Source organism: Pseudomonas zeae, from assembly GCF_014268485.2.
Taxonomy (GTDB): domain Bacteria; phylum Pseudomonadota; class Gammaproteobacteria; order Pseudomonadales; family Pseudomonadaceae; genus Aquipseudomonas; species Aquipseudomonas neuropathica.
On the sequence record NZ_CP077090.1, the window covers coordinates 3649362 to 3879475 of the forward strand.

Consider the following 230114-nt stretch of genomic DNA (forward strand, 5'->3'; position numbering starts at 1 on the left):
CGCCCCGCTCCATTCGGTCGCCCCTCGTTCGGGGTAGGAGAGACGCCACATCGAGATGCCGCATGCGCCTGCAAGGTAGACCTCCATGAGAACTTCAATCACCCCACACGAGATCAAAATCACTTTCTGCACAGTGTCGAGTTCTATCTTGCTGTGCTCATCCATGGAGGCGCAGGCCGGTCCTGCGGCGGATGAAACCACCCTGTGGTACCGCGCGGATGTGCCCGTGATGACGTTGCCCACCACCGTCATCACCCCCGGCCCGCAACGCTTCAGCCCACGGCCCGATCTGCGGGGCACGCGCTTGATTACCGAAGACCTCGCACCGTCGGCCTGGGACGAGTTGTACGGTCGAAACGCCCGCCAGGCGCAAACCGATGTGCTGTCGTCAGGCTTCGCAACACCCGGCAGCGGCGACTTCAAAGGCCCGGCGGTGCTCACCGTGCAAAGCGGCAACCACACCCAGACCCTCGGCCTGATCGGCGGCTTCAACCAGATCCAGGCCAATGGCAATGGCTTGCTCACCAGCCGCGCCTTGGCCGACCCGAACAGCGACACTCTCAACCTGCAAGGCCAAAGCCTCGGCGCTTATTACAGCCTGATCGGCGCCCAGGGCTGGCACGTGGATTTATCGGCCAGCGGTGGCCGGGTCAGCGGTTTCAGTCGCAATGAACAAGGTGCACGCCAAGCTACCGAAGGCAGTGCACTGACCTTGTCGGTAGAAGGCGGTTATCCAATTGGCTTGAGCGACAACTGGGTGGTCGAACCGCAGGCACAATTGATCAATCAACGCATCACCCTCGACACGCCCTACGCCGGCTCGGGCAATGCGTCCTCCACCGATCTGACGGCCTGGAGCGGCCGCGTCGGTGCCCGTTTGAAAGGCAGTTACGATTTGAATGGTCTGCCAGTCGAACCCTACGTGCGCACCAACCTCTGGCACACCGTCTATACCGGCAGCACGGTGACACTGGATCAGGTCGACAAGATCAGCAGCAGCCGCAAGTCATCGACCGTTGAGTTGGGCCTGGGGCTGGTGGCGCGGGTGACGCCTGTGGTGAGTCTGTATGTCAGTGCCGATTACAGCAGTGATGTCGATGACAATGATTTGAACGGGATCATTGGCAGCCTTGGGGTGCGGATGCGCTGGTAAGCGGTGAGCCGGATTTTGAAGGTGTCTGAACTGACGCCTTCGCGAGCAGGCTCGCTCCCACATTTGGAATGTATTTCCCCTGTGGGAGCGAGCCTGCTCGCGAAGGCAGCGACGCGGTCTCGGATCAGCCCTCCGGCTTGAGGATCAACACCGCCAACGGCGGCAGATTCAGCTCCAGCGACAACGACTGGCCATGGCTCGGCACCTCCTCGGTAAACGCCCCGCCGCCATTGCCGTAATTGGAACCGGCATAGGTGTCAGCATCGCTGTTGAGCAATTCAGTCCAGCGCCCGGCAAACGGCACACCGACGCGGTAGGCCTGACGCGGCACCGGCGTGAAGTTGGCCACCACCAGCACCGGTTTACCTTCCTTGCTCCAGCGCAACCAGGCATAAACGCTGTTGATCGCATCGTCGCCGATCAACCACTGGAAACCCTGCGGCGCGTCGTCCTGATCGTGCAGCGCCGGCTCTTCGCGATACAGCCGATTGAGATCGCCGACCAGTTTCTGCACGCCCTTGTGCTCGGAGTACTGCAGCAGATACCAATCCAGTTGCTGATCGTGATTCCATTCGCGCCACTGGCCAAATTCGCAACCCATGAACAACAGCTTCTTGCCCGGATGGGTCCACATGAAACTCAGATACGCACGCAGGTTGGCGAATTTTTGCCAGCGATCGCCGGGCATCTTGTCGATCAGCGAATGCTTGCCGTGCACCACCTCATCGTGGGAGATCGGCAGGATGAAACGCTCGGACCAGGCGTAGACCAGACCAAAACTCAACTCGTTGTGATGGTGCGCGCGGTACACCGGATCCTGCTGAATGTAATGCAGCGAATCGTGCATCCAGCCCATGTTCCATTTGTAGGCAAAACCGAGACCGCCCTGCTGCGTACTTTGGCTGACACCGGGCCACGCGGTGGATTCTTCGGCGATCACCAGCGCACCCGGTGCTTCCAGTTCGACCACATCGTTCAAATGCCGCAGGAAGTCGATGGCCTCCAGATTTTCCCGGCCGCCATGGCGGTTTGGCACCCATTCGCCAGCCTTGCGCGAATAGTCGCGATAGAGCATCGAAGCCACCGCATCGACGCGCAAACCATCGACATGAAAATGTTTCAACCAATGCAGCCCGGAAGCCAGCATGTAGCCGTGCACTTCGGTGCGGCCGAGGTTGTAGATCAGCGTGTCCCAATCCTGATGAAACCCTTCCAGCGGGTTGCCGTATTCGTACAGCGCGGTGCCGTCGAACTGGGCGAGACCGTGAGTATCGGTAGGGAAATGCGCCGGCACCCAGTCGAGGATCACACCGATCTCGGCCCGGTGGCAGGCGTCGACGAATTCAGCGAACTGCGCCGGCGAGCCGTACCGCGCACTCGGGGCGAATTGCGAGAGCAATTGATAACCCCAGGAGCCACCAAACGGGTGCTCCATGATCGGCATCAGTTCGATGTGGGTGAAACCCAGTTCCTTGACGTAGGGAATCAAGCGTTCGGCGAGTTCCGGCCAAGTGTACTGGCGGGCGACTTCGCCGAGATCATCCAGTTCGCACTGCCACGAACCGGCGTGCAGTTCGTAGATCGACAGAGGCGCCGAATGTTTCTGCCGGTCGCGTCGGCTGCTCATCCACTCCTGATCCTGCCAGTCGATTTGCAGCGGTTCAGCGACTTTCGAAGCGGTGTCCGGCGGCAGGCTGGTGGCCAGCGCCATCGGGTCAGCCTTGAGCGGCAGAATGCCGTGGGCGCCAAGAATCTCGTATTTGTACAACTCGCCCGCTTGCAGGCGCGGTATGAACAACTCCCAGACCCCGGACGGATGCCGCAAGCGCATGGGATGGCGGCGGCCGTCCCAGACATTGAAGTCGCCAACCACCGACACGCGCCGGGCATTCGGCGCCCACACCGCAAAGCGCACGCCGTCGACGCCATCCACCGTTTTCAGCTGCGCGCCGAGACAGGCGCTGAGGTCACGGTGATTGCCTTCGGCGAACAGATACAAGTCCATTTCACCGAGTAACTGGCCAAAGCTATAAGGATCCTCGGCAACCTGTTCGCCGCCGGCCCAGCGCGTACGCAACTGATACGGCCGCGCCTGATCGAAATGGCCGACAAACAGCCCCGGCGTTTCGGTCTGCTCCAGCGGACCGCGTTCTTCACCGCTGTCCTTGTCCAGCACCACGACACTCAGCGCCCCGGGCAGATATGCACGAATGAACTGCCCGCCAGCGCCATCGCCGTGCGGGCCGAGAATGGAAAAAGGGTCGTGATGTTCAGCGCGGACCAAGGCATCAATATCTTTCGCCGAGGGCAGCAATGTTTCTTTAACCGCACCCTGTTCCTTGTTCGAGAAACTCATGACTACTCTCCACCAAGATCGGAAAAGGGTTTAAGCCCCGTCAATAACCCATACAAACCGTGCAACGGCACGGGCAGCCACGTGGGGCGATTTTCGGCTTCATAGGCCACTTCATAGGCCGCCTTCTCCAGGCCGAACAACGCCAGCGCGGCGTCGGCACCTTCAGGATCTTGCCAAGCATGATCAAGACTAGCTGCCGCGCGGCGATATGCCTGAACAAATGCCTCGCGGGCCTCACGCAGATAGCGCTCGGCGACTAGACGCCGCGCCGTTTCAGACTCGGCGCTGTGATCAACGTTGTGCACGTTGATGGTCATTGCAGCCGCATAATCGAAGGAGCGCAGCACGCCGCTGACATCCTTGTACGGACTGTGTTTGCCACGACGCTCGCCCAATGGCCGCGCCGGTTCACCCTCGAAGTCGATCAGGTAGGCATCGCCCTTGATCACCAGTACCTGGCCCAAATGCAGATCGCCGTGGACGCGAATGCGCAAACCGCCGACGGCTTTTTTCGCCAGATCCTGCACGTGCGTGAGGATGGTTTTCTTCTCGTCGATCAGGCGTTTGACCAGTTTCTGATCCGCCGCATCGAGTTCGCCCTGATGCTGCTTGAGCAGTTTCAGCGCGTGTTCGACCTGCGCCACAACATCCTTGCCGGTGGCCTGCATGTCCTTGGCCGTCGACACCTGCGGGGCGAAGTCGGCATTGTCGGTGGGCGCGGCGAGCACCTTGTGCATCTCGCCCAGACGCTGACCGAGCATGCCGGCAAAATCCTTCAGTTCACCGAGGGCGTTGTAATGCTGTTCCTGTTCGGACATGGCATCGGCCAGCTCATCGCGCAGCGCCCGCTCGAGGTTGTTCTGCGTCCATTCCCAGGCGTCGCCCTGATTGCTCAGATAGCCTTGGGCGATCATCAGCAGATTGTCTTCGCCCTTGGCATCGCGGCGAATCACCGAGCCGAGCAGCGGAGAGATATTGGCAAATCCGGCCTCGGTCAGGTAAGCGCTCATCTCCAGTTCCGGGTGTACGCCAGAAGCGACTTTGCGTATCAGCTTAAGCACCAGACTATTGCCGATCACCACCGAACTGTTCGATTGCTCGGCAGACAGATAACGCACTTCCGACTCGGTACCGAGGCCGAGCGTTTCCAGATGCGGCGTCGGTGCAAAACGGATTTCACCTTCGCTCGACTCCAGCACCGTGTTGTTCTGCATGCCTTGCAGCACCGCACGAATAAACGTTTCAAGGCTGAACGCGTCAGTAATCAAGCCGACCTGTCGCACTCGGCGTACACGGGACAAGGCCAATTGCTGCGGCAACGCCGGGCCGACCTGATCTTCGGAAATAAAGCCGAACGGCAACTGATAACGACTGGTCTGCCCGCCACTGGTGACTTCTATTTCGCTGAGCAGCACCGGATGCTGCGCATCGCCGAAACGCACACCGTACGCCAGATGCACCTTGTCGATGGCCGCGTCCTTGCCGGCGAACCAGCGGCGATTCTGCAGCCAGCTCGGCAGAATGTTTTGCTCCAGCGATGTGCGCGACGGCGCTTCGAGCAATTCTTCCATGCGTTTTTTCAATACCAGCGTGGTGAAGTCCGGCAGGCTTTGCGCCGGTTCCACGTGCCAGCTCGGCATCTGGTTTTCCGCCGCCAGTGCAAACCAGTAGAAACCGTAAGGCGCCAGGGTCAGGAGGAAATTCAACTGGCCAATCGGCGGGAAGGCATTACCGCCGAGCATCTCCACCGGCACCATGCCCACGTAGGCCGACAGGTCCAGCTCCACCGCTTGCGCACTGCGCGAAACGTTGGCCACGCAGAGAATGATTTCGTGTTTGCCATCGGCATCGGTGAATTCACGGGTGTAAGCCAACACGCGACGGTTGTTCGGCGAGAGCATTTTCAACGTGCCACGGCCGAACGCCTTGGACTGTTTGCGCACAGCGAGCAAGCGTCGGGTCCAGTTGAGCAGCGAATGCGGATCGCCGGACTGGGTTTCGACGTTGACCGACAGATAGCCGTATTGCGGGTCCATGATCGGCGGCAGCACCAGGCTCGCCGGATCGGCACGGGAGAAGCCGCCGTTGCGGTCGATCGACCACTGCATCGGCGTACGCACGCCATCGCGGTCGCCAAGGTAGATGTTGTCGCCCATGCCGATCTCGTCGCCGTAATACAGGGTCGGCGTACCCGGCATCGACAGCAGCAGGCTGTTGAGCAATTCGATACGGCGACGGTCGCGCTCCATCAACGGCGCTAAACGTCGACGAATACCGAGGTTGATCCGCGCGCGACGGTCAGCCGCGTAGTAATTCCACAGATAGTCACGCTCTTTGTCGGTGACCATCTCCAGCGTCAGCTCATCGTGGTTGCGCAGGAAAATCGCCCACTGGCAGTTGGCAGGAATTTCCGGGGTCTGGCGCAAAATGTCGGTGATCGGGAAGCGATCTTCCTGGGCCAGCGCCATGTACATGCGCGGCATCAGCGGGAAGTGAAACGCCATGTGGCATTCATCACCGTTAAGGCCTGCCGCATCGGTATCACCGAAGTACAGCTGAGTGTCTTCGGGCCATTGGTTGGCCTCGGCGAGCAGCATGCGATCGGGGTAATTGGCGTCGATCTCGGCGCGGATCTGCTTGAGGACGTCGTGGGTTTCCGGCAGGTTTTCGTTATTGGTGCCGTCACGCTCGATCAGGTACGGAATCGCGTCGAGGCGCAGGCCATCGATGCCCATGTCCAGCCAGTAGCGCATCACCGAGAGCACGGCTTTCATCACTTGCGGATTGTCGAAATTCAGGTCCGGTTGGTGCGAATAGAAACGGTGCCAGAAGTACTGGCCGGCGACCGGATCCCAGGTCCAGTTGGATTTTTCCGTATCGAGGAAAATGATTCGCGTGCCGTCGTATTTCTGATCGTCATCCGACCACACGTAAAAGTCCCGAGCCGCCGAGCCGGGCTTGGCCTTGCGCGCACGCTGGAACCACGGGTGCTGGTCGGAGGTGTGGTTGATGACCAGTTCGGTGATCACCCGCAAGCCACGCTTGTGCGCCTCGGCGATAAAGCGCTTGGCGTCGGCCATGGTCCCGTAATCGCTGTGCACGCCACGGTATTCGGCAATGTCATAGCCATCGTCACGACGTGGCGAGGGATAGAACGGCAACAGCCAGATGGTGTTTACGCCGAGGTCGGCGATGTAATCGAGTTTGGCGATCAGGCCGGGAAAGTCGCCGATCCCGTCGTTGTTGGAGTCGAAAAACGATTTGACGTGAACTTGATAGATCACCGCGTCCTTGTACCAGAGCGGGTCTTTGATAAAGGTGGCTGCCTTGGGTTTCTTCGCCATGTGAAACTCCTGTTCAATTCTTGAAAAGCCGCGAGCCGATCACCTGACTCCAACTCAATGAGCAACCTGTGGGAGCGAGCCTGCTCGCGAATGCGGATTAACATTCAGCAAACATGTCGCCTGCAAAATTGCTTTCGCGAGCAGGCTCGCTCCCACAGGGGATCTGCGTTCAGGCAGTAATTCGCCAGATGCCGAATGGCTGGTACGCCGGGTCGATGCGCATGAACTGATACTTGCCGTGCCAGTCCCAGCGATGCCCGTTCATCAAGTCTTCGCCATGGGTCGTCGCATCATCGGGCAGGCCCATTTCCCACAGCGGCAGTTCAAAATTCGCTTCCTGCACGTTGTGCGGATCAAGGCTGACCGCGACCAGAATGAAGTTGCTGCCGTCGACACTGCGCTTGCCGAAATACAGAATGTTGTCGTTCCAAGCGTTGTAGACCTTCAGGCCCAGATGCGTGTGCAGCGCCGGGTTCTGCCGGCGGATGCGGTTGAGTTGGGCGATCTCGGCAATGATGTTGCCCGGCGCGGTGAAGTCGCGGACGCGGATCTCGTACTTCTCCGAGTCGAGGTATTCCTCTTTGCCCGGCACCGGCGCCGACTCGCACAGCTCGAACCCCGAATACATGCCCCATAAGCCTGAACCCATGGTCGCCAGCGCCGCACGGATCAGAAATCCTGGACGCCCGGATTCGTGCAGGAATGCCGGGTTGATGTCCGGTGTGTTAACGAAGAAATTCGGCCGGTAGCATTCGCGCCACGGCGATTCATTCAGTTCAGTGAAATACGTTGCTAGCTCAGCCTTGCTGTTGCGCCAGGTGAAATAGGTGTAGCTCTGCGTGTAACCGACCTTGCCCAGCCGCGCCATCATTGCCGGCGTGGTGAACGCTTCGGCGAGGAAGATCACTTCCGGGTACAGCGCCCGAACATCGGCGATCAGCCATTGCCAGAACGGCAGTGGTTTGGTGTGCGGATTGTCGACGCGAAAGATCTTCACGCCCTCTTCGACCCAGCCAATGACGATGTCGCGCAACTCGACCCACAGGCTCGGAATCGCGTCCGGCGCATAGAAGTCGACGTTGACGATGTCCTGATATTTCTTCGGCGGATTCTCCGCGTATTTGATCGTGCCGTCCGGGCGCCAGTTGAACCAGCCCGGATGCTGTTTGAGCCACGGGTGATCCTGGGAACACTGAATGGCGAAGTCGAGGGCGATTTCCAGACCGTGATCGGCGGCGGCAGCGACCAGTCGACGGAAGTCCTCGCGAGTGCCGAGTTGCGAGTGGATCGCCTCGTGACCACCCTCCTCACTACCGATGGCATAAGGGCTGCCGGGATCATCGGGACCGGCGGTCAGGGAATTGTTGCGCCCCTTGCGATGGGCGCGACCAATCGGGTGGATCGGCGTGAAATAGAGCACGTCGAAGCCCATGTCCTGAATCATCGGCAAACGCGCATGCACGTCATTAAAGGTGCCGTGACGGTGGGGATCGTCGGTGATCGAGCGCGGAAACAGTTCGTACCAACTGGCAAATTCGGCCAGTTCGCGTTCGACATCTACCGGATATTCCGGACTGACGCTCAGGTAGGCGCGGTGATCGGCCTCAGCCATCAACTGCGCACTGCGCGAGTGCAGGAACAGCGCGACCTGCTCGGTTTCGAGCAGCCCGGACAATTCGTGGTGCAACGCGGCGAGCTGTTCACTGAGCTGACCTTCGCTGCGCTCGGCGGCCTGTTGCACCATGCTCCGGCCTTCCTGCAACTCCAGCGAAACCGGTACGGCGGCGCTGTGTTTTTTCTCCAGTTCGTACTGGAAACTGGCGAAGTGATCGATCCACGCCTCGATGCAATAGAGGAAGCGCCCTTGATGCTCTGGGCGGAACTGGCCTTGCCAGCCATTGTTGCCCTGATCGGCCATGACCTCGCTTTGCCAGGTCTCCTCGCCTTCCTCGCGCCAGCGGATGCGCACCGCGAGTTTGTCGTGACCGTCGGCAAACACCTTGCTGGTGACCGCCACCTCACGGCCGGCAATCGACTTCACGGCGAACTGCCCGCCCTCGAGGGTCGGCATGGTGTTTTCGATGGCAATGCGCGGAAGCAGCAACGCCTGCGACAGCGGCATGTGCGGGTTGTAGCTCAGTTCAGAAGGTCTTTCAGCAGTCATTGAGCATCTCTCCTTAACGCCCCAAGGACGCTCTTGTGCCGGATCAGTGTTCACAACGAAGCACCTGCCCCGAAATGAACTCACTTAGGTTCCGAGCGACCGGCGCCGGGAAAAGTTCAGATGAAATTGCCGTGTCAGAAAAGCGGATCGAATTGCGTGCAGGGTGGTCAATCCACTTAAGCACTTCTCACGCCATGTGCCACACGGAGGTCATCAGATGAATATCCCGATCCCGGCCGAAACGCCCGATCCGAACATCGACAAACCCACGCTGCCCGAGACCGAGCCGCAACCGATTCCCGAGCAAGAGCCACCTGGCACCACACCACCCCCCAAAGAAGAACCACCAACGACGATGCCTCCTGTGATCCTCTAACTGATCGTTCCCACGCTCTGCGTGGGAATGCAGCCCGGGACGCTCCGCGTCCCAAAGCGGACGCGGAGCGTCCATTGAGGCATTCCCACGCAGAGCGTGGGAACGATCATCCGGCGCAGGAATGATCAGTGGTCATCAGTCTTTTCCTCGTCCTTTTCGAACAGCTTCACGATGCGCGGCATCACGCTGAAAATCCCCAGCGCCAGAAAAGTACTGAGCAGCGCCGTTGCTTCCCTGCCCAATCCCGCCGCGACCCCAATGGCCGCCGTCATCCACAGCCCGGCAGCCGTGGTCAGGCCTTTGACATGGCCTTCATCGCCTTCCTTGTTTTTCAGAATAGTCCCGGCACCGAGAAAACCGATCCCGGCAATCACCCCTTGCACCACGCGGCTCATCGCATCGGATTCCGCCCCCGATGTCTGCGGCACCAGTACAAACAGCGCAGCCCCCAGCGCTACCAACATATGCGTGCGCACCCCGGCAGCCTTGCCCTTGTGTTCGCGCTCAAAACCGAGAATGCCGCCCAGTACCGCCGCCATCAGCAGGCGCACGGTGATGCGCGTCAATTGCGAAGCATCGCCGACGTCGGCGAATTCCGCCTGCAGGGTTTGCCACACTTCATGCCACCACGCGTCCATCGTGCAGTCCTTGTTATTGGCTGGATAGACGATGGACAGCGGCGACCATTAATCAGTTGCGCAGAACCATCGGTGAAGCGTGCGCCCTAACCTTTCAGACTTCCCTGAAAAAAGGACCGCCCTCATGCCCGTTCGAGTCGATGAATCCAACCCCGAACAAAAAGTGTGTTTTTTCACCGTCGAGAATGGCGAAGAAATCCGCATTTGCGACACCTTGGAAGTGCGTACGGACAGCGACAAGGCCATGTCGTTTGTGGAAATAGATGGCCGGCGCGTTTACATCACCGAGGCAGAAGCCGACGAATTGACCGTCGCAGGCGCCAAGGATGGTCGCAAGCACTTGAAGGCTGACGAGAGTGGTTCGGTGATTTGACTGACCTTGATCAACACCCCGCGCAAACGCCTGATATAGGAGTTTGCGCCTTTGTCTGCGGGCTGCTTCAAGTTGTCGCAGGCGTTGCGCAGAATCGCATCTGATCCGCTTTTTATTGAAATAGCTGAGTCTGTTATGCAAACAGATCGACGCTCATAGTGCTCTGGCCTGATGGAGGCTGATGAGCGAATAACCATGAGCGAACAAATCCCCGTCCGAACCGTAGAAGCATCTCCAACTATCAAAAGTGTGCCCGCACGCCCAATGAAGGCGACGGCCAAATCCAGCGACAACCAGATCCACACCCGCAGCTTCACCGGCCTGTTCCGCACCTTGCGCATGAGCGGCGCGGGATTTCTGTTCGTGCTGTTTTTCGGCACCGTGTGGCTGAACTGGGGCGGACGTCAGGCGGTGCTCTGGGATCTTTCCGAAAGCAAATTCCACATCTTTGGCGCGACGTTCTGGCCGCAGGATTTCATTCTGCTGTCGGCGCTGCTGATCATCGCTGCGTTCGGTCTGTTCGCCATTACCGTGTTTGCCGGTCGGGTCTGGTGCGGTTACACCTGCCCGCAAAGTTCGTGGACGTGGATCTTCATGTGGTGCGAGAAGATCACCGAAGGCGAACGCAACCAACGCATCAAACTGCAAGCCGCGCCGTGGAGCCTGAACAAACTGGCCCGACGCGCGGCCAAGCACACCCTGTGGCTGGCGATCAGCGTGTTGACCGGCCTGACCTTCGTCGGTTACTTCACGCCGATCCGGCCGCTGGCCGAAGAACTGCTGACCCTGCAAATCGGCGGCGTCAGCCTGTTCTGGGTGCTGTTTTTCACCGCCGCCACCTACATCAACGCCGGTTGGCTGCGTGAGGCTGTGTGCATGCACATGTGCCCGTATGCGCGGTTCCAGAGCGTGATGTTCGACAAGGACACCTTGGCGATTTCCTACGACGTGGCCCGTGGCGAAAACCGTGGCCCGCGTAAACGCGACGTGAAACCGCTTGAGGCTGGCCTGGGTGACTGCATCGACTGCCAGTTATGCGTGCAGGTTTGTCCGACCGGCATCGACATTCGCGATGGTCTGCAGATGGAGTGCATCGGCTGCGCTGCGTGCATCGACGCCTGTGACTCGATCATGGACAAGATGAACTACCCGCGCGGCCTGATCCGCTACAGTTCCGAGCGCGAACTGCAGGGTGGCAAAACCCACCTGCTGCGCCCGCGCCTGATCGGTTACACCGTGGTGCTGGTGGCGATGATCGGCGCATTGGCGTTGGCGTTGATCGAGCGGCCGATGGTCTCGCTGGACGTGACCAAGGATCGCGGGTTGTTCCGCGAGAATGGTCAGGGCCAGATTGAAAACATCTATAGCCTCAAAGTCATCAACAAGACCCAGCAGCGCCAGGACTACAACCTGAGTCTGGTGGATGGCGACGGCTTCCAGTTGCAGGGCAAGACTGAACTGAGCCTGGCGCCGGGTGAGATTATCGATGTGCCGGTGTCGGTGGCGATGACCACGGAACGCCCGGCCAGCAGTTCGCAGACCTTGAGTTTCAAGATTGCCGACAGCGATGAGCCTGAGGTTTACAGCGTGGCGAAGAGCAGGTTTGTTGCGCCGATGAATCGCTGAGCCGTTAGAATCTTTTTCCCTCACCCCAGCCCTCTCCCGGAGGGAGAGGGAGCCGACCGAGGTGTCTGTCGCTATACATCGACCTGACAGACCGAATCGACTATGGATTCAGCAAAGCACTATCAAGCCGAGTCGATTACGGACTTAGCAAAGCACATCAAGCCGAGTCGATTACGGATTCAGCAAAGCACTTTTCAGGCTGAGTCGATTATGGATTCAGCAAAGCACTTTCAGGTCGGTGTAGTTCGCAAGCATCCCCCAATCAGTCCCCTCTCCCTCTGGGAGAGGGCTAGGGTGAGGGGCAGTTCTCCTGACACACCTCATCATCAACCAGCACCAAGGCTCCTCGATGAAACGCTACGAAAAATTCGCCGACGACATCGCTGAACTGATCCGCTCCGGCGTCCTTGGCCCCGGCCAGCGCGTGCCCTCGGTGCGTTACGCCAGCCAGACCTACGGGGTCAGCCCGTCCACGGTGTTCCAGGCCTATTACCTGCTCGAACGCCGTGGCCTGATCCGCGCCCGGCCGCGCTCCGGCTATTTCGTCAATACCCACGCGCCGAGCCCGTTCTCGGAGCCGGTGATCAGCAGCCACGTCAACGATTCCACCGAAGTCGACGTCAGCGAACTGGTGTTCTCGGTCCTCGATTCGATCAAGGACCCGAGTACCGTGCCGTTCGGTTCGGCGTTCCCCAGCCCGACCCTGTTCCCGTTGCAGCGCCTGTCGCGTTCGCTGGCCAGCGCGGCCCGCGAGATGGACCCGCGCATGGTCGTCACCGACATGTCGCCGGGCAATCCGCAACTGCGCCGACAGATAGCCCTGCGCTACATGGTCGGCGGCCTGATGCTGCCAATGGAAGAGTTGCTGATCACCAACGGCGCCCTCGAAGCGCTGAACCTGTGCCTGCAAGCCGTCACCGAACCGGGCGATCTGGTGGCCATCGAAGCCCCGGCGTTCTACGCCAGCCTGCAAGTGCTCGAACGGCTGAAACTCAAAGCCGTGGAAATTCCCGTGCACCCGCGCGATGGCATTGACCTCGGCGTACTTGCGCAAACCCTCGAACGCCATCCGGTCAAAGCCTGCTGGTGCATGACCAGTTTCCAGAACCCGATGGGCGCAACCATGCCCGAGGCGAAGAAACAGGAACTGGTCGAACTGCTGCGCCGCCATCAGGTGCCGCTGATCGAAGACGACGTTTACGCCGAACTCTATTACGGCCAACAAGCACCGAAACCGGCCAAGGCGTTCGACACGGAAGGTCTTGTGATGCACTGCGGTTCATTCGCCAAAAGCCTCGCCCCCGGCTACCGCATCGGCTGGGTTGCCGCCGGACGTTACGCGCAGAAAATCGAACGACTGAAACTGATGACCTCTCTGTGTGCTTCGATGCCAGCGCAAGCGGCGATTGCCGACTACCTGCAACACGGCGGTTATGACCGGCACCTGCGCAAACTGCGTTACGCACTGGAAGAACAGCAGAGCGCGATGCTCGCGGCGATTGCCCGCTACTTCCCGGCGCAGACGCGGGTCAGCCAACCGGCGGGCGGCTACTTCTTGTGGCTGGAACTGCCACCGCAAATGGATTCGCTGAAGTTGTTTCAGATGGCACTGGCGCAGGGGATCAGCATTGCGCCGGGGCCGATCTTTTCGCCGACGCAGCGCTTCAGGAATTGTATTCGGTTGAACTATGGCAGCCCTTGGACCGAGGATTCGGAAAAGGCCATGGAGACATTGGGGCGGATTGTGCGGTCGTTCTGACAGTCCTGTGTTGTCTGGGCTATTGCCTTCGCGAGCAGGCTCGCTCCTACAGGGGAACGCATTCCAATTGTAGGAGTGAGCCTGCTCGCGATGGCGCCAGAGCGGCCACCGCTGAATTAACGCCCGCCCCCCAAATCAACAAACGTCCCGGTCGCATACGACGCCTTATCCGACAACAACCAGACAATCGCCTCCGCCACTTCATCCGGGCGCCCGCCACGGGCCATCGGAATCGCCGACTCGAGCTTGCTGACCCGATCCGGATCGCCGCTCAGTGCGTGGAAATCGGTATAGATGTAACCCGGGCGCACCGCGTTGACGCGAATCCCCTCGCCCGCCACTTCCTTGGATAAACCGATAGTGAAGGTGTCGAGCGCGCCTTTGGACGCGGCGTAATCGACGTATTCGTTGGGCGAACCGAGACGCGCGGCCACCGACGACACGTTGACGATGCTGCCACCCTGCCCGCCGTGCTTGGGCGACATGCGCAGGATCGCGTGTTTGGCGCAGAGAATCGGCGCCAGTACGTTGGTTTTCATGATTTTGAGGATGCGGAATTCGGACATTTCGTCGACCCGCGATTTGTGTCCGACAGTGCCGGCGTTGTTCACCAGCGCGGTGACCCGGCCCAACTCGGTGTCGACCCGATGGAACAATGCGATCACTTCGTCTTCGATGCTGACGTCGGCACGCACGGCGATGGCCTGGGCGCCTAATCCGCGAACTTGCTCCAGCACGCTTTGCGCGGCTTGCTCATCCGACTGATAGTTGATGCAGATCCGATAACCTTGCTCGGCAGCCAACAACGCCGTAGCGGCGCCAATCCCGCGCCCGCCACCGGTGATCACAATGACTTTATCCATGCTGGCCTTTCCCCCAAATGCACACGTAACAGTCGGGGGGAAGAATAACCGCCATTGGCGGGTTTTGCATGAGGTCTGTTGTGTCGGGCCGGACGCCTTCGCGAGCAGGTCGAATCGTCGCACCGTCGCTCCCACAGGGGTATGCATTCCAAATGTGGGAGCGAGCTTGCTCGCGAAGAACGATAACGCGGTCGATCAGACCACCGCTGACTGCTCACCCCGCGCAATATCCTGCATGAATTTTTCCGCCGGCATCGGATGCCCGAGCAGATAACCCTGCAACGAATCACAGCCCAGTTCAGTCAGAAACGCCTGCTGCACACCGGTCTCGACACCTTCAGCGACAATGCGCAAACCCAGCGCCTGCCCCAACGCGACAATCGCCGAGACAATCGCCGCATCGTCGCTGTCATGCTCCAGATCGCGCACAAAACCGCGATCAATCTTCAGCTCGTTGGCCGGCAACCGCTTGAGGTACATCAGGCTGGAATAACCGGTGCCGAAATCATCGATCGACAGGTCGACGCCCATGTCCGACAGTTCCTGCAACACCATCATGCTCGCATCGGCATCGCTCATGGCCGTGGTTTCGGTGATTTCCAGAGTCAGGCTGTTGGCCGGCAAGTGGTGCGTGGCCAGCGCCTTGGCCACGCTGCGCACCAGTCCCGTGTGGCAGAACTGCAACGCCGACAGGTTCACCGCGATACGCCAATCGGTGTAACCGAGCACGTACCATTCGCGCATCTGGCGACAGGCTTCGTTGAGCACCCAGTCGCCGATCGGGATGATCAGCCCCGATTTCTCGGCCAGGTCAATGAACTTGTCCGGCATCAGCATGCCGTGAATCGGGTGCTCCCAGCGCAACAGCGCTTCAGCCCCGACCGGACGGCCGTTGGCGGCGTCGAACTTGGGTTGGTAATGCAAGCTGAACTGACTGTGTTCCAGCGCCGCGCGCAGGTCCTGCAACAACTGCAACTGCTTGCGCGCGTTGTTGTTCATCGACGCATCGAAAAAGCTGTAACCGTTTTTGCCGCCGCCCTTGGCGTGGTACATCGCCGCGTCGGCGTTCATCAGCAGTTCCTGCGCGGTCTGGCCATTGCCCGGGTACAGGGCGATGCCGACGCTGGCGGAGATCTGCAAGTCATGCTCGGCAACGCGGAATGATTGTGCGATCAGACCGACCTGACGCGCCGCCAGTCCCAGCGCATCATTGGGTTCGCTGAGGCGCACCAGTAACACGAATTCATCGCCACCGATCCGCGCCAGCGTGTCGAGGCTGCGCAAGTCTTCACGCAGACGCACGCCAACTTCGCGCAACAACTGATCACCCATGTGATGACCGAACGCATCATTAACCGGTTTGAAGCCGTCCAGATCGATGAACATCAAGGCAAAGCAGCCGCCCTGCTCGTTGACCTTTTTCATCGCCTGATTGATCCGGTCGTCGAGCAACATGCGATTCGGCAGGCCGGTCAGGGTGTCGTGCAGCGCCAACTGTGTAAGTTCACGGTTGGCGACGGTCAACGAATGCGCCAGATCGGCAGTGCGCGCTTCAAGTCGTGCGTCGAGGATCGAGGTGAGCAAGGCAATAGACAGCACCGCCAGCGTGGTGATCAGCACCAGGCTGTCGAGGCCGCTGCCCTTCAAACCGTTGACGGTGGCACCGCAGAAACTGCCGTCTGGAAATTGCGCAGCGGCCATGCCGGTGTAATGCATGCCGACAATGGCGACGCCCATGATGACCGCTGCGCCGCCGCGAATCAGGCGCACATACGGCGAGTGCTGACGCAGGCGAAAGGCAATCCACAGCGCCGCTGCCGATGCGCCGACCGCAATCAGTAATGAAGCGCCGAACAGCGTCGGGTCGTAGTCGATCCCCGGCGTCATGCGCATCGCTCCCATGCCGGTGTAATGCATGGCACTGATCCCGGCGCCCATGATCAGCGCACCGAAGGCCAGTTGCAGAATCGGCAGTTTTGGCTGGCTGACCAGCCACAAGGCGAACCCGCAGGACAACACGGCAATCAACAGTGAAAGCGCGGTCAGGGTGATGTCGTAGCCAAGGTCGATCGGCAGTTTGAAGGCGAGCATGCCAATGAAATGCATCGACCAGACGCCGATACCCATGGCAAACGCACCGCCGGCGTTCCAGAAATGCACCGCACGGCCCTTGGCCGTGGCAATGCGACCGGTGAGGTCGAGCGCAGTGTAGGAAGCGAGAATCGCCACGCACAACGAAATAAAAACCAGTGTGGAGGAATAACTACCGATGAGCATGGGATTTCTCGTGGCCACCCAACGCGGACTGCGTCCATTCTCGGTCGGGCAAATGCGGCGATTGTACTGATTACGCAGAAGAACGCACTGACAAAGTAATAAATTGGCCATCAAGCCGATGAAACGTTTGTTTGATCGTCCGAGATGCCTCTGGAATGGGGCTTTCTGAACCTTGCGCGATCATTGTGGGAGCGAGCCTGCTCGCGAATGGGCTCTCTGATTCAAAATAATCAGTCACTGCATTGACGCCTTCGCGAGCAGGCTCGCTCCCACAGGATTTCGGCCACGGCGTGATCTATTGGGCGTCACTGACATCCAGTTGTCCGTCCCAACCGCCGCCCAGCGCTGCGATGAGTTGCACGCTGGCAATCAAGCGGCTTTGCAGAATGTTCAGCACGCTGCGCTCGTTGCTCAGTGCCGTGGCTTGCACCACCACCACATCGATGTAGGCAATCAACCCGGCCTTGTACTGATTTTCCGTCAGGCGCAGGGAGTCGCGGGCCGCATCGAGCGCTTCCTGGCGCACCGCCGCTTCGTCTTCGTACACCTTCAACTGCACCAGATAGTTTTCCACTTCGCGGAAACCGTCGAGCACAGTCTGGCGGTACTTGGCCACGGTCTGGTCGTAGACCGCTTCAGTGCGGTCGACTTCTGCCGAACGAATGCCGCCATCGAAAATCGGCAACGACAGTTTCGGCCCGACCGACCAGAAACGGTTCGGCAGGCTGACCAGGTTCTGCGAGGTACTGCTGCTGTAACCGCCGCTCAGGCTCAGGCTCAGGTCCGGGTAATACGCCGCTTTGGCCACGCCGATATTGGCGTTGGCGGCAATCACCGAACGCTCCGCCGAAGCGATGTCCGGACGCCGCTCAAGCAACTGCGAGGGCAGGCTCAACGGCACCTGCGGCAGCTTTGGAATGGTCTGCACTTCGGCAATGTTGAAATCCGCCGGCGCTTGCCCGGTCAGCACGGCAATCGCATTTTCGAACTGCGCGCGCTGCCAGATCAGGTCGACCAGATCAGCCTGGGTGCTTTTCAGTTGCGTCTGCGCCTGTGCTACCGCATCGCGCCCGGAAACGCCCGCGCGGTACTGGTTCTGGGTCATTTTCAGCGAGCGTTCGTAAGCGGCAACCGTGGCTTCGAGCAGGCGTTTTTGCTGATCGATCACGCGCAGTTGCAGGTAGTTCTGCACCAGCTCCGATTGCTGACTCAGGCGCATGGCCGCCAGATCGGCAAAACTGGCCTGGGCACTGGCCTCATCGGCTTCCAGTCCACGGCGCAATTTGCCCCAGACATCGGCTTCCCAACTGACGCCCAGCTCGGCGTTATAGGTGTCGCGAATGCCACTGGAGGAACTGCTCAGACTCGAACTGCTGCTGCCGGTGCCTTGGCTGGAGCGGGTCTTGCCCAAGCTCAAGTCAACGCTGGGATAGAACGCTCCGCGAGCACTGCGCACCAAGGCCTGAGCCTGGCGGTACTGGGCTTCCGACTGCGCGACGGTCTGGTTGGAATTGTTGAGCTTTTCTATCAACCCGTTGAGTTGCTGATCGCCGTACAACTCCCACCAGGCGCCACGGGCCAGCGAATCGCTCGGGTTGGCCTGGGTCCAGCCCGCGGCTTCCTTGTACTGGGTGATTTCAGCGGTTTGCGGACGTTGATAGTCCGGGCCGACGGCGCAGGCACTGAGCATCGCCACGCACAGTGACAGGCTCAGCAAGCGCGAGCCCCGAACAGTGGCCAGATTGATAAGCGAACGGTCAGTCATAGCGGAGTTTCCAGAGCGGCGTCAGTACGCACGCCACGCCATTTGTTGAAACGATGGCGCAGCTTGTCGAGATAGAGGTAAACCACAGGCGTGGTGTAAAGCGTCAGCACCTGACTGAAGATCAGCCCGCCGATGATGGTGAGGCCCAGCGGCTGGCGCATTTCCGCGCCCTCGGCCCGGCCGAGCAGCAATGGCAAGGCACCGAGAATCGCCGCCAGCGTAGTCATCAGAATCGGCCGTAGCCGTTGCAGACAGGCGCTGCGGATCGATTCCAGCGGCGACAGGCCCTGATGCCGTTCCAGTTGCAGCGCAAGGTCGATCATCAGAATGGCGTTTTTCTTCACCACGCCAATCAGCAGGAACAGCCCGAGCAGCGAGATCAGGCTGAACTCGCCGCCCAGCGCATAGATCGACAGCAACGCGCCGACACCGGCCGACGGCAGGGTCGACAGAATCGTCAGCGGATGGATGTAGCTTTCATACAACACGCCCAGCACCAGATACACCGCCAGCAACGCGCCGAGAATCATGAACGGCTGGCTCTTCTGCGTCGCGGCGAAGGCGTCGGCAGTGCCGGCCATTTTCGCGATGACATCTTCCGGCAGGCCGAGCTTGGCAATCGCCCGCTCGATCGCGGCACTGCCCTGCTCCACCGTCACGCCTTCGGCCATGTCGAAGGAAATGTCTTCGGAGGCGAACTGGCCTTCGTGGCTGACGCGGTCGTCTTCCAGGCTGTTTTCGTAATGAGCGAACGTCGACAGCGGCACCCGCGCACCGTCAGCGGTGATCACCTGCACTTGCTTGAGCGTCACCGGATCCTGGGCGTATTTCGGATTGACCTCCATCACCACCTGATACTGGTTGAGGCTGTCGTAGATCGTCGAGATCTGCCGCTGGCTGTAGGCGTTGTTCAGCACCGCCGTGACCATGTTCATGTCGACACCGAGGCGTTTGGCCTGGTCGCGGTCGACAATCAGCGTCACTTGTTGCGCCCCGGCGCCTTCTCGGGCATCAATGGCGGTCAGTTCGGGCAGGGCTCGCAATGCCGCGACCACTTTCGGAAACCATTTACGCAACTCGCCGAGGTCGGCGCTTTGCAGGATGTAGCTGTATTGCGAACTGGTCTGCTCGCGACCGCCGCCAAATTGCAGATCCTGGTCGGCCATCAGCATCAACTGCGCACCGGGCACTTTGGGCATTTCCTTACGCAGACGCTCGATGACTTTCTGTGCCGACAGCTGCCGCTCCTTGATCGGTTTCAGACGCACAATCATGAACGCGTTGTTGGTGCCGTTGCTGCCGCCGATGAACCCGGCGACGCTTTCCACTGCTTCGTCCTTGAGCACTGCGCGGCGGAAGATTTCCATTTTCGGCTGCATCACGCTGAACGACAGGCCGTCGTCGCCGCGCACAAAACCGATCAACTGCCCGGTGTCCTGCTGCGGCATGAAGGTTTTCGGCACCACCACGTACAGCGCGACGTTGACGCCGACGGTGATCAGCAGGCTGAGCAAGGTCAGGCGCCGGTGACGCAACACCCAATCGAGGCTGGTGGCGTACTTGCCGACCATCCAGTCGTTGGTGCGACGGCTCCAGCGTTGCAGGCGATTTTCCTGCCCCGGCGTGTGCGGCTTGAGCCAACGGGCGCAAAGCATCGGCGTCAACGTCAGCGAAACCACCAGCGAGACGACGATGGCCGCCGCCAGGGTGATGGAAAACTCGCGGAACAGGCTTTCGACAATCCCGCCCATGAACAGGATCGAGAGGAACACCGCCACCAGCGAGACGTTCATCGACAGCAAGGTGAAACCGACTTCCTTGGCCCCGAGGTACGCGGCCTGCATCGGTTTGACGCCTTCGTCGATGTGCCGGGAGATGTTCTCCAGCACCACAATCGCGTCGTCCACCACCAGACCGGTGGCGAGAATCAGCGCCATCAGCGAGAGGTTGTTCAGCGAGAAACCGTAGAGGTACATCACCGCAAAGGTGCCGACCAGCGACACCGGCACGGCCAGTGTCGGAATCAGCGAGGCGCGGAAGTTACCGAGGAACAGGAATACCACCAGAATCACCAGCGCCACCGCAATCAGCAAGGTCATCTCGGCTTCATGCAGCGTCGCCTTGATCACCGGCGAGCGGTCCATGGCCAGATTCAGCTTTACGCTGGCAGGCAACACCGCTTGCAAGGCCGGCAGTTGCGCCTTGATCTCGTTGACCGTCTCGATGATGTTGGCGCCAGCCTGGCGGTTGATCACCAGCAGCACCGCCGCGTCATCGTTGAAGAAACCACTGTTGTAGCGGTCTTCGACGCCGTCACTGACCTTGGCCACGTCCTTGAGGCGCAGCGCGGCGCCGTCGGCGTAGTGGATGATCAGTGACTCGTAATCCTTGGCTTTCTCCAACTGGTCATTGGCCTGGATCTGCCACAAACGCTGGCCGTCCTCGACCGAACCCTTCGGCCGGCGCACGTTGGCATCGGCGATGGTCTTGCGCACATCGTCGAGCGCCACCCCGTACTGGTTCAGCGCCTGTGGTTCGAGCTCGATGCGCACCGCCGGCAGCGAACTGCCGCCGATCTGCACTTCACCGACACCCTGCACTTGCGACAGGCTCTGCGAAAGAATCGTCGAGGCCAGATCGTAAAGCTGGCCTTTTTCCAGCACATCGGAGGTCAGCGACAGCACCATGATTGGCGCCTGCGACGGGTTGACCTTCTTGTAGGTCGGCATACTGCGCATGCCGCTCGGCAGCAGATTGCGCGAAGCGTTGATCGCTGCCTGCACCTCCCGCGCAGCACCGTTGATGTCGCGGTCGAGGTCAAATTGCAGAATGACCCGGGTCGAACCCTGACTGGAGCGGCTGCTCATGGTGTTGACGCCGGCAATCGCGCCGAACGAGCGCTCCAGCGGTGTGGCCACGGTGGACGCCATGACCTCCGGGCTCGCGCCGGGCAGACTGGCCTGCACGACGATCACCGGGAAATCCATTTGCGGCAGTGGCGAAACCGGCAGCAGGCCGAAGCTGACACCGCCGAGCAGCATGATCGCCAGGCTCAGCAGCATTGTGGCGACCGGACGCTTGATGAAAGGGCCAGAGAGGTTCATTGACCGCGATCCCCAACGTCACACCAATCCCCTGTAGGAGTGAGCCTGCTCGCGATAGCGGTGTGTCTGTTTACATTGATGTTGCAGGTGCCGGCCTCATCGCGAGCAGGCTCACTCCTACAAGGGTTATGTGTTCGGACAGTCATACCGACGCCTCTTCAGTGTCAGCATTGGTCTTGCCAAAGCGCCGACCGAGGCGGTCGAAATACAGGTAGATCACTGGCGTGGTGAACAGCGTCAGCACCTGGCTGACCAGCAGACCACCGACCATCACCAGACCCAGCGGCTGACGCAATTCAGCACCTGAGCCCGTGGCGAGCATCAACGGCACCGCACCAAACAGCGCCGCCAGCGTGGTCATCAGAATCGGCCGGAAGCGCAACAGCGCCGCCTGATAGATCGCCTGTTCCGGCGCCATGCCTTGCGTGCGCTCAGCATCGAGGGCGAAGTCGATCATCATGATCGCGTTCTTCTTGACGATACCGATCAGCAGGATGATGCCGATGATCGCGATCATGCCCAGATCATTGCCGCTGAGCAGCAACGCCAGCAAGGCACCGACGGCCGCCGACGGCAAGGTCGAGAGAATGGTGATCGGGTGAATGTAGCTCTCGTACAGCACGCCGAGCACGATGTACATGGTCACCACCGCCGCCAGAATCAGCAGCAAGGTGCTCGATAGCGAAGCCTGGAACGCTTCGGCCGCGCCCTGGAACTGGGTCTGCACGCCGACGGGCATGCCGATGTCTTTCTGCACCTGTTCGATGATGTCGACCGCATGCCCCAGCGCCACACCGGGCGCGAGGTTGAACGACATCATTACCGCCGGGAACTGGCCGATATGGGTGATCGCCAGTTGCGCCTGACGCTCCTCGATATGAGCCAGACTCGACAGGCGTACCTGCGCGTCATCGGTGGTCTTGACGTGAATCTGGTCCAGCGCCTGCGGGCCGATCTTCTCTCCGGCCTGGGCTTGCAGCACCACGCGGTACTGGCTGGCCTGGGTGTAAATGGTCGAGATCTGCCGCTGGCCAAAAGCGTCATAGAGCGCATCGGTGATGTTCGCCACCGAAACGCCAAGGCGTGAGGCGGCATCGCGGTCGATCACCAGATAGACCTGTAAACCCTTGTCCTGCAAATCACTGGCAACGTCGGTCAATTCCGGCCGTTGGGCCAGCGCTTCGACCAGTCGCCCGCTCCACTGGCTGAGCAGTTCGGAATCCGGCGAGGACATGCTGAACTGATACTGGGTCCGGCTGACACGGTCTTCGATGGTCAGGTCCTGCACCGGCTGCATGAACAGGCGGATGCCGACCAGTTTGTCCAGTTGCGGTTGCAGGCGCGCAATCACTTCAGTGGCGCTTAGATCGCGATCGCCATGGGGCTTGAGGTTGATCAGCAAGCGGCCGCTGTTGAGCGTGGCGTTATCGCCGTCGACACCGATGTAGGACGACAGGCTCTGCACCGCCGGATCTTGCAGAATGATTTTCGCCAGTTCCTGCTGACGCTCGCCCATCGCGGCGAAGGAGATCGACTGCGGCGCTTCGGAAATGCCCTGAATCACCCCGGTGTCCTGCACCGGGAAGAAGCCTTTCGGCACGACCATGTAAAGAAATACGGTCAACCCCAGCGTAGCGATGGCCACCAGCAAGGTCAGCGGCTGATGTTTGAGCACCCAGCGCAGCATCCGCCCGTACTCGGCAATCATCCAGTCAATCACCGCGCCACTGGCCCGGTAGAAACGGCCCTGCTCATGTTCTTCCGGCTCACGCTTGAGCAGACGCGCGCACATCATCGGCGTCAGGGTCAGCGAGACCACCAGCGAAATCAGGATCGCCACGGCCAGGGTGATGGCGAATTCGCGGAACAACCGCCCGACCACGTCGGCCATGAACAGCAGCGGGATCAATACTGCGATCAGCGACAGGGTCAGGGAAATCAGGGTGAAGCCGATCTGCTTGGCGCCCTTCAGCGCGGCCTGCATCGGGCTGTCGCCCTCTTCGATGAAGCGCGCGATGTTCTCGAGCATGACGATGGCGTCGTCGACCACAAAACCGGTGGCAATGGTCAGCGCCATCAAGGTCAGGTTGTTAACCGAGAAGCCGGCCAGGTACATCACGCCGAAAGTGCCGATCAGCGATAGCGGCACGGCCACTGACGGAATGATCGTGGCACTGGCGCGCCGCAGGAACAGAAACGTCACCATCACCACCAGGGCAATGGCGATCAGCAATTCGTGTTGCACGTCAGTGACCGAGGCGCGGATGGTCTGCGTGCGGTCGGTCAGTACCGTCACTTCGAGGCCGGCCGGCAGGTTGTCGGTGATGCTCGGCAGCAGCGCCTTGATGCGGTCGACCACTTCAATGACGTTGGCACCCGGCTGACGCTGGATGTTCAGCAAAACCGCCTGATTCTGGTTGGCCCACGCAGCGAGGCGTTCGTTTTCGGCGCCATCGACAATTTCCGCCACGTCCTTGAGCCGCAACGGCGCGCCGTTCTTGTAGGCGAGGATCAGGTTGGCGTAATCCTTGGGCGAGGTCAGTTGGTCGTTGGCGTCGAGCATCGACACCCGCGTCGGGCCGTCAAAGTTGCCCTTCGGCTGGTTGACGTTGGAAGCACTGATCAAGGTGCGCACGTCCGCCAGGTTCAAGCTGTTGGCCGCCAACGCTTCCGGGTTGACCTTGATGCGCACGGCCTGACGCTGACCGCCGGCAATGCTGACCATGCCGACGCCGCTGATCTGGGCAATTTTCTGCGCCATGCGCGTATCGACCAGGTCATTGAGTTTGGGCAGCAACATGGTTTTCGAGGTGATCGCCAGGGTCAGCACCGGGGTGTCCGCCGGGTTGACCTTGTTGTACACCGGCGGCGCCGGCAAATCGGTGGGCAGCAGATTGGTCGCGGCGTTGATCGCGGCCTGCACCTGCTGCTCGGCGACGTCCATGTTGATGTCGAGGCTGAAGCGCAGGGTCAGCACCGAAGCACCACCGGAACTGGTCGAGGCCATTTGCGTGAGGCCCGGCATCTGCCCGAACTGGCGCTCGAGTGGCGCAGTTACGGCACTGGTCATCACATCCGGGCTGGCGCCGGGATATAAGGTCATGACGCGGATGGTCGGGTAATCAACTTGTGGCAGCGCAGAAACTGGCAGCAAGCGATAAGCGATCAGGCCGGCCAGAACAATGGCCAGCATGCTCAGGGTGGTGGCTACCGGTCGGAGGATGAACAGCCGCGAAATGTTCATGCGCCCTTCTTGGCCTTATCGGTGACAGCAGCGTCAGTCGGGGTGGCGGCAGATTTGCCTTGCAGGTGTTCAGTTGGAGTGGTCGGCACTTGGTTGCTGTCGTTGACCACTTCCACTTCGCTGCCTTCCTTCAGACGGTCGGTGCCTTCCAGCACCACGCGGTCGCCGGCGGCCAGGCCTTCGGTGATCACAGTGTTTTCGCCATCACTGGCGCCGATCTTCAATTGGCGAATGGTGACTTTCTTGTCGCCATCCAGTGCATAGACGAAGGTGCCGTTGGTGCCGAACTGGATGGCCGCCGACGGTGCCAGCACCACGCCTTTCAGCGTGTCAGCGAGCAAGTGAACGTTGACGAACTGGTTGGGGAACAGCGCCTGATCACGGTTATCGTAGCGGGCCTTGAACTTCAAGGTGCCGGTGGCAACGTCGATCTGGTTGTCGAGGCTTTGCAGAACGCCGCTGGCTTGCAGCTTGCTGTCGCCGCGATCCCACGCCTCGGCCGGAAGTTTGGCGCCGCTGCGATAACGCGCGAGCACGGTTTCGAGGCTGTTTTCCGGCAAGGTGAAAGCGACGCTGATCGGTTGCGTCTGGGTGATCACCGCGAGGGACGTGGTGTCATTGGCGGTGACGAGGTTGCCGACGTCGACCTGGCGCAGACCGACACGGCCGGCAATCGGCGCGCGGATCTTGGTGAATTCGAGATTGAGCTTGGCGTCGTTGACTGCGGCCTGGTTGGTCTTGACCGTGCCCAGATACTGACCGACCAGCGCTTCGGCGGTGTCCAGCGTCTGTTTGGCGATGCTGTCCTCTTTGTACAAACCGCGATAACGCTCGACATCGACCTGAGCGTTTTTCAGTTGCGCCTGATTCTGCAGCAGAGTGCCTTCGGCTTGTAGCAAGGCGTTCTGGTACGGGCGTGGGTCGATCTCGGCCAACAGGTCACCGGCCTTGACCATCTGCCCTTCTTCGAAATTGATCTTGACCAGCTCGCCGCCCACCCGGCTGCGCACATTGATGGTGTTGAGCGCGGTCACCGTGCCCAGCGCCTTGTAATACAGCGGGAAGTCGCCAGTAACCGCCGGCGCCACACGCACCGGAATCGGCCCGGTGCCGCCACCGAAGCCCGGCCGCATCATCCCCGAACGCCCGGTGTGCCCGGCCGCCGCTTTGTCAGCGCCCTCTTTGTGGGCTGAACCGGTGGGCCAGAATTTCCAGCACAGGACGGCGATCACCAACAAGACCAGCAGGCTGATCAGCCAGCGACGGGAGTTACGAGGGGACGATTGCATGGAGTCATTAACCATTGGGCGCGTGGGCTTCTTTTACGGGAGGCTGAACGATAAGCACTGGTGGGGAAATAGCAAAGCAGCTTTACCGGCAATTTACCTTCAACTTACGTTTCAAGGTGTGAGGCAAAACACTGATACACAAATGAAAACGGCCTGGACAGGGCCAGGCCGTTAACAATTGTAAAAGCGCTTACTTGAGAACGGACAGGGCCGCTTCGTAGTTAGGCTCTTCAGCGATTTCCTTGACCAGTTCGCTATGCAGGACGTTGTCGTTTTCGTCCAGCACCACAACGGCGCGAGCGGTCAGGCCTTTCAGCGGGCCGTCAGCGATGGCCACGCCGTAGTTCTCGATGAACTCGGTGCCGCGCAAGGTCGACAGGTTTTGTACGTTTTCCAGACCTTCGGCGCCGCAGAAACGTGCCTGGGCGAACGGCAGGTCAGCGGAGATGCACAGCACCACGGTATTGGCGATGTCGTTGGCCTGAGCGTTGAACTTGCGCACGGAAGTGGCGCAGGTCGGGGTGTCGACGCTTGGGAAGATGTTGAGGATTTTGCGCTTGCCGGCAAAGTCTTTCAGGGTGACGTCGGACAGATTGCCGGCAACCAGAGAAAAGGCTGGCGCCTTGGAACCGGCTTGTGGCAACTGGCCGTTGACTTGAACCGGATTGCCTTTAAGGGTGACTTGAGCCATGACTTGAGTCCTTCTGATGTTTTGATTGGAAAGCATGCAAGAGGCCGAAGTTAACCACGAAATGGTCCGACGACCTATGCCCTGTTTGGAAATTGTTGGGTGCCTGCGCGAAAAATTGTATACAAAACCACAACCATTCTCCTGTAGGAGTGAGCCTGCTCGCGATGGCGGTCTGTCAGTCAACATCTGCGTGTATGACACAACGCCATCGCGAGCAGGCTCACTCCTACAATTAGATCTGCGGTGTGAAAAATTCTCCGCACTTTTACCAGAGACCCTGTCGATTCAAGCGTGGCCCGTTCGACTAAACAACGAATCCCCACAATCCACGGAGTAACCGCCATGCGCTTCATGATCCTTGTCAAAGCCAGCGCCGATTCGGAAGCCGGCATCATGCCCAGCGAAGAACTGATCACCGCGATGGGCAACTTCAACGAAGAACTGGTCAAGGCCGGCATCCTGATCGATTGCGATGGCCTGCACCCGAGCAGCAAAGGCGCTCGCGTGCATTTCTCCGGGGACAAACGCACGGTTATCGACGGGCCGTTCATCGAAACCAAAGAACTGGTGGCGGGCTACTGGATCTGGGAAGTGAAATCAAAAGAAGAAGCCATCGAATGGGTCAAGCGCTGCCCTAACCCGATGCCGGGCGAGTCTGATATTGAAATCCGCCAGATATTTTCTGCAGAAGACTTCGGCGCTGAGTTCACTCCTGAAGCGCGAGAACAGGAAGAGCGTGTCCGCGAACAGGCCAAGAAAAACGGCTAACCGGGTATCGCGTGTAGGAGCTGCCGAAGGCTGCAATTTTTTGATCTTGAAAAGCAAAGTCAAAAGATCACAGCCTCGTTTCACTCGACACCTGCAAAATCGTCAGTCGGGCATCGATCGGATGATGTCGGCCAGATCATCTTTGGTTATTTCATTGGCCTTGATAGCTGCGGCGACATCTGCTTTGGAAAGCGGAAAACGTTTGAAAATTTCTTTCAAGGTTTCCTCATTAACATTGGCCAGCCAGAGCGGATCGATAAATGAGCCGCCATACTCAGGCTTCATGGGTACTTCTTCGTGTGCAATTGCACCTTTATGGTTGAGATACACAACATAACGGTCGTGCCCTTCAGGAAAGCTTTTATCGTGATAAAGCGTGGTACCCAAAGGCAGGACATAGTAGTTCTCGTCGCCATTTGGCCCTTCAATCAGCAACGGCTCTTTGGTTTTGATCATTTTCCTGTCGTGCCCTTTCCCGATATCACCAAAAATCAGAAAAGCCAAAAAAACCGCATTGACGGATAAAACTGCCACCAGCCATAGGCTAATCCGCCTTTTCGTAGTCATTTTTCTTATCAAGCCTTTGCTCCTGCAATTTTCACAGTTATGCCCAACCGTCTTTCAAGGGACGCTCTGCGTTCCAGCTTGAGAATTTGACGCAGAGCGTCAGGGGCTGCATTCCCACGCAGAGCGTGGGAACGATCATTCAAGGGAGATCAGTTCTTGACCTCGACGTGATCCAATGCCTGATTCACCGCGAGTTCCCCCAACATGACGACCTGTGCGATACCCAGTGCAGTCTTGCGCTGCGAGGTTTCCAGCGAGGCGGCGAAGTTCATCAGCATTTCACTGGCCGAGCCTAGGGTTTCGCTGGCGTTGGCGAGCAGGGATTCGGTGTTGTACCTGGGATTGGCGAGGTACATGGGTTCCGGCTCGTTGGCGCTGGACATGATGCGGGCGGCGGGATTGAGGTAGTAGTCGAGGGCGCGGTCGGCGGCTTCGTGGAGTTTTTTACTGTCGACTGAGGCGTAGGGGGATGTGGTGTCGGCGTCTGATTCTGGGGGATTGGGTGTTGGCTTTTTCATAGTGTTTTCTCTATCCGAACGGTGGAGCTGGTCCATTCGGCTTCCGGTCGAATGGGTGGCAGCTGTACGCAGGCTGGAAACCCGGGGGACAGAGAAACCCGGACGACCCGAAGGTCCCCCACGCACAGCCGCCATAACTAAGTACGCACCAAAAAAGGTGCGCAAGCATACGTCATGAACGGTGCTGTTGCGTTCAGTTTTCCCCCGGGGTTTCCAGTCCCGGTCGCTGATTTGGCAGCGACGAACACAGGCTAGAGACCCGACGTCCGACGGACAACCTGAAAACCTTGTGGGAACGTTCCGCAAATTCCAAACAACGTTTAAACATCCCGAATTGAAATACGCATATGTAGTAGCGGCCGAAGGCTAGAGCCGCGATCGGACGAACTTTTGATTTTGCATTTAAAAAACACGATCAAAAGATCGCAGCCTCGTGTCACTCGCCAGCTCCTGTCGCCAGTGCGCCGTCCGCTTGCAGGGTCAGTTGGCGGGTGATGCCCGGCAACGGCGGCAACCCGTACTGCCGCTGGTTTGTCGACCAATAGCAACAGCTGAGGACTTTTCCACGCGAAACAGGTAGGGTGCGCAAAATCAAAGTGCCATCACTGGACCGCGTCGCAGGTTTTCATGGAGTTGTACACGCAATGAGTTGCTGGACCGTCCTTGGCCTTACGGCCGACGCCGATACGCGCAGTATCAAACGCCAATACGCCGCCCTGCTCAAACAGACCCGTCCGGACGAAGACGCCGAGGGCTTCCAGCGCCTGCGTGACGCCTATGAGCAAGCCCTGAATTACAAGGAATGGGCGCAGGCCAGCGAGGACCAAGGGGCTGATGAAGACGCCTGGGACTTGACCGGTCTGACCGTAGTCGAAGTCGACGCCTTGCAGCAGGCGACGCGCTCGCTGGCCGACACCAGCCTTGCACAATTGCAACAGCGCCATGCCCTCGCCGTTGAGCAGGGTTGCGCGCATATCCTCGAAGAGACCCTGCTGCAGCATTGCATCGAGCACCCGGATACATCGGCGCCGATGGTCGATTGGGCGGTGCAGACGTATCACTGGTTCAGTGCCTGGCAGCGGCTGGAACTGGACGAGGAATCCATCGAACATTTGCTCGATCACCAGCGGGAACGCATGACTAGACCGCTGCGTGATGCCCTCGAACGTGAGGACAGTGCGGCCTTTTTGCAGGCCTACGCACAGTGCGCGCAATACCTCTGGCTCGACGCTGAAGTGCACCGGCTGTGGTTCAACTTGTTCCTCAGTCGATTGCTGCTGGACAGCGAATACTGGTCTTCCGCTATTTTCGAACAGGTCTGCGCGGGCCAGGGCTGGCATTCCGGTCCGACCAACCGTTGCCCGAAAGATGAATGGAAGCGTCTGGTCGCGCGCCATGAAGCTCCGATTTTTATCGCGCAACAGCGTCAACTCGCCGAAGAGCCGCCCGCCACCGCCGAACACCGCGCCGCCCGCCTGTTGCTCGGTACTGGCCCGTTCAGCCAGCGTCGCGCATTGGCCCGGCGCCTGCGTGAGAAAGATTGGGAGCATTGCCGACATTTGAGTTCGGCGCTGTATGCCAATCATCCGAAGGTCTGCGCAGAATTGCCGGGTGGCACCGCGTTTTTCTGGCGCGACTGGGAACTGAAACGCGGCGAATGGCCGACCTACGTTGGCGTGGTGCTGGCCTGTCTGATCGGTGCATTTACTCATTTCATCCCGCTGGGGCTGCGCGTCACCGGGCTGATCAATATCGTCATGACCTCAACAATCGTGTTTGGCGTGATCGCTGCGGGTATCAACTGGCTGACGCACGAACTGGCGCACACCCATTGGCTGCTGGATGACCGCCTCAGCGCGCGGTTGTGGCCGGGTTTTGCCAAGGACACTGCGCCGTTCGGCGTACTGCGCGATCTTATTCCCTGCGCATTGATGGTGGCCGGACTCTGCTGGTTTTTCGGCCCCATCGCTGGCGTCGTTTATGCGGCCACGCTGGCCAGCGTGGGTTTGATTCGTCGCCGTCAGGTCAAGCCGCACACGTCCTGGGAAAAGACCAACCTGCCGGTGAAAATCGGCCTGACGCTACTCGGCGTTGTCGCTCTGGTGCTGGTGCTGGGCGTGTTCAAAGTGGCCGCCAGCCAAGGCACGGTCAATCGCAATCAGGGCCTGCAACCCTGGGCCGAGCGTTTGTGTAGCCGGTTGCCGGCGAGTTCTTTCGATTGCGGCGCCCCGGCCACCCGCGAGCAGTGGTATCCCGCGGAGGCACGGCCATGACGTCGAGATTCATGTTTGTCAGCGGCGTTGTGGTCGTTCTGGTGGTGATGGGGCTGTCGAGCGCGACCCGGCCATTCCTGAAGCTCGACCTGTGGCTTGATCAGCGCGACTCAGTGGTGACCGCACAGGCCAATGCGTTGAGTCCGATCATTGCCTGCGTCAACCGTGTCGATGTGCACTGGCGCAACGCCTACGACAAAAACCAACATCAGCGGCCAACCGCCGATGCGTTCGGAAAGTATATTTCCGAGCCTCAGGATTTCGATAACAGTGATGCGTTCACTGTGCGTGACATCCAGGAGGATACCTGCCTGCGGGATATCAACGAAAAGCTTGAGCTGCTGGCCTACCAGCCAGCGCTGTCGCAGAAAGTCCGTGACTACGCGCAAGCACTGAAGTGGGCATCGGTGATTTCGCCACCGACTCGACTCGATAAAAGTGCGAGCTTCTTTGTCGTCCCGTTCAACCAGACACCGCGAGTTCTGGCGCAAATTCAGACCGCCAGCAATGCCTATCTCAGCGCATCGACTGCCTTGAGAGAAGAACTGCTGCCACTGGACATCGCGCAGCGATCCGAACAGCTCAAACTTCTTGAGGCACGCGTAGGCAAGGAGATCCACTGGTCGCTACTGGCGTATATGATTCAGGCGCGAGAGACATTGGAGCGGCTGGAGGACGGGATGAAGCATCGCACCCTGACCCCTCAAGCCGTGGCCGAAACCACCGCTGATCTGCAACAGGCGTGGAATCGCGGTGGGCCTTTCATCGGCCCGCGTGAGCCTGGTTTCCGTAACAAAGACGATGATGCGCGCGAGCTGTGGCGGCACATCCGTGAGCCTGCGCAGCACTATCTCGAAGCACTGAACACCCTGCACAGGGATTGGCAGGACCGCGCCGAACCGCAACGTTTGAGCGACGACTATTACGCCGTCACCCGTGGCTACGACGCCTTGCTCAGCCATTACAACCGCCAGGCACGCGCCAATTTCTGAGGGTGTGCACAGGCCGGACGGTCCTCGCGGACAATCCGGCCTCGTGCGCTTACTTGGCTTTCTTGAGCTTCAGATACGACTGACGCAGGTCCGAGGCCCAGCCATCAATGACGGGTTTGACGTCATTGGTGCTCATTGCCTGCGAATCATTTTCCAGTGGCTTGCCGGTGCCTTTGCGCACCACTTGCGCGACGACCTTGTTATTCGCGCCATCGAGGAACACCGCTTCGGTGGCCAACGTAGTTTCCTGATCGCGAATACCACTGGCGGTGCTGACCGCAGCGGCGACCAGCGCAATCGGAATTACCTCGTAAGCATGCAGGCCTTCGGTGGAGCTGCTCACGGCGGTGATTGCCGCACGCACCACAATCACGCCCGGGCCAGGACCGGCGGCCAACGGCAAGTCTTTGCCGATCTCACGTTTGAGCGCCTGATCGTAGTAGGAAGTGATGCCATTGAGGGTTTGCTGGGAGATTTTCGCGGTCGGTTGCGGTTTCGGGTAGAGCTGAGTCGGCTCGATGTACACACTGGTGAATTTCCTGACGTCGACCTTTGGATCGATCCAGCGCATCACCTCGGCACCGGACGGGGATTTGGCCTCCTTGAGCTGGCTGTAGTCTTTGAGGAATCCTGAGTACTCTTTCGGGTCGACGGTTTTGCTGGAACAACCCACCATTGCGACGGTGGCAATGCACAGAGTGCCCATCATCACTGCTAGCTTCATGCTGTAACTCCTGTCAGAAGGCCGAAAACTTTGCCTGGGGGAATTACAGGTATAGCTAAAACTTCAGTAATTGCGATTGCACAGCACAATATTCACGCAAGGCTGCGCGGAGGATCACAAGCGTCATTTGAAAGACGTCGAGCATCCGGCAATGCTGCATCGAGCTCTTGGTCATTGGTGAACTTCAAGAATCCGCTGCACTGGAACAATCTGAGCCAGGACGCCCGCAGATGCTGTTGCAGGGCTGGAAGAAGATGAACATGGGCGATCCGGCGCTTAAGTGACCGGCTGGAAATTGTCTTCCCTCACCCTAGCCCTCTCCCAGAGGGAGAGGGGACCGATTGGGGGATATTCAAGAGATGCACCGACGTGAACGATTGGCTTTGAATCCATAATCGACTCGGTCTGTCGCGTCGGTGTCGCTCGCCAGACAACTCGGTCAGTCCCCTCTCCCTGAGGTAGATAGAGGAGACCGATTGGGGGAGATTCGAGAGATGCACCGACGTGATCGATTGGCTTTGAATCCATAATCGACTCGGTCTGTCACGTCGGTGTCGCTCGCCAGACAACTCGGTCAGTCCCCTCTCTCAGAGGTAGATAGAGGGGACCGATTGGGGGATGATTCGAGAGATACACCGACGTGAACGATTGGCTTTGAATCCATAATCGACTCGGTCTTTCACGTCGGTGCAGGACGCCAGACAACTCGGTCAGTCCCCTCTCCCTCCGGGAGAGGGTTAGGGTGAGGGGCTTTTCAGGGGTTCACCCCGTTACCAGGACGAAGTCTCACCACTGCGCAACGCCATCTCCCGCCGGCTGTTGATGTGCATCGCCTTGATCAAGGACACCGTGCCCACCAGCAAAATCGCCGCGCCCAACAGGAAGTCGATGTTGTACAGCTGAAAATCCTGCACCGGCCCTATCAGCAGCACCCGCACGATCGCGGCGCCCAACAGCGTGGCAAGGAAGTCGATCCCCGGTTCATTGCGGTAAAACACCAGCAGTAACGGCAGGCACAACACCAACAGCAGCAACAACACCACCACCTTGAACGAACCTTTGCGCTCGACGCCGAAGGCACATTCGTGCGGCCCGTACGCCTTGTAATCCTCGTCGCGGATCATCGAGGTTTTCTCGTTGATGTAGTCGACGCGGTTGTATTTCTGGATCGGCGTGAAGGTGTTGGACATCTCCATCAACGTGGTGATGTTCTTGAAGCGCAGGTCGATGCGCTCGCTGCCCTTGAGGTAATAAAGCACCGGTTTATAGCCGTAGCGATAGCTGTCGAACGGGAACTCGGTGACCTGACCCTGTACGCCAATCGGGCGCGGTTCAAGTTCGGCGTAGGCGCTTTTGTTGGTGGCTGACAGGTTGCGGCTCAGCGGCTGCACCTTGACCTGCTCAAGGAAGATCGGCGTGACGCCGTAGGACCATTGCAACGGCTCCAGTCGCAAACGCAGTTCATTGCGAGCGAGGTCGTAGCGGTTGAAGGTGCGTTCGGAAACCACCAGGGAACCACTGAGCATGAACTCGCCGCGCAGGTTATTGGTGACGCGCAAGGTCAGCTGGTCCTTGCCCAGCAACGCCGCTTCTGTAGTAGGCGGTGTGCCACACCACGCGGTGCTTTCGCCGACGCCGCCGAGCTGGCCGTCGCGGTTTTCCTTGAATACATAAAAGTAACTGGCCCACAGCGTCACCATTAACAGCAACGCTGTGAGGCCGAGGATTTTTTTGCCCGGACTCACTGATCAGACTCCCTTCTTCGGTTCCATCGTCCAGCCGAAAACCCGCTGGCGACGGCGACTCTACCAAAAGGCCACCATCGACCCAAGGGAAAATGCCCGATTCAGGAGGTTTCTAGGGGTTTCCCCGGTGGCAAAAGCCAGATCAAAGATCGTCCGAACGCGGCCCGAACCTGCGGCAGCTCCTACCCTTGACCTCATGTAGGAGCTGCCGCAGGCTGCGATCTTTTCAAGCGTCAGCGCCGCCGGAACAGCGGGCGTGGTTCGATGACTGAGCGCCCATACAGCACGCTCATCCCGGCCAATCCTTTCAGTGCATCCTCAGCCGATTTGTCCTCACGCACCGCGAAACTGTCGAACCCGCACTGGCGCATATGGCTGAGCTGATCACGCAGCACATCGCCAATCGCGCGCAACTCCCCTGCCCAGCCGAACCGACTGCGCAGCAGATACGCCTGACTGTAAGCACGCCCGTCGCGAAAGCTCGGAAAATCCAGTGCAATCAGCGGTAACGAGGCCAGCCACGGCACCAGGCTTTCGACCTCATCATCCGGGCCGAGCCACACGGCGTTGGTCGACGGCGATTCCAGCCAATGCGTCAGTGGCAATATCAGCAAACCCTCCGGCCTTAGCGTCGATGGTTCGCGCATCAACGTCCACGGATCGTCTGTCACTATCCGCGCTACACCCTGCTCCAGCCGCAACAGATTGTTCATACCGCCGCCTCCAGCGTCTTCGGATAGACCCGTTCCTTGAACGGCTCCAGGCCAATCCGCGCGACGGTGTCGACAAACAGTTCCTCGTGCTCGCGATAGCGCACAAACGTGCCGATGATCCGCTCGATCACCTGTGGCACCTCGGCGGCGCTGAACGACGGGCCGATGACTTTGCCCAATGCGCTGTTTTTGCCCTGCGCACCGCCGAGGGTGATCTGATACCACTCGCTGCCGTTCTTATCGACGCCGAGGATGCCGATATTGCCGATGTGGTGGTGGCCGCAGGCGTTCATGCACCCAGAAATATTCAGGCTGATATCACCCAGATCATGCAGGTAATCGAGGTTGTCGAAACGTGCCTGAATCGCCTGGGCGATCGGGATCGATTTGGCGTTGGCCAGTGCACAGAAATCGCCACCGGGGCAGGCAATGATGTCGGTCAGCAGGCCGACGTTGGCGCTGCCCAGATCGTGTTTACACGCCAGTTGCCACAGCGCATAGAGGTCGGTTTTCGCCACGTCAGGGAGGACGATGTTCTGCTCATGGGCAATACGAATTTCGCCAAACCCGAAACGCTGCGACCAGTCCGCCACCGCCAGCATCTGCGCGCCGGTGACATCCCCCGGCGGCGCCGCAATGCCCGGTTTGGTCGACAGCACCACGCTGGTGTAACCCGGCACCTTGTGCGGTTGCACATTGCGCGCGACCCAACGGGCAAACGCCGGGCTTTCGGCTAGGCGCGTGCCGAAGTCCAGATCGGTGTCGGCCAGGGTGTGATAAACCGGCGGCACGAAGGCACTGGCGACCCGCTGATATTCGGCTTCGGTCAACTGCGCCGGGCCGTCCTTGAGGTGCTGCCATTCCTCTTCGACTTCCTTGGCGAACGCCTCGATGCCCAATGCCTTGACCAGAATCTTGATGCGCGCCTTGTACTTGTTGTCGCGCCTGCCGTGGCGGTTGTACACCCGCAGCACGGCCTCGACGTAGGACAGCAAATGCTGCCACGGCAAACCTTCGCGAATCTGCAAACCGAGGATCGGCGTGCGCCCCAGACCACCGCCGACGATCACTCGCAGAAGCATCTGCCCATCGCGGCCGGGGTAAAGGTACAGGCCGATGTCATGCATCATGATTGCCGCGCGATCCTGCTTGGCCGAGCAAATGGCGATCTTGAATTTGCGTGGCAGAAACAGGAATTCCGGGTTGATCGTCGACCACTGCCGCAGGATCTCGGCCAACGGGCGCGGGTCGATCAGTTCGTCCGCCGCGACCCCGGCGAACGCCTCGGTGGTGATGTTGCGCACGCAGTTGCCGGAGGTCTGGATCGCATGCATGTTGACCTGCGCCAGACGCTCGAGGATATCCGGCACCTCGGCGAGTTCGATCCAGTTGAACTGCATGTTCTGTCGCGTAGTGAAGTGGCCGTAACCACGATCGTAATCACTGGCGATGCTCGCCAGGGTGCGCATCTGCTCGGCGCTCAGCGTGCCGTAGGGAATCGCCACGCGCAGCATGTAGGCGTGCTTCTGCATGTACAGGCCGTTTTGCAGGCGCAGCGGCAAAAACTCCTCTTCGCTCAACTCCCCGGCCATGAAGCGCTCGACCTGATCGCGGAATTGCGCAACACGCTCGAACACCAGCGCCCGGTCGTAATCATCGTATTGATACATGCACACCTCATCAGAATTGATCACGGATCAAAACACAGGATTTTCCCAGACTATGGCCGAACGGCGCAGCACGTTACAGATTCACCTGAACTCATAAAAACCATATCAGGGCGCGGCAGAACGCTGCAGTCAGCCCTTCAATCTGATCCGCACAAATCAAAGATTCCTGAGCCTGTTTTGTTTCTGGTGGGGTTTCTACAGTGCAGCTCATGCCAGACCGGGTGGCCTGGCAAGACTTTGCAACCGTGGATGAACTGACCATGAGCACAGCAACAATCGGACAGGCTTACAACTACAAGGTCGTCCGCCAATTCGTTATCGCGACGGTTTTCTGGGGTGTGGTGGGCATGGCGATGGGCGTGTTGATCGCCTCGCAACTGGTGTGGCCGGAGATGAATCTGGACCTGCCGTGGACTACCTTCGGCCGCTTGCGCCCGCTGCACACCAGCCTGGTGATTTTCGGTTTCGCCGGCAGCGCGCAATTTGCCGCCAGTTACTACGCGGTGCAGCGTACCTGCCAGGTGCGGCTGTATTCAGACAAACTCGCCGCGTTCACCTTCTGGGGTTGGCAATCGGTGATCGTGATCATGCTGATCACCCTGCCGCTGGGCTACACCACCACCAAGGAATACGCCGAGATCGAATTCTCCGGCGCGGTGTGGATGGCCGTGGTCTGGGTCGCTTACGCCATCGTGTTTTTCACCACCGTGGTGCAGCGCAAGACCAAACATATCTACGTCGGCAACTGGTTTTTTGGTGCGTTCATCCTGGTGATCGCCATGTTGCACGTGGTCAATCACTTGTCGATTCCGGTGGACTGGTTCAAGTCGTATCCGGTGTATTCCGGCGCCACCGATGCGATGGTGCAGTGGTGGTACGGGCACAACGCGGTGGGTTTCTTCCTGACCACCGGGTTCCTCGGCATGATGTATTACTTCGTGCCGAAACAGGTCAATCGGCCGGTGTATTCGTATCGCTTGTCGATTGTGCATTTCTGGGCGCTGATCACCTTGTACATCTGGGCCGGCCCGCACCATTTGCATTACACCGCGCTGCCGGACTGGGCGCAGTCACTGGGCATGGCCATGTCACTGATCCTGCTCGCGCCGAGCTGGGGCGGGATGATCAACGGCATGATGACCTTGTCCGGCGCCTGGCATAAGTTGCGCACCGACCCGATTCTGCGCTTCCTCGTGCTGTCGCTGGCGTTCTACGGCATGTCGACCTTCGAAGGGCCGATGATGGCGATCAAAACCGTCAACGCCCTCTCCCACTACACCGACTGGACCATCGGCCACGTCCACGCCGGGGCGTTGGGCTGGGTAGCGATGATTACTTTTGGCGCGACCTATCACATGGTGCCCAAAGTGTTTGGCCGCGAGCAGATGTACAGCACGCCGCTGATCAACCTGCACTTCTGGCTGGCGACCATCGGCACGGTGTTGTACATCGCTTCGATGTGGGTCAACGGCATCACCCAGGGCCTGATGTGGCGGGCGATCAACGAGGACGGCACGCTGACCTATTCGTTTGTCGAGGCACTGCAGGCCAGTCATCCAGGGTTCATCGTGCGCTTTGCCGGCGGGGTGTTCTTCCTTACCGGGATGTTGCTGATGGCTTACAACGTGTGGCGCACGGTGCGGGTGGCCGACGTTGCACTGGCGCGCAGTGAAGCGCAGATCGCCTGAGGCAGGGAGCCGCTCGTGATGGAGATTTTCTTTGATGTGTTGGGCGTGATGTTTCTATGGCTGGCGGTGGAGTACTGCTTGCGGCGGGAGACGGCGGACAGTCTGGATGAAGCGAGCATGGTGCCGTTTGCCGATGACCCCGAGGTGGCGCGGCGGGTTGAACGGGCTACCGGGAAAACCGTGAAAGCGGTGGCGCCGGAGGTGGCGAAGCCGGGGTGGGTGAATCTTGATATGTGAGGGGTGTCAGTCGGGCTGCCCTCACCCTAGCCCTCTCCCAGAGGGAGAGGGAACTGACCGAGTTGCTTGTTCGGGTTACGTCGACCTGAAATATCTAAGGTGAATGCAATCTCACAAACAATGAAGATCGGCTCCCTCTCCCCCTGGGGGAGAGGGAACTGACCGAGTTGTTTGTTCGGGTTACGCCGACTTGAAATATCTAAGGTGAATGCAATCTCAAAAACAACGAAGATCGGCTCCCTTTCCCCCTCACCCCCTGAGGTAGAGGGAACTGACCGAGTTGATTATTCGAGTTACGTCGGCCTGAAAAATCCAAGGTGAATGCAATCTCATAAACAACGAAGATCGGCTCCCTTTCCCCCTCGCCCCCCTGGGGGAGAGGGTTGGGGTGAGGGGGTAAGCCCTTGATCTTAACCGCGCTCGCGAGGAATCAGGCTTTGCAACTGCTGGGCGAGAAAGTTGGCGTCAAAGGCAAACGTATCCGGATCCTTCAAACCATTGGTCTTGCGCCACTGCCACGTGCCGTCCGGCAATCCCACCAGCGAAATGCTGCCATAACGCGCCGCCGTCAGCCCCATCACTGCGAGCGAGATCTGCCCCGCGCTGCCCATCACATCCGGCACAAACTCAACCGGTTTGCCGGCAATCACAATGCTCAGCTTCTCAGTCTTGAAGGTCGAGGTTTCAACCGGTGTACTCGGCCCGAACGCGACATAGGCCTCGCGACTCACCTCCAGCAGATTCGGCGCCTGCACCGGTTCCAGCCATTGCTGAATGTCCCCGAACAGCGCGGTAATCCGCGTGACCCAAGCAGCCGATTGCGTCTCGAACAGTTGCTTCTTGTGCGCTTCGCTCTCGGCGTAATGACGAAGCATCTCGCCCAGTTGTTGTACGTCGTCCATAGCGGTGTTCCTCGGAAAGGACCTGCAAAGGTTGATAGTGGCAGATACCAGCCCCGGCGTACGTTTAACCTGCAGCAGGTCCGATGAAGCACCATGACACTTGCGTGAAAGATCAGCGGTACAGTCACTTGCTGCTGGCATCGAAGCATGAAGAAAAGGAAACTCCGGGCAGACCTGAACGCTCGACACTGTCATTTGCCTGAGGACATCCAATGCGCACCATCGGCCTGATCGGCGGCATGAGCTGGGAATCCAGCGCCGAATACTATCGACTCATCAATCAGCAAGTCCGGGATCGTCTCGGCCCGTTGCGCTCCGCGCAGTTGCTGATGCACAGCGTCGATTTCGGCCCTGTCGAACAAGCCCAGCACGCCGGGCGCTGGGACGATGCGGCGGCGATTCTGGTGGATGCCGCGCACAGGCTTGAAGCCGGCGGCGCCGAATGCGTGGTGCTGTGTACCAACACCATGCACAAGGTTGCCGAGCAGATTCAGGCGGCGATCAGCATTCCGTTTTTGCACATTGCCGAACCGGCCGCACAGGCGGCTCTGAACATAGATGCCCGCACGGTCGGATTGCTCGGCACCGCATTCACCATGGAACAGGATTTCCTCAAGCAACGCCTGGTCGCCAAGGGTTTGACCGTGTTAGTGCCGGACGAAACAGAGCGCAAGGATGTACACCGGATCATCTACGACGAACTCTGCGTCGGCGTGATCAATGAACAGTCGCGGCAAATCTATCAGCGGGTGATCGAATCCCTCACCGCGCGTGGCGCGCAGGCGATCATCCTCGGATGCACGGAAATTGGCATGTTGGTCAAACCCGAACACAGCGCCCTGCCCCTGCTCGACACCACCGAACTGCATGCGCAGTCGGCGGTGGCGTTCGCATTGGGCGACTGATTCAGGTTTTCGGACGAGTGCGCAGGCGGGCCATGCTCAGGGTGTCGACCCATTGCCCGTCGCGCACCGCGTAATCGCGGAACAGGCCTTCGTCCTCGAAACCGAACTTGCGGTAGAGGCCGATGGCCGCTTCGTTATCGGCATACACGGTGAGTTCGACGCGGTGCAGATTCATCCAGTTGTCGGCAACCTCCAGCGCCGCCGCCAACAGCGTCGAGCCCACGCCTTTGCCCTGCCACGCCACAGCAACGCCCATACCGAAACTGCCGGCATGCGCCCGGCGCATCCGTGAATGAGCCTCCAGCCCCAGATTGCCGATCACCACACCCTGATGCAGCGCAACCAGCTTCACCGCCCGTTCGTTGTCCGCCAGCAGGCGCTGGCGCCAGACCTCAACGGACTGAAACGGCATCTGCAGCACCTGACGCGCCACGGCTGGATCGTTGTACAGCGCAGTGATGCCCTCAATGTGCGACTCGTTGAAACGCTCGAGGTGAATGGCGGGGTTGTGGTCTGGCATGGCGGATCCTTCCTGGATCGATGTGTGGCCGATCACTCTAAACCGCACCTGACCCGTCTGGCGAGAACGAAAACGGTAGGAGCGAGCCTGCTCACGAAAGCAATTGTTCGGTCGCCAGTTTCATTGATTGGAAGAAAACGGATGCCCGCCCTACTCCATACCGTATGTCGGATTTCAGCGCGTACCTGTCAGATCTGACAGGTGCGCATTCTGCCGTTTAACCGTTCAATCACTCCGTCACTTCCCCCCTACGGAGTCAGCGCCATGTCCAGCCCCAACAAACCCCTGCTACTCAAGGAACTCGACATCCCCGGGCGCAGCAAAGACCCGGTGTCGACGGATCCCGATGTCTGGGGCATCAACATCGCCGCGGCGCTGGACAACTTTCCGCTTCATGGCCTGCTGTGCCAGGCGGGGCCGTGGGGCAACATGGCGGAAGGCGACAGGTTGACGATCTTTTGGGGCACCGGGCAGAACGTCTGGGTGGAAACCGTCAACAAGGACGAGGTCAACACGCAACTGCGCATGTTCGTGGCTTCCCGGCACATGGTCGATGGCGAGTTTGCGGCGTCCTATTCCGTCAGGCCGCTGGGCGCCAGCAAAGATGAACCGTCCGAAGTCATGCAGGTGCTGGTCAAGCTGACGCGCCCGGGCGGCCATGATGACAACGGTGACGGCGGGCACTCCAAGCTGATCATGATCATTCCCCAGGACATTCTTGACGGCGGCATCGACAAGGACAACGTGGCCGATGGCGTGAAAATCAGCATTGGCGAGGCCGATGGCGTGAAAATCAGCATTGGCGAGGCCGATGGCACAGAGCCCTATCCCTGCGCTGCGGCCGGCGATACTTGTCGCTTGAGTTGGGGCGGGAGCTACGTGTTCAGTGAGCCGCTGACCCAGGAACAGGCCGAAGGCAAGGCCCCGATCATCATCACCATCACGGAAGCGGTCATTCGCGACGCCGGCGATGCAGAGTCTCCCGGCGTCGCCGTGGTGTTCGAGGTGTACGACAAGGTCTTCAACCGTTCCGAGGACTGGAGCCCCGAACAGCGTGTGGTAGTGGCCGTTGATGCGACCCGGCTGATCGCGCCGCTGCTCAAGGAAACGCAGAACAACGTGCTGGACGTCGACAAACTGGGCGATACCGATGGCACCGTGCAAATCATCGCCACGGATACGAGCAAGTTCAAAGTCGGAGACAAGGTATTCATCAGGATCAAGGGCACTCCCGTCGAGGGGCCGCCGATTGATTGGGAACCGTCAGCAGGCGTCGAGTTGAAAAGTGTGCCGAGCATTTTGGAAACCACGGCTCCCAACGCCGTGCTGCGTCAGTTGGCCAAGTCCCAGATCACTTTGTCTTACCGCCTGGAAAAAGCCGACGGCTCCGCCGATCTGAAATCCAAAAGCCAATTTATCCGCGCCATCGGCGAAGTCCAGCGGCTGGCCGCGCCGAAGGTGCTGGACGAGGACTCCGGAGCGCTGGACCCGACACTGCCCCAAATCCGTCTCGAGTTCCCCTTCGACAAATCCTTTGTCGAAGGCATGCTCCTTAAGCCGGTCATGCTCGGCACCACGCCCGGCCTCAAGCCGTACCTGCCTGAGCTGCCAACGCGCCCCATCACCTACAACGACATCGTCGCGGCCAAACCACTGTTGTACAACATCGACGGCAAACACATGGCCCCGGTCGACGGCGGCACAGCGGAGTTCTACTACCAGCTACTGATTTCGAGCGCGGTGCTCGCCACGCTGGACCCGTTCGAGGCCACCCGCGCCATTCGCGAGTCGATCCACAGCGACATCCTGCGCGTCGGCGAACCACGCCTGGAACTGCCGCAACTGGAAGTGGCCGGCGTGGTGGACGGCGTCCTGCCACCCGACACCGCCGGCACCACCGCGACGGTGATCTACAAGGAAACGGTCCCCGGCGATGAAGTGCTCCTGTCCTGGCTCGGCTCGATCACCGGCGAATACCCCGACAGGATCAAGCTGAACGAATTCACCGCCGGCGAGGAAGTGCCGTTCACCATTCCGGCGGCGATGATCAAGGGCAACGAAGGCGGCAAGGTAAAGGCCTCGTACAAAATCGAACGTGCGGCGGGCGGGACCAGTCATGCCGAGCCGTTGGAGTTCGGTGTCGGCGTGGCGCTGGATCTGAAAGAGCCGAAAATCAAGGAAGCCCCGAACGACAGCAGCCTCGACCCGCTCGCTGCCCAGAGCGCACTGACGGCGGTGATCAACTATGACGGCATGCAGGTCGGCGACGACATTACCGCCAATTGGAAAGGCGCCCCCGGAACACTGCCCGCCGGCTCGCACACCACGGATCCATGGCCGGTCACCACTGTCGGCCCGCAGGAAATACCGCTGGCCGTCTCGGTGATCGCCTTCAACCTCGACAAGTCAAGCACGCTTGACTACTCCGTGAAGCGCGGCACCCAGGATCCAAAAGACTCGCGGACTCGTACGTTGGCGGTGTTGCCAATTGCCCAAAGCCATTTGCCCAAGCCGCTGATCGTGCAGGCATCCGAAGCAGGCGAAGGACCCGAACTGGACGTCAGCCAATTGACCACCAACGCCACCCTTCGCGCGAACAGTTACCCGCATATTGCGTTGAGACAATATGTCTGGCTCAAAGCGAAAGGGACTTTAAAAGGCGGAGGTGTGTACTCGAAAACCTTCTGGCAACCGCCGAATTCGCAAACCAATGCGACGTGGATCAACCAGGGTTTTTACACCCACGCATTTCCGCTGGCGGACTTGCAAAGCCTGGAAGATGGCAGTGACCTGGAATTGGAGTTCAAGGCAGCCTTCGGCGGTAGTCAGGTTGAGAGTGAGGCCGTGACGTTTGCGCTGCGCACTTACTCGATCAGGGCACTGGATCTGAAAAACCCCGTTATCAAAGAAGCCAACGGCAACACCCTCAACCCCTTCGCCGCCAAGGACACGCTGACTGCTGTTATCGCGGCTTACTCAAACATGATCGGAACTCAAGTGAGCGTGACCTGGGCAGGCACATCCGGTGAGGGCAGCGTTACCGTCGGCCCGATCGACGTGACCGCACAAGCAGACAAGGAAATCCCCCTGCCCAATTCAGTGGTGCCGTTCAATCTGGGAAAAACGGTGAAGGTAACTTGCACCGTCACTCGTAATGGCACGCTGCTGGGCTCCAAGGAAGTGACACTGACCGTACAGCCGATAGTCGATGGCGATAACAAGCTGCCGACCCCGACCATCGATGGAGCTCCCGACGAGGAGCTGGATCTCACCGATCTTGCCGACGATGCCCGCACGCGCATCGCCATGTGGCCGCTGATTGCCGTCGGCCAGAAATTCTGGCTGCGCTACAGCGGAATCGATGAGGACGACAATCCGTATGAGCGACTGTTTTATGACGGCGTCACTGTGGAGTTTGGCGACCTGAATGGTTTGTTGCCACTGGCCCCTGATGAGGAACTACGCACACTGAAGGGCGGCTCCGAGTTAAAGATTGAATTCAAAATCAGCTACGACGGTAGTACCAACGAAAATCAAGCAGTGACCTCCCCTATCAGGAGATACACCATCATGGCCACTCCGAAACTTTGCATCGACACCACTCCCCTTATTTTGGACGGTACCAATGTAATCTTGACTGATCCGCAAGGTCGCTGGTCGCGAACCGCCGATTCTACTGGGGCGATAGAGCGTAGAGCCGCGTGCGGAGGAACTCCCCCCTACACATACGAATCAGAAGACCCAACCATTGCTTCAGTCGATGATAGAGGTGTTGTCCGTAGCACCGGAAATGGCGAAACAATAATCTCTGTTAAAGACTCCATGAATGTGGCCATAAGTTTCGAGGTGAGGACATCCAATGTTTATGAGCTAGCAATAACTGCGCAGACCTTTCCAACATGTATGGATGCCGCGGCTGGCATAAGCGCCGTGGGGGGAACTATGATCGACAATGAAAACGCTGCGGAAATGATAAAAATCATTACAGCGTTGAGTCATGCGTACCGCCCTCTCCAGCCCCCCTACGCTTCAAATGTTACTGAGAGCTTCTACACTGGCAACCTCATCAGCGACGGTTACCCCAAACAGTACTGGGAAGTGATTGCTAGGTCCGGCTTATCAACGGTCCATGAGTCTTATGGACCGGGCTTTGTATACTCGGCGTACTGGACGCATGTAAATGGGAGCAGTGGCGGTGGAAATTGGTATAAATTGCGCGCAATTTACCTCATGTGAATCTAACCGTCTTAGGGGAGCCCTCAGGGACAGGCCACGTTTCTCCCAGAATAAAGGGGACGCATTTATTTACCAACCCCTTATTTTCAAGCAAACTTTCGACGCCCAGAGCGAGCTCACGACTACCGCAAGAAGCCTTCCAGTTTTTGCCAATGATTTAAACAGTGGACTAAACAGGGCCAGACTACATTTTGCGATCTTTTGCTTTGGGAGAAACCTGGCGGAAGGCTACCGGAGTCGAAACTGCCCGGGAACGGATGCCTTCCCCAGCCGGGTTTGAAGCCCGGCCCACCACCGCGCGCGAGTGCCTTCCTTGAACTCATTGTGCGTCGGCGTGGGCCAGCGCGTTGTCGGGGGCGGATCTGGCGGGACTCACCGAGGCGACTTGTCAGGCCGACGCGGTCAAATATTCCTGATACTGAATACAGCGTTGGCTGGTGGAACATCGATTGGTGGCGCCTGATGATTTTGTCGCCGTGGGCTCTGCGATATTCAGCCTCATTGGAAGCTCATCAATCGTCATCGCGAATAACCTTTCTCCTACAAGAAAGCCCAGCAAACTCCGGAAGAATGCGGCGGTTGACTGACCTGCCCTCACTCCCTATCCTCGCGCCTGTCACGACTCATTCGTGATCGGGTTTGACGGCCTGAACAATCCAGGACGCACATTGCTTTCCAACGTGCGCGCGCACTCCTGTGTCCGACGCGCTGCTCAATGGTGACTGTGTGCGGGGCATCTTCGGGTGCGCCGGGTGTCTTGGACCGGTCCGTCAACCTGCACACAGTTGCCACCTATTCGTTTGACGGCGATGAAGTGGCAGTTCTCCGACTTCCAAGAGGCTGCACCATGACCGATCCAACCACAAAGTCCAAACCCTGCGACCAAGTCGCTCACCACCCTTTCAACATCCGACCCGACATCTCGCTCCTCGACGCCCTCGAACACGCGGCCGTCTACCTCAACTGCGCCGAAACCCTCGCCCACCAAGCCCCGAGCGTCGCTCGCCCGGAACACAGCAGCTCGATGCGCTGGGCCAGCCAGCAAATGCTTGCCAATGCCCGCGCACTGATGCTGGCCGCCATCGCTCGTGTGCACGCCGCGCAGGCCCGGGGTGACGTATGAGCTCGCACATTTCGATGACGCACAACGAGGACAGCATTCCGGTCCTCCTCGTTTCCACTGAAGCGCCGCTAGACGTATTGCACAGCAGCGCCGCCAGCCGCTTTCTCGCAGTGACGCAAATGATGGAAAGCCTCGCCAGCCTGGATATTTCCTCGGCCAAAGGCGCCGACGTGCAGCAACTGGCGCACGCGGCGGCGATGTTGCTGCGTGATGGTTGTGATGTGATGGATGTGTTGGGGCGACAGATTCGTTTGCGGGTTTGATCCGGGAATAACGATTCTCTTGCTCGCGATAGCGGTGTGTCAGGCAACAGAGAAGTTGAATGTCAGATTGCTTTCGCGAGCAGGCTCGCTCCCACAGGAATTGTATTCAGGGCTGGAACCATTCCTGGCGTTCGTTAAAGGTGTGGTGGATGAGGTCGGTCAGGGTTTGGACTTCGCTGATATTTTGTGAGTCCGCGTTGACCGCCAGCCACGCCTGCAATTGCATAGGCTCTTCGAACAACCCCGGTAGCGCAATCAGGCCTCGATCAAACCGGCTCATATACGCTGGCAACAACCCAATACAAGCGCTGCAACGAATCATCTCCAGCATCAACTCATAAGACTGCATCTGCACCACCCCGGCCAACCGCTGTTCAACCAACTCATTCCACGGCCGGAAGCTGTCGATCTGCCGGTCGTGTTGCCATTGCACCAGCATGAAGTCGGCGAGGTCATCAGGCGTGTCAGGCCGCGCAGTGACGCGGGAGTAGCGTTTGGCGATGTGTGGCAGGTAATCGAGGCGCGCCAGCGGTTGCGGTTCGCTGGTGGCGAAGGTCGGGCCGGGGTACGGGGTTTCGCCGTGGGCAAGCCAGAGGACGATGTCGGCGCTGACGGCGCGCAGGGACAGTTCGCTGTCCAGCGCGATGATTTCCAGACGCACGCTGGCGTTACGGCGCAGCAGTGCGATGAGATCGCGGCCGAGGATGTCGTGGAGGATCGATTCGGCGACGGCGAGGCGGATCAGCGGTTGTTCGATCACCGGCAGTTTGCGTTCGTTGGCCAGCGCCACCAGTTTGGCCTGTAGCTGTTGGCCTTCGCGGGTGAGGCTCAAGGCGCTGCCCTGAAAGCTGAACAGGGTGTGTTGCAGTTCTTGCTCAAGCTGGGCCAGTTGTTTGCGCAACAAGGTCGCGCGCACGTTGAGGCTGCGCGCGGCTTGCATGAAGCAGCCGCAGCGGGCGCTGACGAGGAAGTATTGGGCGACGTCGGCGTCGATGGTCGCGGCGTGTGCGAGCCACGGTTCGCTGTGGTCATGTGGCCAGCGGTAATCGTTGGTGCCCGGTCGTCCTGCGGGTTCGGTGAATGACATCGATGACTCCCTGTCGATCTTTGTATTTGTCGTTACGCAATTCCCCTGTAGGAGTGAGCCTGCTCGCGATAGCGGTGTGTCAGTCGACATTTCTTAACCTGACACACCGCTATCGCGAGCAGGCTCACTCCTACAGGGGGTTTGTGGTGAAGGTGAAATCAGCGTTTTTCCTCGAGGACTTTGTTGAGTTCAGCGCCGTCGATGCTCAGGGTTGCGGTGTTGAGCATGCCGTCCAGGTAGGCTTGGGCGATCTGTTCCTGACGCTGCGCACGCAAGGCTTGGGTCAGTTGATCGCGCAGTTCATCAAGAGTTGCGGCGCGCGCCGGTTGTTGCTCGGTGAGCTTGATCACGTGGAGCCCGGCGGCGCTCTGGACGGGATCAGAGACTGCGCCAACCTTGAGCCGCGCCACTGCACCACGCACCTCCGGGACCAGTTGCTGCAACGGTTGCAGGCCGGTATCCCCACCGCGTTCAGCGGTGACGCGATCCTGCGAATATTGTGTCGCCAGTGCAGCAAATTCCGCCGGTGTCGCCTGCGCTTTCTTGCTCAGCTCAGTGGCCTGCTTGCGCACAGCCTCAAGACCTTGCGGATCATTCACCCCAAGGAAAATCTGGCTGACCCGATACAACGCCGGCGTCTGCCAATTCGTCTTGCCCGCGTCATAGGCCTGCTGCAACTCAGCCGCACTCGGGTAGTCTGCCGGCACCTGGCTGACCGAACGCAAGTAATCACGGAACACGATCTGCTCAGTCGCTGCCCGAGTTTGCCGCGCAACCTCGGGACGCTGCGCCCAGCCCTGCGCATCGGCCTGCTCGAGCACCGCTTTCTCGGCCAGACGCGTGCGAATCCACCGTTCCAGCGCCTCACGATTGCCGCGCAATTGTTCGCGGGTTTCCGGCGGAACGGTAGCCAGCAACGCCTGAAGTTCCGCAGGGGTTACCTGCTGATTACCCAACCGCGCCACCGCCGGCCCCGTTGCAACCGCCGCTACGGACGACGATTGCTGGGCGGCGACCGGGTCACTGCCCGGTCGCACCACCAGCGCCACGGCCACCACCAACAGCGCCACGGCCGCAGCGCTGATCACCATGGCTGGCTTCTTCACAGCGCGACTTCCTCTTGCTCGGCGACAGCCACTTTCGCGGTGGATGCTTGCGCTGCCTGAGTGAAATCACGCAGGTAGACGATAAATTCCTGCAACAGGCGATCCCACAATTCCAGGTTGCCGCGCAGGTGATCGTTGCTCACGCCCGCCGCCACGACCACATCCATTTCCATCACCAGAAACTCGCCCTGCAACGACAAACGCGCAAAACGACGGCTCGCGTTCCACTGCTCGGCCACACCCTGTGGCAACTCACCCTGCACCCGCAGCGCACAGCTGAAAGTGAAATCGACGTAACTGCCCTGCTCCACCGCCGGATTACCAAAACGCACGGCGTAACCAATGCCCTGGCTGGCGCTGAGCAACTGGACGATGCCGTTCTGCTCGGTTTCGTTGACGCGATAACCGGCCGCTTGCAGGACTTCGGTCAGGGATTTTGGCGATACGTGGCTGATCAATTGAGTCATTGTTTCTTCCTTGTTTGTCAGTGCGTGAGCGCGGCTTGCGGCGCGTCGAATTGAGTCTTGTAGAGGTCGTCGCCAAACCCCTGAGCCAGTTCATCGAACTTGACCCGGGCACTGCCCGCGAAGGGCTGGCGGATCTTCATCACCTCGGCCACGTCGATGTTTTCGTAGGCAGTGAGGATCTGTTTGGCGACGCCGTACATCTGCTGATTCTTGACTGAACATTGCTGCACTTGTGTGTCACGTTCAGCCAATTGCGCTTGAAGCTTAGACCGTTCTGCTTCTTTGGCACGGGCCAGCACCAGCAACTCGTCATAGGCCTTTTTGAACTTGCCGGTCTGCTCGGCGCTGGCCGCCACTTGTGCCTGCGCCTGGCTGTGCAGGCTCTGCTGCTGCCCGGCCAGTTGCTCAGCGACGCCTTTGGCCTTGGCCAGTTCAGCGCTCAATTGCTTGATTTGCGCCTGCGCAGCCTTGGCTTCGTTTTGCGCCGCCAGTTGCGCGGCGCTGGCCTGGGCCTGCTGACTTTGCAGGGCCTGCAACTGTTGCGTGGTGCTGCGCAATTGCGTGCGCAGGCGCTCTTCCATGCCTTCGGCATTCACCCCGGTGGCAATCAACAGCCCGAGCCCGAGCAACACAAATCGCGTTTTCATAACCCTCTCCCGGCGCCTTAGAAGCGCGTGTTGATCTCAAGCTGCAAGACGTCGATGTCGAACGGCGCGCCGTACACCGCTTCGGTACTCATCCAGCGACCGGTCGCGTAAACGTTCTTCGCCAGACCATAGTTGCCGCCGATGAAATAACCCTTGGCGTTGGTGCCGCCGAGGTGGAACGACGAGTCGTTGAAGCCGTCCGGCAAGGCATCCGGCTGGATGTACTTGTAGCCAGCGAACATGTTCCAGTCGCCCTGCTTTTTCAGGTCCAGCGCGCTGCCGAGGGTGAACTGCACCATCCACGCATTGGCGCCGCTTTCAATGTCGCCGTTGCTGTCGAGGTTGTTGACGATCTGCCCGGCCGAACGCTTGCGCATGTCGCCTTCGTCGTACGCAAGGTTGTGGATGTAGTTGCCTTGGCTGCGCAGTTTGAAATCTTCTGGCAGGTCGGCATCCCAGACCATGTTCAGATCAAGCAGATTGAATTCCGAAGCGAGGCCAACAAACTGCGGCTGCGGCGTAGTGGTCGGGTTGAGCGGGTTCGGCGTGATGTCGCGCAGCAGGAACACGCTGTTGCCCTTCTGCATGAACGCTGCGCGGCTGCCATCGCTGTCGCAACCTGGCGCGCCGGCCCACGGTTCGCAAGGGCTGGAACGCTGGCCTTGAATGTCGTCGAACCGGTAGTAAGCCAGTGCGCCTTTCAAACGGTTGTTGCTGTTGATTGCCCACTTGGCGCCGATCTGCGCGCCGTACAGCCACTTGTTGTCGCTCTCTTCCTTGTCGAAGCCGTTGCTGCTGGCGGTGTCGTTGGTGTAATCCACCGGGAACGCACCGACGGTGCCGAACACGCCCCAATCGCGATTGAGTTTGTGGTCGAAAATCGCTGCCACACCGTCGAAGTTCAAGTCGTTGGAATAGAGCATGTCGGTGGACATGAACGGGTTGGCGAAACGCCCGCCGGTCAGGGTCAACTCATCGGTAGGCTTCCAGTTCAGGTAGCCCTGATCGAGCCAGATATCCTTCTTGGCGAAACCGCCGCCGAGGCTTTGTGTGGTCGACACCGGGTTGTTGTCCGAGCCGGTGCCGATGCGAATGCCGGCAGTCCATTGCGGCGAGATCTCGGCTTTCATGCCCAGCCGTGCGCGGATGCGGAACTGGTTGGTGCGGTCTTCGCGGGTGTTGAGCAGCGGCGGCAGATTGGTGCTGCTGTTCGGGTTAACGTCGTACGGGCCATTGTTGTTGAGCTTGGCGAAGTCGACGATCTCGTTGCTGTTGCTGTCCGAGTAGTAGCGCGATTCGTCACGCAGGCGAATGTCGCCGTCGAAACTGATGCGCGCTGCCCATTCCGGGAAGCTGTTGGGTGCGGCCCAGTTTTCCTGTTTGGCGGTGGCCATGACTTCGGCTTTGACCTGGTCGCGGATCTGGTCGCGCACCGCTGCCGGCACGTATTGCACTCGGACGTCGCCCGGCGCAGCGACCGGCCCGGCCGCGACTGCGGTGGATGCGGCGGCCTGTTTGGCCTGGGCCGCTTCGTTCTGCGCCTGAGCGATCAGCGCGTCGGCCTTGTCCTGTTTCAGAATGCCCTGCTCGACCAGCAAGCGGATCAGATTGATCGTGGCGTTCTCCGAGGGCGCAGGCGCTGCCACGGCCTGACCGACCAGGGTCGCAATGACCATGCCGACCGCCAGGGACAATCGATTCACATTGGAAATCATCTGCACACAACTCCTTTTGGCAAAGCGTAAATAAGTGAATTAACCCGGACGCCGCCCTTGCAGGGACAGGCGCACAGGCAACGTGATGGAGGCCGGTGGCCGTTCGCTCAGCGCCGGCGCACCGCGTAACGCGGCCAGCACTTGCGTATCAATTTCGGGGTTACCGCTGGACTTGATCAGCTCGACCCGGGTGATTTCGCCGACGCCGCTCAGCCACACGTCGGCCTGCAGCGAGAACGCGAGGTTGCGCAGCTCAGGGTTTTCGCGCAGCAAACGCTGGAAGGTGAACGCCAGAAACTGGCTGTACGTGCCCGTGCCCAAACGCCCGCCGCCGGTCCCGGCCATGCCGCCGCCCTTGCCCGCGCCGATGTTGAAGGCGTCGTTGCCGCTTTGAGCGTCACCGTCCATTTGCATCGGGTTGGCCAGATCGTCCGCCGGTGATGGCGGTGCTTCTTCCTCGGGCTTGACCTCTTCTGGCTCGGGCGTTGGCTCGGGCTCGACGACTTTTTCTTCGACCGGGGTTTCCGGCTCCGGCGGTTTTTCTGGCGGCGGAGGTGGCGGCGGTGGCAACGGAATGATCGTCGGCACCTTCGGCGCTTCGCGGCGGATGCCACTCATGTCGTTGGCCCACTGCCAGAGGAACCACGCAGCGAGCGCGCCGATGAGCAAGCCGGCGCCCCACTTCGCATAACGCAGCGCTGGTTTTTTTACCGGCAGCGGCTCGATCGGGAGTTGTGCGGTCATGACTCAGCCCTGACTCGGTTTGCCGGTCACAAGACCGACCTGGGACAGTTCGAGCCGGCGCAACAGATCCAGCACTTCGATGACTTTCTGGTATTGCACGGTCGCATCGCCGCGCACGATCACCGGGAAATCCGGGCTCTGCGCCTTCTCGATGCGCAGGCGTTCTTCCAGTTCAGCCAATGTCACCGGATAGGCGTCGAGGAACACCTGGCCGCCGTCGTTAACCGAGATCGCCTTGGTCTTGGCCTCGGACAGCGACACGGAGGCGCTGGCCTTGGGCAGGTTGATCTGGATCCCGGAAACCTGCGCGGTGGCGGTGAGGATGAACATCACCAGCACCACCATCAGCACGTCAACCAGGGGCGTGATGTTGATGCTGTCCACCGCGGCATCGTCATCATCGTCGTGGGAGGCATTTACAGACGCCATGTCAGTGCTCCTCAGGCCGGTACGGAGTGATTGGCGTGATGGCCGCGATGCGACGCTTCACTGAACTGGCTCTCGCCGTGCATCTCCGCCAGGCGGGTGATGAACTCGTCGACGAACACGCGCATGTCGGCGCTGACTTCCTTGTTGCGGGTGATCAGGCGGTTGTAGCCAAACAGTGCCGGGATCGCGACGAACAGGCCCATTGCCGTGGCCAGCAACGCAGCAGCCATACCCGGCGCGATGGCGTTGATATTCACGTCGCCGGCCATCGCCGTGCCGAGGAACACCACCATGATCCCCAGCACAGTGCCGAGCAGGCCGATGTACGGGCCGCCGGCGATGGCGTTGGACAGGGTCGAGAGTTTCGAGCTCAGTTGCTGGTTTTCCCGGGTACGTACGCCGTCCATGGAGCAGCGGATGGCTTCGATGGTGGCCGCTGACACCGACGAGGTATCGGCGCCCTGCTCGCGACGGGTGCGGATCTCTTTGACCGCCACCAGGTACAGGCGCCATAGCGAAGAATGCTGCAGGCGTTGGGCGAGTTGCGCGTCGTCGGCGAACATCTCCAGACGCGTGCCGACCTTGGCGAACTGCACGCGGAAGTCTTCGTTGGCGGCAGTGACGCGGCTGAGGCTGCGGTTCTTGCGCAGCATGATGATCCACGACTGGAACATCATCAGCACCAGCACGGCGATGATCACCCAGGCATCGATCGGCACGGCGTTGAGCAGGAAACCGAGGCTGCCGAAACCGAAACCGGATTGCTCTTCATCAACGCCGTAAGCGACCAGTTTCGACTCGGCGCCTTGCGAGGTGGCGTCGGCCAGCAGCAGTGCTGCCGGACGTGACACTTTCGACAGGCGCAATTCGTCGATGGCGCCCACGAACGGCTGAAAAGGACCTTCGTGCACATCAGCGCCGATGGCCATGACCGAGTTGAAGTCCGGCATCGCCTGGGCAAGCGTGGCGGCTTCGCGACCATTGATGAACAGGGCCACTTTGGAACCTTCAGCAGTCAGCGCAACGTGCTGCCATTGGCCCGGATTCAGCGCTTGCGTGGCGACGGCGCGTTGGCCATCGATCTCCACAAACGGCACGCCTTGGTTTGCTCCGATCAATAGACTGTTGGCGCCTTCGCGACGGGCGAGAATCAGTTGCTCGCCACTGGCCTGATCCAGACGCAGCCAGGCACTGAAGGTGAAAGCGCTACCAGCGTTGTGTTGCAGCGAAGGACTGGCCGGCAGCAACAGCGGCTGGCCGCTGAACTGCAAGGCGCGCCCTACTACACCGTCAATCGCCGCGCCGGTCGCGCTTTGTGCGGTATTGCCGTAAGCCGTGGTGTCTTTGGCCGGGGTGCCGGTGGCACCGTCGAAGTGATACAGCGCGGTGTAATTCGGGTCGAAGGTCAGCTGGCCGTTGCCGGTGGCCGGGGCCTTCTGATTGCCGTAATACATCCAGATGTCCTGGCGCTGAGCGCCCTCGACATTCGGCACATCGACCCAGATCAGCGCCATGCCCATCAGCGCATCAAAACTTTCGATCTGGTGGTTGAGCACGGTCTTGTCATCGACGGCGACAAAGCGCAGGTCCGCGCCGTCCTCTTTCACCCCATCGAAGGTGAAGTTGCCGGTGTGCAGGCGCACCAGCAGCGCAGTGCGGCCAAGAGCCTGATTGATCGCCGCACCTTGCGGCGTGGTGTCGACGGCGATCTGTTTGCGGTAGTGCCAGTCGTCCTGCCACCAGGCCTGAGCCGTGGCCGGGAGCACGAAGCCCAGGCAGATAAACAACGAAAGAATGAGGCGCTGCATGAACGTGCTCCTTGTCAGAAAGTGGCTTGAAGGTTGAAGTGCAGGCGCGATTCCTGCTTCGAGGTGTTCGGCCCTTCGAGTAGCGGGTAGCCCCAGTCGAGGCTGCCGGACAGCCATTTGCTCAGGCTGGCGCGGGTGCCGAGGCCGACGCTGGCCAAGGCGTAATTGGCGTCCTGGTCCGGCAGTTCGTCGCGCAGATACAGTTGTGCGCCTTCGGCAAAGGCATAGAAGCGCCAGTCCTGCACCCACGTGCCGGCGTACTTGGCCAGCGACGGCGTGCGCACTTCCTGGCTGAGCAGCAAGCCGTCATCGCCGGTGCGTTCGGCAGCCAGATAGCCACGCACCGAGGTCGCGCCGCCGGCGGAGAATTGTTCGTTGGAAACCAATGGTCCGGAGGCCAACTGGAACGCTGCTTTGCTCGCGCTCTGCCAGTCGCTGTCGAAGGTCCAGGTGTAATTCGTGTCGCCCTTGAGCACAGCGAAACTCGGCTTGGCGCGGTAGCGCTTGTAGTCGAAGTCTTCGTCGGAACTGCCGTAGCCGAAAATGCTACGAGTGGCGGCTACCAGGCTCAGACCGAGGCCGAGCTGGCTCTTCTCGCTGTAGCGATAGCCGTTGTAGGCGAAAGTGAACGGGGCGTATTGCAGTGGGACTTTGTCGCTCTCGCCGGACAGGGTCAGGCGTTCGTCGAAGTCCTTGAAGTCGATGCCGGCCGACAGCGAGTTCGACCAGTTGCCGCTGGAGGGCAACGTGTAAATCGCCGAGACGCCATAGGAATGGCCCTTGCCCAACACGTTGCTGCCGCCGATGGTGGCGACGTTGCTGTCGGACTGGTAACCGGAGAACTGCACGCTCCAGCGATCCGTCAGCGGCGCGGTATACGAACCCGACCAGACCTTGGCGTTGTCAGTGTCCTGCGGCGCGGTGAAGTAAGTCAGGTTGATGCTGTGGCCGAGTTGCCAGAGGTTGTTGTAACCGAGGCTGGTGACGGTGCGCAGCTTTTCGGTGTCGGCGCTGTAGTCGTTGTTGAGGCCGACGCTGGCGGTCCACGGGTTTTGATCTTCGACCTGCAAATCGACGTCCATGGTGCCAGGGCGCTGGCCTTCGCGCACCAGCGGCATCACCTGGCGGCCCGGCGTCTTGTTGAGCTGCGCCAGTTCACCCTGAACCTTGGCGAAGTCCGGCACCTCGCCTTCTTTCAACGCCGGCACGTCGTCGCGGATATCGAGCGGCGAATAGTGTTTGGCGCCGACCACACGTACCCGGCCGACCTTGGTTTCGCTGACTTGCAGGTAGACGATGCCGTCGGCGACGGCTTGTTCCGGCAACTCGACGAACACCGATTGATAACCGCGCTCCTGATAAGCCTTCTGCAATGCGTCCCGAGCACCTTCGATATCCGTGAGGGCTTTTTGCGGGCCGAGAAACGGGTACACCGCCTCTTCAATTGCCCGCGCGTCGAGTACGGTGTTGCCGCGCACAAAGTACTCGTTGACGTCGACCAGACGCTGGGCTGCTGCGTTGCTGGCAGCCTCTTCGGCCAATGCCGGCTGCGCGCCCGCCGTCACCAGCAGCCAGCCCCACAGCGCCAGCCGTGACTTGAAAATCGGTTCCACACTACCCCCTGAATTCGCGATGACCTGTTGGCGTTTCGAACGCCGCGTGTATGGCGTCAATTGCTGGCTGTCGAGGCGCAGGCGTGTTTGCCCAGCCACGTGTGCAAAAGCGCGAAGTTCAACGAGAACTCGGGCATTTGCAGCAAGGCGCCGCAGAACACTTCGCCGATGATTTTTTGAATGAGCAGCACCGCGCGCGGCTCGTTGAGCAACGTGGCGATGTCGCGACTGAGGGCGTTGAAGCTCCAGACTTTCTGGTTCAGGCCCAGGCCAACGAACCAGCGGAACAGCAGGTTGTAATTGAGCTGTTCATACAGTTGCTGTTCGCTGGGCACCGAATACAGCAGCTGCAGAAGCAGGATGTGCATCACCGTTTGCGCGGGTATCAACATGCCCGGCTCGGCATTGAGGTCGTGCAGGAGTTCGCGGTGGGCGTCGAACAAGTCGTCGATCTGCGGGCGCAGCAACACCAGCGAATGGCCCGGCGGAATGTAGCTGGAGACCTCTTTCAAGGCGCCCTGCCAGTCATCCTGCGAGACGATCCAGACCCACGGCGCGCCGTAGCGATACACCGAAACCGGCTTCTTGCGCGCGGCTTCAACGATCTTCGACAGGCGTTGATCGAGTTCCTGCATGCCCACTTTCGAGTAGCGTTCCATAGTCCCCATTGCCTCACTCCCGGCGTCCCGCCTCGGCTTGTGAAAAGCGCCCCGTTGGGCCCCTCAAGCGCGTTACATAGGCATGACCGGACTGGCGATGTGCTACCGAACTTTTGTCATAAAAGCTTCATTACCGCGTATGGGTGTACACGCATCCAATGTAGGAGTGAGCCTGCTCGCGATCGCGGTGTGTCAGCCAAATAAATATCAACTGACAGGACGCTATCGCGAGCAGGCTCACTCCTACAGGGGATTTGTGGTGATTTTGGGTCAGGTGTAGACCGGCCAGGTATCGACGATTTTGCCGTTGCGCACGGCCAGCAGGTCGCCGAATTGCAGCAGTACGGACTCGGTCTGGGTCGGGCGCAGGAAGACTTGATCTTCGATGGTCAGGCCCACGGCGTTGGAGCCATTGACCATCTCTTGATTTGAGCTGCGTCCGTAGACGCTGTTGCTCTGCAAACCGGCTGGCGATTCGAACTCGGCCATCCAGTTACCGCCGTAGATGAAATAGGTCTGGCGCTGATTCTGATCCCACCACGACAACAGCTTCGACCTGTCATCCAGTGCCGGAATATTCACCGCGCCTGTGCTTTTCAAGACTGGCGTGGCGATGTAAGTCGCGGGCACATGCTCGGTCAGCGACGGCAAATCGTAGTGCGTCGGTTTGAGCATCGCCGTGCCCACGGAAACCTCGGTACTCAGTTTCTCGTTTTCGTGAATGCGATAACTCGGGCTGCCGGCGGTATTCAGGCACAAACCGTCGTGCCACAACGCCGGGAACTGCTGCCGGGTGAAATCGACGCAACGCTGATAAATCACCATGACCTTGGCGAACAATTCCTCCGGTGAGCCGAGTATTCCCGGTACACCCATGCCCACAAACGGGTCATAGCCCATGAACCCGGCGAACTCCAGATGCTGCGGGTTGGCGCTGATCAGCGTGAGCATCTGCCCCAACACATTTACATCACTGACGCCGCCACGATGCAGGCCGACATCCAGCTCGATGTTGATGCGCATCCGTGTGCCCAGGCCTTGGGCGAGTTGCAGGTATTGCTGCAAACGTTCGGGACCGTCGAGCAGCCATTGCAGTTGCTTCGTCGGATCGAAAGAGCCTTTGTGGGATTGATAAAACAGCTCAGCCGATCTCACCGGCAACGGCTTGCCGAGCAAGATATCGGACTGCGGAAACACCTGTGCATCGTGATTGAGGAACGGCTGATGGAACGACATCAGCTTCTGTGTTCCGGCCCGTTGCCCGATGTAGCTCAACAGTCCCGGTGACGGCAGCGACTTCTCCACCAGCCGCAGGTGTTTGCCGCCGCGTTTGACCGACTGCATCACCACATCAATGTTGTGATCGAGGCGATCCAGATCGATCAGCAGCACCGGGCGCATAGGCCCCTTTTCCTTCAATTCCTTGTTCAGCGCCCGGAAGTATTCGCTGTACGGCGCGCCGCGATCGCCCGGCCGCAGCCACGCGCCAACGCCGACCAACAAAGCACCGACACCCAACGTGCCGAGCAGAAAATTGCGCCGATTGACCGCCATCAGCTCACCCCCAATATCGACGCCAGATACGCATTGAGAAACCGTCCACTCGGATCAAGCGCCTGACGCACGTCGACAAACTCGCGCCAGCGCGGATACAGCGGCTGCAGGTTCTTCGCGTTGAGCGTGTGCAATTTGCCCCAGTGCGGCCGGCCGTTGTACTTCCAGAAGATCGGCTCGACCGCCGCGAAGAAGTTGTGATGATCCATCTGATAATGCTGGTGTACCGAGATCGAACAGCTGTCGCGGCCCTCGAACATACTCAGCGGAATGTCGTCAGCCTTGACGTAGCGGTACTCGATGGGAAACCAGGTGCGCAGGTCCTTGTCCTGAATCAGCTTGAGAATCTCACGCAGGCAGGCCGGTCCGTGTTCGGCAGGCACTGAATACTCCATTTCGTTGAACCGCACCGTGCGCACATTGGCGTAGATGTCGAAGGAGTCGCCGACGCGGTCATCGAAACTGGCCAGATGACGCAAGCTGTTGAGCATTGTGCGGCGCAGGTCGGGGAAGTCGCTGGCGTATTTGTCGATCTTCTCGATCAGGGTGACGAACGCGTTGCCGCCCTCTTCTTCCGGGCTGATCGGCGGCGTGGCCGGGTCGTCGGTTTCGTTGAGGGCGATGGACAAGGCGTAATCGGAATGCGTGACGACGAGCATTTCCCAGTGCTGGTTTTCACGGGTGTTCTTTTCGAGGTCTTCCAGCAGCTCTTCGGTCTTGGCGATCCACTGGCGTTCGCGCAGGCGATAGGCCGGGCGGTTTTGCAGGCGGACTTTCGTGGCGACACCGAGTGCACCGAGGGAGACGCGGGCGGCGTTGAATACTTCGGGGTGGCGCTGGCTGTCGCAGTCGAGCACCTCGCCACTGGCGGTCACCAGTTGCAGGCCGCAGACGTGGGCCGAGTAGGACTGGAAGTTTTTGCCGGTGCCGTGGGTCGAGGTGGCAATGGCTCCGGCCAGGGTCTGGTAATCGATATCGGCCATGTTCTGCAGGGCTTGGCCGATGTCTTTCAGTGGCTGGCCCATGCGTGACATGGGGGTGCCGGCGGCGAATTCGGCTTGCAGGGTTTTCGCATCGTGATCAAGCAGACCGTTGAAGTAACTCAGCGACAACAGCGTGCCGTCGGTGGGCACCAGCGCGCTGAAGGAATGCGCCGAGCCGACCGGGCGAATCTTGCCTTGTGCCTGCTGGATCACGGCCACCAGCTCATCGAGATTCTTCGGCGCCAAGCGCGCCGCTGGCAAACAACTCTGCCCGCCCGACCAGTTGCGCCACGGAATCAGCCGTGGCGCACGCAGCAATTGACCCAACGCCGGATGACTCGCCAACGCACTGAACGCGCCAACGATACTTGCCCGTTGCAACAACTGACGCCGTGTCAGATCCATCGTCATGCCGGGCACCTTATTGTGGGAGCGGCTGGTCGGCCATGAAGCCGATCAATTGCAGGAATTGTTCTTCCGAGCACTCGACGCACTGGCCCATCGGCGGCATGCCGTTATAGCCGTTGATGGCATGGTCGAGCAGCGTGTCGGTGCCTTGCTGGATGCGCGGCTCCCAGGCTTTGCGATCACCGGTTAGCGGCGCATTGGCGGCGGGATTGGCGTGGCAGAGCTGGCAGCTGTTGGCGTAGACCTGCGCCAGTGCCGGGTCTTTCGGCGCGGCGTTGTTATTGACGCTGGCCGGGGGTTTGGGATCTTCGCCGCAGCCAGGCAGCGCCATGGCCAACGCCAGCAGTAGAGTGAGTCGGATTGCCCGCATAACGGCCTCGCTTATTGTTGTGCTCACACCTTAAGGCAGCGGCTGCAACGATTTGAGGGCATTGCGGGACAGCGAGGGGGGCAAACGGGGCCAGTTGGGGTTCACAAGCGGGGCTAAAGAGGTCTAGGCTTGAAACACAATTCCAAGACATACCCTTCTTTCAATGTGGGAGCGAGCCTGCTCGCGAAAGCGCCGTGTCAGTCGCCGAAGTTTGACTGATGAACCGCTTTCGCGAGCAGGCTCGCTCCCACAGGTTTCTGTTTTCAACCTGCATACGATTTCCAATCACGGGGTAGCGACATGACCACAGCAAACATCCTTGGCAACCTGTTCCCTTCTGTCGGCGACATCCCGGAAAAATATCGCCTCGACGCTCAGGTCGAGCAACGCGAATATCTGGTCGACGGCCAGTTGCGCCGCTGGGACGGCCCGCTCGCCACGGTGCGCAGTCCGGTTTATCTCAAGGGCGCTAACGGCGACGAACAAGTCATCCTCGGCAGCACGCCGCTGCTCGACGCCGACACCGCGCTCACTGCCCTCGACGCCGCTGTGCGTGCCTACGACCGGGGCCAGGGCCTGTGGCCGACCATGCGCGTGGCCGAACGCATCCAGCACGTCGAAGCCTTCCTCGGCCGCATGCGCCAACAGCGCGATGCGGTGGTGAAGCTGCTGATGTGGGAAATCGGCAAGAACCTCAAGGACTCGGAAAAAGAGTTCGACCGCACCTGCGACTACATCGTCGACACCATCAATGCGCTCAAGGAACTCGACCGCCGTTCCAGCCGTTTCGAGCTGGAACAGGACACCCTCGGGCAGATCCGCCGCGTACCGCTCGGCGTCGCCCTGTGCATGGGCCCTTACAACTATCCGCTGAACGAAACCTTCACCACGCTGATTCCGGCGCTGATCATGGGCAACACCGTGGTGTTCAAACCGGCCAAGCTCGGCGTGCTGCTGATCCGTCCGCTGCTCGAAGCGTTCCGCGACAGCTTTCCCACCGGCGTGATCAACGTGATTTACGGCAGTGGCCGCGAAACCGTCAGCGCGCTGATGGCCAGCGGCAAGATCGACATCTTCGCCTTCATCGGCACCAACAAAGCCGCCAGCGACCTGAAGAAACTCCACCCCAAACCTCACCGTTTGCGCGCCGCGCTGGGTCTGGATGCGAAGAACCCCGGCATCGTCTTGCCGGAAGTCGATCTCGACAACGCCGTCAGCGAAGCGGTCACCGGTTCACTGTCGTTCAACGGTCAGCGCTGCACCGCGCTGAAAATCCTCTTCGTGCACGAGGATGTGGTCGATAGCTTCATCGAAAAATTCAACGCCAAACTGGCCACGCTGAAACCGGGCATGCCATGGGACAGCGGCGTGTCGCTGACGCCGCTGCCGGAGTCGGGCAAGGTCGATTATCTGCACGGTCTGGTAGCGGATGCGCGCAGCAAGGGCGCCGAAGTGGTCAACCCCAATGGTGGCGAATCCCGCGAATCGTTCTTCTATCCGGCGGTGCTGTACCCGGTAAATCCGCAGATGCGCGTCTACCAGGAAGAGCAATTCGGCCCGGTGGTGCCGATCGTGCCGTACCGTCATCTCGATACCGTGATCGACTACGTGCTGGAGTCGGATTTCGGTCAGCAGTTGAGCATCTTTGGCACCAACCCGGTGGCGGTCGGCCGTCTGGTTGACACCTTCGCCAACCAGGTCGGGCGGATCAACCTCAACGCGCAGTGCCAGCGCGGCCCGGACACTTACCCGTTCAATGGTCGCAAGAACTCGGCGGAAGGTACGCTCTCGGTACACGATGCGTTGCGGGTGTTCTCGATCCGTACGCTGGTGGCGACCAAGTTCCAGGACAGCAACAAGGACCTGATCAGCGAGATCATTCGCGGCCGTGATTCGAGCTTCCTGACCACCGATTACATCTTCTGATCAACTGAATAAGCAAAAAGGCGGCGGCAACCGCTTCTGATCCAAAGTCGCCAAGCGCCCGGCAAATCAGTGGCTACACTGATGCCAGCACTGTGCTGGATGCCGGGAGCTTGACCATGCTGGATTACTTTGCGCTAGGGGTTTTGGTGTTTGCCGGGCTCGTACTGTTTTACGGGATCATCGTGTTGCACGACATCCCCTATGAGATTGCCGTTCATCGTAACCACCCGCATCAGGATGCGATCCATGCCACTGGCTGGGTCAGTCTGTTCACGCTGCATGCGCTCTGGCCCTTCCTGTGGATCTGGGCGATGGCCTATCGAGAAGATCGCGGCTGGGGCTTCGGTGACGGTAAATCTGTGCAAAACCATGTCGTTCGCCTGGAGCAACAGGTGGTCGAACTGCAAGGACGCCTCGAACGACTCGAAGCGCTGAATGCCACTGCTCCCCACAACCGGGAGGGCTGAACACCATGGATCTGCTCCTTATCCTGACTTACGCCGCGATCTGCGTCGCAGTGTTCAAGATCTTCCGTATCCCGCTGAACAAATGGACGGTGCCCACCGCCGTACTGGGCGGCATCCTGATGATCGGCGCCCTGATTTTCACCATGAACTACAACCACCCCTACTCCGAAGTGGCGCGCACTTACTTTGTTTCCGTGCCGGTCATCCCCATCGTCAGCGGCCAGGTGATCGACGTGCCGGTGAAGGGTAACGAGCCGCTGGAAAAAGGCGACGTGCTGTTTCGCATCGACCCCACGCCGTTTGCCAACCGGGTGAAATCCCTCAAGGCGCAATTGATCGCAGCCAAAGGCGATCGCTACCGCATCACCGAATTGATCCGGCGCAATTTCGGTACCCAGCGTGAACTGGACGCCGCGATTGCCCGCACCGACGATCTGCAGGCGCAACTGGATAATGCTCAGTTCGAGCTGGACAACACCACCGTTCGCGCGCCAAGCAAAGGCTTCGTCACCCATGTTTCGCTACGGCCGGGAATGATGGCGAGCAAGTTGCCGCTGCGTCCGTCGATGGTGTTCATTCCAGAAGAGGGCCAATACTTTGCCGCGTGGATGCGCCAGAACAGCCTGCTGCGCCTGACCGTCGGCGATGAAGCAGAAGTCGCGTTCGACGGCATTCCCGGCAAGGTATTCGCTGGCCGGGTGAAAAACGTCATCGGGGTGATTGCCGAAGGTCAGGTGCAACCTTCCGGCACCCTGATCGGCTACACCGGTTCGCCGCCGGCCGGGCGTGTGCCGGTGATCATCGAAATCACCGATCCGGCCTTCGCCCAGTACAGCAAGCTGATGCCGGGCGGTGCTTACGGGCAGGCCGCGTTGTACAGTCAGCACTTCCATCACATTGGCACGATGCGCAAAATCCTCCTGCGTATGGCAGCATGGATGAATTACATTTTTCCTTTCCATTGACCTGAAGCCCAATCACGAGAGGCCCGCACTGAGTACTTACAGCACCCATCGACTTCCGCCCTTGCTGCGCCGTGTCCTGCGTCCGTTGCTTGATCCTTATCGACGTTACCGGCACGCGCGGCTGATCCATGCGGTGCGCGTTGCCCTCGGCTTGCTGGCGACGATCCTGCTGACCACCGGCATCAATCTGCCCCACGGTGAATGGGCCTCGGTGACCATGCTAGTGGTGATCGGCGGTTTACAGCACCACGGCAACATCGGCAAAAAAGCCGCCGAGCGCGCCACCGGCACCTTGATCGGCGCCGGCGTCGGTTTGTTGCTGGTGGCGCAACAGGCGTGGCTCGGCATGCCGTGGCTGACGTATTTTGCGATGGCGGTGGTCTGTGGGTTCTTCTCTTATCACGCGATTGGCAAGGGGGGTTATACCGCCCTGCTCTCAGCGATCACCGTGTTCATTGTCGCCGGGCATGGCGACAACCCGATCACCGACGGCTTATGGCGCGGGGTCGACATTCTGATCGGCATCGCCCTTGCCCTCGCCTTCTCTTTCGCCCTGCCGCTGTACGCGGTGTACTCGTGGCGCTACAACCTCGCCGATGCCCTGCGTGATTGCGCCACGGTGTATGGACGCATCATCAGCGGCCAACCGGTCAGCGCTGATGAGCATTTGAAGCTGATGGGGCGACTCGGCGCGGTGATGGTGCAATTGCGCTCGCTGATGCCTTCGGTGTCCAAGGAAGTGAAGGTGTCCATGACCGAACTCGATGCGATCCAGCGCAACTTGCGCATGTGCATCAGCACGCTGGAGATCCTCGGCAACATACGCCCGGATGCCAACGATCCCGAGGCCATGGCCCATTTGCAATCAGCGTTGAAAACCGAGCATCGGCAGATTCGCGTGCAACTGATCGGCATGGCCCGGGCGTTGAAAACCGGCGCATCGCAGCGTCTGGACAGGCCGGTGGAGTTACCGGAGGCAAACCTCGACGCGCCGGTTTACAGCGCGCTGGATGGCTATCGTTTGTTGACCCGGCAACTGGCGGCGAACGTTGCCGAGATGCGCCAGCGCTTGGCGAAAACCGCACCGCACTGGAACATCTGAGGGTTACTGCGCAGCCAGCCGCCGGGACTTCAGGCCCCAGCCTTGTTGCATACCGGCGGCGGCCAACAGAATCGCGGCCACGCCGAGCCATTGCAGGATTTCCAGACGATGGCCGAACGCAAACCAATCGACGAAGATCGCCGCGATCGGGTAGATGAACGACAGTGCACCGGTTAATGCGGTCGGCAATTTCTGGATCGCGCCGTACAGCAGCACATACATCAGACCGGTGTGGACGATGCCCAATGTGACCAGGCTGGCCCAGGCACTCGGCGCTTGCGGCAATGCGCTGAAATGCGCAAATGGCGCCAGCAACAGAACCCCGGTGCAGACCTGAATCAGCGCGATCAGATGCGGTGGCGTGCCGGTCAGGCGCTTGATGATCAACGCGGCAATCGCATAGAGAAACGCCGCACCCAAGGCCAGCGCAATGCCCAGCAGATAGTCGTTACCGCTGCCGCCCTGCGTGCCATGGGCGCTGACAATCGCCAACATCCCCATGAAGGAAATCGCCAGCCAGAACAGCTTTTGCAAGGTGATTTTCTCGCCAAGAAACAGCGCCGCCAAACCGACCAGCATGAACGGCTGCACGTTGTACACCGCCGTGCCGATGGCAATCGACGCCCTTGAATAGGAGGCAAACAACAACACCCAATTACCGACAATCGCCATCCCGCTGAACACCGCGAGCAGGAAGGTGGTACGGGTCAGAATGCCCGGGCGCAGGAAGCCGAATACCGCGCAGATCAACAGCAAGGTGCCGGCGCCGAACACGCAGCGCCAGAACACTACATCGAGCACCGGTTGCCCGGAGACCAGCACGAACCAGCCGATCGTCCCGGATATGAGCATGGCGGCAGTCATTTCGAATGAGCCGCGCCGCAGGTTCTTGTCCATCATCAATCTCCTCAACAATTGAACAAAGTATGCCAAGGCGTCCCGGCGGCGCTCCAGAGCAAAAAGCAGGCTAAACTCGTAATCTGCCTTTTTTATCGCGGGTGGTTTTCATCAATCGCCTAATACTGGAGTTTTTATGACTGATGACATTGATCAGATCCTCATCGGCGCATTGATGGAGGATTCGCGGCGTTCGCTCAAGGCACTGGCGCAAATCAGCGGCTTGTCGTCGCCGAGTGTGGCCGAACGCTTGCGCCGACTGGAGGAACGCGGTGTGCTCAGGGGCTACACCGTGGAGATCGATCCGAAGTGTTTCGGCTATCAGTTGCAGGCGATCGTCCGGGTTCGGCCGCTGCCGGGACAACTGCAGGAAGTCGAGCGGCAGATTCTGGCGATTCCCGAGTTCACCGAGTGCGACAAGGTCACCGGCGAGGACTGCTTCATCGCTCGCCTGCATGTGCGCTCGATGGAACAACTGGACACCCTGCTCGACCGCCTCAATACCTTGGCCGAAACCAACACCGCAATCGTCAAGAAGACCCCGGTCAAGCGTCGATTGCCGCCGATGGCCTAAGTGCTTTTTCAACACGTTTGACGTAGATTGAGGTTTTTCCGGCGAAGGATTGGCGGTATGAAAGTTCAGGCAATGATGCTGAGTGCATTAGTGTTGAGTGGTTGCGGGACAGTGCAAACGGTCATGCGCGACGACCAGGTCGCCGTGGACGATTTGAGATCGAACAAATCCTATTGCGGGGCGGTGCCGAGAATCTACAGCGGCGTGATGTATGACTTCTGCAGTCTGCATGCGCCGATAGACGAGGGTAACAAATACAACGCCGCCCTGCCCGGCTGGGCGATTGATGCTGTGGCGTCCGGGGTGCTCGACACGTTGTTGTTGCCTTACACCATTTACAAACAGCAGACTGACGGCAGCATCCTGATCAACTGAAAAAAGCCTGCGCACGCCGAAACGTGCGCAGGCTTTTCGCTGCTTACTCCAGCAGTTGCTGCAGGCTCGGGTCACGAATGACTTTCTGCAATGGCTTCGGCGTGGCGTTGTTGGTGGAATTGAGCATTTTCAGTTTCACGTCCGACGCTTTGCTGCACGCGTTCTTGCCGTCGGCGTAGATGCCGCTCATGTCGCATTTCCACTCAAAGTAATTCACCAGACCGCCGGACAACTGCAGGCTGTAGTCAGTGCTTTGAGTGCCCGGCGTGAAAGCATGGCCGGCCGGAATGTTCTGGAACCACTTCATCCATTCAGGCGAACCCGGCTTCGGCGCATTGGCCTGGAACGTTGGATTCATGATCGCCACTTGCGGCGTTTCGGCGGTCGCATGGCAGCTCAGGCAGGAACTGTTGGGGTTGTCCACCGGACCATTGAGGCGACCGTTCCAGCCCAGATGGGTGGGTGGCAACTCCTGGGTCTTGGCGTTGATCGCGGTCTGTTGCAACGCGGGGTTGATCTTGGTCTGCGTCGGTTGCGGGTTGGTGAAGTCGTTGCCGATTTCTTCCGGATCGTTGCCCCACATGATCCCTACCGGGACGAGGTTGTCCCAGCCAGGCTTGCCGGTTTTCGCGCCGTTGTACTGAAAGGTGCCGAATATCCAGCCGGTGGCGCTCATGCGCTTATCGCGCACGGCGATGTCCATCTGGATCAAGGCGACATCCTTGACCTTGCGATTGGCCGAGGTGAACGTCTCGGTGACGTAGCCCTTCCACAACACCGGGTTCACCAGGAACGGCACGGTGCTGCGATCGATATCGGCGAACAGGGCTTTGCAGACTACGGTGCCGTCGGGGAAGCTGTTGGGCGCCGATGTGTATTTCGGATCAGGGTTGTTCGGGTCTTTCCAGACCTCTCCGATGGTATAGGCGCCGATGTCGTTATAGATGCCCACCGCGTATGTCTGGCCAGTAGCGGTCTGCGTGGCGGCGAGTTGCTTGACCTGGATCTGCGCCTCTTTGGTCAGGCCGTGAATCCCTTCGCGTCCCAGCGGGCCGTAGTGCTGCCACGGCATGTGATACCACTGGCGTTTTTTATTGTTCTGCACGTACCAATCAGCCTCGACGTTGCCATCAAGGCAATAGGTTTTGACTTCCTCCATGTACGCACGCCAAGTCTCAAAATTGTTATCTGGCTTGGTCGGTAGATTCTTGAAAAAACCGGGTAGCGGTACTTTCGGCGCTGTTGCCGGGTAACTCTGGCTCAACTCGAACAGTGGACCAGAGTATTGGCTGGAAGGTGGCTGATAGCCGAAGTCAGGATAGACGCCGGCGAAGGTTGACGCGCTGAACAGCGCGGTGGTGACGGCCAGTACAGCCAGTTTTCCTTGGGGCTGGTTCATCGATGATCTCCTTGATTGGGACAACGCCTGCAATGGCAGGGCCTCCATTATTTTTCTGGTATCAGGGTCCCGGTCGTTCGCCGGGATACGGTCACGGTGCATAGAATTTGGCGTGGTTCACCTCCCGGTTTTCACTGGACGAACGAATACAGTCGCTCTCGGCCGAAAGGCCTGGCGATCAACAGCAAGGGAAGTGAATGCGAGGGACGCAGGAATTACACGAAGGTGCTGGTTACCGACTCCTGTCGATCAGGCTACTGCTCTTCCTTGGTAATTAGGTGTAGGTGATTTCCAAAAAGACGCCACTATTTTCAGATCATTTTGTAAGTAAAAGGCCACTACGCTTTTCGGCGAGCAACAAAAAACCCGCCGAAGCGGGTTTTTTGTTGAAACGACTAACGATCAGTCGTCGCGGCTCATGATGCCGAAGATCTGCAACAAGCTGATGAACAGGTTGTAGATCGATACATACAGGCTGATGGTCGCCATGATGTAGTTACGCTCACCGCCGTGGATGATGGCGCTGGTCTGGAACAGGATGCACACCGACGAGAACAGCACGAAACCTGCGCTGATCGCCAGTTGCAGGCCGCTGATCTGGAAGAAGAAGCTCGCCAGCGTTGCACCCAGCAACACGAAGAAACCAGCGGTGATGAAACCGCCGAGGAAGCTCATGTCCTTGCGGGTGATCAGCACGTAGGCCGACAGACCACCGAACACCAGCGCGGTCATCGCGAACGCCGAGCTGACCACTTCAGCGCCGCCCTGCATGCCCAGGTAACGGTTGAGGATCGGGCCGAGCAGGAAACCCATGAAACCGGTCAGCGCAAAAGCGGACACCAGGCCCCAAGCGGAGTCACGGAGTTTGTTGGTGAGGAAGAACAGCCCGTAGAAGCCGATCAGCACCACGAAAATGTTCGGGTAGCCAACGCGCATCTGCTGAGCAACGAAAGCCATGACGCCGCTGAATGCGAGGGTCAGAGCCAGTAGGCCGTAAGTGTTGCGCAGGACGCGGCTAACCTCTAGCTGCTCAGCCTGCACGCTGTTATTAACTGCGTAATCCTGTTCGCGCATGGCGACACTCCTGTTGGTTTGAAACGTTCAGTCGCAAAGATCATAACAGACGCTCTGTAACAAGCCATGCAGAGAGTTTGACAGTGTGTTTCATTCAGGTATTATGGCGCCCGCAACGCAACGGAGGTGTGGCCGAGTGGTTTAAGGCAACGGTCTTGAAAACCGTCGACTGTAACAGGTCCATGAGTTCGAATCCCATCGCCTCCGCCATATTTTGTACCGACAAAGCCCTGATTATTCAGGGCTTTGTCGTTTCTGGCATTCGGAAATCTTGCTCCTCTTTTTATGGATCGTTTCCACATTTTTCCGGTTATTGCCGCATCCCTGCCCTGGCGACACTACTACGCTTGGGCAAATCGAATCACTCGAAGCAGAGCGCGTTGATTGCATTGACTTTGGTCAACAGGCAGCTTTCGGCCAGAAGCAGATCTCGCCCAGACGACGCCCTCAGACCAAAAAATGGTTTCTCTTAAAAATGCCGATAGGCTTATGTATTTGCTATCAGTAAAAATCCAGGCGAAAGGACATGGCAATTTCTAAAGGTGATTTCATAAAACTGATCAGCGTTGATCAATCAAAGGTAGTTTTCACTGATTGGATTAGCTCTCGAGAGGCGGCACCGGGAGATATCGCATTGGTGGAGGAAGTTTCTTTCGCAGAGGATGGGCGGATCGTTCGCCTTCTGTGCGAGGACCGTCCAGGTTTTCTAGAGTGGCGAACGTGCCTTTATGAGGCAGGGTTGATCTATGAGGTCCTTCTCGGCCCCACTGAAGTCGCCACTTAATTCTTTGCATCAGACAATTGTTGCTCGCCACCACGAGCTGATTATTGCCTATCGAGATCGAGCGTCAGGTTCGGACGGAAAGCGGACCCGACCCGGTAAGCCCGTTCGATTTGACTGACAGTCAGATTGCCTGGTTGTCATATGCTTACTCAAACGGTTGAATTCGTGGCTGGATGGGCTATTGCTTAACCCCATATCACATGGATTGGAGCAAGCGCATGGAACAGGGAATGAGGGCCGCTGCGCTGACCAGCCTGGTGTTGTTCCTTTTACACTGTCTCGTCACGCAGATTCGCCGAGTTCGGAAATGGAGGCTGGACGTTCAAACGGACTTTGAAGCCGCGCTACAACGCCTGAACATCGATAGCTATGATTTCCTTGCAAATCGGAACACGCCGCCCGGCATGCGCAGACCGCCCGATGTCTATCGAATTCTGCGCGATCAGCAAGGTCGCTACTTCTTATACCTGCACTCGGGCGCAAACCCTGGCGTTTTCCACGCACTTACAGAGGAGCGTGCACTTTTGGCTGCAAAGCTGAATGGCTAACCTGGCATTCGCCTGTGGCAGACCTACACCCATCCAAGACTCTCAATTGCTGATGCCACTAGACATCAAATAGGTTTGCTCATCTATACCACTGGCCCGTGAATGGATGTCTGCTATGGGTCAGAAACAGCATATTTCGAACGGCAGTTTCTGACCGTTTTCTGCCTGTCACTCAGCCGAATGCAGGTTGAGTCCCGGACAGAGCAAACCTGAACACTAACACTACCCGCAGTTTAGAAATTGCAGCTGTATTGATATTCGAAGGGAAAAAAGACAGTGTCGACCACTAGAGAAAATGGCGCGTCGATCAGTAAAAAGGGAATCAGTTTTCCTTTGGACGTGCCCACCAACCACCAGTCAAACCGAATGCCGATGTAGGGGCAACGGTGCTTGTCATAATCCATACGCATGGCGGTTGCCATACACCCACTCAGGCTGGCAGTCAGCACCAGTAGAATCGCCTTTCGAACCACGTAACGTCCTTATTACTTCTTTGCGCAGACTTGCATAGACGCTGTTGCCCAATGTTAGTCACCCTCTCTGCGACACCACTGCTATCTATTTATTTCCGATCAACCGTTGAATCGCCGCTCTGTTTGCCGAGAAGCCAGCGCACGATGCCAAGCACCAGTGTCGCGAAGCCCAGCGCGGCAATTGTAGTGGCGGGTGTAGTCATCGAATCCAGAATCACGAATTTTCGACTGAGCGCCAACAGCGCGATCAGCAGAAACGATTATCTGCTCGAACCGCTCATAAGCATGCATGAGTGTCCATTGCACCCGGAAACATTTAAAAGAAGCGTCTTGTTCTGGTAGCCCGCGCTTGGTCATGGACGAATCCTCCAGTTCATGGCCATGGAACTGGCGCCATGGCCCACAACGGGCGAGATAATGACGGTTCTAGCCATTTCAAGAGCCACCAGTATCTTCTATCCCGGAACGTGCTGCATCCAGTAGGTGATGCCAGACCGTCGACATAAAGGAGCTTCATTTTGCGCAAGGACTACCTGGCCTTTTTCACCTCGCTGTTTCTGTCGCGACTGGCGGATCAGATCCTGCTATTCATCGTGCCGTTGGTGGTGTTCCAGACCACCAACAGCGCCTCTTGGGCAGGTCTGGCGTTTTTCGTCGAATCGCTGCCACGGTTTCTCGCGTTTCCGCTGTGCGGAGCCTTGTGCGACAAGTTTTCGCCCATCCGCATCCTGCGCATCAGCCAGGTTTACCGGGCACTGCTGTGCCTGATCGCGGTGGCAATATTTGCCCTCTTCGGCGGTATCGCCTGGGTCGTCGTGCTGTCGGCGCTGTGTGGCGTGCTGACCACTCAGGGCATCATGGCCCGCGAGGTGCTGATGCCGCATATTTTCCAGCACTACAGCTACACCAAGACGTTGTCCTATTCGCAGATCGCCGATCAGACCGGACTGGTGCTCGGGCCGCTGGTGGCTGCACTGCTGTTGGAAATCTGGGCGTGGCATTGGGTGGTGCTGTGGGTCGCCGGGCTCTTCCTGCTGGCGGACCTGAGCATGCTGGTCTGGCAACGCCTCAGCCGTATCACCCTGGAAGTGTTCGAGCAGCATCAGGACATCTGGCTGCAACCGCTGCGTATCGCTTTCGGGCATATACGTGAACTGGCGGAGCTGAAAAAAATCATTCTGCTGGCCGTCGGCGTCAACCTGATCGTCGGCGTCACGCTGGCCACTTCGGCGGCGATGGTGATCGGCGAGTTCAGTGCCGGCAAGGATGCCTACGCCGGACTGCAGGCAGCAGGCGCGGTCACCACCATCGTGATTCTGTTTTTCCTCGCCCGGGTTGAGATCCCGCAGCGGTTACTGGGCGGGCTCGCTTACTCGATGATCGCCGCTGGCGCCCTCATCAGTGCACTGAGTCCGAATCTGGCCGGCTATGTGCTGGGGTTCCTGCTGATCGTCGGCTTCGACAAGATGTTCAACATCTACATGCGCAGCATCCGTCAGCGAGTGATTCCGGCCAAGGATTTTGGCAAGACCGTGGGCGTGATCACCTTGCTCAATAATCTCTCGCAACCTTTGGCGGGGTTGCTGGTGGCGCTGCTGGCCTCAAGCCTGGGTCCGCATGGAGTGATCCTGATTCTGGCCGTGCTGAGTATGCTGTTGGGCGCCGCAGCGGTATGGTGGTTTTCCGTCAACAGAGGAACCCTGAATGCCGAAGAAACCACCGGCCCCTAAAGAGCGCGCAACCGCCGCAGACATCGAGCGCTCGATTCAAGCCCTGAACAAAATGGCCGAGCGCTTGTGGGGCGAAGGCCGGGAAGCCGAGGCCAAAGCGCTGCTCGATGCCCTCGACGCGTTGAACCGAGCGCTCGATCGAATCAGGATTGGAGAAAGTCGCCGAGCGGCGACGCTCCATTGAGGCGTGGGCCTACGGTTTGAGAATCAGCAACGGCTCGCCCTTTTTGACGATGTAAGTCGCCAACTCCGAACCCTTGTCCGCACCCACGTTCTTGGCCACATGCGCCACCCCTTGCGGAATGAACAGCGAATCCCCCGCCTTCAACGTCACCGGCGCCCTGCCCTCCAGTTGATATTCGAACGTGCCGCTGATCACGTAAGCGACCTCGACACCCGGGTGCGCATGTCGGGGCGAGGTCACGCCCGGTTCGAAATCGACTCGCGCCTGAATCACTTCGCGCTCGGCAGCACCGAGGTCCTCGCGCACCAGATCGGTCCGGCTCAAGCCTTGTTGCCAGCTCTTGGCTGGCGCGTCAGCCGCGTGGGCGACGCCGATGATTGAAGCGAGTAGCGCAGCGCTGGCCAGTAACAATGGACGATGCATGATGTTGCCCTCTCAAACGCAGTGGTGGTGTGACCGCTACTTTGGGAGTCGCATGTATGGCTGATGTGTCGTAAACCCCGGGTTTATTGTTCGCGTGTGTCTGCGCAGCAACTTGATACACGGTTATACAAAGGTGTCTTTGCCCGGTGACAGTGCCAACAGCCATGTCCTGAACGCCACGATCTTCTTCGATTGCGCCGTTTCATGGGGCGCTACCAGATAAAAGCCGAGTTCATCCTTAAGGCGCAGATCGAAGGGAGCCACCAGACGGCCGGCCCGCAGATCTTCCTCGACATAGCTTGATCGGCCAATACACACGCCCTGCCCGTCGACAGCGGCCTGTACCGCCATCAGCGCCAGATCGAAGGTCAGGCGCGGGCCATCTGCAAGTTGCGCCGGCTGGCCCTCGGCACGCAACCAGGCGCTCCAGTCACCGGCCGTCGCGCCACTGACTTGCAGCAATGCGTGATTGGCCAGGTCTGCGGGCGTTCGCAACGTTTTCGCCAATGCCGGACTGCATACCGGGAAAATATCATCGGACATCAGAAAATCGCCACACAACCCCTTCCAGTCGCCGCGCCCATAACGGATCGCCGCATCAATGGTGCCCTTGCGAAAATCGACCAGCTCAGTGGCCGCACTGATTCGCACATCGATAGCGGGAAACGCCTGCTGAAAGGACGGCAAACGCGGCAACAGCCACTTCGATGCAAACGACACCAGCGTACTGATCGTCAGCACGCTTTTATCGCGAGACGCGAGCAACTGCTCAGTCGAATACCGCAGTTCATGAAACGCTGCACGCACACCCGGCAAATAGGCGTGCCCGTCCTCGCTCAGCACCAATCCCTCGTTGAGCCGCAAAAACAGTGGCCCGCCCAGCTCGGCTTCGAGTCGGCGAATCTGGTGACTGACAGCGGTCTGGGTGACATTGAGTTCTTCGGCAGCCTTGGTGAAACTCATGTGCCTGGCGACCGTTTCAAAGGCGCGCAAGCCGTTCAGCGAGGGAAGTCGGACCGTCATGGTTCTGAGTGCTCATGAGATTTTGTCATACGCTAGCACCGTAAATGACCTTTGCGAAAGCCGCTTCGGCAATGGAATCTGGCGCTCTCTCTCAGCAAGGAAGTGCCATGAAACTGTATTTTGCGCCCATGACCTGTTCGCTTTCCCCGCACATTGTGCTGCGAGAACTGGGTTTGCCCTTCGAACTGGTTCGCGTCAACAACCAGAGTAAATGCACCGCCGATGGCCGCGACTTTCGCGAGATCAACCCAAAGGGCTACGTTGCAGCGCTGGTTCTGGATAACGGCGAAGTGCTGACGGAGGGGCCGGCGATCCTGCAGTTTCTGCTCGATCAGGTGCCCGGCAACACACTGGCGCCACCCTTGGGTTCATGGGAGCGCACGCGTTTGCAGGAACATCTGAACTTCATCAGTACGGAAATTCACGGGGGCAGTGCACCGCTGTTCAATGCGCAGATCCCGGAATCGGTCAAAACGATTTTCCGCCACACACTGTTCAAGCGCCTCGACTACCTGAATCAGCAACTGTCGGCTCGGGACTATCTGATGGACAAATTCGGCGTCGCCGATGCTTACCTGTTCACCGTGCTGAAGTGGCTGCCGACCTTTGCCATCGACATACAAAACTGGCCAGCACTTGCCAGCTACATGCAGCGCATCGGCGCCCGCCCCTGCGTTCTTGCAGCCATCGCGGCGGAAGCCGCGACGCAGCCGGTCTGACCGGCCTCTGTTGCCACGGAGCGGGCCATGTCGACGCTGTATCTGTAAACTGCGGCCCTCTTCACTCGCTCACTCAAAGGATCAGCATGGCTAACCAAGACATCACCTTCACTCCAGATCCGGACGCCGACTCGATTTCCTCGGACGTTGCCACATTCAACGGCATCATGGTTTCCACCCAGATTCCAACCCGTGCCGACGGCAGTCTGGAACTGGGCGATATCACCGCGCAAAGCGAATGCACCCTGCAAGCGCTGGAAGTTGCGCTGGAACGTGCCGGCAGCTCGATGGATCGGGTGATGCACTTGACGATCTACCTGACCGACATGGCGGATCGCGCGGCATTCAACGAGGTGTACAAGCGCTACTTCGCCAAGCCTTGGCCGGTGCGTGCGGCGGTGGGTGTGGCGTCGCTGGCGGTTGAAGGGATGCGCGTAGAAGTCACCGCGATGGCGGCCAAAGCCTGAGCGCCACTCCTTTCAGGTCATCAGCCGCCGCCTCATAGAGGCTTAAAACCCGAGCCAAGCCTGTAAAGGCTGGCTCGCGTCTTTTCAGGATCGCTTCCGGGCTTCAAGTGGCCCAGTGGCAACAAGCGATAACTTTCCTTCCTTTACGCGATATTTTTTGACTTCACCTTGGTCTTCAAACTCAAAGTCGAAGTGGAAATTGGCGGTTATCGAACCGTTCGCGTCATTTCTCTGAAACTTAATTTTTCCCGCCTTGGCATAGATGATATTTGGGGTCATTGTGATGAGCCCTTGAACACTACTACCCAGCCCCCCTATGTCGTGTTCTCCATCGGGTAGCTCGTTATCAATAACGAACGACATTATTTCGATAATGTTGTTCGCATCCTCTCGATGGTGCGCGATAAGGCTAAAGGTTTCGGCGGATCCGAAGTACAGAGCTTTACCTTCTTGGGTTGCCTGAAATACCGGCCCGACAAGGTGCGGATGGGCAGGGTCAATCACTGCTTTGTAGTAAATTTCCGGCGCGTGGGCCCCTCTGTTCAAATTATTTTTGTTGATACCTAAATAACGAAAATGGTCTTTATCGTTCATAGCAACATGTCCTTTTCGTAATGAATGGTCGGCGAATGACTTCGTTACTATTTCCAACTTACGTCTGAACAACAACTGACAGGTCTGACAGTTGTGCGAATCCGCGAAACGTGCCAAGCGCGATTTGCAGACCATCGGTACATAGGTGCCGACATGTCGTTTCACGGGTAGAATGCGCGCCTAACCGTGACAGCCTGACTAAAAAAACTATGTCCTTGCCCAAGCATCACCTGGAATTGCTCAGCCCTGCCCGCGATGTCGCCATCGCCCGTGAGGCGATCCTGCACGGCGCCGACGCCGTGTACATCGGCGGCCCGAGCTTCGGCGCGCGCCACAACGCCTGCAACGAAGTCAGCGAAATCGCCGAGCTGGTGGAATTCGCCCGCAAGTATCACGCGCGCATTTTCACCACCATCAACACCATCCTCCACGACAACGAACTGGAGCCGGCGCGCAAGCTGATCCATCAGTTGTACGACGCTGGTGTCGACGCGCTGATCGTTCAGGATCTGGGCGTGATGGAGCTGGACATTCCGCCGATCGAGCTGCACGCCTCGACGCAGACCGACATCCGCACCCTTGAGCGAGCGAAGTTCCTCGATCAGGCCGGTTTCTCGCAACTGGTATTGGCCCGTGAGCTGAACCTGCAGGAAATCCGCGCGATCGCCGACGAAACCGACGCCGCCATCGAGTTCTTCATTCACGGCGCGTTGTGCGTGGCCTTCTCCGGCCAGTGCAACATTTCCCACGCGCAAACCGGGCGCAGCGCCAACCGTGGCGACTGCTCGCAGGCTTGCCGCTTGCCGTACACCCTCAAAGACGAAAAGGGTGGCGTGATCGCTTACGAAAAACACCTGCTGTCGATGAAAGACAACAACCAGAGCGCCAACATCCGCGCCCTGGTTGAAGCCGGTGTGCGCTCGTTCAAGATCGAAGGTCGCTACAAGGACATGGGCTATGTGAAGAACATCACCGCCTATTACCGCCAGCGCCTCGACGACGTGCTCGAAGATCGCCCGGATCTGGCCCGCGCCTCCAGCGGCCGCACCGCGCACTTCTTCCTGCCTGATCCGGAAAAAACCTTCCACCGTGGCAGCACCGACTACTTCGTCACCGATCGCAAGATCGACATCGGCGCTTTCGATTCGCCGACCTTCACCGGTCTGCCGGTTGGCACCGTCGAGAAAGTCGGCAAACGCGACATACAGGTTGTCACCCAAGAGCCGCTGTCCAACGGCGATGGCTTGAACGTACTGGTGAAGCGCGAAGTGGTCGGTTTCCGCGCCAACATCGCCGAAGCCAAAGGCGAGTTCGAAGAAGACGGCGAGAAGCGCTACCGCTATCGCGTCGAGCCGAACGAAATGCCCGAAGGCCTGTTCAAGCTGCGCCCGAACCACCCGTTGAATCGCAACCTCGATCACAACTGGCAGCAGGCGCTGCAGAAGACCTCTTCCGAGCGTCGCGTGGCCCTGAGCTGGGTCGCTCGTCTGCGTGAAGAACAGCTGGAAGTGACTGCCACCAGTGAAGAAGGCATCAGCGCCAGCGTCACCCTCGCCGGTCCGTTCGGCGTGGCCAACAAGCCTGAGCAAGCGCTCGAACAGCTGCGCGATCTGCTCGGCCAGCTCGGCACCACGCAGTACCACGCCACCGACGTCAAGCTGGATGCGCCACAGGCGTTCTTCATCCCCAACTCGCAGCTCAAAGCCCTGCGCCGTGAAGTGATCGAGAACCTGACCGCTGCCCGTGTCGCCGCTCATCCGCGTGGCGGCCGTAAAGCCGAAAGCAGCCCGCCGCCGGTGTATCCGGATTCGCACCTGACCTTCCTCGCCAACGTCTATAACCAGAAGGCGCGCGACTTCTACCACCGTCACGGCGTGAAGCTGATCGACGCTGCGTACGAGGCTCACGAAGAGCCGGGCGAAGTGCCGGTGATGATCACCAAGCACTGTCTGCGCTTCTCTTTCAACCTGTGCCCGAAACAGGCGAAAGGCGTGACCGGCGTGCGCACCAAGGTTGCACCGATGCAGTTGATCCACGGCGATGAAGTGCTGACGCTGAAGTTCGATTGCAAGCCGTGCGAAATGCACATCATCGGCAAGATGAAAGGCCACATCCTCAACCTGCCGCAACCGGGCAGCGTGGTCGGCCACATCAGCCCCGAAGACCTGATGAAAACCATCCCGCGCGCACCGCACTGAGTGGATGACGTGCGCGGTGCTTCGGCGCCGCGCACGCCTGCCCTGCACCACCGGGCTAAATCGCAGGCATAAAAAAACGCCAACTTCTTGCGAAGTTGGCGTTTTTTCGAATATGGCAGGGGCGGCTGGATTCGAACCAACGCATGGCAGGATCAAAACCTGCTGCCTTACCGCTTGGCGACGCCCCTACTGCTCTTTCCAGCTACTCCGTTAGTTTCGCTGTGAGAACGGGGCGCAATTTACCAAGGTTTTTTTGCTTTGGGAAGCGCGAAGTGAAATATTTTTTGTTTTAAAACAGCGACTTAATATTTTGGCCTGAATCAGGTCCAGGGTGAGTCGGTTTAACCGCCGTGTATCACACTGTGTACGACCCCCACCGCGACACATCGACTTTCAACAAAGCCGTTCTTCGACACAGGCCAGATACGTCTCCGCGCTCAAATGCACTCAAGGTTTCAGGTGTTCATTCAGAACCCTTGGCCAAAGGCTCGCAAAGGAGACGTCACCATGAAGATGGCACTGCACACCCGCAAAACTGCATTCGGCTTGTCGATTCTGGCTGTGTCGCTGTTCGGCGCTTTTGGCAGCGCTCAGGCGCAAACCATTGAACCGGCCGCCGTCAGCTATTCCGCGCCCTCGCCCTTCGGCCCGCTCAAACATGTGAAGGCTGGCGTGCTTGACGTCGCCTATGCCGAAACCGGCCCCGCGAATGGCCCGGTGGTGATCCTGTTGCACGGCTGGCCCTACGACATTCACAGCTACGATGAAGTCGCGCCGCTGCTCGCGGCCAAGGGTTATCGGGTGTTGATGCCGTATGCGCGCGGTTATGGCGATACGCAGTTCCTCTCCAAGGACACCCTGCGCAACGGTCAACCAGCGGCGCTGGCCAGTGACGTCATCGACTTCATGGATGCGCTGAAGATCAAACAAGCGGTGCTCGGTGGTTATGACTGGGGCGCGCGTTCGGCGGACATCGTTTCGGCGCTGTGGCCGGAACGTGTGAAAGCGCTGGTGTCGGTCAGCGGCTATCTGATCGGCAATCAGGCTGCCGGGCAAAACCCGCTGCCGCCCAAGGCTGAGTTGCAGTGGTGGTATCAGTTCTACTTCGCTACCGACCGTGGTCGTGCCGGTTACGAGAAAAACACTCACGACTTTGCCAAGCTGATCTGGCAACTGGCCTCGCCGCAGTGGAAATTTGATGACGCCACGTTCGACCGCAGTGCCAAAGCGCTGGAGAACCCCGATCACGTCGACATCACCGTGTTCAACTACCGCTGGCGTTTAGGCCTGGTGCAGGGTGAAGCGAAATACGCCGCGCTGGAACAGAAGCTCGCTACCGCGCCGTCGATCAACGTGCCGACCATTACCCTCGAAGGCGACGCCAACGGCGCACCGCACCCGGCGCCGGAAGATTACGCCAAGCGTTTTACCGGCAAGTATCAGTTCCGCTTGATCAATGGCGGGATCGGGCACAACTTGCCGCAGGAGGATCCGCAGACGTTTGCCAAAGCGGTGATTGATGCGGATCACCTGTAGAAACAAAAAGGCAGTCAGCCGCTCAGGCTGACTGCTTGATTATTTGAGGGTGGAGGGATGGTCACGTTTTGCAGATGCTTTGCCTGAACGGACGCCATCGCGAGCAGGCTCACTCCTACAGGGGGAACGCATTTCAAATGTAGGAGTGAGCCTGCTCGCGATCACGCCCGACCAGACACCCTCAACCCCGACTAACGTGCGCGATCACTCGGTTGGCACAACCAGATCCAGCGCCTTGTTCACCGCCAACTCCCCCAACATGACCACTTGCGCAATACCCAGCAGGGTATGACGATTTGCGCCCTCCAGCATTCCGGCAAAATTACCGAGCATGACCGACGCGGACGCCAGGGAGCCGCAAGCATTGGTCAGCAGCGACTCCGTGTCTGCTTGCGGGTTGGCCATGAACAGAGCATTGGGCGTATAGGGTGTGGCCATGATCGCGGCAGGCAACAGGTAATGGTCGAGTGCACGCTCTGCCGCTTCGTGGAGCTTTCTTGAATTGGGCGAGGCGTACGGCGATATCAGGTCAGTGACCGGTGGTTCGGGTGGCTGGGACATCAGCTGAAACTCCAGACAAGAACCGTTGGCGGCTCTTTGATAGAAGGCGTGAAGCGCCGCGATTACAGACGCTTCTGTGCAATGAGGGAGCGAGCCCCCTCACCCATCTGCTCCGCGACTAGTGCGGCAAGCGCTGGTTGTCCAGAACTCGGCCGACCACCAGCTCGCTGAGCATGATCACCTGTTGCAGGATCAGCATCTTTTTGCGCTGTGAGGGTTCTATCGAATCGGCGAGTTCACGGGCCATGTCAGTGGCGGAGGACAAGGTTTCAGTGGCTTCGACGAGCAGGGTTTCGTTATCCACTGTGGGGTCGATGAGGTAGATCTTGCCGGTCTTGCGGGTGGGTACTGAGGTCTTCAGCGCTGAGGGGTTGAGATAGAAGTTGATCGCGCGGTCGGTGGCCTCTTTGATGTTTTGAGGTTCGAGTGCGGCGTCGTAGGGGATTGGATCGGTTTCTGGCGGGTTTGGCGTAATTTTGAACATAGATGACACTCGCTTAGCAAAAAATAAGGAGCCATCACTCACGCTACCAAACGAGGTGGTGACCATTGCGCAGGTTGGTAGACCGGTCTAAGCGAGTAAACCCCGGCGCTCCCGAAGGAGCCCCACGCATGGCCACCATAAAAAACCGAGCCCCGAAAAGAGACTGCATATAGCGGCGCATAACGCTTAGAAAACGGGCTACCAAACCCGATCACTGTTTTGCAGTGACAGGGAAACGATACAGCCCGCCTCAAGGCGCGTAAGCCGGCGGATTCTGGCGTACGCGTAGGCAACGGCGCAAGGTGTTGTAGCCGTTATGGCGTAACAGTGCGTGTAAGTTAAACGTGCGTGGGTGATAGCGTTTAAAAGCCCCTCACCCTAGCCCTCTCCCAGAGGGAGAGGGGACTGACCGGGGTGTTTGGGAGAGCTACGCCGACGTGGGATACCGAGGTGAATTTTGGTGACGAAGCGGTTGGTGCCGCCTGCAAGTTCCCTCACCCTAGCCCTCTCCCAAAGGGAGAGGGAACTGACCGGCTGTTTGGGGGAGGTACGCCGACGTGGGATACCGAGGTGAACTCAGGTGGGTGACGGCTTGGGTTATTTGACCAGGCGTTTTTCTTTGGAAGGTCTGTAGCCGAAATATGAGCTGTAGCATTTGCTGAAATGGCTTGGGGAAACGAAGCCGCACGCGACCAGCACTTCCACTTGTGAAAGCTCAGTGTGCTGCAACAACCGTCGCGCTTCGGTGATGCGCAGTTCCAGGTAATAGCGCTGCGGCGTGGTGCCCAGTTGTTCCTTGAACAAGCGCTCCAGCTGACGACGGGATCGGCCGGCATACACCGCCAGTTGCTCCAGCTCCAGCGGCTCTTCCAGATTGGCATCCATCAGCTTCACCACTTCACGCAGCGGCGCACTGACGCAAATGTTCTCGTCCGGTTTGATCCGCCGGTAACGCGATTCTTCGAAGGCGAGGATGTCTTCGATCCCTTCGACCAAGGCTTTACCGTGCAGACTCTTGATCCAGTCCAATGCCATGTGGAACGCGCCGGACGGACTCGATGCCGTGAGCCGGTCGCGGTCGATCACGTAAGGCTCACTGCTGACGTGGGTGGTTTTGGCGATTTCGGTCAGCGCCGGGCGATGTTCCGGGTGGATCGCGCAGCGATAGCCGTCGAGCAATCCGGCGCGGCCGAGGAACCACGAACCGTTCCACAACCCGGCGAGGCTGATGCCCCGCTCCGCTGCAACCTGAAGCAAATGAATAAACTCCTCACTCGCCCGCAGCTCAGTGCGATAACCGCCACACACCACCAGCAGATCCAGTTGCGCCAGCGCGGCAGAATCCAGACGTGCGTCAGGGCGGATGACCAGCCCCAGATCACTGACGACTTCGCCGTCACCCAAACCAAACGTGCGCGAGGAAAACAGCCCCGGGCGCAGCAGATTAGTGGTGACAACGGTGTCCAGCGCCTGGGTAAACGCCGGTAGCGAGAAATGTTCGAGCAGCAGAAAGCCGGTGCGGGTCAAGCGCGGGTCTTCCGCGTTTTGCTCATTCAGATAGCGGAGGTTTTTCCCCTTCATGCCTCCGCTGAATTGGCGTCGTTCGATCAAGTTCGGGTCCATCGGTCATGTTGTTGTGCGCCGATAGTTGGCTTGATCGGTCAAAGAGTCAATCACGCCGGTGAATGGCGAACAGTTTCAGTGGGGGGGTTGTCCGCCAATCCATCTCTGACTCAAACAGCCGAGAAAACCCCGGCGCCTAAACGCCCCTCGAGACGCCCACACAGCACGTAGTGCTGATAGCCGCTGGAGAACGATCCCTGGGAAATCGCGATCCTGACATCGTCATTCAATCGAAGGTACTGGGCTTCATCAAAGTTTTCTGCGCTGACTTCGCCCGCACGCCCGAGACGCTCGCTGTCCACCGTGAGACCTTGGCTGGCGAAATGCTCGAAATCGATGATGCGATTCACCGCGTGCCGCTCCAGCACACCCTGATTGGGATGCATCGAGTAGATATGCAGACCTTTATTGGCGCAGCGGTCGCACATGTCGACACAGTTTTTCTGCGTCGATTTACGCCGCGTCAGCTCTTCAAGCGGCATGTCGAGGTACTTGCCAACCTGATACTCGGTCTGATTGAAGATCGTGCAGCAAAGCACCGTGTTGCCATTGCAGTCGATGACCAGCCAGTCATCCTTGAGCGTGCACGCCATCTTGGGAAATTGCTGGATGACGTTGACGAGATCGTCGTACGGCGGCAATGCGAGGCGTTTCAGGGTGTCAATGTCCGTAGCCGTGACAGACGGGTCACGCTCGACAATGGCCAGTGTCTTCTCCAGCGGCATCATCACCGAATACCCGGTGGTGAAGATGAAGCCAAGACGCTCACTGAACGCGCGCATCAGTGATTCTTCTTCGATGTTATCCAGGTAGCGGTGATAGTAAACATCCACACGGGTTCTCAGACCCAGGCGCTGTTTGATCTCCTGCAGGGCGATCATGTTTTGTTTTACAACTTCGATATCGCCGCCGACATGGCCCTTTTCGTAGGTCTCCTGGTAAAAACCCGAGAGCGAAATACGGAAGTAACTCGGCTCGGCCATCAGGGCCTTTTCCATATTCTTGGCGAGATTAAGGTTGGTGCTGATACCGCTGCCCATGCCGGCAGCATTAATGATCTCGATAAATTCGCCAATTTTTGGATGAATCAGCGGCTCGGTCCAGTTATAGAGGTAGATCGTGTCGACGCCCTCTGTCTTGGCCTTATCGACAATCTGCTTGAACATGTCGAGCTGCATGGCTTTTTTGAAATTGAGATTTTCCGAGTTGCCCATTGGGCAAGACGGGCAGCTCAGATTGCACGCACCGACGATATCGATGTACATATTCATGCGGGTGAAGCTCCTAGAATTGAAAGCCATGCATCTCATCACTACGGGCTTTCAAGTCGCCTGATTGTGTTGGTATTTTGACGGCACTGGCACAGCAGCTAGCAATAACTGCACCACAATGCTTCTACGCCATTAACTCAACGACCCAATCGATAAACACGCGCAATTTCAGGCTGACATGCCGGTTCGGCGGATAAGCAATGTAGAGCGGCATCGGCGCGAGTTTCCAGTCTTCGAACAGCGGCACCAGCTCGCCACGCGCTTGATGGGCGGCAGACATGTACTTGGGCAGCCACAGCACGCCCATGCCCGCCAGGCCTGCCGCGAGGTAGGCGTTGCCGTCATCGACTGCCAATACGTGCCGTCCCTTGATTTGCAGGTTTTCGCTGGCGTTGTACAAGGCATATGGCACCGGTTTGCCGGTGCGTGCCCAGAGAAAACCGACCACGCGATGGTGGCTGTCTTCCAGGTCTCTCGGGTGCGCGGGAATGCCCGCGCGCGCCAGGTATTGCGGTGCGGCAAACACCCCCAACTGCAGATCGGCGACCTTGCGTGCCATCAGCGACAGGTCCATGAGTTCGCCGCCGCGCACCACGCAATCGACGTTCTCATCAATGATGTCGACAATACGGTCGCTGACGCCCATGTCGATCTGGATATCCGGATAGCGCGCGTGAAACTCGGGCAGGGCCGGCACCAGAATCAACCGTGCGAGCGGACTCGGGACGTCCACTCGCAGCCGGCCCGAAGGTGATGCCGCCGCGCCGGGCAGGCTGGTTTCGGCATCATCGAGGTCGGCGAGCAAGCGGATCACGCGTTGGTAATACGCCGCGCCATCGGCGGTGACGTTGACCTTGCGCGTGGTGCGATTGAGCAACTTGACCCGCAGGCGCGCCTCCAGTTGCTGAACCAGTTGGGTCACGGTGGTCTTGCTCATGTGCAAGGTTTCCGCCGCTTTGGTGAAACTCCCCGCCTCGACCACCCGGGCGAAGGCCTGCATTGCGTCAAAACGGTCCAAGGTGTGCCCTCGATTGTTTGGATTTCACAAACAGTGAACGCCAAGCTTGCGCGTTTATCGCTGGCCTGCAAATACCTACAGTGGCTCCATCAACTCAAATGAAGGAGACACTCCCATGACTCAGCGCGATGTTGTTTTTCCATCCGCACGCCGCACGCTTTACGAACGCCACCGTTACTCGCCAGCCATTCGCTCCAACGGTTTTCTGTTTGTTTCGGGACAGGTCGGCAGCACCGAGGACGGCACGCCAGAGCCGGACCTGAAAAATCAGGTGCGTCAGGCGTTCACTAACCTCAATGCAATCCTTGCAGAGGCCGGTGCCAGCTTCGATGACGTGGTCGATGTAACCGTATTCATCGTTGACCCCCAGTCGAAATTCGAGACGATCTGGGATGTGGTGCTGACCGAGTTCTGGGGCGAGGCGCCGCATCCGACGGTGACGGCGGTTGGTGTGACGTGGCTGTATGGGTTTGATTTCGAGATCAAGGTGATTGCCAGGTTGCCGTAAATATCCGGACACACCCATTCGTTTGCCATTTCAGAGGTCGTCTGTTTGCATGCTGCCCCACATCAGCATTCAGATCAGGGAGAGGATCGATGAACATTTTGGTGGTGGGTGCCAGTAAAGGCTTGGACCGAGCTTTTATCGAAGGTTTGGGTAACGCGGGAGACACACTGATTGGTGTGTCCCGCACGCGTCCCGAAGGTTTGGTGTGCGAGGCAGAGCATCCAGTACGCTGGGTGGAAGCCGATCTGATGAATCCGGCCAAAGCCGCGCACGCCATCGAGCATGCGGTCGTCGACGATGGGCTGGATACGCTGATCTACAACCTCGGTATCTGGGAAGAGTCGGCTTTCGATCCAGCCTATGACTTTCTCGACAGTCCGGACGACGAATTGCAAGCCATCGTCAGTTGCAACATCAGCGCAACAATCCTGTTGATCAAACGCCTGCTTCCGCTTCTGCTGAAAAGCCCCCATCCCAGAATCATCCTCACCGGATCGACTTCAGGCCTGCCGCAAAGCGGGCGTCCGGAAGTCGCCTTCGGCGCCTCCAAATTCGCCCTGCGCGGGATTGCCGATACGCTGCGCGAAGGCTACCGGCAGCAGCGTCTGGCGGTGACTTGCCTGAATCTGGGGTATCTCAACACCGAGGATCGGCTGAGCACGCTGCGAGATCTGGCTGCGCAGCGTGGCGAGGGTCAGCTGATTCCAGTTCACGATGTCGTTCAGGTGGTGCGCATGATTCTGAGTCTGTCTTCGGCCAGCTACGTCAAGGAACTCACCCTGCCGGCAATCCTCGACGAACGCTTTTGACCGTTCCTGCCCTGATGGCGCTGGCCTTTACGCGTGCGAATACGTATAACCTCGCCGATTCGTCTACCCTCACGTTGCGCCCTGGTTCAGCACTTCACACTTTTTGACGCTCACGAAACGGAGAATTCCATGCTCAAACGAACACTGGCACTGACCGCCGGCCTGGCCCTGTCCTTTTCTACTTTGGTGGTGCAAGCCGCTGACGTTTTGCGCGTCAGCGCGATTCCCGATGAAGCCCCGACCGAGTTGCTGCGCAAGTTCGAACCACTGGGTGCTTATCTGGAGCAGCAACTGGGCATGAAGGTGCAGTTCGTGCCGGTGGCCGACTACCCGGCAGTGGTTGAAGCACTCGCGACCGATCGCCTCGACATGGCCTGGCTCGGCGGTTTCACGTTCGTGCAGGCACGTTTGAAAACCGACGCAACGACGCCAGTGATCCCGTTGGTACAACGCGAACAGGATGCGCAGTTCACCAGCAAATTCATCACCGCTGACCCCAATGTGCATAGCCTCGCCGACTTGAAGGGCAAGACCTTCGCTTTCGGTTCGGTGTCGTCGACTTCCGGCAGCCTGATGCCGCGTTACTTCATGCTGAAAAACGACAACATCAAGCCTGAGGGCTATTTCAGCCGTGTCGCCTACTCCGGCGCCCACGACGCCACCGTGGCCTGGGTGCAGGCTGGCAAGGTTGACGCCGGTGTGCTGAACGCCAGTGTCTGGCAGAAACTGGTCGACGCCGGCAAGGTCGACACCAACAAGGTCAAAGTCTTCGCCACCACCCCGACCTACTTCGATTACAACTGGACTGTGCGCGGCACCCTCGACCCGGCACTGGCCGCGAAGATCAAGAAAGCCTTCCTTGATCTGGACCCGGCCAACCCTGAGCAGAAGAAGATTCTTGATCTGCAAGCGGCCAGCCGCTTCATCGAGACCAAGCCCGAGAACTACAAGGGCATCGAGGAAGCCGCCCGCGCCGCCGAACTTCTGAAATGACCCTACGCCTCAAACAAGGCAGCCTGCGCCACGCCAATGGAGTCGACGCCCTGCGCGGTGTCGACTTGCAGATTGGCGTCGGCGAACAGGTGGCCATCATTGGCCCGTCCGGAGCCGGAAAATCGAGTTTGCTCAACCTGCTGGCCACCGCCCTGCGGCCCAGCAGCGGCGAGATTGAAGTGCTCGGCGAACGCGCCTGGCACTTGTCTGCCCGCCAGCGTCAGCGTCTGCGCGCGCGGATCGGCCTGGTGCATCAGGCGCCGCCACTGCCACCGCGTCAGCGTGTAGTGACGGCGGTGCTGGCCGGCAAGCTCGGCCAATGGAGTCTGGGTAAAAGTCTTTTGAACCTGTTGCATCCGCTGGATGTGGCCGGTGCGCGCGCGGCGTTGGCGCGACTGGACCTGGGCGACAAATTATTCGCGCATTGCCAGCAATTATCTGGCGGCCAGTTGCAACGCGTCGGTATCGCCCGCGTGTTGTATCAGGCGCCGGAAATCCTCTTGGCCGACGAACCGGTGTCAGCCATGGACCCGGTCATGGCCGGGCACACGCTGTCGATCCTCTCGCGGCATGCCCGCGAACATAACGTCACGCTGGTGGCGAGCTTGCATGCGGTGGATCTGGCGCTGTCGCACTTCCCGCGAATCATCGGTCTGCGCGACGGGCAGATTCTGTTCGACAGCGCCTCCGCTCAAGTCAGCCCCGAGATGCTCGACGCGCTGTACGCCAACGAAAAACTGCAATCGCCGACCGCTGCGGTGGCGCCTTTGACTGTGCAGATTCCACGATGCTGAAAGCCGATTCACGCGATCCCGCTGCATGGCCACGTCTGCTGCTGACGTTGCTGGCGATTGCTTTGCTGTGGCCGGGCATTCAGCTCAGCGAGCTGAATCTGGGCGTATTGCTCCCCGACAGCCAGAATGAAATGGGCCGTTTTGTCGCGCAATTCTGGCCACCAGCGCATGACGAAGCGTTTTTGCAGTTACTGTTCAAAGCCACCCTGCAAACTCTGGCCATCGCCACCGCCGGCATGGCTTTGGCGCTGGTGTTGGCGATACCGGCGGGCCTGGTCGCCAGTCGTGCGCTGTCGCTGTCTGCCGCGTCACGCGGTGGCGTGCCGAGCCGACTGGGGCGTCTGTTGCGCTGGCCGGTGCGCGGACTGTTGATTTTCCTGCGCAGCGTGCCGGAAATCGTCTGGGCGCTGCTGTTTGTGCGCGCTGTAGGGTTGGGGCCGGCGGCCGGTGTGCTGGCCATCGCCATCACCTACAGCGGCATGCTCGGCAAAGTCTATGCGGAGATTTTTGAATCGACCGATCAGCGTCCGGCGCACGCACTGTTGCAGGCTGGCAGCGGCCGTCTGGCGGCGTTTGCTTACGGCACGTTGCCCAACGTCGGGTCAGAACTGCTCTCGTACACGGTCTATCGCTGGGAATGCGCGATCCGCGCGTCAGTGGTGATGGGGTTTGTCGGTGCGGGCGGTCTGGGTCAGCAGATCGACCTGTCGATCCGCATGTTCGCCGGCGGTGAAGTCGCCAGTATCCTGCTGTGCTTCCTGGTGCTGGTATTGGCCGCCGACCAACTCAGTCGCCTGCTGCGCTGGAGGCTGACATGAACCGGCTGATCAACTTGCTGCTGATCGCCGGTATTGCGCTGGCGGTCATCGCGTCTTTCGCTTATCTGGGACTGGATCTGGGCGAGGTGGGCAGCGCCACCAGCGTCAAGCAGATGGGCGCGTATGTGCAGCGTTTTCTCAGCCCGGACTTGAGCGCGGACTACCTGAAAGCCATCTTGCATGGTTCGATGGAAACTCTGGCGATGTCGGCCCTCGGCACCCTGCTCGCCGCTGTGTTCGGCATCATTCTCGCCCTGCCCGCCGCCGGGCGTTTCGGCTGGCCGCTGCAAAGTGCCTCGCGCTTGCTGCTCAATGCCTTGCGGGCGATACCGGAACTGGTCTGGGCGGCATTGATGGTGCTCGCCGCCGGCCTCGGCCCGAACGCCGGCACCCTCGCCCTCGCCCTGCACACCACCGGGGTGCTCGGTCGCTTGTTCGCCGAAGCCTTGGAAAACACGCCACCGCAACCGGCCGAAGCCATTCGTTTACAGGGCGGCAACCCGATTCTGGCCTTCTGCTACGGCACCCTGCCGAACCTTGCGCCACAACTGCTCGCCTACGTTCTGTACCGCTGGGAAAACAACATCCGCATGGCCAGCGTGCTGGGTTTTGTCGGCGCTGGCGGATTGGGGCAGATGCTCTATGTGAGCCTCAGCCTGTTTCAGGAAGCGCAAGCCAGCACGGTGATTCTGGCGATGCTGGTGCTGGTGTTTGTGGTCGACTGGTTGAGTGCGTGGAGCCGGCAGCGTTGGGTGAATGCATGAGTATCTGTGGTAACCGGCGCCTCATTCGGCGCCGGCCTGACGAGACTTTAGTCAGATCTCGATGGTTTTCACCTCGGGGTTATACATTGCCCCGATAATTTCCCGTGCGCCTGCCAATGGAGATTCTTTGGTGATACTGACAATCGCGCCAATCGACGAACTGATCAACTCACTGTTGCCGCTGGCAATACCTTTGTCCAACGCCTCAAAGAATCCGCTGATGGTCGTGGCCCTCTCCTTGAACATCCCCGAGAGATACTGCTCCAGCACTTTGCGTTGACCTTCGATTCTGGCCAACTGCGTTTCTTTATAGGCGTTGATTTCCGTTCGTTTGGTTTCTTCAACCTCGGAAATTTTCTTGTACTCGGACCAAGCCGACACGAGCATTTTAAAAGACTCGCCGGCGGTATCAGCCGGATTGACGGGGAGCTTTCCTACCAGGCCTGCAATTTCATTTTTCATGGTCTCAGTCCAGGGTCAGAATGCCGGTAAGTGTGCGTTTGATGTCTTTAGTTGCGCCGCCGTCATCGGCAATGATCGCGACATCCAGGACCTTCTTGAGCCCCACTCCCAAAGCCAGCATTTGTTCGAATGCGACGGGGTCATTATCGTTATCGACTTTGACCTGCTCGAAACGTATGACTAACTCATTGATGGTGTTGGTGATTTCCTTGGCATTGGAGCGAACGCCTTTGAGTGTGGTCTTGACCACCTCCATATTGGCAATTGCCGTGGCAACCTCCGCTTCATACTGGTGTGCCTTGGTCAGGGCTTCTTCCGCTTTGCTGGCCATCATGAAACCGCCGATGGCCAGCGCCGGGCCCAGCACAATCCCACCCAACGCCAACATACCGCCAGCCATGCCAAAACCGCCTGCACTGAGTGCCCCACCGCCAAGCCAGGCCAGCGTGGCATTGGTGGCCGCGACGCCTGAAAGTCCGGAAATGGCAGCTCCGGTGGAGGCGCTCGCCAGCGCACCGACCGAACCGTAGGCACCGATTGCGGCCAACGCGCCACCGCCGATACCGGAAGCAAGACCCTTTTCAATTTCCAAAGAGTTGAGTACGAGCTTTTCGTAATCCTTGAGCTCTTCGATCGTCAGGTCTTCGTTAAACCCTTTCAGCGTGCTTTTGGCGTTCTTTTGTTTCTTGATCGCTTCGACCAGATATTTGATCTGGTGGGTGAACGTGTGAACCTTCAATTCACCCAGCGCTTCCAGCTCGCCTTGAGTCTCCTTGCGAGACTTGTCGAGGCTTTTGGAAGCCTTGTTGTATTGGGCTTCCGCCTCTTCGCCAATCTCCTTGGCTTTATCGAAGTTGCCCGATGCCTGAACCCCCTTCACGACGCCTGTAGCCGCCAGTGCAGCTGCTGCACCCCACAAAATAAACGGTAATGGCATTTCAGATCCCTCTCGATTAATTAGCGACAACAATCAAATTCTGCTGCTGCATTTCCTTACAAGCGTGAGCGTTCGCAGCGTAGTAATCCTCAAGGCGCATCGTCCCCGCCAGTCGCTGATCGTAAAAATCATCAATCCGGCAGATCAGCGGCCTCTTATCGTAAATACGGCACAGATGAGTGCTTACTTCGAAATTGACGCACACGCCATCTCCCCTGTTCAAAGAGGCATAGAGGTGTGATTTATCAAGATTTCTGCAGCACAGACCGCACTTAGTGCAAGGAAACATGATGACTTTTGAGTAGCGATCCTTTGCTCATCCTTCACATCCTGTGTTCGTCATTGGCACATGGCCGGGGAGAAGTGAGGAGAAAGATAGCTCAGTGCCATCACGACGTCTATCTTCACCGCAAACATCTCAGCCGCCTCGATCATAGAGACTGGCGAGTGGATATCTGCCAGAAGCTGATTATGCTCAAAGAAACCTTGCAAACGTGCGAGGCGGTCAGACTGTGCAGGTTTCACGCGAGAGCAATGGCGGCATTTGCCACAAGGCCAGAGTACGACAGGCAACAACGGGGGACTCCGGCCTAAAACAATAAGCACAACGGAGAACACCCATGGCCACAACCTACACAACGTCCACCGGCAGTCCACCGCGCAGCGGCGGCATCACCAAGGAAGAGCGCAAGGTCATCTTCGCTTCGTCCCTTGGCACGGTTTTCGAGTGGTACGACTTTTATCTCTACGGTTCACTGGCGGCGATCATCGCCAAGCATTTCTTTGCCGGTGTCAACGAAACCACCGCGTTTATCTTCGCCCTGCTCGCCTTCGCCGCCGGGTTTGCCGTGCGGCCGTTCGGCGCGATTGTGTTTGGCCGGCTCGGAGATATGATCGGACGCAAGCACACGTTCCTGATCACCATCGTGATCATGGGTGTATCGACGGCGATTGTCGGCTTGTTGCCCGGCTACGCGACCATTGGTGTTGCCGCGCCGGTCATCCTCATCACTCTGCGCTTGCTCCAAGGTCTGGCATTGGGCGGCGAGTATGGCGGCGCCGCGACCTACGTGGCCGAGCACGCGCCACGCAACAGACGCGGCTTCTTCACCTCGTGGATTCAAACCACCGCGACCCTCGGCCTGTTTCTGTCGCTGCTGGTGATCCTCGCCTGCCGCACGGCGCTGGGCACTGAAGCCTTCGAAGCGTGGGGCTGGCGGATTCCGTTCCTGCTGTCGATCTTGCTGCTGATCGTCTCGGTGTACATCCGTCTGCAGTTAAGCGAGTCACCGGTGTTCCAGAAAATGAAGGCCGAAGGCAAGGCGTCGAAAGCGCCGCTGACCGAATCCTTCGCGCGCTGGGACAACCTCAAAGTGGTGATCATGTCGCTGCTTGGCGGCACGGCCGGGCAAGCGGTGGTCTGGTACACCGGGCAGTTTTACGCGTTGTTCTTCCTGCTGCAGACGCTGAAGATCGACCCGCAGACCGCCAACCTGTTGATCGCCGGTTCACTGCTGATCGGCACGCCGTTCTTCGTGATTTTTGGCAGTCTCTCCGACCGCATCGGACGCAAGCCGATCATCATGGTCGGGTGCATGCTGGCGGCGCTGACGTACTTCCCGATCTTCCACGCGCTGACCCAGTACGGTAACCCTGATGTGTTTATCGCCCAGGAGAAGAACCCGGTCAAAGTGATCGCCAACCCTGATCAGTGCTCGTTCCAGTTCGACCCGGTGGGCAAGGCCAAATTCACCAGTTCCTGCGATCTGGCGAAGACCCTGCTGGCAAAACGGGCGATCCCGTATGAGAACGTGATTGCCGAGCCGGGCACCGTCGCACAAGTGCGCATCGGCGATAAAGTCGTCGAGAGTTTCGAAGGCAGCGCCCTGCCGGCCGCCGACTTCAAGACCCGCAACGATGCGTTCACCGCGACACTCGGCACCGCGCTCAAGGAAGCCGGTTATCCGGAGAAAGCCGACCCGGCGAAAACCAACTATCCAATGGTATTGCTCCTGCTGACCGTGCTGGTGATCTACGTGACCATGGTTTATGGCCCGATTGCCGCGTGGCTGGTCGAGCTGTTCCCGACCCGCATCCGCTATACCTCGATGTCGCTGCCGTATCACATCGGTAACGGCTGGTTTGGTGGCTTCCTGCCGACGGTGGCGTTTGCCATGGTCGCCGCGACCGGGGATATCTATTACGGCTTGTGGTATCCGATCGTGATTGCGGTGATGACAGCGATACTGGGCACGTTCTTCCTGCCGGAAACCAAGGATCGCGACATTCTCAAGGACTGACGCTGATTACCGTGCAGGAGCTGCCGAAGGCTGCGATCTTTTGATCTTTTTTTGAATATCAAGATCAATAAATCGCAGCCTGCGGCAGCTCCTACAAGGGAGTCAGCAAGTTCAGAATGGCCCCTGAGTGACCACCCGGGTGTCGATGATCTGCTGTAGAGCCTGAATACGCTGCTGGTAGATATCCGTCAGGCATTTCACATCAGCCGCGCATTGGCTACGCTTTTTCAGCCAGGTGTGCTGCTCCCCGATCAAAGCGTCACGCCCGCCCATGGGCAGAAAACGCCGGTCAAGGTTGTAGAGCAGCGCCATGCTCACGTCCATATCGTTAAGCGCGCGATGGGCACACACCGCTTTTTCGTCGGCGGCCTTGGCGCGCTCGCAGTCGAAGCTGGCGGCGTGGCTGGCCCCGCCGATCATCAAAACAGACCCACCGAGCACAGCTGCAAAGAGGTTTTTCGGGGACATGGCGTCAGGTATCCGGACAGTCGTGGATTGAATCGGTTTGGGCCATCGTATGGCGTATAAGTTTCTGCGCACCGCTCATCCCGGCGCCCCGCAAAAATATCGAACGCCCACCGCAGCGTCACCTCCAATGTTTACATCACTGGAGGTCAGCACCATGAATAGCGATGACAGCAAAACCCCGAACGCCTCGCCCACCGACACCTCCGGCAAACCGGTGAATGTGGTCGAGCGCGATCTTGAAGACCGGGACGACGACACCGAAGCCGTGGACGAGGTGATCACGCCTTCATCCACCCGCGTGAAGGAACAGGACGCCGAGACGCTACAGCGCAAGATCGATGAGATAGAGCGCAAAGTGGCCGATGGTAATTAGTGTTTTGCAGGCGATCGCAACAGTCTGCGGGATCCACCCCCTCACCCCAGCCCTCTCCCCCAAGGGGGCGAGGGGGAAAGGGAGCCGATCTGTGTGCTTTTTGAATCTTCAGTTCCCCCCGGTATTTCCGGTCGGCGTAACTTGCATGAACACCCCGGTCAGTCCCCTCTCCCCCTGGGAGAGGGCTAGGGTGAGGGCTTCTTCGCCATATTGAGTTTCACGGCCGCCCGAATCAGCGCAATCAACACTTTCTCATCAATCCGGTCACCCTCGTGGAAATCAATCGCCCGTCGCGTATTGCCCTCCAGACTGGCATTGAACAACCCCGCCGGATCATCCAGTGACGCACCCTTGGCAAAGGTCATTTTCACCGCAGCCTTGTACGTCTCGCCAGTTCAGCGCTCAACGCACATTGCGATACAGCATCAACCGCGCACTTTCATGCAACCCCCGCGTCAGTTCCAGCAAGCGCTGAAACTCCTGCGGGTGTTGCTCGGCGACGTTGTCCCGCGGCGTGGCTGAGCGCAGGTCATGCAAGGTCGGCGCGCTGCCGTCGTGTTGCATTTGCAGCAGATGATGCTGGGTCACGCCGCCGATCAACGGGAACGTACCTTCGCGCAACACCAGCGGCACCACGCGCTCGCCTTCCGGCGCCGGCTGCTGAATGTCACGGCCCATCGCGCCGTTGCTGAACGGGATACCGGCCATGCCCGCCACGGTCGGCAGCAGATCCACTAGCCCCACCGCTTCATCGATCACCTTGGGTTTAAGCAAGCCCGGCGCATGAATCAGCATGGGCACATGGTTGCTTTCCAGCCCCAGTTGTTCGAAGGCCGGTGGCATGTGCGGGATCTGGCTGATGCGGGTGTTGTGGTCGCCGAAGAACACGAAAATCGTGTTGTCGTAATAGCCGCCGGCCTTGGCCAGTTCCATCAGCTTGCCAATGTTGAAGTCCAGCAGGCGCACGGCATTGTATTGCTCGACGCTGCGTGAACCGGCGGCTTGCACCTGCTCCAGCGACAGATTACTGATCTGGAAGCCGTCGTTGTCTTTGGGAATGGTGAACGGCCGATGGTTACCCGACGTTTGCACGTAGGCGAAAAACGCTCGGTCCTTGGGCAAGTCACGCAGGATGCGGTCGCTTTCCTTGAACAAGTCCAGATCGGAAATCCCCCAGACATCCACCAGCGGCGAACGCCAGTCACTCTCCTGATACAGCTTCACGCCCTCGATACTTTGCTGGATCAGCGCATTGATATTCGCCCATCCGGCATTGCCACCGATCATGTAGAGCTTCTGATAATCGCTGAAGGCGTTGATCAGCGTGTGCTGGCGGGTGATCAGCGGATGCCGGGTGGCAGTCTCCTGACGGGTAACGTCCGGCACCCCGGTGATGCTGGCCCACACGGTTTTCGCAGTACCGGTGACCGGCACGTAGAAGTGGCGGAAAAACCAGCTCTCGGTCGCCAGTCGATCAAGATTCGGCGTCGGGTTCAGCGGGTTGCCATAGGCGCCCACCGCGCTGGTGCCCAACGATTCGAGCATGACGAACATCACGTTCGGCGTTCCGGCGACACGATAGGGTTGCATCGTTTGTTGCCGCTCGAACTTCAGCGTCTGCGCATCCGGTTGCGCCACGCCCAGATAGCGCGCAATCACAGGGTAATGCTCGCGCACCTGCGCTTCATCGAACTGCGCCTGCCCGGCCTTGAGCGTGTCGTAGAGGAACAGCACCGGGTTCAGGCCTACGGCGGCAATCTGCGCATTGCCGGAGAAAAACGCATCGCTCCAACGCAACGGCACCGGGTTTTCCAGGTTGAGATTTTCCACGCGACCGAGCAACGCCAACAGCACAGCCACCAGGCCCACGCTGCTGGCAAATATCAACGAGGTACGGCGGATGGCCCGAGGTTCACGAGCCAGCGTCGCGCGTTCCAGGCGCAGAAATCCGTAGAACCACAGCAACAGCACCGCCAGCCAACCAAGGGCGATCCACATTACCGGATAGGTTTCCCAGACCATTTGCTGCGAGATCTGCGCATCTTCCAGATAACGCAGCACCGTGGCGTTGATGCGCACGCCGAGGTAGGCGTAATGGCCGAAATCGATGATGTAAACCAGACCAACTACGCCCAGCGCCAGCAACCAATAGACCCGCGCCACACGGCGCAGCAACGGCACGCGCGTGAGGTTCCAGCGTGGCAGCCAGGCCAATATCGCCAGCGGCAACATCAGCAACACGGCAAGGCGCAGATCGAAGCGCAAGCCGATGCCGAGGGTTTCACGCAGTTGCGGGTCGTCGGCGAACGCGCTGACATCGACACCGGAAAAGCCCAGCACAAACCCCAGCCGCAGAAGGGCCAAGAGTAAAAACGTCAAACCTGCCGCCCCTACGCCGTAGCGCAGGCGCCGCGATTGCAACCACCCCATCGTTGACCTCAGTGTCGTGATTCAGTTTGAAGATGTCGGCACGGCCAAGACCGGCCGCAACAGGCGCCAGACTTCGCGGATGCAAAACGCAGCGCCGGCGACCAGGCAGTAACCGACCAGCAGCGGATCGATCAGGTAATCCCAATAGTTTTCCGAGGCTTTGAGGCGCAGCGCGAAGGCCAGCGTGCCAAGCGCCAGCATCGCTACGCCCAATCCGTTGCGCAGCCACAACAGCGCCAGTGTGATCAGCCCGATCAGCACAATCATCGGTCGCGGGTTGAAGCCCCAGCGGTACGGATCGACATAGGTCAGGCCCATCGTCGCCGGGTACAGGATCAGTGCCATAAGACCAAACAGCACCAGCACCTGGACCCGTTTGAGCGTGGGCAACGGCTGAACCACGCCCAGGCGCAGCAGGCTGAACCAAGACAGCAACACCAGCGTGGTGATCGCCAGATCGTCGGTAAAGCTGCGCACATAGGCCGCCAGCGGCAGCTCGCTGACCGGGACAAAACTGGCCAGTGCCAACAACGGCAGCAGCCACGGCCGCCAGCGTCGGGCCAGGCCAAGCGCACTGAGCAAAACAAAACCGAGCAGGATGAAACTGAAATGGGCTTGCCAGGGAAACATCATCACAGGCGCTCCGCCAGCCACGCATCGTTGAAGCTGACATGTTTGATAAAGGTGTTATTCCACGAATACACCAGGTGATAGAGACCGTCCGAACCCCGGCTGAAATACGGGTATTCGTACTCGAAATCACAGCCGCGTGGTTTGCACACGCGGTAATCGAGATTGCTCAGAAAGCGTTGCTCCAATGGCAAGCGGCGCGCGCCACTGGAGGCCCGGAAGCCTTCGCCAATGATCGCTTTGTAGGCCTCGGGGGCGAACGGCTGGCCGAGCGGATCGGGTGATTGATCCAGATCGATGACGGCGCGCCAATCGTTGAGGTTGGCATCGGTGCCGTACAGGCTGAGTTTGAAACGGCCGTCCTGCAAATCGTTGAGCGCCACCAGCAAGCCGTCGTCAGCCGTGCCCACCGCCGCCAGCGACGAGTTGGGGTTGGCCGGTTCCAACGGATACGGTTCGCTCCAGGTCTGACCGGCGTCGTTGGTGCGGCTGGCGAGCACGCGATGATGGGTCTCGCCGGCATAGCGCAGCATGGCCACGGCGCGGTGGCCGTCCAGCGGCACGATGGTCGGTTGCAACGAGTGCTTGCCACGGCTGATGCGGAATTTATCGATCACCGCGCCGTCCGCGCTCAGATACAGGTATTCGGCAAACTTGCCCATGAATTCGTGATACACCGGCAAACCTATCGAGCCGTCGGCATGGAACACCGGCGCGGCGCGCACCAACGTGCTGATGTTGAAAAACGGCGAGGTGATCAGTTGCCGTGGCGTTGACCAGTTGCGCCCGAAGTCCTCGGACACCATCACGTTGATCGCACTGGTCGCCCAACCGCCAACGGACACCGAGACATAGAACATCCACAAACGCTGATCTGGCGCGAGGGCGATCACCGGGTTACCCAGTTTGCGGATGTAACGGCGCGTGCCGTCGCGGGTGGATTCACGGGTCGCCAACACGTGTTCGGCGCCCCACTCCGCCGTCTTCGCGTCGAACCGCGCCGTGCGGATCTGCACGTCGGCAGCGCCTTCGCGCGAGCCGGCAAACCACACCGCCATCAGGTCGCCGCCGGGCAGCGCGGTGACCGACGACGAATGAACAAAATCGTCCAGTTGCGAGGAAACGAAACGGCTGCTGTACATCGGCTCGGAAGGTGGCTGCGCGGCATCAACTGGCGCAGCCGAGAGCGCGAATGGCGCCAGCACGTGGGTCGGATGACTGCGCCACGCCGCCAGAAAGATCAGGCACACAGCGAGGCTGCCGAGGGTAAATGTCAAGCGAAAGGACAACGCACGCATAGGAGACTCGCGGCAAGGACAAGAGGGTTAACAATGGGCAGACATCCTTGTCAGCGCGTCGAATCATCCGGCAATCGGCGACGGCGTCCTGTGAGCATCGACAACGGCAAGTTGTCGCGAACCTGAAAACTTTCAAACACAGCAGCCGCGATGTGGACGCAGACCAAAATCAGCAAACCGTCGGCAGCGCGTTCGTGTACGAGCAGCGGCCAATCGGCGCCCCACAAAGCGTCGACCTCCTCCGTCGCCCAACCACTGAGGCCGATGGTCAGCAATGCCAGCAACATCAGGATCATCACCAGCGCGCCAATCGGCGAGTGGCCGAGGCGATGCTCGGGCCGCCCGGCCAGCAACGACCGTGCATGGCCGAGCAAACGCGATGGCGTTGGCCAGAAGTCCGCCCAGCGTGCACTGCGCGGCCCGACGAATCCCCACACCACACGCACCGACAGCCAGCTCATGGCGTAATAGCCGAGCCAGACATGCCAGTCATCACCGGCCTCATTGAAGAAGTAATTGGCGACGAAGACGCCCGCGATCGACAGATGAAACAGCCGTACCACGGGATCCCACAGGCGCAGGGATGCGTCCGGCATCAGCCCTTGATCTCGGTCTTGACCGCTTTACCGCTGACCGGGTCGTGGTAGATCTCGACCTTGCGTTTGTCCTTGTCGAAGCCGTAGATCTCGTAGCAGTTGCCGTCGGTGACCTTGAACTTGCTGATCTCGTAGCCCTGGGCTTTCAGCTGTTCCTGAAAGGCGTTCTGGTCTTGCCATTGCGAGCGCTCGGCGGTGGTGCATTGCGGGCCGGCGACGGCCAACGGGCTGGCGATGATCAAAGACAACAGCAGCAGTTTGCGCATGGAATCACTCTCGCGGGATGAGGAAGGCCTCACTGTGCAAAAGCAACCTTAGCGAAAGCTTAGTTGGCAACGAGTCGTTACATCTTTCCCGTCGGATAGCCTGCCACGGCGCGATGTGTGGCGGCATCATGCCGCCCATCCAACACCCTATTGCTCACAGAGAACCGCCCATGCGCCTGCTTCTGGTCGAAGATGATCGTGCCCTCGGACAAGGCATTCGCGTTGCCCTGAGCAGCGAAGGCTACACGCTCGACTGGTTGCAGGACGGTGTCAGTGCCTTGCATGCGCTGCGCAGTGAAAGCTTCGATCTGCTGCTGCTCGACCTTGGCCTGCCCCGCCTCGATGGCCTGACCTTGCTCCAGCAATTGCGCGGCGAGCAGCAGGATTTGCCGGTGCTGATCCTCACCGCGCGCGATGGCACCGCCGAACGCATCGCCGGCCTCGACGCCGGTGCCGACGACTACCTGATCAAACCGTTCGATGTCGATGAGTTGAAGGCGCGCATCCGCGCCTTGCTGCGGCGCAGTCAGGGCCGTGCGCAACCGGTGCTGGAACATGCCGGCGTGTGCCTTGATCCGGTCAGTCAACAAGTCACCTGGCACGGCAACGAGGTGGTGGTGACGCCGATGGAATATCAACTGCTGCATCAACTGCTGGCCCGGCCTGGCAAAGTCGTCACCCGCGAGCGTCTTTCGGGGGCGCTGTATGGCTGGCAGGAACGGGTCGAGAGCAACACCCTCGAAGTGCTGATCCACAACCTGCGCAAAAAACTCTCGACCGAGTTGATCCGCACCGTGCGCGGCGTCGGTTACGTGGTGGCGGGCAAAGCATGATCTCGATACGTGCGCGGATTCTGGTACCGGTGCTGATCCTGGTGTTGATGGGCGATGTGCTGATCAGTTGGCTGGTATTGCGCGACAGCCATCATGAAATCGAAGAGGTCTACGACGCACAACTGGCGCAGAGCGCACGCCTGCTTCAGGGTGTGCTGGCGCAACGCGCCCCAGGCGATAACGACTGGCAGCGGCTGCATCAGGCCTTCGATGAAGCGATGAGCCGGGTCGGCGATGGCGAGGCAGCACATCCCTACGAAACCCGTCTGACCTTTCAGGTCTGGCGCAGCGACGGGCAATTGCTGATGCGCTCGGCCGAAGCACCGGAACTTAGTGCGCCGCCGACCACCCTCGGTTCTCATGATCTGATGGAAAACGGCCGCGACTGGTGCGCCTTTCTGCTCAAGGACGCGCAGCAAGGGTTGTTGATCTGGGTGGGTGAACGCGATGACATTCGGCAGGATCTGATCGAGCGTATTGTTGGCCACACGTTGTGGCCGAGCGTGATCGGCGTACCAGTGCTGACGGTTCTGATCTGGCTGACGATTGGCTGGGGGCTGCAACCGTTGCGAGCCATGGCGCAGACCATTCGCGGGCGCAACACTGACAGCCTCAAGCCGCTGAACCTCAGGCCCCTGCCCCACGACCTTGAACCGATGCAAACCGCGCTCAATCGCCTGCTGCAGCAGATCGACAATCTGCTCGCCCGCGAACGCCGCTTTATCGCCGATGCCGCCCATGAATTGCGCACGCCGCTGGCGATCCTGCGCATCCATGCGCAAAACGCGCAGCTTGCCAGTACCGCGCAACAACGCGAAGAAGCGCTGGAGTTTCTGGTCAGCGCCGTAGACCGCGCGACCCGTATTGCCAGCCAGTTGCTGACCATGGCGCGCATCGAGCCGCGCCTGGCCAACCCGCAAAATAGTCCGGTGGAACTCACCGCGCTGGTGCGCGAAGAACTCGCTGAACTGGCGCCACTGGCCTGGGAAAAGGACGTCGAACTGATTCTCGACAGCGATCATCACTGCCCGGTCGAAACCGACCCTGTGGCGCTGGCCATCGCCCTGCAGAATCTGGTCACCAACGCCTTGAACTTCGCCCCGCCCGGCAGCGAAGTGCGCGTGCAGGTCCAGCCGCAGGCATCCGGCGCGGTGTACATCAGTGTCGAGGACGCTGGTCCCGGCATCGACGAAGCCGACTACGCGCGTCTGTTTGAGCGTTTCTACAGCCACGGCCACGCCAATGGCGCCGGATTGGGCCTGGCGATTGTGCAGATGATCGTCAGCAAGGTCGGCAGCACCCTGCAGCTATACAACCTGCCGCAGGGGGGCTTGTGTGCTGAATTGCGCATCAACGAGAAACCCGCGTGACGCGCTGCACCTGACGTCCGATGCAATGGTTTTGACGAAATTTTCATATCGACCTGTTAAGATCCGCAGCCTCGTTGGGGAGTAGCCTGTTTCCGAGCCTTTCGGAAGCGTTCGTATCAACATTCTCGGCAACATGCCGTGGTGCGAACACCTTTTGGTTGGTGAGACCGACGACACATCCATGCCTAAAGTCGGGCGTGTGGTTGTGTCGTTGACTCATAGCCCGACTGGAAGTGTGCCCCCGTGAATCCTGTTTCCCTCATTTTCCTCGCTCTGGCCATGTCCACGGATGCGTTCGCCGCCGCCATCGGCAAAGGCTCCAGCCTGCACAAACCACGCCTCACCGAAGCCCTGCGCACCGGTTTGATCTTCGGCGTGATCGAAGCCATCACGCCCATCATCGGGTGGTTGATCGGTCAGGCAGCCACTCGCTGGGTGGCTGAATGGGACCACTGGATCGCCTTCACCCTGCTGCTGGTTCTCGGCCTGCACATGATCTACAACGGTCTGAAACACGAAGAAGAGGAGGAAGAAAAACCCGGTTCGCACTCCTTCCTGATTCTCGCCGTTACCGCGTTTGCCACCAGCATCGATGCCCTCGCGGTCGGCGTCGGCCTGGCGTTTGTCGACGTGAACATCTGGGTCGCGGCAGCGGCGATCGGTCTGGCGACCATGACCATGGTGACTATTGGCGTGATGCTCGGCCGAGTGCTCGGTGCTGTGGTTGGCAAGCGTGCGGAAATCGTCGGGGGCGTGGTGCTGATGATTGTCGGTGCGACGATTCTGTATGAGCACCTGTCGGCCTGATTCAAGCGGAGGTCAGCGTCGCCAGCGTCAAGGCATTGCCCAGCGCCGCGCCGCTGGCGGTATTGTCGAAAATGCACCAGGTCGTGGCACCTGCAGCGGTCGCTGACAGCAAGGCGTCTGCGAGGTGTTGCAGATAAGGTGAATCGTAGGCGCTGTGGTAAATGCGCGGTGAGCCGTGCAGGCGCCAATACTGTGTTCCCGCCCAGCCACCTGGCGAAACATCACGGCGGATGCGCGAAGGATCGACTGCTGCTTGGGCGATCTGATGAGTCATTAACATCGACTCGGCGCTGACCCATGATTCATGCCTTGGCTCGAGCACCACTGCGCCGGAGAACCGCTCGCGCAATGTCGTGAAAAAGGTTTCGGCGCTGGCGGCGTCAAACGCCAGCGAAGGTGGTAACTGCACCAGCAAGCAGCCCAAGCGTTCGCCCAGACCGCCGCATTCAGCCAGAAACCTGTCCAGCGCCGCCTCGCAACCTGTCAGGCGTAATTCATGGGTGATGTGTTTGGGCATTTTCACCGAAAACCGGAAGTTCTCCGCTACACCATCGGCCCAACGCTCGTAGGTTTGCCGGCGATGCGGACGGTAGAACGAGCTGTTGATTTCCACGCCATTGAGTCGCGCGGCGTAGCGCTGCAAATGCGTGCCCTCCAGGGCAAATACCGGCCAGTGTTCGCGCCCCAGACTCCAGCCTGCGCAGCCCACATAAATCAAAAGTCCACCTCCTGACCTGTAGGAGCCGCCGAAGGCTGCGATCTTTTGATTTTGTTTTTAAAGATCAAGATCAAAAGATCGCAGCCTCCGGCAGCTCCTACAGTTGTCTGTCGATTAACCGGTTATTTTTTCCCGGGTAACACGGCGCCGAGCACCTGTTTGGCGGTTTGCACGATCACCCCGGCTTCATCCGGATCGCCTTTGAGCAACGTCGTGGCGAATTTCTTCGCCTGCTCAAGCTTGATGTGCGGCGGCAAGGGCGGCACGTTCGGGTCGGTCTTGAACTCGATCACCACTGGCACTTCCGAGGCCAGTGCCTTTTCCCACGCAGCGGCGACGTCTTCTTCGCGATCGACAAAAATGCCTTTCAGGCCAATGGAAATGGCGAACAAGTGGTAAGGCACGTCCGGGATACTTTGCGACGCTTCGAACTTCGGATCGCCCTCCATCACCCGCTGCTCCCACGTGACCTGATTGAGATCCTCGTTGTTGAACACCGCGCAGATCCATTTCGGACTCGCCCACTGCCGCCAGTATTTGGCGACGGTGATCAGTTCGGCCATGTTGTTCATCTGCATTGCGCCGTCACCCACCAGCGCGATCACCGGACGTTCGGGATAGGCGAATTTGGCGGCAATCGCGTAAGGCACAGCGGCGCCCATGGACGCCAGGCCACCGGACAACGAGCACTGCATGCCACGGCGGACTTTCAGATCGCGGGCAAACCAGTTGGCGCAGGAGCCGGAGTCGCTGGTGATGATCGCCTCATCGGGCAAGCGTGACGACAGCTCATAGACCACCCGTTGCGGGTTGACCGGGTCGGCTTTGGCCATGGCTCGTCTTTCGAGGGTTTTCTCCCAACTGCTGCGCCAACCTTCGATTTTCTTGCGCCACTTGTTGGAGGTTTTCTGTTCGAGCAGTGGCAATAACGCGGCGAGCGTTTCCGCCGAGTCGCCGACCAGATTGACCTCCATCGGATAACGCAGGCTGAGCATGTCCGGCTGCAAATCGATCTGCACGCCGCGCGCCTGGCCTTCCTTGGGCAGAAATTCCGAGTACGGAAAACCCGAGCCGATCATCAGCAAAGTGTCGCATTCGTTCATCAGCTTGTAGCTCGGTTCGGTGCCGAGCAGGCCGATGCTGCCGGTGACCCAAGACAGATCGTCAGGCAACACGGCTTTACCCAGAAGCGCTTTGGCGACACCGGCACCGAGTTTTTCCGCCACGGCGATGACTTGATCGGTCGCCTGCAATGCCCCGGCGCCAACCAGAATGGCGACCTTCTCTCCCGCATTCAAAACCTCGGCGGCCCGCTGCAGATCCTCGTCATAAGGCAGCACTTTGGGTTTCGTGTAACCCACCCCGGAATGCGCGGTGCCATGGGCGCGCGCCGGTGCTTCATACTTCAGTTCCTGCAAATCGTTGGGCAGAATCAGCGCGGTTACCCGGCGTTCGCCCACGGCCGTGCGCACTGCGCGATCGAGCAAATGCCGCACCTGCGAAGGCGCCGACGCCTGCTGCACAAATGCCCCGGCGACATCCTTGAACATCGACACCAGATCCAGCTCTTGCTGGTAGTGACTGCCCAGCGCCGTGCGTGCCTGCTGGCCGACAATGGCCAGCACCGGCATGTGGTCCATGCGCGCGTCATAGAGGCCGGTGATCAGGTGCGAGGCGCCCGGGCCGGAAGTGGCGATGCACACACCCAGCTCGCCGGTGAACTTGGCATGCGCCGAGGCCATGAACGCGGCCATTTCTTCATGCCGCGCCTGAACGAATTCGATTTTGCCCTTGGCCCGACTGAGCGCGCCGAACACGCCGTTGATGCCGTCACCCGGATAACCAAAAATTCGCGTAACGCCCCATTGGCTGAGCCGCTCGACCAGAAAATCTCCCACTGTCATCGTCATCTCGATCCTCTTCTTTCTCCGCTGCATGGAGCTGCCCCGGCAGAACATCCGACGGGAGGTGTAAGGGTCTGGACAGTTGGGTTGTTGGCGAAGTTTCGATTGGTTTCCTCAGGCCAATCCTTGTTTGTTTTTCTGAGTCCCCCACAAGACCTGTCGATCGGTGGTGAGGCCATTCGCGAGCAGGCTCGCTCCCACAGGGAATTTAGTTGCAAATGTGGGAGCGAGCCTGCTCGCGAAGTCGGTAGAACAGCCACTGATGACGCGGAGGCTTTCAACGATGCGGATGCACCGTGAACGCCACCAGTTTGATCACGATCGGCCGCACGACCAGGATGCACAGGAACGCCACCGGCATCGCCAGCTTATAGGCGTGCAAGGCATTACTCAGGTAGTCGTTATCAATGCCCGAATTGGCAGCGGTGATCACCAACGACATCAGGAACGCCATGATCGTCGCCATGTACAACGCAAACACATACGGCGTGGCGCGCGGCGACAGCTTGCGTCGGCCAAGGATCATGGCTTCGGAGCTTGTTGGTTGATTCATAAGGCGTTTCCATCCATTGACAGGGAGACCGCACGTTAGCAAAGCCGGTCTGCCGCAACTAGACGCTCAGTCGCAGGTACTTTATAAAGCAGAACTTACGAATCAACCCTCAACGGGACGATGAATGAATCTGCTGACGGCGATTGCCAGTTTTATCAAAGTGGTCGAAGCCGGCTCGATTGTCGGCGCCGCCAAGACCCTCGGTGTCAGTGCAGCGGCGGTGAGCCAGACGCTCAATCGACTGGAAGCGCACCTCGGTGTACGGCTGTTGCGACGCACCACGCGCAGCATGGCACTGACCGAAAACGGCGCGGTGTACTACGAGAAAGTCCGCCGGATTGCGGCGGATCTGGAATCGGCGCAAAGCTTGATCAGCAGCGATGAAACCGAGCTGCAGGGCCGGCTGAGCATCGCCTCGACATCTGCCTTTGGCCGCCATGTGCTGGCGTCGCTGATTGCCGGCTTCACCGCACAGCACCCGCGCCTGCTCATCGAACTGTCGACCACCAACGGCAAGATCAACCACATCCAGGACGGCATCGATCTGAGCCTTCGAATCAAGCCGCAACTGGAGGACGGCATCGTTGCACGCAAGATCGTTTCGCTGCCCTTCATCATGTGCGCCGCGCCGGCTTATCTGCAGCGTGCAGGGTGGCCGCAATCGCCGGATGATCTGCAAAACCATGCCTGCCTGGCCTTTCGTTATCCCCTGGACGGGCGTTTTCTGCGCTGGAGTTTTATCCGCGACGGGCAGCGTTTCGACGCCCCTGTCAACGCCACCGCCATCAGTGATGACATTGATGCACTGGCGCAAATGGCGGTTCACGGTGCAGGGATCACGCGACTGGCGGAGTTTGTTGCAGCGCCTTTCCTGGCGACCGGGCAACTGGTGCCGCTGTTTGAACACAGCGTCGTCCAGCCAATGGACATCTATGCCTGCGTGCAGGAACGTGCGGCGATGACGCCGAAGGTCAAAGCCTTTCTGGACTATCTGACAGCGCATCTGGCCACGCGCTGGCCGATGGAAAATGTTTAAGACGCAGGGCTCAAAGAGGCTCGCTGAAGCGCGCGAAATCGGGCAAAGTCCACCTCGCCCATTCGGCCCATCACGGAAGATAACAACAATGAAAAAAACGCTCGGTGCCCTGCTACTGATCTGCTTAAGCAGCCACGCCTTCGCTGACGCCCAACCCGTTGGTTTCCAGTACGCCACGCTGGCGGATCCGCGCAATGAGCGCCCGGTAGAAATGGTCGTCTGGTACCCGAGTGCGACCACCGCTGCGACACCACAATTGTTCGGCGACAACCCGGTATTCGTCGGCGCCCCTGCGGTGCTCAACGCCCCGGCCGCCAAAGGCGAGCATCCATTGGTTGTGCTATCCCACGGCAATGGCGGGAGCTGGATCAACCAGACGTGGTTGGCCAGCGCGCTGGCCCGTCAGGGTTACATCGTCGCAGCGGTCAACCACCCCGGCACCACCAGCCGTGATCGCAGCCCGCAAGCCGCGGCGCAGTTGTGGCAGCGCCCCGTTGACCTCAGCCGCGCCATTGATGCGGTGACGGCGCAACCGGAGAAATTCGGCGCAGTGACCCAGGATCGCATTGCCATAGTCGGCCATTCGCTCGGCGGCTGGACGGTCCTCGAAGCCGGCGGCGCGCGCTTTGACCCCGAGCGTTTTGCCGAAGACTGCAAGGTCCACACGCAACTCGCCAGTTGCACCGCCTACCAACAAATGAACACTGCAAACACCGCGCAAGCGAAAGCTCAATTGGCCGCCGACTGGCGTGACAAGCGCGTCACTGCCGTGGTTTCACTGGATCTGGGCCTGTCGCGCGGGATGACCGACGCCAGCCTCGCGGCCTACCCCGTGCCGATCCTGGTGATCGCTGCCGGCGTGCCGTCGAAAGAACTGCCCGCTGAACTGGAGTCCGTCGACCTCGCCAAACGTCTGCCAAAAACCTCATCGCATTTCGTCGAGATCAGCGACGCCAGTCACTTCAGTTTCATGGCAATCTGCAAACCTGGCGCCGTGGCCATGCTCGACGAGGATGTACCGGGCGACAGCATCATCTGCACCGATGGCGACGGTGGTCGTCCGCGTGCGGTCATTCAGCAACAGGTGATTTCCCTGATCAGCGGGTTTCTGTCGCAGTCACCTGCCCCCTTGAAACAAGCCATTACCTACAAGGATTCGCAATAACAATGCTCACGCCCTCCCCTCAGACCTTCCGGGGCAGTTGCCTGTGCGGAGCGGTGAAATACCAGATCCGTTCACGGCCCAAGGCGCTTTCGCATTGCCATTGCAGCCAGTGCCGCAAAAGCCACGGCGCGGCGTTTGCCAGCTATGGCAGCGTGCAGCGCCAGAACCTGGAGTTGCTGGAAGGTGCTGACCATCTGAAGTCGTATCAATCGTCTGAATCGGTACAACGCCAGTTCTGCACGCACTGCGGCTCGTCGCTGTTCTGGGCAAGCAATCAAGGGGAATTCAACGGCTGGATCTCGGTTGCGCTGGGCACGCTCGACACGACGTTCACCACGGAAAAACAGCAACACGTGGAAGTAACATCGAAGGCGCCGTGGTTTGAAATCAAGGATCAATGGCCGCAGCGCTGAGGCTGAAAGATTCATTTATCAGACGTTGCTTCACCCGTTGGAGATCAGATGAAACGCTCAAAAATTGCGGCGTTGGCTGCGCTGGTAATGGCCGCAATAACCGTCATTTCACTGCAGATGTTTCTGTACGACGCCGAGATAACCATGGCTCAGGCATCCATGGGCAGCGTGCCTGTCCAATTGGTCGCACAAATCCTGATCACCATCGCCACTCATCTGTTCGTCGTCCTGATGGTGCCAACGCTCTTGATCGCCTACAGGAGGTACCTCGCCGGCTATGCGGTGCTTGCCCTGTCCCTCGCGGCCTACGCCCAGATGACCACAGGGCTGGGTGTGATCGGGCCGATGATCGCGGTCATCGCCGTCTCGATCCTGGGTTTTTATGGTTTCAGAAAAGCCAGCGAATGGATTCGCTACCTGCGCGCGAAATGACTGATCAGACCGATCAATCGCACTCTGGATCAGGAGGCGGGTTCTGTGGTGTGCTGTCTATTATCAGCGAGGTATTTTTTCCACTTGCCAAGATGAGGCCCCTTACATGAGCAAAGCACCGTACGTTCCGCCCCAGGTCTGGAAAAACGAAGCCCCGTCCGGTGGCCAGTTCGCCAGCATCAACCGGCCGGTTGCCGGGCCGACCCATGAAAAGACGCTGCCAGTCGGCAAGCATCCGTTGCAGCTCTACTCGCTGGCCACGCCCAACGGCGTCAAAGTGACGATTATGCTGGAGGAGCTGTTAGCGCTGGGGCACAGCGCTGCCGAATACGATGCGTGGCTGATCCGCATTGGCGAGGGTGACCAGTTCTCCAGCGGCTTTGTCGAGATCAACCCCAATTCGAAAATTCCGGCGCTAATGGACCGTAGCGTTGAGCCGCCGATTCGTGTGTTCGAATCCGGTTCGATCCTGCTATACCTGGCGGAAAAATTCGGCGCATTCCTGCCGAAGGATCCGGCGGGCCGCACCGAAACCTTGAACTGGCTGTTCTGGCAGATGGGCTCGGCGCCCTACCTGGGCGGCGGTTTCGGGCATTTCTATGCCTATGCGCCGGAGAAGATGGAGTACCCGATCAACCGCTTCACCATGGAAGCCAAGCGGCAACTGGACGTGCTCGACCGGCGTCTGGCCGAAAGCGCCTATCTGGCCGGCGACAGCTACACCATCGCTGACATCGCAGTCTGGCCGTGGTACGGGCAATTGGTGCGCAACAACGTTTATTCGGCGGCCGAGTTTCTCGCAGCTCACGAGTACACCCATTTACAGCGCTGGGCCGAGGACATCGCCCAGCGGCCGGCGGTCATTCGTGGGCAACGCGTCAATCGCACCTGGGGTGATGAAGCAACCCAAGTACCCGAGCGTCACCAGGCTGAAGATTTGAACTGACAGCCCTTTCATCACACTCAGCAGCGGGCCGATCAATAGCGTTTGTGATCGGCCCGTTTTGCCTCTATCTCGCCCCCGAAAAACCACGACTCTGCGCCAGCCCGCGCCGTAGAGCGCCCGGCCGATTGTGAAAAATTCGTTAACTAACTGAGCCGTACGCCTTTCTTCACCCGGAATGATCTGACAGACTAATGCGAATAATTCCTACACGCACTCGCACTGGATTCGTTTTCGTATCATTTGGGGAAGCAGATTGATGTCGTTTTGCACCATACACCGCCGCTCAAACCGTTCACCAAACCTGTTGGCACTCGCCATTTGCATGGCCAGCATCACACCGGCGCTGGCCGATGAGGCAACACCTGCCACGTCTGAAGCAGCCGCGCCGGCCACGCTGGAACTGGACGCGACGGAGATCGGCGCGACCCAGATGAGCAGCACCACCGAAGACACCCAGTCCTACACCACCGGCCCGATGCGGACGGCGACCAAGCTGTCGCTGACCATGCGCGAAACACCCCAAGCAGTAACAGTGATCACCCGTCAGCGCATGGACGACCAGAACATGACCAGCATCAACGACGTGGTGAAAGGCACGCCGGGACTGTTCCTCAGTCAGGCCAGCGGCCCGGGTCGGCAGACTTACAGTTCGCGCGGTTTCGACATCGACACCATCATGTACGACGGCCTGCCGAGCTCCTATTCGCCGTTCTCGATGGCGGTGCAACCGAACCTGGCAATGTTCGACCGCGTCGAAATTGTCCGTGGCGCGACCGGCCTGGTCACCGGTGCCGGCAACCCTTCGGCGGCGATCAACCTGGTGCGCAAACGCCCGACGGCCGATCAGCGTGTAACCCTCACCGGCGCCGCCGGCAGTTGGGATGACTACCGTGGCGAGATCGACGCCTCCAGCCCGTTGAACGAAAGCGGCACCCTGCGTGGCCGGGTGGTCAGTTCCTATCAAGGCGCCGACAGCTTCCGCGACAAGGAAGAAAACGACCATGGCCTGTTCTACGCCATCGGTGAAGCCGACCTCAGCGACAGCACCACCGCGACCCTCGGCTTCTCGCGTCAGAACGAACAGACCAACTATTTCTGGGGCGGCCTGCCGATCGGCACCAACGGCCACCACCTCGACCTGCCCCGCTCCACCTACCCGGGCACCGACTGGGAAAACCGCAAGCTGCAGATCGATACTGTGTTCGGCGAGGTCGAGCATCGTTTCGACAACGACTGGAAACTGCACGTCGCCGGCTCATCCTCGACCCTCGACGGCGAGTTCTCCGGGACTTACCTGTCGCGTTACGCCGGTCCGCTGGAAACCACGGCCTATCAATCCCATCACACCGACAAGCAGCGCTCGCTCGACGTGTTCGCCAGTGGTCCGTTCGAAGCGTTCGGCCGCAGCCACGAACTGGTGGTCGGCGCCAGCAACCGGGTGTATGACGCGACCACCAAGGAATACGATCCGTACACCACGGCCTGGCCGATTGGCGCGCCCAAACCTGATTTCGTACGGGACGGCAAAACCCGCACCGTCACCACTCAGGACGCCGTCTACCTGACCACCCGCCTGAGCCTGGCCGACCCGCTGACACTGATTCTCGGCGGCCGCCTCGACTGGTACGACTACGACGACCGCACGGCCGATGGCGACTACAAAGTCACGCGTAACCTGACCCGTTATGCCGGCCTGATCTACAAGCTCGACGACCATCATTCGGTGTACGCCAGCTACACCGACATCTTCACCCCGCAAACCCAGAAGGACCTCGGCGGCAAGGTGCTCGAACCGATCGTCGGCGAAAACTACGAGGTGGGTATCAAGGGCGAGTACTTCGACGGCACCCTCAACGCCAGTCTGGCGGTGTTCCAGATGGACCAGACCGGTCGTGCCACCCAGGCCGACAATCAGTTCGGTTGCCCGGTCCTGACCTGCTACGGCTCATCGGGCAAGGTACGCAGCCAGGGCGTGGACATGGAACTGCAAGGCGCGCTGACCGACAACTGGCAGGTCGGCGCTGGCTATACCTATACCCGCGCGCACTACATCAAGGACGAAAACCCGGCCAACAACAATCAACGTTTCAAAACCGACACGCCAGAGCATCTGTTCAAGGTGTCCACCGTCTATCGCTTCCAGGGTCCGCTGCAACACCTGCGCGTGGGCGGCAACGTTTACTGGCAGAGCCGCATGTACAACGACGTCGCACTGGCCAATAACGGTAGCTACCGCCTTGAACAGGGCGGCTATGCGGTCACCGACCTGATGGCCGGGTACGAGGTCAACAAACACCTGGATCTGCAGGTCAACGCGAACAATATCTTTGATCGCGTCTACTACTCCGCCATCGGCTCCAATGTCACGTGGGGCTCCAACGACAACTACGGCAACCCGCGCAGCTATATGCTGACGGCGAAGTACAAGTTCTGAGTCGCTGACCTTCTAATCAGTAACAAACAAGGGCGCCGGGGAAAGCCACGGCGCCCTTGTACTTTCTGGCCTCTTCATTAGTCATGAGCAGCAATAACCGTTAGTCTCTGAGCGAACTCTTCACGAAGCATCGCGCCATGACCAATCCGGCCTTTACCCCTGACATTGACGCGATCCGCAGCATTGACGCAGTGCCAGTCATCCTGAGCATGGTCAAACACCTCACTGGCATGCGTTTCGCCGCAGTCGCGCGGGTCACCGAAAGCAACTGGGTGGCATGCGCTGTCGATGACTCCATTGATTTCGGGCTCAAACCCGGTGGCGAACTGGTACTTGAATCGACCATCTGCCACGAGATCCGCCAGCATAAGCAGCCGGTGATCTTCGGGCACGCCAGCGCGCACCCGGTCTTTTCGCTGCACCACACGCCGAAAACCTATGGGCTGGAAAGCTACATCTCCATTCCCATCGTCAAAGCCAATGGCGACTTCTTCGGTACGCTGTGCGCCATCGACTCGGTCCCGGCCAATATCGACGAACCGGCCATCACCAAAACACTGACCCTGTTCGCTCAATTGATCGCCATGAACCTGGACACGCAACGCCATCTGGAAGCGACCCGAATCGAGCTGAACAACGCCAATGAACTCGGGCGCCTGCGCGAGCAATTCATCGCCGTTCTCGGCCACGACTTGCGCACACCACTGAGCGCGGTGCGCATGAGCGCTGACTTGCTGGAAAGCAAAACCGAAGACAAACGTTCACTCAACCTGATTGCGGCGATTCGCAACAGCTCGGTGCGCATGGGCGTGTTGATCGAAAACATCCTCGACTTTGCCCGAGGACGCCTGGGTGGCGGGATTCCGGTGCAGCGCAAGTTAGTGGACGACTTGCAGCACACCCTGCAATTGACCCTCGCCGAGGTACAAGCGTCCCATCCCCAAGCGGTGTTTATCCATGAACTGGATGTGCCGGCGGGCATTTATTGCGATGCGCTGCGCATCAGCCAATTGCTTTCCAATCTGCTGGGCAACGCGGCCACCCATGGCTCGAACAGCGCGCCAATCGTCCTCAAGGCGTATGCGGAAAATGACGAGATCGTGATCTCCCTGACCAACCAGGGCACACCGATTCCAGCGCAACTGCTGCCACTGCTGTTTGAACCGTTCTCCCGCGCCGAGGCCGGGCAACGTTGCGAGGGTTTAGGGCTGGGGCTGTATATCGCCTCGCAGATCGCGATGGCGCACAACGGTACATTAAGCGTGACCTCAAGCGCCGAGTCGGGAACCTGCTTCGTGGCGAGACTCCCGGCCCGGTACAAATGGCTTTAAGCCGCCTGCCGCCGCATTGTCAGAATCGCCGCGCCAAAACCGATAAAGGTCGAACCAACCACACGACTGACCCAACGGGACAACGCCGGACGGGTCAGCACGCCCTTCGCGCGCGAAGCCAGCGCGGCATAGACACTCAGTGACGACACTGACAACGCCATGAAGATCGAGGTCAGGATCAGAAACTGCGGCAGCAACGCCGCGCCCTGATCAATGAACTGCGGAAACAACGCAGTAAAAAACATCGTCGCCTTGGGATTGGTCACCGCCGTCAGGAACGCCGACTTGTACAGCTTGCCGCGAGTCGGTCGCACCCTGCCCGCCTCACCTTCAATCCCATCCGGCAGCATCGGCCCCTTTTTGAACAATTGCTTGACCCCGAGGTAGAACAGATACCCGGCCCCGATGATCTTCACCGCGTTAAACAGCACTTCAGAACTGGCCAACAACGCCCCCAACCCCAACATCGCCGCCGCCGACAGACAGAACAGCCCACTGGCATTGCCCAGCGACGACCAGATCGTGCTGCGCTGCCCGTGAGCAAGGCTATTGTTGATCGCCATCAGCGTCGCCGGCCCCGGACTGGCGATGGCAATTGCGGCGACCAGAGTGAAGGTCAATATCGAGTGAGAATCCATTTTCGCTGCTCGCAAGGTTGAAGATGCCGCATGTTACAGCAACCGGCTGCATAGCCCAGATCAAAAGCCCCTCACCCTAACCCTCTCCCGGAGGGAGAAGGAACTGACGGTGGTGTTTGGGAGAGTTACACCGACGTGCGATACCGCGTTGAACTCAGGCTGTGAAAAGCCCACAGATCGGCCCCTCTCCCTCGGGAGAGGGCTGGGGTGAGGGGAAGCACCACCACAAATCCAAAGCCGACCACGCCCCGCTCTTCACCACTCAACAGGATGAGCGTTAGCTCGGCTGCAGCTCTTGATCTTGCCGTGCTGGCCCCTTCGGCAGGCTGAGTGGAGGGATTGATCCGGGGGTGGGAGCGCAGCGACCGTTTGGCGAAGCCAAACACAGCGAGAGGAGGTGCAGCGAAGCAAACCGTAGGCGCTGCGCCCGGATCGATCCCGGAGCGAAGGAACCCCGAGCCCCAGCGAGCGGGCCGAACGCCGGGGCCCAGCCTTTTGCTTACTTTTCGGCGTCTGGAAAAGTGAGTCGCTGTAAGAGCGAAACCGCCAGCGGCGACACCCGCAGAAACGGATATTCACAAAGAACACCCAGAGCATGGTCGGCCCAAAGGCCGCCAAGCCAAAACAAAAAAAAGCCCCGCAACCACACAAGGGCGCGAGGCAAAAAATTGGTTGGTTGCGGCCAACCAAAGGAGCTCAGTCAATACGTAAAAAAGCCAAAGTCAGATGCAATCCTGCGCCGCCCGCTCAAAACTCGAAGGCAAAAGATTCGAAGCCAGCAAATGGCGCTCATAGATAAACACCTTGCCGCCATTACCGGCCTTATAAGCCTCCAGCACGTTGTCAGCAGAAATCTTGCTCGGCACCACAATCCGATAACTACGCTGAGTCTGCGAAACCGTCGGATTCAATGCACTGCCCTGCAACTTCGGCACAACACAATCGGCGTACTGCGCAGGCGTCTTGCTGGTCTGCAGCGTCAGGCTCGGATTGTTCGGCGCCGAAGCGCAACCGGCGAGCAGCAAAGAGGCAACGGCCAGAGCGGGCACAAATAAAAGACGCATCAGTGTCATCCTGAAAATAAAGGTTCGGTTCAACCGACAACGGTTCAGCCTCACGGAGCCGCCGTCGCCATTTATGTTTTAAGTGATCAGCTCGACGCTACCAGCGCCTTGAGCGACACATCGAATTGCTTCAACGCGTTGAGTTGCAGGTCACGCTGCTTGCCGATCTGTGCAGCGATGGCCGGTGCCGCCTGGTTATGCACCCAGACCGAAGGCAACTGCTTCTCGACGGCGCCTTCTGCCTTGCCGATGTATTGCAGGTCGGCGTCGTAGAAGCGTGCGGTAAAACGCGCTTCAACCAGACTGTTCTGCTGCGTCAGCAAGCGGTTGAAGGTGTCGAGCTTCACCACCACGTCCGGATGCGCCTGTACCAGGGCATCAAGGTTGTCGTAAACAGTTACCGACAAGAACTGCTGTTGCAGCGAACTCACCAGCCAGTCGATGGCCAGCTCCGGATCGGAACTGTCGACGAACGCTTCACGAATCCGCGAATCCAGCGCGTCTTTCGCGCCGTTGACCGCCATGTTGTGGTAACGCTCAAGGTATTGCAGGTTGTCCAGGGTGTTCTCGCTGAGCAACACACCCACGGTTTGCGAATGCTGCAACGTGGCGCTGCTGCCCGTGATGGTCTGGAAGTGACACGACCCGGCGTCGGCTGCGTAAGTCGGAGCTGTGAACAGTGCGCCGCCTGTCAGCAGGGCGACAAAAGCCAGTCGGGTCAGGGTGTTCATCGCGCAAATTCCTTGAGCTGCGTGTTCGATGGAAGCGATTTTCCGCCGAATGCCGACAAAGCAGAACTTGCGTTTCGTGATGGTCACTATTACTTCTAGCAATAGTTGCGCGACGTGCAGACTGCTACACACTCAACCACAACGAGAAAAACAGCCCATGAGGAGTTCGCCTTGAGAACGTTTGACCTGATCCGTGACGCCGTTCTGCCCGATTTTCGCGAGCGTGTGGCCGAATACCTGGTTCAGTACGAAAGCGTATTGCTGGACAAAGGCATTACCGACCCGCAGCTCATCCAAGACACCGCCAACCAGTTGCGCGGTTACCTGCGCGGGCTTAACACCACCCGGGTGCTGGGCATGGCCTATTGGGAAGAGCTGGATCGCCGAGTCGTCGACACCTGGCTTGAGCCCAAGCCATGACCGATCGGCACGGCGGTCAGGGCGGCGGCGAGCGACCGCGCCCTCCCCGCTGCCAATGATCTGCGCGGCAACACGACCTCTGCGAAAAAACCGCCCGAACGCTTACAATCGCCGGTCAAACTGCCACTCAGACAGGCTCATCAAGAAATGCCGCTCGACCCACCTACGATGCTGACCCTTTCCATCGCCCTCGCAGCCGCCGCAGCGCTGTACCTGGCGAGCGAATGGCGCAGCATTCGTGAGCCTTCGCTGCTGTTCTGGAGCGCCGGTTTTGCCACCATCACGGTCGGTTCCACCCTGGCCCTGCTGCGCAGCAGCGGCTTTTTGCTGATCGGCATCTGGTTCGCCAACGGCCTGCTGGTGACCGCGCATTTCCTGTTTCTGCTCGGCGTCGCGCGTTTCACGCAGATACGCTTGTCGACGGCCTGGTACCTGATCTTTGTCACCTGGCTGGTCTTGCTGCTGTTGCCGGAGGGGCCGCTGTGGTCGAAGGTCATGCTGGCGGCCAATTCGTTGCTGGTGGCGCTGTCGACCCTCAAGGCCAGCTCGCTGCTGCGCCCCCATGGCAAATCGTTGAGCGTCGGCGCGGTGCAGTTGCGCTATGTGCTGCTCGGTCACGGTATTTTCTACGTTGCCAAAGCGCTGACTGTGGTGATCCCCGGCACGCTGATCGATCTGGCGGCGTTTCGCGGCGAGATCATTCAGATTTCCCTGGTCGAGGGCGCGATGGCAATCATGTTGATCGCCCTGTCGATGACCGGCACCGAGCGTTATCGCCGCGAAAAACAGATCGCCCGCCTCGCCGAACGCGACCCGCTGACCGCTTTGTATAACCGCCGCGCCCTGGAAAAACGCGCGCCGCGCCTGTTCGAACACGTTTCGCCGGCGCATCCCGGCGCCTTGCTGCTGATCGACATCGACAACTTCAAACTGGTCAACGACCAATACGGCCACACCGCCGGCGATCGTTTGCTGATTACCTTGAGCGAGATGATCCGCTCGGTGCTGCCGCGCAATGCGCTGACCGCACGCCTGGGCGGTGATGAGTTTGTCATTTTGCTCAGCAGCACCTCGGGTGAGCGCGTCATGGAACTGGGCAACGCGTTGCGTGAGCAGTTTCTGAGCATGACCTCCCAGACGTTCCCCACCACGGCTGCGGTGACCCTGAGCATCGGCGCCAGCCTGTTCGACAAGCCGCCCGCGCACCTGACGGCGCTGATCGAACAAGGCGACGCCGCTCTCTACGAATCGAAACGCGGCGGACGCAACCGCTTGCGCCTGACCGGACTCAACCCTCCAGGATAATAAAAACCATGTCCAGCCTCGTTACCCCTTTGCAAGACCTCGCCGCACCTGAAGGCGTCTGCTACGGCTGCGGTGGCCGTAACCCGCACGGTCTGCACGTCAAAAGCCGCTGGCACGAAGACGGCGTTCACGTGATCGCCGAACACCTGCCCGACGCCAAGTACTGCGGCTGGCCGGACCTGGTCTACGGCGGCCTGCTCGCGATGCTGGTCGACTGCCATTCCAACTGGACGGCCATGGCCTACCACTACCGCGCCGAACACCGCGAACCCGGCAGCCTGCCACGCATCGACTGCGTCACCGGTAACCTCGGCATCAAATTCATCAAGCCGACACCGATGGGCGTGACGCTGACTCTGCGCGCGAAAGTCGAGGGTGACGTCGGGCGCAAGACGCGAGTGATTTGTGAGGTGTTTGCCGGTGAAGTGCTGACGGCGGTGGGCGATTCGGTGTTTGTGCGAGTGGATACCGGGCAACTGGCGGATGCGGCGCACGGGCGATAAACCTGACGAGCCTGCCTGGCTTGTCAAACCGTTACCGGCAGGCCCTGGCGACTGTTCAACTGACCACAGCCCCTTTGGGGCCACTGGCAATCAGGGCGGCGCCACAAGCGGTTTTCATGCCGTCCAACGCCACAGGCGTGCCATCAACGGTGTAAGTGCTACTGCCCTCGGCGATGGGGAAAATCCCTTTGCACAGAGGGCAGCTTACCTTGTGTCCGACACCGGCAATGGGCTTGCCATTGAGATCGGTTTGAGAGAATGCCTCAAGGACCGTGCCACCATGCGTGGTGGAGTCACCCAAGCGAATCGCGTCTTTCACAGCATCACTCCTTTGCCGTTCAATCAGGCCCGACGGTCTGACCTTCGCGCCCCCTCATTCTTCAATCTCCCACGCCAATCCCGGGTCCGCTTTGCCGTGTTCGCAAAAATACAGCAACGCTTTCCGGGCACTTTCTTTGCCGACAACCTGGTTTTTCGGGTAACTCCCGGACTGCCCACCGACGACGACATCAACCGTCTCATCGCTTGATGCATCAGGAGTGGTCAGTGTGTACAGCTTCTCGTCGACGTTGACCGCGATAAACACAACATAGCGATGGTCGTTCCCCCCGCCCACGCTCATGTAGTTATCGTCATCGAGCAAAAACAGTGTCGAACTGCACGCCTTTCCATCCAGTCGATCCAGAGTTTCGAGTACCTTTGCGCGGTCGGGACTCAAGTGCTCTCGCTCTTTGAAAGTCTCGCCCTTTGCTTCGTCTTCTATGATTTTTTCCAGCTTCATGATCACTACTTCGTTGGTGTGTAAGTTCGGCTGCCACTGGGTGAATGCACGGTAATATTACATCCCAGATTTCGAGCCAGTGAACGAATACCCCCTGCGCCCGGCAACCCACAAGCCTTGCACGGATCGCGGTCGACCCACATTTCGGCACTTTCGGCTTTACCTGCCATGCCCGCATTCACGGCATGTTGCACCGCTTCAGCCTCCGCGTGGGTTTTGGTTTGCGCATTTACCCGATCGAGGGTAATCGCCGTCTTGGGATTCTGATCACCTGAGTTTATACCCTCGAAACTCTGACCATTGACCCTCAATAAAGACAATGTCGATGTGTCATTGGCAGAACCTGCGACGGGTAGACCCAAGGCTTTCCTGCGGTCAGCCAGTTGCTGCCGTGGATCACAGGTTTCCAGGCCCAGCGGATCGATCCAGCCCGTCGGGTTTGGTGCATAGACATAAAGATTCAAGCCACCGGCATAGCTGATCGGGTCTTTGCTGATGAAACGACCGACCTGCGGATCGTAGTACCTGTAGCGGTTGTAATGCAGGCCCGTCTCATGGTCATGGTACTGCCCCTGAAAACGCAGTGGATTCGTCAGCCCTTGTTGCCTGGCCCGATCTGAACGCTGTTCCTGAACTTGGCCCCACGCCTTGTATTGCGCACTCCAGACGATTTCACCTCGCTGGTCAGTCAGTTCCTGTGGCGTGCCCAAGTGATCGCACTGATACCAGCTCAACTCATCGATCGGTTGGGCCTTGGGTGCGTGGCTCCACAACGGATCATCGTCCAGTCGATATTCGTCGCTGTAGTCGGGCTGCTCCGACAGTTTGATTGCCTGATGCCGCAGTGCCTGAGCGACAGGCACAAAGGTGCCAGGCTCGTACACGTAATGCACGGTACGACCATAGTCACCATCCACCTGTGCCAGGCTACTTTCCCAGGCTAGAACGTCACCGTCCCAACCATATAACGTGAAGCCGCAACCCGACTCGCGCTGCTTGCGTGCGTATTCGTGATGGTTCCATTGAGAGCCGGCTTCAGGGTGCTGTTTAAAGTGCGCACGGGAGTGTTTGTAAACCCTGCGGCCCAGCGCATCGTAGGCGTAATCGACCTCCAGACGGGCGTCGTCAAAATGCACCAGACGGTCGAACAGATCCCAGCGCAGCCGGCTGTAACTGCCGTTATGCCAGCGCTGGATCAGGTTGCCCCGCTCGTCATACTCATAATGAGTGCCGGCGTACTCGCGCAGCAGGTTATCCAGAAGCTTGCTGCGGGTCGGGTCCTGATCCAGCGGGCGTCGGGTTTGCCGGGCCGTATCGTCGAGCAGATTGCCAGCCGGGTCGAAGGCAAAGGTTTCCACACCCAGGCGACTGCTCGCCTGAAGCAGACGACCGACCGGGTCGTATTGATAAGCCAACGTCCCTCGGCGAGTATCGTCAATACCGCGCAACTGACCTGCCGCATCGTACTGATACTCGCGTTTGAGGACAGTGCGCTTATCGTCGGCGCGCCCCAGCAGTTGCTCCTGCAAACGTCCGGCGGGGTCCCACTGCTGGGTTTGCAACAGATGATTGCCCTGATGCCGCGCAACTTCACGATGCAGGTCGTCGCGCTCGAAACCGATAAGGTCATGTTCATCGAGGCGCATGCCCAACAGATGACCGCTGCCGTAAGTCAGCCAACTGACCCGATGACCGTCCGGACGCAGCGTGGCCACTCGCTGATTGAGCGCATCGTATTCATGTCGCCAGATCGCGACCGAGGGTTTTTCCAACCCCAGAAAATGCTGATGTTCGCGCAGCAGGTTGCCAGCCGGGTCATGGAACCACTGCAAGCGGCTCTGATCGTTACTGGCCAGCACCAGGTTGCCGTTACCATCGTAGGCGAAGGTTTCCGCTTGCGACTCGCTGCCCAGCGTCGCCAAACGGCTGATCATCCGGTTCATCGGGTCGAACTGGAGTTCGGTGAGGCGCTCGCCGTCGCGAATGGAGGCCAATCGCCCGGTCTCGGTGTCATAGCGATAGTGTTTGCTGCGCCCATCGAAGCCGGTTTCATGGAGCAAGCGCCCTACCGGATCGTACTCGAACTGCACCCGCTGCTGGTTCTCGTTTTCCAGGGCGGTCAGCCGCCCCAGTCGGTCCCAGCGATAGCGCAACGTCTGCTCCGTGGCATCCACTCGCTCGGCCACCAGCCCCGCAGCCGTGTAACGCCAGGAGGTGCAGCGGTCCAGCCCGTCGACATGCGCCAGCAAACGACCTTCAGCATCGTAAGTGAAACGTTCTTCGGTTTTATCCGGATGCCTGATCAGCACCCGCTGGCCGGCACGGTATTGGTACTCGGTGCTTTGCCCGGCCGCGTCGGTGAAGCAAATCAACTGCCCAAGACTGTTGTACTCCCAGGTACTGGCCTTGCCGGAGCAGTCGGTATATTTCGTCAGTTGACCGGCATCGTTGTATTCAAGTTTCTTCTCGGCGCCGTTGGCGTCCTTGATCGCTTTGAGCAGGCCTGCCGAGGTGTAGGCGTATTCGGTCTGGTTGCCCAATGGGTCAATGGCTTTCTCCAGATTGCCGTGAGCATCATAGTCGCGCAGCCAGAGCCCGCCTTCGGCGTCGCTGATCTTGATCAACTGATCTTGATCGTCATACGCAAAATGCACGACGGTGTCGTCGGCACGAATATGCTCAAGCACATTGCCCCGTTCGTCATAGCTGAAGCGGTCGATGCTGCCGTCGGTGTGCACATGGCGCACGACGTTTTTCGCCTCATCGCGAAACAGCCATTCCGAGCGTTCATCCGGGTGTCGAATGCGATAGGTGTAGCCAAGGATGTCGTAGTAGTGCCAGGTCTCGTTGCCATGGGCATCGGTGACATACGTCAGGCGGATGTTTTCGTCCCATTCCAGCCGGGTATCGAAACTGCCGTCATCCGCCCATTCGCGGACGGCTTTGGCATCAGCACCCTGACCTTGCCATTGCAGGTTCATCCCGCGCCCGGTGCGATCGGTGTAACGCGTGACCAGATGGTGCTGGTATTGATAATTCCAGGCCGCGCCGTTTTCATCCTGGGCCTGGATCAGATCACCGCTGGCGTCGTAGCGATAGGCACACAATTGACGCTTGGGTGCACCGTCGCGAATTTCCCAGAGACCGATCAGGTGCCCTTGCGCGTCGAGCAGGGTGCCGAGCTGCAAGTGGACGTTGCTGATATCGCCTTCGTAGGTAATCAGATCCGACAACACCGCCTCGTCGTCATGACGGTGTTCGTAGTGAAGCATGACCCCGGCACCGCTGCGCAGGACGATACCGATCAGCACGTAACGCTGACCGCGGCGCACGTAGGTTTCCTTGCGCTCGATACCGCTGCACAGCACCAGCCGGTTTTCGTCGACCCGCACCAGCGTCAGGCTTTCAACCGGGTCGTAATGGGCCTCACCGACTTTGGGCAGTGGGTAATTGTGGCTACGTCCATCTGCCGCGTGAAACACCAGGCCGTCATCGACGCGATCGAAACGGGTGGTGAATTCGGTAATCCAGCGAGCGCCCATGTCCCCTTTGTCATAGGCCTCCAGGCGCGAGTAATACGTGCGCGTCCAGTTGATCGGGAACGGGCCCGGCAGGCTGAAATCAGTGTGACGGAAAGTCTCCGAGCCCATCGAGAAACTGATGCTGTGCGCGGTAATCGGGCACACCACGTTTTTTCTGCAATTAGGGTCGGCTTTCGCCCCGGCTTGCTTGGACTGCATCTCAAGCTGACCTTCCCCGGCCTTGCGCTTGGCCTGGGTGGTGCCGCCGGGTTTGACGTTCGTACTCTGACCATGCGCCTTGCGCTTACGCCAGGTGACCACGGCGCCACCGAGCATCTGCAACAGCCAGCCGATGGAGTGTTGAACACCCGGATCGCTGAGCTTCTTCAGCTGTGTTCGCAGCTCTACGCCCAAAGTCCGCAGCATGGACGTATTGCTGAGCACCAATGCCTTGGCTTTTTCCGGCAGCAGGTTTTTCGCTGCGCTGTTGGCTACGCCTTTGCCGGCGGCCTTGTAGGCACTGAACGCTGCACCAAAGATGTTGCCGATGGCCGCTTTGGGGTCATGCAGTAACTGGCTGCGCGCCGCCGTGATCTTTGAACCCGCAGCGTTGAGGTCGCCCTTGGCATCGAGTTTGCCATTGACGACGGTTTCCAGCCCCTTGGCAATCTCGTTCACCGCGCTCTGGCCCAGTTTGCCAGCGTCGTCGAGAATGCCAGCGAGTTTGGGCTGCGCCTGTTTTACGAAGTCATCGATCGTGCCGACAATGGTCGCGTTCAAATGCCCGATCAACACTTCGATCAGCGAATCACCCAGAAGCATCTTCGCGCTGTTACGCAGTTCCTGGCGCACCAGGCCCAATGTCGGACGCAGCGTCATGCGTGCCGATGCCATGGTTGGAGGGGCCGGCAGTACGCCAATCAGGTTGATCCCCAGGCTGACCCAGTCCAGCACTTGGCGCTGCTTGCTTTTGGCCAGGGTCACGATGTCGCCAAGGGCGTCGACCAGCGCCATGATGTTACCCACCACCGGCAAGGCGCCGGCAACGTTCTTCACACGGTCGAGCGTGACAACCCCGCCACTGATCGACTGCAGCCAGGCATCGAATTTGGCGGCGCCGCGACCGACGTCTTGAATATCGATGGTGTTGAGCGGAACGACAGCAACCTGGGGTTCACGTTTTTTATCGGGCGCAGGAGTCGGAGTAGTCATGACATGAACTCATCTGGCAGCAAGCTTGAGGCCGGACTCAGGCCGGGCGTTTGAATCGCGTTTTTGGGCAACGAAACGGCAGGCAAACTCGGCAACTTGCCGTTCTTGCTCGCGGCGCCGAGGATGCTCGACGCACTCGGCAACGCCGCACTCGCCAATTTCGGCAATCCAGCCGCGCCACCCTGCACAACACCCTTAACCTGCTGCGCTGTTTGCATCGCACCTTGCGCCGTCTGCATCGCACTCATCCCTGTTTGCGCCATGTCCTTGCCCTTCTCCAACATGTCCCAACTCTTGCTCGGCAAGACCTGCGCGACCATCGCCTGCACTTGGCTCGGCACCTCTTCAGCCCCCGGCGGATTCAACGGCCACTCAGGTTTGCCGATGTAACTGCCATCGCTCCACGTATCCGCCGGATCCTTGCCGAACAGCACTTGCGCCGGCCCCGGTGCGGCGCCGGTGACGCTGGCGAAACCTTTGCCATCGAGCTTGCCCTTGATGCTTTTGCCCAGGGCATCGATGACTTCGTAATCGCCTTCCTTGATGCCCTGACGCCCGGCGTACTGGTTGAACAATTCCAGGTTGCCCTTGCCCGGTTTCGGCGGTTCCGGGAATACCCCCGCCAAAGATTTCGCGCCGGTGTAGGCGAAGTTCGCCGCGTGCGCGGTGTACGGGCCGCTGGTGGCGTGGGTGATGCCGCCGGCGTTGTAGGTGGTGGCGCTGCCGCCGCCCTGGATCACCAGTTCGGTTTTCGCGGTGATGGTGATGCGGTCGGCATTGGCAGTGATGTTGAGTTTGGCCAGCAGGTTGATGCTGTCCTTCAGTGCGCGCACATCGATGTCGCCGGAGGCCGCGACCAAGCGCCAGCCCATGCTTTGCACGAACAGGCGCATGCCCCGACTGGCGCTGGCCAGCAGGCGTTTGCCGATCGACAGGCTGGTGTGGCCGGTGCTGCTCAGGGCCAAGTGTTCGCCGGTGGCGATGTGGGTTGAGCGCGGCGTGGTCAGGGCGATGCCGGCCGGGCTGGCGAGGACCAGATGCGGCTCGGTGAACTCGGGAAATTCGTTGGCGGTGAGGTTGGCTGGACCGCTGCCGAGCACGCCTTGGTGCTGGGCGTGCAGCGCTTTGGCGACGTCGTCCTGATCGCCCGCCTCCTGAGCCTGAAGCTCTTTGGCCTGCACCGCAAAACCGTCTTGCTGATCGCTGGCCGTGGCGAGGCGCTCGGCAGTTTCCGGCAGATCCTTGTGGTGCTTGGATTCGTTCGGCCGTGGCTCGGTGGTGATCAACAGACCGGCCCCGGCACGTACTGCGCCGTGGCGGTCGGTTCTCAACTCAAAACCTTCGCCGCGCGGTTGACCGCCGCTCGGGCGCGGATGAGTCAGATAACCGAGGTTGATCGCACTCGCGCCGTGGTCGCTGCGCAGCGCGATGCTGATCTCGCTGGTGGTGTCGTCGATGCGCAGTTCGTTGGCGCGGCTGCCCTTGTATTCCTTGCTCTTGACCGTGGCCAGGGTCTTGAAATCCGGCAGCTTGTACGGCGGCAGATTCGCGCCGTGGTACAGGCAACCGGTGATCAGCGGCTGATCGGGATCGCCCTCGAGGAAGGTGATCAACACCTCCATGCCAACCCGCGGAATATTGATCGAACCAAAGGTTTCCGCCGCCCAGCTCGATGCCACCCGCATCCAGCAACTGGTCATGTCGTCGTGCTTGCCTTCGCGGTCCCAGAAGAACTGCACCTTCACGCGGCCGTACTGGTCGCAGTAGATCTCTTCGCCTTCCGGGCCGCAGACCACCGCGCTCTGGGTGCCGAGGACTTTCGGTTTCGGGTGATCGAGCGGCGGACGGTATGGCACGTCCCACGGGATCGCACTGAAGCGGTTGCGGTAGCCCTGGTGGAAATCGTCCTTGAGGTCGGTGGTGTCGCTGGTCACCGACTCTTCGAGCACCTGCGGCTGTTTGCCTTCGTGGAAGATTTCGGTGAGCAGCCAGAGGTCATTCCACGTCGGGTTGGCGTGGTCGGTGAGGGCGAGGAAATGTCCGCTGACCAGAATCGGCTGATCGCTATTACCCTCGGCCAGACGGTAGTCGCTGCGATGGCGTTCCAGCGCGCGATTGGCCAGGTGTTTACCCCGCTCGCGGTCAACGAAACGGCCCGGGTAATCGTAGTCTTCGAGGTCCGGTTGCGCGCTGCTTTTGGCGTCGCTTTCCAGCTCGATTTTCGGTTTGACGAAGTCGTAATCACGGCGCGTGGTGCGACTGGTGCGCGTGGCCAAGCGCAGGCCGAAACGCTTGACCACCGGTTTGTCGGCAACCAGTCCGGAGTCCTGCTGATAGGCCACTGGCGCGAGTTTCGGGAACACCGTTTGGTCATCGCCGAAGGTCAGCTTGTGGCCGCTGGACGTGTGCTGGAAGTGGTAGTGAATCCCCTCCTCCTCGCACAGGCGCTGGATGAAATCCAGGTCCGACTCGTCGTACTGCACGCAGTAAATGCGTTCGGGATAAATCGCGCTGAGCTGGAAGTGGTAATCGCTGGCGAGAATGCCGTGCTCTTCCAGGACCTGGCTGATGATCTGTTGCACGGTCATCTGCTGGAAGATGCGCTGGTTGACTCGATGCGCGAGGTAGGCCAGTTGCGGGCGCAGGTAAATCTTGTAGCGGGTCAGGCGCTTGCCCGCCTCGCCTTGGGCAATGCTGTAGACCAGCCCGTGAATGCCAGTGCCGGTTGGCGACAGCTGAAGAAACGCCAGTTTGTGCAGCACGCTTTCGAGGTTGATCGAGGCCTTTTCACTGACCAGTTCCAGCTCGAATTCGAACGGCGTGTTAAGGGCCTCACGACCGGTGAACGACAGCACCTGAAAGTCGCTGTCGACACCATCAACGGTCAGATTGAAATGAGGCTGGTTGGCCGGTGAGAACATTCCCTTGTCCCTCGCGCAGTGCTGCAACACGCCTCAGGGTGCAAGAGCCTGAGGCGAAGAATTGCTTGATCGAACAGTGAACTCGACCAGTCAGACTGGTCGAGTCGGTATCACTATCAGCCGCGATTAAACGACTGGAGCACGCCAGTCATCGGAACCCGAAGTACCGGAGACTTCGTGGGTCCAGGTGATTTTGCGGTAGGTGAACTGCACTTCTTCCAGGTGGGTGAAGTGCGCGTTGCCTGGATCCTGGCAGTTGTGCATTTTGTTGTTGATGGCGACGATGATCGCGTCTTCCAGTTTGGTGGTGTAGTAATGCTCTTGGGTGCCTTGCGCCGAAGTGCGGTACCACTGGATAACGATTTCGCTCATGCGCTCGCCGGAGGTCAGCGCCGCTTGCAGCAGCGGCGAAGCCTTGTCGTAGACCTTGGTGATCACCACAGGCTTGTGCACGCGCTGACCGGTTGGCTGACCGGATTGCGGGTCACGCGGGATGATCACGTCGTGGGTGAACGCCTGAACCATCACCTGGTCTTGGTGGCCTTCTTGAAAGGTGTTGCCAACGGAATCGGCAGTAAATGCGCCGGCAGTGATCAGGCCTTGTTTTTCGCCAGTGACGGACATGTACGCGGGGGTTGCCATGGAATGCTCTCCTTGCTCAAAAGACACAAGCGACAGGCACCATTACCTGTCCGTGCGAATTTGGATATATCAACTTTCATGCCAGTCATTACATTGCCATTGTTCATCAACAACTTGTGTAAACAACTTCAACAAAAGTAGCTATTGCAGCCAGGAAGAGTCGTCGTAAGTGCGCAACTTCTTGCGCAGTACTGCGCAAGAAGTTGCGCACTTGGCTGCACGCCCTGAACGGCGTGGCCTGTAGCGATTTTCAGGAATGTTTTCTGGAAACAACTGCGCAACTTCTTGCGCAGTTGCTAAAAAGCGTTTTCATCGTCAATCGACGAAAAATCTCCAGATAGCCTTACTCTCGTTGACGTTGCATCAACGCAGTTTTGCTGAGTAGGCAAAACATCGCGCGTAAAGAAAAGCCAGGCAACTGCCTGGCTTTTCTGGTCAGCGGAAATAATGTAGTCAGTGCGAAGAAGCCGTCACATTCGCCCGCGCCGTATGCAGCTTTTTATAGCTCTCGATCAAGCGCAAATGCCGATCCAGTCCTTCCAGCTTCATGCTCGTCGGCGTCAGGCCATGGAAGCGCACGCTGCCGTTGACCGAGCCAATCGCTGCATCCATACGCTCGTCACCGAACATGCGGCGGAAGTTGGCTTCGTAGTCTTCCAGTTGCAGATCCTCGTCCAACTCCATCTCCAACACCACGTTGACCGCTTGATAGAACAAGCCGCGCTCAACGGTGTTGTCGTTGTATTGCAGGAAAGCTTCAACCAGATCCTTGGCCTGCTCGTACTTCTGCAGCGCGAGGCAGATCAGCAGGCGCAGTTCCAGAATGGTCAGCTTGCCCCACGGCGTGTTGTCGTCGAACTCGACGCCGATCAGTGTGGTGATCTCGGTGTAATCGTCCTGCTCGCTGTTTTCCAGGCCCTGGGCGAGGTTGCGCAGACCGACCTTGCTCAGGGTGTGCAGGTTGAGGATGTCGGCGCGGAATTGCAGGGCTTTGTTGGTGTTGTCCCAGATCAGGTCTTCGACCGGGTAGATCTCCGAGTAGTCTGGCACCAGGATGCGACAGGCCTTGGCGCCGATGTGCTCGTAGACCGCCATATAGACTTCTTTGCCCATGTCTTCGAGGATGCCAAACAGCGTTGCAGCCTCTTCGGCGTTGGAGTTTTCGCCTTGGCCGGAGAAGTCCCACTCGACGAATTCGAAGTCCGGTTTGGCACTGAAGAAGCGCCACGACACCACACCGCTGGAATCGATGAAGTGCTCGACAAAGTTGTTCGGTTCAGTGACAGCCTGGCCGGAGAAGGTCGGTTGCGGCAAGTCATTGAGGCCTTCGAAACTGCGGCCCTGCAACAGCTCGGTGAGGCTGCGTTCCAGCGCCACTTCCAGGCTCGGGTGCGCGCCGAACGAGGCGAACACGCCGCCGGTGCGCGGGTTCATCAGGGTCACGCACATCACCGGGAATTCGCCGCCCAGCGACGCATCCTTGACCAGCACCGGGAAGCCCTGCTCTTCCAGGCCTTTGATGCCGGCGAGGATGCTCGGGTATTTCTCCAGCACTTCTTGCGGCACGTCCGGCAGGGCCATTTCGCCTTCAAGGATTTCGCGTTTGACCGCGCGCTCGAAGATCTCCGACAGGCACTGCACTTGCGCTTCGGCCAGGGTATTGCCGGCGCTCATGCCGTTGCTGAGGTAAAGGTTTTCGATCAGGTTGGACGGGAAGTACACCACTTCGTTGTCGGACTGGCGCACGAACGGCAGCGAGCAGATGCCACGCTGGGTGTTGCCGGAGTTGGTGTCGAACAGGTTCGAGCCACGCAATTCGCCGTCACGGTTGTAAATCTTCAGGGTGTACTCGTCGAGAATTTCGCTCGGCAACTCGTCCTTTGGCCCTGGCTTGAACCACTTCTCGTCCGGGTAATGCACGAACTCGGCGTTGGCGATTTCTTCGCCCCAGAACTGATCGTTGTAGAAGAAGTTGCAGTTCAGGCGCTCGATGAACTCGCCCAGCGCCGAGGCCAGTGCGCCTTCTTTGGTCGCGCCCTTGCCGTTGGTGAAGCACATTGGCGAATGCGCATCGCGAATGTGCAGCGACCAGACGTTGGGCACGATGTTGCGCCACGAAGCGATTTCAATCTTCATGCCGAGGTCGGCGAGGATGCCCGACATGTTGGCGATGGTCTGCTCCAGCGGCAGGTCCTTGCCGGCGATGAAGGTGCCTGCGTCCGAACCGGCCACCGGCATCAACAAGGCCTGGGCATCGGCGTCGAGGTTGTCGACTTCTTCGATGATGAATTCCGGCCCAGTCTGCACAACCTTCTTCACCGTGCAGCGGTCGATGGAACGCAGGATGCCCAAACGATCCTTCTCGGAGATGTCCGCCGGTAATTCCACCTGGATCTTGAAGATCTGGTTGTAGCGGTTTTCCGGGTCGACGATGTTGTTCTGCGACAGGCGAATGTTTTCCGTCGGGATGTTGCGCGTGTCGCAGTACAACTTCACAAAGTACGCCGCACACAACGCCGACGACGCCAGAAAGTAGTCGAACGGCCCCGGCGCCGAGCCATCGCCTTTGTAGCGAATGGGCTGATCGGCGATCACCGTGAAGTCGTCGAACTTGGCTTCAAGTCGAAGGTTGTCGAGAAAATTGACCTTGATTTCCATGCGGGATTACCAGAATACGGCTAAACGAATGGCCGCCATTATCCGGTTTTTGCGCGGGAAGTCTTGCCCTTTCGGGAATCGCCGCTGATCGGCGCGCTGCACTTGGGGAGGCAAATCACGCGGGTTTCACTACGCTTTCAATGCAGTCCCCCAGAAGAATCTGAACATTGCGCCCGCGCCGTGGTTCTAGATTCAGAAGACAGCGGATCAAGGACGAGCACATGGACCTTTCCAGGTTTGCAGCCCCGCTTCCACCGCGCCAGAGCGCCGTCACCCGCCGCCTGGCCTTCGCGGTCGGTGCGCTGTTTGTCAGTGGCGTGATTGCCGCCGCCGTGGCCTTGCTCGGCATTGCCGAACGCCTCGACAACGACGAGATCAACAAAACCCGCTTCTATTCCGCTCGCGCGCTGGAAAACCGCATCACCGCCTCGAAAAACTACATCACCAGCTACGCCTACTGGACCACGGCCTACGAGCATTTGAGCGGTCAGGTCGACACCGACTGGGCCTACACCGAGCAGAACCTCGGCAAAACCCTGTTCACCAGTGACGGCTATGACGGCGTGTTCGTGCTCAATCGTGAAGGCACCCGCTACGCGGTGGTGCGCGGGCAAATGGTCGCTGCCGAGTTGTCCGCGTTCGTGCAGGTGAGCGCCACGGAGTTACTCGATCAAGCGTTGGGCCAAGGTGATCTGACCAAGCCAGTCAGTCGCTATTCACTGTTCGAAGGCTGGCCGGCGCTGGTCTCGGCGGCAGCGATTATTCCCAACGATGAGCGACCACTCGGCGACCCGCAGAAAACTTCGGTGCTGGTGTTCGTCGACAAACTCACGCCGACCAAATTGCGTCTGATCGGCAGCGGTTACGGCTTGAACAACCTGACCCTGGCGCCGGACGAGACGCTCGACCCGCAGCGCCCACGAGTACCGCTGGACAACACCGGTTACAGCCTGATCGCCGATCTGGAGCGGCCCGGGCAACAGTTATTGTGGTCACTGTTGCCACCACTCGGCGCGACGATAGTGGTGCTAATGCTGCTGACCGCGTACTTCTTTCGCCATGCCTTGCGCTCATCGCAGTACGTCGACCAGAGTTTTGCTGTCATGCAAACTTCCAATCACGCTCTGGAGAACGCCAACCGCGAACTGGAAGCCAGCGAAGAACGCTTTCGCGCGGTGGCCGAAGCCGCGTCGGACTGGATCTGGGAAGTCGACCGCACCCTGGCACTGACCTACCTTTCGGCACGCTTCAGCGCAGTGACCGGTTACCCGCAAACCCTCTGGCTGGGGCAAGACATCGGTCAGCTTCTGCTTTGCGACACCACGCCTCTGGAACTGTGGCTGAGGAATCTCACCGAGCAAGACAGCGCCAGTGACTTGCGTTGCACCTACCGTGACCACGCCGGCCAGCAACGCCACTGCCGGCTCTCCGCCCGGCCGATCTTCGACAAGCACGCGGTCATCGGCTATCGCGGCACCGCGAGCGACATCACCGACGAAGTGGCAGCACATGCGCAGATCCAGCATCTGTCGATGCACGACGCCCTCACCGGCCTGCCCAATCGCAACAAACTCGCGCGTTATCTGGATGAAGCGCTGCTGCTCAAGGAGCACGCGCCGCCGCTGTCGCTGCTGATGATCGACCTCGACAACTTCAAACCGATCAACGATTCGCTCGGCCACCCGGCCGGTGATGCCGTGCTGCAGGAAGTCGCCGTACGTCTGCGTGAATGCACTCGCGAACTGGACATCGTCGCGCGTCTGGGCGGCGATGAATTCATCGTGGTGCTTAATGGCATGGACAGTCATCACGAAATCGACAAGTTCTGCACCCGCCTGATCGCCAGCCTGCATCAACCGGTGGTCTTCGAGCAGCATCCGCTGCACATCGGCGCCAGCATCGGCATCGCGCTCAGCCGGCGCCACAGTTATGTGCCCAGCGACCTGATCCGTTACGCCGACATTGCCCTGTATCAGGCCAAATCCGAGGGCAAGAACACCTGGTGCTATTTCGAAGCGCACATGAGCGATCAGATCCAGACCCGCCGACAACTTGAGGATGACCTGCGCCATGCGCTCAAGCACAACGAATTCATCCTGCACTATCAGCCGCGCTACAAGATCGATGGCAAGCACATCGTTTCGGTCGAAGCGCTGGTGCGCTGGCAACATCCGACCAAAGGCCTGCTCGGCCCTGACCTGTTCATTCCGTTGGCGGAGCAAACCGATCTGATCGTTCCGCTGGGTCGCTGGGTATTGCGCGAAGCCTGCGAAACCGCGCTCGGCTGGCCGGAAGACATCCTGCTGTCGGTCAATCTGTCACCGGCGCAGTTTGCCCTCAGCGATGTGGTCGAGGATGTTCGCGAAGTGCTGGTACAGACCCGTTTCCCGGCCAGTCGCCTGGAACTGGAGATAACCGAAAACGTGATGCTCAACGACACCGACTGCGCGCTGACCACCATGAATGCCCTGAAGGAATTGGGTGTGCGCCTGAACATGGACGACTTCGGCACCGGTTACTCATCGCTCGGTTACCTGCGCGCTTACCCGTTTGACGGGATCAAGATCGACAAGCGCTTTATCGCCTCGATCAGCAGCGGCACTAACGATCGCGCGGTGGTGCAGGCGATCATCGGCCTGGGCAAGGCCATGGGCCTGACCGTGACTGCCGAAGGGGTCGAAACTGAAGAACAGCTGGATATTCTCGGGGTCGATCAATGCAATGAGGTGCAGGGTTACTTCATGAGCCGGCCGATCGACAAAGCAGCGTTTGCGCGGTTGCTGCAGGATTCCAGAGGTGCACAGTTGAAAGCGAAGACAGGTCGAGTGACCTGAACGGCTACAGGGCGGATCCATCGCTGTAGCCGTTTGCGGCGGGTTCAACCGTTTGATCGCCCCGTATCCCCGATGAACACATTGCCCGCATCCCGCACCAGTTGCCGCCACTCGGCGCTGGTGATCAGTCCCTGCTCCTCCATTTCATCGGCTGCCTTGAGCAGTTCGTCGTACTGCTCTTCCGGGTCCAGACGCATCTGCGATTGCGTCGCCAGCTTTCGCCATGCCGCCAGTTTTTCTTGTTTGCGCTGATCGAACATCGGGGATGATCTCGTGAGGGACTTCCCCGGTAGAAAGAAAGGTCAGCGCAGTGGTTCAGCGCAGTCGACGGATGGACTGTTTGCTTCGGATACACCACCGAACCCTGGAGTGAGCCTGCTCGCGATGGCGGATCGTCTGTGGCGGATGTGTTGGCTGACACACCGCTATCGCGAGCAGGCTCACTCCTACAGGGATTGTGGCAGTTTGTCAGAACTTCTCGGCCACGCGCCGGTATGGATAATCCGGATCCCGGTACTTGCCCGGTTTCTGCCGTTTGGGCAGCTCGATTTTCTCGCGTTTCACATCCTCATACGGAATGCGGCTGAGCACATCGGTGATGATGTTCAGCCGTGCGCGGCGCTTGTCGTTGGAGTCGGCCACCAGCCACGGCGCGTGTTCGGTGTCGGAGTGTTTAAACATTTCATCCCGAGCCCGTGAGTAGTCGTACCAGCGGCTGTAGGACTTCAAGTCCATGGGTGTCAGTTTCCAGGTCTTGCGACCATCGTTGATTCGCGCTTCGAGCCGGCGGGTCTGCTCTTCGGGGCTGACTTCCAGCCAGTACTTGAGCAGGATCACTCCGGACTGGACGATGGCGTGTTCAACCAAGGGAATCGATTTGAGAAATTTGTCAGCCTGCTCGTCGGTGCAGAAGCCCATCACCCGCTCGACACCGGCGCGGTTGTACCAGCTGCGATCGAAGATCACTATTTCGCCCGCTGCCGGTAGATAAGGCAGATAACGCTGCACATGCATCTGGCTTTTCTCGCGATCGGTCGGTGCCGGCAACGCCACCACGCGAAAGACACGCGTGCTGACGCGCTCGGTCAACGCCTTGATCGTGCCGCCTTTGCCGGCGCCATCGCGCCCTTCAAAAACGATGCAGACCTTGACGCCCTTGGCGATCACCCAGTCCTGCAACTTGACCAGTTCGACATGCAGTTTGCGCAACTGGTCGAGGTAATCCTTGTTTTTCAGCTTCAGACTTTCAGGCGCTGTGGCGGCCTTCTTTTTGCCTTTTGCCATGACCTTGGCCCTCTCCAATAAATGCAGAAACAGACTGTTGATTGACGGGATACACCAGACACGTGAGGTTAGTTCATGACGTGCTGTTTGCCATTGCCGGGCAAAAAGCAAAATTGCCATGTGTTTCCTTCGTTCTTTGTTGCGTCGCACTGTTCATTGCCCTGCCCTTGTCTGCCTGGAGTTTTCTCGATGCCCGCGTCCAAATCCCTGCCCGCCGCCCTGCTCGGTCTGGCTCTCGCCGGCCCGGCAATGGCCGAGACTCAAGGTCTGGAACTGGGGCAAGTACTGATTTCGGCTGACGAACAAAGCGGCTCAGACGCGAGCATTGACGAGGCCAAAACCCGTCTTGAACAGGTCCCCGGCGGCACCAACGTGGTCGACATGCGTCAGCCGTTGCAGGGCCGCGTGGCGAGCAATCAGGATGTGCTGGCCTATCAACCAGGGGTTTATGCGCAGTCGGCGGGCAACGAAGGTGTGAAGATTTCCGTGCGTGGCTCGGGCATCAACCGTGCGCCGGGCGCCCATGCGTCGGGGCTGTACACGATGCTCGACGGCCTGCCTCTGACTGGCCCGGGCGGCACGCCGTATGAATTGCTCGAACCGCTGTGGGTCGATCACGTTGAAGTGCTGCGCGGCGCCAACGGCTTTGATCGCGGCTCGCTGGCACTGGGCGGCGCCATCGATTACGTCAGCCACACCGGCTACAACGCGCCGAAACTGCAAGTGCGCTACGCCACCGGCAGCCACGGCTATCAGCAGCGCCAGGTCAGCTCCGGACAAGTGCTCGGCGATTTCGATTACTACGTGTCGCTGACTGATTCCAACGCCGACGGCTATCAAGATCACACCGCCAGCGAGAGCAAAGGCGTGATCGCCAACTTCGGCTATCGCTTCAACCCGAATCTGGAAACCCGCTTCTATATCCGCTACCGCGAGACCGACAACGACCTCGCCGGCCGCGTGACCAAGCACTCCATCGAGCACTCGTCTCGCGCGGCCAATCCGTCCTATGTGGCACGCGATGACAGCCGCAAGCAGCCGGGCAGCACGTTCATCGGCAACAAGACTACGTTCTATATCGACGACGACTCGAGTATCCAGACCGGCCTCGTCTATCACGATTACCCGATGGACCTGCGCGAAGGCCCGAATCGCTTGAAAGTCGCCTACACCGACGTCAGCGGCACCTTCGACTACAAGCGCCGCGACACGATTTTCGGCATGGAAAGCCGCAGCAACGTCGGCCTGCGCGTGACCAAACACCTGCCCAACGACGGCGCCAGCGAGTTCGTGCGCATTCCCACCGGCAACACCGTCAGCTACGTGCCCGGCACGCGCATGCGCAATTTCACCTATCAGGGTTCCGACACCGTTCTGCATTTTGGCAACGACCTGGAAATCGCCGACGACCTCTGGCTGACCACTGGCCTCGCCGCTATCTACACCCGCCGCGAAAGTGCCGTGACCTATCCGCAGAGCGGCGGCAAAACCAGCATGAACGACTGGGATTACGCGCCACGCCTCGGCCTGCGTTACCAGATCACCCCGGATCTGCAAGTATTCGGCAACCTCAGCCGATCGGTTGAAGCGCCGCATCCGTGGTCGCTGATCTACAGCTCCAACGTGCGCTTCCCCGCCGGCAATGGCGCGGCGACCGGCACGCAGAAAGACCCGATCAAACTGCAGAACCAGACCGCGACCACACTGGAACTGGGCGGCCGGGGTGACAGCGCCGTCGGCGAATGGAGTCTGGCGTGGTATTACGCGCAAGTGCGGCATGAATTGTTGTCGGTGTTGCCGGATGCCAACGCGGTTACACCTTATGAGTTGAACGCCAGCCCCACGGTGCACCAAGGCGTTGAAGCGAGTCTCAACAGCCAACTCTGGTCTGCCGCCGATGGCCGCCAGTTGCGCCTGCGTCAGGCGTATACCTTCAGCGATTTCCACTATCGCGACGATGATCGTTTTGGCGATAATCGCCTGCCCGGCTTGCCGATGCATTACTACCAGGGCGAGTTGCGCTACGACTGGCCTCAGGGCTTCTTCGCCGCGGTCAACACGCAACTGGTGTCGAAAGTTGCCGTGGATTACGCCAACAGCTACTACGCCGATCCTTACGCATTGTTTGGCGCGACGCTGGGCTACAACGCGCCGAAGGGTGACTGGCAGGGTTGGGTGGATATGCGCAATTTGACCAACAAACACTACGCGGCAACGGTTACGCCGGGGTATGACGACAAAGGGCTGGATGTGGCGCGATCGACGCCGGGTGAAGGGATGGGTGTGTATGTCGGGGTGTCGTGGAGTCTGCTCTGACACGAGCCGGTGGCGAAAACCCAAGTCAGCAATTTTCTAGCGAGTCACGGATGGACATTATGGATAACCCGCAAGAAAACCCACTGGAAAAATCGCTCAGGCTGGCCGCCGACGAGCCCGCGCACCGGCCTGAGTTCTTCACCACACTGCTGAACTCGCCGGTTTACATTCTCGGCACTACGGGCACGGCAGACGGCGTGGTCAATCTCGAAGCCGGCAGCGACATCAGCATCGCGCATTGGGAAAAACCGGATGGCACCTCGGTCATTCCGTTCTTTTCGTCACTGCAAACCCTGCAACAGTCGATCAACAGTGAAGAGACGTATCTGGAGTTGCCGGCCAGGTCTCTGTTCGAGATGACGCTGGGCGCGCAGCTTTTTCTGAACCCGAAATCGCCTTACGGCAAAGAGTTCTTCCCGCAGGAAGTGGCCAATCTGCTTTCCGATGAAGTCGGCCAGACCGCCACTTCACGCACCGTCGAAAAAGAAACCAAAGTCCTGCTCGGCCAGCCTTCGCAATACCCGACACAAATGATCCATTCGCTGACGCAGTTACTCGCCAAACATCGCAATGTGAAGCGTGGGTTTCTGGCGTTGATGCACGACACTTCGGTGGACGAAAAACCGCACTTGATCGTCGGGATCGAGGCGGACGGCGATGTTCAGCGGGTCATGCGCGAAGCCGGCAATGTCGCCGGGGACACGGCGCCGGATGGCGAGCCCGTTGACCTGTTCCGCGTCTGCGAAGGTGAGTTGGGGCTGAGCGATTACTTTCTCAAGCAAACAACGCCCTTCTATGAGCGCAACTGGGGCAGCAAGCTGCGTTCATTGTTTGGCTTGGGCAAAGCTTGAGCGCTGGCGCTCTGTTGGCAAACGCCCGCTCGCAATCAGCAGATCAATAAAGTCAGACGCCCGTCTGATCGTGAATCAACTTTGAGTAAAAACAGGTTTTATTGATGAAAAAGATCGTCCTTCCCTTGGTCATGGCGCTGTTGTGCCTGCAAGGTTGCGCAGAAATGCCGGCGTATTCCAACGTCGGCGCCACCACCGCAGCAGACGAGTCGCGCTACACCGTGGTCGAAACCGACACCTATGCCGGCAGGCCCCAGCGGCACTTTGCCGACGGCGAGGCAAACCTGAACATCATCCGGATCAACGATGAAAAAGTCGGCAACATCCCGTTCTCCACGTACTACTACAAAAACGATTCGCCGCAGCGCGCGGTGCTAAAACCGGGCACCTATACCATCCAACTGGAATACCGATTGCCGCTACATTTCATGTATGCGGATCTGAAGTTCGATGGCAAGCCGGGCCAGAAAATCATGGCGCGCTCGCAATACGTTGGCCTCAATCGTCTGCAAGTCTGGCTGGAGGACACCGCCACCGGGGAAGTCGTGAGTACGCGCGTGAATTGAACACCGTTGCCGCGCCACTCGGGCGCCATCCTGCAACAGATGGCCCCGAAAGGAGGGCTTCAGCCCAGTCGCATCGACAGCTCAATGCCAGTGCTTATGTGCTGGCGCTGGATGGGCGACAGATCGCCCAGCCCAGGTCTCTGTAGGACGTCTTGTCTTGTTCGGGAAAGTCAGTCCGGTACTCGCCCCACTGCATGTGCGCATAGTACTTGGTCATCGCTTCGAAATGACTGTCAGCCTCGACCTCCCAAACAAGCTTCGCGTCCGAATCCATAAGTGCACGCGCACCATCACCTTGAGCACCGGCCAGACAAAAGGTCTGACAGCCATCAGGTTCCTGCCAAAGTTCATGATTCATATTTGAGGTTCTGTTGTTTGAGGTCGTTTTGGACTCACCCGCGTTTCGGCAATTTCCAGTTCGGGCGAATAAAATGGCAGGTGTAGCCATTCGGAATGCGCTCGAGGTAATCCTGGTGTTCCGGTTCCGCGTCCCAAAACGGCCCCGCCGGTTCGATTTCGGTCACCACGCGACCTGGCCACAGTTTTGAGGCGTCGACGTCGGCCGCGGTGTCTTCGGCAATGTCGCGTTGCGCTTCGCTGAGGTAGTAAATCGCCGAACGATAGCTGCGCCCGAGGTCATTGCCCTGCCGGTTGGCTGTGCTCGGGTCGTGGATCTGGAAGAAGAACTCGAGGATCTGCCGATAGCTGATCACCGCAGGATCGAAAACGATTTCGATAGCTTCGGCGTGGTCACCATGGTTGCGATAAGTAGCGTTCGGCACGTCGCCGCCGCTGTAACCGACGCGAGTCTGCAACACGCCGGGATAGCGCCGCAGCAGATCCTGCATGCCCCAGAAGCAGCCGCCGGCGAGGATGGCGGTTTCGGTTTGAGTGGTCATGGGTTGTGGCTCCTCTCGGAAGTAGTACGCGAGTGTACTTTTACAGGTCAGTGATGAGTACCATAAACGCAGATTCCAGACCAAGGAAACGCTATGCCGCTGCTCACATGGGACCCTTTTGACCTTATTGCTGCGCTAGGCGTGATTCCCGATCAGGACGGGCATGGAACATCCCATCAATACTTGATCGAACAGGGTTCTATCAGCCTGAAGCTGACGATCTGGCAATACGATTCGGATGTAGAGATTCAGGTCTGGGAAAGATCATTACCCAACCCCATTATCAAATACACAATGCTGGGCTGCCCCGGTATCCGTGTGATTGACGATAAACGCGGGAAATTTGTTGAATTCGCCGCGTCGAACACCTTCACCGGGCGATATGACGGTTACTCAGTCATTCCCTTTGGCCTGAGATTGTGGGTGGATCCACAGATTTTTCTGGAGCCGTTCAGCTATCCAGCGGCCTAGGTTCAACAGCGTTTAAATACGCCTGGTGCAAGTCGGCCTTCAGTATCCCTCAAGGCTGGCGATAACCTGTTCGGTGGTTCAGTGGGGCGTGGGCATTTTCGCACTGATTCACCCGCCAATCCTCTATTGATCATGGACTCTCCAATGCTCCACCGTATCCACGCCGATTATCACCAGGCGAAATGCAACCGTAGCGCCTGCGCCTGGCTGTTTATCGACGGCATCCCCATCGAGCAATGGCTCAACGAGCATCTCGAATATCCCGACCTCGACTTGAATGGTTTGTCGTTGATGTGGTTGCTGGACGAGGAAGAAGACGCCCTCGCCCAACGCCGTTTCGCGCCTGCAGAACACGGTTCGTCCACGCTTGTACCGCTGCTGGTCTGCAGCGATGACATGAACTTCGATTGCTTTGTGCTGATGACCGAACAGGTGATCGATGGCGACACTTTGCACTGGCGTCGGTTTGGTTTGAGCGTTTCCAGCGGCCTGGAAGTCGGCATCAGCACGCGGTGGGACGCCGATAGCCGCCCGGCCAGTTTTTCCCTGGCACAGTTTCGCGGCGCGCTGGAGGATTTGTACAGGCTGATGAAAGCCGGGGGCGCCGAGTAACGGATAGGGCTTGCCAGCCTTTCCGCGTCACCACCGCCCAACACGTCCGGACATCAGTGCCCGACAACCGCCGCCGCTCCCGCCCCACGCGGCCCCGACCTGAATCCGTGCCCCCTTGCGGCGAACGCAATGGCAAACCCCACACTCACCAACACCACCATCGCCCAGGGAAACGAGGCAACGCCCCATCGATCCAGCAACACCCCGCCGACCACTCCGCTACCGGCAATCGCGCTGTTCCACGCCACCACATTCAACGACAACGCCACGTCCGCGCCATCCCCCGCCGCATCCGCCAGAGCCGTCTGCAACAGCGTCGCCGCACCGCCAAAACTCAATCCCCACACCAACACGCCCAGATAAATCACCTCCGGCACCCGTCCGTAAAAGCCGAACCCTACGCACACCAGTGCAAACGTGGCCAGACTCACCAGAACGGTCTTGCGCAACAGCGGCTCAACCAGTTTCGCCGTCAGCCAGATCCCCGCCAACGCCGCGAGACCAAACACCAACAACACCAGATCCACGCGATCCGCCAGCCCCGCCGGAGCCACAAACGGCGCGATGTAGGTGTAGAGAATGTTGTGCGCCAGCATCCAGCTGATCACCACCGCCAGCACCGGCCGCACACCCGGCGTGGTCAACACGCGGCGCAACGACAGACGCTGATGCGCAGGCTGCGGCGGATAATCCGGCACCTTCACCATCACCCAGACGATCAGCATCAAGGTCAGGGCCGACATCAGCCCAAACGTCGTGCGCCACCCGACGAGGCCACCCAGCCAAGTGCCGAGCGGCACGCCCAGTGACAAGGCAATCGGCGTACCGACCATGGCCAGCGCCAACGCCTTGCCCTGCTGATCCGGCTCGACCATTCGCCGTGCATAACCGGCCAACAAACTCCACGCCAAGCCTGCCGCCACTCCCGCGAAGAAGCGCGCCACCAGCGTCACGCCATAGTGCGACGACAGCGCGGTGATCGAGTTGAACAGCAGAAAACCAACAATGGTCAGCAACAGCACATTGCGCCGACGCCAGCCGCGCGTGGCGATGGTCATCGGGATCACCGCCAGCACCGAGCCCAGCGCGTACGCGGTGACCATTTGCCCGGCCATGGAAGGCGAAATTGCCAGGCCATCGCTGATCAGCGGCAACAGCCCGGCGGGCAAGGTTTCGGTGACGATGCAGATGAAACCGGTCATGGCCAGCGCCAACAGCGCGCCAATGGGCAGGCGTTTGGGCGCCGCCGTTAGAGTCAATGAAGGTGTCACGGGAAACTCCTTGAGTTTGGAAATTCAGACTTGCGTACCGATCGATATAAAATACTGGCGGCAGCCGAGGCACGTTGTCAACGACTTATGTATCGACTAGTATCCAAATCACTTTTCGAGGAGTTTCAGCTATGGCCAGAACCGGCCGCCCCCGCGCTTTCGATCGCGACGACGCCGTCGACCAGGCCATGCAATTGTTCTGGCAGCACGGCTACGACTCGACCTCCCTCGCCCTGTTGAAGGCGCAGTTGGGCGGCGGCATCTCCGCGCCAAGCTTCTACGCCGCATTCGGCTCAAAAGAAGCCTTGTTCGATGAGTGCGTGCAGCGTTACCTCACCACCTTCGCCCAGGTCACCGAATGCCTGTGGGACGAAACCCTGCCGCCACGCCAAGCCATCGAGACCGCGCTGCGCCAGTCGGCACGCATGCAATGCGATGACGGCCACCCCAAGGGCTGCATGGTCACCCTCGGCGTCATGAGCGCGCCGAGCCCGGAAAACGCCCACGTCGCTCAAGCCCTCACCCACTCCCGCGCCCGAACCCGCGCGGGGATTGTGGCGTGTGTCGAGCGTGGTGTGAGTGAAGGAATGTTAGCGGAGGACACGAACGGAGCCGCCATGGCGACGGTGTTCGACAGTTTCTTGCAGGGGATTTCCATCCTTGCTCGGGATGACACGTCGATTGAGAGTATTGATGCGGCGATTACGCAGGTGATGCGCACGTGGGATTTGATGGCGAAGAGTTGACGTCTACGTTGCACCCACCTAATCTGCGCCCATCTCGCCCAAGGCAGTAAGCGGTCCTAACCATCCAGGACACGCCAAACCCTTGGGCGTTTTTTTATCAAAAAAATGCAGGCCTAAAGCGGATGATCTGCGAGCCTCACTCGTAAAACTTCCCAGCCAACAAAATCTCCGCGCACCGTTGCCAGACATTAGAAACGGCAGCATCCGCCTGAGCATTCCTCGAAGTAGCCATCGCCCAAGCAGCCGCAGCATCAAGAAACGTATCGACCGATCCATTTTCCCAGCCTAACGCACCCGCCTGATAAGCAGACGATGGTGTCGTCTTCTCCAGTGCCCGCTCACGGGAGAAATCAGCGCCCAACGCCGCGACGAAATCGATGAACGATTGCTCATCGGTGACACGTTCCAGCAACTCATCAAGATCTACAGACATAGCCATCCTTGCGTTGAAAGGTTAGTGCCGAGCAGCACGCGATAATCACAAGATGCCCCATCGCTAAGCGACCACCTCAACATAACTCGATTCCCCGCCCCCTCGGCCCCCGACAACCAACCCCACACAAACCGCAACGTCGTCCGCCCCGTCTCATCAATTCCCACCACACCCCGCGACCAACCCGCGCGAATCTCGCCATCCGTGGTGATGCACTGATAAAGCAGCTCGATACTATCCGGCCCGGTCACCCGCCCAACCTGGTTGCCCATGCGAATATGCCCACCCGCATAAGTCCCCCACACCGCCGTGCCTTCGACGAAGTAGTGAAACACCGTGCGCGCATCGGACAACCCCTAAGCATTGTTCGCCACGGAAAACCGGCGGTTGTGCAAACGCTCGGTGACTTGCGAAAAAGCAGATTCCATAACCACACATCCTTTGTCGAGAAGATCCATTCCAGCCTGCGGGCATCCTAATCCATTAGCTCCGCGCAGCAAGGCTCTACAGCCGTTTTCCGCCAACCTAACCGCACAGCCCCGTTTGACGGTCCTACCCGCCCCACCTAGTCTGCCCAGAACACCCTTGCAGCCAAAACCGAGTTCACGAGAGGCAAGATGAGCAACTTCCCAATCGTCGCCACCGTCCTCTCAATGATCCTCGGGCTCTCCGTCACCCGCCTGCTGCTCGGTGCATTAACGGTGTTCCGCATCCGCCGCGTCGCCAAGCCAGACTGGGTGGCGCTGGTCTGGGCGGCGATGCTGTTTACCATGCAGTTGCAATTCTGGTGGGCCGTCAACGCACTTTCGGCGGTGAAACAGAGCTTCTCGTTTCTCGAATTTCTGCTGTTGGTGATGCTGACACTGTCGCTGTTCGTCACGGCGGCGTTGCTGCTACCGAGCCGTAGTGAGGATGAGCAGAACGGGTTGCGCGTGTACTTCGAACAGGATGGGCGATATGCATTGCTGTCGCTGTCCACGTATCTGTGCCTGGGGCTGATCGTCAATGTCACGTTGTTTGAGGCATCGCCGGTGGCGCTTTGGGGTTTGCTGGATGTGATCATGATTGTGTTGCCGATTGGCGCGTTTGTGGCACGGTCGCGTAAAGCGTATGCGGGGATTACGCTGATTTATGTGCCGATTAATGTGATCGACACGCTGATTTCGCTGGCGAATTAACTCCCCCCTGTAGCGAGAGAGCTTGCCCCGATGGATCGCGAAACGGCTCCCGCTCCTACAGTCCACAAAGACATCGCAAAAACAGCTCGAACTGCCCTGTTGAAGCAATTACCGGACTTTGTTTAAAGACACCCAAAGTTACGTCATCCCAGCCTACAACGCCTTGCGCCGTTGCCTACGACTACGCCAGAATCCGCCGGCTTGTGCGCCGGGTGGGCGGGTTCTATCGTGGGTCGGTCACTGAATAGCAGTGATCGGGTTTGGTAGCCCGACTTTCCCAGGCGCATTGCGCACCTTTGCAGAGATCTCTCTTTTGATCTCCGCCTTATGGTGGCCATGCGTAGGGCGTCCTCGGACGCGCCGGACTCCTGGGCCGGTCTACCAACCTGTGCATGGCCGCCACCCCTCGTTTGGTAGCGAAGTGTGATGGCTCCTTAATCGTTTCCCAGGAGTTTCATCTATGTTCAAAATTACGCCGAATCCACCAGAAACCGATCCAATCGCAGGCGACGAATCCCCCGACGCCAAGAAATTCAACGAAGCCGTCGACCGCGCCCTCTCCCATTACCTCGGCCCCGCCCCGGAAATCATGCTCACCCCGTACCAAACCAACAAGATGTTTATCGCCAACCCGAACACCAAAACTGAGGAATTGCTGGTGAATGCCAGCGAATCACTCGGCTCGGCCTCGGTGATGCTTGGGGATGTGATCGGGCTGGTGCAGGGACCGGCACGCAAGACACTGCAAGGCATTGCGCAAGTGGTGATGCTTGGGGAGTTGGCGGTGAATCGGGCGTTGGATAACGTGGTGCCGGTGGAGTAACGAAGTCCCCCCCATTGCGGCAGTTGATCTGTCGCCATGGAGGGATCAGCCGAAAAAACGAAAGCGGGGACGCTCCTGCTTTCTGGCCAGTCTTCATGCCTCCAGTACCTCGTTCTGTTTGCTCGCCCCTTCACTCCGTATGGTCCGCGCCCGGTCTTTTATGCCAAACTTCGACTGACGTAATTTCTACAAGGATGTTTGAGATGTCGGGAAAACCTGCAGCTCGTATTACTGATCCCACTTCCTGCCCTCTGCCTGGGCATGGGGTCAATCCAATAGCCTCTGGATCTCCAGATGTTTTCTTCGACGGATTAGCCGCCGCACGACAAACAGACAAAAGCGCATGCGGAAGCGCAATTGTCGGAGACGTCGCCTCTACGGTTCTCATCAATGGCTTGCCTGCTGCAACCGTGGGTAGCACCGGCGCCCACGGCAATAATGTCATCGGCGGTTCCGGCACAATCATAATCGGCAACTCCCACACGCCCGCTCCATTTACACCACCACTGCCATTAGTCCTGCCAAATACCTTCGGTCAATCATTCAGCGTTCTTAACAGCGAAACGGGCGAGCCATTGGCGCTTAGGGATTATGTTGCCACCGTTGACGGAGTGACGATTACGGGCGTGACGGACGCGAGTGGCGTAGCTCATATTAAAGCCCCATCGAAAGACTCAAAAATCTCACTGCATATCAAGTTCAGTGCGCCAGCAAGAACGCTTGACGAACTGTCGGAGGGGCAGTAATGGCCGAAAATTTTTCGACGAAAGCAACTGCTCAAAAAATAAAGCCCGGTGAGTTCATGTGCCCCATCCCCGTGAAAGTGGATGATCGAGCGGCGACACGGGAGGCCATTATTAAAAACATTCGCTCATCGGGAGGCACCTTTACTGAGCGCTCTAGCTGGGGAGCAGCCAAGGCAAAGCCGGACATGGAGAAGGATTGGGATTACTCAATGATTGCTCTGCATCATGCAGGCCGCTCATACGAATGCACTCCCGGCGGCGCCAAGCAAATGAAGGGTGTTCAATCTCATCACATGGGCAACGGATTTGATGACATTGGCTATCACTATGCGATTGCTTGTGACGGAACGGTTCTTGAAGGACGTGACATTAGATTTTTAGGATCAAACGTTCATCTCTTCAATACAGGCGTAATCGGTATTGTGCTCCTGGAGAACTTGACTACAGCAGAGGAAGGCGGAGACATAGTAGCGAAAGGTAGGGAAACACTGGAGTACTTCGGGGTCAGCACAACAAACGTCATTCCTGCGACACAAATTGATTCGTTGCTGCGTTTGATCGACGTTTTAAAGGGGGTTTTTGTCATTAAGAATTTTGGTGGCCATCGTGAGTACCCTGGCCAAGTGAGCGAAGGGAAAATCTGCCCCGGCAATATTGGTATGGAGCTTGTCAGAAACATCCGTACCAAGACCGGACTTTTACCGCCACCGAAGCCAGGTGCGGAATGAAATATTTCATACTCGCTATTTTAACGTCGCTGCTACTCATTCTGAATATTGGCTTCTACAACGAAGTCTCTGATGCCGAGGTCAATAGAATATTTTTCATTAAAAAGCATCCAACATTTCGAGTGCAGTTTTTTAACATTCACGCCAATGATGGCAATCATCGACGCATAGAAAAACTAACGAGCGAGCAGAGACAAGACATCATAGATTATTGCAAATACAGATTAGGTATCGACTCAGATGTTACGACCCAAGCCGATATCGAAACGTGTGCGAAGAGGTAGGACGAAAAAAACTGAGGTTAAGGAAATACTTGGGACAGACCAATTTAGATAAATCATGAACTGCCCCCCGTTATTTTACTTCTTTAGGCCGGCGATGCTAGCCATGAAGTATTCGGCCACTGCTCACCGTTGATATGGACCCAGCCCAGATGCTGGAGAACCGGAAGAACGTATGTGATCCAGCGAGTCTCACCATTGGCTCCTCGGCAAACGTCGCAGAGACCTCCTAGCGGTGGCTCAAGATTGCTTGAGCGTATCAACGAGGGTCGGTCTGCACTGGAATTCGCTTCGTACATGTGAGTCAGCGTTCTCGTAAAGGCATGCAGAGGTAGTTGCATTTCAGTCCCACCCTGGGTTTCAACGTACAACGCGTCGTCTTGGTATCGTAAAACCGAGAACTGGCGGGAGCGTATTCTGTCGGGGGTCAAGAGTGTGGTGCCGCTGATGAGGGCTTGAAGTTGCGTGGATAGAGTGATGTGGAGGGTGTCGAAATTCATGATTTGCTACCGAAGATGAACCTCTAGCTTGCCTAGGTTAAATGATTTTTCCAAGGGCTTATGTAAGGTTTAAATCGATTTTCTGAATTCGAGTTTGACAGCCTCGGCAAACCGGCCCCCTCATTTTTCCATGTCTTGCGCAATGGATAGACATAGTCATTTTTACGGTCCTAACTGATCGCTTTAAGTCGACTGATTTTAGCCACAAGCGAAATAAATCACCTCAGAATTACAGGTTTCTCCAATGTCCGCCTTTCGCCAAAATCTGAACTAGCACCGACTTCTCACAACCCAGTCCCAAAAAACGGCTGCCCCCCTAATTACACAGACTCCTCACCCCTTCTTCTTAAACAATTTATTCACGTAATACCTCAAACTCCACCGATCCTTCGGCCTAGGCTTATAGTGCGTTTTATTCCTCTGCCCCGGCTCCCCACCCACCCCACTCGCCGTGTAGTAATAAAGCGCAATCGACCGCCGAGTGATGCCTTCAGGCGTAGTCAACGGCTCCGGATGCCCATGGTTACTGTCCTTGTCCGTATTGAAAATCACACACCGGTTATAAATCGGCAGCACCTTCTTCAGGCACTTTTTCATCCCCACATCCCAAAGCTCCAGGTTGCCGCCGTACGCCTCCTGCCAATCCTCGGTCAGGTAAATGATCACGTTCAGCCGACGCTCAACGTTCAGCTTCTTGTTCAGCCGAAAATCCGAGTGCACGCCGAGGAAGCCGCCGGTTTTGGTTTCGTGCAGGCCGCCACCTGCGAAATAAGGATCAGGAATCAGCCCTTGGATGCCGGTGAGTTTTTCGAGGAATTGCAGCATCGGTGCGGAGTTGAAGGTGTTGAAGACGTTCTTCAGGTACGGGCTGCAGGCGTTGGGGCTGATCTGGCGTTTGAGTTGGCCTTTGTAGCCGCGCTCGTAGATTTGTTCGTTGTTGGTCGGTTCGACCGGGAAGTGTTCGCGGATGCTGGCGATGACGTCGGCTTGCAGGAAGTTGTCGATGACGATGTGCGGGAATGGCGTGGCTTGGGTGTATTCGCTGGTCAGCGATTCGCCGAAAGCGCTGGCGGCGTTTTGGTCGAAGTCGAGTTCGGGGGTCAGGCTGATGGGGAGTGTTTGTGTGTTGGCTTGCATTGCCGCTCCAATTTACTTGAATGCTTTCAGGTCTCGGTAAACAAGGCTGGGCGCTCGGCGCGACGCCTTGGTTTTTTTGCTGAGTACAGTTGCGAGCAGGTTGCCATGTCGGCCATGGCCTGCCGAGTGTCCGTTGCGTAAACGTGGGGTGGCGCTGTTACGGCATGTTTCTGACTGTCACAAACGCGTCATATTGCCTCTGCTAGTCTTCTCGGCGCCCTGCCCTACACCCCAGTCCTAGAGCCCCCAACCGAAGGTGCCGCCAAGGTGTTTCCGACTCCCGTTCGCCAGCAAATCATCCTGCGCTCCGACAATCTCCGTTCCGATGACTTCGGCGCGTTGTTCTCCCGATTCTTCGGCAACCGATATTCCGACTCCCCGCCGCTGCCGTCGAACATCATTATCGGCGGCGTTTACGGGCGGCACGATGGCGTCAGTTTCCGGCGCATGCATTACCACGGCGATTTCAGCGTTTCGTTTCCCGATCCGCAGGATGAGATCACGTTTGTGATCCCCACGGCGGGCAAGATTGTTTTCAATCACGCGACCGAGTCCATCGGTGTGACGCATGTGGGCCTGGCGGTTGATAAGGCCGATATTCGTTCGATGCGCTTTGTTGATGATCATGCGCATCACGGCATGTCGATCAATCGTCATCAGCTTACCGAGCGGTTGTCGATGCTGTTGGATAAACCGATTCTGCAGAAGATCGTTTTTGCACCCAGTGTGGACCTGAACACCGCAGCGTTTCAGGGGATTCGGGCGTTGATTGATCTGGCGACGGGGGCGGAGTTTGATCTGTTGCTCAACAGCGGGACGTTGATGCCGTCGCGGTTGCGCGAGATGTTGATTGATGCGGTGCTGGAGGCGTGGCCGCATAATTTTTCCGAGGCATTGCAGCGGCCGACGGCGATGGTTGCGCCACGGCATGTGAAGTTGGCGGTGGAGTTTATTCAGGCGCATCCGGAGCAGTTGGTCAGTGGCGTGGATCTGGCGCGGTTGAGCCATGTCAGTCAGCGCGCATTGCAGGAGGGATTTCGGCGGTTTGTCGGGATGTCGATTGTGGCGTATCAGCGGCAGGTTCGGCTGGAGCGGGCTTATGCGGTGTTGAAACAGCGGGGTTCGGGGTCGGTGACCGAGGTGGCGTTGCGGTTCGGGTTTAGTAATGTGGGGCGGTTTTGTCAGTATTTTCAGGGGGCTTTTGGGGTGAGTCCGGCGGAGTTTCGGGCTCGGGGGGTGATTGGGTAACAGGTTTGCAAGGTAACGTGTGGTGAGAAGATTTAGCTAAACGTCGCACCGCGCCGATGGGTCGCTAAGCGTGGGGATGGCACGCCGGCGCGGTTGATCGAGGAGTGGGCGCGGAGGCGTTTGACCGAGTTGGCCAGTTGATTTTGCGGTGACTGCTTTCCCCTCATCGGAACGCCGCCCGCCTATCCCTCTCCCCAAGGAGAGGGAACCGAGCCGGGGATATTGAAGATCTACACCGACCTGAGAGTCTTGCTTTGAATCCATAATCGTCTCGATCTTTCAGGTCGATGCATGACGCAAGACGCCTCGGTCAGTCCCCTCTCCCGAGAGAGAGGGAGTCGATTGGTGGGCTTTTCAAAATTTGAGCTCGACTCGGTATGCCACGTCGGTGTAGCTCTTCCAATCCACGAGGTCAGTCCCCTCTCCCGAGGGAGAGGGAGCCGATTAGTGGGCTTTTCAAAGTTTGAGTTCGACTCGGTATGCCACGTCGGTGTAGCTCTTCCAATCCACGCGGTCAGTCCCCTCTCCCTTCGGGAGAGGGTTAGGGTGAGGGGCTTTTGTGGGAGCGAGCCTGCTCGCGAAAGCGGTGGGTCAGTCGATGTTGGGTTGACTGGTCTGGCGCTTTCGCGAGCAGGCTCGCTCCCACATTGGTTTTTGGGGTGTTTGTTGGATTGGGGTCTTCCTTGACCCCGTTTTCTTTTAGAACGCGTAGCTGGCCTTGAGGCCGCCGTTGAAGCCGTGGCTGTCGCCGCCGCCATTGGCGCCGACTTCTGCGCCGAGGCTCAGGGCGCCGAGGCTGGCCATGACGTTGACGCCGCCGCTGAACTGGTCGCGATTATCGAAAGCCGCGCGTTGTTCGATGTCGAGGCCCAGCAGGTGGCTTTGGCTGTCGACCTGGTTGTCGCCCAGTGTGCGTTCGTAACCCACTTGTACGCCCGGCACCAGTTGCCATGCGCCCATTGCCACTGGTGCGAAGCCGACGTTGAGGTTGGCGACGGCGCTGCGGCGGGTGGCGCTGTTGTCGTCGACGTCGAGTGAGAGTTCGCTGCCCTTCTCTTTGAAGCCGTTGAGGTCGAGGTGGCTGACGCGCAAACCAAGGCTTGGCTCGAAGGTCATGCCGTTTACCGGGGCGCGGTAGCCGAGGGCGACGGTGGCACCGGTGAGGTTGCCGTGGCTGTTGCCTTTGGCGGTGCCGAGGCCGCCGCCGAGGTCGCGTTTGCTGTCGTAGTCGACGTAGCCGGCGCTGGCATTGGCGTCGAGGAACAGGCCTTGTTCGAGGCTGGTGAAGCCGTAGCGGGCGCCGATGTTGAGGAAGGTGAAGTCGGTGTCGGCTTCGCCACCCGCGCCGCCGACAGTGCCTTTGCTGTAGCCAAAGCCGCCGCGTGCGCTGAGCTGTTCGCTGAAGCGTTGGGTGATGCCGACCATCAGGCCTTGGCTGTGTTCGTTGCTGCTTTCGGCATGGGCCGAGCCGTCGGTGCCGAGGTAGCTGGCGAGCGCGGTGGTCCAGAGGCGATATTGGCCGACCTTGAGATCAGTGCCGCTGGCGAATGGCGCGGCGGCTTGTTCGATCATCGCGTCTTGCCGCAGCAGGTAGCTGGCGGCATCGGCGTGCACCTGGCCGCCGACCTGCGATTCGACACCGCCGAGGGTGCCGGCGTCGATGGCCGATTGCAGGTAGTAGTTGTAGGCGCTGTAGGTGCCGGACAGGTTGGTGTTCTGCAATTGGCGAAGCAATTCGGCGCCGGCAGCGGCGTTGCCGATCAGCCCGGCCTGACCCGGCAGGCTGTTGTATTCAACCAGTTTGCCGCGCAGCACATAGATGGTTTCCTGCGACAGACCGAGGCCTTGTTTGAGGTAGTTGTCCATGCTGCCGTATTGCGTGGTGACTTCGTCGAGGCCGGCCTGCAGGTAGCTGGCCTGCACGCCGAGCAGCGGCTCGTATATCGCGGCCATGCTCGGCGGCAGTGCTTTGAGCGTAGCGGCGACGCGGGCGGCGGTGTAGTCGTTGGTGGCGAGGTAGTTGGCCATGATGGTCGCGTTGTCGACCCCGGCGATGCTCTGCAACACGGCGGCGGTCCAGCCGGTGCGGTCCTTGCCGGCGGTGCAGTGGAACAGTTGTGCGGCGTCGACGCTGGCGAGTTCATTGAACAGCTTGCCGAACTGGCCGCGCATGCCGGCGTCACTGACGAAAGCGCGGTTGGTCTGCTCCATCATGGCGATGGCGTCGGCGGCGCTTTTGAAGGAGATGTTGGTGATGTTCGAGCCGGAGGTGGTGCTGCCGATGATGTCGATGTTCTGCCAGGTCGCGCCGCTGATCATGGTGTCGGGGGTGGCGGCGATTTCGCTGGGGGTACGCAAGTCGTAAACGGCTTTGATGCCGAGGCCGTTGAGAATCGCCAGATCGGCGGCGGTCGGCGTCAGCGCGTTGGAACGGTAGAACACCCCGGCGCGCATCGTGCCGTCGTGGGCCGTGGTGTACGCGGTGGTGATGCCGGCGACGTCGCGGAAGTTGTCGATGCCTTGCAGGCGCGGCGTGTCGAGCGGTACAGCCTCGGCAGCATGGGCGGCGGCGATGGACAGGCTCAGTACGGACAGCGAACACAGAAGACGTTGAAACACGGTGCAGCCTCATTTCGGTTAGCGTTGGGCTGCCTACTATCTGCACTGAACTGACACGAAATATGACAAATTCGCGTAGCACGAGAATGCCTGCGCGAATGGGCCGTGGGGTGCGTGAATTGTCCATCGGGTCGGATGGTGGAGTTTGAGCGGCGACACTGTGGGAGCGAGCTTGCTCGCGAATGCGGAGGGTCAGCTAAGGTGATATTGGCTGACAGGGCCCCTTCGCGAGCAAGCTCGCTCCCACAGGGTTCTTCGGGATGCTGGATATCTCGGTTTTCACACAAAAACTGTAGGAGTTCGGGATTGCTGGATATCCTGGATTTGACACAAATTTTGTAGGAGTGAGCCTGCTCGCGATAGCGGTGGGTCATTTAGCAATGATGTGGCAGATAGACCGCGATCGCGAGCAGGCTCACTCCTACAGGGTTCTTTGGGCTACTAAAGATCTGTGGTTTGCCACAAACCTGTGGGAGCAAGCCACAGGGATTGAAGGCCGGCATTGGAATAGTTGATCTACAACAATATCCGCCGATCCCGGCGGCGGTATTCTGAATGGGCTGAAAACAGCCGTGCTGTGCGCACGTCACAGGCCTTGTGGCCAAGGTGGCGCTAAATGAACAAAAAACGCATTGTCTGGGGGAGCATTCTCCTGGGCCTTCCGTGTGTCTTGCTTCCGGTACTTTTGATGGGTTACGTCGCCTGGATGTTGAATCTGGCGGCGGCGCAGCAACGTCTGGAAACCCTCGCTTCCGTCGCCTCCAGTCGCGCCCACGGGACTTTCAGTGAAGCCGCCGGCGCACTGAAATCCATCGCGGGTTCGCGTCTCGCGCCGTGCACGCCGGAAAGCATCGACGAAATGCGTCTGCTGACCATCAACACCCTCTCGGTGAAGTCGATCGGCTACGTCGAAGAAGAGATTTACGCCTGCGGTTCCTGGGGCCCGGTCGGGCAGCACGCAACGCCATGGCGCGAGGACTTCACCACATCGGACGGCGTGCGCGTGTCGCTCGGCGTGCAGTCGCGCATCGTTGCAGCGAAACCGATGATGGCGCTGCAGTACGCGGCGTTCAACGTGCTGGTCGATCCCGAGCAGTTTTTGCATGTGATGCTTGATGAGGATTTGCACCTGGCGGTCGGCACCGCGTCCGGGCAACTGGTCAGCGCCTCGCGCCCGGGCGCGGAACACTTTCTTGCTCGCGTACATTCCGGCCCGCACTCGGGCCTTGCCGACGGCTACCTCTACACCCTCGTGCACAGCGGCGACTGGGTCGCCATCGCCGCGCTGTCGCGCCATGAGCTGATGCAAGGCTTGATCCGCCGGGAGTTACTGCTGTTGCCCATCGGTGGTTTGCTCGCCGGGGTGCTGGTGTTGCTGATCGTGCGCCGCACCCGGCAACGTCTGTCGCCGCTGGCGGAACTGCAACTGGCGGTGCGCAATCGCGAGTTCGTTGTTCACTATCAACCGATCATCCGCCTCAGCGACGGTGCCTGCGTTGGCGCTGAGGCACTGGTGCGCTGGCAGCATCCGGATGGCTCGCGGGTCTGCCCCGATGCGTTTATCCCACTGGCCGAGCACAGCGGTTTGATTCTGCCGATCACCGATCAAGTGATTGACCACGTGATGGACGACCTCGGTCCGCTGCTGGTCAAGGAACGCAGTCTGCACGTGGCAATCAACCTGGCGGCGAAAGACGTCAGCAGCGGCCGCTTTCTGCCGATACTCGACGCTGCGTTACGCCGCGCCGACGTGCAACAAAAGCAGATCTGGCTGGAGGCCACCGAGCGCGGCTTCGTTGAGATTGATGCTGCCCGCGCCACCGTCAATCGCGCCCGTGAGCTGGGTTATCTAGCGGCTATCGATGATTTCGGCACCGGGTTTTCCAGCCTGCAGCATTTGCAGCAACTGCCGCTGGACGTGCTGAAGATCGACAAGTCGTTTGTCGACAATATCGATCAGGATGCCGCGACCGGCACCGTGACCGGCCACATCATCGAAATGGCCAAGAGTTTACGTTTGCAGATCGTTGCTGAAGGTATCGAGACCGAAGCGCAGCGCGACTACTTGCGCCGTCAGGGTGTGCAGTTTGGGCAGGGTTGGCTTTTTGCCAAGGCGATGCCGGCGGAGGAATTCTTGCGGTTCTATCAAGAGCGGGCAAACGTGCTTGTCGACCATCCAGCGCTAGAAAGCGTGTAACTATCGACGAGCCCCGGACAAGCCACCCGCCAGCCGATCAAGAATTTGCACGAGCTCAGGTCGCGTCCATTTTTCCCACGGTACGACCTCCTCGTCATCACCGGTGTGCCTATGCTCTCCGGAATCAAACGCCAGGTAGATGGAAAAAGCCGGCTCGGGCATTTCGGCATCCTTGCCGAGGTTGACGATATCGCCGATCAACAGATTCATCACCTCGTCGCATGCGTGAAAGTCGCGTACACCGCTAAGGAACTGATCGGCCATGGCAATCGCGACTTGATTCAACAGGTCGCGAGGATTCATCTGCACAGCCTGACAAATAAGGCTCAAGTCGTGAATCGTGTCTTGCTCCAGGACTTGCAGAACGTAAGCAAGATCAGCGCGGCTCAAGGTCAAGGCGTGCCCTCCGGGCGTACAGTGAAGTGTGCGCGCAGCATGCAATGGATCGCCGCCAATGCCAACGTCTGCTGCACACTTCAATTGGTTTTGCTGACAACCTTGATGTCTGTAATCCCTACCCGCTTGGCCCGCTCGAGAATCTCCTCGGCCGTCGAATCCGCTGTAGGCATGATCAAGCCGTTTTCCGCATCGCCCAGATGCAGTTCCAGCAAATGCATCGCGGCCTCGTGCTTGGCCAACTGCTGCTCCTTGAGTTCAAGCAGAAAAGTCCGAGGCTCGCCGTTGAATAGATATTTGATGTGATAGGTGTACATGATGTCATCCACGTCAGTAGGAAAAGGCACTGATTATCCTGACGCGACGGTCAGTTCTTAGTTCAAATTGAATCGCCTCTCTGGCCAATCTGAATTCATGGCAAACTTTTTCCTTGCCCAGGCGTCCCTTTCTTAAACCCCTTACCGGCTGATTTCAGCCAAGGATCGGCGATGACCTTCTTCATTTTTCTTCTAGCCTGCGCAGCGGCGGCAACCACCGGCGTGATGTTCAAACCAGGGCCGTGGTACGAAGGGCTGAACAAACCCGGTTTTACCCCGCCCAATTGGGCGTTCCCGGTGGCCTGGACGATTATCTACCTGCTGCTGGCCTGGGCCGGTTACCGCTTGAGCTTGATCCCCGGTAGCCAGACCGTGCTGGCGTTGTGGGCGGCGCAGATTGCGCTGAACACGCTGTGGACGCCGGTGTTCTTCGGCGCCCATCAGGTGCTGGCGGCGATGGTGATTCTCACCGTGTTGTGGCTGGTGGTCGCGGCGATGGTGGTGCTGGCGATACAACTGGACCTGATCACTGGCTTGATCCTGTTTCCTTATCTGGCGTGGCTGTGCGTGGCGGCGGCGTTGAACTTTTCCATCCTGATCAAGAACCGCTGATGAGCAGTGACAATCAGGGCAGTGCAACACCATGGCCGCAGGGCGAGCGCGAGTTGGCGCAGGTGCGCGCCTTCAACCGCAAACTCGCCTGGCTGCCGCGTTTCAAGATCCGCAACCGCCTGACGCCGCGTTTGATTCAGGCGCTGTTGCGCGTCAGCCAGATCGGCGGCTCTGGCGTGTTGCGCAAATTTTGCCTGACAGCTGAGCACCGACTGATCGATAAAGTGCCCGTGCGGATCATCCGCCCCAAGGGCCCGGCGAAAGGCGTGGTGCTGGATTTTCACGGTGGCGGCTGGGTGATCGGCAATGCGCAGATGGACGACAACTTCAACGCGGCCATCGTCGACAGCTGCCAGGTGACCGTGGTCTCGGTGGATTATCGACTGGCGGTGTCCACGCCCATCGAAGGACTGCTGGAAGATTGCCTCAACGCCACTCGCTGGTTATTGCACGAGGAGGAGTTTGCCGGCCTGCCCGTCGTGGTGATCGGTGAATCGGCGGGCGGCCATCTGGCGGCGGCGACCCTGTTGGCGCTGAAACAATGGCCCGATCTGCTGCAAAGAATCTGCGGCGCATTGCTGTACTACGGCGTCTACGACCTGACCGGCACGCCAAGTGTGCGCAGCGCGCCTGCCGACACGCTGGTGCTGGACGGCCCCGGCATGGTCGAGGCGTTGCGCCTGCTCACGCCTGAGCTGACTGACGAGCAGCGCCGTCAGCCACCGTTGTCACCGCTGTACGGCGACTTCGCCGGTTTCCCACCGGCGCTGCTGTTTGCCGGCGAACTCGATCCACTGCGCGACGACACCCTCGACATCGCCAGGCGCTGGGCGCAATCGGCGCCGGTCGAGATGTACCTGCTGCCCTCCTCGCCCCACGGTTTTATCCACTTTCCCACGGCCATCGCCGAGGGTGTGCTGGCGTACAGTCGGCAATGGATTTCGACGCGCATAGGGAACGCTGGCTCGCCACAAACGCCAGCAGCTTCACCGTCTACTTAGCCCAAGCGTCACCGTTACAGTAAGATCTGTGCGCACCTCCTTGGCCAAGGAGACAGGCGAATGAATACGAAGGGATAACGTGAACCTACGAGATCAAATCGAGAGGACTTTTCAAGGCAAAGCCTTTGCCCGACCTCTTTTCTATTCCTGCCCCGGAGGTCTGCGCTTCGAGCTCTCCGAAACGGGTGGGATCATTGAGCAGTTCCTGACCGCCCTACGAAAATCGACAACGATCTGCAGCGATATCTTTTCTGACGCGGCAACGTTTGTGGCGTGTCTGCGCACTCACTCAGGCAACCATGGCTTTACTCATCGGGCCGCGATTCGGGCATTTCGATCTGCCGGCATTGATATTCCTCCTGAACGCTCAATCTGGAGCGAGGAGATAGATGTCGAAGAATGGTATTGCGAAGAAGAGCCTGAGTACTGGATCAACATCGCGTTCGAAGCGCCAATCACAAGCCTTCAAGCATTTCTCTGGTGCGCGTTGACTAAAGATTTTGGCGCTATTGAGCCCAATCCCCACTGTGATGTGTATCTGTTCAATCTGCCGAAACAGGTCATGGTTTTTCCCTACGACGACAGAGGCATGGATGTCGTCGGCCCTAATGCACCGCTACTTTCGCAACTGTACGAGCGGCACAATCAATACCTGCTGGACTATGACCGCTCGGCCATGGACACCACGTTCGCAGGGGCGCGTTAGTCGCTACACCGGGCGCTGACATCAGCGACGAATCCAAAAAGGGAGCTTTTGGGCGTGAGCAATACTGGGGGCGCAATATGGAAATAGATCGTCTGCTCAAGAAGCGGCAACTCAATGTGCAGGAACAGAATGCGGTGACTGCCCATCGCCTGACGGAAACCGCTCGATTCTGGCGTGATACCAATACTCCCGAGGCCTTGGCACGTTTCGGCGAGCGCCAAGGTGTTGATTGGTCAAAAACCGTCGTACTCGATCTTGAAGTCGACTTTCCCGGAATGCCACGGCTGTATGGCTTGATCCTCGATCAAGCGGAACGGTTCATAGCGTTTCAAATTGACACCGACAGCGATCATCAACACGTTGATTTCGTAAGCCAATGGGAGGATGTCTCGGCGCATCAGAACTATTCGGCTTCCGAGCGCGGCACTGGCAAAGGCTTTGCTGTGATTGCGTTGCAGGTCAGGCGTGAAGTACTTGCACATCGATAGGCGCCGGTTTTCAGGCATAGGTTTCCTCTCCCTTGAAGGCCGACAATCGCCGCACTCAGGCGATGTAGAAGAAGTACAGCGCCAAGCCAAGCAATTGCATGAGCAGCAGAATGGAAAGTAAATGATTACAGCCCTTCCAGACGTTGCTCACCGGTTTGTTTCTGGCGACTCGGTAACGCAGGTAACTGTCGAGTGACAACGACGCCGTGGGGATCAACACGAACAAAAACGTCAAAAAGAAATTAAACATTTCCTTTGTCCATCGACTCCCAACATGAAACCGGATTTGTTCGCTGCATCGCGCGCTGCTCAAGTCGTCTGAGCAGACAGCTTAGCTGATCGGCATGCCCCCGGAATCCGTGGGGTTCTCCGCCGCTGTGTCCCGGGGCGATAACACTGGGTGGGGACAAGTCTGTGACATGCAAACCCTCAAGTCCGCCATTCAATGGCAGAATCCCCTGACCCTGATGATTTCGGAGACCACAATGCTGCGCGTGTTTGAACAACGGCTCGACCCATTTCCTCCCGACGAAGCACCGCCTCCGCCCGTCGGCCTGATGCGGTTCCTGTGGGCCTGCACGCGCGGTGCACGCGGTTATATCCTCGCGCTGGCGCTGCTCAGTGCCGGCGTGTCGATCTACGAAGCCTGGCTGTTTTCTTTTCTCGGCCAGGTCGTCGATCTGCTCTCGACGTGGCAGGCCGGCGGTGGAGTCAACGCGCAGGAAAGTCGCGTGCTGTGGGGCATCGGTATTGTGCTGTTTATCAGCATCGGTCTGGTGGCGCTGCGCACCATGGTTCAGCACCAGATCCTGGCGATCAATCTGCCGTTGCGGCTGCGCTGGGACTTCCATCGGCTGATGCTGCGGCAAAGCCTTTCGTTCTTTTCCGATGAGTTCTCCGGGCGGGTCACGACCAAGGTCATGCAGACCGCACTGGCCGTGCGCGAAGTGTTGTTCACCCTCATCGAAATAGCACCGGGCATTGGCGTTTACTTCATTGCGATCATCGCCCTGGCCGGCGGCTTTGCCCTGAAACTGATGCTGCCGTTCATTATCTGGGTCGCGTTGTTCGGGCTGGCGATGGTGTACTTTGTGCCGCGTCTGGGCCAGGTCGGTCAGGAGCAGGCTGATGCGCGATCGTCGATGACCGGGCGCATTGCCGACGCCTACACCAACATCACCACGGTAAAACTGTTCTCGCACTCCAAGCGTGAAGCGCACTTCGCACGCGCGGCGATGGAGGATTTCAAACTCACCGGGTTCCGCCAGATGCGTCTGGTCAGCCAGTTCGAAATCGTCAATCAGGCGCTGGTGGTCGGGCTGATTATCGGTGCCGGCGGCTATGCCCTGTGGCTGTGGCATCTGGGTCAGGTCGGCACCGGCGCGGTGGCGGCAATCACCGCCATGGCGCTGCGCATCAACGGCATGTCGCACTGGATCATGTGGCAGATGACGTCGCTGTTCGAAAACATCGGCACCGTGCAGGACGGCATGGCCACCCTCACCCGTGGCCCCAAAGTGCAGGACGCACCAAACGCCGACGTGCTGGTGCCGGCGGGCGGCGCGGTGACGTTCGACAAGGTGAACTTCAACTACAACGGTGAACGTCAGGTCCTCGACAACCTGAGCCTGAGCATCCGCGCTGGCGAGAAAATCGGCCTGGTCGGCCGCTCCGGTGCGGGCAAATCGACGCTGATCAATCTGCTGCTGCGCTTCTATGATGTCGACAGCGGTGAGATCCGCATCGACGGCCAGAACATCGCGCACGTGACGCAAGACAGTCTGCGCAGCGCCATCGGCATGGTCACCCAAGACACGTCGCTGCTGCACCGCTCAATTCGCGACAACATCGCCTACGGCCGCCCGGACGCCACCGACGAAGATATCCGCCGCGCCGCCGCCAATGCGCAGGCCGACGGCTTCATCAGCCAACTGAGCGACAAGCAGGGCCACAGCGGCTACGACACTCTGGTTGGTGAGCGCGGCATCAAACTCTCCGGCGGCCAGCGCCAACGCATCGCCATCGCCCGAGTGATGCTGAAGAACGCGCCGATCCTGCTGCTCGACGAAGCCACCAGCGCGCTGGACTCGGAAGTCGAAGTGGCCATTCAGGAAAGTCTTGATGAAATGATGCAGGGTAAGACCGTGATCGCTATTGCCCATCGGTTGTCGACGATTGCGGCGATGGATCGACTGATTGTCATGGATGAGGGGCGGATTATCGAGCAAGGGACGCACACTGAGTTGCTGAGCAGAAACGGTATTTATGCGCGGCTCTGGCAGCATCAGAGTGGTGGGTTTCTCGGTGAGGATCAGGGTGTGGCGACGGCGATGGATCAGGCTTGAGGGTGTGGGGCTGGTTGGAAGCAGTCGCTTTTGGGTGACTGCTATCGGCCAAAAGCGGACGATCAATTAGGAGTTGTAACAAAGAGTTGTCCGCCATTTAATGAGTGATCGAACATCAGGTTGATGAACCGAAAATGAGTAAATTGGGCTGCACATGTGGCCATGTGATTACCGATCAGACCGACGGCTTGCCCTATAAGGCGAGCCTGCTTCGCGACGAGGTAGAAAATGAATTTTGGGATGAGGTGCACCGTGAACTCAAACCCCTGGTAGAGGCTGCGGAGTCCGGAGACAAGGCTGCGATCGCCGATGCATTTGGCGAGTTTTCACCCTGGTTCAGCGCTGCTGACAAGCTGCAAGACCGGATATCCAGCCTTTACATTCGCCGAATGTCGAGTGCCTACGAGTGCCAGAACTGTGGACGCCTTTGGGTGCAAAAAGATGACAGTGAAAGATTTGTTTCCTATGTCCCTGAGGAAGGCGCATATGGCGCAATCCTGGCAGTAGCATCAGGAGGATCTGAAAATCTGAATTAAGCGTTCGCGATTGGTCGACAGCGGAGACTGCAATCGGCAGCAGTCGTCCAGTGGACACAGACCTTTACAGGGAGTTAGGGTCGCTCTTTAACTAAGAGGCTGCTCCATGGATGTTATTGCCGATTACTCAAACGAACACCATCGAATGCCTGTCATGGCGCTATGGGAAACCGTTTTCGGTTACGAAACCGCGCACAACACGCCGAGCCTGGCTATCGATAAGAAGCTGGCCGTCAAGGACGGCCTCTTCTTTGTCGCGCTGTCCGGAAATGAAGTAATAGGCACCGTTCTCGCGGGATATGACGGTCATCGTGGTTGGTTATATTCAGTTGCTGTGCACCCTGCACATCGCAGAAAGGGTTTGGGCGCACAACTCGTTAATCATGCTGAGCGCGCCTTGACCTTGCGCGGCTGCATGAAAATCAATTTGCAAATCGTCAACACCAATGAAAGCGTTAAAACCTTCTACGAATCTCTTGGCTACTCGACCGAACCGCGCATCAGCATGGGGAAAAAGGTCGATTCGAATATCGCAACACCCGGGCGGTAGTTTAGAGAGCGTCCACTGGCCGACAGCAGTCGTTCGTGAGCGGATATCGCCTCATCCAAGACATGCAAACACTCACCCGCTATTGCCCAAGACGCAGTCCATCGATGACCCACCGCTTGATGAACACACATTTTCAACCCATTGGCACCGCAAACACCGCACTGGCCCGCGCCACCGTGCGCTCCCCAACATGCAAACTGACAGCAGCAAACGCCAGTTGCCGGCCTTTTTTCGAATACTCCAAACGCACTTCCAGCCACTCGTTCATCTGCACGGCGCCGAGATAATCCAGGGTCATGCTCGCCGTGATCAATGGCTGTGGAGGGTCGCTGGAAAACGCCATGGCGTAACCCATCCCGACATCGGCCAACGTCGCCAATACGCCGCCATGCAAGGTGCCACGGCCATTGGCATGGCGTGAGTCGGTTAACAAACCCAGTTCCAGTTGCAACCCGCTGCCCCTCGCGTAGATCGGGCCCAGCAAATCAAGCAACGGGCTGCTGCGGGTAAACGCAGTGAAACCTTCGGGAATTGCGATGGCGTCCATGGTCCCTCCTGGTGCCGTTGACTCACCGGCTTCATTGACCTTAATGGGAGGGTTTATTGGCAATCGTCTGATGGAGCAAGAACTATACGGATGTGGAATCTCCAGTGATCAACTGTCGAAGCAGGACCGACCGATCATCCCGTGGACGCCAGATCGCCACGTTCCATCATTCGAACACTGGCAAACGTCGATTCGTTGCGCGCTTGGTCGAGCGTCGTCAGCGGCTTGATTGTTGACGGCTGCGCTACCGGTTTGCGACTCATCTCAGAGCCGGAGCGCTCATCACTCGGCGGCACGCCAAAGTGCTCGCGGTAGCATTTGGAGAAATGCGGCGTTGAGACGAACCCGCACACGTACGCCAGCTCAACGATCGACAGGGACGTCTGCTTGAGCAGTTGTCGTGCGCGAATCAGCCGCAACCTCAGGTAGTAACGCGACGGCGTGCATTGCAGGTATTTCTGAAATAGCCGCTCCAGCTGTCGACGTGACAGGTCGACGTATTCGGCCAGGTTATCCAGGTCGATCGGCTCCTCAAGATTGGCCTCCATCAACGCCACCACTTCTTGCAGCTTGGGCTGATGCGTGCCGACCACATGCTTGAGCGGTACGCGTTGGTGATCCTGCTCATTGCGGATGCGTTCGTAGACGAACATCTCGGAGATGGCGGTGGCCAGTTCACGACCATGATCGCGCGCAATCAGGCGCAGCATCATGTCCAGCGGCGCGGTGCCGCCGGAGCTGGTGAAGCGGTTGCGGTCGAGGGTAAACAGACTGGTGCTGACATTGACGCGCGGAAAAGCTTCCTGCATCGCCGCCAGAAATTCCCAGTGCACGCTGCACTCGTAGCCGTCGAGCAACCCGGCTTTGGCGAGCGCCCAGCTACCGGTGCACACCCCGCCCAAGCGCTTGGACTGTCGCGCCAAGGCTTGCAGCCACGTCGTGTGCTCGCGGGTAATTGCGCTCTGGATGCCGACGCCACCGCAGACGATAACCGTGTCCGCCACGGAGGGATTGCTCCACGACCCATCCGGGGTGATCGGCACGCCATCGCTGGCCCAGACCGCCGCGCCATTGGGGCTGAAGGTATGCCAGCGATACAGCGTTCGCCCCGTCAGTTGATTGGCCATGCGCAATGGCTCGACGGCGGACGCCAATGACATCAGGGTAAATTTGTCCAACAGCAAAAACCCTACGGATTGGGTTGTACCGTCGGCTACGGAGGGGGTCGATGACATCATGGCCTCATAAAAATCGGTCGCGACGCAGGCGTCTGCCATTCCCTCCGACATAAGTGGAGGGAGTATCAGGTTCGGCGCAACCGCCTACCCCACCGACGTGACCCTCGCCGCTGGCGCGGGATGACGCGACGTCAACAGGCCAATGAAGGAAATCGCCAGCGCCAGGCCAATGGTTGTCGTGACTTCAGTGCGGTGTTGCGGGGTGATCATCATCACCGCCAGCGCGGCGCAGATGAATACGATCACCAGCCACGTCAACCAGGGAAACAGCCACATGCGGAAGGTCAGCTCGACGTTGCGCTGTTGCAATATCCGCCGCATGCGCAACTGCGACACCGCGATGGCGAGGTACACCAACAGGGCAATCGCTCCGGAGCTGGCCAGCAGGAATTCAAACAGCCCGGCAGGCATGAAGTAACTCCACACAGTGATCGACGCACCGAGCACGGTGCTGGCGATAACCGCTGCGCGCGGCACACCTTCGGAAGAGGTCGCCTTCAGCGCTTTCGGTGCATCGCCACGCCGGCCCAGCGAGTACAGCATCCGCGAAGCAATGTAGATCGAGGAGTTCATGCAACTGGCCACGGCAATCAGCACGACGACGTCGACCATGAATTTGGCGTGGGGAATGTTCATGATTTCCAGAGCGCGCTGATAAGAGCCGACCGAGGCCAGCAACGGATCATTCCAGGGCACCACGGAGATCACCACGAAGATCGACAGCAGGTAAAACACGCCGATACGCCAGATCACCGAACGGGTGGCCTTGGCAATGTTTCGCGACGGGTCATTCGATTCGGCGGCGGCGATGGTCACCGCTTCGGTACCGATGAAGCTGAACATGATGGTGATGAACGCACCGACCACCGCTGACAAGCCGTTGGGTGCAAACCCACCGTGCTCGGCCATCAGCCCGCTCAAACCGCTGACTTCTCTGTCGGGAATCCAGCCCATCAACACGGCAAAACCAACACCGATAAAACCAATGATCGCCACGACCTTGGCCATGGCGAACCAGAACTCGAATTCACCGTACTTGGCCACGCTGAACAGGTTGGTCACCACCAGCGCAATGATCGAGCCCAACGCGAACAGCCAGGCATCGACCTGCGGAAACCATTGGTTCAGCACATGCCCGGCGGCGAGCGCTTCGATGGGAATCACCAACACCCAGAACCACCAGTACAACCAGCCGATAGTGAAGCCAGCCCAGCGTCCGATGGCTTGATCGGCATAGGTCGAGAACGAGCCAGTGTCGGGGTTAGCCACCGCCATCTCACCGAGCATGCGCATGACCAGCACAACGAGCAAACCGGAGAACAGATAAGCCAGCAGAACCGCCGGCCCCGCCGCCGCAATGGCATGTCCTGAACCTACGAACAATCCGGCGCCGATAATCCCGGCAATGGACAACATAGTGACGTGACGAGGCTTGAAGCCCTGCGCCAATTGGCTACTCGAATCCGTTGAGTTCGGGCTGATCATTGGTTTTTTTATTCTCTGCTGAACGACATTCTAGCGAGTTGACCAAGGCAATCGAGCACTGTCGTTGCCTGCCGAGCCCCCCGAAAGAAGCCCCCTTCAACCGCCGCAGTTCTTATCAACCCCATGATCTGGATGGGATTATTTTGATGTGAAGACGCGTCACCTTACCCGGCCTGTCAGATGATTCAGTAGCCTGATTGCGTCATGGTTGTGTCTGATATCGACATATCGAAACCAATCGGTCGCAATGAATACCGATAAGTCACCCAGTATCTGACGACAGATACCCTCATCTCGCCCTCACCTCCCCGCACACCCCGGCAACGTAAACACCACACGCGCCCCACACGGCGCGTTCGCCTCCGCCCACAAGTGACCGCCATGGGCTTCGATGATCGACCGGCAGATCGACAACCCCATCCCCAACCCGGTGACTTTGGTGGTGTAGAACGCGGTGAAAACCTCCTCCACCTGATCGCAGGCAAATCCCGGTCCCGAGTCGCTTACGACAATCCGCACGTCTTTCCCGACAGACTCGCTGACAATGATTAACCGACGCTCGCCCTCCTCGATCACCGCCATGGCCTCCAGACCGTTGATGATCAGATTGAGCAGCACCTGTTGCAGCTCGACGCGGTCAACCAGCACGGCAGGCAAATCGTTGACAAGGCGCGTGGTGACCGCCGCGCCATAGCGGGCCGCTTCACCCCGGGTAAACCCGACCATCTCGCCCACTACCGCGTTGAGGTCCACCGGATGTCGTTGCGGCGGTGTTTTGCGGATCAATGCGCGGATACGTCCGAGCACGTCGGCCGCGCGGTTACCGTCGTTGATGATGCGTCTGAGGCCCTGTTCAACTTCATCGGTGTTCGGCGGTTGCGCGCCGAGCCAGCGCAACGCCGCGTTGGCATTGATCACGGTGGCGGCGATTGGCTGGTTGACTTCATGGGCAATGGACGCTGCCAACTGGCCCATGGTCGCCACGCGATTAGCGTGGGCCAGTTCCGCTTGTACCTGGCGATATCGGCGCTCGCCTTCGCGCACTTGCTCTTCGGCCTGTTTGCGTTCGCTCAGGTCAAGCACGAAGGCCACGCCCTGCTGCTGACTGGCTTCGAATGCGGCCAGACCGACGATCACCGGCAGGCGAGTGCCGTCCTTGCGGATGTATTCCTTCTCGAACGGCTGGGCGCGCCCGGTGCGGATTGCCGTCGCCAGCGCGGCTTCACTTTTCATGCGCAGTGGCGGCGGTGTCATGTCGCGCCAATGCACCCTGCCTGACAGCAGATCGTCGCGCTCGTAACCGACCATGCGCAGGAACGCGTCGTTGGCCTCAATGATTTCACCGTCGACACTCCAGACGATGATGCCGATGATATTGGCGTCGACCAACCGGCGAATCCTCGCCTCGCGCTCGGCGACGTCTCGATACAGCCGCGCGTTGTCCAGCGAGATCGCCGCCTGCGAAGCCACCAATCGCAATACGGCAATGCGCGCCGGACTGAACACACCCGCAGATAGATTGTTCTCCAGGTACAGCGCCCCGGCAATCCGGCCCTGATTCATCAACGGCAGGCACAGGATCGAGCGAGCGCCGCGTTGATGAATGTACAGATCAGCGGCAAATGCCGGATCGGCGACGGCATCGTCCAGACACAGATTTTCACCGGTGCGCAGGGTCTGGTAGAGCACCGATTCGGCCAGCATCGATGAACTTACCGGCTCATGGCAAAGCAGCGCGCTGTCGTCACCGACACTGGTTTTCGCGGCGATATACGGCGCCTCGCCTTCGATCAGAATCAGCCGGCCATGCTCGGCGCCAGCCTGTTCGATAGCGGTGCGCATGACCATTTCGATCAGTCGATCCAGCACGATCTCGCCTGAAACGGCCTGGGACACCTTGAGAACCGTGGCCAGATCCAGATGCTCGACCGGGGTGGCGATGGTCGCAGTCGGACCGGGCACCGTATCTTCATTGCGCAGATAACGGTGCTGTAGCTCCAGTTGCCGCACCTTGCCCTCTGCCCCCCAGCGCAAGTAACCGTAGCGCGCATCTTGCAGGTACAGGCGGGCGATTTTGCTCAGACCACGGGCACTGTAGAACCGCGCTGCGAGTTCGTTGGCCAAGGCTTCGACATGCACAAAGCCGTTGTCCCTGGCCAACTGAATCGCTTGCTCGTACAGCATCTCGGCTTCGATCAACTGCCCGGTGACCCGAGCGATTTCGGCTGCGACCAGCGCCGTCTGACTGGCGAAGGTTTCCGCACACTGTTGCGCCCAGGTTTGCAGTTGATCGTGGTGCTCGCCCAAGCGTTGCAGTCGGTCGGTATCGGCTTCGCCGTGGGCAGCCAACGTTAACGCTGCGTAAAGGTGAAATTCGGCCTCTTCAAAAAACGAGGAGATCACCCACAACAGTTCCCGGGCCTGCGCCGCGCAATCGGCGGCCGCTGCGTAATCCCCGGCCAGATAACGCGCCTGCAACTTGCGCACCCAGTACTTGCCCCGAGCCAAGGCCAGGTCCGGAGCAGCGAGGTTCGCCTCAAAGCGTGTCTCATCGAATTCTTCATCATTGAAACTGCCAAACACCGGGGTCTGCCCTCGCAACATGCGGATCAGTGCCCGTTGGCAACTCATGAAACTGATCACCAGACCGAAGCGGATTCTTTGCGAGTAAGCCAGACCCGTTTCAGCCTGCACCTGCACTTCCGCCAGCGGCTCGCCAATGAACAGCAAGTCGGAAATCAGGCTATTGCCAGCGTAGGCTGCATAGGGCAAATCGCCGGTGCGGTTGCCGGCGCTGAGCGCACGCCGCAGCAATTCGCGGCACTCGCGCACCGGGCGCATCCAGCGCACCACGAAGATCGAAAAGCACAGGTAGGTACGCGCTTCGTATTGCGCAAGGCCACGGCGGTCGACCAGATCGCAGCCCAAGCGGCCAAAGCGGTAACCGCTGGCATAATCGCCGAAGCGCCGCCCGGCAACCCGCACAACATTGGCGTAGAGCATGCAGGAGGCGTCGCAATTACCGTGCTCCAGGCTCAGGTTAACGGCTTTGCATATGGTCAGGCAGGCGAGGTTCGCATCGGACTGCAACGCCGGGGCCAACAGTTTGCTCAACGCATCCAGTGTCACCAGCGTGGCCGGATCCTCCATCAGTGGCAGGTCGATCAACTGCTCGATGCTGCGCTCACCCAGTTGTCTCCAGATCTGGTGGTATTCGGCGCGCACCTGCTGATCGTCCGGATGCGCCGTCCAGTCGATACCGACCTGACGTAAATACGTCAGGCACACATTCACCGCACGGTCACTGCGGTCGAGCAGCAGGCAGACATCCATCAACAAACAGGTGACTGCCGCCCGCTCTACCGTGGTCTCGACGCGCTCGGCCAGGGCAGTCAGGCGCGCATCGGCCAGTGCCAGTTGCCCAGTGAGAAATTCGCACTCGGCGCGGTTCAGCTCCAGAGCAAACCCCAGTTCATGGCGACGGTCATCACCGTGCTCGCCGAGCAACGCAGCACCCGTGCCCAAGTAGCTCAATGCTGAGGTGTAAGCGGTCGAAGCCTTGGCACGCTGACCTGCGAGCAGGTTGAATTCGGCCAGCTGTTCGCGTTCGGCCCGCGCGCTGATCAGACTGGCGCCGCGATTGAGTTGCCCGACGATTTCGAAGATCGCGTCTTCACGCCCCTCCGCTGGCGTCTGCAGGGCGAGCAAACGGCCGATACGCAGATGAGTTTGCGCACGTTCGGTTTCCGCGGTTAGTGAGTATGCCGCCTCGTGGATACGGTCATGGACAAACGCACAAGTACCGTCGTGAAACTCCACCAGTTCCTGGCGCACCGCCGGCCAGAGCGCCGCGTGCACCCGCGCCGTCGGCAGGTCGAGCACGGTGGCCAGCGTGTCAATGCGCGCTACGTTGCCCAGGCAGGCCAATTGTTGCAGGGCCTGACGCGTGTCCAACGGCAGACGCGCCAGTTTGCCAACCATCAGATCGACCACGTTATCGGTGTAGCCCTTGGCGTTGATGAGTGCCAGATCCCAGCGCCAACGGTTGAATTGGTGGTCGTAGATCAGCAGCTGTTCTTCGGCCAACGCGTGAAGAAACTGGATGACGAAAAACGGATTGCCGCCGGTCTTTTCCAGCACCAGGCGCGCCAGGGCAACGATGCTCGCGGGTGGGCAGCGCAGGGATTCTGCGATCAGTTGCTCGATGTGCACGCTGGCCAGCGAGGTCAGGCAGATCTCGTCGATATGCACGCCGCCATTACGCAGCACTTTGAGTTTGCCGCTGAGCGGGTGGTCGGCATCGACCTCGTTATTGCGGTACGCGCCCACCAGCAGCAAATGCCCAAGCTCCGAGCGGGTCAGCAGATCTTCGAGCAGATCGAGGGTCGCTGCGTCGAGCCATTGCAAATCATCGAGAAACAGCGTCAACGGATGTTCCGGCCGAGCAAACACGCCGATGAAGCGCTGCAACACCGCCATGAAGCGCTGCTGCGCCTGCTGCGGTTCAAGCTCCGGCACCGCTGGCGGCTCACCGATAATCAACTTGAGTTCCGGGATCAGCTCGGTCATCAACCGTGCATTCGGTGACAGTGCCTGCAACAACGCCGCGCGCCAGTCAGCGAGCACCTCGCGACGCTTGCCCAGCAGCGTTCGCACCAATCCTTGAAAGGCCTGGACCAGCGTCGCATAGGGGATGTCGCGCTTGTACTGATCGAACTTGCCAGCGGCGAACAATCCCCGCGACGGCACCAGCACTTTGTGCAGTTCACTGACCACCGAGGATTTACCAATGCCGGAGTAACCGGACACCAGCACCAGCTTCGGCGAAGGAGCCCGCACCACCTGGGCGAAAGCATCGATCAGGGTTTGCACTTCGCGTTCACGACCGTAGAGCTTTTCCGGGATCAGCAAGCGATCGATCGCGCCCTGCTCGTTCAACGTGAACACATCGATCCGCCGCGCCCGACGCCAGTCGTCCAGACAACGACGCAAGTCATGCTCGACGCCGGCGGCGGTTTGGTAGCGCGCTTCGGCGGTCTTGGCGAGCAGTTTCATGACTACCCGCGAGAGCATCAACGGCACCGTGGCCACGCGTTCGCATGCAGGCATCGGTTGCCGCGCAATGTGGCAATGCACCCACTCCATCGGGTCGTTGGCGTTGAACGGCAGCGAGCCGGTAAGCATCTGGTACAGCGTCACACCAAAGGCATACAAATCGCTGCGCGAATCAATCGAACGATTCATTCGACCGGTTTGTTCCGGCGCCATGTAGGCCAGGGTCCCGGCAATGGTTTCTGGCGGCGCGGGGGCCTGACGTTCGCGCGGCAGTCGCGAGGCCAGACCGAACCCCATCAACCGGGCTTGTCCGTCGTGGCAGTTGACAAGGATGTGCTGCGGTTTGAGATCCTTGTGCACCAGCCCGCACAGGTGTAAACGGCCAAGCGCTACGGCTATGTTGATTGCGTGCAACAGGCAGGTTTCAGTGTCCAGCGGCGTGATCAGCAAACGCGACAGCGGCTCGCCGCCGGGGTCGTCGAATAACAAGTGCGCGGTTCCGCCCGCGCGTTCAAGGGCTTGCGGTTGCAGCGCCCATTCATTGTGCAGAGCGTCTTTGAGGCCGTATTCATGCGCCAGTCGGTCGAGGGTTGCAGGCAACGGCTGAGCGATTGCCGGACGCACTATCAGCACGCTGGCGCCCTCCCCCTGTCCTCGTTTGCGGGAGAACACCCGCTCGCCGTCGTCCCACAAAATCTGTTGTTTGCTGGCCATCGGAGTCGACACCGTCAAAGGGGTTTCTGTCACGCGCTGAAGCTCGGTTCAGCTTGTCCGCCGCGCCGGCTCGATGCCCAGCGATTCGGCAATACGCACCAGATCGGCGACCGAACGTGCAGCGAGTTTCCTCATGACCTGCCCGCGATGGACTTTCACCGTCACTTCGCTGAGGTTGAGTTGCGCGGCGATCTGCTTGTTCATCAGCCCGCCAATGACGAAACCGAGCACTTCGCGCTCACGTGCCGTCAATGTTTCGTAGGCTTGACGCAACGCCGCGCCGGATTGTTCGGCGAGCAGTCGCGCACTGTCGCGGGCCAAAGCACTGGCCACCGCATCGAGCATGTCCTGATCACGAAAAGGCTTGGCCAGGAAATCCACCGCGCCGGCCTTCATCGCCTTCACGCTCATGGCGATATCGCCGTGACCGGTCATGAACACGACGGGAATGCGCAGGCCGTTTTTTTCCATTTGCTCCTGAAAGGTCAGGCCACTTTCACCGCGCAAACGCACATCGAGCACCAGACAACCGGGCACGTCGCGTTTGGCCGAAGCGAGGAAGTCACGGGACGTTTCGAAGGTCTGCACCTGCAGGCCGATCGAACGCAGCAAACCGTCGAGGGCCTGACGCATGGAGGCGTCGTCGTCGACCACATAAACCACCGGTTCCCTCAGCACGCACGGGGCTGCGCTGGGGCTGGAATGCGACCACAGGGTCATCGTGAGTCCTCGGCGAGATCGCAACGCGTGCGATGTGCAGGTGAATAAATCTAGTCCATGATGGCGAACGCAGCCAGAGGCCAGCCAAACGGTCGCGCAGCAGGCTAGCAGTCGACGCGCATTGCCGACAGGCCAGAAACCCCTGAAAATCGGCCATGCCCTTTCCCCTCCTTCTTCAGCCGTTTGAACAGGCAGGATTTCAATGTCCAGCATTCCCTTCACCGCTACGCCCGAACCGCGCGACGTGGTGTTTATTGCCTACCCGCGAATGAGCCTGCTCGACCTCAGTGGCGCGCAAACGGTGTTCTGGGCCGCGAGCAAAGCCTTGGCCGAAAGATGCCAACCCGGTTATCAGTTGCACACCGCCAGCCTTGAGGGTGGTTTGGTCAATACCGTTGAAGGTTTGGCCGTGGACACCCGAGCGCTGCGCGAATTGGACATTGCCGCGCTGCACACCCTCGTCGTACCCGGCGCACCCGATATCTGCCAGACCCTCGACGAGCACGCCGAACTTACCGCGTGGTTGCGGCGTAATGCCCCTGTCGCGAGGCGAGTGGTGTCGGTGTGCAGCGGCGCTTTCCTGCTGGCCCAGTCCGGTTTGCTCGACGGCTGCCGCACCGCCACGCACTGGGCCATGTGCGACAACCTGCGCGAGCGCTTCCCGGCGATCGACGTGGATGCCGATGCGATCTTCATCCAGCAGGGCAAGGTCTGGACCTCGGCGGGGGTCACGGCCGGTATCGATCTGGCCTTAGCGCTGGTCGAGGCCGATTACGGCCGCGAAGTGGCGTTGCAGGTTGCCCGCGAGCTAGTGGTGTACCTCAAGCGCCCCGGTGGTCAGGCGCAATACAGCACATTGCTGCAAGCGCAGGTGCAGGACAGCCCGCAGTTCGACCCGTTGCACTTGTGGCTGATCGATCACCTCGACGATCCGAAGTTGACTGTAGAGCGACTCGCCGAACAGGCGAAAATGAGCCTGCGCAATTTCACCCGCGTCTACAAGCAGAGCACCGGGCGCACGCCGTCCAAAGCCATCGAACTGTTCCGCCTCGAAGCGGCCAGGCGCATGCTGGAGAACTCGGCGCACACCATCGACAAGGTTGCGCGTCTTTGCGGCTTCGGTGATGAAGAGCGGCTGCGCGCCTGCTTCCAGCGTCACCTGTCGATTTCACCGCGCGACTACCGCAGCCGCTTCAGCCGCGAAGGTTGATGCCGAAAACCGCTGACGCTCAAAAAGTCTCCACGGACTATACCTAGGTATAGTTTTGCGCCGGTGCCGACGGCGTATGGTGCAAGAACGACAGGAGTCGCGATATGTGCCCGTCCGGCCAGGGAGCCCTATGCAGCATAAGGTTGTCATTGCGGTGGTTGACGACGACGAGGCCATTCGCGATGCACTCGCAGGTTTGCTTCGCGCCTTCGGTTATCAGGTGTTCACCTATCCGGGCGCGCAGGCATTCCTTGAGTCAAAAAGCCCGGCGCAGACACACTGCCTGATCTCCGATATCCAGATGCCTGGCATGAGCGGCCCGCAACTGCACGAAGCATTACGCGCACAAGGCTGGCGCATTCCGGTGATTTTCGTCACCGCCCATCCCGAAGAATTCCACACCCGCGCGCCCGGCGTCATCGCTTGTCTGCCCAAACCCTTCCCGCCCGACACCCTTCTCAACCACATCGACTTTGCCCTGAACCGTCCTCTGTAGCGTGTTCGATACCTTCGTATACCGCCCTTCGACCCATGCGTAATCCGCACACACCGATGGACAACTGCGCCCGCAGCGCCCACGCCATAGCATTGATTTCGACAGCGGACGATTAAACGCCATGCAGTACGGCAAGCAGTTTGCGGCGGCCAGTGATCATCACGCCAGTGTCGGAAAAAACTCGGGTTATCCATCCATCAGCATCAGGGAGCACATTATGAAACAGCAATTATTGGTGATCGGTGCGGGGTTCGGCGGGCTGTGGAGCACGTTGAGCGCCGCGCGTTTGCTGGATATGCATGACCGCCACGATGTGGAGATCACACTGCTCGCCCCGCAAGCCGAACTGCGCATCCGTCCGCGCTTCTACGAACCCGATGTCCACAGCATGTACGCGCCGCTGGATGCGCTGCTCGCTGCCGTGGGTGTGCGTTTCGTCAAAGGCACCGCCGAGAGCATTGACAGCCAGGCACGCCGTGTCGGTTATCGCGATGAGGCCGGTCGCCCGGGTGAGCTGACTTACGATCGCCTGGTGCTGGCCAGCGGCAGTCAACTGGCGCGTCCGCCAGTGCCGGGCCTGAAAGAGAATGCGTTCGACGTCGACCAGATCGAGTCGGCGGCACGCCTGGAGCGCCACCTGCACGCGCTGGCCAGCCAACCGGCCAGCGCCGCGCGCAACACCGTGGTCATCGCCGGTGGTGGCTTCACCGGTATCGAAACCGCGACCGAAATGCCGAACCGTCTGCGCGCCATTCTCGGCGAGCTGCAAGACATTCGAGTGATCATCGTTGATCGCAGCAAAGACATCGCCGCGACCATGGGCGACGGCATCCGTCCGTCCATCATCGAAGCGTCAAAAGAACTGGGCATCGAGTGGATCATCGACGCCACGGTCGCCGCCGTGGATGCCAACGGCGTCACCCTCGCCGACGGTCGCCACATCGAGAGCAATACCGTGATCTGGACCGTGGGTTTCCGCGCCAGTCCACTGACCGAACAGCTCAATGCCGGACGCGATGGCCAGGGGCGTCTGCACGTCGACGGCAATCTCAAAGTGCAAGGTCTTGAGCACGTGTTCGCCGCCGGCGATGTCGCCCGTGCTGCCACCGACGACGTCGGCAATATCTCGGTGATGTCCTGCCAGCACGCGATCAGCCTTGGTCGTCATGCCGGCAACAACGCCATTGCTGATCTGCTTGGCGTGACGCCGACCACCTACCGTCAGCCGAAGTACGTGACCTGCCTCGATTTGGGTGCTTGGGGCGCGGTGTACACCGAAGGCTGGGATCGCCAACTGAAGCTGGTGAAAGCCGAAGCCAAGGAACTGAAGACGCAAATCAACAGTGTGTGGATCTACCCGCCGGCCGCTGACCGTCGCACCGCCCTCGCCGCTGCCGACCCGATGATTCCGGTGGCCTGATCTCGCCCCAATTGTCCAAGAACCGATGTCTTGCCTGATAAAAAGGAGAACACCATGACCATGCATCTGGAATCCTTCACCGCCCACAACGCCACCCTGCAAACCCCGACCGAAGAGCTGGTGCCATCGCGCTACGCGCTGCGCCTCGGCAACATCGACGTGATGGTAATCAGCGACGGCGTCCTGCCGCTGCCGACCCAAACCATGTCGACCAACGCCGATCCCGCCGAGCGCGCCGCGTGGTTCAAAGAGATGTATCTGGGTCCCGACGCGTTCGACTGGGCACTCAATGTGCTGGTGGTGCGCAGCGGCGAACAGGTGATCCTCGTCGACGCCGGCCTCGGCGGACAATTTCCCGGTTTCCCTCGCGCCGGGCAGTTTCCCAAACGCCTCGCGGCGGCCGGTATCGACCTCGCGGACGTCACCGATATTGTCATCACGCACATGCACATGGACCACATCGGCGGCTTACTCGTCGAGACGGTGAAAAATCGTCTGCACGACGACGTGCGCATCCACGTCACCGCCACCGAAGTCGACTTCTGGACCTCGCCGGACTTCACCAGCACCGACATGCCCGCGCCTGTGCCGGACGTGCTGCGCTCCACCGCCAACGCCTTCATCCAGCAATACCAAAGCAAACTGCATATCTTCGAGGACGCGTTCGAAGTCGCCCCCGGCGTGGTCGCAAAACTCACTGGCGGCCACACCCCGGGCCACTGCGTGGTCTACGTGACCTCCGGCGCCGAACGCCTGACTTTCGCCGGCGACGCCCTGTTCCCGGTTGCCTTCGACCATCCGGACTGGCACAACGGCTTCGAGCACGATCCTGATGAAGCGGTGCGCGTGCGCGTGCGCCTGCTGCAGGAAGCAGCGGCCAGTGGCGAACTGTTTGTCGCCACACATCTGCCCTTCCCGTCGGTCGGCCGCGTTGCCGTCAATGGCGAGGCGTTCCGCTGGATTCCGGCGATCTGGGATTACTGATTGAGCTAGCGCCACACCGCTTCGCCCGGCCTTGGTCGGGCGAAGTTGTTTTCGCCTGTTACAGGTCCGTTCCGGGACAACCGCTACCTTTCCTCCTTTACATGGAACGACGGTCGATCCTTGTTCTCTACCACTGAACCTACAGTGGAGGGATTGACCATGATTGCCCCTGAAACCGGTATGAAACCGGGTGAGCGTTACTGCATTGAAAGCGTCGAGCGCGCGCCGCAATTTCCTGGATTTTTCCTCGATGGCAAGTATTACCTGGGCCCCGAGTTGCAGACGGCCGTCGGCTGGCTTGAAGGACAGAATTTCCTGTATGACCAACTCGATCCCAATGGCGAGCCGGTTTATCCGGGCAGAATCGTTGGCACGATTACCGCGCGGACACTGGAACTGGCGGATGGGTTGCGTCTGAGCATCGAGGAAATGCCGTTTCAGGCAGAAGCCGTTTCACCATTGCGGACGTTTGACGAAGGGACCGTTGAAACCCGACCTCTGACGTTATCGCAGTGGCATACAACAGCCGGCCGCCAGCCGATGCAACCTTCTGCGCTGTTGGTTGCAGGCGCGGCATTGCTGGTAGGGCTGTGCTTGTTGGCGATCAATCGTTCTGACCGTCGAGTCAAATAGGCTTTGCACGACGCGGGCGGTGACCGTTTTTTTACGGCCCGCGATCAAAGGCTGATTAAAGCGCTGGCTTCGCGCATGAAGATTTCCACGGTCTTCGGGCCGATGCCATCGAACTCCGCCAGTCGCTTCTCGAATGCCTGGCGATCAGGGCTTGCCTCGATCATATGGCTGACCTTGCCCGCGTACTCGTCGTTAAGCTTGCGTGCCAAGGCGTGCAGCCGCACGGCAGTGGTTTCGTCGTAACGCACGTAATGCGCCTCCCCTAGCATCGCGACCAGTTCACGATGGCTGCACGCAGCCAGTTTACGCGGCGTATCGCGCCCGTGTTTATCGGCAATCACCCGATACGCTTCGGCGGCGATTTCAGCCTGTATCCGCTTGCCCATCAAGAAGCTCGCGAGCAGCCATTTGAACAAGCCACCGTCATCGTTGTGCTTAAGCTGAATGTTCAAATCCCTGGCGCTGATGGTCTTGTTCACCGCTAACCTCCGGAGTTGAAATCGTGGGGATTTTTCGTCCTCTGCCTGCCTGGTAAGTACTTGATCGTTAGGCTGCCGCCGGTTCCAACCGTTCAAAGCAAAACACCTACCAGCGGCCTGAAACGAACTCCCGAAAATCCTTTGAATTTTTTTCGTCGGCAAAACTCATTTGCGTATGAGCGTAAGGAGGAGCGCATGAGTAACGTCGACATCTTCGTCATCGAATACAAACTTCACGGCCAGCCAAAGTCATTCGTCATCCGCGCAAAAACCATGCGCAACGCTGACGCATGGCATTGGGCGAGTTGCGACGCCGGCATTGCGCCGATTCCAAAACCCGGCAAACCACCGTTGAAAGTCATCTCCAAACCCCAGGCCGAGCGGTTCGGTATCACCGAGGTGAAATGGCGCGAAACAGCGACGGTGGACTGGACGGAGGCTTAGTCATGTTCAAACAGATCGGTAATACGCTGGATGGTGGGATTTGGCAGTCGCCGTGAGAATCCTCGAGCGCCACGCCGACGCCTGGCGGATACAAACCCGGGCATCCCGCGGATGTCTCGGGCTGGCACGTAAACTAGACATTAGTGCGTGATTTTGGGTGGCCCATAGAGTTCGGTTTCCCAGTCCTCAAAAGGCGGTTTTACTTCGAAAGACCGATCGCAATATGACCGTAGGTAGTCAGTCGCCCTTTTTTGCGCGTAAGTGAAATTGAGGACATTGCCTTCGTCGTCCATCTCTATGACATTCGCAAATATCGCAAAGACCTGTTCAATCGCACTGGGCTCTGAGCCATACATATCGAGGTACTTCACGTCCTTGAGCATGTAGTGGCTTCCACTGGCCATGAAGTATGCGAACGTTCGGAGTGCTCCACTGAAATCGTTACTTAGCTTTTTCATATCAGGTTCTTGTAGGCAACATTAAGGATTTGATTAAGAGGCGATTTTCATCCCCCCGAGCGAGCAAAGCCAATAGCCCGGGGTGTATAAGCCGAGGACCTGACGCACGGTGACTGCACCTGATTACCGGCTGACTAACGGAAGACCTAGCGTAAGAGGAGCGCCATCTATTTGCTATCATCCTGATGCTTTTTTGTGGCCGAATGCGCGAGCGGCACGCCCACGTAGCGTCTCGCGCTGGCCACCGGCGGTCCGGCAATTCGACTATTCATGTAAGGCACGTTAATGATCTCCGAATTGGCAGTCTCGAATCTTTTAGGGCCATGGCGCGGGGATGCCCATACCGGGCTGATGCAACGCTGCAAGGAGTCATGGGATACACCGCTAGTGCATTTGAGCGATCTGATGGTCGCTACTTTTTTGAATCAGAATATCGCACCCGAACACCTGTTAATCGAGGCAAAACACCGCATCGAAGTGCGGGAAAGAGATGGCTCCGAGTACTTCGACGGCCAGCTTCTCGAAGCGATGGAAAATGTGAGATCTCGGGGGCTGGATTTTTCTGGAGTTTGATATGGGGTTCTCCTCCACGCTATGGGCTTGGTACGGCCAGAATGAGTACAAGCAGGTTCTTACCGTGTGCGAGGCCATCGAGGCGCTTGGGTTTCTGGCTCAAGCTTCGGACATACAGCAGGCAACTATCCCGGATTGCCCCGCCTGTGAAGTCTGGTCCGAGATGATTCTCCCGATAGAAAAGGTACTTTCAATCTGCGGCAGTGGGCTATCGGAGGACGTGAAGAGCCGGCTGGAAGACATTTGGGAGCGATGCAATAGCCTTACTGAGGCCGCATTTCACTGTAATGATCGCCTGATCTTTGATCACGCAGAATGGATGCCAATCAGGACACGAGCCACCGAGTTGCTGGTTTTAATGGAGTCGACGGAAATCCATCCATTCCTGGGTGACGTGCTATTGGACTGTAAAAAGTTGCTCTCGGAATAATTCGGTGAGTCGTTCAGGCGCACCAAAACGGTTTTACGTTTCAACCGTTGAGTGAACGCGCATCACCGTCGACCTGAATGAGCGGCAGGTCTGCGGTGTTGCGCAGAACGGTTACTGCACTCGCAGTTCCAGCAGTTCACCACCCTCTTCACTCAGACGCTGCAGATATGCACCGGCGTCAAGCAACTGATAAGGAAAGTAAAGACCTGCCGGAGTCGGCGGCTGACCATCCAGCCCAAGCAATCGCTCCAGCAGCATGGCGACGCTCAGCCCCGTCAACGCTGCAGCGCCTGCCGGGTGAACGAGGGCATGCCGGGTGTGCAACGGTCGCCCTTGATGATCCTCACCCAGCAGTTCGATAAGAATCTCGGTCGACATCGGCCGACCCGCGCGCCGCGATGAACTCACCCCGCTGGATAGATTGAACTGCACATTTGGCGCATCGGTGGCCGCCGCCAGCCCGGTGACATCAATGGACGAGAAGCCGCTGGCTTGCATCGGCGTGCCGTCCAGCGCTCGGAAGCTGACGTTCTTGTCCGCCCCTTCGCGCCAGAGGTAATCGCCCTCGCGCCGAGTCAGGGCGGCGGGCAGCATCTTGTTCAGGTGTTCGAAATCCTTGGCCACCGCCGGCCCGCCGCCATCCTGCTCGTCGACCAACGCATCGATGCGGATGTCGCGCACCCGGGCAAACGCCTTGGCAAGATGCAGCGTCGCCACGGTCGTCGCGCCCACCATCCATTCGTAACCCAACACAATGGGCGACGCATCAGGTCGATGGATGAAATTGGCAATTTGCGGCGCTATCTCGAAAATGCCGGAAGAAATGCTCAGGTGCGGCACCCGTCGCCTCTGCGCGAAACGCAACCCGGCAAGGGAATGATCCATATAGAAAACCGCTACGGCGCTGACCGGGCGATCACCCAGCCCAAGGTCATCGGCAGCAGGGTCAATGACCACGCCCTGCGCCCCGCCCATTTCCTCGGCGGCTTGCTCAGCCTTGGCCAGGTCTCGGCCGCCGATCAGCAACGGGACGCCGGGATAAGCAGCACGCAACGCTTCGGCAGAACGGTGGCCAATGGCGCCGGAACCGCCCAGGAACAAAATCGGATGAACTGACATGGGTATCCTTCCTCGTCTTTTGGGGTTGCAACCTAGTGTTGGTGCGTGCCCTGTCGTGAGGGTTCCCCGCCATTGCCTGAGCTGGAGAGTGGACCGACGAATGTGATTTTGAACGGCGTGTTGATGAGCCGTGTTTAGGCGTTTTTTATGGTTGTTTAAAAGACATGTCGCGTTACCTGCTTAAGGCTACAACGCCTTGCGCCATTGCCTACGACTACGCCAGAATCCGCCGGCTTGTGCGTCTGGGGCGCGGGTTTTATCGTTTCCGGGTCACTGAAAAACAGTGATGGGGTTTGGTAGCCCGTTTCCATATGACGCATAACGTCACCGTGCGCAGATGCTTTTCAGCATTTGTCTTATGGTGGCCATGCGCAGGGCGCCCTCGGGCGCGCCGGATTTTCCATATGGGCCGGTCTACCAACCTTCGTATGGCCACCACCTTTCGTTTGGTAGCGAAGGTGATGGCTCCTTAAGTCCCATATGGAGCTTCATCTATGTTCAAACCAACGCCGAATCCCCCAGAAACCGATCCAGTCTCACCCTACAAATTTCCAGACTCGCGAACACTCAACGACGCCGCCGAACGCGCCCTCGATTACTACCTCACGCCAACACAACGCATCATGGGCAGCGACCAGAAACACGCTCCCATGTTTCAGGCCAACTCCGATTACGACAGCGAGTCCCTGCTCGTTAACGCCAGCGAATCTCTCAGTTCAGCCACCGAAATGCTCTGCAACTTCGCCGCCCTCCTCGACCCAGGCCACCGCAAAACTGCGCTGGGCATTGCGCAAGTGGTAATGCTGGGCGAATTGGCGGTAAATCAAGCGCTGGATAAAGTTGTGCCAGTGGATTGATGAGTAATCCCTTTGTGGCGGCGTTCTGGCTGCTGTCACAAAGGGATCAGGATTGCATTTGGCGTCGGCTCTTGGCCAAAAGCCGTCAGTTGCAATTAAAACTAAACGGCTACGTGTTTACCCAACTCACTTTTACTGAAGGAGCTTCAAGGCGCGATCAAAGTCGAACAGCTCCACCTGCGCCGCGGCAAGTGCCAGACGTTCTGCCAACGCTCGATCGAGTGGCCTGTTGCGCAGGGCCGCCAGCACGTCCACAGCCGCCGTATCACCTTCGTCCAGAAGAACAATAAGCCTGTTCAGTTGCTCGCTGATTGCCGAGTCGTCCAGCAGGTCACCCTCCGTGGAGGCCAGTGTGTCCGCCTCAAGGTTCGCCAGGCTCGCGAGGGTCGGGAGCAAGTAATGCTCGACCTGCATCGCTAGCGCTTGCACGACCTCAGCCGGTTCGTTGTCCTGACAGGCCTGTTCTAACAACGTGCTGGCCTGCGCCACGGCCTTGGCGCCGATGTTGCCGGCGGTGCCGCGCAAGCTGTGCGCCAGTCGTGCGGCAGCAGCAGAATCCGGATCGATTCGTGCGGCCTGGAATTGCTCGGAAAAATCTTTCTGAGTATCGCGAAACTTGCAGAGCAGACGTAAGTAGAGATCCCGCCGCCCCATGCAGGTGGCGAGTCCCGCCGCCAGATCAATGCCCTCAAGACGATCTGGCAATCCATCGACCAAACCTGCGTTCAGCGAAGCTTGAGCGGCTCGTGGCTTGATCCATTTTGCCATTGTGGCGAACATGGTTTCGACGTTGAGTGGCTTGGAGATATGGTCGTTCATACCGCATTCGAGCGCGCGCTCGCGGTCACCGTCCATGGCGTTGGCGGTCATGGCGATCACTGGCAGAGTGCGGAAGCGCGGTTGCTGACGAATTTTCCGGGTGGCCGTGTAGCCATCCATCACCGGCATCTGGCAATCCATCAGCACGCCATCGAAGTCGTCATCCTCGCCGAGAATATCCAGGGCCTCTTGGCCGTGCGTGGCGAGTCGCAAGCGTATTCCGACGCTCTCCAGTAGCTCGCTGGCCAGTTCCTGATTCAGATCGTTGTCTTCGACCAGAAGCAGTCGCGCTCCATTGAGGCTGGCGACGGTGTTGGCATTGTGCAGGGAGCGTTCGCCAGCCCGAGTATCGCTGTGGGTGTCTCTGCCCAGCACGACACCGATGGCTTCAAGTAACGAGGACGGCGTGACAGGTTTGGTCAGTACCACCGGCAACTGGATGCCCTGGCGCTCGGCTTCTTCGCGGGCTTCTTCGCGGCCAAAAGCGGTCACCATGATCACCGATGGCGTGCGCATCAGGCTGGCGGAATGCATTCTGCTCACAGCCTCCATGCCATCCATGCCGGGCATCCGCCAGTCCATCAAGACCAGATCGTAAGGCAGCACCTTGTGCTCGGCGTCGGCCAACATGCGCAGCGCCAGACTACCGCTCTGCGCGACATCCACTTCCAGACCAAAGCTGCGCGCCATGCCCGAAAGGATTTCACGGGCACTGGCGTTATCATCCACGACAAGCACGCGCATGCCCAACAGCTCGCCAGCCTTGAACATGCGACGCGGCGGAACATTTTGCTGTACGCCGAGTTGTACCTGGAAGTGAAACGTGGAGCCGACTCCCGGTTGGCTTTCAACCCAGATTCGACCGGCCATCAGCTCCACCAGCCTCTTCGAGATGGACAATCCCAGCCCGGTGCCCCCGTACTTGCGAGTGATCGAACTGTCAGCCTGACTGAACGACTGGAACAGACGTGAACACTGCTCGACGGTCATGCCGATGCCCGTGTCGCGCACCCAGAAATGCAGTTGCACGTGTTCGTTGTGAGAAGCAACTTCTTCAACGCCGACCACGATGTCACCGTGCTCGGTGAACTTGGCCGCGTTGTTGCCGAGGTTGATCAGCACCTGCCCCAGCCGCAAGGGATCGCCCAGCAGTGCCGTGGGCAGGTCAGGCGGAATCTGAAACAACAACTCCAGCCCCTTGTCCTCGGTCTTCAAGCCGATCATGGCAGCGAAGCTGTCGAGTACATCTTCCAGACGGAACGGGATCTGTTCGAGACTCATTCGGCCGGCTTCGATTTTTGAGAAGTCGAGAATGTCGTTGATGATTCCCAGCAGGTTCTCCGCTGATCGGTGGACTTTTTCAATGTAGTTGCGCTGGCGCTTATCCAGTTCGGTACGCAGCGCCAGGTGGCTCATGCCGATGATGGCGTTCATCGGTGTTCGGATCTCATGGCTCATGTTGGCGAGAAACTCGCTCTTGGCCTGCGTGGCCTCCTCGGCCGCAGCCCTTGCCTCTGCCAGTGCGGTGACATCGATGTTGATGCCGGTTGCGCGCAATGGCTTGCCGTCAGGCGTGCGTGAAAAGCGATTCAGCGACCGGAACGTGCGCACCTGCCCATCGTTTTTACGCACAATCCGGAAGTCGAACTCGGCGCGATCATCGCCACTCTGGACGGCACTCTCGAACGTGCTGCTGACCCGCGCCAGGTCGTCGGGATGCACCAGTGCCTTCCAGTGCGCCAGCGTACCGCCGAAGCCGCCTGGCTCCAGACCAAACAGGACTTCAAGTTGGGGGGTCCAGTAATTTGTGCCACTGATCAGGTCGACGTCGAACAGCCCGATGTCACCGGACTCCTGCGCCAGATTCAGACGATCGCTGGCCGTGCGCAGCCTGGCTTCCATCGCCCTACGCTCACTGACATCGCGCACCGAGGCGCACACACAGACGCCACGCCCCTCCAGGCGCGGTAGATGGGAAAGGCCAATTTCTACGGAGAACAAACTGCCGTCTTTGCGTACGCCGCTCAGATCATCAAGATCGCCGCCCATCTGCCGGGTTCCGCCGCTGGCAATGAAGCCGTCGCGTAACCTGACATGGCGCTCGCGGGCAGCCTGCGGTACCAGACGCTCGATGCTGGCGCCAATCAGCTCGCCGGGGGCGTAGCCAAACAGGGTATCCATTTGCGGGTTGGTCATCAGGATGCGACCGTCGGCGCCCAGCACCAGCATGCCGTCCGGTGCTGCCTCGATGATGCCGCGGTACCAGGCTTCGGTGGCGCGCAATGCGGCCTGCTGGGCCTCCAGCTCGCTGGCCTGGTGCTCCAGTTGCAAAGCCTGCGCGCCCATTTCGTCTGCCTGACGGCGAGTTTCCAAGAGCAGCGCCTGAGCTGCCTCACTGCGTTCCATAATGGCCATGGCGCCGGCCAGCCGGGGCAGGACTTCTTGCAGTAGCAGCGCTTCATTCTCTTCCAGTTGGCGAAAACCGGCCATTTCCATCACCCCGAGCAGGCGTTCGCCACGCATCACGGGCTGAACCAACAGGACGCTGGCGGGGGCTGCGCCCAACGGCGTGCGCACATGCCAAAACGGCTCCGGTAGATCCTGAAGCTGGCGGGGCTGGCGATCCAGTGCGCACTGGCCAAGCAACCCTTCACCGAGATCAAGTTCAGCGGGGAGCGGGTGAACACTGTCCACCGCATAACCGCCAACCAGGCGCAGGCGTGCCGCGCCTTCATAGAGAACGTAAAGCGCTCCCTGGCACATGCCCAACTGCGGCGCGATGTGGCTGAAAAAAGCCTGGGCCAACTGCTGCGGCGTCTCCGCCTGTTGCAGATCCACTTGCAGGAGCGACGTGTGGTTTTTGATCCAGCGCTGGCGCTCAAGCTGACAAGCTTCCAACTGCAGCGTGGCGATGGCACGCGCCAGGTCGCCGGTTTCGTTGCGAAGATCGGTGTGCGGGATGTGACCGTCCAGCTTGCCGGACGCCAATTCGTCCACCGCCACGCGGACGCGATTCAACGGCACGCGAATGGAATAACTGACCAGCCAGGTCAACAGCAAGGCCAGCGTCGACCCACCCAGCAGCAAGATGGACGTAATCGCAGTACTTCGCTCTGCGTACTCCGCCAGGTTCTTCGCTGTATCGTGGATGTCGGCTTCCTTGTTTTTCTCGATCTTGTTGAGCAGCCCGTCGCCGCCCTGTTCCAGCGCAAGAAAATCTTTACTGTTGAGCAACATCAAGGCCTGACCCAAGGAACCCTTGCCGGCCAGCTCCAGCGCCTCATCGCCGTCTTTTTGCAGACGCTTTAATACCATTTCGAATTCCAGCAGGCTGCTGACGCTGCTCTGCCTGCGCAGCGTTGGACGAACCTGCTCCAGCGCTTCGTGGAGTCGCGCCTGGGCGACATCCATCTGGGCTCTGGCGCTGATACGGATGTCTGCGTTGTTGGTCGCGATTGCACGTTGCATGGCGAGCAACAGATGCGGCAACTGCACCCGGACCTCCTGCACATGCTGAATACCTACCAGATCCTGTTGGTACAACTGCTGCATTTCAGTTCTTAGCGAATACTGCGTGCGCAGGCTTTGCACGCCCAATATCAGGATCAATATCAGCAGCGCAGCGAAGCCGATGATCAATTTACTGCGCAGAGACAGGCGCTCGAGCATCTCGAACAGTCTGTTCATAAACGGCCTCTTTCAGCTGGATGTGCAGAGTAATGCGCGGGATTCAGGGACGTTCGGCAATCTGCTCAAGCAGTGCTAACTGCCTGGCCATGTCCTGGTCGCTGTCGGCAAAACGCTCGGCAATTGCGCGGAACTGCTCGGCATTGGCGAGAAACGCGTCACAGATGTCCGGATCAAAATGCGAGCCCCGGCCTTCGCCGATGATTTTCACCGCCTGCTCGTGAGGCATGCCGGGCTTGTACACGCGGCGGCTGATCAGCGCATCGTAGACATCTGCCACGGCCATTAACCTGGCGCTGATCGGGATATCGTCGGCGGCCACGCCTTGCGGATAGCCACTGCCATCCCACTTTTCCTGATGGCCGTAGGCGATTTCCTTGGCCAAATGAAGGAAATCGACGTTTATGCCTAATTGATCCTCCGCGTGCTGGATGGCGTCACGCCCCAATGTGGTGTGGGTCTTCATGATCTCGAATTCTTCAGCGGTGAGCCGTCCCGGTTTGAGCAGGATGCGATCGGGAATGCCAATCTTGCCGATATCGTGCAGCGGTGCCGATTTGAAGAGCAGCTTGATGCTGTCCTCGTCGAGAAAGTGCCGGAAGCGCGGGTGGTTTCGCAACAGTTCAGCCAGGCGTTTGATGTAGTGCTGGGTACGGCGAATGTGGTTGCCGGTTTCGTTGTCACGGGTTTCGGCCAGCGAAGCCATGGCGTGGATGGTGACATCCTGGATGGCGATCACCTCCTGGGTGCGGCGCTGCACTTCCCGCTCCAGAAACTCATTCTGATTGCGCAGGAAATCGGCAACGGACTTGAGCTTGATTTGGGTCTCGACCCTGGCCATGAGCACCGGGGGGATGATCGGCTTGGTGATGTAATCCGCAGCCCCGAGGCTCAAGCCGCGAATCTCGTCCTCCGTGGCGGTCATGGAGGTGAGGAAAATGATCGGTATATGGCGAATGCGAACGTCAAGCTTGAGCTGCTCGGCAACGTCATAACCGGACAGGCCCGGCATCATGATATCCAGCAGAATCAGATCGGGAAGCGGGTCGGCCTGAAGAAGGCGGAGGGCCTTTTCGCCGCTGTTGGCGGCCTTGACCCGATATTTGTCCTTCAGCAACTCGGCGATCAACATCAGGTTGTCGGGGGTATCGTCGACCACCAGAACGGTCGCTGATGGATAAACGCCCTGAGTGCTATCCATGGTTGTTGGCTCCCTTGCCAGACAATTAAGGAGTTGGCGCACTTGCACCAGTCTCATGCTGGCAAGCGTAGCTATAAAAGCTGCAATCGCTAGGCGGAGATCTGTAGGCTGGTTCCCAGCATCAGGTGGATGAATTCTGGCTAGAGCGCTCGTAAATTAACGAGCATGGGCTTCAGCGTCCGGTTCAGTTAGCGCGATAAAAGCCTTAACGTGCTGGGCGACGGCAAGCAACCCCATTCGATTTGACCGATATCGGATGGCTTGCACACTTCCCGGCACATCAATGATGGTCATTTTTCCCTATTGATTGATCGACGTGCCAAATGCAACGGCTCGGCAAAGGCGCCGGGCCGTGAAGAGCCGTGCTTAGAGGAACGTGAGGACAGCGTTGAACACCAGTGCCGCGACAAAGCCAAGTGGCGCTGCGCGAAACAGGAGCTGCTGGAACAGTGAGCTGCGACTCTGCTCCGTGACACATGAGCCTAATATCAAGCTACCACCAGAGGAGAACGGCGAGATGGAGGTGGCTTGAGCGCCAACGACAATGGCCACAAACAGGATCATCGGATCTAGCCCCAGTGCCGTGGCAAGCGGTGGCACCAATGGGAACAGCGCCGGCGTCACCACCCCCAGTGTGCTGGAGAACAGCGACATGAACGCCGCCACCACACCGAAGACAATCGGCACCATGATCGGCGCAATGCTATTGCCCATCCACGATGCCAGCAAGCCGATGGTCCCGGCCTTGATCGCAACCGAGATCAGCATGCCCACACCACAGATCATGATCAACGTGCCCCAAGGCACAGACGCCATTGCCTTGCGTTCGTCGCCCAGTTTCAGCAAGAGCGCGATCACCGAGAACAGGCTGGCGATCAAACCGATGTCCATCTTCGAATTGATGAAGCTCACCGTGGAATTTGCCGGGAAGACAATTTGCGCGACGGGGGCCGCCAGTACGATCACCATCATCGCTAACGTCAGCCACAGGGTGATTGTCTGCTCGCGGTTCAGTGGCGTCGGCACGGCGACCGCATAAGCGGACGCTTTCATCGCCTTGCCATGGCCGGTGAGAAACACCAATACCGAAATCACCGCCAGCGGTATCACCAGGGTACTGGCGAAAATCGCTGCGGCGTTGATGAAGGCCTCGTTTTCCGGGATGCCAGCATTGGCCATCAAGCCACGAAAAATGATTCCACTCTGGCTGGAGACGAAGTTGGCTCCGCTCAAGGCGCCATAGTTGACCGCCATGCCGCCCGTGATCAGGCTCATCCCGGTGCGCTCGCACAGCAGCAGCGTGATGGGCGCCATGAACGCCAGCACTGTGTAGTAGCCCGCCCCCATCGCCGAGATGGTGGTTGCCGTGAAGAAGACCGCGAACGGCAACAATTGAGGCATCGACCGGCATCGATAAATCAGATGCTCCGCCAATTTTTCAAGCGTGCCATTGACGGTGGCAAAACTATAGAACAGACAAACCGAGAAGATGATGAAGAAAATCTTCAACGGCCACAGGCTGATGACGTCGGACGGGCTCAACCCCATGCCGTAACAGCCGATCAGGTAAGCAAAAGCGATGGCGAACAGACCTATGTTGATCTTGGTCTTGTAACCCAGGGCAACGGCGACAACGATTGCCGCGACGACGAGCAGGCTCATCATGATGGAAGTCCTATTGTTGTTATTGATCGTTTAGCAGCGTATTTCGAAGCCAAACAGCTTCGCTGGGTTGTCCTTCAGCACATGCGCCCGCTCGGCCGCGTCCGGCAGCAAGCCTTCGAGGAAAGCCACTTGCCGGGAATAGTCCGTCTGCTGTTCATACTGAGTGTTGGGCCAATCGCTGCCCCAGACGAGTCGCTGGAGACCGCCACTCGCGTCGCGCAACAGCGCCAGCCCATGCGATGCCTGGGCAAGATCGGATCGACTGCGGTACGGGGCGGACAACTTGAGCCACACCCCGTCATCCTTCAGCAACTCAAGAAACGCCTGATGGTTGGGGTTCCCGGCATCGATGCCCCCCGTCGGCAGGCCGAAATGATCGATGACCACGGTCACACCGCAGGCCCTGATGGCCGATACGATCGGCGCCAGGTCATCGATGCCGCGCTGAACTTCAACTTGCCATCCCCGCAGCGCCAACCGCTGGAACAGAGTGGTCCAGGCTGGGCCGCTGTAATCCGCCAGCGCCTTGCCAATGAGATTCAAACGGATACCAACCACACCCGCTTCGGCCAATTCGTCCAGCAGGGTTTCGCTGACGTCGACATCCACCACCGCCACCCCACGCAAGCGCTGCGGATAACGGCGCAACGCGTCGAGCATGAAGTGATTGTCGGTGCCCAGAAAGCTCGGCTGAATCAATACGCCGTGTGAAAAACCGTGGCGATCCAGGTGATCCACGTATTGCTCCACCAAAGCGTTGTAACGCGGGCTGTAGCGACGGTTGGCAACCATCGGCAGATCCTGGCGGAAGACGTGGGCGTGCGTGTCCACACCGGTGAAGGCAGGAGGGTGAAGGCTGGTCATAAACAGATAACCCCGTTCGTTTGTTGTTATGGAGAATCACCTGCCGCCATGAGAAATCAGGTTATTTGGCCCAATCCTGCAATCGTCAGCACGTGTACAGAAGCTTAAATTCATATATATGACTAGATCACCATATATTCAGAGATGGATATCTGTCAAACCTCACGCAGGTGCTAAAGTGGCTGCGCATGCCGAAAAGGAATCAAAGAAAAATGAACGCCCCTACCCTCGGATACGACGAGCGCTTGCCGCTCTATCAGCGCCTGCGAGAAGAAATGCTCGCCAAGATCGCCACCGGCGAATGGATGCCAGGCGCGCCCATCCCCACGGAGGCCGAGCTCACCAAACACTATGGTGTAGCCATCGGCACGGTACGAAAGGCCGTGGACACACTGGTCAATGAGGGCCTGCTCCTGCGCAGCCAGGGCCGGGGCACCTATGTGCGCCGTCCCAACTTCGATGCCTCACTGGCGCGATTCTTCAGGCAAGTGAATGCCGCTGGCGGGCGCGAAATACCGACCAGCCGCATCCTGGCAAAGAGCCGGCAAAAACCCTCTCAACCTGTGGCAACAGCCCTGAAATTGCAGGGCGACGAAGACGTCGTGCACCTGGAACGGCTGCGGATGGTTGAAAGCCGCACACTGTTTCACGAGGATATCTGGCTCCCCGCCACACGGTTCGGCGTATTGCTGGAAATTGAATCCGAAAGCTTCGGCGAACTGCTCTACCCGTTTTATGAAACCCAGTGCGGACAATGTATCGGCTCGGCGACAGAGACCCTCACCGTAGAGCAAGCCGACCGGGCCACCGCCAAAACCCTTTCAATCAAAGAAGGCGCCCCGGTCGTCACCATCGAGCGCACCGCCCTCGGCTATGACCGCTCCCCGCTCGAATACCGAATTTCCCGCGCGGCGGCCGAGGGGTTCAGGTACCAGATCGATATCTCATGAGCCCAGTGACAAGGGCTCCCACGCCCTAGCAGCCGAGGGTGTCGAGGTTACGCCGGCGGTCCAACCGGGGGCGTAACCGGCTTGTTCAGGCTCAACCTGAGCCGGACTGGAGATGTGTTTCTACCTGGTGATCCCGTTCCTGCTCATCTACAGACTACGGGGCGCGGCCTTCGCCTTGTCGGTTGCGGTCTTCATCCCCGCCTGCCTTGGATTCATCAACACCGACTACTACGGCTACCGTCTGTTGCCGGGTGTCCTGTTCATCTTCCTGTGCGGCAGCTACCTCTATAAACCGCAGACGAAGGGTTTCGCGATTGCTGGCGGTACCGCTGTGGCAGCGGCATTGATCTTTGCGGCGATCATGATGGGCTGGATCGAACGTCGGCCGTTCACCGCCGAAGTGGCCGCCGGCATTGCCCTGGGCATCCCTGCCGTGTACGGGCTGACAACACTAAAATTTCACCGGATTGACGAGTTTCTCGGGAACATCAGCTATGGCGTATTCCTCAATCACTTCGTGGTGATTTACTTCCTGCACGGCCTCTGGCCGATCACCTCATTCGATTGGTCCAAGGTTGCAACGGTGTTGGTGCTGTCGTTCTTGCTCAGTGGTGTTTCGTATTACTGCGTCGAGCGGCCAGCGTTGAAGTATCGGCATAAACTTCGGGCCGGCTCCAAGGATCGAGTGGGGGCCGTTCGGGCAAGTGAGGCAACGGCTTGACGGCGACAGGCGACAGATCGCGCTGCTGAACGTGGTCTGTCTCTCACATTCATGTGCCTAAGCGAGCGCGGTCATTCGCGAACCACTGCTGGCGGCGCTATGATCGCAACACCCGACGTCTTGAACACAAAACCCATGCCCACGCCAAAAACCCGCCCTACCCCCGCCCCGTTCCTCAACCCCGGCGAATCCGTGGTCCTGTTCGATGGCGTGTGCAAACTCTGCAACGGCTGGGCGCGTTTTTTGATTCGTCATGATCATCAACGTCGCGTGCGTCTGGCAGCGGTGCAGTCGCCGGAGGGACAAGCCTTGCTCGCGTGGGCCGGCCTGCCAGTCGACCAATTCGACACCATGGCGGTAATCCGTGACCGTCACTACTGGGAACGTTCAGACGCGTTCTTCGAAGTCATCAGCCAACTACCCGCCCGCTGGCAGGCATTGCGGCTGCTACGTGTATTCCCGCGCGGCCTGCGCGACTGGGCCTACGACCGCATCGCGCTGAACCGCTACCGACTGTTCGGCAAGTACGACACCTGCCTGCTGCCAACCCCGGATCATCAACAGCGCTTTCTGAAAATAACTACGCCAGAAAGCTAATCAACTGCACCGGTGTCATCTTCGTCACCATCATCAGCACGATGACAAACATTCCGGCAAACCCGAGCACGCCCATCCAGAACCACTTCCGGTAAACGGCTTGATACTGCTCATCAAGCCCCGTCCCCGCCTCGCTCGCACTCGACGCCATCACATACAGGCGCTTCTGCAGGAGCAACACCGGCAGCCACAGCGAGCCGACGCAGAAGAAGACAATCAGCGAGGTCAGCACCCACTCGGTGCTCATCGACAACCCCGAAAGCCGCATCAGCAGATAACCGGTGATGATCTGCACAAACCCGGCCGGCGTGGTGATCCAGGTGTCGAAGCGCACCACCATGCGCGCGACGTGCGCTATCACGTACGGATTGCCGGTGCGGCTGGCGGCGATCAGGTAGAGGTAGGAGCCCATGCCGAAACCGAACAGGAAGATCGCGGCGATGATGTGCAGGTACTTGAGGCACAGGTAGAGCATGTCAGCGCTGCCCGTCCGAAAAATGCACGGCCAGGCTCAGGTTGTCCGGGTCGTTGATCGCGGCCATGTACTCGGCGACGCTGATTTCGCCCACGCACGGTCTGGCGCCGGCGGTTGGCACGTAACCCTGGGCCATTTTCGTGGCCAGGGCCACGGCGGCGCAGCTGGGGATCTCCGGGCCTTTGTCGTTCAAAGCGGTGAGTTGCGCGGTCATCGACAGCGGTTTGCCATCAACACCAAGGCCCTGCACGTCGATGTACATCGCACTTTTGCCATCGCCGAATCGCTCAAATCGCATGCCCAACCGATGCAGTCTTCCGGCCCACAAGGCATGGTCGCGCACCAGCCCGACTTTCAGCGCCTGCGCCAGCAAGCCGTTGGCGATACCGCCGAGCTTGAGACCGGCGCCGGCCTTGAAGCTCAGGGTTTGCGCACCATAACGACCGGCGAAGATGTCCATGTCCGGGACATCGACGTTGGCCAGCAATCGCGTGCCCATCTGCGGCATCTTGCGCAGGGTCAGGTCCAGCCAGCCCGACACTTCATGGACTTTGCCGTTCTTGAGTTGCTTGATCGGTTTGCCGGCATAAGCCAGGACACCTTCGATGGTCGATAACCCGGGCATTTTCGCCGAGGAAGAGATGCCATGCTTGATCGAGTCAATGCGCGAAAAGCGCTGGCGCTGCTCATCAATGATCGCTGAAGACAGTGTCGGCACCGAGCTGCAACCACTGAGGATCGCCACGCCCGCTTGTTTCGCCCGCGCGTCGAGCACGTCGATGCCGTTGACGAAGGTGCGGCAGTCCGCGAGGTCGCAGTAGTTCACGCCGGCATCGATGCAACGCTGCGCAACGGCATAAGCTTGCCCCTGAAACGGCCCGCCGGTATGGACGACCAACTGAATGCTCAGCGCACGCAAAGCGGCTTCGAACTCCGTCCCCATGGCATCGCCGCACCAGCCTTCGCAGACGTTTCCCGAATGGCTGTTGAGCTCATCGAGTTTGCGCTGCAACTTGCGCGGATCACGACCCGACAGCACCAGCCCGATGTCCGGCATCAGCGCCAGATGTCTGCACACGATGCTGCCGAAATTTCCGTAGCCCCCGACCACCATCACCCTGAACGGCATGCAATTCTTCCCTAAGTCATTTCATCAAACAGGCGGGAAGGATATAGGGCCGAACGTCAGCAGGCCATTCAGATCAGTTGTTCGCCAGCCGACGCGATCCATTTGCGCAGCAGACAGCCAGAGTGTGCCGTCGCGATTGTTGGTTGATGAAAGACGCAACACACGACGTGAAAACTCAGCAATTCCAGGGGGCTTCGGCGTCGGCGTCGATGCCGTATTTCGCCCGAGCCTGGGCATGTGCCTGCGGATCGAGCGAAGCAAGCGCCGCCAAAACGATGTGATAGCGATCCACTTCAAAGAAGCTGCGCAACGCCGAACGTGTGTCGCTGCGTCCAAATCCGTCGGTGCCCAGGCAGATGCACGGCGCCTGTAAATACGGCACCACCAATTGTGCATAGGCACGCACGTAATCACTGGCCGCCACGACTGGAGCGTTACCGGGCAGACAATGCAGCAGGTGACTCTGGCACTCGACATCGCCGCCGAACACTTGCTGACGCTGCACCTCGCGGGCATCCCGGGCGAGTTCGGAGAAGCTGGTCACGCTCCACACTTCGCTGCTGACTTGCCACTCTTGATCCAGCATGTGCGCAGCGGCAATCACCTCGCGCAGAATCGCTCCCGAACCCAGTAAACGAACCGCCGGTACCTCCTCGCCATAGCGCGCATAGAGGCGCATGCCGCGAATCACGTCCGCGTGTTCGTCTGGTTCAAGTGAGGCCTGAACGTAGTTCTCGTTGGTTACCGTCAGGTAATAGAACTCATCCTCTTGCTGCTCCAGCATGCGCCGGGCGCCATGGTCGATGATCACCGCCGCCTCGCTGGCAAATGCCGGGTCGTAGGCGCGGCAGTTGGGCACAGTGGCTGCCATCAACTGACTGGAGCCGTCCTGATGCTGCAGTCCTTCACCCGCCAGCGTTGTGCGCCCCGATGTGGCGCCGATCAAAAAGCCTCTGGCGCGCTGGTCGGCCGCTGCCCAGATCAGGTCGCCAATGCGCTGAAAGCCGAACATCGAGTAGTAAATGTAGAACGGCAACATCGGCTCGCCATTGACGCTGTAGGACGTCGCCGCAGCGATCCAGGAAGAAATCGCGCCGGCTTCGGTGATGCCTTCTTCGAGCAGTTGCCCGTCGGTCGATTCCTTGTAATAGAGCAGCGCGCCGGCATCTTCTGGCTCGTACAACTGGCCGACGGATGAATAAATCCCGATCTGCCGGAACAGATTCGCCATGCCGAATGTACGCGCTTCATCGGCGACTATCGGCACAATGCGCGGCCCCAATTGTTTGTCCCTGATCAGATGGGTAAACAGTCGCACCACCGCCATGGTCGTCGAGTTTTCACGCTCATCGGCCTTCAGCGCAAAACGGCCATAGCTGTCGAGCGGTGGCACGGCTATTGGTGCAGCCACACCGTTGCGCTTGGGCAAGTAACCACCGAGTGCCCGTCGCTGCTGATGCAGGTATCGCAACTCGGGGCTGTCGTCGGCCGGTTTGTAGAAGCGCATTTCTGCCACGGCCTCATCATCCAGCGGCAAGGCGAAACGATCACGGAATGCCTTGAGCACCTCGATATCGAGTTTTTTCTGCTGGTGCGAGGTGTTGCGCGACTCGCCGATCTGGCCCATGCCGAAACCTTTCTTGGTTTTGGCGAGCACCACGGTCGGCCTGCCCTTGTGCTTGCGCGCGGCCTCGAACGCGGCATGCAACTTACGAAAGTCGTGACCGCCCCGGCGCAACGCGTCGATCTGCTCCGGGCTCATGTCTGCAACCAACGCCTGCAACTGCGGATCCTGGTCGAAGAAATGGCTGCGGTTATACGCACCGTCATTGGCCCCCAGATTCTGGTACTCGCCATCCACCATCCCGGCGAAGTGGCGCAACAGTGCATGGCCGTCATCGCGGGCAAACAATGGGTCCCAGTCCGAACCCCACAGCACCTTGATCACATTCCAGCCGGCGCCGCTGAACAGTGACTCCAGTTCCTGAACGATTTGCCCGTTGCCGCGTACGGGGCCGTCGAGACGCTGCAGGTTGCAGTTGATCACGAAGGTGACGTTGTCGAGATTCTCCCGCGCTGCCAGCGAAAGCGCGGCGATGGACTCCGGCTCGTCCATCTCGCCATCACCAAAGACGCCCCAGACATGCCGCCCCTCCGTCGAGGCAATCCCACGGTGCTGCAAATACCGCAGGAACCGCGCCTGGTAAATCGCATTGATCGGGCCAATACCCATTGAGCCCGTGGGAAACTGCCAGAAGTCGGGCATCAGCCAAGGATGCGGATAGGAACACAATCCGCCGCCCTTCACTTCTTGCCGGTAACGCTCCAGTTGCGACGCCTGCAAACGCCCTTCAAGAAAGGCCCGCGCGTACACGCCGGGGGCAGAGTGCGCCTGGAAGTAAACCAGATCACCGCGCCCGGCTTCGCTGTCCGCACGGAAAAAGTGATTGAAGCCGACCTCGAAAATTTCCGCCGCCGAGGCGTAACTGGCGATGTGACCACCCAATTCGCCATAGGCCTTGTTCGCCTTCGCCACCATGGCCAGGGCGTTCCAGCGAATGATCGAGGTGATGCGCTCCTCCATCACCAGATCCCCGGGATAAACCGGCTGCTGTTCGAGCGCGATGGTGTTCTGGTACAGCGAATACGCACTCGCCGTCGTTTGCACGCCGAGACGGCTGGCCTGCTCGGCCAGTCGCAGCAGCAAGAACCGCACGCGCGGTCTGCCGCCGACTTTCGCGACACCTGCCAGGGCTTCCAGCCACTCGTTGGTTTCAATGGCATCGATGTCTTCGTGAACCGGCGTACCGTGGGTTGGCCGTTGCGCGGTATCTTTCATGGCTGCACACCCTGACAGGTTGAATGGGCGACTGGATCAGTTCGACACGTGCTCAAGAAATATCAGTTGCAACGGCTCTTCCAGCAGGTCATCCGCCGCGGCGGCAAAGCGCTTGAAGTAAGGCATGGCGAAATGCGCATCCAGTGCCGCCTGATCCTTGAAGGCCTCGCGCATGTAGAACGTGCCGCGCTGGTCGCGCAGTTCAAACAACACATAGTCGAGATTGCCCGGCTCTGCGCGTGTCGGCTCAACCAGCGCCAGCAAGCCTTCTTTCAAGGCCTGTTCCTGGCCTGACCTGGCCTTGAGCACGGCAATCGAGATCAATGTTTCTGTGGACTGGCTCATCTTCAATACTCCTGGGACCGGCTGCATTCAGAGAAAGGTAAACAGCGACTGGGACGGCAAGCGGGACTTGGGCAGGCCTGCGTTGAAGTCTTCGCTGCTGTGATAGCCCAGGCTCACCACGACCAGACTGGTGAAGCCCTGTTCGCGCAGGCCCAGTTCACTGTCGAGGACTTTGCTGTCGAAACCTTCCATCGGCGTCGCGTCGATACCCAGCGAGGCGGCACCCAGCAGCAATGTGCCCAGCGCGAGGTAGGTCTGCTTTTCCATCCAGTGCTGCAGGTCTTTCTGATCGAAGCGATGCAGATCGACAAAACCGCGCCGTCCACGCTCCTGCCCTGCTCGCGCCTCGGCATTGTGAAAGCGCCCGTCCATGGCTTCCTGAGCCAGCAACGCCTGCAGGTATTCCTCGGGCAGATGCGTGCGAGTGCAAAAGACGATGACGTGCGACGCGTTGAGTATTTTCGGCTGGTTGAAGCTGAACGGCCCCTGAGTACTGTGGGCGATTCGCGCACGGCTCTGATCACTCTCGGCAACCACGAAATGCCAAGGCTGGGAGTTGACCGACGACGGGCTGTTGCGCAGTTGTTCCAGCAGCAACTCCAGTGTGTGCCTGGGAATCTTGCGCTCGGCATCGAAAACTTTTGTGGTGAAACGGCGCTTGGCCAGAGAAACGAGATCCATGATTGAACTCCTGATCTGAAAAGTGAAAGCGTAGAACTCAATGCCGCTTGGAAATCAGCGCGTCGGCGCCGGCGCTGCGTCGATCTTCAGACGCATCAGGCTGTAAGGTTTTTGCCGCTGATCCTGCCCGGAACGGAATGCCGCCTGGCGGTGCAACTGGTTGGCGATGAAATACAGATAGCCGTCGGGGCCAATCGACAATGTGTCTGGCCAGAGCAGGCGCGGGTCGTGTACCAGCGTTTGCCATTGGCCGTCCGGCAGACGCTTGCGGATCGAGTTGTGCTCGTAATCGCCGGCATAGACGGCGCCGGCGGCGTCAGCCTCCAGACCATCGGACGCGCCCTTCTCCCCCAGATCCTGCACGGCGGCCGTCAGTTGCTGTTCACTGAAGTTGGCATCACGCAGCAACGCGGTGGACACCGAATACAGGTGCCGACTCGACAGCGGTGTGAAATACAGTGTCTTGCCGTCCGCCGACAGCGCGATGCCGTCCGAGGCCACGCCCAACGGTTTGCGCTTGCCGTCCGGACCTTCAACGGTGAGTGGCAGGCCTTCAACCACCGGGACAAACGTCGGGTCAACCGAGGTCGCCGGCACACCGCTCAAACGGCGCATGGCACTGCCGCTGGCGATGTCCATGACGATGATCGCGCCCGGTCCGCGCAGTGACGAGTCACTGAGATAGACCGTTCCCTCCGGGCCTGTGCGAAAGTCGAAACGCATGTCGTTAACGTAGGTACTCGGCAACATGACGTTGTCCGGGAACACCAGGCGCTTGACGATCTGGTTGCTGACCAGATCCACTGCGATCAGCTTCGCGCCTTTGGGTTTCGGGTCTGCGAAACCCGGCGCGGCGGTATCGAGCAACCAGACACGGCCCCGCCCGTCGGCCACAACGCTCTGTACGCTGATCAGACCATCACTGGGATCGTTGAGGTTTTCCTGGTTGATCGCCGCGTTCGGGTAAGCCACGACTTTGCCGTCGCGGATCTCGCCCACGGTGAACGGCACGTTGTCGCCCCAACGCGGGAAGTTGACGAAGATTCGCCCGGTCTCGGTGACGGTCACGCCGGTGGGCATCGCGTCGTAGAACGCATGGACCTGTTCGAGCTTGCCGAAGGATCGGTCGGCGGGGGCATTGGCCGGCAACGGCACGGCGCTGATTGCATGGGCGAACGGCGCTGCCATGACCATGACCAATGCAGCAGAAAGCTTTTTCATACGCATGAGCTGCTCCTGACCGGCCCGCGTGCAGGCCCGTCTGAATGAGTGAAATCAGAAACCTTCGAGTACCAGTTTGCCTCGGGCCTTGCCGCTCTCGACCAAGGCATGGGCACGGCGCATGTTTGCCGCGTTGATCGCGCCAAAATGTTCACCGACGGTCGTTTTCAAAATGCCCCGGTCAATCAGATCGCTGACGCGATTGAGCAGGTGATGCTGCTCAATCATGTCCGGGGTTTCGTACAGCGAACGGGTGAACATCAGCTCCCAGTGCAGCGACAGCGACTTGCGCTTGAGCGGCATCACATCGAGGCTCTCAGGATCGTCGATCACGCCCAGACGCCCTTGTGGTTGGAGCACTTCGATCAGCTGCGCAAAATGCTCCTCGGTATGGGTCAGGCTGGCGACGTGGCTGACCTCGTCGATGCCCAGTGCCTGCAACTGTGCAAGCAGCGGCTGACTGTGATCGAGGACGTGATGCGCGCCCAATTGCCGGACCCAGTCAGCCGTTTCCTGCCGCGAGGCGGTGCCGATGACGGTCAGCTGCGTCAACTGTCTGGCCAGTTGCACCAGCATCGAACCGACGCCGCCCGCTGCCCCCGTGATCAACAGGCACTTGCCCTGCCCTGAACCTTCGGTGACACCGAGACGGTCGAACAACAGTTCCCAGGCGGTGATCGAGGTCAACGGCAATGCCGCGGCATCCGCAGCACTTAACGAACGCGGTTTGTGCCCGACGATTCGCTCGTCCACCAGGTGAAATTCGCTATAACTGCCGGTGCGGGCAAGGGAGCCTGCGTAGAACACTTCGTCGCCAGGCTGAAACAGCGTCACTTCAGCCCCGACCTCGCGGACAATACCGGCGGCATCCCAGCCGAGGATTTTCGGTTCTTTGGTGAAAGTGCCGGCGCGTACTTTGGTATCGACCGGATTGACCGACACCGCACGAACTTCTACGAGCAAATCCCGGGGGCCGGGAGTTGGCACCGGAAGGTCGATGTCCTGCAACGATTGCGGGTCTTCAATGGGCAAAGCGTGTTGGGTGAAGGTGATGGCTTTCATGGAAACTCGCTGTCTGAAGAGCTGATGTGCTCGCTTGGCGCCATCTTCGACTTCCCAAGCACAAAGAAAAACCAGCAGAATGCGCCAACACTTTCACTGCAGGAGTGAAAATGATCCGCATCGATGATCTTGGTTTGTTCACCCGCAGCGCCGCGCTGGGCAGCTTCACCGCTGCCGCCCATGAGGCGGATTTATTGCCCGGTCAGGTTGCCGCGGCGATCAAGCGTCTGGAGCGTGAGCTGGACGTGCGTCTGTTTGCGCGCACCACCCGCAGCCTGCGATTAACCGCCGAGGGCGAGCAATACTTGCCCACCGCCCACTCGGTGCTGGAGGCGCTCAAGCAAGGCAAGGAAAACCTGCGCGGTGAAAACGCCACGTTGCGCGGCGTGTTGCAAGTGACGGCGCCGTCCGATCTGGGGCGCAACATTTTGCTGCCGTGGCTCACACTGTTTCGCCGCCAGCACCCGGAACTGACCTTGCGCTTTTCCCTGTCGGACCAGATGGCCGACTTGTTTCGTGACCCGGTAGACGTGGCGATTCGATACGGCTCGAATGAAGACGCCAACTACGTGGCGCTGCCGCTGGCACCGTGGAACCGGCGGGTACTGGTCGCCGCACCGGAATACGTGGAGCGCCACGGATACCCGCAAACGCCGGATGATCTGCACAACCACGCTTGCCTGCTCTACCAGCAAGGCGGCCGGATCTACGACAAGTGGAGTCTGGGCAGTGAAACGATCCAGGTCTCGGGACCGATGTTCAGCGACGACGCCGACATCGTGCGCCGCTGGGCGTTGAGCGGCGAAGGCATCGCCAACAAATCCTGGCTGGACGTCAGTGCAGACGTGATCGCAGGACGACTGGTCGTGCTACTGAAGGATTTTCCCGGCAATGCCTCACCGTTGAGTCTGGTGTGCCCGCATCGCAAGCAGATCACCCCGGCGGTGTCTCAGCTTTATGCGTGGTTGAGTGGCCAGTTTGTCGCTCTGGAACGCATCCAATAGCTCCCCTGGTGGTTGCCGCATTGACGAGACGCTCCTCGAATGTTCAGATGCCGGCCAGTTTCAGGTGTCCCATGCCGCCGTGCATGGGGTGAAACGGGAAACCGGTACATTCTTTTCGAACAAGTCCGGTGCTGCCCCCGCAACGGTATGCGCGTGATGTTTTCAATACACCACTGTGGCCAGACGGCCATGGGAAGGTGAAAACCTCGATACGCGCGAGCCCGGAGACCGGCCTGGAATTTCGTTTGGCAAAATCCTGCGGTGGGCGGGCATGGGCCGGTATTGGCTGTGCGCGATGCCTTCTCTTGCATGCTCTTCTGCGAAGATCCTTTTCGAGAAGACAATGATTCGACCTTTCAACACTTCTGCTCCAACCCTGTTCCTTGGCTGCCTGTTCAGCCCGCTGCTACTGGCCGACGACGCGCCGCTGGAACTCAATCAACAAATCGTTACTGCACCGTCAGTGGAATCCACCACCGTCGCCGAGATGGCCAGATTCGGCAGCAAGGTCGAAATCGTCAGCCGCGAGCAGATCGAACGCGCCGGCCCCAGCGCCGATGTCAGCCGGGTGATGCAGATGTTCATTCCAGGCTTGTATGTGGCGCCGAAAAACGGCCCTTTCGACTACGGCACCTATTCGCTGCTCGGCGGGCGCAACGACGACACGCTGATCCTGCTCGACGGCGTGCGCCTGAACAATCGCCTGTACGGTGGCCTCTATCTGGACACCCTGCCGGCCAACGCCATCGAACGCATCGAAGTGCTCAAGGGTGGGCAGAGCCTGTTGTTCGGCACCCAGGCCGTGTCCGGTGTGATCAACATCGTCACCCGCAGCCCGCAATCGCGCAAAGCCGCCGGCGAAGTGAATCTAGGCGTCGACAGCTTTGGCGGCACCACCGAAGACGCTCGCGTCGAGAATATCTTCACTAACGGCTTCGGCGACCTCGGTTTGTTGGCGTACGTCAGTCACAACGTCTCCGACGGTTACCAGCCCTATCGCAACCGCGACATGAAAAACGATTCCGGCAAGGATCGCGCCTACGAAGTCACCACGTTCGGCGGCAAGGCGATTCAGTCATTCGGCGATGATTCGCGGCTGGAGCTGTTTTACCAATACGCCGACGCCAACCTCGATTTCGCCCGCCCGGTCGACAACCACAAGACCACTAACGACCGCGTGCAGCAGATCGCCACGGCGACCTTCGAGCAGACCGTCAATGAGCGCCTGAGCTACTTCGTCAAAGGCCATATCAACGACTGGGACACGCGTTATACCCGCGTCAACAACGTGGAGGGCGGCGGCACCAAAGTCATCAACCACAATGACTATTGGGGCTTCACCGATTGGGGTGTGCAGGCCGAGGGCAAGGCTGAATTGCCCGGTGGCCATGTACTGGTGTTCGGCACCGACAACCAGTGGTTCAAGGGCCAGGATGATGTGTTGATCATCGATAACGACAAGGCCGAAGCCCACGCTTTCTACACGCAACTGCGCCCGCAGATCGACGCCCTGCCCGACTGGCACCCGAGCATCGGTGTGCGTCACGAAGCCATGAGCGGTGGCGATGGTGCCACCGTCGGCATGCTCACTTCGCTGTATGACCTCAATGACAATTGGTCGGTGCGCGGCCAGTACGGCAGCGCCTACAAACTGCCAAACGCCGAGCAATTGTTCGTCAATGAACCGGGCGACGAGATCGGCAATCGCAACCTGAAGCCGGAAAAAAGCCGCAATGCGGAGCTGGGTGTCGACTACAAAGGCTTTCTGCTCGACCGCGAATTCAGCGCCAGCGTGACCCTGTTCAAACGCAAGATCGACGACTTGATCACCCTCGACGACATTCAATGGGTCAACGGTGAAGGCCAGGTGCGTATGCGCGGTTTCGAGGCCGACGCCAAACTCGCGCTCAACGATCAGTGGAGCCTGCAAGCGGACATGACCCGCAACCTCACCGAATCGCGCAGCGGTGTAACCCTCAACGATATCCCGAGCTTCTTCGCCCGCTCGCGGCTTGGCTATGAATCGGAAAACCGTCTGTGGGGCGCCGGCGGTGCGATCCGCTATATCCGCGACATCAAAAGCTCGAAGCAAGTCGAGTACGGTAACTATTCCGTGGTCGACGCCGACGCTTATCGCTACCTCGACAACGCTCATCAGCACCGCGTGAGCCTGCTGGTGGAAAACCTGTTCGACCGCGATTACGTCACCAGCCGTTCGAGCAACGTCGACAACCTCGGCCGGCCGTTCACCTCCGAAGTGCGCTACACGTACCGCTTCTGATGAGTGGAATCAAAACCGTCGACGGCGTCGACACGCACCCGGACTGGTCAAATGTGCCCGAGCATGCGCGCCATGTATTCCTCTGCACCGGCCCGCGTTGCACCCAGCGCGGCGCCTTGCAGTTATGGAAAACCCTGCGCCGGCATTTGCTCGCGCACGATCGCATCGAGACGCCGGATGGCGTCTTGCTGACGCGTACGCACTGCCAGTTTCCGTGCAACCTGGGACCGGTTGTGACGGTGTATCCGGAGCGCTGCTGGTATGGCGTGCGCAGCCATGAAGATGTGCAGCGACTGGTCGAGGGGCATCTGGTGGGCGGTGAAGTGGTTGCGGATTTGCTGATCAAGGCGCAGACATGAGATCGATTCTGTACGTACTTGGCACCCTGCTCTGCTCAATGCCTGTACTCGCCGACAGTTACCGCAATTGCGGCGAAGAATGGAGCGCCGATCAATCTTCGCGCATCGTCGCGCTCAATCAGCATGCGGCCGATCTCGTCCTCGCACTGGGTGCCGGGCCAGCGCTGGTCGGCGTGGCGTATCTGGATGACACCGGTGCCGGTCAGCGCCAAGCCGAGTATTTCGGCGTACCGGTAATCGCGCGGCAGTACCCGGCCAGCGAAGTGCTTTACGCTGCGAAGCCGGATCTGGTGATCGGCGGTTTTGCCACGGCGTTCGGCGACGGGGTGACCTCGCGCTCGGGGCTTGCGCGCAATGGCGTGGGTTCGTATCTGCTGGAGTCCGCCTGCAACGGGCACTCACTGGATTATTTCGCGCATGTGCGCAATGACTTGCTGACCTTGGGCAAGCTGCTGCACCAGCAGCAAAAAGCCCAAGCATTGATCGACTCCATGGAAAAGGACATTGCCAGCGCCCGAGCCTTGGCCGGTGTAGGTAAACCGTTGTCCGTGTTCTATCTCGACAGCGAAGTCAAAGGTCTCGACAGCGAAGGTCGACGTGGCTTTGTCACCCAGCTGTTGGCCGCTGCCGGTGCGCGCAATGTGTTTGCCGACATCAACCTCTATCGAGTGACCGTGAACAGCGAAACCCTGCTGGCCAGCGACCCGGACGTGATCCTGCTGGCCGACGCCGAATGGTCGCCCGCCCGCCGCAAACGCTACCTGTTGGCCCACGACCCGGTCCTCTCGCAACTGCGCGCGGTGCGCGAGAACCGCATCATCGACATCCCGTTCACCCACCTGCTACCGACCTTCAACAGCGGTCGGGTGGCGCTGGAGCTCGCTCGCCTGCTCAATGCCCTGAATAAAAATAAATGAACCCGCCGCACCCTACGCCACCTAACGAACAGACCATCAGGAGGTAGCCAATGCAAATCGAAACCGTGTGGATCGTACTGGCGGCAGTTCTTCTGCTAATCGAACTCTGGGCCATCAATCGGGTGCGCAAGAGCGAGGGGAAAGCGAGCAATAAGGGTGTGTGGATTGTGCTGATCGTGTTTGTGCCGTTGTTCGGGTTGATTGCCTGGGCGCTGGCGGGGCCCAAGCATGTCAGTCAGCATTCGGCGTCGTAACCTGATCCTTGATCCATAGCGACTGAGCATCCGTCACGGACCGGCAGGCCTAATGCCCGCCGGAGATATGCTTGCTTAACCCGTTGCCAGCGTACGAGCCCGGCTTTTGGCCGGGCTTTTTTCTGGTTGCTCGCTGCGTCTCCCTGCTGCAGGATCAGCCGATCGACAACAGGGAATGTTGAAATGAACCAGGCAACACATCGACGAATTGTGGTGGTGGGTGCGGGCATCGTCGGCGCCTCGCTTGCGTATCACCTGTCTGGCAAAGGTGCACACGTCACGCTGATCGAGGCTGACGAGATCGCGAGCGGCGTGACGGCAAGCTCTTTCGCCTGGATCACTGCCACGCACGCCGGCGCTGAGCCGATTGCGCAGTTGCGCGGTATGGCCATAGATGCCTACCGACGACTCGAAACCGAGCTGCCGGATTTGCAGATTCGCTGGACCGGAGCGCTGTCGTACAGCGAATCAGCAGAGTATCGGGCGTCGGCGACATTGTTATCGTCTGCCGAAGTGCTTGCCCGCGAGCCCAACCTGAAAAACCCCCCACCCTGCGCGTTATTTCTTGCTGAAGAAGGCGCACTCGACGCCGTGCAGGCCACCCACGCCTTGATTGCCGGCGCCCAGGCGCTGGGGGCGCAATTGCTCACGCAAACCCGAGTGACCGCTTTCAAAACCTGCAACGCAGATGTCACCGGCGTTGAAACCACAGCGGGCACGTTTGATGCTGACCTTGTTGTGCTTGCTGCGGGGACTGGCACCCGGCAGTTAACACAGATGCTCAACGTGTCCCTGCCCATCGACGCCTCGCCTGCCATTTTCATCCGCTACCAGACCCAACCGGGCCTCGTTAAAGGCATCATTTCCAGCCCTGTCATGGAAATTCGGCAAAGCGCCGACGGCACGTTGCTGGCCGCTGAAGATTATCTGGGAGAGGCGCCGGGCAACTCGCCGACTGACATCGCCCGGCAAACCGCCGAAGCCATACAGAGTGAACTTCACGGTGTGGTTTCCATTGCGCCGCAAACCGTCGCCGTCGGGCTTCGGCCCATGCCCGCTGATGGCCTCCCCGTTGTCGGTTACTTGCCTGGGGTCGGTGGAGTTTACGTTTGCGCGATGCATCCCGGTGTGACGCTGGCGGCAATCGTCGGGTGCCTCGTCAGTGAAGAGCTGCTGGATCACCAGTCATCTGCTGCCCTTGCACCGTGCCGCCCAAAGCGTTTTTTCAGAATTGCGGCAAAGTGACAAACAACGCTGCTCTTACCCGCTGAGAACCTGCGGCAATATCTACAACAAAGAGATTTTTATCATGGAAGAAGTCATCACCTATCGCATTGCCACTGCTGACGATGCGCCGGTAATGAGCGAATTGGGCCAACTGCTCAACTCGGTACACCACGCCGCTCGCCCTGATATCTACGCCGCCGCCACCGAAGATTTTGCCCGCGATTTGCCGCACTGGGCCGGGGTATTCGAAAAGCGTGGCCAGATCGTCTTCATCGCCAGCGCCGGTGAACGGCCCGTGGCGTTCATTACGGCCATCCTGTCCGCCAGTTCCGGCCCGCTGATGCAACCGCAGAATGTGGTGCGCATCGGCTCGGTGTGTGTCGCCGAGCCGTTCTGGGGCAAAGGCATTGGCCGTGCACTGATTCAACGGGTAAAAGACTGGGCTATCGAGCAAGATGCTCAGGACTTGCGCCTGACGGTATGGCCATTCAACGAGCGCGCGGTACGCATGTATGCCGAGTTCGGCTTCGAAACCCGTGCCCTGGAGATGGGCGTGCGTTTGTGAGGAGCGGACACGTCCGATCATGAATAACCGTGAACAGCTCCATCAACAGGGTTTCGCCCTGCTCCGTCGCGCCATACCCGCCGAGTGGCTGGACGACCTGCGCCAGGCGTTCGATGCGGGTGTGCTGCCGTCAGATCGCTGGCCCGTCCCACGGGGTCAGGACTGGCGTCATTCGCTGTTGGATGAGCAGGCGACCGTGCGCGCGGTGTGCCACTTGCCAACGGTGTTGGCCGTGGTCGGTGAGCTGATCGCCGAGCGCTTCTTTCTGTCCCAGGTTGAGGGTCGCGAACCGCTTGCGGGGGGCGGCCATCAGCAGCTGCATCGCGACTTGTCCGCGCAACGCCCCGGCGACTGTGCGGTGGCCCTGGCTTTTTTCGATGACTATGGTGCCGACAACGGCGCGACCCGCATCGTCCCCGGCAGCCATCGCCCGGCGCCGGGAGCGCCACCGGTAGACGTCAATGATGAGTCGGGGTCAGTCCAGCTCACGGGCCGTGCGGGCGATATTCTGGTGTTCGATGTCGACCTGCTGCATGCCGGCACCAGGAATCTGCTGGGTGGGCGCCGGCGTTCGGTTCTGATCAACTATTGGGCCGAGCCGCTGTACGCGTCTCACCTTCAAACGGTGGCTCTGCGAAATATCCGCATGGACCCTATCGAATGGTTTGATCCTGCCGACAACATCCTGATGGACACCGAGGGGTTTAACGGCACAAGTTTCCCCGTATAAAAGCCACTTTCTATTACGATTCAAGAGGCTGCACCCATGAGCAACGCCTGGAACGAAGGTTATTTCACCGACGAAGGCTACACCTACAGCTATAGCCGGGAAATCAATCCGGTTTTCCAGCGTTACTGCCTGTTGTTGCGCGGCGTTGCCGGTCTGGACAATCCCGACGGTTATCACTGTGAACTCGGCTTTGGCCAGGGTGTGTCGATCAATATCCACGCCACGGCGAGCCCTGCCGGCTTCGTCGGGACCGACTTCCACCCCGGTCAGGCGGCCCATGCCATTGAGCTGGCAGAACTCAGCAACAACGGCGCAAAACTCTATGACGACAGCTTTGAGCAACTGCTGGCGCGCCATGATTTGCCGCAATTCGACAGCATCAGCCTGCACGGCATCTGGACCTGGGTCAGCCGTGACAACCAGAAGCTGATTGTCGAATTCGCTCGGCGCCACCTCAAACCGGGTGGTCATCTGTACGTCAGTTACAACGCATTCCCGGGCTGGTCGCCTGCGGCGCCGTTGCGCCAATTGTTCAGCCTGCACGACCGCTTCGCCAATCACTCGACGCGGGCGGATCAGCGCATCGACGCCGCGTTGCAGTTTTCCGAAGCGCTGCTGGCGGCCAACCCCAAGTACGCCATCGCCGCGCCAAGTCTGGGCGCCCGACTGCAGACCATCAAAGGTCAGGACCGCCAATACGTCGCCCACGAATATTTCAATCGCGACTGGAACTGCATGTATTTCGCCGACATGGTGGATGCGCTGGCCCCGGCCAAGCTCGATTACGTCACGACAGCGGTGCCGCTGGATTCGGTTGATGCACTCAATCTGAGTGCCGAAGCCCTGACCTTTCTCGACGGTATCGAGCACCCGGTGATGCGCGAGCAGGCACGTGACTACTTCGTCAATCAGTCTTTCCGTCGTGATCTGTACGTGCGGGGTGCCAACCGGCTCTGCGCCGCCGAGCGCCGGGCGCGCATGCTCAAAACGCGCTTTGTCCTCATGCAACCAGCAGAAAACGTAGCGTCCAGCGTCACCGGCCCCGCTGGCGAAGCGTCTTTGCAAGCGGAAATCTACGGCCCGCTGCTCGATGCCCTCGCGGGCCAGACGTATGAAGCCAAAACGATGCAGCAGTTATTCGATACGGTGTCGCCAATCGCCTATGACGATCTGGAACAGGCGCTCGCCATCCTGGTCGGCATGGGTGCGGTGGCCCCGTGCCAGAGCGAAGCTGCCGAGGCTCTGGTGTATGAACGCTGCGCTGCGTTCAACCTGCAACTGTGCAAGCGCGCGCTGTTCAACGCCGACATTCAGGTGTTGAGCAGCCCGGTCACCGGCGGTGGCGTCATGGTCAGCCGCTTCCAGCAACTGTTCCTCATTGCAATCCGCCAGGGCAAACAGCACCCGGCGGAGTGGGCGCAACTGGCGTGGAGCGTCATCGCTGAACAAAACGAAGTGTTGGTCAAGGACGGCAAAACGCTGACCACCGCCGAAGCCAACATCGCCGCACTGACCGAGCAAGCCCAGGCCTTTGCCGAGCAATCGCTGATCGTGCTGAGCGCTTTGAAAATCGTCTGATCGGGGTAGGTGGTGCGCAGCGGGGCAGGAAATCTTAATCAAACGCCCCGTTGAGCACCTCGTAAATCAGGCCGGTGGCCAGCGCAACCAATATCAGATCCGTGCCCGCCTGCTGCCATTCGTAGCCATCGTAATGCGGCAGATGACCGGCCAAACGCCCATCGAGCTTTTTCGCGATACCGGGCGGCAATGGCTTGCCGCGTGCAAGATTCTTTTGAATGCCCGGTGGTAGCGCAGGCCCCGGACTCCAGTAGTCGCGGTAGCCACCAACAATCCCGAGCACATTGCCGCGATCGATATTTGGGCCATGACTCCAGTCACCACCCGAGTTGTTGCCCTTGTTGCCGTTACCTTTCTGGTTACCGTGGCCCTGCACATTCTGCGAATTACCTTTGCCATTGCCCTTGCCATTACCGGGATCAGCCAATGCCATCGCCGAGCTGAAAACCAGCGCAAGAGAGGAAATCGTTGCAATCAACGTGCGTGACTTGTTCATGCGGCGCGCCTTCATGGTGGGTTGCTCCTGTGTCATCGTGACGTTACACATCAGCCTAGTTTATTCCGGCTGACCGGTCGTCGATTACGCCTAGCCCATCGACTCCCGTCCGGAACCCGCATCATCTGGTTGCCCAAGCGCTTCGGGCATTTCTCGATCGAAATTCTCGAAGAGCAGGCGCTGGGGGCATTTATCGAGGCAGCATTTGCTTGCGGATGAAACTCCGCCGCCCCTGATCGATACGTCTACGTTCTCTCCATCGCCACCACGCCTGGAGACTTCGCCATGACCCGCCTGCTGCTGACTGGCTTCGCCCTGCTCGCCCTGAGTTTCCAGGTCCACGCCGACATCACCCCCTTCCCCGCCACCTTCCACACTCAGGACATCAAAGTCGAAGGCGCGACAATGCATGTGCGAGTTGGTGGCAAGGGTCCGGCCGTGGTGCTGTTGCATGGTTTCGGTGATACCGGCGACATGTGGGCGCCGCTGGCGGCGGATCTGGCCCGCGATCACACCGTGGTGGTGCCGGATCTGCGCGGCATGGGTTTGTCATCGATTCCGCAGGACGGCTACGACAAGAAGACCCAGGCCGGCGACATTCGTCAGGTGTTGAGCGCGCTGAAGATCGAACACTCGGTGGTCATCGGGCATGACATCGGCACCATGGTCGCGTTCGCCTATGCCGCGCGCTATCCCGAGCTGACCGAGCGCCTGGTGGTGATGGATGCGCCCGTACCCGGCATCACACCGTGGAACGACATCGTTCGTTCGCCGATGCTCTGGCACTTCGACTTCGGCGGCGCGGACATGGAGCGTCTGGTTGCCGGGCGCGAACGCATCTACCTCGACCGTTTCTGGAACGAGTTCGCCGGCACCCCGGCCAAAATCGATGAAGGCACCCGCCAGCATTACGCCAAGCTCTACGCCCGCCCCGGCGCCATGCACGCCGCTTTTGCCCAGTTCCGCAGCATTCGTCAGGACGCCCTCGACAACGCCCCCGTTCTGCAGAAACACCTGGCCATGCCGGTGCTCGCCGTGGGCGGTGAAAAGTCCTTTGGCAACAACGAAGCAATCGTCATGCGCAATGCCGCGGACAACGTTACCGAGGTGGTGATTCCGGCAGCCGGACACTGGTTGATGGAAGAGGCGCCGGCACCGACCATCAAGGCAGTGCGCGACTTTATCGCAATGTGAAGAATGGGCATTGCCTTGGCCCGACGCTTACGTCAGGATTCGCCCCTTTTGCGCGCAAGAGCAGGCCGGACAGAAAACATGAATCGTCAAAAGAAACTGCAGCAGTTGTTCAAGGAAAAGGCCAAGAAGGCCAGCGCCAAACTGGCGCCGAAAAAGCCCAAGTACATCAGCAAGGCTGAGCGGGCGAAACTGGAGGCTGAGACGGCGGTGGAATCAACCGATACCCGCGAGAGCTGATCCCTGCCCTACAAGAACGGCGCAATATTCGCCAGCGCCCGCTCAATGTAGCGGTCTTTCTCCGCCACCGGCGCCACGCGTTTCGCTGACCGGGCCGGGTGGTCGTTTTTTTTCTGCCCGTTTTGCGCGTTTACCGACCAAATTTACGACACATTTATTTTTATGCTTGCGCCTATTTCGGAGCCAGACTCACGATGACAAATAGCTCGCCAAACTATGAAAAAAATCATATTAAACTGATGAGATTTCATATCACCCTGGCATTATTCTATTTCCTCATCTGCTCACTTTCTGCATGGCTATGCATGATTGATAAAAGCACCTCAATAGGCATACCTGTGTTTTGCGCAGCAGCCGTTTTCGTCCATTTACTGCTTGCCTATGGAAGCAGAAACCGACTTGAGTCTTCGAGAAAAGCATCAGAGTTCATAGGTGCGTTATTGATGTTTGGTTTTCCAATAGGCACGTTGTTGGGGTACTTCTTCTTGCAATGCACAATATGGCAGGATCCGGAACAAAAACATTAATAGGCTTGTGAGAACGGACATGTGAGCGGTTCTCCTTTTCTGCGCCGATACTTTTACGACGCCGAGTTGAGCCTCTCCGGTGCACCGGCCCTGTGCAAGTGCTATGGGCTGACCAAGGAACAATGGATCGAACGCCGACGGTGACGTTAATGGCATGTCTGAGCGCACCTTGCGAGCCAGTCCGCATCAAGAAGGCGTTTTACACGCCAGCCAAGCCCCCCAGAACAAACTGCTGAAAAACCGCGTCGCCTCGCCAAACCCGGCCTCATGCAACAACGCCTGAACCGCCGCTTCGGAATGCGGCGGGTCGGCGCCTTGCAGAATCTTGCCCAGCTTGGCCTTCACCTCCTCCGCACTGGCGCCCTGCTGCCGCCAACGCTGTCCCCACGCCTGGAGCAATAACGGTTGGCTGGCATAGGCGTAATGGTTGCCGGCGACAATCAGCGGCGCCCCCGGTTTGAGCCGCGCCTGAATCGCTTGCAGGATCTGGCGCTTGGGCTCATCACTGTTCAGATGATGGAGCACGCCGATCAACGTTGCCGCATCAAATGAGGCAGCAGCCGGCAGATCTTCGACGTGGCCAAGATGCACCTGGGTTCGGTGCAGCAAGTCGTTGGCCTGCAGTTGCGCTGTCGCGGTTTCCAACATCGGTACGGAAGGGTCGACTGCGGTGAAATGCCATTGCGGCTCCAGCGCCGCCATCGCAATGATTTCCTGCGCCGTGCCGCCAGCGCCGACCACCAGTATGTTGGCCGGACGCGAACCCAGGCTCGCCGCCAACATGCAGGCCGCCAGATCATGACAGGCGTCGTAGCCGGCCAGCGCGATGCGGCTTTGGCGGGCGTATTCGCTGGCGCGGGAGGTGTCGAATTTTTCTGCGGGGCTGGTCGAGGTTTGGCTCACGGCAATGCTCCTGGTTTTTCGAGCACGCTACGCCGAAGAGCGCGAGAGGGAAAATTCATTCGCTTCATGCCCCGCATTCCTTGCGGGAATGCGGGGCATGTGAACCTGGGTTTTGTATTACCGAGCAAGCAGCGCCTGCAGCCCACCATGGCCGTCGACGATCAGGCTGCGAATCAGTGCCTGATAGTGCTCGGCACTGTTCGGTTCTCGAAGATCGAAACTGGCCAGCCAACTGACCAGTGTTCTGTCCTGGCCTGACAAAGCAACCAGTTCCACGCTGGCCACGTAGTTGTCCAGCGGTAAGGGCGACTCTTCAAAACGGTAGGACAGCCTCAACGCCGAGTCATCAACCGACAACAAGCGCTCTCTGACAACGGCGCCATCGCTCAACGTGAGCGTGCGAATGCAGCCCACAATCTCGGGTCCTGCGCCTTCGATATGGCTGTCCACAATCGAAGGGTGCCAGTTCTTGATCTCGCCAAACTGCTTCACCACGTTCCAGACCTGTTGTGCAGCGCCTTCCACGACAGCGGAAAACTCAACCTTCGACATCTCGTATCCCCTTGTAATTGATCATCCGCCGATCCCGGCAGCGGACTACCGGGATCGACCGATACTCAGGCCTCGAACTGGTGATAAACCTTGGCGATGACCTTCCAGACGCCGCCCATTTTGATCAGGGTCAGGTAGTCGTTGTAGTCAGCACCGATCGCATCGGTTTCCATGTCCACGCGCACCACTGCGGTGGTCGGTGTGATCGCCAGCACGTCAAGACGTGTGCTGATTTGCGGGGCAGCACCGTTTTTCTCGACGAAATCAAACAGGTTCTTGATCGGGCCGCCGAGTAATTCGCCGTTGGTGAAACCGTACATCACCGCCTCTTTATGGAAGGCTTGAGCAACGCCTTGAGCATCACCGACCCGAAGACCTTCGACGTATTGATTGGCGGTGGCGATGACAGCGGTGTATTCGGCGGTCGGTACAGCCTTGATGTTCTTCGACATGGTTGTTTCCTTTCGTTGGGGGTGAGTTACAAAGGCCACCGGAAGCCAAGGCTGGCACCCGGTGGCTGCAGCAGCCAACACTCACCAGTCCTGGCGCGTCGGCGAAATGATGAGGTCGTTGACGGTGACGTTTTCCGGCTGGTTGAGCGCATAGATCACCGCACGGGCAACATCGTCAGGCGCGATGGCGATGCGGTTGAGTTCCTGGGCGGCCTTGCGCCCTTGCAGATCACTGACCTTGTCCGCCCAACCGGTATTGATAACGCCGGGGCTGACCGTGTTGACGCGGATGCCATGCTGTACGCCCAGTTCCTTGCGCATGGACTCGGTCATGGCCTGCACAAAAAATTTGGTAGCGCTGTAAACACCCGCCGCCGGCCCGACCTGATGGCCGGCCACCGAGTCCATGTTGAGGATCTGCCCGGACCGCTGCTCCAGCATCACAGGCAGCACTGCCGCGGTAGCGTTGAGATAACCCTTGATGTTCACGTCGATCATCTTTTCCCAATCCTCCACGACCAGATCGACCCAATTGGAGAACAGCATCAGCCCGGCGTTATTCACCAGAATGTCGACACCGCCATAGGTGTCCTGCGCGAACGTGGCGAGTGCTCTGGTTTGCTCAAGCCGGGTCACATCAGCAGTAAAAGCGACCACGTCATGGCCGGCCTCACGCAACTCGGCGACGAAAGCCTGTAAGCCCTTTTCGTCCAGCGCAGCGACAACCACACGAACCCCTTGTGCCGCCAGCGCACGCGTCGTGGCCGCGCCGATACCGGAAGATGCACCGGTGACGATGGCGACTTTGTTGTGTAGATAATTCATGTTTCGTTCCTCTTTGCAGTGAATGCGATTGCGCCCGGTCGGTGTCAGGGTTGCCATTCAGGCGTTAGCGGTTGGCCAATCGATGTAGCCTTTCGCACCACCGCCGTAGTAACTCTCACGCGGGGCAATGGTCAGTTCGAGACCGTGGCGCAAGCGCTCGACCAGGTCGGGGTTGGCAATAAACAAACGCCCAAACGCCACCGCATCGATATGGCCCTGCGCCCGACGCTCAAGCGCCATCGCCAGGTCATAGTTGTTGTTGCCAATGAACGCGCCGTCGAACTGCGCACTCAGCGCGTCAAGATCCACGCCCGCAGGAACGCTGCGAGAAGTGGCCGTGGCGCCTTCGACGAAATGCAGGTAGGCCAGATTGAATCGATTGAGTTGCTGGATCAGGTAGCCGTAAGTCGCCATGACGTTGCTGTCGGGCGGCGTATTGCCGGCATCGGGCGTTACCGGAGACAGGCGGATACCGACACGGTCGCTGCCCCAGATGGACGCCACCGCTTCCGTCACTTGCAGCGTCAGCCGGGCACGGTTCTCGATGGAGCCGCCATAGAGGTCCGTGCGCTGATTGGTCGAATCACGCAGAAACTGGTCGAGCAGATAACTGTTGGCCGAATGCACTTCGACGCCATCGAAGCCGGCTCGCTTGGCATTCTCGGCGGCGAGTTTGTACTGCTCGATGATTCCAGGAATTTCCGCGATCTCAAGCGCGCGAGGCATCGATACCTCGACAAAACCTTTCTCGGTATACGTGCTGCCCTCAGCCTTGATGGCCGAGGGTGCGACCGGCGCTTCGCCATTGGGCTGCAACTCGACACTGGAAAAACGCCCCACGTGCCACAGCTGGCAGACGATTTTTCCGCCGGCCGCGTGCACCGCATCGGTGACTTGTTTCCACCCGGCGACCTGCGCTTGCGACCAGATGCCCGGCGTCATCGCATAGCCACGTCCCTGAGCGGAAATGTTCGTCGCCTCGGCGATGATCAAACCTGCACTCGCACGCTGAGCGTAGTAAGTCGCATGCATTTCATTCGGTACGCCGTCGTCGGCCATCCGGCTGCGCGTCACGGGGGCCATGACAATTCGATTGGCCAATTGCAGCGCGCCCATCTGCATGGGCGAAAAAAGGTCGGTATCAACAGCGTTATCAATCATAAGCACTCCTATTCAATAGACCGGTCGTCTAGTAAAGCAACCCAAAAAAAACGCCCCTGCGCCAGCGGGCGTGCACTCGTTATCGGTGCGGTTTCAAACGTGAGGGTCCGACGCTTGAAGGCTCACACTTCGGCAGCGGGATGAACACCTGACGGTTCAAGCGCTGCCCTTTCCCACTTGGCAATCACCAGCGGTGCGATGGCATTGCCCAATACGTTCAGCGTGGTCGTACCGCTGTCGATGATCCTGAAAATACCCGCGATCAATGCCACGCCTTCCAGGGGCAGACCGGCCGAAGCCAACGTAGCGGAGAGGATGATGATGGCAAACCCGGGCACCCCCGCCGCGCCTTTGGACGTCAGGACCATCGTCACCACTAGCAGGATCTGCTGCGACAGCGACAGGTCGATGCCATAGAGCTGCGCGACGAAGATCGTCGCGACGCCGAGGAAGATCGAAGCGCCATCCAGATTGAATGCATAACCCACCGGCACCACGAAACTGACGATCCGCCGCGGTACACCGTAGGTCTCCAAACGGCTCATCAACTGCGGCATGACGGCGGCGGATGCGGCACTTGAGAACGCCAGAATCAATTCACTGCGGAAGTAGCGAATCAATTTGAAAATGTTCTCGCCAATCAAGTAGCAAATGCCGCCGAGTATCACCAGAGCGAACACAATCAGCGCCAGATAAACCACCCCGATCAACTTGAGCAATGGCAACAGCGAGGCAAAACCAAATGTCGCGACCGTGGCGCCAATCATGCCGAAGACACCGACCGGCGCGTAGGCCATGACAATAGAGACCACTTTGAACATCGCATCGGAAATGCTCTGAACCACCGCGATGGCTGGCGCACTTTTTTCTCTTGGCAACGCATTCAAAGCGAGGCCGAACAGCACGGCGAAGAACAGTACCGAGAGCAATTTCGCTTCCGACATCGCCACCAGAACATTATCCGGCACGATGTTCTGCACGATCACCAGCGCGCCTTTCGAGGGCTCCATGTTGATCGATGCCGTGCCATGCGAAAGGCCGGAAATATCGGTGCCGCTACCCGGTTCAAAGAGGTTTGCGAAACACAAGCCGATGACAATGGCCAGCGCGGTAATAGCAAAGAAATAACCCAGCGACTTGATGCCCATGCGGCCAAACGACTTGTTATCGCCACCGCCAGCGATGCCCAGAATCATGCAACAGAAGACAATCGGTACAACCACCATCTTCATCATCTTGATAAAGATGTCACCGAGGGGCTTGAGGATCTCTGTACTGACCCACGTTTGATATTGCGGATGGGTATTGAAATACCAACCGACGAGCACGCCAAGCAACAGCCCGGCAACGATTTGCCACACCAGGGGAATACGTTTCATGTCTAGCCTTTTTGTTGGAAGGAAAGGTCTGCGTCAGCGGCAGTTGCTAGAGTCATGAGCTTCCAGCTCACTAGGGACCAAATGGCACAACCGGGTTGTGCCATGACGGTTGTCACTTGGCGAAGAGCTGGCTCATATCCTTGAACGCCTTGAACTCCAGGGCGTTACCGCAAGGATCAAAGAGGAACATGGTGGCCTGCTCACCCACCTGCCCTTGAAAGCGGATGTAAGGTTCGATCACAAACTCGGTGCCAAAGGACTTCAGACGTTCGGCCAATGCTTCCCACTGTTGCCATCCCAAAATGATGCCGAAGTGCGGAACAGGGACGTCGTGACCGTCGACCGGGTTGCTGTGAACGCTTTCCTGCGACGCGGTTTTCGGGTGTTCATGAATCACCAGTTGGTGGCCATAAAAGTCGAAATCGACCCACTGAGTACTGGAGCGCCCTTCTTCAAGACCAAAGACTTCACCGTAAAAGGTGCGCGCTGCAGCCAGATCGTAAACGGGGATAGCGAGGTGAAAAGGCGAGAGGCTCATCAGAAACTCCAATCATGTTTTTGTTGGTTGGTGAACATTCCTGCCGTCATCGGCGCCTTGGGTTCAGCCGCTGCCGGGGGATGGGAAACATCCTAGGGCGGAAAACCAAACATAAAAATCAATATATATTTCTTAGAAACACAATTAATATTTGTGAATGATCAAAGAACTGAAGACACTCATCGCCGTAGCACGCGAAGGTACTTTCGCTGCAGCCGGCAACAGGATCGGCCTCACGCAGGCTGCCGTCAGCGCCCAGATCCAGCGCCTGGAAGCCGAACTCGGCTTCGAGCTTTTCGACCGAAAGGGGCGCTCGGCACACCTCAACAGAATGGGCCACCAGATACTGCTGCAAGCGCAAGAACTGCTCAGGCTCTACGACAGCCTCGGCTCGACAACGGTGGGGCTGCCGCCCAGCGTGCTGGTCAACATCGGCGCCATTGCGTCGGTGCAGCGCTCTTATCTACCCGATGCACTCGCGAAGTTTCACCAGCACTGCCCGCAGTGCAGATCCCGGATCGTTCCGGGGTTGTCGATGGAACTGGTCAACCTGGTGGATGCTGGCGAGATCGACATGGCCGTGATCATCCGACCACCCTTCTCACTGCAAAGTGATCTGCGCTGGACCACGCTGGCGCTGGAGCCTTACCGGTTGATCGTGCCACGCGATGTGCCGGGCGATGACTGGACCCAATTGCTTTCCAGCCAGCCATTCATTCGATACGACCGCTCCTCTTTCGGAGGCAGGCAGGTCGACCGCTTTTTACGGCAGATGCATTTCACCCTGCACGAGGTCTGCGAGCTGGATGAACTGGAGGCAATTATCAAACTGGTCGAAAACGGTGTCGGCGTGGCGCTGGTGCCGCAGACGGCGCCCGACTTTGCCTGGCCTGCCGGCGTCCGGGTGCTCGACCTCGGTCAGCACACGTTCCACCGCGATATCGGGCTGGTGCACCGATCGCGCCAGACCTTCACCGAACCTGTACGGATGCTGGCCGAGCTGATCAGTGCGCAGGTCAAGATCGGCTATGACTGAGTGCAGGGTTGCGCCTTCACAAAGCACAGCCATTAACCGTATCAATAACAACCATTGATTCAATGAAGTTCTCTTATCAATAGCACGGCGTAACATCGGCTCCAGACCTGACCACTACCCCAAGGAGCACACACTCATGAAACGCCAAGCCCTTCTCAGCATCGCTTTCTCATTGTTCGCCCTGAACGCTGTTGCCGCTCCCGCGACTCAAACCGATCCGCTGTTCAGCGACGCAGTAGCCGCCGCCACCCAGACTGATCCGCTGTTCAGCGATGCCGTTGCCGAAGGGGGTTCCGACCGTTTGCTCGAACGCCGCGCCGTCTGAGTGCAGCGTTTTACCGCCGTCACCGAATAAAGGCCCGACCTCACCCGTCGGGCTTTTTGCGTCTGCACGTTCTGCTCACCTACCCTGCTCTGCCGGAAACTTTTCCTCGCCAATCGCCTCGATCACCTAACCTCATAGACTGTGTGATCCATTCGAGCCGCCTCACCCATGCGCAACACATTGAAGTCGTTGTTTTTTGTTGCATTCATGCTGCTGGTTGGCGGCAGTCCGACGCTATTGGCCGCCGACTTGCCGCCGCCGGCAACCACCGCCACCGCGCCACTGCCGGTGATTTCGCAAAGCGAACTGCAGGCGCTGCAACAACGCCTCGACGGCCTCAAGCAACAGATTTCCGCAGCGAACAATTACAACCAGCTCGAAGGCCCGCAGGATCGGGTGCAGGCGTTCATTCTGGATGTCGATCGGTTGTCGGCGGCATTGTTGCCGCAGCAGGCGCAACTGGCGGTGCAGTTGGGGGTGCTCGGCGCGGCGCCGGATGCTGATCTGGCGGCGGAACAGGCGGATATCGTCGTGCAACGGGCAGCGCTGGCGGAGCAGAAAAGCAAGGTCGACGGAACCCTGAAGAGCCTGGCGGCGTTGAAGCAGAGCGCGGCGGATCTGATTACGCAGATCGCCGGCATTCGTCGCACGTTGCTCGAGAGCGAGTTGACCTTGGGCACTGACAGCGTGCTGAGTCCGAGTTTCTGGTCACCGCTGGTGAATCCGACCGACGATGATCGTCAGCGTCTGCGTTTTTTCGTCGATCAAGTACGTGATACCTGGGCCACGGTTTGGGCGCCAGGCGAACGCCTCTTCACCAGTATCCTGGTGCTAGTGGCGCTGATCATCTGGACCTTCGGTCGCCGGCTGGCCGAACGCGGTCTGACCTGGGTGTGCATTTACCGCATGCCCGAGGGACGTCTGCGCCGCAGTGCGCTGGCGTTCGCTTCGGCGCTGGCGACCATCGCCACCACCGCCATTGCCCTGCAATTACTGTTCTACGCCTGCACCCGTCATCAACCTTTGCCGCCAGTGCTGGAAACCTTCTCCGAAGAGTTCGAAAAGGTCGTCTATGCCTGCGTACTGCTCACCGGGTTGAGCCGCGCGTTGCTGTCGACGGAACATCCCTCGTGGCGTCTGCCGGCGATTGCCGATCAGGTGGCGCTGGCGCTCAGGCCCTACCCGCGCATTCTGTCCTGCACGTTATTGGTGCTGGTGACACTGGTGCAGGTGAGCAATGCCACCGGCATGAGCAGCCAGATCGTGATTGCCGGACGCGGGGTCATTTCGATCGTGGTGCTGGCGATCGTGACGGTCCTGTTGTTGCGCGTCGGCAAAGTGCGCAAGGCGCTGGTCGCGGCCAATGATGCGGCAGCAGCGAACAGTACGTTTGCCGGGGTGATTTACACCATCGCCAGCGTCTCGATGTTTGTCTCGGCGATTGCCTTGCTCGCCGGCTACGTGTCGCTGGCGCGATTCATCAGTTATGAGTTGGTGTGGGCCTACATCGTCTTGTCGGGTTTCTACCTGCTGATCCAGTTGATCAAGGACGCCTGCGAGCACGTATTTTCACCCAGACATGCGAGCGGCAAGGCGCTCAAACAGTTATTGGGCATCGGTGATCGCCGCCTCGATCAGATCTCGATCCTGCTGTCCGGCTTCAGTCGGGCCGCGCTGATGCTGCTGGCGGTGATCGCTCTGTTTGTCGGTGGCATCGGCACCACGCTCGGGCAACTGGCGAGCAACATCATGGCGATCCTTGGCGGCGCCGGGTTGCGCAAGCTGAACATCGTCCCCGGCCACCTGCTCAATGCCGTGCTGGCGCTGATGATCGGCATCTGGCTGATCCGCGCCCTGAGTCGCTGGCTCGACAACGAGTTCCTGCCCAGGACCGACATGGACCCGGGCATGTGTGCCTCGTTGAGCACGCTGTTTTCCAACATCGGTTACGCCTTCGTGATTCTGCTGACGCTGTCGTCGCTGGGCGTGCAGTGGACCAATCTGGCGTGGATCGTCAGTGCGCTGTCGGTGGGTATCGGCTTCGGTTTGCAAGAGATCGTGAAGAACTTTGTCTCGGGGCTGATTCTGCTCACCGAACGACCGGTGAAGGTCGGCGACCTGATCAGCATCAGTGGCGTCGAAGGCGACATCCGCCGCATCAACGTGCGCGCCACGGAAATCCAGCTCAGCGACCGCTCGATCGTCATCGTGCCCAACTCGCAACTGATCTCGCAGAACCTGCGCAACGTCACGCTGGGCGGCAGCGCGCAAGGCGTGGCGTCACTGGAACTGGTGTTCCCGCTGGATATCGATCCCGAAGAGGTCAAGGAACTGTTGCTCAACACGTACAAGGAGAACGAAACCATCCTCGATAAGCCAGCCCCTTTTGTGCGCTTCAGCAAGTTGTCGCCGGACGGGATTACCTTGACGGTGACTGGTTATGTGGGCAGTCCGAGGATTGTCGGGGTGACCAAAAGTGATTTGTTGTTCGAGATTCTCAAGCGCCTTGGAGCGGCGGGGATCGCGCTGGCGAAACCGGCCGGGACGACCTGATCGGGTTATTCCCGAAGCGCCTAAATGCCTGCCTTTTCGGTCTTTATTGGCGGTCAGAGCGCAACCTTATACTCAAGCGGTTCACCCGTCGTCCAATAAGGATGTTCCATGCCTCAACGTCTTTTACTGGCGGCCTTGTTCCTCGCTGTCGCCGGTTGCGCCAGCCCTCCTCCTGCGTCCGTTCACACCCATGATCCCACCAGTTCGTCCTTGCAAGGTGATATTTCGCGGCCGGCGGAGGTGTCCTTCTAGAATCAGATGCCCCTCACCCTAGCCCTCCCGAAACGTCGGACCGCCCAAAGGGAGAGGGAACCGATCCGGGGATATTGGAGGGATACGCCGACCTGAATTTGCTTCACCGAATCCCTAGCCGACCTCGACCTGAATTTGCGTCACTGAATCCCTAGCCGACCTCGACCTGTACTTCCCTCACCGAATCCATAACCGACCTCGACCTGTATTTGCCTCACCGAATCCATAATCAACTCGGTCTTTCAGGTCGACGTAGCGCTCAAGATCACCCCGGTCAGTCCCCTCTCCCTCTGGGAGAGGGCTAGGGTGAGGGGCACTGACGACTCGGTATCAAGCGTCTTGCAGCGCACGTGGCCGTTGGCTGCGTTGTTCGGCACTGGCGTCCGGCGCCGGTTGCAGCTGGAAGTCGAACTTCAGCTCGGCATAACGCCCCGACGCTGCGTCTTCACGGAACACCACCTCCCCGACCAAGCCTTCACGGGTCGCGTAGGCGAAGTCATCCCACAGGTATTGATCACCCGACAGATTGATCTGCGTGGTCAGGTGCCGATGCCCCGGCGCGCTGATGAAGAAATGCACATGGGCCGGACGCTGGCCATGGCGGCCGAGTTGGTTCAGGCATTCCTGGGTCGGCCCTTGCGGGTCGCAGCCGTAGCCGGACGGCACGATGCTGCGAGCGCGGTAACGGCCTTCGGCGTCGGTAATGATGCGTCGACGCAGGTTGTACTCAGACTGGCTCGGATCGAAAAACGAATAGGTGCCCTTGGTGTTGGCGTGCCACAGGTCAACGGTGGCACCGGACAACGGCTGGCCATGCAGATCGAACACCTGGCCTTCGAGGTGCATGACGGTGGCGACACCCTCCTCGCTGCCGTCATCCATGCGGCACTCGCCTTCACACAGCGGCGCGCCGGCCACGTACAGCGGGCCTTCGATGGTGCGTGGTGTGCCGCCGGTCAAGCCGATCTGTGCATCCTTGGCGTCCTGCAACAGGTCGAGGAAGTGCTCGATGCCAAGGCCGGCGACCAGTAATCCCGCCTCCGAACGAGCGCCCAGACGGTTGAGATAGTCGACCGCTTTCCAGAACTCGTCCTCGCTGATGTCGAGGTCTTCGATGATTTTCGCGCTGTCCTGCAAGATCCGCAGAACGATGGTTTTCAGCCGGGAGTTACCCTCGTCGTTGGCGAAACCGGCGGCTTCTTTGAAGAAGGCTTGCAACTCGGCGGTGTGGGCAATTTTCACGGTCATGGTGGTTACCTCATCTTGTTGTTTTGTTGGCGCAGTTCTTGAGCTCCATCACCGTCCCTTGTAGGAGTGAGCCTGCTCGCGATAGCGGTCTGCCAGTTGCCATCGATGCTGAATGACACACCGCTATCGCGAGCAGGCTCACTCCTACAGGGACCGGATTGGGTCAGCGGTCGTCGCTGTGGATCGACGACGGATGCCGGCACAGGCCATCGACTTCGATGTCCATGTAGGGGAACAACGGCAAAAGCATCAGCGTGTCGTGCAGCGCCTCGACGCTCGGCACATCGAACACGCTGTAATTGGCGTAATGCCCAGCGATGCGCCACAGGTGTCGCCATATGCCTTCGCGTTGCAGCCGTTGGGCCAGTTCCTTCTCGTCAGCCTTGAGCCGGGTGGCCAACGACGGGTCCATGTCGACGGGCAATTTCACGGTCATTTTTACGTGGAACAGCATGGTGACTCTCCTGATTCAGTGGCGACGAAAACGCGCCAGACGCTCTTCGTCCAGCGTCAGACCCAGGCCTGGAGTTCGCGGGACGTGCAAGTGGAAATCGCGGTACTGCGGCGTTTCGGTGACGATGTCTTCGGTCAGCAACAACGGGCCGAACAGTTCGGTGTCCCAGGTCAGTTGCTTGAGTGTGAGGAAGGCGTGCGCCGAGGCCAGCGTGCCGATGGAGCCTTCGAGCATGGTGCCGCCATACAGCGCAATGCCGGCGGCTTCGGCGATCTGCGCCGTTCTGAGCACGGCACGCGGGCCGCCGTTTTTGGCGATCTTCAGGGCGAACACACTGGCGGCGCCGTCGGCGGCGAGGCTGAAAGCATCCTCGACGCTTTCGATCGATTCGTCGGCCATGATCGGCGCCGGGCTGCGCTGATTCAGGCGAATCTGCCCGGAGCGGTTGACCCGCGAAATCGGCTGTTCAATCAGGTCGATACCGTTGTCACCGAGCACCTGACAGCCGCGAATCGCTTGGGATTCATCCCAATACTGGTTGACGTCGACCCGCACACTGGCGCGCTCGCCCAAGGCTTTTTTGATCGCCACGACGTGCTTGAGATCCTGCTCCAGCGGGTTGGCGCCGATCTTCAATTTGAAGATGCGATGGCGACGTGCTTCGAGCATCTGCTCGGCTTCGGCGATGTCGCGGGCGGTGTCGCCGCTGGCCAGGGTCCAGGCCACTTCAAGGCTGTCTCGCACGCGGCCGCCAAGCAACTCGCTGACCGGCAAACCGAGGCGCTTGCCCTGGGCATCGAGCAGTGCACTTTCGATGCCGGACTTGGCGAAAGTATTGCCCTTGGCGATCTTGTCGAGCCGCTGCATCGCCGCGTTGATGTTGTTGGCGTCCATACCCACCAGCGCCGGCGCCAGATGCGCATCGATATTGGCTTTGATGCTTTCCGGGCTTTCATAACCGTAAGCGAGACCGCCGATGGTGGTGGCTTCGCCGATGCCTTCAATGCCATCGCTGCAGCGCAGTCGCAGAATCACCAGAGTCTGCTTCTGCATCGTGTGCATCGCCAGTTTGTGCGGGCGAATGGTCGGCAGGTCGACGATGATCGTCGTCAGGTTTTCAATCAGAATTCGCTGCATTTCAATGTCCCTTGAAAAGTAGTCAACCGAGGTCGCCGCCACCGACCGGCAAAGTCACGCCGGTGATGTACGAGGCGTCATCGGAAGCCAGAAAGAGGATTGCGCCGACCTGTTCGTCGAGGCTGCCGTAACGTTTCATCAGGCTGCTGTCGAGGGTTTGCGCGACGATCTCTTGATACCAGGCCTGCTCCTGCGCTGACGGTTCGGCGGCATTGCGCGGGATGCGCCGGGGCGGCGCTTCGGTGCCGCCCGGAGCCGTGGCGTTGACGCGAATGCCGCGCTCTGCGTTTTCGAAGGCCAGACATGCTGTGAGTGCGTTGATGCCGCCCTTGGCGGCGCCGTACGGCACCCGATTGACGCTGCGGGTGGCAATCGATGAAACGTTGACGATGGCGCCGCGCCCTTGCTTGAGCATGTACGGCAGCGCTGCGTGGCAGCACCACAGCGTCGGGAACAGCGAACGGCGCACTTCCGCTTCAATCTGTTCGACTTCGTAATGCTCGAACGGCTTGGCCCAGATCGTGCCGCCGACGTTGTTGATCAAAATGTCGAGACGGCCGAAGGTGTTGATGGCTTCAGCCATGACCCGCGCGCAATCGGTGTATTGCTCAAGGTCGGCGGTCAGCGCGAGAACGCCCTCGCCTTGCAGTTCGTGAACCAGTTCAGAGCGATCGACGGCGACGACTTGTGCGCCTTCGTTCAGCAGGCGTTCGCAGACGCGGCGGCCGATACCCTGCGCCGCGCCGGTGACCAGCGCGACCTTGTTGGAGAATCTGTTGTTCATGACAACCTCGAAAGAAGGGTTTCAGGCAGCCGCAGCAGCGAACTTTTCGTAGTAGAAGTTCGCCGGGGTGATGCCCTGCTCGCGGATGTAGTGGCTGACCGCTTCGACCATCGGCGGCGGGCCACACAGGTACACGTCGACATCGCCTTCATTGAGGTGGCGCGGTTCAATGTGCTGGGTGACGTAGCCCTTGAGTGGATGCGCACTCAGCGGGTTGGCCACGCAGGCGCCGAAACTGAAGTCGGGAATGCGGGCGGCGAAGGCTTCGAGACGATCGATTTCGACCAGATCGAAATCGTTGGTCACGCCGTAGATCAAATGCACGGGATGATCGCAGCCCTGCTCGGCGATCTTTTCCAGCATCGCGGTGAACGGTGCCAGGCCGGTGCCGCCCGCCAACAACAGCAGCGGCCGCTTGATCTCGCGCAGGTAGAAACTGCCCAACGGCCCGGCCAGGTTCATGCTGTCGCCGGCCTTGGCCAACCCGGTGAGAAAGCTGCTCATCAAGCCACCAGGCACGTTACGAATCAGAAAGCTGACCTCGCCGTTTTTCTGCAATGAGCTGAAGGAATAAGCGCGGGTCTGCTCGCTGCCGGGCACTTGCAGATTGACGTACTGGCCCGGCAGAAACGCCAGTTTGCTCAGCGCCTCGCCCTTGATCGACAGCGCGATAGTGCTCTCGGACAATTGCCGGACAGTGCTGATCGATGCCTGGAAGTTCGCTTGTTCGGTCTTGCACACCTGCGAGCCGGCCGGCACTCGCACCACACAATCGCTTTCAGCGCGCATCTGGCAGGTCAGCACATAACCTTGCGCGAGTTCATCGGCGCTCAAGGCGTCTTCGATGAAATTGTCACCCATGTCGTAACGCCCTGCCTCGGCGAAACATTTGCAGGTGCCGCAGGCGCCATCGCGGCAGTCTAGCGGGATGTTGATGCCTTGGCGATACGCCGCGTCGGCGACGGTTTCATGGCCGCCGGCCTCGATGAAACGGGTGACGCCGTCTTCGAAATTAAGCGCAATCTGGAAATTCATGGTGCACCTCGCCGTGTCGACTAGATGTGGTAGATGTCGATGACCTGACGGACGTAATCGTTTTTCAGCACGACTTTCTTGGCCTTGATCAGCGGCTGTTCGCCACGCAGATCGAGGGTGTAGAAACTGCTGCCGAAGTAGCTGTCGGTGACCTGATAGCGAAAGCTCAAGGTGTGCCAGTTGAAACGCACTTGGCATTGCCCTTCGCTGTGCTCGACGATCTCGATGTTGCTCAGGTTGTGTGAGGTGCGAGTGTCGGGAATGGTCGCGCTGGAGCGCTCGGTCTTGATCCGGAAGATGCGGTCTTCGAGGCCGCCACGGTTGCCGTACCAGATCAGCGAGATTTCGCTTTGCGGGTCTTCGGTGAGGGTGTCGTTATCGTCCCAGGCCGGCATCCAGAAAGTCGCGTCGGCGGCGTACAGCTCCAGCCATTGATCCCACTGGCCGTCATCGAGATAGCGCGCTTCGCGGTAGAGAAAATCGCGCACGCTGTCGTAGAGGTTGCTCATCACACGGCCTCCACGGGGATCAGTTGTGGTTCGGTGGCCGCGGCTTTGAGCATGGTTTCCTGCCAGTACTTGTGTTGCAGCACGAACAGGCCTTCGTCTTCGGTGCGCATGCCGGAGAGCAGTGGTTTGAGGTCGATTTCTTCGGCTGCTGCGTCGGCGCCTTCGACCCAGTGAGTCGCGCCCCGGGACATGTCGTTCCAGCCACGCCCGGCGCCGTAACCGGTCTGGCACGAGCGGAACTCTTCCAGGTCATCCGGCGTGGCCATGCCGCTGACATTGAAGAAATCTTCGTACTGACGAATGCGTTTGGCACGGGCCTCGGCGCTCTCGCCTTTGGGGGCGATGCAGTAAATGGTGATTTCAGTCTTGTCGACCGAGATTGGCCGGGCGATGCGGATCTGCGAACTGAACTGATCCATCAGATACACGTTCGGGTACAGGCACAGGTTGCGCGAGTTTTCGATCATCCAGTCGGCTCGAGCCTGACCGAAATCACGGGCGAGTTCATCGCGGCGCTCGTAGGCGGGACGGTCTTCGGGGTTGGCCCAGCGGGTCCAGAGCAGCAGATGGCCGTGGTCGAAGGAGTAAAAACCGCCGCCCTTCTTCGCCCAGCTGCCGGCGCTCATGGTCTTGATCGCTTCACCCGCTTCGCGTTGCTGGCGCTGGTTCTGGGTGGCGGCGTAGTTCCAGTGCACCGAGCTGACGTGGTAACCGTCGGCGCCATTTTCAGCGGTGAGTTTCCAATTGCCTTCGTAGATGTAGGAGCTGGAACCGCGCAGCACTTCCAGGCCTTCTGGCGACTGGTCGACGATCATGTCGATGATTTTTGCCGATTCGCCCAGATGCTCAGCGAGGGATTTCACATCAGCATTGAGGCTGCCGAACAGAAAGCCGCGATAGGACTCGAAACGCGCAACTTTGGTCAGATCATGGGAGCCTTCGCAGTTGAAGCCTGCGGGATAACCGGCTTCGCTCGGGTCTTTGACCTTGAGCAGTTTGCCACTGTTGTTGAACGTCCAGCCGTGGAACGGGCAGGTGTAGCTGGAGCGGTTGCCGGACTTGTGCCGGCACAACATGGCGCCGCGATGGCTGCAGGCATTGAGGAACGCATTGAGCACACCGTCCTTGTTGCGCGCGATGAAGATCGGCTGACGCCCCATGGTCGTGGTCAGAAAATCGTTGTTGTTGGGGAGCTGGCTTTCGTGGGCGAGGTAAATCCAGTTGCCTTCGAAGATGTGCGCCATCTCCAGTTCGAACAGCCGCGGATCGGTGAACATCTCCCGCTTGCAGCGGTAGGCGCCCTTCTCCTTGTCTTCTTCAAGCATGGCATTGAGGTAGTCGATTCCCAGGGACATGGCCGGGGCCTCCATTGTTATTGTTCAGGCCAGGTCAGATTAGGGAGGCGTAGCACGGGGCAATAGCCGAATCCTGCAGATCGCTATCCGATTTGTGCAGGATGGCGCGGCAGGTGATTCGGGGAAGTTTCAGCGGGGAGTGTTAGTGGCGGCGTTTGAAGGTCTGCGACGGCAGTTCACCGAACTGCTGGCGATAGCTTTCGGAGAAACGGCCCAGGTGCAGGAAGCCGTAGTCGAGCGCCAGCTCGGTGAGGTTGCGCACCGGGCAGCTTGGATCACTGAGGCAGGCGTGGATGCGCGCAAGCTTGCGTTGGCGGATGTATTGCATCGGCGTAACGCCCAGTTGGCGTTCAAACAAGGTGTACAGCGAGCGCGGGCTCATGCTCGCCTGTGCGGCCAAATGTTCAGCCGGCAAATCCAGTTTCAGGTTGCGGTCGATGTAATCGACGATGCGTTCGAAGCTGATGTTCGGTGCACTCAGGCATTCACGACTGACGTTGGTGCTCATCAGCGAGATCAGTTTGCTGCCGATGATCTGCGCGTAATGCTCCTGCACCCGCAGCAACGGATCGCTGGCCTCGGCTTCTTGACAGATCATCGCGAGCAGGTTGGTGAAGCCTTCCAGCTCATCCAGCCGATAGTGATTGCGCAGGAAACGGATACCGCTTGCCGGACGCTGCCAGCGCTGCTCGTCACACACCGATTCAAGCACGCTGACCGGCACCTTGAGGATGAATTTCTCGCAATCATCCGAGTAAGTCAGATCGACCGGATCATCCGGGTTGATCAACAGCAACTCGCCCGGCACCAGATGCTGCTCGCGCTTGTGCCCGCGCCACAGGCAATTGCCTTGCAGCAGCACTTGCAGATGGTAAACGGTCTCCAGGGCCACGGAGGTCACGCGTACGCTGCCGCCATAGCTGATGCGGGCCAGATCGAGATCGGCGAGTTTGCGATGGTTGAGGCTGGCTTGCGGGTGGGTGGTTCTGGACAGGCCGATGAAGTGCTGGCCGACGTGCTGATTGACGTAGTCGGAGACGGCATAAGGGTCAGCGTGACGAAACACGCTGCTGCGATCGCTCAGCAGATGGCTGTCCATGGGGCGTTGCTCATTGTTGTCGTTATTTTGGGATCACGGGGTTTCAGACATCACGAGTCACAGTACGCCGGAGTGTCGGAGTGGGCAATTGGACGAAGGTTTGGGTATTCGATAATCGAACACTTCTTGCGGATTACGGCGTGGTTTGTCCAACGCCTACACTTGCCGAAGAAATGCCCTACACGCCAAAAAAGCAGATACAGAAAAATCCTACTTATGACAGCTTCAAAAGACAAAAAAAGCCCGTTTCAGTCGAAACTGAAACGGGCTTCTCCCACCTCAACGGCCGTTACTTCAGGTCGTCAAAGTGGTCTCGCAGGAACTCGTAAAAGCGAAAGGCTTTAAACAATCTCCATACAAGGCTCAGCGTACGCAGCAAAAGCTTCATACGTTTTGGCCTCCAGGGCTGGGGGCCAAACCTCCAACAAGCTTACCGGATCATGCTTGCCTTCAGCTGGCATGTCATAGCAGCTAGTGAGGTGGCCGGTTGAAAGCCCTCCGAAGTATCATCCCGGCACGGGTGCAAAACCGTGTCAGAGGGAATGAAACCGTTGAGTTGCCAGCCAAACCTCGTCGCTGCTCAGACATGTGAGCGTCAGCATCATAACCCTCAATAGAACGATACATGACCAGGTAATTCATCGGCTTTGTAAAACGTTATTTCTGCCAGTATTTCTCTTTTCAACATTGGATAACGTATGCATCCACCTGATACAGAATATTAATGTTGCGAGGGGACGCAAAGACTCATACCATGAGCACATGTCATAGCAGCTAGTGAAGCAACAAACCTCGGTCGCAAACCAAGGTTTACAAAAAAACCGCCCCGCAAAGGCGGTTTTTTTCGTCTGCCTTTTCACTGCACCCGCCGACGAAAAACAGCTCACAACGCGCGCGCCCACGTCTGACTTACCAGGTCCTTGCCAAAGCTGTGAACCGCCTCCTCCTCCACCAACTCAAACCCGGCCTGCTGATAAATCTTGCGTGCAGCCGTCAGGTTGCTGGTCGTCCACAAGGTCATTTTCTGGTAACCAACCTGACGGGCGAAACGCAGGCACTCCTCGACCAGACGACTGCCAATACCTAAGCCCCGCGCACTGGCGTCGACGTAGAGCATGCGCAGTTTGGCGGTCGTTTCATCCTGGCGGACGATGAACACGGAGCCGATGACCTTGCCGTCTTTTTCGGCAATCCAGCAGCGCTCACAGGTGGGGTCGTAATCGCGCAGGTACTTGGCGACCACCTCGGCCACCAGCGCCTCGAACTCCGAATTCCAGCCGTATTCGCGGGTATACAGTGCGGTTTGCTGTTGCATCACCGTACCCATATCGCCGGGCTGCGGATCGCGTAATACGTAGGTTGAGTCTTTGTTGTCTTGCAGCAGTGTCTGGATCAGCGTCATGGCGCCGATCAGTTGTTTCTGCTGCGGTTCAGGCAATCGCTCGAGCATGGCGACGATCTGTTCGCGGGAAGCCTTTTCCAGCGGGACCAGAATTTCGCGCCCGAGGTTGGTGAGGTGCAATTGCGCAGCGCGGCCGTCCGTAGGCGACGGCACTTTCTGGATCAAGTCGCGCTTTTCGAAACCGCTGATGATGCGGCTCATGTAGCCGGCATCGAGGCCGAGCATCTGGCGCAGTTCTGCGCTGGTCAGGTCACCGCGCGACGCCAGCTCATACAAAATGCGCAACTCGGTCAGCGAGTAGTCGCTTTGCAGCAGATGCTCCTGCAGTACGCCGATCTGATGGGTGTAGAAGCGGTTGAAACCGCGCACAACGTCGGCTTGCTCGAGAAGATGGCTGCTGGACATGGCAAATGCTCAGTTAATTGCTTAAGGCAACTATATATTTGCCAAAAGCAACCATGTCAACAGAAAGCTATCGGCACTTGGCCAACACCACCTGACAGGTATCCGGCGTGCCCCCGGAGCGTCCGGCATAGCGGATGCAGTTGTTCATCGACTTCTGCCGGGCCATGTTCAAACTGGAGCCCCAGGCCAGACCGCCCTCGCCGACCGACGGCAGGGCTTTGGCGTAGCAGGCGTCCCCGACGCCGGAAGGCGGATAGTGTTTGCGGCCTGAGCAGCCTGCCGTGAACGCCAGGCTGAGGGCGATCAAGGTGAGTAAAACCCCGCGCGAGCATCGGTTAATCATCGTATTCCACCTGCCGCCAAAGGGGTCGTGACCTGCAGAGTCTAGCCCCCTCATCTGCACAAATCTTCTAAACCTCGATGAGCATTGCGCGGTATTTTATGGGGCCGCACCTTTCAATGGCGAACACTGGAGCTTTCGTGGATAAACGCAACTGGATCGAGCTGTCCCAGGATGCCGACACCGGGATTGAATCGATTCGTGCTCATTTTCAGGGGCATGCCTACGATCCGCACTGGCATGACAGTTTCCTCGTCGGCGTCACCGAGCAAGGTGTGCAGCAGTTCAACTGCCGCCGCGTGCGTCATCGCAGTACCCCGGGCAATGTGTTCCTGCTGGATCCGGGGGAAATCCACGATGGCCAGGCGCCGACCGAGGAAGGTTTTACCTACTCGATGCTCTACCTCGATCCGCACTGGCTGGAGCGTGAAATGCACGCGCTGTTCGAAGACGCACCGTCCGACAGCCAGCCCGGTTTTGCCGACACGCTGAGTCAGGATCCGCGTCTGGCCACAGCGATCAATCACGCTTTCCATGCCTTGCATGACGGCGATCTGCGCATCGTCCGGCAGACCGCCATCGACGGTCTGCTGAACTCGCTCACGCGTCATCTCGACTGGCGCAAGCGCCAGGTTTTCGATCCGCGCCTGCCATTGGTGGCGCAACTGGCGCGGGATTACCTGCACGCGCATACCTATGAAGATATCGGTCTCGATGATCTCGCGCGGGTCTGCGGGGTGGACCGTTTCCGTCTCAGCCGGGCGTTCAAGTCTGCCTTCGGCCTGGCGCCGCACGCCTACCTGATCCAGTTGCGCCTGGCCAAGGCGCGGCAGTTGCTGGCGCGCGGTGAAACGCCGGCGCAAGTCGCCAGCGTGCTCGGTTTTGCCGATCAGAGCCACCTCGGTCGCTGGTTCCGGCGCGCCTATCAACTGACGCCGGCGGATTACCGCAAACGCTGCTCAAACCTTCCAGACTGACGCACGCCGTCTGGCGATCATGGATACCTGTGTTGATTTTCAGGGAATCCCGATCATGGCGTCATTACTGCCCTTCCTGCTGTTTGCTTTCGTTGCCTCGATCACGCCGGGGCCGACCAATATTCTGGTGTTGAGCCACAGTTCGCGCCAAGGCCTGCTCGCCACGTTGCCGATCATTTTTGGCGCCTGCGCGGCGGCGGCCCTGATCGTGCTGGTGGTCGGCCTCGGTGCCGGCGAAACGTTGCTGCGCTACCCGCGTGTGCAGCAAGCCATGGCCTGGGGCGGCGTACTCTGGTTGAGCTGGCTGGCGTGGCAGATCTTTCGCAGCACGCCGCCATCACTGAACCCGGCGGATGCCCAGGAAGAACGTTTCAGCGTGCTGGGCGCTGCCATGCTGCAACTGGTCAATCCCAAGGTATGGATGATGGCGGTGGCAGTGGTAAGCGTGTTTGTGGGCGGGGGTGACAAGACCCTGCGGCTGCTAGCGTTGTCACTGGCGTTTTTGCTGGTGTCGCTGCCGTGCATGACGTTCTGGGCATTGCTGGGTGTGGGCAGCGCAC

The 230114-nt window shown here is 59.2% G+C and carries 209 protein-coding genes, 3 tRNA genes, 5 pseudogenes and 2 riboswitches (1 of these 219 only partly in view); of the genes and pseudogenes, 99 read left to right on the forward strand and 118 right to left on the reverse strand.

Annotation, left to right across the window (positions count from 1 at the left end):
• Positions 1-85 precede the first annotated feature (85 nt).
• Positions 86-1153 carry an autotransporter domain-containing protein gene (locus HU754_RS15940; RefSeq protein ID WP_186624734.1) on the forward strand — a complete coding sequence of 356 codons (1068 nt, stop codon included), beginning with the start codon at positions 86-88 and terminating at the stop codon, positions 1151-1153.
• Positions 1154-1277: 124 nt separating this feature from the next.
• Here the strand turns inward: HU754_RS15940 and glgB are convergent, their stop codons facing one another.
• From glgB to HU754_RS15955, 3 genes are all read right to left on the reverse strand, one after another.
• Positions 1278-3509 (reverse strand): 1,4-alpha-glucan branching protein GlgB, encoded by a 2232-nt coding sequence (glgB, locus tag HU754_RS15945; RefSeq protein WP_095050725.1) that lies wholly within the window; start codon positions 3507-3509, stop codon positions 1278-1280.
• A gap of 2 nt (positions 3510-3511) precedes the next feature.
• Positions 3512-6853 (reverse strand): maltose alpha-D-glucosyltransferase, encoded by a 3342-nt coding sequence (gene treS / locus HU754_RS15950; protein WP_186624733.1) that lies wholly within the window; start codon positions 6851-6853, stop codon positions 3512-3514.
• A 169-nt stretch (positions 6854-7022) separates the two neighbouring features.
• Complete coding sequence (locus HU754_RS15955) at positions 7023-9017, reverse strand: alpha-1,4-glucan--maltose-1-phosphate maltosyltransferase (RefSeq protein WP_186624732.1); 1995 nt, start codon at positions 9015-9017, stop codon at positions 7023-7025.
• 217 nt (positions 9018-9234) lie between these two features.
• Here HU754_RS15955 and HU754_RS15960 point away from each other — a divergent pair, with 217 nt between their 5' ends.
• Complete coding sequence (locus HU754_RS15960; protein WP_008087190.1) at positions 9235-9393, forward strand: hypothetical protein; 159 nt, start codon at positions 9235-9237, stop codon at positions 9391-9393.
• 125 nt (positions 9394-9518) lie between these two features.
• On the opposite strand, the gene HU754_RS15965 is transcribed toward HU754_RS15960, so the two are convergent.
• The gene (locus HU754_RS15965) at positions 9519-10031 is read right to left on the reverse strand and encodes an MgtC/SapB family protein (protein ID WP_186624731.1); all 513 of its coding nucleotides are present in this window, start codon (positions 10029-10031) and stop codon (positions 9519-9521) included.
• Between the two features lie 124 nt (positions 10032-10155).
• Here HU754_RS15965 and HU754_RS15970 point away from each other — a divergent pair, with 124 nt between their 5' ends.
• The 3 genes from HU754_RS15970 to mapR all read left to right on the forward strand — a co-directional run bounded on the left by HU754_RS15970 (position 10156) and on the right by mapR (position 13789).
• Positions 10156-10404, forward strand: coding sequence for a DUF3203 family protein (locus tag HU754_RS15970; protein ID WP_093432963.1), 249 nt, complete (start codon positions 10156-10158; stop codon positions 10402-10404).
• Positions 10405-10599: 195 nt separating this feature from the next.
• Positions 10600-12030 carry a cytochrome c oxidase accessory protein CcoG gene (gene ccoG, locus HU754_RS15975; RefSeq protein WP_186624730.1) on the forward strand — a complete coding sequence of 477 codons (1431 nt, stop codon included), beginning with the start codon at positions 10600-10602 and terminating at the stop codon, positions 12028-12030.
• 349 nt (positions 12031-12379) lie between these two features.
• The gene (mapR, locus tag HU754_RS15980) at positions 12380-13789 is read left to right on the forward strand and encodes a GntR family transcriptional regulator MpaR (RefSeq protein ID WP_093432967.1); all 1410 of its coding nucleotides are present in this window, start codon (positions 12380-12382) and stop codon (positions 13787-13789) included.
• A 116-nt stretch (positions 13790-13905) separates the two neighbouring features.
• Here the strand turns inward: mapR and HU754_RS15985 are convergent, their stop codons facing one another.
• The 7 genes from HU754_RS15985 to tpx form a co-directional block, all read right to left on the reverse strand.
• The gene (locus tag HU754_RS15985) at positions 13906-14652 is read right to left on the reverse strand and encodes an SDR family oxidoreductase (RefSeq protein ID WP_093432969.1); all 747 of its coding nucleotides are present in this window, start codon (positions 14650-14652) and stop codon (positions 13906-13908) included.
• Positions 14653-14847: 195 nt separating this feature from the next.
• Entirely contained in the window at positions 14848-16929 is a 2082-nt protein-coding gene (locus HU754_RS15990) for a putative bifunctional diguanylate cyclase/phosphodiesterase (RefSeq protein ID WP_186624729.1), read from the reverse strand.
• Positions 16930-17224: 295 nt separating this feature from the next.
• Entirely contained in the window at positions 17225-18694 is a 1470-nt protein-coding gene (locus HU754_RS15995; protein ID WP_186624728.1) for an efflux transporter outer membrane subunit, read from the reverse strand.
• Positions 18691-21798 carry an efflux RND transporter permease subunit gene (locus HU754_RS16000; RefSeq protein ID WP_099759038.1) on the reverse strand — a complete coding sequence of 1036 codons (3108 nt, stop codon included), beginning with the start codon at positions 21796-21798 and terminating at the stop codon, positions 18691-18693. Before HU754_RS16000 ends, HU754_RS15995 begins: the two co-directional genes overlap by 4 nt.
• 142 nt (positions 21799-21940) lie before the next feature.
• Positions 21941-25042, reverse strand: a complete 3102-nt coding sequence (locus HU754_RS16005) for an MdtB/MuxB family multidrug efflux RND transporter permease subunit (RefSeq protein ID WP_186624727.1) — start codon at positions 25040-25042, stop codon at positions 21941-21943.
• On the reverse strand, positions 25039-26346 hold the full coding sequence (locus HU754_RS16010; protein ID WP_186624726.1) for an MdtA/MuxA family multidrug efflux RND transporter periplasmic adaptor subunit: 1308 nt from the start codon (positions 26344-26346) through the stop codon (positions 25039-25041). The genes HU754_RS16005 and HU754_RS16010 overlap by 4 nt, the downstream gene beginning before the upstream one ends.
• 175 nt (positions 26347-26521) lie before the next feature.
• On the reverse strand, positions 26522-27022 hold the full coding sequence (gene tpx, locus HU754_RS16015) for a thiol peroxidase (RefSeq protein ID WP_186624725.1): 501 nt from the start codon (positions 27020-27022) through the stop codon (positions 26522-26524).
• 342 nt (positions 27023-27364) lie between these two features.
• Here tpx and HU754_RS16020 point away from each other — a divergent pair, with 342 nt between their 5' ends.
• Positions 27365-27790 carry a YciI family protein gene (locus HU754_RS16020; RefSeq protein ID WP_099759035.1) on the forward strand — a complete coding sequence of 142 codons (426 nt, stop codon included), beginning with the start codon at positions 27365-27367 and terminating at the stop codon, positions 27788-27790.
• A 102-nt stretch (positions 27791-27892) separates the two neighbouring features.
• Here the strand turns inward: HU754_RS16020 and HU754_RS16025 are convergent, their stop codons facing one another.
• Positions 27893-28357 (reverse strand): hypothetical protein, encoded by a 465-nt coding sequence (locus tag HU754_RS16025; protein ID WP_225919912.1) that lies wholly within the window; start codon positions 28355-28357, stop codon positions 27893-27895.
• Between the two features lie 149 nt (positions 28358-28506).
• Positions 28507-28875, reverse strand: coding sequence for a DUF6124 family protein (locus tag HU754_RS16030; RefSeq protein ID WP_186624724.1), 369 nt, complete (start codon positions 28873-28875; stop codon positions 28507-28509).
• A 644-nt stretch (positions 28876-29519) separates the two neighbouring features.
• Between HU754_RS16030 and HU754_RS16035 the strand changes: the two genes are divergently transcribed.
• Together HU754_RS16035 and HU754_RS16040 are read left to right on the forward strand one after the other, a co-directional pair.
• Positions 29520-31148 carry a J domain-containing protein gene (locus HU754_RS16035; protein ID WP_186624723.1) on the forward strand — a complete coding sequence of 543 codons (1629 nt, stop codon included), beginning with the start codon at positions 29520-29522 and terminating at the stop codon, positions 31146-31148.
• The gene (locus tag HU754_RS16040; protein WP_186624722.1) at positions 31145-32140 is read left to right on the forward strand and encodes a DUF3829 domain-containing protein; all 996 of its coding nucleotides are present in this window, start codon (positions 31145-31147) and stop codon (positions 32138-32140) included. The genes HU754_RS16035 and HU754_RS16040 overlap by 4 nt, the downstream gene beginning before the upstream one ends.
• Positions 32141-32189: 49 nt before the next feature.
• On the opposite strand, the gene HU754_RS16045 is transcribed toward HU754_RS16040, so the two are convergent.
• From HU754_RS16045 to HU754_RS16060, 4 genes are all read right to left on the reverse strand, one after another.
• Complete coding sequence (locus HU754_RS16045; RefSeq protein WP_186624721.1) at positions 32190-32864, reverse strand: DUF3313 domain-containing protein; 675 nt, start codon at positions 32862-32864, stop codon at positions 32190-32192.
• A 770-nt stretch (positions 32865-33634) separates the two neighbouring features.
• Positions 33635-34609: a hypothetical protein gene (locus HU754_RS16050; protein WP_186624720.1), complete on the reverse strand. Its 975-nt coding sequence runs from the start codon at positions 34607-34609 to the stop codon at positions 33635-33637.
• A 233-nt stretch (positions 34610-34842) separates the two neighbouring features.
• Complete coding sequence (locus HU754_RS16055; protein WP_186624719.1) at positions 34843-35322, reverse strand: DUF934 domain-containing protein; 480 nt, start codon at positions 35320-35322, stop codon at positions 34843-34845.
• Complete coding sequence (locus HU754_RS16060) at positions 35319-36992, reverse strand: nitrite/sulfite reductase (RefSeq protein ID WP_186624718.1); 1674 nt, start codon at positions 36990-36992, stop codon at positions 35319-35321. The genes HU754_RS16055 and HU754_RS16060 overlap by 4 nt, the downstream gene beginning before the upstream one ends.
• A gap of 260 nt (positions 36993-37252) precedes the next feature.
• Here HU754_RS16060 and ccoN point away from each other — a divergent pair, with 260 nt between their 5' ends.
• Positions 37253-38680 (forward strand): cytochrome-c oxidase, cbb3-type subunit I, encoded by a 1428-nt coding sequence (gene ccoN / locus HU754_RS16065; protein ID WP_186624717.1) that lies wholly within the window; start codon positions 37253-37255, stop codon positions 38678-38680.
• A gap of 18 nt (positions 38681-38698) precedes the next feature.
• Complete coding sequence (locus HU754_RS16070; protein WP_186624716.1) at positions 38699-38917, forward strand: cbb3-type cytochrome c oxidase subunit 3; 219 nt, start codon at positions 38699-38701, stop codon at positions 38915-38917.
• 410 nt (positions 38918-39327) lie between these two features.
• Here HU754_RS16070 and HU754_RS16075 read toward each other — a convergent pair whose 3' ends face one another.
• The gene (locus tag HU754_RS16075) at positions 39328-39819 is read right to left on the reverse strand and encodes a hypothetical protein (protein WP_186624715.1); all 492 of its coding nucleotides are present in this window, start codon (positions 39817-39819) and stop codon (positions 39328-39330) included.
• A gap of 212 nt (positions 39820-40031) precedes the next feature.
• On the opposite strand from HU754_RS16075, the gene HU754_RS16080 reads away from it, so the two are divergent.
• Positions 40032-40724: an aspartate/glutamate racemase family protein gene (locus tag HU754_RS16080; protein ID WP_186624714.1), complete on the forward strand. Its 693-nt coding sequence runs from the start codon at positions 40032-40034 to the stop codon at positions 40722-40724.
• A 1-nt stretch (position 40725) separates the two neighbouring features.
• On the opposite strand, the gene HU754_RS16085 is transcribed toward HU754_RS16080, so the two are convergent.
• On the reverse strand, positions 40726-41244 hold the full coding sequence (locus HU754_RS16085) for a GNAT family N-acetyltransferase (RefSeq protein ID WP_093433034.1): 519 nt from the start codon (positions 41242-41244) through the stop codon (positions 40726-40728).
• Positions 41245-41508: 264 nt separating this feature from the next.
• Between HU754_RS16085 and HU754_RS16090 the strand changes: the two genes are divergently transcribed.
• The gene (locus HU754_RS16090; RefSeq protein ID WP_217827556.1) at positions 41509-45480 is read left to right on the forward strand and encodes an immunoglobulin-like domain-containing protein; all 3972 of its coding nucleotides are present in this window, start codon (positions 41509-41511) and stop codon (positions 45478-45480) included.
• Between the two features lie 218 nt (positions 45481-45698).
• On the opposite strand, the gene HU754_RS16095 is transcribed toward HU754_RS16090, so the two are convergent.
• A tRNA-Sec gene (locus HU754_RS16095) sits at positions 45699-45793 on the reverse strand.
• A 534-nt stretch (positions 45794-46327) separates the two neighbouring features.
• On the opposite strand from HU754_RS16095, the gene HU754_RS16100 reads away from it, so the two are divergent.
• Together HU754_RS16100 and HU754_RS16105 are read left to right on the forward strand one after the other, a co-directional pair.
• Entirely contained in the window at positions 46328-46603 is a 276-nt protein-coding gene (locus tag HU754_RS16100) for a hypothetical protein (RefSeq protein ID WP_186624285.1), read from the forward strand.
• Positions 46600-46866: a hypothetical protein gene (locus tag HU754_RS16105; protein WP_038363058.1), complete on the forward strand. Its 267-nt coding sequence runs from the start codon at positions 46600-46602 to the stop codon at positions 46864-46866. Before HU754_RS16100 ends, HU754_RS16105 begins: the two co-directional genes overlap by 4 nt.
• Before the next feature lie 106 nt (positions 46867-46972).
• Here HU754_RS16105 and HU754_RS16110 read toward each other — a convergent pair whose 3' ends face one another.
• The 13 genes from HU754_RS16110 to HU754_RS16170 all read right to left on the reverse strand — a co-directional run bounded on the left by HU754_RS16110 (position 46973) and on the right by HU754_RS16170 (position 60456).
• Positions 46973-47953: a LysR substrate-binding domain-containing protein gene (locus HU754_RS16110; protein WP_186624286.1), complete on the reverse strand. Its 981-nt coding sequence runs from the start codon at positions 47951-47953 to the stop codon at positions 46973-46975.
• Positions 47954-48111: 158 nt separating this feature from the next.
• A complete protein-coding gene (locus HU754_RS16115) occupies positions 48112-49059 on the reverse strand; it encodes a peptidylprolyl isomerase (RefSeq protein ID WP_186624287.1) in 948 nt (315 codons plus the stop codon).
• Positions 49056-49526 carry a YbjN domain-containing protein gene (locus HU754_RS16120; protein WP_095050701.1) on the reverse strand — a complete coding sequence of 157 codons (471 nt, stop codon included), beginning with the start codon at positions 49524-49526 and terminating at the stop codon, positions 49056-49058. The genes HU754_RS16115 and HU754_RS16120 overlap by 4 nt, the downstream gene beginning before the upstream one ends.
• 17 nt (positions 49527-49543) lie before the next feature.
• On the reverse strand, positions 49544-50173 hold the full coding sequence (locus tag HU754_RS16125; RefSeq protein WP_095126576.1) for a DNA repair protein: 630 nt from the start codon (positions 50171-50173) through the stop codon (positions 49544-49546).
• Positions 50174-50190: 17 nt separating this feature from the next.
• Positions 50191-51888 (reverse strand): putative porin, encoded by a 1698-nt coding sequence (locus HU754_RS16130; protein ID WP_099759024.1) that lies wholly within the window; start codon positions 51886-51888, stop codon positions 50191-50193.
• A gap of 39 nt (positions 51889-51927) precedes the next feature.
• Positions 51928-52632 carry an energy transducer TonB family protein gene (locus tag HU754_RS16135; protein ID WP_093433049.1) on the reverse strand — a complete coding sequence of 235 codons (705 nt, stop codon included), beginning with the start codon at positions 52630-52632 and terminating at the stop codon, positions 51928-51930.
• A gap of 3 nt (positions 52633-52635) precedes the next feature.
• Positions 52636-53061 (reverse strand): ExbD/TolR family protein, encoded by a 426-nt coding sequence (locus HU754_RS16140; protein WP_003201710.1) that lies wholly within the window; start codon positions 53059-53061, stop codon positions 52636-52638.
• Positions 53062-53072: 11 nt separating this feature from the next.
• Positions 53073-54869, reverse strand: a complete 1797-nt coding sequence (locus HU754_RS16145) for a DUF2341 domain-containing protein (protein WP_186624288.1) — start codon at positions 54867-54869, stop codon at positions 53073-53075.
• 14 nt (positions 54870-54883) lie between these two features.
• Positions 54884-56482, reverse strand: coding sequence for a ShlB/FhaC/HecB family hemolysin secretion/activation protein (locus HU754_RS16150; RefSeq protein WP_186624289.1), 1599 nt, complete (start codon positions 56480-56482; stop codon positions 54884-54886).
• Between the two features lie 56 nt (positions 56483-56538).
• On the reverse strand, positions 56539-57150 hold the full coding sequence (locus tag HU754_RS29790) for a transposase (RefSeq protein ID WP_093433056.1): 612 nt from the start codon (positions 57148-57150) through the stop codon (positions 56539-56541).
• Between the two features lie 261 nt (positions 57151-57411).
• Positions 57412-58620 (reverse strand): DSD1 family PLP-dependent enzyme, encoded by a 1209-nt coding sequence (locus HU754_RS16160; protein ID WP_186624337.1) that lies wholly within the window; start codon positions 58618-58620, stop codon positions 57412-57414.
• Between the two features lie 74 nt (positions 58621-58694).
• Positions 58695-60023 (reverse strand): D-arabinono-1,4-lactone oxidase, encoded by a 1329-nt coding sequence (locus tag HU754_RS16165; protein ID WP_186624338.1) that lies wholly within the window; start codon positions 60021-60023, stop codon positions 58695-58697.
• A gap of 76 nt (positions 60024-60099) precedes the next feature.
• On the reverse strand, positions 60100-60456 hold the full coding sequence (locus HU754_RS16170) for a c-type cytochrome (protein ID WP_186624290.1): 357 nt from the start codon (positions 60454-60456) through the stop codon (positions 60100-60102).
• A gap of 300 nt (positions 60457-60756) precedes the next feature.
• On the opposite strand from HU754_RS16170, the gene HU754_RS16175 reads away from it, so the two are divergent.
• From HU754_RS16175 to HU754_RS16190, 4 genes are all read left to right on the forward strand, one after another.
• On the forward strand, positions 60757-62382 hold the full coding sequence (locus tag HU754_RS16175; RefSeq protein WP_186624291.1) for an NADP-dependent glyceraldehyde-3-phosphate dehydrogenase: 1626 nt from the start codon (positions 60757-60759) through the stop codon (positions 62380-62382).
• Between the two features lie 116 nt (positions 62383-62498).
• The gene (locus HU754_RS16180) at positions 62499-62849 is read left to right on the forward strand and encodes a DUF3302 domain-containing protein (protein WP_122597889.1); all 351 of its coding nucleotides are present in this window, start codon (positions 62499-62501) and stop codon (positions 62847-62849) included.
• Positions 62850-62854: 5 nt separating this feature from the next.
• Positions 62855-63814, forward strand: coding sequence for an HlyD family secretion protein (locus HU754_RS16185; protein ID WP_116254717.1), 960 nt, complete (start codon positions 62855-62857; stop codon positions 63812-63814).
• A gap of 61 nt (positions 63815-63875) precedes the next feature.
• Entirely contained in the window at positions 63876-64916 is a 1041-nt protein-coding gene (locus tag HU754_RS16190) for an FUSC family protein (RefSeq protein WP_186624292.1), read from the forward strand.
• A gap of 3 nt (positions 64917-64919) precedes the next feature.
• On the opposite strand, the gene HU754_RS16195 is transcribed toward HU754_RS16190, so the two are convergent.
• The gene (locus HU754_RS16195; protein ID WP_186624293.1) at positions 64920-65813 is read right to left on the reverse strand and encodes a DMT family transporter; all 894 of its coding nucleotides are present in this window, start codon (positions 65811-65813) and stop codon (positions 64920-64922) included.
• 136 nt (positions 65814-65949) lie between these two features.
• On the opposite strand from HU754_RS16195, the gene HU754_RS16200 reads away from it, so the two are divergent.
• Both HU754_RS16200 and HU754_RS16205 read left to right on the forward strand, forming a co-directional pair.
• Positions 65950-66387 carry an Lrp/AsnC family transcriptional regulator gene (locus HU754_RS16200; protein ID WP_095126569.1) on the forward strand — a complete coding sequence of 146 codons (438 nt, stop codon included), beginning with the start codon at positions 65950-65952 and terminating at the stop codon, positions 66385-66387.
• A 57-nt stretch (positions 66388-66444) separates the two neighbouring features.
• Positions 66445-66762, forward strand: coding sequence for a YceK/YidQ family lipoprotein (locus HU754_RS16205; RefSeq protein WP_186624294.1), 318 nt, complete (start codon positions 66445-66447; stop codon positions 66760-66762).
• A gap of 43 nt (positions 66763-66805) precedes the next feature.
• Here the strand turns inward: HU754_RS16205 and HU754_RS16210 are convergent, their stop codons facing one another.
• Positions 66806-68161, reverse strand: a complete 1356-nt coding sequence (locus tag HU754_RS16210) for a hypothetical protein (RefSeq protein WP_186624295.1) — start codon at positions 68159-68161, stop codon at positions 66806-66808.
• Between the two features lie 402 nt (positions 68162-68563).
• A complete protein-coding gene (locus HU754_RS16215; RefSeq protein WP_008081508.1) occupies positions 68564-69235 on the reverse strand; it encodes a Bax inhibitor-1/YccA family protein in 672 nt (223 codons plus the stop codon).
• Between the two features lie 122 nt (positions 69236-69357).
• Here HU754_RS16215 and HU754_RS16220 point away from each other — a divergent pair.
• From HU754_RS16220 to HU754_RS16230, 3 genes are all read left to right on the forward strand, one after another.
• A tRNA-Ser gene (locus HU754_RS16220) sits at positions 69358-69445 on the forward strand.
• 316 nt (positions 69446-69761) lie between these two features.
• Entirely contained in the window at positions 69762-70019 is a 258-nt protein-coding gene (locus HU754_RS16225; RefSeq protein ID WP_093433082.1) for a hypothetical protein, read from the forward strand.
• A 218-nt stretch (positions 70020-70237) separates the two neighbouring features.
• Complete coding sequence (locus HU754_RS16230; protein ID WP_093433085.1) at positions 70238-70567, forward strand: hypothetical protein; 330 nt, start codon at positions 70238-70240, stop codon at positions 70565-70567.
• A gap of 233 nt (positions 70568-70800) precedes the next feature.
• On the opposite strand, the gene HU754_RS29700 is transcribed toward HU754_RS16230, so the two are convergent.
• Together HU754_RS29700 and HU754_RS16240 are read right to left on the reverse strand one after the other, a co-directional pair.
• Entirely contained in the window at positions 70801-71040 is a 240-nt protein-coding gene (locus tag HU754_RS29700) for a YceK/YidQ family lipoprotein (RefSeq protein ID WP_093433088.1), read from the reverse strand.
• An 89-nt stretch (positions 71041-71129) separates the two neighbouring features.
• Positions 71130-71294, reverse strand: a pseudogene (locus HU754_RS16240) (phosphate-starvation-inducible PsiE family protein); the annotation flags it as partial.
• Between the two features lie 264 nt (positions 71295-71558).
• Here HU754_RS16240 and HU754_RS16245 point away from each other — a divergent pair.
• Both HU754_RS16245 and HU754_RS16250 read left to right on the forward strand, forming a co-directional pair.
• The gene (locus HU754_RS16245; RefSeq protein WP_186624296.1) at positions 71559-72770 is read left to right on the forward strand and encodes an MFS transporter; all 1212 of its coding nucleotides are present in this window, start codon (positions 71559-71561) and stop codon (positions 72768-72770) included.
• The gene (locus HU754_RS16250) at positions 72745-72954 is read left to right on the forward strand and encodes a hypothetical protein (RefSeq protein WP_122597898.1); all 210 of its coding nucleotides are present in this window, start codon (positions 72745-72747) and stop codon (positions 72952-72954) included. The genes HU754_RS16245 and HU754_RS16250 overlap by 26 nt, the downstream gene beginning before the upstream one ends.
• Before the next feature lie 9 nt (positions 72955-72963).
• On the opposite strand, the gene HU754_RS16255 is transcribed toward HU754_RS16250, so the two are convergent.
• Both HU754_RS16255 and HU754_RS16260 read right to left on the reverse strand, forming a co-directional pair.
• Positions 72964-73377 carry a cupin domain-containing protein gene (locus HU754_RS16255; RefSeq protein ID WP_186624297.1) on the reverse strand — a complete coding sequence of 138 codons (414 nt, stop codon included), beginning with the start codon at positions 73375-73377 and terminating at the stop codon, positions 72964-72966.
• A gap of 123 nt (positions 73378-73500) precedes the next feature.
• On the reverse strand, positions 73501-74400 hold the full coding sequence (locus HU754_RS16260) for a transcriptional regulator GcvA (RefSeq protein ID WP_186624298.1): 900 nt from the start codon (positions 74398-74400) through the stop codon (positions 73501-73503).
• 107 nt (positions 74401-74507) lie between these two features.
• Between HU754_RS16260 and gstA the strand changes: the two genes are divergently transcribed.
• Together gstA and HU754_RS16270 are read left to right on the forward strand one after the other, a co-directional pair.
• A complete protein-coding gene (gene gstA / locus HU754_RS16265) occupies positions 74508-75119 on the forward strand; it encodes a glutathione transferase GstA (protein ID WP_186624299.1) in 612 nt (203 codons plus the stop codon).
• Between the two features lie 86 nt (positions 75120-75205).
• Positions 75206-75586, forward strand: a complete 381-nt coding sequence (locus HU754_RS16270) for a RidA family protein (protein WP_186624300.1) — start codon at positions 75206-75208, stop codon at positions 75584-75586.
• A gap of 84 nt (positions 75587-75670) precedes the next feature.
• On the opposite strand, the gene HU754_RS16275 is transcribed toward HU754_RS16270, so the two are convergent.
• On the reverse strand, positions 75671-76180 hold the full coding sequence (locus HU754_RS16275) for a hypothetical protein (RefSeq protein WP_093433109.1): 510 nt from the start codon (positions 76178-76180) through the stop codon (positions 75671-75673).
• A 209-nt stretch (positions 76181-76389) separates the two neighbouring features.
• On the opposite strand from HU754_RS16275, the gene HU754_RS16280 reads away from it, so the two are divergent.
• Positions 76390-78378 carry a peptidase U32 family protein gene (locus HU754_RS16280; protein ID WP_186624301.1) on the forward strand — a complete coding sequence of 663 codons (1989 nt, stop codon included), beginning with the start codon at positions 76390-76392 and terminating at the stop codon, positions 78376-78378.
• A 113-nt stretch (positions 78379-78491) separates the two neighbouring features.
• On the opposite strand, the gene HU754_RS16285 is transcribed toward HU754_RS16280, so the two are convergent.
• Positions 78492-78566: transfer RNA gene (locus HU754_RS16285), tRNA-Gln, on the reverse strand.
• Between the two features lie 319 nt (positions 78567-78885).
• On the opposite strand from HU754_RS16285, the gene HU754_RS16290 reads away from it, so the two are divergent.
• Entirely contained in the window at positions 78886-79914 is a 1029-nt protein-coding gene (locus tag HU754_RS16290) for an alpha/beta fold hydrolase (protein ID WP_186624302.1), read from the forward strand.
• A gap of 204 nt (positions 79915-80118) precedes the next feature.
• Here HU754_RS16290 and HU754_RS16295 read toward each other — a convergent pair whose 3' ends face one another.
• The 5 genes from HU754_RS16295 to HU754_RS16315 form a co-directional block, all read right to left on the reverse strand.
• Positions 80119-80475 (reverse strand): DUF6124 family protein, encoded by a 357-nt coding sequence (locus HU754_RS16295; RefSeq protein ID WP_099759009.1) that lies wholly within the window; start codon positions 80473-80475, stop codon positions 80119-80121.
• A 118-nt stretch (positions 80476-80593) separates the two neighbouring features.
• Positions 80594-80959 (reverse strand): DUF6124 family protein, encoded by a 366-nt coding sequence (locus HU754_RS16300; protein ID WP_093433121.1) that lies wholly within the window; start codon positions 80957-80959, stop codon positions 80594-80596.
• Between the two features lie 597 nt (positions 80960-81556).
• A complete protein-coding gene (locus HU754_RS16305; protein ID WP_186624303.1) occupies positions 81557-82582 on the reverse strand; it encodes a GlxA family transcriptional regulator in 1026 nt (341 codons plus the stop codon).
• 110 nt (positions 82583-82692) lie between these two features.
• Positions 82693-83892, reverse strand: a complete 1200-nt coding sequence (locus HU754_RS16310; protein ID WP_367617432.1) for a radical SAM/SPASM domain-containing protein — start codon at positions 83890-83892, stop codon at positions 82693-82695.
• 85 nt (positions 83893-83977) lie between these two features.
• Positions 83978-84871: a LysR family transcriptional regulator gene (locus tag HU754_RS16315; protein ID WP_186624304.1), complete on the reverse strand. Its 894-nt coding sequence runs from the start codon at positions 84869-84871 to the stop codon at positions 83978-83980.
• Between the two features lie 115 nt (positions 84872-84986).
• Here HU754_RS16315 and HU754_RS16320 point away from each other — a divergent pair, with 115 nt between their 5' ends.
• The 6 genes from HU754_RS16320 to phnE all read left to right on the forward strand — a co-directional run bounded on the left by HU754_RS16320 (position 84987) and on the right by phnE (position 89557).
• Complete coding sequence (locus tag HU754_RS16320) at positions 84987-85379, forward strand: RidA family protein (protein ID WP_095126556.1); 393 nt, start codon at positions 84987-84989, stop codon at positions 85377-85379.
• A gap of 89 nt (positions 85380-85468) precedes the next feature.
• Positions 85469-86188 carry an SDR family NAD(P)-dependent oxidoreductase gene (locus HU754_RS16325; RefSeq protein WP_186624305.1) on the forward strand — a complete coding sequence of 240 codons (720 nt, stop codon included), beginning with the start codon at positions 85469-85471 and terminating at the stop codon, positions 86186-86188.
• 129 nt (positions 86189-86317) lie between these two features.
• Positions 86318-87181 (forward strand): putative selenate ABC transporter substrate-binding protein, encoded by an 864-nt coding sequence (locus HU754_RS16330; RefSeq protein WP_099758997.1) that lies wholly within the window; start codon positions 86318-86320, stop codon positions 87179-87181.
• Complete coding sequence (locus HU754_RS16335; RefSeq protein ID WP_186624306.1) at positions 87178-87975, forward strand: phosphonate ABC transporter ATP-binding protein; 798 nt, start codon at positions 87178-87180, stop codon at positions 87973-87975. Before HU754_RS16330 ends, HU754_RS16335 begins: the two co-directional genes overlap by 4 nt.
• The gene (locus HU754_RS16340) at positions 87969-88793 is read left to right on the forward strand and encodes a PhnE/PtxC family ABC transporter permease (protein ID WP_095049978.1); all 825 of its coding nucleotides are present in this window, start codon (positions 87969-87971) and stop codon (positions 88791-88793) included. Before HU754_RS16335 ends, HU754_RS16340 begins: the two co-directional genes overlap by 7 nt.
• Positions 88790-89557, forward strand: coding sequence for a phosphonate ABC transporter, permease protein PhnE (phnE, locus tag HU754_RS16345; RefSeq protein WP_186624307.1), 768 nt, complete (start codon positions 88790-88792; stop codon positions 89555-89557). Before HU754_RS16340 ends, phnE begins: the two co-directional genes overlap by 4 nt.
• Before the next feature lie 51 nt (positions 89558-89608).
• On the opposite strand, the gene HU754_RS16350 is transcribed toward phnE, so the two are convergent.
• Genes HU754_RS16350 through HU754_RS16360 form a run of 3 tightly spaced genes read right to left on the reverse strand, consistent with a single transcriptional unit; the run spans position 89609 to position 91245 of the window.
• Positions 89609-90019 carry a hypothetical protein gene (locus HU754_RS16350; protein WP_007919113.1) on the reverse strand — a complete coding sequence of 137 codons (411 nt, stop codon included), beginning with the start codon at positions 90017-90019 and terminating at the stop codon, positions 89609-89611.
• A 4-nt stretch (positions 90020-90023) separates the two neighbouring features.
• Positions 90024-90956, reverse strand: a complete 933-nt coding sequence (locus tag HU754_RS16355) for a hypothetical protein (protein ID WP_186624308.1) — start codon at positions 90954-90956, stop codon at positions 90024-90026.
• A gap of 16 nt (positions 90957-90972) precedes the next feature.
• Positions 90973-91245 (reverse strand): YkgJ family cysteine cluster protein, encoded by a 273-nt coding sequence (locus HU754_RS16360; protein ID WP_186624309.1) that lies wholly within the window; start codon positions 91243-91245, stop codon positions 90973-90975.
• A 331-nt stretch (positions 91246-91576) separates the two neighbouring features.
• On the opposite strand from HU754_RS16360, the gene HU754_RS16365 reads away from it, so the two are divergent.
• The gene (locus HU754_RS16365; protein WP_093433152.1) at positions 91577-93256 is read left to right on the forward strand and encodes an MFS transporter; all 1680 of its coding nucleotides are present in this window, start codon (positions 91577-91579) and stop codon (positions 93254-93256) included.
• A gap of 111 nt (positions 93257-93367) precedes the next feature.
• Here the strand turns inward: HU754_RS16365 and HU754_RS16370 are convergent, their stop codons facing one another.
• Positions 93368-93724, reverse strand: a complete 357-nt coding sequence (locus HU754_RS16370; protein WP_202894560.1) for a lysozyme inhibitor LprI family protein — start codon at positions 93722-93724, stop codon at positions 93368-93370.
• A 154-nt stretch (positions 93725-93878) separates the two neighbouring features.
• Here HU754_RS16370 and HU754_RS16375 point away from each other — a divergent pair, with 154 nt between their 5' ends.
• Complete coding sequence (locus HU754_RS16375) at positions 93879-94097, forward strand: hypothetical protein (protein WP_186624310.1); 219 nt, start codon at positions 93879-93881, stop codon at positions 94095-94097.
• A 185-nt stretch (positions 94098-94282) separates the two neighbouring features.
• Here HU754_RS16375 and HU754_RS16380 read toward each other — a convergent pair.
• The 6 genes and pseudogenes from HU754_RS16380 to HU754_RS16405 all read right to left on the reverse strand — a co-directional run.
• Positions 94283-94492 (reverse strand): annotated as a pseudogene (locus HU754_RS16380) (DUF1801 domain-containing protein); the annotation flags it as partial.
• Positions 94493-94499: 7 nt separating this feature from the next.
• Positions 94500-96527, reverse strand: a complete 2028-nt coding sequence (locus tag HU754_RS16385; protein WP_186624311.1) for an LTA synthase family protein — start codon at positions 96525-96527, stop codon at positions 94500-94502.
• A 21-nt stretch (positions 96528-96548) separates the two neighbouring features.
• Positions 96549-97160, reverse strand: a complete 612-nt coding sequence (locus HU754_RS16390) for a hypothetical protein (RefSeq protein ID WP_093433159.1) — start codon at positions 97158-97160, stop codon at positions 96549-96551.
• A complete protein-coding gene (locus HU754_RS16395) occupies positions 97160-98455 on the reverse strand; it encodes a sialidase family protein (RefSeq protein ID WP_186624312.1) in 1296 nt (431 codons plus the stop codon). Before HU754_RS16395 ends, HU754_RS16390 begins: the two co-directional genes overlap by 1 nt.
• Positions 98456-98505: 50 nt before the next feature.
• Positions 98506-99051, reverse strand: a complete 546-nt coding sequence (locus HU754_RS16400; protein ID WP_186624313.1) for a cytochrome b/b6 domain-containing protein — start codon at positions 99049-99051, stop codon at positions 98506-98508.
• A complete protein-coding gene (locus HU754_RS16405; RefSeq protein ID WP_093433166.1) occupies positions 99051-99317 on the reverse strand; it encodes a PepSY domain-containing protein in 267 nt (88 codons plus the stop codon). Before HU754_RS16405 ends, HU754_RS16400 begins: the two co-directional genes overlap by 1 nt.
• Positions 99318-99487: 170 nt before the next feature.
• Here HU754_RS16405 and HU754_RS16410 point away from each other — a divergent pair, with 170 nt between their 5' ends.
• From HU754_RS16410 to mntP, 3 genes are all read left to right on the forward strand, one after another.
• Positions 99488-100150: a response regulator gene (locus HU754_RS16410; protein WP_186624314.1), complete on the forward strand. Its 663-nt coding sequence runs from the start codon at positions 99488-99490 to the stop codon at positions 100148-100150.
• Positions 100147-101520: an ATP-binding protein gene (locus HU754_RS16415; RefSeq protein ID WP_186624315.1), complete on the forward strand. Its 1374-nt coding sequence runs from the start codon at positions 100147-100149 to the stop codon at positions 101518-101520. The genes HU754_RS16410 and HU754_RS16415 overlap by 4 nt, the downstream gene beginning before the upstream one ends.
• Positions 101521-101583: 63 nt before the next feature.
• A riboswitch (yybP-ykoY riboswitch) is annotated at positions 101584-101755 on the forward strand.
• A gap of 8 nt (positions 101756-101763) precedes the next feature.
• Positions 101764-102327: a manganese efflux pump MntP gene (gene mntP / locus HU754_RS16420; RefSeq protein WP_093433172.1), complete on the forward strand. Its 564-nt coding sequence runs from the start codon at positions 101764-101766 to the stop codon at positions 102325-102327.
• 1 nt (position 102328) lies between these two features.
• On the opposite strand, the gene HU754_RS16425 is transcribed toward mntP, so the two are convergent.
• From HU754_RS16425 to HU754_RS16435, 3 genes are all read right to left on the reverse strand, one after another.
• Complete coding sequence (locus HU754_RS16425) at positions 102329-103045, reverse strand: DUF72 domain-containing protein (RefSeq protein WP_186624316.1); 717 nt, start codon at positions 103043-103045, stop codon at positions 102329-102331.
• A 122-nt stretch (positions 103046-103167) separates the two neighbouring features.
• Positions 103168-104955 (reverse strand): thiamine pyrophosphate-requiring protein, encoded by a 1788-nt coding sequence (locus HU754_RS16430; protein ID WP_186624317.1) that lies wholly within the window; start codon positions 104953-104955, stop codon positions 103168-103170.
• 271 nt (positions 104956-105226) lie between these two features.
• Positions 105227-105502, reverse strand: a complete 276-nt coding sequence (locus tag HU754_RS16435) for a DUF2798 domain-containing protein (RefSeq protein WP_186624318.1) — start codon at positions 105500-105502, stop codon at positions 105227-105229.
• A 124-nt stretch (positions 105503-105626) separates the two neighbouring features.
• Here HU754_RS16435 and HU754_RS16440 point away from each other — a divergent pair, with 124 nt between their 5' ends.
• From HU754_RS16440 to HU754_RS16470, 7 genes are all read left to right on the forward strand, one after another.
• Positions 105627-106538 (forward strand): LysR family transcriptional regulator, encoded by a 912-nt coding sequence (locus HU754_RS16440; protein ID WP_186624319.1) that lies wholly within the window; start codon positions 105627-105629, stop codon positions 106536-106538.
• Between the two features lie 88 nt (positions 106539-106626).
• Positions 106627-107703, forward strand: coding sequence for an alpha/beta hydrolase family protein (locus HU754_RS16445; RefSeq protein WP_186624320.1), 1077 nt, complete (start codon positions 106627-106629; stop codon positions 107701-107703).
• Between the two features lie 2 nt (positions 107704-107705).
• A complete protein-coding gene (locus tag HU754_RS16450; RefSeq protein WP_099758983.1) occupies positions 107706-108116 on the forward strand; it encodes a GFA family protein in 411 nt (136 codons plus the stop codon).
• Positions 108117-108164: 48 nt separating this feature from the next.
• Complete coding sequence (locus HU754_RS16455) at positions 108165-108548, forward strand: hypothetical protein (RefSeq protein WP_093433186.1); 384 nt, start codon at positions 108165-108167, stop codon at positions 108546-108548.
• Positions 108549-108654: 106 nt separating this feature from the next.
• Complete coding sequence (yghU, locus tag HU754_RS16460; RefSeq protein WP_186624321.1) at positions 108655-109494, forward strand: glutathione-dependent disulfide-bond oxidoreductase; 840 nt, start codon at positions 108655-108657, stop codon at positions 109492-109494.
• 256 nt (positions 109495-109750) lie between these two features.
• Positions 109751-111928 (forward strand): TonB-dependent siderophore receptor, encoded by a 2178-nt coding sequence (locus tag HU754_RS16465; RefSeq protein ID WP_186624322.1) that lies wholly within the window; start codon positions 109751-109753, stop codon positions 111926-111928.
• A gap of 137 nt (positions 111929-112065) precedes the next feature.
• Positions 112066-113259: a GAF domain-containing sensor histidine kinase gene (locus HU754_RS16470; protein ID WP_099758980.1), complete on the forward strand. Its 1194-nt coding sequence runs from the start codon at positions 112066-112068 to the stop codon at positions 113257-113259.
• On the opposite strand, the gene HU754_RS16475 is transcribed toward HU754_RS16470, so the two are convergent.
• The 3 genes from HU754_RS16475 to HU754_RS16485 form a co-directional block, all read right to left on the reverse strand.
• The gene (locus tag HU754_RS16475; RefSeq protein ID WP_093433198.1) at positions 113256-113897 is read right to left on the reverse strand and encodes a LysE family translocator; all 642 of its coding nucleotides are present in this window, start codon (positions 113895-113897) and stop codon (positions 113256-113258) included. The genes HU754_RS16470 and HU754_RS16475 overlap by 4 nt on opposite strands.
• 722 nt (positions 113898-114619) lie before the next feature.
• Positions 114620-114961, reverse strand: coding sequence for a hypothetical protein (locus tag HU754_RS16480; protein ID WP_095126388.1), 342 nt, complete (start codon positions 114959-114961; stop codon positions 114620-114622).
• A gap of 86 nt (positions 114962-115047) precedes the next feature.
• Positions 115048-115692 (reverse strand): ATPase, encoded by a 645-nt coding sequence (locus tag HU754_RS16485; RefSeq protein ID WP_186624323.1) that lies wholly within the window; start codon positions 115690-115692, stop codon positions 115048-115050.
• Positions 115693-115863: 171 nt separating this feature from the next.
• On the opposite strand from HU754_RS16485, the gene HU754_RS16490 reads away from it, so the two are divergent.
• From HU754_RS16490 to HU754_RS16500, 3 genes are all read left to right on the forward strand, one after another.
• Entirely contained in the window at positions 115864-116112 is a 249-nt protein-coding gene (locus HU754_RS16490) for a hypothetical protein (protein WP_093433206.1), read from the forward strand.
• A 147-nt stretch (positions 116113-116259) separates the two neighbouring features.
• Positions 116260-117417, forward strand: coding sequence for a GGDEF domain-containing protein (locus tag HU754_RS16495; protein ID WP_186624324.1), 1158 nt, complete (start codon positions 116260-116262; stop codon positions 117415-117417).
• A gap of 8 nt (positions 117418-117425) precedes the next feature.
• On the forward strand, positions 117426-117920 hold the full coding sequence (locus HU754_RS16500) for a PaaI family thioesterase (protein WP_093433212.1): 495 nt from the start codon (positions 117426-117428) through the stop codon (positions 117918-117920).
• 55 nt (positions 117921-117975) lie between these two features.
• Here HU754_RS16500 and HU754_RS16505 read toward each other — a convergent pair whose 3' ends face one another.
• The 6 genes from HU754_RS16505 to HU754_RS16530 form a co-directional block, all read right to left on the reverse strand.
• Entirely contained in the window at positions 117976-118239 is a 264-nt protein-coding gene (locus HU754_RS16505; RefSeq protein WP_093433215.1) for a PAAR domain-containing protein, read from the reverse strand.
• Positions 118240-118293: 54 nt separating this feature from the next.
• Positions 118294-118701 carry an Imm1 family immunity protein gene (locus tag HU754_RS16510; RefSeq protein ID WP_093433218.1) on the reverse strand — a complete coding sequence of 136 codons (408 nt, stop codon included), beginning with the start codon at positions 118699-118701 and terminating at the stop codon, positions 118294-118296.
• A gap of 5 nt (positions 118702-118706) precedes the next feature.
• Positions 118707-123434, reverse strand: coding sequence for an RHS repeat-associated core domain-containing protein (locus tag HU754_RS16515; RefSeq protein WP_186624325.1), 4728 nt, complete (start codon positions 123432-123434; stop codon positions 118707-118709).
• Positions 123431-126355, reverse strand: a complete 2925-nt coding sequence (locus tag HU754_RS16520) for a type VI secretion system Vgr family protein (RefSeq protein ID WP_186624326.1) — start codon at positions 126353-126355, stop codon at positions 123431-123433. Before HU754_RS16520 ends, HU754_RS16515 begins: the two co-directional genes overlap by 4 nt.
• 126 nt (positions 126356-126481) lie before the next feature.
• The gene (locus HU754_RS16525) at positions 126482-126997 is read right to left on the reverse strand and encodes an Hcp family type VI secretion system effector (RefSeq protein WP_186624327.1); all 516 of its coding nucleotides are present in this window, start codon (positions 126995-126997) and stop codon (positions 126482-126484) included.
• Positions 126998-127450: 453 nt separating this feature from the next.
• Complete coding sequence (locus HU754_RS16530; RefSeq protein ID WP_186624328.1) at positions 127451-129655, reverse strand: OsmC domain/YcaO domain-containing protein; 2205 nt, start codon at positions 129653-129655, stop codon at positions 127451-127453.
• A gap of 221 nt (positions 129656-129876) precedes the next feature.
• On the opposite strand from HU754_RS16530, the gene HU754_RS16535 reads away from it, so the two are divergent.
• A complete protein-coding gene (locus HU754_RS16535; protein ID WP_186624329.1) occupies positions 129877-132489 on the forward strand; it encodes a bifunctional diguanylate cyclase/phosphodiesterase in 2613 nt (870 codons plus the stop codon).
• A gap of 44 nt (positions 132490-132533) precedes the next feature.
• On the opposite strand, the gene HU754_RS16540 is transcribed toward HU754_RS16535, so the two are convergent.
• A complete protein-coding gene (locus HU754_RS16540) occupies positions 132534-132749 on the reverse strand; it encodes a hypothetical protein (protein ID WP_093433233.1) in 216 nt (71 codons plus the stop codon).
• A 208-nt stretch (positions 132750-132957) separates the two neighbouring features.
• Positions 132958-133773, reverse strand: a complete 816-nt coding sequence (ppk2, locus tag HU754_RS16545; protein WP_186624330.1) for a polyphosphate kinase 2 — start codon at positions 133771-133773, stop codon at positions 132958-132960.
• Between the two features lie 189 nt (positions 133774-133962).
• Between ppk2 and HU754_RS16550 the strand changes: the two genes are divergently transcribed.
• The 3 genes from HU754_RS16550 to HU754_RS16560 all read left to right on the forward strand — a co-directional run bounded on the left by HU754_RS16550 (position 133963) and on the right by HU754_RS16560 (position 137506).
• Positions 133963-136089, forward strand: a complete 2127-nt coding sequence (locus tag HU754_RS16550) for a TonB-dependent receptor family protein (protein ID WP_186624331.1) — start codon at positions 133963-133965, stop codon at positions 136087-136089.
• A 59-nt stretch (positions 136090-136148) separates the two neighbouring features.
• Positions 136149-136940, forward strand: coding sequence for an enhanced serine sensitivity protein SseB (sseB, locus tag HU754_RS16555; protein WP_186624332.1), 792 nt, complete (start codon positions 136149-136151; stop codon positions 136938-136940).
• A gap of 104 nt (positions 136941-137044) precedes the next feature.
• Entirely contained in the window at positions 137045-137506 is a 462-nt protein-coding gene (locus HU754_RS16560; protein ID WP_093433250.1) for a hypothetical protein, read from the forward strand.
• A 94-nt stretch (positions 137507-137600) separates the two neighbouring features.
• Here the strand turns inward: HU754_RS16560 and HU754_RS16565 are convergent, their stop codons facing one another.
• Positions 137601-137864 carry a hypothetical protein gene (locus tag HU754_RS16565; RefSeq protein WP_093433253.1) on the reverse strand — a complete coding sequence of 88 codons (264 nt, stop codon included), beginning with the start codon at positions 137862-137864 and terminating at the stop codon, positions 137601-137603.
• Between the two features lie 34 nt (positions 137865-137898).
• Positions 137899-138405, reverse strand: coding sequence for a peptide-methionine (S)-S-oxide reductase MsrA (gene msrA / locus HU754_RS16570; RefSeq protein WP_186624333.1), 507 nt, complete (start codon positions 138403-138405; stop codon positions 137899-137901).
• Between the two features lie 93 nt (positions 138406-138498).
• On the opposite strand from msrA, the gene HU754_RS16575 reads away from it, so the two are divergent.
• Together HU754_RS16575 and HU754_RS16580 are read left to right on the forward strand one after the other, a co-directional pair.
• Positions 138499-138876, forward strand: coding sequence for a hypothetical protein (locus tag HU754_RS16575; RefSeq protein ID WP_095049943.1), 378 nt, complete (start codon positions 138499-138501; stop codon positions 138874-138876).
• 144 nt (positions 138877-139020) lie between these two features.
• Positions 139021-139488, forward strand: a complete 468-nt coding sequence (locus HU754_RS16580) for a hypothetical protein (protein WP_099758969.1) — start codon at positions 139021-139023, stop codon at positions 139486-139488.
• Positions 139489-139541: 53 nt separating this feature from the next.
• Here the strand turns inward: HU754_RS16580 and HU754_RS16585 are convergent, their stop codons facing one another.
• The gene (locus HU754_RS16585; protein WP_186624334.1) at positions 139542-140759 is read right to left on the reverse strand and encodes an MFS transporter; all 1218 of its coding nucleotides are present in this window, start codon (positions 140757-140759) and stop codon (positions 139542-139544) included.
• A gap of 131 nt (positions 140760-140890) precedes the next feature.
• Between HU754_RS16585 and HU754_RS16590 the strand changes: the two genes are divergently transcribed.
• Positions 140891-141505: a TetR/AcrR family transcriptional regulator gene (locus HU754_RS16590; protein ID WP_186624335.1), complete on the forward strand. Its 615-nt coding sequence runs from the start codon at positions 140891-140893 to the stop codon at positions 141503-141505.
• 136 nt (positions 141506-141641) lie between these two features.
• Here HU754_RS16590 and HU754_RS16595 read toward each other — a convergent pair whose 3' ends face one another.
• Both HU754_RS16595 and HU754_RS29470 read right to left on the reverse strand, forming a co-directional pair.
• The gene (locus tag HU754_RS16595) at positions 141642-141938 is read right to left on the reverse strand and encodes a DUF7660 family protein (RefSeq protein WP_202894562.1); all 297 of its coding nucleotides are present in this window, start codon (positions 141936-141938) and stop codon (positions 141642-141644) included.
• 63 nt (positions 141939-142001) lie between these two features.
• Positions 142002-142291: pseudogene (locus HU754_RS29470) on the reverse strand (avidin-fold protein).
• Between the two features lie 264 nt (positions 142292-142555).
• Between HU754_RS29470 and HU754_RS16600 the strand changes: the two are divergent.
• The 4 genes from HU754_RS16600 to HU754_RS16615 all read left to right on the forward strand — a co-directional run bounded on the left by HU754_RS16600 (position 142556) and on the right by HU754_RS16615 (position 145413).
• Positions 142556-143116, forward strand: a complete 561-nt coding sequence (locus HU754_RS16600) for a hypothetical protein (protein WP_186625715.1) — start codon at positions 142556-142558, stop codon at positions 143114-143116.
• 460 nt (positions 143117-143576) lie between these two features.
• A complete protein-coding gene (locus tag HU754_RS16605) occupies positions 143577-143939 on the forward strand; it encodes a DUF6124 family protein (RefSeq protein ID WP_186625717.1) in 363 nt (120 codons plus the stop codon).
• 203 nt (positions 143940-144142) lie between these two features.
• The gene (locus HU754_RS16610) at positions 144143-144685 is read left to right on the forward strand and encodes a PAAR domain-containing protein (protein ID WP_186625719.1); all 543 of its coding nucleotides are present in this window, start codon (positions 144143-144145) and stop codon (positions 144683-144685) included.
• A complete protein-coding gene (locus HU754_RS16615) occupies positions 144685-145413 on the forward strand; it encodes an N-acetylmuramoyl-L-alanine amidase (RefSeq protein ID WP_034155409.1) in 729 nt (242 codons plus the stop codon). The genes HU754_RS16610 and HU754_RS16615 overlap by 1 nt, the downstream gene beginning before the upstream one ends.
• Positions 145414-146527: 1114 nt before the next feature.
• On the opposite strand, the gene HU754_RS16620 is transcribed toward HU754_RS16615, so the two are convergent.
• Positions 146528-147331, reverse strand: coding sequence for a 2OG-Fe(II) oxygenase (locus tag HU754_RS16620; protein WP_217827558.1), 804 nt, complete (start codon positions 147329-147331; stop codon positions 146528-146530).
• Between the two features lie 267 nt (positions 147332-147598).
• Here HU754_RS16620 and HU754_RS16625 point away from each other — a divergent pair, with 267 nt between their 5' ends.
• A complete protein-coding gene (locus HU754_RS16625) occupies positions 147599-148579 on the forward strand; it encodes an AraC family transcriptional regulator (protein ID WP_186624218.1) in 981 nt (326 codons plus the stop codon).
• A gap of 699 nt (positions 148580-149278) precedes the next feature.
• Here HU754_RS16625 and HU754_RS16630 read toward each other — a convergent pair.
• Positions 149279-151198: a tyrosine-protein phosphatase gene (locus HU754_RS16630; RefSeq protein ID WP_186624217.1), complete on the reverse strand. Its 1920-nt coding sequence runs from the start codon at positions 151196-151198 to the stop codon at positions 149279-149281.
• Between the two features lie 688 nt (positions 151199-151886).
• Here HU754_RS16630 and HU754_RS16635 point away from each other — a divergent pair.
• Positions 151887-153395 (forward strand): EAL domain-containing protein, encoded by a 1509-nt coding sequence (locus HU754_RS16635; RefSeq protein ID WP_225919914.1) that lies wholly within the window; start codon positions 151887-151889, stop codon positions 153393-153395.
• On the opposite strand, the gene HU754_RS16640 is transcribed toward HU754_RS16635, so the two are convergent.
• Positions 153396-153791: a hypothetical protein gene (locus HU754_RS16640; RefSeq protein ID WP_186624215.1), complete on the reverse strand. Its 396-nt coding sequence runs from the start codon at positions 153789-153791 to the stop codon at positions 153396-153398. It lies immediately after the preceding gene.
• 80 nt (positions 153792-153871) lie between these two features.
• Complete coding sequence (locus HU754_RS16645; RefSeq protein ID WP_225919915.1) at positions 153872-154138, reverse strand: hypothetical protein; 267 nt, start codon at positions 154136-154138, stop codon at positions 153872-153874.
• A gap of 141 nt (positions 154139-154279) precedes the next feature.
• Between HU754_RS16645 and tspO the strand changes: the two genes are divergently transcribed.
• From tspO to HU754_RS16665, 4 genes are all read left to right on the forward strand, one after another.
• Positions 154280-154720 (forward strand): tryptophan-rich sensory protein TspO, encoded by a 441-nt coding sequence (tspO, locus tag HU754_RS16650; RefSeq protein WP_007916213.1) that lies wholly within the window; start codon positions 154280-154282, stop codon positions 154718-154720.
• Positions 154720-155721, forward strand: coding sequence for an alpha/beta hydrolase (locus tag HU754_RS16655; protein WP_186624214.1), 1002 nt, complete (start codon positions 154720-154722; stop codon positions 155719-155721). Before tspO ends, HU754_RS16655 begins: the two co-directional genes overlap by 1 nt.
• Before the next feature lie 79 nt (positions 155722-155800).
• Complete coding sequence (locus tag HU754_RS16660; RefSeq protein ID WP_116255636.1) at positions 155801-156427, forward strand: DUF3885 domain-containing protein; 627 nt, start codon at positions 155801-155803, stop codon at positions 156425-156427.
• A 77-nt stretch (positions 156428-156504) separates the two neighbouring features.
• The gene (locus HU754_RS16665; protein ID WP_186624213.1) at positions 156505-156915 is read left to right on the forward strand and encodes a hypothetical protein; all 411 of its coding nucleotides are present in this window, start codon (positions 156505-156507) and stop codon (positions 156913-156915) included.
• Positions 156916-156970: 55 nt separating this feature from the next.
• On the opposite strand, the gene HU754_RS16670 is transcribed toward HU754_RS16665, so the two are convergent.
• Positions 156971-157165 (reverse strand): hypothetical protein, encoded by a 195-nt coding sequence (locus HU754_RS16670; RefSeq protein ID WP_093433302.1) that lies wholly within the window; start codon positions 157163-157165, stop codon positions 156971-156973.
• A 235-nt stretch (positions 157166-157400) separates the two neighbouring features.
• Between HU754_RS16670 and HU754_RS16675 the strand changes: the two genes are divergently transcribed.
• The 3 genes from HU754_RS16675 to HU754_RS16685 all read left to right on the forward strand — a co-directional run bounded on the left by HU754_RS16675 (position 157401) and on the right by HU754_RS16685 (position 160346).
• Positions 157401-159260, forward strand: coding sequence for an ABC transporter ATP-binding protein (locus HU754_RS16675; protein ID WP_186624221.1), 1860 nt, complete (start codon positions 157401-157403; stop codon positions 159258-159260).
• A 134-nt stretch (positions 159261-159394) separates the two neighbouring features.
• Positions 159395-159796: a DUF8617 domain-containing protein gene (locus HU754_RS16680; RefSeq protein WP_189661517.1), complete on the forward strand. Its 402-nt coding sequence runs from the start codon at positions 159395-159397 to the stop codon at positions 159794-159796.
• A gap of 106 nt (positions 159797-159902) precedes the next feature.
• The gene (locus HU754_RS16685) at positions 159903-160346 is read left to right on the forward strand and encodes a GNAT family acetyltransferase (protein ID WP_186624211.1); all 444 of its coding nucleotides are present in this window, start codon (positions 159903-159905) and stop codon (positions 160344-160346) included.
• Between the two features lie 133 nt (positions 160347-160479).
• Here HU754_RS16685 and HU754_RS16690 read toward each other — a convergent pair whose 3' ends face one another.
• The 5 genes from HU754_RS16690 to HU754_RS16710 all read right to left on the reverse strand — a co-directional run bounded on the left by HU754_RS16690 (position 160480) and on the right by HU754_RS16710 (position 170105).
• Positions 160480-160893, reverse strand: a complete 414-nt coding sequence (locus HU754_RS16690) for a PaaI family thioesterase (protein ID WP_095049916.1) — start codon at positions 160891-160893, stop codon at positions 160480-160482.
• A gap of 134 nt (positions 160894-161027) precedes the next feature.
• A complete protein-coding gene (gene gbdR / locus HU754_RS16695) occupies positions 161028-162128 on the reverse strand; it encodes a choline metabolism transcriptional regulator GbdR (protein WP_186624210.1) in 1101 nt (366 codons plus the stop codon).
• Between the two features lie 87 nt (positions 162129-162215).
• Complete coding sequence (gabP, locus tag HU754_RS16700; RefSeq protein ID WP_186624209.1) at positions 162216-163616, reverse strand: GABA permease; 1401 nt, start codon at positions 163614-163616, stop codon at positions 162216-162218.
• Between the two features lie 300 nt (positions 163617-163916).
• A complete protein-coding gene (locus HU754_RS16705) occupies positions 163917-169385 on the reverse strand; it encodes a trifunctional serine/threonine-protein kinase/ATP-binding protein/sensor histidine kinase (protein ID WP_186624208.1) in 5469 nt (1822 codons plus the stop codon).
• 48 nt (positions 169386-169433) lie between these two features.
• Complete coding sequence (locus HU754_RS16710) at positions 169434-170105, reverse strand: response regulator transcription factor (RefSeq protein ID WP_186624207.1); 672 nt, start codon at positions 170103-170105, stop codon at positions 169434-169436.
• Between the two features lie 202 nt (positions 170106-170307).
• Between HU754_RS16710 and HU754_RS16715 the strand changes: the two genes are divergently transcribed.
• The 5 genes from HU754_RS16715 (at position 170308) to HU754_RS16735 (ending at position 174848) form a co-directional block, all read left to right on the forward strand.
• Positions 170308-171315, forward strand: coding sequence for a GlxA family transcriptional regulator (locus HU754_RS16715; RefSeq protein ID WP_186624206.1), 1008 nt, complete (start codon positions 170308-170310; stop codon positions 171313-171315).
• A gap of 130 nt (positions 171316-171445) precedes the next feature.
• Positions 171446-171811: a response regulator transcription factor gene (locus HU754_RS16720; protein WP_093433326.1), complete on the forward strand. Its 366-nt coding sequence runs from the start codon at positions 171446-171448 to the stop codon at positions 171809-171811.
• Positions 171812-172028: 217 nt separating this feature from the next.
• The gene (locus HU754_RS16725; protein WP_186624205.1) at positions 172029-173231 is read left to right on the forward strand and encodes an NAD(P)/FAD-dependent oxidoreductase; all 1203 of its coding nucleotides are present in this window, start codon (positions 172029-172031) and stop codon (positions 173229-173231) included.
• A gap of 54 nt (positions 173232-173285) precedes the next feature.
• Positions 173286-174215 carry an MBL fold metallo-hydrolase gene (locus HU754_RS16730; protein WP_186624204.1) on the forward strand — a complete coding sequence of 310 codons (930 nt, stop codon included), beginning with the start codon at positions 173286-173288 and terminating at the stop codon, positions 174213-174215.
• A gap of 159 nt (positions 174216-174374) precedes the next feature.
• Positions 174375-174848 carry a short chain dehydrogenase gene (locus HU754_RS16735; protein WP_186624203.1) on the forward strand — a complete coding sequence of 158 codons (474 nt, stop codon included), beginning with the start codon at positions 174375-174377 and terminating at the stop codon, positions 174846-174848.
• A gap of 44 nt (positions 174849-174892) precedes the next feature.
• On the opposite strand, the gene HU754_RS16740 is transcribed toward HU754_RS16735, so the two are convergent.
• A complete protein-coding gene (locus tag HU754_RS16740) occupies positions 174893-175327 on the reverse strand; it encodes an HhH-GDP family DNA glycosylase (RefSeq protein WP_186624202.1) in 435 nt (144 codons plus the stop codon).
• A 195-nt stretch (positions 175328-175522) separates the two neighbouring features.
• Between HU754_RS16740 and HU754_RS16745 the strand changes: the two genes are divergently transcribed.
• Positions 175523-175771, forward strand: a complete 249-nt coding sequence (locus tag HU754_RS16745) for a DUF6555 family protein (RefSeq protein WP_077572547.1) — start codon at positions 175523-175525, stop codon at positions 175769-175771.
• A 140-nt stretch (positions 175772-175911) separates the two neighbouring features.
• Here HU754_RS16745 and HU754_RS16750 read toward each other — a convergent pair whose 3' ends face one another.
• Complete coding sequence (locus tag HU754_RS16750) at positions 175912-176229, reverse strand: DUF7677 family protein (RefSeq protein WP_186624201.1); 318 nt, start codon at positions 176227-176229, stop codon at positions 175912-175914.
• A gap of 285 nt (positions 176230-176514) precedes the next feature.
• On the opposite strand from HU754_RS16750, the gene HU754_RS16755 reads away from it, so the two are divergent.
• A complete protein-coding gene (locus HU754_RS16755; protein ID WP_095049912.1) occupies positions 176515-176802 on the forward strand; it encodes a hypothetical protein in 288 nt (95 codons plus the stop codon).
• Position 176803: 1 nt separating this feature from the next.
• Entirely contained in the window at positions 176804-177232 is a 429-nt protein-coding gene (locus tag HU754_RS16760) for a hypothetical protein (RefSeq protein WP_186624200.1), read from the forward strand.
• A 111-nt stretch (positions 177233-177343) separates the two neighbouring features.
• On the opposite strand, the gene HU754_RS16765 is transcribed toward HU754_RS16760, so the two are convergent.
• Positions 177344-178351, reverse strand: a complete 1008-nt coding sequence (locus HU754_RS16765) for a Rossmann-fold NAD(P)-binding domain-containing protein (protein WP_186624199.1) — start codon at positions 178349-178351, stop codon at positions 177344-177346.
• Positions 178352-178845: 494 nt separating this feature from the next.
• Here HU754_RS16765 and HU754_RS16770 point away from each other — a divergent pair, with 494 nt between their 5' ends.
• Positions 178846-179208, forward strand: coding sequence for a DUF6124 family protein (locus HU754_RS16770; RefSeq protein ID WP_186624198.1), 363 nt, complete (start codon positions 178846-178848; stop codon positions 179206-179208).
• Between the two features lie 132 nt (positions 179209-179340).
• Here HU754_RS16770 and HU754_RS16775 read toward each other — a convergent pair whose 3' ends face one another.
• The 4 genes from HU754_RS16775 to HU754_RS16790 form a co-directional block, all read right to left on the reverse strand.
• On the reverse strand, positions 179341-183714 hold the full coding sequence (locus HU754_RS16775; protein WP_186624197.1) for a response regulator: 4374 nt from the start codon (positions 183712-183714) through the stop codon (positions 179341-179343).
• Positions 183715-183757: 43 nt separating this feature from the next.
• Positions 183758-184915, reverse strand: a complete 1158-nt coding sequence (locus tag HU754_RS16780) for an HD-GYP domain-containing protein (RefSeq protein ID WP_186624196.1) — start codon at positions 184913-184915, stop codon at positions 183758-183760.
• Between the two features lie 366 nt (positions 184916-185281).
• Positions 185282-186580: an SLC13 family permease gene (locus tag HU754_RS16785; protein ID WP_093433350.1), complete on the reverse strand. Its 1299-nt coding sequence runs from the start codon at positions 186578-186580 to the stop codon at positions 185282-185284.
• Positions 186581-186610: 30 nt separating this feature from the next.
• Entirely contained in the window at positions 186611-187444 is an 834-nt protein-coding gene (locus HU754_RS16790; RefSeq protein WP_093433353.1) for an amidohydrolase family protein, read from the reverse strand.
• Positions 187445-187656: 212 nt separating this feature from the next.
• Here HU754_RS16790 and HU754_RS16795 point away from each other — a divergent pair, with 212 nt between their 5' ends.
• The 3 genes and pseudogenes from HU754_RS16795 to HU754_RS16805 all read left to right on the forward strand — a co-directional run bounded on the left by HU754_RS16795 (position 187657) and on the right by HU754_RS16805 (position 189712).
• Positions 187657-188394: a GntR family transcriptional regulator gene (locus HU754_RS16795; RefSeq protein WP_093433356.1), complete on the forward strand. Its 738-nt coding sequence runs from the start codon at positions 187657-187659 to the stop codon at positions 188392-188394.
• A 103-nt stretch (positions 188395-188497) separates the two neighbouring features.
• Positions 188498-189115, forward strand: a pseudogene (locus HU754_RS16800) (acyltransferase family protein); the annotation flags it as partial.
• Between the two features lie 135 nt (positions 189116-189250).
• The gene (locus tag HU754_RS16805) at positions 189251-189712 is read left to right on the forward strand and encodes a thiol-disulfide oxidoreductase DCC family protein (RefSeq protein WP_186624195.1); all 462 of its coding nucleotides are present in this window, start codon (positions 189251-189253) and stop codon (positions 189710-189712) included.
• Here HU754_RS16805 and HU754_RS16810 read toward each other — a convergent pair.
• From HU754_RS16810 to HU754_RS16840, 7 genes are all read right to left on the reverse strand, one after another.
• Complete coding sequence (locus tag HU754_RS16810; RefSeq protein WP_186624194.1) at positions 189696-190187, reverse strand: DUF2269 family protein; 492 nt, start codon at positions 190185-190187, stop codon at positions 189696-189698. The two genes, HU754_RS16805 and HU754_RS16810, sit on opposite strands and share 17 nt — an antisense overlap.
• Position 190188: 1 nt before the next feature.
• Positions 190189-191316: a saccharopine dehydrogenase family protein gene (locus tag HU754_RS16815; RefSeq protein ID WP_186624193.1), complete on the reverse strand. Its 1128-nt coding sequence runs from the start codon at positions 191314-191316 to the stop codon at positions 190189-190191.
• A 175-nt stretch (positions 191317-191491) separates the two neighbouring features.
• On the reverse strand, positions 191492-194155 hold the full coding sequence (gene mdeB / locus HU754_RS16820) for an alpha-ketoglutarate dehydrogenase (protein WP_186624192.1): 2664 nt from the start codon (positions 194153-194155) through the stop codon (positions 191492-191494).
• A 36-nt stretch (positions 194156-194191) separates the two neighbouring features.
• Positions 194192-194500 carry a putative quinol monooxygenase gene (locus HU754_RS16825; protein WP_095049901.1) on the reverse strand — a complete coding sequence of 103 codons (309 nt, stop codon included), beginning with the start codon at positions 194498-194500 and terminating at the stop codon, positions 194192-194194.
• Positions 194501-194527: 27 nt separating this feature from the next.
• On the reverse strand, positions 194528-195181 hold the full coding sequence (gene nfsB, locus HU754_RS16830) for an oxygen-insensitive NAD(P)H nitroreductase (RefSeq protein WP_099758926.1): 654 nt from the start codon (positions 195179-195181) through the stop codon (positions 194528-194530).
• A 54-nt stretch (positions 195182-195235) separates the two neighbouring features.
• Entirely contained in the window at positions 195236-196408 is a 1173-nt protein-coding gene (locus HU754_RS16835) for an L-dopachrome tautomerase-related protein (RefSeq protein WP_186624191.1), read from the reverse strand.
• Positions 196409-196456: 48 nt separating this feature from the next.
• Positions 196457-197464, reverse strand: a complete 1008-nt coding sequence (locus HU754_RS16840) for a zinc-binding alcohol dehydrogenase family protein (RefSeq protein WP_186624190.1) — start codon at positions 197462-197464, stop codon at positions 196457-196459.
• A gap of 110 nt (positions 197465-197574) precedes the next feature.
• Here HU754_RS16840 and HU754_RS16845 point away from each other — a divergent pair, with 110 nt between their 5' ends.
• From HU754_RS16845 to HU754_RS16885, 9 genes are all read left to right on the forward strand, one after another.
• On the forward strand, positions 197575-198468 hold the full coding sequence (locus tag HU754_RS16845) for a LysR family transcriptional regulator (protein WP_093433378.1): 894 nt from the start codon (positions 197575-197577) through the stop codon (positions 198466-198468).
• A gap of 45 nt (positions 198469-198513) precedes the next feature.
• Positions 198514-198719: riboswitch (cobalamin riboswitch) on the forward strand.
• 92 nt (positions 198720-198811) lie between these two features.
• Positions 198812-200749 (forward strand): TonB-dependent receptor plug domain-containing protein, encoded by a 1938-nt coding sequence (locus HU754_RS16850; protein WP_186624189.1) that lies wholly within the window; start codon positions 198812-198814, stop codon positions 200747-200749.
• Positions 200749-201108: a (2Fe-2S) ferredoxin domain-containing protein gene (locus tag HU754_RS16855; protein WP_186624188.1), complete on the forward strand. Its 360-nt coding sequence runs from the start codon at positions 200749-200751 to the stop codon at positions 201106-201108. The genes HU754_RS16850 and HU754_RS16855 overlap by 1 nt, the downstream gene beginning before the upstream one ends.
• The gene (locus tag HU754_RS16860; RefSeq protein WP_186624187.1) at positions 201105-202025 is read left to right on the forward strand and encodes an ABC transporter substrate-binding protein; all 921 of its coding nucleotides are present in this window, start codon (positions 201105-201107) and stop codon (positions 202023-202025) included. The genes HU754_RS16855 and HU754_RS16860 overlap by 4 nt, the downstream gene beginning before the upstream one ends.
• Before the next feature lie 50 nt (positions 202026-202075).
• Positions 202076-202279, forward strand: coding sequence for a PLD nuclease N-terminal domain-containing protein (locus HU754_RS16865; RefSeq protein ID WP_007916127.1), 204 nt, complete (start codon positions 202076-202078; stop codon positions 202277-202279).
• A gap of 183 nt (positions 202280-202462) precedes the next feature.
• Complete coding sequence (locus tag HU754_RS16870) at positions 202463-203524, forward strand: NAD(P)/FAD-dependent oxidoreductase (protein ID WP_186624186.1); 1062 nt, start codon at positions 202463-202465, stop codon at positions 203522-203524.
• A 64-nt stretch (positions 203525-203588) separates the two neighbouring features.
• Positions 203589-204071: a GNAT family N-acetyltransferase gene (locus HU754_RS16875; protein WP_186624185.1), complete on the forward strand. Its 483-nt coding sequence runs from the start codon at positions 203589-203591 to the stop codon at positions 204069-204071.
• A 19-nt stretch (positions 204072-204090) separates the two neighbouring features.
• Positions 204091-204801 (forward strand): phytanoyl-CoA dioxygenase family protein, encoded by a 711-nt coding sequence (locus tag HU754_RS16880; RefSeq protein WP_186624184.1) that lies wholly within the window; start codon positions 204091-204093, stop codon positions 204799-204801.
• A gap of 36 nt (positions 204802-204837) precedes the next feature.
• On the forward strand, positions 204838-206379 hold the full coding sequence (locus HU754_RS16885) for a methyltransferase regulatory domain-containing protein (RefSeq protein ID WP_186624183.1): 1542 nt from the start codon (positions 204838-204840) through the stop codon (positions 206377-206379).
• Positions 206380-206413: 34 nt separating this feature from the next.
• Here the strand turns inward: HU754_RS16885 and HU754_RS16890 are convergent, their stop codons facing one another.
• Positions 206414-206875: an anti-virulence regulator CigR family protein gene (locus HU754_RS16890; protein ID WP_186624220.1), complete on the reverse strand. Its 462-nt coding sequence runs from the start codon at positions 206873-206875 to the stop codon at positions 206414-206416.
• 105 nt (positions 206876-206980) lie between these two features.
• On the opposite strand from HU754_RS16890, the pseudogene HU754_RS29475 reads away from it, so the two are divergent.
• The 3 genes and pseudogenes from HU754_RS29475 to HU754_RS16900 all read left to right on the forward strand — a co-directional run.
• Positions 206981-207094, forward strand: a pseudogene (locus HU754_RS29475) (VOC family protein); the annotation flags it as partial.
• A gap of 66 nt (positions 207095-207160) precedes the next feature.
• Entirely contained in the window at positions 207161-208069 is a 909-nt protein-coding gene (locus tag HU754_RS16895) for an alpha/beta fold hydrolase (RefSeq protein ID WP_093433401.1), read from the forward strand.
• Between the two features lie 78 nt (positions 208070-208147).
• Entirely contained in the window at positions 208148-208306 is a 159-nt protein-coding gene (locus tag HU754_RS16900) for a DUF2986 domain-containing protein (RefSeq protein WP_186624182.1), read from the forward strand.
• A 713-nt stretch (positions 208307-209019) separates the two neighbouring features.
• On the opposite strand, the gene HU754_RS16905 is transcribed toward HU754_RS16900, so the two are convergent.
• The 7 genes from HU754_RS16905 to HU754_RS16935 all read right to left on the reverse strand — a co-directional run bounded on the left by HU754_RS16905 (position 209020) and on the right by HU754_RS16935 (position 214643).
• On the reverse strand, positions 209020-209736 hold the full coding sequence (locus HU754_RS16905; RefSeq protein ID WP_186624181.1) for a class I SAM-dependent methyltransferase: 717 nt from the start codon (positions 209734-209736) through the stop codon (positions 209020-209022).
• Positions 209737-209853: 117 nt separating this feature from the next.
• Complete coding sequence (locus HU754_RS16910; RefSeq protein WP_186624180.1) at positions 209854-210288, reverse strand: SRPBCC family protein; 435 nt, start codon at positions 210286-210288, stop codon at positions 209854-209856.
• A gap of 65 nt (positions 210289-210353) precedes the next feature.
• Entirely contained in the window at positions 210354-210740 is a 387-nt protein-coding gene (locus HU754_RS16915; protein ID WP_093433413.1) for a nuclear transport factor 2 family protein, read from the reverse strand.
• An 81-nt stretch (positions 210741-210821) separates the two neighbouring features.
• Positions 210822-211565, reverse strand: a complete 744-nt coding sequence (locus tag HU754_RS16920) for an SDR family oxidoreductase (RefSeq protein ID WP_186624179.1) — start codon at positions 211563-211565, stop codon at positions 210822-210824.
• A 57-nt stretch (positions 211566-211622) separates the two neighbouring features.
• Positions 211623-212726 (reverse strand): alkene reductase, encoded by a 1104-nt coding sequence (locus tag HU754_RS16925; RefSeq protein ID WP_093433416.1) that lies wholly within the window; start codon positions 212724-212726, stop codon positions 211623-211625.
• 122 nt (positions 212727-212848) lie between these two features.
• The gene (locus HU754_RS16930) at positions 212849-214105 is read right to left on the reverse strand and encodes a cation:dicarboxylate symporter family transporter (RefSeq protein WP_186624178.1); all 1257 of its coding nucleotides are present in this window, start codon (positions 214103-214105) and stop codon (positions 212849-212851) included.
• A 112-nt stretch (positions 214106-214217) separates the two neighbouring features.
• Positions 214218-214643, reverse strand: a complete 426-nt coding sequence (locus HU754_RS16935; RefSeq protein WP_026000724.1) for a VOC family protein — start codon at positions 214641-214643, stop codon at positions 214218-214220.
• A gap of 157 nt (positions 214644-214800) precedes the next feature.
• Between HU754_RS16935 and HU754_RS16940 the strand changes: the two genes are divergently transcribed.
• The 3 genes from HU754_RS16940 to HU754_RS16950 all read left to right on the forward strand — a co-directional run bounded on the left by HU754_RS16940 (position 214801) and on the right by HU754_RS16950 (position 218557).
• Complete coding sequence (locus HU754_RS16940; RefSeq protein WP_099758913.1) at positions 214801-215679, forward strand: LysR family transcriptional regulator; 879 nt, start codon at positions 214801-214803, stop codon at positions 215677-215679.
• A 136-nt stretch (positions 215680-215815) separates the two neighbouring features.
• Positions 215816-216004: a hypothetical protein gene (locus HU754_RS16945; RefSeq protein ID WP_186624177.1), complete on the forward strand. Its 189-nt coding sequence runs from the start codon at positions 215816-215818 to the stop codon at positions 216002-216004.
• 168 nt (positions 216005-216172) lie between these two features.
• Positions 216173-218557: a DUF3772 domain-containing protein gene (locus HU754_RS16950; RefSeq protein ID WP_186624176.1), complete on the forward strand. Its 2385-nt coding sequence runs from the start codon at positions 216173-216175 to the stop codon at positions 218555-218557.
• A gap of 582 nt (positions 218558-219139) precedes the next feature.
• On the opposite strand, the gene catA is transcribed toward HU754_RS16950, so the two are convergent.
• From catA to HU754_RS17000, 10 genes are all read right to left on the reverse strand, one after another.
• Positions 219140-220057 carry a catechol 1,2-dioxygenase gene (catA, locus tag HU754_RS16955; RefSeq protein WP_186624175.1) on the reverse strand — a complete coding sequence of 306 codons (918 nt, stop codon included), beginning with the start codon at positions 220055-220057 and terminating at the stop codon, positions 219140-219142.
• 163 nt (positions 220058-220220) lie between these two features.
• Entirely contained in the window at positions 220221-220511 is a 291-nt protein-coding gene (catC, locus tag HU754_RS16960; protein WP_093433466.1) for a muconolactone Delta-isomerase, read from the reverse strand.
• A gap of 15 nt (positions 220512-220526) precedes the next feature.
• On the reverse strand, positions 220527-221648 hold the full coding sequence (locus HU754_RS16965) for a muconate cycloisomerase family protein (protein ID WP_093433469.1): 1122 nt from the start codon (positions 221646-221648) through the stop codon (positions 220527-220529).
• A gap of 22 nt (positions 221649-221670) precedes the next feature.
• Entirely contained in the window at positions 221671-222432 is a 762-nt protein-coding gene (locus HU754_RS16970; RefSeq protein ID WP_093433473.1) for a 1,6-dihydroxycyclohexa-2,4-diene-1-carboxylate dehydrogenase, read from the reverse strand.
• 21 nt (positions 222433-222453) lie between these two features.
• Positions 222454-223467, reverse strand: a complete 1014-nt coding sequence (gene benC / locus HU754_RS16975) for a benzoate 1,2-dioxygenase electron transfer component BenC (protein ID WP_116255672.1) — start codon at positions 223465-223467, stop codon at positions 222454-222456.
• A gap of 20 nt (positions 223468-223487) precedes the next feature.
• Positions 223488-223976 carry a benzoate 1,2-dioxygenase small subunit gene (benB, locus tag HU754_RS16980; RefSeq protein ID WP_093433479.1) on the reverse strand — a complete coding sequence of 163 codons (489 nt, stop codon included), beginning with the start codon at positions 223974-223976 and terminating at the stop codon, positions 223488-223490.
• Positions 223976-225331 (reverse strand): benzoate 1,2-dioxygenase large subunit, encoded by a 1356-nt coding sequence (gene benA, locus HU754_RS16985; protein ID WP_099758901.1) that lies wholly within the window; start codon positions 225329-225331, stop codon positions 223976-223978. Before benA ends, benB begins: the two co-directional genes overlap by 1 nt.
• Before the next feature lie 142 nt (positions 225332-225473).
• Entirely contained in the window at positions 225474-226430 is a 957-nt protein-coding gene (locus HU754_RS16990; protein WP_186624174.1) for an AraC family transcriptional regulator, read from the reverse strand.
• An 883-nt stretch (positions 226431-227313) separates the two neighbouring features.
• Positions 227314-228237, reverse strand: coding sequence for a bifunctional helix-turn-helix transcriptional regulator/GNAT family N-acetyltransferase (locus tag HU754_RS16995; protein WP_186624173.1), 924 nt, complete (start codon positions 228235-228237; stop codon positions 227314-227316).
• A 67-nt stretch (positions 228238-228304) separates the two neighbouring features.
• A complete protein-coding gene (locus tag HU754_RS17000; RefSeq protein ID WP_186624172.1) occupies positions 228305-228580 on the reverse strand; it encodes a hypothetical protein in 276 nt (91 codons plus the stop codon).
• A 137-nt stretch (positions 228581-228717) separates the two neighbouring features.
• Here HU754_RS17000 and HU754_RS17005 point away from each other — a divergent pair, with 137 nt between their 5' ends.
• Together HU754_RS17005 and HU754_RS17010 are read left to right on the forward strand one after the other, a co-directional pair.
• Complete coding sequence (locus HU754_RS17005; RefSeq protein ID WP_186624171.1) at positions 228718-229554, forward strand: AraC family transcriptional regulator; 837 nt, start codon at positions 228718-228720, stop codon at positions 229552-229554.
• Between the two features lie 55 nt (positions 229555-229609).
• Positions 229610-230114 carry the 5' portion of a LysE family translocator gene (locus HU754_RS17010; RefSeq protein ID WP_186624170.1) on the forward strand. The gene runs 92 nt beyond the window's last position, so 505 of the gene's 597 nt are visible here — the first part of the coding sequence; the start codon lies at positions 229610-229612; the stop codon falls past the right edge of the window.

Excerpts from the sequence above, each read along its gene's own strand:
- HU754_RS15940 (WP_186624734.1), top strand. The coding sequence starts at position 86 with ATGAGAACTTCAATCACCCCACACGAGATCAAAATCACTTTCTGCACA.
- glgB (WP_095050725.1), bottom strand. The coding sequence starts at position 3,509 with ATGAGTTTCTCGAACAAGGAACAGGGTGCGGTTAAAGAAACATTGCTG.
- treS (WP_186624733.1), bottom strand. The coding sequence starts at position 6,853 with ATGGCGAAGAAACCCAAGGCAGCCACCTTTATCAAAGACCCGCTCTGG.
- HU754_RS15955 (WP_186624732.1), bottom strand. The coding sequence starts at position 9,017 with ATGACTGCTGAAAGACCTTCTGAACTGAGCTACAACCCGCACATGCCG.
- HU754_RS15960 (WP_008087190.1), top strand. The coding sequence starts at position 9,235 with ATGAATATCCCGATCCCGGCCGAAACGCCCGATCCGAACATCGACAAA.
- HU754_RS15965 (WP_186624731.1), bottom strand. The coding sequence starts at position 10,031 with ATGGACGCGTGGTGGCATGAAGTGTGGCAAACCCTGCAGGCGGAATTC.
- HU754_RS15970 (WP_093432963.1), top strand. The coding sequence starts at position 10,156 with ATGCCCGTTCGAGTCGATGAATCCAACCCCGAACAAAAAGTGTGTTTT.
- ccoG (WP_186624730.1), top strand. The coding sequence starts at position 10,600 with ATGAGCGAACAAATCCCCGTCCGAACCGTAGAAGCATCTCCAACTATC.
- mapR (WP_093432967.1), top strand. The coding sequence starts at position 12,380 with ATGAAACGCTACGAAAAATTCGCCGACGACATCGCTGAACTGATCCGC.
- HU754_RS15985 (WP_093432969.1), bottom strand. The coding sequence starts at position 14,652 with ATGGATAAAGTCATTGTGATCACCGGTGGCGGGCGCGGGATTGGCGCC.
- HU754_RS15990 (WP_186624729.1), bottom strand. The coding sequence starts at position 16,929 with ATGCTCATCGGTAGTTATTCCTCCACACTGGTTTTTATTTCGTTGTGC.
- HU754_RS15995 (WP_186624728.1), bottom strand. The coding sequence starts at position 18,694 with ATGACTGACCGTTCGCTTATCAATCTGGCCACTGTTCGGGGCTCGCGC.
- HU754_RS16000 (WP_099759038.1), bottom strand. The coding sequence starts at position 21,798 with ATGAACCTCTCTGGCCCTTTCATCAAGCGTCCGGTCGCCACAATGCTG.
- HU754_RS16005 (WP_186624727.1), bottom strand. The coding sequence starts at position 25,042 with ATGAACATTTCGCGGCTGTTCATCCTCCGACCGGTAGCCACCACCCTG.
- HU754_RS16010 (WP_186624726.1), bottom strand. The coding sequence starts at position 26,346 with ATGGTTAATGACTCCATGCAATCGTCCCCTCGTAACTCCCGTCGCTGG.
- tpx (WP_186624725.1), bottom strand. The coding sequence starts at position 27,022 with ATGGCTCAAGTCACCCTTAAAGGCAATCCGGTTCAAGTCAACGGCCAG.
- HU754_RS16020 (WP_099759035.1), top strand. The coding sequence starts at position 27,365 with ATGCGCTTCATGATCCTTGTCAAAGCCAGCGCCGATTCGGAAGCCGGC.
- HU754_RS16025 (WP_225919912.1), bottom strand. The coding sequence starts at position 28,357 with ATGACTACGAAAAGGCGGATTAGCCTATGGCTGGTGGCAGTTTTATCC.
- HU754_RS16030 (WP_186624724.1), bottom strand. The coding sequence starts at position 28,875 with ATGAAAAAGCCAACACCCAATCCCCCAGAATCAGACGCCGACACCACA.
- HU754_RS16035 (WP_186624723.1), top strand. The coding sequence starts at position 29,520 with ATGAGTTGCTGGACCGTCCTTGGCCTTACGGCCGACGCCGATACGCGC.
- HU754_RS16040 (WP_186624722.1), top strand. The coding sequence starts at position 31,145 with ATGACGTCGAGATTCATGTTTGTCAGCGGCGTTGTGGTCGTTCTGGTG.
- HU754_RS16045 (WP_186624721.1), bottom strand. The coding sequence starts at position 32,864 with ATGAAGCTAGCAGTGATGATGGGCACTCTGTGCATTGCCACCGTCGCA.
- HU754_RS16055 (WP_186624719.1), bottom strand. The coding sequence starts at position 35,322 with ATGAACAATCTGTTGCGGCTGGAGCAGGGTGTAGCGCGGATAGTGACA.
- HU754_RS16060 (WP_186624718.1), bottom strand. The coding sequence starts at position 36,992 with ATGTATCAATACGATGATTACGACCGGGCGCTGGTGTTCGAGCGTGTT.
- ccoN (WP_186624717.1), top strand. The coding sequence starts at position 37,253 with ATGAGCACAGCAACAATCGGACAGGCTTACAACTACAAGGTCGTCCGC.
- HU754_RS16070 (WP_186624716.1), top strand. The coding sequence starts at position 38,699 with ATGGAGATTTTCTTTGATGTGTTGGGCGTGATGTTTCTATGGCTGGCG.
- HU754_RS16075 (WP_186624715.1), bottom strand. The coding sequence starts at position 39,819 with ATGGACGACGTACAACAACTGGGCGAGATGCTTCGTCATTACGCCGAG.
- HU754_RS16080 (WP_186624714.1), top strand. The coding sequence starts at position 40,032 with ATGCGCACCATCGGCCTGATCGGCGGCATGAGCTGGGAATCCAGCGCC.
- HU754_RS16085 (WP_093433034.1), bottom strand. The coding sequence starts at position 41,244 with ATGCCAGACCACAACCCCGCCATTCACCTCGAGCGTTTCAACGAGTCG.
- HU754_RS16090 (WP_217827556.1), top strand. The coding sequence starts at position 41,509 with ATGTCCAGCCCCAACAAACCCCTGCTACTCAAGGAACTCGACATCCCC.
- HU754_RS16100 (WP_186624285.1), top strand. The coding sequence starts at position 46,328 with ATGACCGATCCAACCACAAAGTCCAAACCCTGCGACCAAGTCGCTCAC.
- HU754_RS16105 (WP_038363058.1), top strand. The coding sequence starts at position 46,600 with ATGAGCTCGCACATTTCGATGACGCACAACGAGGACAGCATTCCGGTC.
- HU754_RS16110 (WP_186624286.1), bottom strand. The coding sequence starts at position 47,953 with ATGTCATTCACCGAACCCGCAGGACGACCGGGCACCAACGATTACCGC.
- HU754_RS16120 (WP_095050701.1), bottom strand. The coding sequence starts at position 49,526 with ATGACTCAATTGATCAGCCACGTATCGCCAAAATCCCTGACCGAAGTC.
- HU754_RS16125 (WP_095126576.1), bottom strand. The coding sequence starts at position 50,173 with ATGAAAACGCGATTTGTGTTGCTCGGGCTCGGGCTGTTGATTGCCACC.
- HU754_RS16130 (WP_099759024.1), bottom strand. The coding sequence starts at position 51,888 with ATGATTTCCAATGTGAATCGATTGTCCCTGGCGGTCGGCATGGTCATT.
- HU754_RS16135 (WP_093433049.1), bottom strand. The coding sequence starts at position 52,632 with ATGACCGCACAACTCCCGATCGAGCCGCTGCCGGTAAAAAAACCAGCG.
- HU754_RS16140 (WP_003201710.1), bottom strand. The coding sequence starts at position 53,061 with ATGGCGTCTGTAAATGCCTCCCACGACGATGATGACGATGCCGCGGTG.
- HU754_RS16145 (WP_186624288.1), bottom strand. The coding sequence starts at position 54,869 with ATGCAGCGCCTCATTCTTTCGTTGTTTATCTGCCTGGGCTTCGTGCTC.
- HU754_RS29790 (WP_093433056.1), bottom strand. The coding sequence starts at position 57,150 with ATGGGGACTATGGAACGCTACTCGAAAGTGGGCATGCAGGAACTCGAT.
- HU754_RS16170 (WP_186624290.1), bottom strand. The coding sequence starts at position 60,456 with ATGCGGGCAATCCGACTCACTCTACTGCTGGCGTTGGCCATGGCGCTG.
- HU754_RS16175 (WP_186624291.1), top strand. The coding sequence starts at position 60,757 with ATGACCACAGCAAACATCCTTGGCAACCTGTTCCCTTCTGTCGGCGAC.
- HU754_RS16180 (WP_122597889.1), top strand. The coding sequence starts at position 62,499 with ATGCTGGATTACTTTGCGCTAGGGGTTTTGGTGTTTGCCGGGCTCGTA.
- HU754_RS16185 (WP_116254717.1), top strand. The coding sequence starts at position 62,855 with ATGGATCTGCTCCTTATCCTGACTTACGCCGCGATCTGCGTCGCAGTG.
- HU754_RS16195 (WP_186624293.1), bottom strand. The coding sequence starts at position 65,813 with ATGGACAAGAACCTGCGGCGCGGCTCATTCGAAATGACTGCCGCCATG.
- HU754_RS16200 (WP_095126569.1), top strand. The coding sequence starts at position 65,950 with ATGACTGATGACATTGATCAGATCCTCATCGGCGCATTGATGGAGGAT.
- HU754_RS16205 (WP_186624294.1), top strand. The coding sequence starts at position 66,445 with ATGAAAGTTCAGGCAATGATGCTGAGTGCATTAGTGTTGAGTGGTTGC.
- HU754_RS16210 (WP_186624295.1), bottom strand. The coding sequence starts at position 68,161 with ATGAACCAGCCCCAAGGAAAACTGGCTGTACTGGCCGTCACCACCGCG.
- HU754_RS16215 (WP_008081508.1), bottom strand. The coding sequence starts at position 69,235 with ATGCGCGAACAGGATTACGCAGTTAATAACAGCGTGCAGGCTGAGCAG.
- HU754_RS16225 (WP_093433082.1), top strand. The coding sequence starts at position 69,762 with ATGGCAATTTCTAAAGGTGATTTCATAAAACTGATCAGCGTTGATCAA.
- HU754_RS16230 (WP_093433085.1), top strand. The coding sequence starts at position 70,238 with ATGGAACAGGGAATGAGGGCCGCTGCGCTGACCAGCCTGGTGTTGTTC.
- HU754_RS16250 (WP_122597898.1), top strand. The coding sequence starts at position 72,745 with ATGCCGAAGAAACCACCGGCCCCTAAAGAGCGCGCAACCGCCGCAGAC.
- HU754_RS16255 (WP_186624297.1), bottom strand. The coding sequence starts at position 73,377 with ATGCATCGTCCATTGTTACTGGCCAGCGCTGCGCTACTCGCTTCAATC.
- HU754_RS16260 (WP_186624298.1), bottom strand. The coding sequence starts at position 74,400 with ATGACGGTCCGACTTCCCTCGCTGAACGGCTTGCGCGCCTTTGAAACG.
- gstA (WP_186624299.1), top strand. The coding sequence starts at position 74,508 with ATGAAACTGTATTTTGCGCCCATGACCTGTTCGCTTTCCCCGCACATT.
- HU754_RS16270 (WP_186624300.1), top strand. The coding sequence starts at position 75,206 with ATGGCTAACCAAGACATCACCTTCACTCCAGATCCGGACGCCGACTCG.
- HU754_RS16275 (WP_093433109.1), bottom strand. The coding sequence starts at position 76,180 with ATGAACGATAAAGACCATTTTCGTTATTTAGGTATCAACAAAAATAAT.
- HU754_RS16280 (WP_186624301.1), top strand. The coding sequence starts at position 76,390 with ATGTCCTTGCCCAAGCATCACCTGGAATTGCTCAGCCCTGCCCGCGAT.
- HU754_RS16290 (WP_186624302.1), top strand. The coding sequence starts at position 78,886 with ATGAAGATGGCACTGCACACCCGCAAAACTGCATTCGGCTTGTCGATT.
- HU754_RS16295 (WP_099759009.1), bottom strand. The coding sequence starts at position 80,475 with ATGTCCCAGCCACCCGAACCACCGGTCACTGACCTGATATCGCCGTAC.
- HU754_RS16300 (WP_093433121.1), bottom strand. The coding sequence starts at position 80,959 with ATGTTCAAAATTACGCCAAACCCGCCAGAAACCGATCCAATCCCCTAC.
- HU754_RS16305 (WP_186624303.1), bottom strand. The coding sequence starts at position 82,582 with ATGGACCCGAACTTGATCGAACGACGCCAATTCAGCGGAGGCATGAAG.
- HU754_RS16310 (WP_367617432.1), bottom strand. The coding sequence starts at position 83,892 with ATGAGATGCATGGCTTTCAATTCTAGGAGCTTCACCCGCATGAATATG.
- HU754_RS16320 (WP_095126556.1), top strand. The coding sequence starts at position 84,987 with ATGACTCAGCGCGATGTTGTTTTTCCATCCGCACGCCGCACGCTTTAC.
- HU754_RS16325 (WP_186624305.1), top strand. The coding sequence starts at position 85,469 with ATGAACATTTTGGTGGTGGGTGCCAGTAAAGGCTTGGACCGAGCTTTT.
- HU754_RS16330 (WP_099758997.1), top strand. The coding sequence starts at position 86,318 with ATGCTCAAACGAACACTGGCACTGACCGCCGGCCTGGCCCTGTCCTTT.
- HU754_RS16335 (WP_186624306.1), top strand. The coding sequence starts at position 87,178 with ATGACCCTACGCCTCAAACAAGGCAGCCTGCGCCACGCCAATGGAGTC.
- HU754_RS16340 (WP_095049978.1), top strand. The coding sequence starts at position 87,969 with ATGCTGAAAGCCGATTCACGCGATCCCGCTGCATGGCCACGTCTGCTG.
- phnE (WP_186624307.1), top strand. The coding sequence starts at position 88,790 with ATGAACCGGCTGATCAACTTGCTGCTGATCGCCGGTATTGCGCTGGCG.
- HU754_RS16350 (WP_007919113.1), bottom strand. The coding sequence starts at position 90,019 with ATGAAAAATGAAATTGCAGGCCTGGTAGGAAAGCTCCCCGTCAATCCG.
- HU754_RS16355 (WP_186624308.1), bottom strand. The coding sequence starts at position 90,956 with ATGCCATTACCGTTTATTTTGTGGGGTGCAGCAGCTGCACTGGCGGCT.
- HU754_RS16360 (WP_186624309.1), bottom strand. The coding sequence starts at position 91,245 with ATGTTTCCTTGCACTAAGTGCGGTCTGTGCTGCAGAAATCTTGATAAA.
- HU754_RS16365 (WP_093433152.1), top strand. The coding sequence starts at position 91,577 with ATGGCCACAACCTACACAACGTCCACCGGCAGTCCACCGCGCAGCGGC.
- HU754_RS16370 (WP_202894560.1), bottom strand. The coding sequence starts at position 93,724 with ATGTCCCCGAAAAACCTCTTTGCAGCTGTGCTCGGTGGGTCTGTTTTG.
- HU754_RS16375 (WP_186624310.1), top strand. The coding sequence starts at position 93,879 with ATGAATAGCGATGACAGCAAAACCCCGAACGCCTCGCCCACCGACACC.
- HU754_RS16385 (WP_186624311.1), bottom strand. The coding sequence starts at position 96,527 with ATGGGGTGGTTGCAATCGCGGCGCCTGCGCTACGGCGTAGGGGCGGCA.
- HU754_RS16390 (WP_093433159.1), bottom strand. The coding sequence starts at position 97,160 with ATGATGTTTCCCTGGCAAGCCCATTTCAGTTTCATCCTGCTCGGTTTT.
- HU754_RS16395 (WP_186624312.1), bottom strand. The coding sequence starts at position 98,455 with ATGCGTGCGTTGTCCTTTCGCTTGACATTTACCCTCGGCAGCCTCGCT.
- HU754_RS16400 (WP_186624313.1), bottom strand. The coding sequence starts at position 99,051 with ATGCCGGACGCATCCCTGCGCCTGTGGGATCCCGTGGTACGGCTGTTT.
- HU754_RS16405 (WP_093433166.1), bottom strand. The coding sequence starts at position 99,317 with ATGCGCAAACTGCTGCTGTTGTCTTTGATCATCGCCAGCCCGTTGGCC.
- HU754_RS16410 (WP_186624314.1), top strand. The coding sequence starts at position 99,488 with ATGCGCCTGCTTCTGGTCGAAGATGATCGTGCCCTCGGACAAGGCATT.
- HU754_RS16415 (WP_186624315.1), top strand. The coding sequence starts at position 100,147 with ATGATCTCGATACGTGCGCGGATTCTGGTACCGGTGCTGATCCTGGTG.
- HU754_RS16430 (WP_186624317.1), bottom strand. The coding sequence starts at position 104,955 with ATGACGATGACAGTGGGAGATTTTCTGGTCGAGCGGCTCAGCCAATGG.
- HU754_RS16435 (WP_186624318.1), bottom strand. The coding sequence starts at position 105,502 with ATGAATCAACCAACAAGCTCCGAAGCCATGATCCTTGGCCGACGCAAG.
- HU754_RS16440 (WP_186624319.1), top strand. The coding sequence starts at position 105,627 with ATGAATCTGCTGACGGCGATTGCCAGTTTTATCAAAGTGGTCGAAGCC.
- HU754_RS16445 (WP_186624320.1), top strand. The coding sequence starts at position 106,627 with ATGAAAAAAACGCTCGGTGCCCTGCTACTGATCTGCTTAAGCAGCCAC.
- HU754_RS16450 (WP_099758983.1), top strand. The coding sequence starts at position 107,706 with ATGCTCACGCCCTCCCCTCAGACCTTCCGGGGCAGTTGCCTGTGCGGA.
- HU754_RS16455 (WP_093433186.1), top strand. The coding sequence starts at position 108,165 with ATGAAACGCTCAAAAATTGCGGCGTTGGCTGCGCTGGTAATGGCCGCA.
- yghU (WP_186624321.1), top strand. The coding sequence starts at position 108,655 with ATGAGCAAAGCACCGTACGTTCCGCCCCAGGTCTGGAAAAACGAAGCC.
- HU754_RS16465 (WP_186624322.1), top strand. The coding sequence starts at position 109,751 with ATGTCGTTTTGCACCATACACCGCCGCTCAAACCGTTCACCAAACCTG.
- HU754_RS16470 (WP_099758980.1), top strand. The coding sequence starts at position 112,066 with ATGACCAATCCGGCCTTTACCCCTGACATTGACGCGATCCGCAGCATT.
- HU754_RS16475 (WP_093433198.1), bottom strand. The coding sequence starts at position 113,897 with ATGGATTCTCACTCGATATTGACCTTCACTCTGGTCGCCGCAATTGCC.
- HU754_RS16480 (WP_095126388.1), bottom strand. The coding sequence starts at position 114,961 with ATGCGTCTTTTATTTGTGCCCGCTCTGGCCGTTGCCTCTTTGCTGCTC.
- HU754_RS16485 (WP_186624323.1), bottom strand. The coding sequence starts at position 115,692 with ATGAACACCCTGACCCGACTGGCTTTTGTCGCCCTGCTGACAGGCGGC.
- HU754_RS16495 (WP_186624324.1), top strand. The coding sequence starts at position 116,260 with ATGCCGCTCGACCCACCTACGATGCTGACCCTTTCCATCGCCCTCGCA.
- HU754_RS16500 (WP_093433212.1), top strand. The coding sequence starts at position 117,426 with ATGTCCAGCCTCGTTACCCCTTTGCAAGACCTCGCCGCACCTGAAGGC.
- HU754_RS16510 (WP_093433218.1), bottom strand. The coding sequence starts at position 118,701 with ATGAAGCTGGAAAAAATCATAGAAGACGAAGCAAAGGGCGAGACTTTC.
- HU754_RS16515 (WP_186624325.1), bottom strand. The coding sequence starts at position 123,434 with ATGACTACTCCGACTCCTGCGCCCGATAAAAAACGTGAACCCCAGGTT.
- HU754_RS16520 (WP_186624326.1), bottom strand. The coding sequence starts at position 126,355 with ATGTTCTCACCGGCCAACCAGCCTCATTTCAATCTGACCGTTGATGGT.
- HU754_RS16525 (WP_186624327.1), bottom strand. The coding sequence starts at position 126,997 with ATGGCAACCCCCGCGTACATGTCCGTCACTGGCGAAAAACAAGGCCTG.
- HU754_RS16530 (WP_186624328.1), bottom strand. The coding sequence starts at position 129,655 with ATGGAAATCAAGGTCAATTTTCTCGACAACCTTCGACTTGAAGCCAAG.
- HU754_RS16535 (WP_186624329.1), top strand. The coding sequence starts at position 129,877 with ATGGACCTTTCCAGGTTTGCAGCCCCGCTTCCACCGCGCCAGAGCGCC.
- HU754_RS16540 (WP_093433233.1), bottom strand. The coding sequence starts at position 132,749 with ATGTTCGATCAGCGCAAACAAGAAAAACTGGCGGCATGGCGAAAGCTG.
- ppk2 (WP_186624330.1), bottom strand. The coding sequence starts at position 133,773 with ATGGCAAAAGGCAAAAAGAAGGCCGCCACAGCGCCTGAAAGTCTGAAG.
- HU754_RS16550 (WP_186624331.1), top strand. The coding sequence starts at position 133,963 with ATGCCCGCGTCCAAATCCCTGCCCGCCGCCCTGCTCGGTCTGGCTCTC.
- sseB (WP_186624332.1), top strand. The coding sequence starts at position 136,149 with ATGGATAACCCGCAAGAAAACCCACTGGAAAAATCGCTCAGGCTGGCC.
- HU754_RS16560 (WP_093433250.1), top strand. The coding sequence starts at position 137,045 with ATGAAAAAGATCGTCCTTCCCTTGGTCATGGCGCTGTTGTGCCTGCAA.
- HU754_RS16565 (WP_093433253.1), bottom strand. The coding sequence starts at position 137,864 with ATGAATCATGAACTTTGGCAGGAACCTGATGGCTGTCAGACCTTTTGT.
- msrA (WP_186624333.1), bottom strand. The coding sequence starts at position 138,405 with ATGACCACTCAAACCGAAACCGCCATCCTCGCCGGCGGCTGCTTCTGG.
- HU754_RS16575 (WP_095049943.1), top strand. The coding sequence starts at position 138,499 with ATGCCGCTGCTCACATGGGACCCTTTTGACCTTATTGCTGCGCTAGGC.
- HU754_RS16580 (WP_099758969.1), top strand. The coding sequence starts at position 139,021 with ATGCTCCACCGTATCCACGCCGATTATCACCAGGCGAAATGCAACCGT.
- HU754_RS16590 (WP_186624335.1), top strand. The coding sequence starts at position 140,891 with ATGGCCAGAACCGGCCGCCCCCGCGCTTTCGATCGCGACGACGCCGTC.
- HU754_RS16595 (WP_202894562.1), bottom strand. The coding sequence starts at position 141,938 with ATGTCTGTAGATCTTGATGAGTTGCTGGAACGTGTCACCGATGAGCAA.
- HU754_RS16600 (WP_186625715.1), top strand. The coding sequence starts at position 142,556 with ATGAGCAACTTCCCAATCGTCGCCACCGTCCTCTCAATGATCCTCGGG.
- HU754_RS16605 (WP_186625717.1), top strand. The coding sequence starts at position 143,577 with ATGTTCAAAATTACGCCGAATCCACCAGAAACCGATCCAATCGCAGGC.
- HU754_RS16610 (WP_186625719.1), top strand. The coding sequence starts at position 144,143 with ATGTCGGGAAAACCTGCAGCTCGTATTACTGATCCCACTTCCTGCCCT.
- HU754_RS16615 (WP_034155409.1), top strand. The coding sequence starts at position 144,685 with ATGGCCGAAAATTTTTCGACGAAAGCAACTGCTCAAAAAATAAAGCCC.
- HU754_RS16620 (WP_217827558.1), bottom strand. The coding sequence starts at position 147,331 with ATGCAAGCCAACACACAAACACTCCCCATCAGCCTGACCCCCGAACTC.
- HU754_RS16635 (WP_225919914.1), top strand. The coding sequence starts at position 151,887 with ATGGGTTACGTCGCCTGGATGTTGAATCTGGCGGCGGCGCAGCAACGT.
- tspO (WP_007916213.1), top strand. The coding sequence starts at position 154,280 with ATGACCTTCTTCATTTTTCTTCTAGCCTGCGCAGCGGCGGCAACCACC.
- HU754_RS16655 (WP_186624214.1), top strand. The coding sequence starts at position 154,720 with ATGAGCAGTGACAATCAGGGCAGTGCAACACCATGGCCGCAGGGCGAG.
- HU754_RS16665 (WP_186624213.1), top strand. The coding sequence starts at position 156,505 with ATGGAAATAGATCGTCTGCTCAAGAAGCGGCAACTCAATGTGCAGGAA.
- HU754_RS16670 (WP_093433302.1), bottom strand. The coding sequence starts at position 157,165 with ATGTTTAATTTCTTTTTGACGTTTTTGTTCGTGTTGATCCCCACGGCG.
- HU754_RS16675 (WP_186624221.1), top strand. The coding sequence starts at position 157,401 with ATGCTGCGCGTGTTTGAACAACGGCTCGACCCATTTCCTCCCGACGAA.
- HU754_RS16680 (WP_189661517.1), top strand. The coding sequence starts at position 159,395 with ATGAGTAAATTGGGCTGCACATGTGGCCATGTGATTACCGATCAGACC.
- HU754_RS16685 (WP_186624211.1), top strand. The coding sequence starts at position 159,903 with ATGGATGTTATTGCCGATTACTCAAACGAACACCATCGAATGCCTGTC.
- HU754_RS16690 (WP_095049916.1), bottom strand. The coding sequence starts at position 160,893 with ATGGACGCCATCGCAATTCCCGAAGGTTTCACTGCGTTTACCCGCAGC.
- gbdR (WP_186624210.1), bottom strand. The coding sequence starts at position 162,128 with ATGTCATCGACCCCCTCCGTAGCCGACGGTACAACCCAATCCGTAGGG.
- gabP (WP_186624209.1), bottom strand. The coding sequence starts at position 163,616 with ATGATCAGCCCGAACTCAACGGATTCGAGTAGCCAATTGGCGCAGGGC.
- HU754_RS16705 (WP_186624208.1), bottom strand. The coding sequence starts at position 169,385 with ATGGCCAGCAAACAACAGATTTTGTGGGACGACGGCGAGCGGGTGTTC.
- HU754_RS16710 (WP_186624207.1), bottom strand. The coding sequence starts at position 170,105 with ATGACCCTGTGGTCGCATTCCAGCCCCAGCGCAGCCCCGTGCGTGCTG.
- HU754_RS16715 (WP_186624206.1), top strand. The coding sequence starts at position 170,308 with ATGTCCAGCATTCCCTTCACCGCTACGCCCGAACCGCGCGACGTGGTG.
- HU754_RS16720 (WP_093433326.1), top strand. The coding sequence starts at position 171,446 with ATGCAGCATAAGGTTGTCATTGCGGTGGTTGACGACGACGAGGCCATT.
- HU754_RS16725 (WP_186624205.1), top strand. The coding sequence starts at position 172,029 with ATGAAACAGCAATTATTGGTGATCGGTGCGGGGTTCGGCGGGCTGTGG.
- HU754_RS16730 (WP_186624204.1), top strand. The coding sequence starts at position 173,286 with ATGACCATGCATCTGGAATCCTTCACCGCCCACAACGCCACCCTGCAA.
- HU754_RS16735 (WP_186624203.1), top strand. The coding sequence starts at position 174,375 with ATGATTGCCCCTGAAACCGGTATGAAACCGGGTGAGCGTTACTGCATT.
- HU754_RS16745 (WP_077572547.1), top strand. The coding sequence starts at position 175,523 with ATGAGTAACGTCGACATCTTCGTCATCGAATACAAACTTCACGGCCAG.
- HU754_RS16750 (WP_186624201.1), bottom strand. The coding sequence starts at position 176,229 with ATGAAAAAGCTAAGTAACGATTTCAGTGGAGCACTCCGAACGTTCGCA.
- HU754_RS16755 (WP_095049912.1), top strand. The coding sequence starts at position 176,515 with ATGATCTCCGAATTGGCAGTCTCGAATCTTTTAGGGCCATGGCGCGGG.
- HU754_RS16760 (WP_186624200.1), top strand. The coding sequence starts at position 176,804 with ATGGGGTTCTCCTCCACGCTATGGGCTTGGTACGGCCAGAATGAGTAC.
- HU754_RS16765 (WP_186624199.1), bottom strand. The coding sequence starts at position 178,351 with ATGTCAGTTCATCCGATTTTGTTCCTGGGCGGTTCCGGCGCCATTGGC.
- HU754_RS16770 (WP_186624198.1), top strand. The coding sequence starts at position 178,846 with ATGTTCAAACCAACGCCGAATCCCCCAGAAACCGATCCAGTCTCACCC.
- HU754_RS16775 (WP_186624197.1), bottom strand. The coding sequence starts at position 183,714 with ATGAACAGACTGTTCGAGATGCTCGAGCGCCTGTCTCTGCGCAGTAAA.
- HU754_RS16780 (WP_186624196.1), bottom strand. The coding sequence starts at position 184,915 with ATGGATAGCACTCAGGGCGTTTATCCATCAGCGACCGTTCTGGTGGTC.
- HU754_RS16785 (WP_093433350.1), bottom strand. The coding sequence starts at position 186,580 with ATGATGAGCCTGCTCGTCGTCGCGGCAATCGTTGTCGCCGTTGCCCTG.
- HU754_RS16790 (WP_093433353.1), bottom strand. The coding sequence starts at position 187,444 with ATGACCAGCCTTCACCCTCCTGCCTTCACCGGTGTGGACACGCACGCC.
- HU754_RS16795 (WP_093433356.1), top strand. The coding sequence starts at position 187,657 with ATGAACGCCCCTACCCTCGGATACGACGAGCGCTTGCCGCTCTATCAG.
- HU754_RS16805 (WP_186624195.1), top strand. The coding sequence starts at position 189,251 with ATGCCCACGCCAAAAACCCGCCCTACCCCCGCCCCGTTCCTCAACCCC.
- HU754_RS16810 (WP_186624194.1), bottom strand. The coding sequence starts at position 190,187 with ATGCTCTACCTGTGCCTCAAGTACCTGCACATCATCGCCGCGATCTTC.
- HU754_RS16815 (WP_186624193.1), bottom strand. The coding sequence starts at position 191,316 with ATGCCGTTCAGGGTGATGGTGGTCGGGGGCTACGGAAATTTCGGCAGC.
- mdeB (WP_186624192.1), bottom strand. The coding sequence starts at position 194,155 with ATGAAAGATACCGCGCAACGGCCAACCCACGGTACGCCGGTTCACGAA.
- HU754_RS16825 (WP_095049901.1), bottom strand. The coding sequence starts at position 194,500 with ATGAGCCAGTCCACAGAAACATTGATCTCGATTGCCGTGCTCAAGGCC.
- nfsB (WP_099758926.1), bottom strand. The coding sequence starts at position 195,181 with ATGGATCTCGTTTCTCTGGCCAAGCGCCGTTTCACCACAAAAGTTTTC.
- HU754_RS16835 (WP_186624191.1), bottom strand. The coding sequence starts at position 196,408 with ATGCGTATGAAAAAGCTTTCTGCTGCATTGGTCATGGTCATGGCAGCG.
- HU754_RS16840 (WP_186624190.1), bottom strand. The coding sequence starts at position 197,464 with ATGAAAGCCATCACCTTCACCCAACACGCTTTGCCCATTGAAGACCCG.
- HU754_RS16845 (WP_093433378.1), top strand. The coding sequence starts at position 197,575 with ATGATCCGCATCGATGATCTTGGTTTGTTCACCCGCAGCGCCGCGCTG.
- HU754_RS16850 (WP_186624189.1), top strand. The coding sequence starts at position 198,812 with ATGATTCGACCTTTCAACACTTCTGCTCCAACCCTGTTCCTTGGCTGC.
- HU754_RS16855 (WP_186624188.1), top strand. The coding sequence starts at position 200,749 with ATGAGTGGAATCAAAACCGTCGACGGCGTCGACACGCACCCGGACTGG.
- HU754_RS16860 (WP_186624187.1), top strand. The coding sequence starts at position 201,105 with ATGAGATCGATTCTGTACGTACTTGGCACCCTGCTCTGCTCAATGCCT.
- HU754_RS16865 (WP_007916127.1), top strand. The coding sequence starts at position 202,076 with ATGCAAATCGAAACCGTGTGGATCGTACTGGCGGCAGTTCTTCTGCTA.
- HU754_RS16870 (WP_186624186.1), top strand. The coding sequence starts at position 202,463 with ATGAACCAGGCAACACATCGACGAATTGTGGTGGTGGGTGCGGGCATC.
- HU754_RS16875 (WP_186624185.1), top strand. The coding sequence starts at position 203,589 with ATGGAAGAAGTCATCACCTATCGCATTGCCACTGCTGACGATGCGCCG.
- HU754_RS16880 (WP_186624184.1), top strand. The coding sequence starts at position 204,091 with ATGAATAACCGTGAACAGCTCCATCAACAGGGTTTCGCCCTGCTCCGT.
- HU754_RS16885 (WP_186624183.1), top strand. The coding sequence starts at position 204,838 with ATGAGCAACGCCTGGAACGAAGGTTATTTCACCGACGAAGGCTACACC.
- HU754_RS16890 (WP_186624220.1), bottom strand. The coding sequence starts at position 206,875 with ATGAACAAGTCACGCACGTTGATTGCAACGATTTCCTCTCTTGCGCTG.
- HU754_RS16895 (WP_093433401.1), top strand. The coding sequence starts at position 207,161 with ATGACCCGCCTGCTGCTGACTGGCTTCGCCCTGCTCGCCCTGAGTTTC.
- HU754_RS16900 (WP_186624182.1), top strand. The coding sequence starts at position 208,148 with ATGAATCGTCAAAAGAAACTGCAGCAGTTGTTCAAGGAAAAGGCCAAG.
- HU754_RS16910 (WP_186624180.1), bottom strand. The coding sequence starts at position 210,288 with ATGTCGAAGGTTGAGTTTTCCGCTGTCGTGGAAGGCGCTGCACAACAG.
- HU754_RS16915 (WP_093433413.1), bottom strand. The coding sequence starts at position 210,740 with ATGTCGAAGAACATCAAGGCTGTACCGACCGCCGAATACACCGCTGTC.
- HU754_RS16920 (WP_186624179.1), bottom strand. The coding sequence starts at position 211,565 with ATGAATTATCTACACAACAAAGTCGCCATCGTCACCGGTGCATCTTCC.
- HU754_RS16925 (WP_093433416.1), bottom strand. The coding sequence starts at position 212,726 with ATGATTGATAACGCTGTTGATACCGACCTTTTTTCGCCCATGCAGATG.
- HU754_RS16930 (WP_186624178.1), bottom strand. The coding sequence starts at position 214,105 with ATGAAACGTATTCCCCTGGTGTGGCAAATCGTTGCCGGGCTGTTGCTT.
- HU754_RS16935 (WP_026000724.1), bottom strand. The coding sequence starts at position 214,643 with ATGAGCCTCTCGCCTTTTCACCTCGCTATCCCCGTTTACGATCTGGCT.
- HU754_RS16940 (WP_099758913.1), top strand. The coding sequence starts at position 214,801 with ATGATCAAAGAACTGAAGACACTCATCGCCGTAGCACGCGAAGGTACT.
- HU754_RS16945 (WP_186624177.1), top strand. The coding sequence starts at position 215,816 with ATGAAACGCCAAGCCCTTCTCAGCATCGCTTTCTCATTGTTCGCCCTG.
- HU754_RS16950 (WP_186624176.1), top strand. The coding sequence starts at position 216,173 with ATGCGCAACACATTGAAGTCGTTGTTTTTTGTTGCATTCATGCTGCTG.
- catA (WP_186624175.1), bottom strand. The coding sequence starts at position 220,057 with ATGACCGTGAAAATTGCCCACACCGCCGAGTTGCAAGCCTTCTTCAAA.
- catC (WP_093433466.1), bottom strand. The coding sequence starts at position 220,511 with ATGCTGTTCCACGTAAAAATGACCGTGAAATTGCCCGTCGACATGGAC.
- HU754_RS16965 (WP_093433469.1), bottom strand. The coding sequence starts at position 221,648 with ATGCAGCGAATTCTGATTGAAAACCTGACGACGATCATCGTCGACCTG.
- HU754_RS16970 (WP_093433473.1), bottom strand. The coding sequence starts at position 222,432 with ATGAACAACAGATTCTCCAACAAGGTCGCGCTGGTCACCGGCGCGGCG.
- benC (WP_116255672.1), bottom strand. The coding sequence starts at position 223,467 with ATGAATTTCCAGATTGCGCTTAATTTCGAAGACGGCGTCACCCGTTTC.
- benB (WP_093433479.1), bottom strand. The coding sequence starts at position 223,976 with ATGAGCAACCTCTACGACAGCGTGCGCGATTTTCTCTACCGCGAAGCG.
- benA (WP_099758901.1), bottom strand. The coding sequence starts at position 225,331 with ATGTCCCTGGGAATCGACTACCTCAATGCCATGCTTGAAGAAGACAAG.
- HU754_RS16990 (WP_186624174.1), bottom strand. The coding sequence starts at position 226,430 with ATGGACAGCCATCTGCTGAGCGATCGCAGCAGCGTGTTTCGTCACGCT.
- HU754_RS16995 (WP_186624173.1), bottom strand. The coding sequence starts at position 228,237 with ATGTCCAGCAGCCATCTTCTCGAGCAAGCCGACGTTGTGCGCGGTTTC.
- HU754_RS17000 (WP_186624172.1), bottom strand. The coding sequence starts at position 228,580 with ATGATTAACCGATGCTCGCGCGGGGTTTTACTCACCTTGATCGCCCTC.